Origin of the sequence: Thermomonas brevis (assembly GCF_014395425.1) — a bacterium.
Lineage (GTDB): Bacteria > Pseudomonadota > Gammaproteobacteria > Xanthomonadales > Xanthomonadaceae > Thermomonas > Thermomonas brevis.
The window spans coordinates 510,631-737,109 of sequence record NZ_CP060711.1 but is presented as its reverse complement, the minus strand read 5'-3'; the positions used below and the strand labels follow the sequence as shown (position 1 = coordinate 737,109).

At 68.3% G+C, this 226,479-nt stretch carries 205 protein-coding genes, 5 tRNA genes, 2 pseudogenes and 1 riboswitch (2 of these 213 cut by a window edge); of the genes and pseudogenes, 112 read left to right on the top strand and 100 right to left on the bottom strand.

The features are described from left to right. Positions 1-489 carry the final stretch of a phosphoglucosamine mutase gene (gene glmM, locus H9L17_RS03410; protein WP_187570960.1) on the top strand. It extends 873 nt beyond the left edge of the window, so the window shows 489 of its 1,362 coding nt (coding positions 874-1,362); its start codon lies beyond the left edge, outside the window; the stop codon is at positions 487-489. A 66-nt stretch (positions 490-555) separates the two neighbouring features. Further along, complete coding sequence (locus tag H9L17_RS03405) at positions 556-1,509, top strand: isopenicillin N synthase family dioxygenase (RefSeq protein ID WP_187570959.1); 954 nt, start codon at positions 556-558, stop codon at positions 1,507-1,509. Positions 1,510-1,561: 52 nt separating this feature from the next. On the opposite strand, the gene H9L17_RS03400 is transcribed toward H9L17_RS03405, so the two are convergent. Then, entirely contained in the window at positions 1,562-2,236 is a 675-nt protein-coding gene (locus H9L17_RS03400) for a DUF6445 family protein (protein WP_187570958.1), read from the bottom strand. A 66-nt stretch (positions 2,237-2,302) separates the two neighbouring features. Here H9L17_RS03400 and tpiA point away from each other — a divergent pair, with 66 nt between their 5' ends. From tpiA to H9L17_RS15905, 20 genes are all read left to right on the top strand, one after another. Then, a complete protein-coding gene (gene tpiA / locus H9L17_RS03395) occupies positions 2,303-3,049 on the top strand; it encodes a triose-phosphate isomerase (RefSeq protein ID WP_187570957.1) in 747 nt (248 codons plus the stop codon). Between the two features lie 22 nt (positions 3,050-3,071). Next, positions 3,072-3,443, top strand: coding sequence for a preprotein translocase subunit SecG (secG, locus tag H9L17_RS03390; protein ID WP_187570956.1), 372 nt, complete (start codon positions 3,072-3,074; stop codon positions 3,441-3,443). Between the two features lie 34 nt (positions 3,444-3,477). Beyond that, positions 3,478-3,562, top strand: a tRNA-Leu gene (locus tag H9L17_RS03385). Positions 3,563-3,778: 216 nt separating this feature from the next. Beyond that, positions 3,779-4,996, top strand: coding sequence for a tyrosine-type recombinase/integrase (locus H9L17_RS03380; protein WP_187570955.1), 1,218 nt, complete (start codon positions 3,779-3,781; stop codon positions 4,994-4,996). 79 nt (positions 4,997-5,075) lie between these two features. Next, complete coding sequence (locus H9L17_RS03375) at positions 5,076-5,282, top strand: hypothetical protein (RefSeq protein WP_187570954.1); 207 nt, start codon at positions 5,076-5,078, stop codon at positions 5,280-5,282. Further along, a complete protein-coding gene (locus H9L17_RS03370; RefSeq protein WP_187570953.1) occupies positions 5,279-5,551 on the top strand; it encodes a hypothetical protein in 273 nt (90 codons plus the stop codon). Before H9L17_RS03375 ends, H9L17_RS03370 begins: the two co-directional genes overlap by 4 nt. Position 5,552: 1 nt before the next feature. Next, the gene (locus H9L17_RS03365; protein ID WP_187570952.1) at positions 5,553-5,744 is read left to right on the top strand and encodes a hypothetical protein; all 192 of its coding nucleotides are present in this window, start codon (positions 5,553-5,555) and stop codon (positions 5,742-5,744) included. Continuing rightward, positions 5,680-6,186, top strand: a complete 507-nt coding sequence (locus tag H9L17_RS03360) for a hypothetical protein (protein WP_187570951.1) — start codon at positions 5,680-5,682, stop codon at positions 6,184-6,186. The genes H9L17_RS03365 and H9L17_RS03360 overlap by 65 nt, the downstream gene beginning before the upstream one ends. 91 nt (positions 6,187-6,277) lie before the next feature. Next, positions 6,278-6,484 (top strand): helix-turn-helix domain-containing protein, encoded by a 207-nt coding sequence (locus tag H9L17_RS03355; RefSeq protein WP_187570950.1) that lies wholly within the window; start codon positions 6,278-6,280, stop codon positions 6,482-6,484. After that, positions 6,481-6,780: a phage gp6-like head-tail connector protein gene (locus H9L17_RS03350; RefSeq protein ID WP_187570949.1), complete on the top strand. Its 300-nt coding sequence runs from the start codon at positions 6,481-6,483 to the stop codon at positions 6,778-6,780. The genes H9L17_RS03355 and H9L17_RS03350 overlap by 4 nt, the downstream gene beginning before the upstream one ends. After that, entirely contained in the window at positions 6,777-6,992 is a 216-nt protein-coding gene (locus tag H9L17_RS03345; protein ID WP_187570948.1) for a hypothetical protein, read from the top strand. The genes H9L17_RS03350 and H9L17_RS03345 overlap by 4 nt, the downstream gene beginning before the upstream one ends. 98 nt (positions 6,993-7,090) lie before the next feature. Beyond that, positions 7,091-7,501, top strand: coding sequence for a helix-turn-helix domain-containing protein (locus H9L17_RS03340; RefSeq protein ID WP_187570947.1), 411 nt, complete (start codon positions 7,091-7,093; stop codon positions 7,499-7,501). A 789-nt stretch (positions 7,502-8,290) separates the two neighbouring features. Then, positions 8,291-9,526, top strand: a complete 1,236-nt coding sequence (locus tag H9L17_RS03335) for a phage major capsid protein (RefSeq protein ID WP_187570946.1) — start codon at positions 8,291-8,293, stop codon at positions 9,524-9,526. Continuing rightward, positions 9,513-10,043: an HK97 family phage prohead protease gene (locus H9L17_RS03330; protein ID WP_187570945.1), complete on the top strand. Its 531-nt coding sequence runs from the start codon at positions 9,513-9,515 to the stop codon at positions 10,041-10,043. Before H9L17_RS03335 ends, H9L17_RS03330 begins: the two co-directional genes overlap by 14 nt. Beyond that, on the top strand, positions 10,040-11,224 hold the full coding sequence (locus H9L17_RS03325; RefSeq protein ID WP_187570944.1) for a phage portal protein: 1,185 nt from the start codon (positions 10,040-10,042) through the stop codon (positions 11,222-11,224). The genes H9L17_RS03330 and H9L17_RS03325 overlap by 4 nt, the downstream gene beginning before the upstream one ends. Next, on the top strand, positions 11,181-11,627 hold the full coding sequence (locus H9L17_RS03320; RefSeq protein WP_187570943.1) for an HNH endonuclease signature motif containing protein: 447 nt from the start codon (positions 11,181-11,183) through the stop codon (positions 11,625-11,627). Before H9L17_RS03325 ends, H9L17_RS03320 begins: the two co-directional genes overlap by 44 nt. 1 nt (position 11,628) lies before the next feature. Further along, positions 11,629-12,033: a P27 family phage terminase small subunit gene (locus H9L17_RS03315; RefSeq protein WP_187570942.1), complete on the top strand. Its 405-nt coding sequence runs from the start codon at positions 11,629-11,631 to the stop codon at positions 12,031-12,033. 31 nt (positions 12,034-12,064) lie between these two features. After that, positions 12,065-13,603, top strand: a complete 1,539-nt coding sequence (locus tag H9L17_RS03310) for a terminase large subunit (protein ID WP_187570941.1) — start codon at positions 12,065-12,067, stop codon at positions 13,601-13,603. A 10-nt stretch (positions 13,604-13,613) separates the two neighbouring features. Further along, positions 13,614-13,937 (top strand): phage head closure protein, encoded by a 324-nt coding sequence (locus tag H9L17_RS03305; RefSeq protein WP_187570940.1) that lies wholly within the window; start codon positions 13,614-13,616, stop codon positions 13,935-13,937. 517 nt (positions 13,938-14,454) lie between these two features. After that, on the top strand, positions 14,455-14,919 hold the full coding sequence (locus tag H9L17_RS15905) for a hypothetical protein (protein ID WP_223158122.1): 465 nt from the start codon (positions 14,455-14,457) through the stop codon (positions 14,917-14,919). A gap of 27 nt (positions 14,920-14,946) precedes the next feature. Here the strand turns inward: H9L17_RS15905 and pnuC are convergent, their stop codons facing one another. The 4 genes from pnuC to H9L17_RS03280 form a co-directional block, all read right to left on the bottom strand. After that, positions 14,947-15,519 (bottom strand): nicotinamide riboside transporter PnuC, encoded by a 573-nt coding sequence (gene pnuC / locus H9L17_RS03295; protein WP_187571841.1) that lies wholly within the window; start codon positions 15,517-15,519, stop codon positions 14,947-14,949. Then, on the bottom strand, positions 15,519-17,681 hold the full coding sequence (locus H9L17_RS03290) for a TonB-dependent siderophore receptor (protein WP_187570939.1): 2,163 nt from the start codon (positions 17,679-17,681) through the stop codon (positions 15,519-15,521). Before H9L17_RS03290 ends, pnuC begins: the two co-directional genes overlap by 1 nt. A gap of 57 nt (positions 17,682-17,738) precedes the next feature. Then, a riboswitch (TPP riboswitch) is annotated at positions 17,739-17,834 on the bottom strand. 45 nt (positions 17,835-17,879) lie between these two features. Further along, positions 17,880-19,013 carry a phosphotransferase enzyme family protein gene (locus H9L17_RS03285; protein WP_187570938.1) on the bottom strand — a complete coding sequence of 378 codons (1,134 nt, stop codon included), beginning with the start codon at positions 19,011-19,013 and terminating at the stop codon, positions 17,880-17,882. 49 nt (positions 19,014-19,062) lie between these two features. Further along, positions 19,063-19,138: transfer RNA gene (locus H9L17_RS03280), tRNA-Phe, on the bottom strand. 154 nt (positions 19,139-19,292) lie between these two features. Between H9L17_RS03280 and H9L17_RS03275 the strand changes: the two genes are divergently transcribed. Further along, positions 19,293-19,721 carry a DUF6491 family protein gene (locus H9L17_RS03275; protein ID WP_187570937.1) on the top strand — a complete coding sequence of 143 codons (429 nt, stop codon included), beginning with the start codon at positions 19,293-19,295 and terminating at the stop codon, positions 19,719-19,721. On the opposite strand, the gene H9L17_RS03270 is transcribed toward H9L17_RS03275, so the two are convergent. The 4 genes from H9L17_RS03270 to ftsY all read right to left on the bottom strand — a co-directional run bounded on the left by H9L17_RS03270 (position 19,703) and on the right by ftsY (position 23,597). Then, on the bottom strand, positions 19,703-19,972 hold the full coding sequence (locus tag H9L17_RS03270) for an oxidative damage protection protein (protein WP_187570936.1): 270 nt from the start codon (positions 19,970-19,972) through the stop codon (positions 19,703-19,705). The genes H9L17_RS03275 and H9L17_RS03270 overlap by 19 nt on opposite strands. Continuing rightward, positions 19,969-21,003, bottom strand: a complete 1,035-nt coding sequence (mutY, locus tag H9L17_RS03265; RefSeq protein ID WP_246455255.1) for an A/G-specific adenine glycosylase — start codon at positions 21,001-21,003, stop codon at positions 19,969-19,971. Before mutY ends, H9L17_RS03270 begins: the two co-directional genes overlap by 4 nt. Positions 21,004-21,134: 131 nt before the next feature. After that, positions 21,135-22,412, bottom strand: coding sequence for an AsmA family protein (locus tag H9L17_RS03260; protein WP_187570934.1), 1,278 nt, complete (start codon positions 22,410-22,412; stop codon positions 21,135-21,137). A 63-nt stretch (positions 22,413-22,475) separates the two neighbouring features. Continuing rightward, the gene (ftsY, locus tag H9L17_RS03255) at positions 22,476-23,597 is read right to left on the bottom strand and encodes a signal recognition particle-docking protein FtsY (protein WP_187571840.1); all 1,122 of its coding nucleotides are present in this window, start codon (positions 23,595-23,597) and stop codon (positions 22,476-22,478) included. Between the two features lie 60 nt (positions 23,598-23,657). Between ftsY and rsmD the strand changes: the two genes are divergently transcribed. The 5 genes from rsmD to H9L17_RS03230 all read left to right on the top strand — a co-directional run bounded on the left by rsmD (position 23,658) and on the right by H9L17_RS03230 (position 28,101). Continuing rightward, positions 23,658-24,281 (top strand): 16S rRNA (guanine(966)-N(2))-methyltransferase RsmD, encoded by a 624-nt coding sequence (rsmD, locus tag H9L17_RS03250; protein ID WP_187570933.1) that lies wholly within the window; start codon positions 23,658-23,660, stop codon positions 24,279-24,281. Continuing rightward, on the top strand, positions 24,278-24,778 hold the full coding sequence (gene coaD / locus H9L17_RS03245; protein WP_187570932.1) for a pantetheine-phosphate adenylyltransferase: 501 nt from the start codon (positions 24,278-24,280) through the stop codon (positions 24,776-24,778). Before rsmD ends, coaD begins: the two co-directional genes overlap by 4 nt. 59 nt (positions 24,779-24,837) lie before the next feature. Continuing rightward, positions 24,838-25,326, top strand: coding sequence for a hypothetical protein (locus H9L17_RS03240; protein ID WP_187570931.1), 489 nt, complete (start codon positions 24,838-24,840; stop codon positions 25,324-25,326). A gap of 137 nt (positions 25,327-25,463) precedes the next feature. Further along, positions 25,464-27,185: a gamma-glutamyltransferase gene (gene ggt, locus H9L17_RS03235; RefSeq protein WP_187570930.1), complete on the top strand. Its 1,722-nt coding sequence runs from the start codon at positions 25,464-25,466 to the stop codon at positions 27,183-27,185. A gap of 25 nt (positions 27,186-27,210) precedes the next feature. Beyond that, entirely contained in the window at positions 27,211-28,101 is an 891-nt protein-coding gene (locus H9L17_RS03230) for an MBL fold metallo-hydrolase (RefSeq protein WP_187570929.1), read from the top strand. A gap of 114 nt (positions 28,102-28,215) precedes the next feature. On the opposite strand, the gene upp is transcribed toward H9L17_RS03230, so the two are convergent. After that, positions 28,216-28,848 (bottom strand): uracil phosphoribosyltransferase, encoded by a 633-nt coding sequence (gene upp, locus H9L17_RS03225; protein ID WP_187570928.1) that lies wholly within the window; start codon positions 28,846-28,848, stop codon positions 28,216-28,218. Positions 28,849-28,995: 147 nt separating this feature from the next. Beyond that, positions 28,996-30,489, bottom strand: coding sequence for an aminotransferase class III-fold pyridoxal phosphate-dependent enzyme (locus H9L17_RS03220; RefSeq protein WP_187570927.1), 1,494 nt, complete (start codon positions 30,487-30,489; stop codon positions 28,996-28,998). A 140-nt stretch (positions 30,490-30,629) separates the two neighbouring features. On the opposite strand from H9L17_RS03220, the gene H9L17_RS03215 reads away from it, so the two are divergent. Beyond that, positions 30,630-31,061, top strand: coding sequence for an Lrp/AsnC family transcriptional regulator (locus H9L17_RS03215; protein ID WP_187570926.1), 432 nt, complete (start codon positions 30,630-30,632; stop codon positions 31,059-31,061). Between the two features lie 152 nt (positions 31,062-31,213). After that, the gene (gene queA / locus H9L17_RS03210; protein WP_187570925.1) at positions 31,214-32,272 is read left to right on the top strand and encodes a tRNA preQ1(34) S-adenosylmethionine ribosyltransferase-isomerase QueA; all 1,059 of its coding nucleotides are present in this window, start codon (positions 31,214-31,216) and stop codon (positions 32,270-32,272) included. Here queA and H9L17_RS16270 read toward each other — a convergent pair. Continuing rightward, positions 32,249-33,253 (bottom strand): lysozyme inhibitor LprI family protein, encoded by a 1,005-nt coding sequence (locus H9L17_RS16270; protein ID WP_187570924.1) that lies wholly within the window; start codon positions 33,251-33,253, stop codon positions 32,249-32,251. The genes queA and H9L17_RS16270 overlap by 24 nt on opposite strands. A gap of 54 nt (positions 33,254-33,307) precedes the next feature. On the opposite strand from H9L17_RS16270, the pseudogene tgt reads away from it, so the two are divergent. The 4 genes and pseudogenes from tgt to secF form a co-directional block, all read left to right on the top strand. Continuing rightward, positions 33,308-34,446 (top strand): annotated as a pseudogene (gene tgt / locus H9L17_RS03200) (tRNA guanosine(34) transglycosylase Tgt); the annotation flags it as partial. A gap of 171 nt (positions 34,447-34,617) precedes the next feature. Continuing rightward, on the top strand, positions 34,618-34,962 hold the full coding sequence (yajC, locus tag H9L17_RS03195; protein ID WP_187570922.1) for a preprotein translocase subunit YajC: 345 nt from the start codon (positions 34,618-34,620) through the stop codon (positions 34,960-34,962). Between the two features lie 55 nt (positions 34,963-35,017). Next, on the top strand, positions 35,018-36,892 hold the full coding sequence (gene secD, locus H9L17_RS03190; protein WP_187570921.1) for a protein translocase subunit SecD: 1,875 nt from the start codon (positions 35,018-35,020) through the stop codon (positions 36,890-36,892). Between the two features lie 13 nt (positions 36,893-36,905). Beyond that, positions 36,906-37,868: a protein translocase subunit SecF gene (secF, locus tag H9L17_RS03185; protein ID WP_187570920.1), complete on the top strand. Its 963-nt coding sequence runs from the start codon at positions 36,906-36,908 to the stop codon at positions 37,866-37,868. Between the two features lie 91 nt (positions 37,869-37,959). Here secF and H9L17_RS03180 read toward each other — a convergent pair whose 3' ends face one another. Beyond that, positions 37,960-38,781, bottom strand: coding sequence for an inositol monophosphatase family protein (locus tag H9L17_RS03180; RefSeq protein WP_187570919.1), 822 nt, complete (start codon positions 38,779-38,781; stop codon positions 37,960-37,962). A 96-nt stretch (positions 38,782-38,877) separates the two neighbouring features. Here H9L17_RS03180 and H9L17_RS03175 point away from each other — a divergent pair, with 96 nt between their 5' ends. The 3 genes from H9L17_RS03175 (at position 38,878) to H9L17_RS03165 (ending at position 42,798) form a co-directional block, all read left to right on the top strand. Beyond that, positions 38,878-39,672: an RNA methyltransferase gene (locus tag H9L17_RS03175; protein ID WP_187570918.1), complete on the top strand. Its 795-nt coding sequence runs from the start codon at positions 38,878-38,880 to the stop codon at positions 39,670-39,672. 94 nt (positions 39,673-39,766) lie between these two features. Continuing rightward, on the top strand, positions 39,767-40,663 hold the full coding sequence (locus H9L17_RS03170) for a phosphate/phosphite/phosphonate ABC transporter substrate-binding protein (RefSeq protein ID WP_187570917.1): 897 nt from the start codon (positions 39,767-39,769) through the stop codon (positions 40,661-40,663). Further along, complete coding sequence (locus tag H9L17_RS03165; protein WP_246455155.1) at positions 40,660-42,798, top strand: putative bifunctional diguanylate cyclase/phosphodiesterase; 2,139 nt, start codon at positions 40,660-40,662, stop codon at positions 42,796-42,798. Before H9L17_RS03170 ends, H9L17_RS03165 begins: the two co-directional genes overlap by 4 nt. 12 nt (positions 42,799-42,810) lie before the next feature. Here H9L17_RS03165 and H9L17_RS03160 read toward each other — a convergent pair whose 3' ends face one another. Next, positions 42,811-44,127: a hemolysin family protein gene (locus H9L17_RS03160; RefSeq protein WP_425507386.1), complete on the bottom strand. Its 1,317-nt coding sequence runs from the start codon at positions 44,125-44,127 to the stop codon at positions 42,811-42,813. Positions 44,128-44,391: 264 nt separating this feature from the next. Between H9L17_RS03160 and H9L17_RS03155 the strand changes: the two genes are divergently transcribed. Continuing rightward, positions 44,392-45,018 (top strand): DUF47 domain-containing protein, encoded by a 627-nt coding sequence (locus H9L17_RS03155; protein WP_187570916.1) that lies wholly within the window; start codon positions 44,392-44,394, stop codon positions 45,016-45,018. A gap of 13 nt (positions 45,019-45,031) precedes the next feature. Next, positions 45,032-46,153 (top strand): inorganic phosphate transporter, encoded by a 1,122-nt coding sequence (locus tag H9L17_RS03150; RefSeq protein ID WP_187570915.1) that lies wholly within the window; start codon positions 45,032-45,034, stop codon positions 46,151-46,153. 73 nt (positions 46,154-46,226) lie between these two features. On the opposite strand, the gene H9L17_RS03145 is transcribed toward H9L17_RS03150, so the two are convergent. After that, positions 46,227-46,637: a hypothetical protein gene (locus H9L17_RS03145; RefSeq protein WP_187570914.1), complete on the bottom strand. Its 411-nt coding sequence runs from the start codon at positions 46,635-46,637 to the stop codon at positions 46,227-46,229. A gap of 49 nt (positions 46,638-46,686) precedes the next feature. Here H9L17_RS03145 and H9L17_RS03140 point away from each other — a divergent pair, with 49 nt between their 5' ends. Both H9L17_RS03140 and H9L17_RS03135 read left to right on the top strand, forming a co-directional pair. After that, positions 46,687-47,025, top strand: coding sequence for an MGMT family protein (locus tag H9L17_RS03140; protein WP_343044054.1), 339 nt, complete (start codon positions 46,687-46,689; stop codon positions 47,023-47,025). A gap of 41 nt (positions 47,026-47,066) precedes the next feature. Beyond that, positions 47,067-47,735 carry a rhomboid family intramembrane serine protease gene (locus H9L17_RS03135; RefSeq protein ID WP_187570912.1) on the top strand — a complete coding sequence of 223 codons (669 nt, stop codon included), beginning with the start codon at positions 47,067-47,069 and terminating at the stop codon, positions 47,733-47,735. A 124-nt stretch (positions 47,736-47,859) separates the two neighbouring features. On the opposite strand, the gene H9L17_RS03130 is transcribed toward H9L17_RS03135, so the two are convergent. Then, positions 47,860-49,869 (bottom strand): M13-type metalloendopeptidase, encoded by a 2,010-nt coding sequence (locus H9L17_RS03130; RefSeq protein WP_187570911.1) that lies wholly within the window; start codon positions 49,867-49,869, stop codon positions 47,860-47,862. Positions 49,870-49,945: 76 nt separating this feature from the next. Then, complete coding sequence (locus tag H9L17_RS03125; protein ID WP_187570910.1) at positions 49,946-51,712, bottom strand: peptide MFS transporter; 1,767 nt, start codon at positions 51,710-51,712, stop codon at positions 49,946-49,948. A 206-nt stretch (positions 51,713-51,918) separates the two neighbouring features. Here H9L17_RS03125 and H9L17_RS03120 point away from each other — a divergent pair, with 206 nt between their 5' ends. The 3 genes from H9L17_RS03120 (at position 51,919) to H9L17_RS03110 (ending at position 57,347) form a co-directional block, all read left to right on the top strand. Then, positions 51,919-53,859: an OPT family oligopeptide transporter gene (locus tag H9L17_RS03120; protein ID WP_187570909.1), complete on the top strand. Its 1,941-nt coding sequence runs from the start codon at positions 51,919-51,921 to the stop codon at positions 53,857-53,859. Between the two features lie 142 nt (positions 53,860-54,001). Next, positions 54,002-56,068, top strand: coding sequence for a S9 family peptidase (locus H9L17_RS03115; protein ID WP_187570908.1), 2,067 nt, complete (start codon positions 54,002-54,004; stop codon positions 56,066-56,068). 25 nt (positions 56,069-56,093) lie between these two features. Further along, positions 56,094-57,347 (top strand): DUF819 family protein, encoded by a 1,254-nt coding sequence (locus H9L17_RS03110; protein WP_187570907.1) that lies wholly within the window; start codon positions 56,094-56,096, stop codon positions 57,345-57,347. Between the two features lies 1 nt (position 57,348). Here H9L17_RS03110 and corA read toward each other — a convergent pair whose 3' ends face one another. From corA to H9L17_RS03085, 5 genes are all read right to left on the bottom strand, one after another. Then, on the bottom strand, positions 57,349-58,344 hold the full coding sequence (gene corA / locus H9L17_RS03105) for a magnesium/cobalt transporter CorA (RefSeq protein WP_187570906.1): 996 nt from the start codon (positions 58,342-58,344) through the stop codon (positions 57,349-57,351). 31 nt (positions 58,345-58,375) lie between these two features. Next, positions 58,376-59,569, bottom strand: coding sequence for a lipoprotein N-acyltransferase Lnb domain-containing protein (locus H9L17_RS03100; protein ID WP_425507384.1), 1,194 nt, complete (start codon positions 59,567-59,569; stop codon positions 58,376-58,378). A gap of 156 nt (positions 59,570-59,725) precedes the next feature. Next, on the bottom strand, positions 59,726-60,604 hold the full coding sequence (locus H9L17_RS03095; protein ID WP_187570904.1) for a CorC family transporter: 879 nt from the start codon (positions 60,602-60,604) through the stop codon (positions 59,726-59,728). Positions 60,605-60,678: 74 nt separating this feature from the next. Then, positions 60,679-61,161, bottom strand: coding sequence for an rRNA maturation RNase YbeY (ybeY, locus tag H9L17_RS03090; protein WP_187570903.1), 483 nt, complete (start codon positions 61,159-61,161; stop codon positions 60,679-60,681). A gap of 9 nt (positions 61,162-61,170) precedes the next feature. Continuing rightward, positions 61,171-62,151: a PhoH family protein gene (locus tag H9L17_RS03085; protein ID WP_187570902.1), complete on the bottom strand. Its 981-nt coding sequence runs from the start codon at positions 62,149-62,151 to the stop codon at positions 61,171-61,173. Positions 62,152-62,224: 73 nt separating this feature from the next. Here H9L17_RS03085 and H9L17_RS03080 point away from each other — a divergent pair, with 73 nt between their 5' ends. The 6 genes from H9L17_RS03080 to H9L17_RS03055 all read left to right on the top strand — a co-directional run bounded on the left by H9L17_RS03080 (position 62,225) and on the right by H9L17_RS03055 (position 68,143). Beyond that, entirely contained in the window at positions 62,225-62,905 is a 681-nt protein-coding gene (locus H9L17_RS03080) for a TetR/AcrR family transcriptional regulator (protein WP_187570901.1), read from the top strand. Continuing rightward, on the top strand, positions 62,902-63,843 hold the full coding sequence (locus H9L17_RS03075; protein WP_187570900.1) for an HlyD family secretion protein: 942 nt from the start codon (positions 62,902-62,904) through the stop codon (positions 63,841-63,843). The genes H9L17_RS03080 and H9L17_RS03075 overlap by 4 nt, the downstream gene beginning before the upstream one ends. 233 nt (positions 63,844-64,076) lie before the next feature. Beyond that, complete coding sequence (locus H9L17_RS03070; protein WP_187571837.1) at positions 64,077-65,000, top strand: ABC transporter ATP-binding protein; 924 nt, start codon at positions 64,077-64,079, stop codon at positions 64,998-65,000. After that, a complete protein-coding gene (locus tag H9L17_RS03065) occupies positions 64,997-66,079 on the top strand; it encodes an ABC transporter permease (protein ID WP_187570899.1) in 1,083 nt (360 codons plus the stop codon). The genes H9L17_RS03070 and H9L17_RS03065 overlap by 4 nt, the downstream gene beginning before the upstream one ends. Positions 66,080-66,155: 76 nt before the next feature. Beyond that, positions 66,156-67,820, top strand: a complete 1,665-nt coding sequence (locus H9L17_RS03060) for an amidohydrolase (protein ID WP_187570898.1) — start codon at positions 66,156-66,158, stop codon at positions 67,818-67,820. Continuing rightward, positions 67,817-68,143 (top strand): hypothetical protein, encoded by a 327-nt coding sequence (locus H9L17_RS03055; protein WP_187570897.1) that lies wholly within the window; start codon positions 67,817-67,819, stop codon positions 68,141-68,143. Before H9L17_RS03060 ends, H9L17_RS03055 begins: the two co-directional genes overlap by 4 nt. A 73-nt stretch (positions 68,144-68,216) precedes the next feature. On the opposite strand, the gene miaB is transcribed toward H9L17_RS03055, so the two are convergent. Beyond that, on the bottom strand, positions 68,217-69,650 hold the full coding sequence (gene miaB / locus H9L17_RS03050) for a tRNA (N6-isopentenyl adenosine(37)-C2)-methylthiotransferase MiaB (RefSeq protein ID WP_187570896.1): 1,434 nt from the start codon (positions 69,648-69,650) through the stop codon (positions 68,217-68,219). Positions 69,651-69,796: 146 nt separating this feature from the next. On the opposite strand from miaB, the gene H9L17_RS03045 reads away from it, so the two are divergent. From H9L17_RS03045 to H9L17_RS03020, 6 genes are all read left to right on the top strand, one after another. Further along, positions 69,797-70,726 carry a lytic transglycosylase domain-containing protein gene (locus tag H9L17_RS03045; protein WP_187570895.1) on the top strand — a complete coding sequence of 310 codons (930 nt, stop codon included), beginning with the start codon at positions 69,797-69,799 and terminating at the stop codon, positions 70,724-70,726. Positions 70,727-70,831: 105 nt separating this feature from the next. Beyond that, the gene (gene petA / locus H9L17_RS03040; protein ID WP_187570894.1) at positions 70,832-71,431 is read left to right on the top strand and encodes a ubiquinol-cytochrome c reductase iron-sulfur subunit; all 600 of its coding nucleotides are present in this window, start codon (positions 70,832-70,834) and stop codon (positions 71,429-71,431) included. A 3-nt stretch (positions 71,432-71,434) separates the two neighbouring features. Continuing rightward, positions 71,435-72,718 carry a cytochrome b gene (locus H9L17_RS03035; RefSeq protein ID WP_187570893.1) on the top strand — a complete coding sequence of 428 codons (1,284 nt, stop codon included), beginning with the start codon at positions 71,435-71,437 and terminating at the stop codon, positions 72,716-72,718. Continuing rightward, positions 72,711-73,454, top strand: a complete 744-nt coding sequence (locus H9L17_RS03030; RefSeq protein WP_187570892.1) for a cytochrome c1 — start codon at positions 72,711-72,713, stop codon at positions 73,452-73,454. Before H9L17_RS03035 ends, H9L17_RS03030 begins: the two co-directional genes overlap by 8 nt. A 118-nt stretch (positions 73,455-73,572) precedes the next feature. After that, a complete protein-coding gene (locus H9L17_RS03025; RefSeq protein ID WP_187570891.1) occupies positions 73,573-74,208 on the top strand; it encodes a glutathione S-transferase N-terminal domain-containing protein in 636 nt (211 codons plus the stop codon). 12 nt (positions 74,209-74,220) lie between these two features. Beyond that, a complete protein-coding gene (locus H9L17_RS03020; protein WP_246455154.1) occupies positions 74,221-74,682 on the top strand; it encodes a ClpXP protease specificity-enhancing factor in 462 nt (153 codons plus the stop codon). 278 nt (positions 74,683-74,960) lie between these two features. Here H9L17_RS03020 and H9L17_RS03015 read toward each other — a convergent pair whose 3' ends face one another. Continuing rightward, positions 74,961-75,296, bottom strand: coding sequence for a DUF3301 domain-containing protein (locus H9L17_RS03015; RefSeq protein ID WP_187570890.1), 336 nt, complete (start codon positions 75,294-75,296; stop codon positions 74,961-74,963). A gap of 452 nt (positions 75,297-75,748) precedes the next feature. Here H9L17_RS03015 and H9L17_RS03010 point away from each other — a divergent pair, with 452 nt between their 5' ends. Both H9L17_RS03010 and H9L17_RS03005 read left to right on the top strand, forming a co-directional pair. Next, positions 75,749-77,866 carry a TonB-dependent receptor family protein gene (locus H9L17_RS03010; protein WP_187570889.1) on the top strand — a complete coding sequence of 706 codons (2,118 nt, stop codon included), beginning with the start codon at positions 75,749-75,751 and terminating at the stop codon, positions 77,864-77,866. A 180-nt stretch (positions 77,867-78,046) separates the two neighbouring features. Then, complete coding sequence (locus tag H9L17_RS03005) at positions 78,047-78,445, top strand: cupin domain-containing protein (protein ID WP_187570888.1); 399 nt, start codon at positions 78,047-78,049, stop codon at positions 78,443-78,445. Between the two features lie 43 nt (positions 78,446-78,488). On the opposite strand, the gene nadC is transcribed toward H9L17_RS03005, so the two are convergent. Together nadC and H9L17_RS02995 are read right to left on the bottom strand one after the other, a co-directional pair. Next, on the bottom strand, positions 78,489-79,358 hold the full coding sequence (nadC, locus tag H9L17_RS03000) for a carboxylating nicotinate-nucleotide diphosphorylase (protein ID WP_187570887.1): 870 nt from the start codon (positions 79,356-79,358) through the stop codon (positions 78,489-78,491). After that, positions 79,355-79,624: a Trm112 family protein gene (locus H9L17_RS02995; protein ID WP_187570886.1), complete on the bottom strand. Its 270-nt coding sequence runs from the start codon at positions 79,622-79,624 to the stop codon at positions 79,355-79,357. Before H9L17_RS02995 ends, nadC begins: the two co-directional genes overlap by 4 nt. Positions 79,625-79,683: 59 nt before the next feature. Here H9L17_RS02995 and purE point away from each other — a divergent pair, with 59 nt between their 5' ends. The 3 genes from purE (at position 79,684) to H9L17_RS02980 (ending at position 81,924) form a co-directional block, all read left to right on the top strand. After that, positions 79,684-80,190 (top strand): 5-(carboxyamino)imidazole ribonucleotide mutase, encoded by a 507-nt coding sequence (gene purE / locus H9L17_RS02990; RefSeq protein WP_187570885.1) that lies wholly within the window; start codon positions 79,684-79,686, stop codon positions 80,188-80,190. A 14-nt stretch (positions 80,191-80,204) separates the two neighbouring features. Beyond that, on the top strand, positions 80,205-81,344 hold the full coding sequence (locus H9L17_RS02985; protein WP_187571835.1) for a 5-(carboxyamino)imidazole ribonucleotide synthase: 1,140 nt from the start codon (positions 80,205-80,207) through the stop codon (positions 81,342-81,344). 70 nt (positions 81,345-81,414) lie between these two features. Continuing rightward, positions 81,415-81,924: a CcdC protein domain-containing protein gene (locus H9L17_RS02980; RefSeq protein WP_187570884.1), complete on the top strand. Its 510-nt coding sequence runs from the start codon at positions 81,415-81,417 to the stop codon at positions 81,922-81,924. Positions 81,925-81,990: 66 nt separating this feature from the next. Here H9L17_RS02980 and H9L17_RS02975 read toward each other — a convergent pair whose 3' ends face one another. After that, positions 81,991-82,569, bottom strand: a complete 579-nt coding sequence (locus tag H9L17_RS02975) for a superoxide dismutase (protein WP_187570883.1) — start codon at positions 82,567-82,569, stop codon at positions 81,991-81,993. A 131-nt stretch (positions 82,570-82,700) separates the two neighbouring features. On the opposite strand from H9L17_RS02975, the gene grxD reads away from it, so the two are divergent. The 5 genes from grxD to ppnN all read left to right on the top strand — a co-directional run bounded on the left by grxD (position 82,701) and on the right by ppnN (position 89,467). Beyond that, on the top strand, positions 82,701-83,024 hold the full coding sequence (gene grxD, locus H9L17_RS15900; RefSeq protein WP_223158078.1) for a Grx4 family monothiol glutaredoxin: 324 nt from the start codon (positions 82,701-82,703) through the stop codon (positions 83,022-83,024). Further along, positions 83,021-83,749 (top strand): SDR family NAD(P)-dependent oxidoreductase, encoded by a 729-nt coding sequence (locus H9L17_RS15895; protein ID WP_223158077.1) that lies wholly within the window; start codon positions 83,021-83,023, stop codon positions 83,747-83,749. The genes grxD and H9L17_RS15895 overlap by 4 nt, the downstream gene beginning before the upstream one ends. Positions 83,750-83,829: 80 nt before the next feature. Beyond that, positions 83,830-84,423 carry a YhgN family NAAT transporter gene (locus tag H9L17_RS02965; protein WP_187570881.1) on the top strand — a complete coding sequence of 198 codons (594 nt, stop codon included), beginning with the start codon at positions 83,830-83,832 and terminating at the stop codon, positions 84,421-84,423. Positions 84,424-84,639: 216 nt separating this feature from the next. Next, positions 84,640-87,969, top strand: coding sequence for a TonB-dependent receptor (locus tag H9L17_RS02960; RefSeq protein WP_246455152.1), 3,330 nt, complete (start codon positions 84,640-84,642; stop codon positions 87,967-87,969). A gap of 106 nt (positions 87,970-88,075) precedes the next feature. Continuing rightward, a complete protein-coding gene (gene ppnN, locus H9L17_RS02955) occupies positions 88,076-89,467 on the top strand; it encodes a nucleotide 5'-monophosphate nucleosidase PpnN (RefSeq protein ID WP_187571833.1) in 1,392 nt (463 codons plus the stop codon). A gap of 34 nt (positions 89,468-89,501) precedes the next feature. Here ppnN and H9L17_RS02950 read toward each other — a convergent pair whose 3' ends face one another. Further along, a complete protein-coding gene (locus H9L17_RS02950) occupies positions 89,502-90,386 on the bottom strand; it encodes a sensor histidine kinase (RefSeq protein WP_187570880.1) in 885 nt (294 codons plus the stop codon). Positions 90,387-90,689: 303 nt separating this feature from the next. Between H9L17_RS02950 and H9L17_RS02945 the strand changes: the two genes are divergently transcribed. Genes H9L17_RS02945 through H9L17_RS02910 form a run of 8 tightly spaced genes read left to right on the top strand, consistent with a single transcriptional unit; the run spans position 90,690 to position 97,138 of the window. Next, positions 90,690-91,211 carry a GspH/FimT family pseudopilin gene (locus tag H9L17_RS02945; RefSeq protein ID WP_187570879.1) on the top strand — a complete coding sequence of 174 codons (522 nt, stop codon included), beginning with the start codon at positions 90,690-90,692 and terminating at the stop codon, positions 91,209-91,211. Continuing rightward, on the top strand, positions 91,211-91,681 hold the full coding sequence (gene pilV, locus H9L17_RS02940) for a type IV pilus modification protein PilV (RefSeq protein ID WP_246455151.1): 471 nt from the start codon (positions 91,211-91,213) through the stop codon (positions 91,679-91,681). Before H9L17_RS02945 ends, pilV begins: the two co-directional genes overlap by 1 nt. After that, entirely contained in the window at positions 91,678-92,088 is a 411-nt protein-coding gene (locus H9L17_RS16265) for a PilW family protein (protein ID WP_187570878.1), read from the top strand. The genes pilV and H9L17_RS16265 overlap by 4 nt, the downstream gene beginning before the upstream one ends. After that, on the top strand, positions 91,977-92,534 hold the full coding sequence (locus H9L17_RS02930) for a hypothetical protein (protein WP_187572007.1): 558 nt from the start codon (positions 91,977-91,979) through the stop codon (positions 92,532-92,534). The genes H9L17_RS16265 and H9L17_RS02930 overlap by 112 nt, the downstream gene beginning before the upstream one ends. Next, positions 92,531-93,055 carry a pilus assembly PilX family protein gene (locus tag H9L17_RS02925; protein ID WP_187570877.1) on the top strand — a complete coding sequence of 175 codons (525 nt, stop codon included), beginning with the start codon at positions 92,531-92,533 and terminating at the stop codon, positions 93,053-93,055. The genes H9L17_RS02930 and H9L17_RS02925 overlap by 4 nt, the downstream gene beginning before the upstream one ends. A gap of 8 nt (positions 93,056-93,063) precedes the next feature. Beyond that, the gene (locus H9L17_RS02920) at positions 93,064-93,525 is read left to right on the top strand and encodes a hypothetical protein (protein WP_187570876.1); all 462 of its coding nucleotides are present in this window, start codon (positions 93,064-93,066) and stop codon (positions 93,523-93,525) included. Continuing rightward, entirely contained in the window at positions 93,522-96,713 is a 3,192-nt protein-coding gene (locus H9L17_RS02915) for a PilC/PilY family type IV pilus protein (protein ID WP_187570875.1), read from the top strand. Before H9L17_RS02920 ends, H9L17_RS02915 begins: the two co-directional genes overlap by 4 nt. A gap of 5 nt (positions 96,714-96,718) precedes the next feature. Then, entirely contained in the window at positions 96,719-97,138 is a 420-nt protein-coding gene (locus H9L17_RS02910; protein ID WP_281401914.1) for a type IV pilin protein, read from the top strand. Between the two features lie 74 nt (positions 97,139-97,212). On the opposite strand, the gene H9L17_RS02905 is transcribed toward H9L17_RS02910, so the two are convergent. After that, positions 97,213-98,721, bottom strand: a complete 1,509-nt coding sequence (locus H9L17_RS02905; protein WP_187570874.1) for a M20 family metallopeptidase — start codon at positions 98,719-98,721, stop codon at positions 97,213-97,215. 232 nt (positions 98,722-98,953) lie between these two features. Here H9L17_RS02905 and H9L17_RS02900 point away from each other — a divergent pair, with 232 nt between their 5' ends. Together H9L17_RS02900 and H9L17_RS02895 are read left to right on the top strand one after the other, a co-directional pair. Then, positions 98,954-99,301 (top strand): ComEA family DNA-binding protein, encoded by a 348-nt coding sequence (locus H9L17_RS02900; RefSeq protein WP_187570873.1) that lies wholly within the window; start codon positions 98,954-98,956, stop codon positions 99,299-99,301. Between the two features lie 50 nt (positions 99,302-99,351). Continuing rightward, the gene (locus H9L17_RS02895) at positions 99,352-99,957 is read left to right on the top strand and encodes a HutD/Ves family protein (protein WP_187571830.1); all 606 of its coding nucleotides are present in this window, start codon (positions 99,352-99,354) and stop codon (positions 99,955-99,957) included. A gap of 279 nt (positions 99,958-100,236) precedes the next feature. On the opposite strand, the gene H9L17_RS02890 is transcribed toward H9L17_RS02895, so the two are convergent. From H9L17_RS02890 to H9L17_RS02840, 11 genes are all read right to left on the bottom strand, one after another. After that, the gene (locus H9L17_RS02890) at positions 100,237-101,859 is read right to left on the bottom strand and encodes a sulfite reductase subunit alpha (RefSeq protein ID WP_187570872.1); all 1,623 of its coding nucleotides are present in this window, start codon (positions 101,857-101,859) and stop codon (positions 100,237-100,239) included. 5 nt (positions 101,860-101,864) lie between these two features. Then, positions 101,865-102,836 carry an FAD:protein FMN transferase gene (locus tag H9L17_RS02885; RefSeq protein ID WP_187570871.1) on the bottom strand — a complete coding sequence of 324 codons (972 nt, stop codon included), beginning with the start codon at positions 102,834-102,836 and terminating at the stop codon, positions 101,865-101,867. A gap of 209 nt (positions 102,837-103,045) precedes the next feature. Beyond that, positions 103,046-103,924, bottom strand: coding sequence for a DUF4198 domain-containing protein (locus H9L17_RS02880; protein ID WP_187570870.1), 879 nt, complete (start codon positions 103,922-103,924; stop codon positions 103,046-103,048). 148 nt (positions 103,925-104,072) lie between these two features. After that, entirely contained in the window at positions 104,073-104,588 is a 516-nt protein-coding gene (locus tag H9L17_RS02875) for a DUF2271 domain-containing protein (RefSeq protein WP_187570869.1), read from the bottom strand. Positions 104,589-104,620: 32 nt separating this feature from the next. After that, complete coding sequence (locus tag H9L17_RS02870) at positions 104,621-105,262, bottom strand: PepSY-associated TM helix domain-containing protein (protein ID WP_187570868.1); 642 nt, start codon at positions 105,260-105,262, stop codon at positions 104,621-104,623. Between the two features lie 4 nt (positions 105,263-105,266). Continuing rightward, positions 105,267-105,944, bottom strand: coding sequence for a Fe2+-dependent dioxygenase (locus tag H9L17_RS02865; protein ID WP_187570867.1), 678 nt, complete (start codon positions 105,942-105,944; stop codon positions 105,267-105,269). 53 nt (positions 105,945-105,997) lie between these two features. Beyond that, the gene (locus H9L17_RS02860) at positions 105,998-108,334 is read right to left on the bottom strand and encodes a catecholate siderophore receptor Fiu (RefSeq protein ID WP_187570866.1); all 2,337 of its coding nucleotides are present in this window, start codon (positions 108,332-108,334) and stop codon (positions 105,998-106,000) included. Positions 108,335-108,608: 274 nt separating this feature from the next. Beyond that, positions 108,609-108,938, bottom strand: coding sequence for a non-heme iron oxygenase ferredoxin subunit (locus H9L17_RS02855; protein ID WP_187570865.1), 330 nt, complete (start codon positions 108,936-108,938; stop codon positions 108,609-108,611). After that, positions 108,935-109,477 carry a GNAT family N-acetyltransferase gene (locus H9L17_RS02850; RefSeq protein WP_187570864.1) on the bottom strand — a complete coding sequence of 181 codons (543 nt, stop codon included), beginning with the start codon at positions 109,475-109,477 and terminating at the stop codon, positions 108,935-108,937. The genes H9L17_RS02855 and H9L17_RS02850 overlap by 4 nt, the downstream gene beginning before the upstream one ends. A gap of 31 nt (positions 109,478-109,508) precedes the next feature. Next, on the bottom strand, positions 109,509-109,952 hold the full coding sequence (locus H9L17_RS02845; RefSeq protein ID WP_187570863.1) for a barstar family protein: 444 nt from the start codon (positions 109,950-109,952) through the stop codon (positions 109,509-109,511). Then, positions 109,949-110,443: a guanyl-specific ribonuclease gene (locus tag H9L17_RS02840; RefSeq protein ID WP_425507381.1), complete on the bottom strand. Its 495-nt coding sequence runs from the start codon at positions 110,441-110,443 to the stop codon at positions 109,949-109,951. The genes H9L17_RS02845 and H9L17_RS02840 overlap by 4 nt, the downstream gene beginning before the upstream one ends. A gap of 63 nt (positions 110,444-110,506) precedes the next feature. Between H9L17_RS02840 and H9L17_RS02835 the strand changes: the two genes are divergently transcribed. Next, positions 110,507-111,103, top strand: a complete 597-nt coding sequence (locus tag H9L17_RS02835) for a YdeI/OmpD-associated family protein (RefSeq protein ID WP_187570862.1) — start codon at positions 110,507-110,509, stop codon at positions 111,101-111,103. 149 nt (positions 111,104-111,252) lie between these two features. Here the strand turns inward: H9L17_RS02835 and H9L17_RS02830 are convergent, their stop codons facing one another. Then, complete coding sequence (locus H9L17_RS02830) at positions 111,253-112,053, bottom strand: SGNH/GDSL hydrolase family protein (protein WP_187570861.1); 801 nt, start codon at positions 112,051-112,053, stop codon at positions 111,253-111,255. Between the two features lies 1 nt (position 112,054). Continuing rightward, entirely contained in the window at positions 112,055-113,821 is a 1,767-nt protein-coding gene (locus H9L17_RS02825) for a M14 family metallopeptidase (RefSeq protein WP_187570860.1), read from the bottom strand. Positions 113,822-114,005: 184 nt separating this feature from the next. Between H9L17_RS02825 and H9L17_RS02820 the strand changes: the two genes are divergently transcribed. The 8 genes from H9L17_RS02820 to H9L17_RS02785 all read left to right on the top strand — a co-directional run bounded on the left by H9L17_RS02820 (position 114,006) and on the right by H9L17_RS02785 (position 123,942). After that, positions 114,006-114,641 (top strand): glutathione S-transferase family protein, encoded by a 636-nt coding sequence (locus tag H9L17_RS02820; RefSeq protein ID WP_187570859.1) that lies wholly within the window; start codon positions 114,006-114,008, stop codon positions 114,639-114,641. Between the two features lie 46 nt (positions 114,642-114,687). Further along, entirely contained in the window at positions 114,688-116,316 is a 1,629-nt protein-coding gene (locus tag H9L17_RS02815) for a POT-type proton-dependent oligopeptide transporter (protein WP_187570858.1), read from the top strand. 3 nt (positions 116,317-116,319) lie between these two features. After that, the gene (locus H9L17_RS02810) at positions 116,320-116,919 is read left to right on the top strand and encodes a rhomboid family intramembrane serine protease (RefSeq protein ID WP_187570857.1); all 600 of its coding nucleotides are present in this window, start codon (positions 116,320-116,322) and stop codon (positions 116,917-116,919) included. Between the two features lie 22 nt (positions 116,920-116,941). After that, the gene (locus tag H9L17_RS02805) at positions 116,942-117,214 is read left to right on the top strand and encodes a GNAT family N-acetyltransferase (protein ID WP_187570856.1); all 273 of its coding nucleotides are present in this window, start codon (positions 116,942-116,944) and stop codon (positions 117,212-117,214) included. Positions 117,215-117,246: 32 nt separating this feature from the next. Next, positions 117,247-117,960 (top strand): pseudouridine synthase, encoded by a 714-nt coding sequence (locus tag H9L17_RS02800; RefSeq protein ID WP_187570855.1) that lies wholly within the window; start codon positions 117,247-117,249, stop codon positions 117,958-117,960. Between the two features lie 223 nt (positions 117,961-118,183). After that, positions 118,184-118,393: a cold-shock protein gene (locus tag H9L17_RS02795; RefSeq protein WP_139717747.1), complete on the top strand. Its 210-nt coding sequence runs from the start codon at positions 118,184-118,186 to the stop codon at positions 118,391-118,393. Between the two features lie 92 nt (positions 118,394-118,485). Then, positions 118,486-119,385, top strand: coding sequence for a DUF3298 and DUF4163 domain-containing protein (locus H9L17_RS02790; protein ID WP_246455150.1), 900 nt, complete (start codon positions 118,486-118,488; stop codon positions 119,383-119,385). Between the two features lie 114 nt (positions 119,386-119,499). Continuing rightward, a complete protein-coding gene (locus H9L17_RS02785) occupies positions 119,500-123,942 on the top strand; it encodes a DEAD/DEAH box helicase (RefSeq protein WP_187570854.1) in 4,443 nt (1,480 codons plus the stop codon). 200 nt (positions 123,943-124,142) lie between these two features. On the opposite strand, the gene H9L17_RS02780 is transcribed toward H9L17_RS02785, so the two are convergent. After that, positions 124,143-124,218 (bottom strand) — tRNA-Glu (locus tag H9L17_RS02780). Between the two features lie 122 nt (positions 124,219-124,340). On the opposite strand from H9L17_RS02780, the gene pcnB reads away from it, so the two are divergent. The 6 genes from pcnB to pgi all read left to right on the top strand — a co-directional run bounded on the left by pcnB (position 124,341) and on the right by pgi (position 129,920). Then, positions 124,341-125,696 (top strand): polynucleotide adenylyltransferase PcnB, encoded by a 1,356-nt coding sequence (gene pcnB, locus H9L17_RS02775; RefSeq protein WP_187570853.1) that lies wholly within the window; start codon positions 124,341-124,343, stop codon positions 125,694-125,696. 5 nt (positions 125,697-125,701) lie between these two features. Then, entirely contained in the window at positions 125,702-126,202 is a 501-nt protein-coding gene (gene folK, locus H9L17_RS02770; protein WP_187571827.1) for a 2-amino-4-hydroxy-6-hydroxymethyldihydropteridine diphosphokinase, read from the top strand. 65 nt (positions 126,203-126,267) lie between these two features. Further along, positions 126,268-127,083, top strand: a complete 816-nt coding sequence (panB, locus tag H9L17_RS02765) for a 3-methyl-2-oxobutanoate hydroxymethyltransferase (RefSeq protein ID WP_187570852.1) — start codon at positions 126,268-126,270, stop codon at positions 127,081-127,083. Continuing rightward, positions 127,080-127,934, top strand: a complete 855-nt coding sequence (gene panC / locus H9L17_RS02760; protein ID WP_187570851.1) for a pantoate--beta-alanine ligase — start codon at positions 127,080-127,082, stop codon at positions 127,932-127,934. Before panB ends, panC begins: the two co-directional genes overlap by 4 nt. 107 nt (positions 127,935-128,041) lie before the next feature. Further along, positions 128,042-128,422: an aspartate 1-decarboxylase gene (panD, locus tag H9L17_RS02755; RefSeq protein WP_187570850.1), complete on the top strand. Its 381-nt coding sequence runs from the start codon at positions 128,042-128,044 to the stop codon at positions 128,420-128,422. A 1-nt stretch (position 128,423) separates the two neighbouring features. Further along, entirely contained in the window at positions 128,424-129,920 is a 1,497-nt protein-coding gene (gene pgi, locus H9L17_RS02750; protein ID WP_187570849.1) for a glucose-6-phosphate isomerase, read from the top strand. Between the two features lie 74 nt (positions 129,921-129,994). Here the strand turns inward: pgi and H9L17_RS02745 are convergent, their stop codons facing one another. Next, positions 129,995-130,696, bottom strand: coding sequence for a response regulator (locus tag H9L17_RS02745; protein ID WP_187570848.1), 702 nt, complete (start codon positions 130,694-130,696; stop codon positions 129,995-129,997). A gap of 33 nt (positions 130,697-130,729) precedes the next feature. Between H9L17_RS02745 and H9L17_RS02740 the strand changes: the two genes are divergently transcribed. Further along, positions 130,730-132,751, top strand: a complete 2,022-nt coding sequence (locus tag H9L17_RS02740) for a translocation/assembly module TamB domain-containing protein (RefSeq protein WP_187570847.1) — start codon at positions 130,730-130,732, stop codon at positions 132,749-132,751. A gap of 35 nt (positions 132,752-132,786) precedes the next feature. Further along, positions 132,787-133,407: a YdbL family probable chaperone protein gene (locus tag H9L17_RS02735; RefSeq protein ID WP_187570846.1), complete on the top strand. Its 621-nt coding sequence runs from the start codon at positions 132,787-132,789 to the stop codon at positions 133,405-133,407. A 62-nt stretch (positions 133,408-133,469) separates the two neighbouring features. On the opposite strand, the gene H9L17_RS02730 is transcribed toward H9L17_RS02735, so the two are convergent. The 4 genes from H9L17_RS02730 to H9L17_RS02715 all read right to left on the bottom strand — a co-directional run bounded on the left by H9L17_RS02730 (position 133,470) and on the right by H9L17_RS02715 (position 137,830). Further along, positions 133,470-134,216 (bottom strand): hypothetical protein, encoded by a 747-nt coding sequence (locus H9L17_RS02730; RefSeq protein ID WP_187570845.1) that lies wholly within the window; start codon positions 134,214-134,216, stop codon positions 133,470-133,472. Between the two features lie 258 nt (positions 134,217-134,474). Then, positions 134,475-136,235, bottom strand: a complete 1,761-nt coding sequence (locus H9L17_RS02725) for an ABC transporter transmembrane domain-containing protein (RefSeq protein WP_187570844.1) — start codon at positions 136,233-136,235, stop codon at positions 134,475-134,477. Positions 136,236-136,412: 177 nt separating this feature from the next. Next, a complete protein-coding gene (locus H9L17_RS02720; protein ID WP_187570843.1) occupies positions 136,413-137,282 on the bottom strand; it encodes a hypothetical protein in 870 nt (289 codons plus the stop codon). Beyond that, complete coding sequence (locus H9L17_RS02715; protein WP_187571826.1) at positions 137,279-137,830, bottom strand: RNA polymerase sigma factor; 552 nt, start codon at positions 137,828-137,830, stop codon at positions 137,279-137,281. Before H9L17_RS02715 ends, H9L17_RS02720 begins: the two co-directional genes overlap by 4 nt. Positions 137,831-138,000: 170 nt before the next feature. Between H9L17_RS02715 and H9L17_RS02710 the strand changes: the two genes are divergently transcribed. After that, positions 138,001-140,835, top strand: a complete 2,835-nt coding sequence (locus H9L17_RS02710) for an EAL domain-containing protein (RefSeq protein ID WP_246455149.1) — start codon at positions 138,001-138,003, stop codon at positions 140,833-140,835. 145 nt (positions 140,836-140,980) lie between these two features. Here the strand turns inward: H9L17_RS02710 and xseA are convergent, their stop codons facing one another. After that, the gene (xseA, locus tag H9L17_RS02705; RefSeq protein ID WP_187570841.1) at positions 140,981-142,321 is read right to left on the bottom strand and encodes an exodeoxyribonuclease VII large subunit; all 1,341 of its coding nucleotides are present in this window, start codon (positions 142,319-142,321) and stop codon (positions 140,981-140,983) included. Between the two features lie 253 nt (positions 142,322-142,574). On the opposite strand from xseA, the gene ispG reads away from it, so the two are divergent. Next, on the top strand, positions 142,575-143,828 hold the full coding sequence (ispG, locus tag H9L17_RS02700) for a flavodoxin-dependent (E)-4-hydroxy-3-methylbut-2-enyl-diphosphate synthase (protein ID WP_187570840.1): 1,254 nt from the start codon (positions 142,575-142,577) through the stop codon (positions 143,826-143,828). A 4-nt stretch (positions 143,829-143,832) separates the two neighbouring features. On the opposite strand, the gene H9L17_RS02695 is transcribed toward ispG, so the two are convergent. Then, positions 143,833-144,741 carry a GGDEF domain-containing protein gene (locus tag H9L17_RS02695; RefSeq protein WP_187570839.1) on the bottom strand — a complete coding sequence of 303 codons (909 nt, stop codon included), beginning with the start codon at positions 144,739-144,741 and terminating at the stop codon, positions 143,833-143,835. Positions 144,742-144,831: 90 nt separating this feature from the next. Between H9L17_RS02695 and H9L17_RS02690 the strand changes: the two genes are divergently transcribed. Next, complete coding sequence (locus H9L17_RS02690) at positions 144,832-147,555, top strand: serine/threonine-protein kinase (RefSeq protein WP_187570838.1); 2,724 nt, start codon at positions 144,832-144,834, stop codon at positions 147,553-147,555. A gap of 3 nt (positions 147,556-147,558) precedes the next feature. Here H9L17_RS02690 and H9L17_RS02685 read toward each other — a convergent pair whose 3' ends face one another. The 8 genes and pseudogenes from H9L17_RS02685 to H9L17_RS02650 all read right to left on the bottom strand — a co-directional run bounded on the left by H9L17_RS02685 (position 147,559) and on the right by H9L17_RS02650 (position 153,773). Beyond that, a complete protein-coding gene (locus tag H9L17_RS02685; RefSeq protein ID WP_223158076.1) occupies positions 147,559-148,128 on the bottom strand; it encodes a hypothetical protein in 570 nt (189 codons plus the stop codon). 87 nt (positions 148,129-148,215) lie between these two features. Then, positions 148,216-149,157, bottom strand: coding sequence for a DMT family transporter (locus H9L17_RS02680; protein WP_187570837.1), 942 nt, complete (start codon positions 149,155-149,157; stop codon positions 148,216-148,218). A gap of 136 nt (positions 149,158-149,293) precedes the next feature. Then, complete coding sequence (gene murB, locus H9L17_RS02675; protein WP_187570836.1) at positions 149,294-150,349, bottom strand: UDP-N-acetylmuramate dehydrogenase; 1,056 nt, start codon at positions 150,347-150,349, stop codon at positions 149,294-149,296. A 1-nt stretch (position 150,350) separates the two neighbouring features. Continuing rightward, positions 150,351-151,400, bottom strand: a pseudogene (locus H9L17_RS02670) (quinone-dependent dihydroorotate dehydrogenase); the annotation flags it as partial. Positions 151,401-151,402: 2 nt separating this feature from the next. Beyond that, entirely contained in the window at positions 151,403-151,690 is a 288-nt protein-coding gene (locus tag H9L17_RS02665) for a DUF4190 domain-containing protein (protein WP_187570835.1), read from the bottom strand. A 9-nt stretch (positions 151,691-151,699) separates the two neighbouring features. Beyond that, the gene (gene amaB, locus H9L17_RS02660; RefSeq protein WP_187570834.1) at positions 151,700-153,232 is read right to left on the bottom strand and encodes an L-piperidine-6-carboxylate dehydrogenase; all 1,533 of its coding nucleotides are present in this window, start codon (positions 153,230-153,232) and stop codon (positions 151,700-151,702) included. 112 nt (positions 153,233-153,344) lie between these two features. Continuing rightward, positions 153,345-153,421: transfer RNA gene (locus tag H9L17_RS02655), tRNA-Arg, on the bottom strand. Positions 153,422-153,629: 208 nt separating this feature from the next. After that, the gene (locus tag H9L17_RS02650; RefSeq protein WP_187570833.1) at positions 153,630-153,773 is read right to left on the bottom strand and encodes a hypothetical protein; all 144 of its coding nucleotides are present in this window, start codon (positions 153,771-153,773) and stop codon (positions 153,630-153,632) included. A gap of 144 nt (positions 153,774-153,917) precedes the next feature. On the opposite strand from H9L17_RS02650, the gene H9L17_RS02645 reads away from it, so the two are divergent. After that, positions 153,918-155,813 carry a hypothetical protein gene (locus tag H9L17_RS02645; RefSeq protein ID WP_187570832.1) on the top strand — a complete coding sequence of 632 codons (1,896 nt, stop codon included), beginning with the start codon at positions 153,918-153,920 and terminating at the stop codon, positions 155,811-155,813. 273 nt (positions 155,814-156,086) lie between these two features. Continuing rightward, positions 156,087-160,511, top strand: coding sequence for an RHS repeat domain-containing protein (locus H9L17_RS02640; RefSeq protein WP_187570831.1), 4,425 nt, complete (start codon positions 156,087-156,089; stop codon positions 160,509-160,511). An 87-nt stretch (positions 160,512-160,598) separates the two neighbouring features. Here the strand turns inward: H9L17_RS02640 and H9L17_RS02635 are convergent, their stop codons facing one another. Then, the gene (locus tag H9L17_RS02635) at positions 160,599-160,973 is read right to left on the bottom strand and encodes a hypothetical protein (RefSeq protein WP_187570830.1); all 375 of its coding nucleotides are present in this window, start codon (positions 160,971-160,973) and stop codon (positions 160,599-160,601) included. Positions 160,974-161,149: 176 nt separating this feature from the next. Between H9L17_RS02635 and H9L17_RS02630 the strand changes: the two genes are divergently transcribed. Further along, the gene (locus tag H9L17_RS02630) at positions 161,150-162,586 is read left to right on the top strand and encodes an RHS repeat domain-containing protein (protein WP_484600459.1); all 1,437 of its coding nucleotides are present in this window, start codon (positions 161,150-161,152) and stop codon (positions 162,584-162,586) included. A 756-nt stretch (positions 162,587-163,342) separates the two neighbouring features. Here H9L17_RS02630 and H9L17_RS02625 read toward each other — a convergent pair. The 4 genes from H9L17_RS02625 to thrA form a co-directional block, all read right to left on the bottom strand. Then, positions 163,343-163,819: a nucleoside deaminase gene (locus H9L17_RS02625; RefSeq protein WP_187570828.1), complete on the bottom strand. Its 477-nt coding sequence runs from the start codon at positions 163,817-163,819 to the stop codon at positions 163,343-163,345. A gap of 73 nt (positions 163,820-163,892) precedes the next feature. Further along, the gene (gene thrC, locus H9L17_RS02620) at positions 163,893-165,182 is read right to left on the bottom strand and encodes a threonine synthase (protein WP_187570827.1); all 1,290 of its coding nucleotides are present in this window, start codon (positions 165,180-165,182) and stop codon (positions 163,893-163,895) included. Continuing rightward, positions 165,179-166,111 carry a homoserine kinase gene (locus H9L17_RS02615; RefSeq protein WP_187570826.1) on the bottom strand — a complete coding sequence of 311 codons (933 nt, stop codon included), beginning with the start codon at positions 166,109-166,111 and terminating at the stop codon, positions 165,179-165,181. The genes thrC and H9L17_RS02615 overlap by 4 nt, the downstream gene beginning before the upstream one ends. Further along, positions 166,108-168,594: a bifunctional aspartate kinase/homoserine dehydrogenase I gene (thrA, locus tag H9L17_RS02610; protein WP_187570825.1), complete on the bottom strand. Its 2,487-nt coding sequence runs from the start codon at positions 168,592-168,594 to the stop codon at positions 166,108-166,110. Before thrA ends, H9L17_RS02615 begins: the two co-directional genes overlap by 4 nt. 404 nt (positions 168,595-168,998) lie before the next feature. On the opposite strand from thrA, the gene H9L17_RS02605 reads away from it, so the two are divergent. Continuing rightward, positions 168,999-170,108: a sterol desaturase family protein gene (locus tag H9L17_RS02605; protein WP_187570824.1), complete on the top strand. Its 1,110-nt coding sequence runs from the start codon at positions 168,999-169,001 to the stop codon at positions 170,106-170,108. Between the two features lie 45 nt (positions 170,109-170,153). Here the strand turns inward: H9L17_RS02605 and H9L17_RS02600 are convergent, their stop codons facing one another. The 5 genes from H9L17_RS02600 to H9L17_RS02580 form a co-directional block, all read right to left on the bottom strand. Continuing rightward, a complete protein-coding gene (locus H9L17_RS02600; RefSeq protein ID WP_187570823.1) occupies positions 170,154-171,392 on the bottom strand; it encodes a dicarboxylate/amino acid:cation symporter in 1,239 nt (412 codons plus the stop codon). Next, positions 171,389-172,177 carry a L,D-transpeptidase family protein gene (locus H9L17_RS02595; protein ID WP_246455148.1) on the bottom strand — a complete coding sequence of 263 codons (789 nt, stop codon included), beginning with the start codon at positions 172,175-172,177 and terminating at the stop codon, positions 171,389-171,391. The genes H9L17_RS02600 and H9L17_RS02595 overlap by 4 nt, the downstream gene beginning before the upstream one ends. A gap of 170 nt (positions 172,178-172,347) precedes the next feature. Next, on the bottom strand, positions 172,348-173,193 hold the full coding sequence (locus H9L17_RS02590) for a MurR/RpiR family transcriptional regulator (protein ID WP_187570821.1): 846 nt from the start codon (positions 173,191-173,193) through the stop codon (positions 172,348-172,350). 8 nt (positions 173,194-173,201) lie between these two features. Next, the gene (locus H9L17_RS02585) at positions 173,202-174,308 is read right to left on the bottom strand and encodes a dipeptide epimerase (RefSeq protein WP_187570820.1); all 1,107 of its coding nucleotides are present in this window, start codon (positions 174,306-174,308) and stop codon (positions 173,202-173,204) included. Further along, a complete protein-coding gene (locus H9L17_RS02580) occupies positions 174,308-175,735 on the bottom strand; it encodes a C40 family peptidase (RefSeq protein WP_187570819.1) in 1,428 nt (475 codons plus the stop codon). The genes H9L17_RS02585 and H9L17_RS02580 overlap by 1 nt, the downstream gene beginning before the upstream one ends. A 225-nt stretch (positions 175,736-175,960) precedes the next feature. On the opposite strand from H9L17_RS02580, the gene H9L17_RS02575 reads away from it, so the two are divergent. From H9L17_RS02575 to H9L17_RS02555, 5 genes are all read left to right on the top strand, one after another. After that, a complete protein-coding gene (locus H9L17_RS02575) occupies positions 175,961-178,948 on the top strand; it encodes a TonB-dependent receptor (protein ID WP_246455147.1) in 2,988 nt (995 codons plus the stop codon). 86 nt (positions 178,949-179,034) lie between these two features. Further along, positions 179,035-180,297, top strand: coding sequence for a diaminopimelate decarboxylase (gene lysA, locus H9L17_RS02570; RefSeq protein ID WP_246455146.1), 1,263 nt, complete (start codon positions 179,035-179,037; stop codon positions 180,295-180,297). Further along, on the top strand, positions 180,294-181,862 hold the full coding sequence (locus H9L17_RS02565; RefSeq protein WP_187570817.1) for a serine hydrolase domain-containing protein: 1,569 nt from the start codon (positions 180,294-180,296) through the stop codon (positions 181,860-181,862). Before lysA ends, H9L17_RS02565 begins: the two co-directional genes overlap by 4 nt. Continuing rightward, positions 181,855-182,604: a M15 family metallopeptidase gene (locus tag H9L17_RS02560; protein WP_425507378.1), complete on the top strand. Its 750-nt coding sequence runs from the start codon at positions 181,855-181,857 to the stop codon at positions 182,602-182,604. Before H9L17_RS02565 ends, H9L17_RS02560 begins: the two co-directional genes overlap by 8 nt. Beyond that, positions 182,577-183,578 (top strand): serine hydrolase domain-containing protein, encoded by a 1,002-nt coding sequence (locus H9L17_RS02555; protein ID WP_246455145.1) that lies wholly within the window; start codon positions 182,577-182,579, stop codon positions 183,576-183,578. Before H9L17_RS02560 ends, H9L17_RS02555 begins: the two co-directional genes overlap by 28 nt. A 41-nt stretch (positions 183,579-183,619) precedes the next feature. Here H9L17_RS02555 and H9L17_RS02550 read toward each other — a convergent pair whose 3' ends face one another. The 9 genes from H9L17_RS02550 to H9L17_RS16120 form a co-directional block, all read right to left on the bottom strand. Beyond that, positions 183,620-184,708 (bottom strand): toxic anion resistance protein, encoded by a 1,089-nt coding sequence (locus H9L17_RS02550; protein WP_187570815.1) that lies wholly within the window; start codon positions 184,706-184,708, stop codon positions 183,620-183,622. After that, on the bottom strand, positions 184,705-185,292 hold the full coding sequence (locus tag H9L17_RS02545; protein WP_187570814.1) for a hypothetical protein: 588 nt from the start codon (positions 185,290-185,292) through the stop codon (positions 184,705-184,707). The genes H9L17_RS02550 and H9L17_RS02545 overlap by 4 nt, the downstream gene beginning before the upstream one ends. Positions 185,293-185,407: 115 nt before the next feature. Further along, the gene (locus H9L17_RS02540; protein WP_187570813.1) at positions 185,408-190,753 is read right to left on the bottom strand and encodes a DNA repair ATPase; all 5,346 of its coding nucleotides are present in this window, start codon (positions 190,751-190,753) and stop codon (positions 185,408-185,410) included. Between the two features lie 183 nt (positions 190,754-190,936). Beyond that, entirely contained in the window at positions 190,937-192,931 is a 1,995-nt protein-coding gene (locus tag H9L17_RS02535) for a flotillin family protein (RefSeq protein WP_187570812.1), read from the bottom strand. Positions 192,932-192,967: 36 nt separating this feature from the next. Then, on the bottom strand, positions 192,968-193,630 hold the full coding sequence (locus tag H9L17_RS02530; protein ID WP_187570811.1) for a hypothetical protein: 663 nt from the start codon (positions 193,628-193,630) through the stop codon (positions 192,968-192,970). Beyond that, a complete protein-coding gene (locus H9L17_RS02525; RefSeq protein ID WP_187570810.1) occupies positions 193,627-194,280 on the bottom strand; it encodes a PspA/IM30 family protein in 654 nt (217 codons plus the stop codon). Before H9L17_RS02525 ends, H9L17_RS02530 begins: the two co-directional genes overlap by 4 nt. Then, positions 194,273-194,887 (bottom strand): YjfI family protein, encoded by a 615-nt coding sequence (locus H9L17_RS02520; protein ID WP_187570809.1) that lies wholly within the window; start codon positions 194,885-194,887, stop codon positions 194,273-194,275. The genes H9L17_RS02525 and H9L17_RS02520 overlap by 8 nt, the downstream gene beginning before the upstream one ends. Positions 194,888-195,003: 116 nt before the next feature. Beyond that, positions 195,004-197,886, bottom strand: a complete 2,883-nt coding sequence (locus H9L17_RS02515; protein ID WP_187570808.1) for a VIT domain-containing protein — start codon at positions 197,884-197,886, stop codon at positions 195,004-195,006. 156 nt (positions 197,887-198,042) lie between these two features. Next, positions 198,043-200,727, bottom strand: coding sequence for a methyl-accepting chemotaxis protein (locus H9L17_RS16120; protein ID WP_187570807.1), 2,685 nt, complete (start codon positions 200,725-200,727; stop codon positions 198,043-198,045). A 315-nt stretch (positions 200,728-201,042) separates the two neighbouring features. Between H9L17_RS16120 and H9L17_RS02505 the strand changes: the two genes are divergently transcribed. After that, entirely contained in the window at positions 201,043-201,243 is a 201-nt protein-coding gene (locus tag H9L17_RS02505) for a CsbD family protein (protein ID WP_187570806.1), read from the top strand. Positions 201,244-201,716: 473 nt separating this feature from the next. On the opposite strand, the gene H9L17_RS02500 is transcribed toward H9L17_RS02505, so the two are convergent. The 16 genes from H9L17_RS02500 to rnd all read right to left on the bottom strand — a co-directional run bounded on the left by H9L17_RS02500 (position 201,717) and on the right by rnd (position 213,318). Beyond that, entirely contained in the window at positions 201,717-201,941 is a 225-nt protein-coding gene (locus H9L17_RS02500) for a DUF6289 family protein (protein WP_187570805.1), read from the bottom strand. A gap of 1,147 nt (positions 201,942-203,088) precedes the next feature. Further along, entirely contained in the window at positions 203,089-204,948 is a 1,860-nt protein-coding gene (locus H9L17_RS02495; protein WP_187570804.1) for a phage major capsid protein, read from the bottom strand. Further along, a complete protein-coding gene (locus tag H9L17_RS02490) occupies positions 204,920-205,372 on the bottom strand; it encodes a hypothetical protein (protein ID WP_187570803.1) in 453 nt (150 codons plus the stop codon). The genes H9L17_RS02495 and H9L17_RS02490 overlap by 29 nt, the downstream gene beginning before the upstream one ends. Positions 205,373-205,375: 3 nt before the next feature. Then, positions 205,376-205,675: a hypothetical protein gene (locus tag H9L17_RS02485; RefSeq protein ID WP_187570802.1), complete on the bottom strand. Its 300-nt coding sequence runs from the start codon at positions 205,673-205,675 to the stop codon at positions 205,376-205,378. 10 nt (positions 205,676-205,685) lie between these two features. Next, on the bottom strand, positions 205,686-206,243 hold the full coding sequence (locus tag H9L17_RS02480; RefSeq protein ID WP_187570801.1) for a hypothetical protein: 558 nt from the start codon (positions 206,241-206,243) through the stop codon (positions 205,686-205,688). 133 nt (positions 206,244-206,376) lie between these two features. Next, positions 206,377-206,625, bottom strand: a complete 249-nt coding sequence (locus tag H9L17_RS02475; protein WP_187570800.1) for a hypothetical protein — start codon at positions 206,623-206,625, stop codon at positions 206,377-206,379. Positions 206,626-206,799: 174 nt separating this feature from the next. Further along, a complete protein-coding gene (locus H9L17_RS02470; protein ID WP_187570799.1) occupies positions 206,800-208,356 on the bottom strand; it encodes a hypothetical protein in 1,557 nt (518 codons plus the stop codon). After that, complete coding sequence (locus H9L17_RS02465) at positions 208,343-208,651, bottom strand: hypothetical protein (RefSeq protein WP_187570798.1); 309 nt, start codon at positions 208,649-208,651, stop codon at positions 208,343-208,345. The genes H9L17_RS02470 and H9L17_RS02465 overlap by 14 nt, the downstream gene beginning before the upstream one ends. Before the next feature lie 86 nt (positions 208,652-208,737). Further along, positions 208,738-209,052: a hypothetical protein gene (locus tag H9L17_RS02460; protein WP_187570797.1), complete on the bottom strand. Its 315-nt coding sequence runs from the start codon at positions 209,050-209,052 to the stop codon at positions 208,738-208,740. Then, the gene (locus H9L17_RS02455; RefSeq protein WP_187570796.1) at positions 209,045-209,299 is read right to left on the bottom strand and encodes a hypothetical protein; all 255 of its coding nucleotides are present in this window, start codon (positions 209,297-209,299) and stop codon (positions 209,045-209,047) included. Before H9L17_RS02455 ends, H9L17_RS02460 begins: the two co-directional genes overlap by 8 nt. Beyond that, a complete protein-coding gene (locus H9L17_RS02450) occupies positions 209,296-209,547 on the bottom strand; it encodes a hypothetical protein (protein WP_187570795.1) in 252 nt (83 codons plus the stop codon). Before H9L17_RS02450 ends, H9L17_RS02455 begins: the two co-directional genes overlap by 4 nt. Before the next feature lie 295 nt (positions 209,548-209,842). Further along, entirely contained in the window at positions 209,843-210,070 is a 228-nt protein-coding gene (locus H9L17_RS02445) for a helix-turn-helix transcriptional regulator (RefSeq protein ID WP_187570794.1), read from the bottom strand. A 50-nt stretch (positions 210,071-210,120) separates the two neighbouring features. Beyond that, on the bottom strand, positions 210,121-210,615 hold the full coding sequence (locus H9L17_RS02440; RefSeq protein ID WP_187570793.1) for a hypothetical protein: 495 nt from the start codon (positions 210,613-210,615) through the stop codon (positions 210,121-210,123). 92 nt (positions 210,616-210,707) lie between these two features. Next, positions 210,708-211,916, bottom strand: coding sequence for a tyrosine-type recombinase/integrase (locus tag H9L17_RS02435; protein ID WP_187570792.1), 1,209 nt, complete (start codon positions 211,914-211,916; stop codon positions 210,708-210,710). 185 nt (positions 211,917-212,101) lie between these two features. After that, a tRNA-Ala gene (locus H9L17_RS02430) sits at positions 212,102-212,177 on the bottom strand. A gap of 61 nt (positions 212,178-212,238) precedes the next feature. Beyond that, complete coding sequence (rnd, locus tag H9L17_RS02425; protein WP_187570791.1) at positions 212,239-213,318, bottom strand: ribonuclease D; 1,080 nt, start codon at positions 213,316-213,318, stop codon at positions 212,239-212,241. Positions 213,319-213,409: 91 nt separating this feature from the next. On the opposite strand from rnd, the gene H9L17_RS02420 reads away from it, so the two are divergent. Together H9L17_RS02420 and H9L17_RS02415 are read left to right on the top strand one after the other, a co-directional pair. Beyond that, positions 213,410-215,248, top strand: a complete 1,839-nt coding sequence (locus tag H9L17_RS02420) for a formylglycine-generating enzyme family protein (protein WP_246455144.1) — start codon at positions 213,410-213,412, stop codon at positions 215,246-215,248. A 145-nt stretch (positions 215,249-215,393) separates the two neighbouring features. Further along, positions 215,394-216,284, top strand: coding sequence for a M48 family metallopeptidase (locus tag H9L17_RS02415; protein WP_187570790.1), 891 nt, complete (start codon positions 215,394-215,396; stop codon positions 216,282-216,284). Between the two features lie 25 nt (positions 216,285-216,309). On the opposite strand, the gene H9L17_RS02410 is transcribed toward H9L17_RS02415, so the two are convergent. The 5 genes from H9L17_RS02410 to gluQRS all read right to left on the bottom strand — a co-directional run bounded on the left by H9L17_RS02410 (position 216,310) and on the right by gluQRS (position 219,866). Beyond that, positions 216,310-216,810: a DUF456 domain-containing protein gene (locus tag H9L17_RS02410; RefSeq protein WP_187570789.1), complete on the bottom strand. Its 501-nt coding sequence runs from the start codon at positions 216,808-216,810 to the stop codon at positions 216,310-216,312. A 94-nt stretch (positions 216,811-216,904) separates the two neighbouring features. Continuing rightward, positions 216,905-217,378 (bottom strand): glycine zipper 2TM domain-containing protein, encoded by a 474-nt coding sequence (locus H9L17_RS02405; RefSeq protein ID WP_187570788.1) that lies wholly within the window; start codon positions 217,376-217,378, stop codon positions 216,905-216,907. Positions 217,379-217,597: 219 nt separating this feature from the next. After that, complete coding sequence (locus H9L17_RS02400; RefSeq protein ID WP_187570787.1) at positions 217,598-218,050, bottom strand: cytochrome c; 453 nt, start codon at positions 218,048-218,050, stop codon at positions 217,598-217,600. Positions 218,051-218,173: 123 nt separating this feature from the next. Next, positions 218,174-218,914 carry an acetoacetyl-CoA reductase gene (gene phbB, locus H9L17_RS02395; RefSeq protein WP_187570786.1) on the bottom strand — a complete coding sequence of 247 codons (741 nt, stop codon included), beginning with the start codon at positions 218,912-218,914 and terminating at the stop codon, positions 218,174-218,176. Between the two features lie 49 nt (positions 218,915-218,963). Further along, positions 218,964-219,866 (bottom strand): tRNA glutamyl-Q(34) synthetase GluQRS, encoded by a 903-nt coding sequence (gluQRS, locus tag H9L17_RS02390; protein WP_187570785.1) that lies wholly within the window; start codon positions 219,864-219,866, stop codon positions 218,964-218,966. A gap of 95 nt (positions 219,867-219,961) precedes the next feature. On the opposite strand from gluQRS, the gene htpX reads away from it, so the two are divergent. Then, positions 219,962-220,831, top strand: a complete 870-nt coding sequence (gene htpX / locus H9L17_RS02385; RefSeq protein WP_187570784.1) for a protease HtpX — start codon at positions 219,962-219,964, stop codon at positions 220,829-220,831. Between the two features lie 130 nt (positions 220,832-220,961). Here the strand turns inward: htpX and H9L17_RS02380 are convergent, their stop codons facing one another. Both H9L17_RS02380 and epmB read right to left on the bottom strand, forming a co-directional pair. Continuing rightward, positions 220,962-223,061: an EAL domain-containing protein gene (locus tag H9L17_RS02380; RefSeq protein ID WP_187570783.1), complete on the bottom strand. Its 2,100-nt coding sequence runs from the start codon at positions 223,059-223,061 to the stop codon at positions 220,962-220,964. Between the two features lie 44 nt (positions 223,062-223,105). Then, positions 223,106-224,146: an EF-P beta-lysylation protein EpmB gene (epmB, locus tag H9L17_RS02375; protein ID WP_187570782.1), complete on the bottom strand. Its 1,041-nt coding sequence runs from the start codon at positions 224,144-224,146 to the stop codon at positions 223,106-223,108. Positions 224,147-224,236: 90 nt separating this feature from the next. On the opposite strand from epmB, the gene efp reads away from it, so the two are divergent. The 3 genes from efp to ubiG all read left to right on the top strand — a co-directional run. Beyond that, a complete protein-coding gene (efp, locus tag H9L17_RS02370) occupies positions 224,237-224,803 on the top strand; it encodes an elongation factor P (protein ID WP_187570781.1) in 567 nt (188 codons plus the stop codon). Positions 224,804-224,957: 154 nt separating this feature from the next. Next, entirely contained in the window at positions 224,958-226,295 is a 1,338-nt protein-coding gene (locus tag H9L17_RS02365) for a TRZ/ATZ family hydrolase (protein ID WP_187570780.1), read from the top strand. After that, positions 226,292-226,479 carry the beginning of a bifunctional 2-polyprenyl-6-hydroxyphenol methylase/3-demethylubiquinol 3-O-methyltransferase UbiG gene (gene ubiG / locus H9L17_RS02360; RefSeq protein ID WP_187570779.1) on the top strand. Its footprint extends 538 nt past the window's final position, so 188 of the gene's 726 nt are visible here — the first part of the coding sequence; it begins with the start codon at positions 226,292-226,294; its stop codon lies beyond the right edge, outside the window. The genes H9L17_RS02365 and ubiG overlap by 4 nt, the downstream gene beginning before the upstream one ends.

The following is a 226,479-nucleotide window of genomic DNA, read 5'->3' as shown; positions in this document are numbered from 1 at the left end:
ATGACCAACTACGGCTTCGAGCGCGCGCTGGGCGAGCGCGGCATCGGCTTCGTCCGCGCCAAGGTCGGCGACCGCTACGTGCACCAGCAGCTGCTGGCGAACGACGGCGTGCTCGGCGGCGAAGCCAGCGGCCACATCCTCTGCCTGGACCGCGCCAGCACCGGCGACGGTATCGTCAGCGCCTTGCAGGTGCTGGAAGTGCTGCAGCGCTGCGGCATCGGCCTGGCCGAAGCGCTGAAGGACCTGCGCAAGGTGCCGCAGAAGACCGTCAACGTGCGCTTCGAGGCGGGCCGCAAGCCGGCCGAGGTCGACAGCGTGCAGGCTGCGCTGCGAGAGGCGCAACGCGCCGTCGAAGGCCGCGGCCGCGCCTTCCTGCGCCCGTCCGGCACCGAGCCGGTGGTGCGGGTGACGGTGGAGGCGGACGATGCCGCGCTGGTCGACGCCACCCTCGCTGCGCTGGCCGATGCGGTGCGCGCCGCCGCGAACTGATCCCGATCAACTTCTCTCCCCGCCGGCAGGCGCACACTGCCGCGGTTCCACCGTGAAGACACCGCCATGAGCAGCCAGATCCCCACCCTCGACATCCGCCGTTTCACCCATCCTTCCAGCCCGGAAGACCGCCAGGCGTTCATCGACGAACTCGGCGCGGCCTACCGCGAATGGGGCTTCGCCGGCATCCGCAACCACGGCATCCCGCAGGCGCAGATCGACGAGGCCTACGCCACCTTCAAGGCGTTCTTCGCGCTGCCGGAAGAGACCAAGAAGCGGTACCACGTGCCGGGCGGCGGCGGCGCGCGCGGCTACACGCCGTTCGGGGTGGAGACGGCGAAGGGCTCCAAGCACTTCGACCTGAAGGAGTTCTGGCACATCGGTCGCGAGATCCCGCGCGATTCGAAGTACGCCGCCGACATGGCGGAGAACCAGTGGCCGACCGAGATCGACGGCTTCAAGCGCGTCGGCTACGGCCTGTACGAGTCGCTGGACGCGCTGGGCTCGCAGGTGCTGTCCGCGCTGGCACTGCACATCGGCCTGCCGGAAAGCTATTTCGCCGACAAGACCGGCAGCGGCAACTCGATCCTGCGCCCGATCCACTACCCGCCGATCACCACCGACGACGTCCCCAACGTCCGCGCCGGCGCGCACGAGGACATCAACCTGATCACGCTGCTGGTCGGCGCCAGCGCGGAAGGGCTGGAAGTGCTGTCGCGCAAGGGCGAGTGGGTGCCGTTCACCGCCGACGCCGACACCATCGTGGTGAACATCGGCGACATGCTGCAGCGTCTGACCAACCACGTGTATCCGTCCACCACGCACCGCGTGGTCAATCCGCCGGGCGAGAAGGCGCGCCAGCCGCGCTACTCGACGCCGTTCTTCCTGCATCCGAACCCGGATTTCCTGATCGACGTGCTGCCGTCCTGCGTCACGCCGGACAACCCCAGCCGTTATCCGGAGCCGATCACCGCGGAAGGCTACCTGCAGGAGCGCCTGCGCGAGATCAAGCTGAAGTGAACGAAGGCCGCGCAAGCGGCCTTCTTCTTTCGCCGATCGGGAAGGGAAGGGTTCAGGCGCCCATCCAGAAGAACACCGCCGCCATCCGCTCGTCGGCGAGGACTTCGCCGCAGTAGGCGGTGGCGCTGTGGATCATCGCCGCGCTGTACACCAGCAGGCGGTTGAAGCGGTTCGGCACGCGCACGTCCTCGGCGAAGGCGTCCGGCGGTACGAAGCGCGTGCCCAGCGCCTCGACCAGTGTGTTGTGCGGCTTGTTCACCGTGTTGCCGCCCAGCTGGCCGTTCGGCATGCGCTGGCGGTAGAAGCTGGTGCCGCAGTGTTCCGGCGCGTCCGGGGTCAGGTAGAGCACGCCGGCGTAGCGGCATAGCGCGCGCGAATCGGTATGCGGGCGCGCGCCGGCCTCCTTCGCGCCGACCACCTGCACGCAGTTGTGGTTCAGCGTCTTGCCCTCGGGCGTGCCCTGCACCCACAGCCGCTTCATGCCTGTGGCCTGCCGCACGCGTTCCTCCACCACCGCCAGTTCGTCCGGCTCCAGCGCCGGGATCGCGCGTCTGCCGGGCCAGCTTTCGCCGGTGTGCGGAAAGCCCAGCGCCCAGTCCTGCTTGTCCAGGCAGCGCGCGCGCACGGCGTCGGCGTTGGGCAGCACGTCGTCGAACAGCCAGTAGTCGCGGCCCTCGGTGGGCTTGCGGTAGGGCAGCGTGCGCAGCATCGGGGCAGGGCGATTCATGGCGCGACTATACGGCGCGCCTGCGGGCAATTGCTAAACTGCGCTTTTCGCGCACTGGAGCGCCGCATGCGCCGCAAGATCGTCGCCGGGAACTGGAAACTGCACGGAAGCCGCGCTTTCGCCGCCGCGCTGGTGGCGGAAATCGCCGCGGCCCCGCCGGCCGGCGTCGAACTGGTCGTGCTGCCGCCGTTCCCGTACCTGGGCGAGCTGGCCGCGCGCTTCGCCGAGGCCGGGCTGGCGTTCGGCGCGCAGGACGTGAGCAGCCACGACAAGGGCGCGTACACCGGCGAGGTGGCGGCGTCGATGCTGGCCGACGTCGGCGCGCGCTACACCCTGGTCGGGCATTCCGAGCGCCGCCAGTACCACGCCGAAAGCAGCGAGCTGGTGGCGCGCAAGTTCCAGGCCGCGCAGGCCGCGGGGCTGACGCCGATCCTGTGCGTGGGCGAGAGCCTGGACGAGCGCGAAGCCGGCCGCACCGAGGACGTCATCGCGGAACAGCTGCGCCCGGTGCTGGAGCTGGTGGGCGTGGCCGCGTTCGCCGCGGCGGTGGTCGCCTACGAGCCGGTCTGGGCGATCGGCACCGGCCGCACCGCCAGCCCGGAGCAGGCGCAGGCGGTGCATGCCTTCATCCGTAGCCAAGTGGCCGCGCGGGATGCTAAAATCGCCGATTCGCTGCCGCTGCTGTACGGCGGCAGCGTGAAGCCCGACAATGCGGCCAGCCTGTTCGCCCAGGCCGACGTGGACGGCGGGCTGATCGGCGGCGCCTCGCTGGCGGCCGCGGATTTCCTGGCCATCGCCAACGCGGCGGCCTGAACACCCTCAGAGAGCGCGCAAGATGCTGTTGCAACTCATCCAGATCATTTACGTGCTGGTGGCGATCGCCATCATCGCCTTCGTCCTGCTCCAGCAGGGCTCCGGCGCGCAGGCGGGCTCCGGCTTCGGCGGCGGCGCCTCGGCCACCGTGTTCGGTTCGCGCGGCGCGTCCAACTTCCTCAGCAAGACCACCAAGTGGCTGGCCATCGTGTTCTTCACGGTCAGCATGGGCATGGCGATGTACGCCAGCAAGCAGGCCAACCGCCAGGGCCCGGCCAAGCCCGACCTCGGCGTGATGGCCCAGCAGGCCCCGGCTAAGCCGGCCGCGCAGGTGCCCACCGCTCCCGCGCAGCCCGCGCCGGCACCGCAGCCGGCTTCCGCACAGGGTCAGTGACGCCGGAGACGGCAAGTTCTAAAATCCACGCAATGCCCAGGTGGCGGAATTGGTAGACGCACTACCTTGAGGTGGTAGCGATTTAGGTCGTAGGGGTTCGAGTCCCCTCTTGGGCACCATGTACTGGTACAGGAAACCCCGCTGCGGCGGGGTTTTTTGTGTCTGAAGGTCACTGGAAGCCGCATTGCAGCTTGGTTTCGTGATTCCGTCGTAGTCCGTTACCGTTCGTCGGTGTCCGCTTGCAACCGGCATCAAACGTGCGTAGATGTGTGCGTATGCGCCGAGGCCGAACTCGGTGTGACCCGAACCGCACCGCCGAACCTGCCTACGCACAGATGCTGACCGAGCTGACCATCAAGGCGCTGAAGCCGCGCGACAAGCTCTACCGGGTCGCCGACCGGGAGGGTCTGTGCCTGGAGGTGACGCCCACGGGATCGAAGCTCTGGCGCTACCGGTATCGGTACGCCGGGAAGGCCCGGATGATGGCGCTGGGGAAGTGGGACGAGATCACCCTCCTGGATGCTCGGGATCGACTCAGGGATGCGCGCAGGCTGCTGGCCAATGGCATGGATCCGATGGCCAGCAAGCGGGCTGCGACCGCGGCCCAGGTCAAGGAGGGCAGGGTGGCGTTCCCTGCCTTCGCAGCCGAATGGCTGGAGTACAAGCGCAAGCGGGTGGGTATCGAGACCTACCGAAAGGCGAGGCTGGTCACCGAAGGCGATCTCATCCCCTCGCTGCGGCGCCATTCGATCGACACGCTGGCGACGAAGGACGTGACCCCGGTTCTGGACAAGATCGCGCAGCGGGCGCCCAATCTGGCCGTGAAGGCTCGCCAGTACCTCGGCGGCATGGTCGCCTACGCGATCCAGCAGGGGCTCCGCGAGGACGGCAAGCTGCTGTCCCTGCGCGGCACGCTGGTGAAGTACGACGCCGGCCACATCCCGGCTATCACGAAGCCGGCAGAACTCCGGCCGCTGCTGCTGGCGATCGACGGCTATTCCCAGCAGGTGACCCGCACGGCGCTGCTGCTGGCCTCCCTTACCGCGCTGCGGCCGTCCGTCATCGCCTCCGCGCAGTGGGCGCACATCGATCTGGAGGCCGGCGAGTGGCACATCCCGGGCCACCTAATGAAGACCCGGCACGATCACATCGTCCCGCTGCCCAGGCAGGCCGTGACGCTGCTGGAGGCGATTCGGGGCAATGACCCCGGGCAGTACGTCTTCCCGTCACCGGCGAAGCAGAAGACCCCACACCTGCATCGTGACGCACTGAGCAAGGCGCTCCGGGAGATGGGCTTTCAGGGCAAGCATGCCACCCACGGCTTTCGCGGCACGCTGCGCACGATGGCGCGCGAACGCCTGAGCGTCGACATCGACGTGCTGGAGGCCCAGCTCGCCCATGCCAAGAAGGGCGACGTTCAGAAGGCCTACGACCGCACCACATTTGACGACCAGCGACGCGAGGTCATGCAGGCCTGGGCGGACTACCTCGACAACCTGCGCAAGGATCCTGCCGGCAAGGTGGTGGCGATCAAGCGCAAAGCATCCGGCTGAGCCGGTAGCAAGCGGCGCGACGAGGGAGGGGCAATCTCCCCCGCCGCACCTTCCACAACCGTTCAACAGGAGAACGATCATGGCAACTGAAAGTGTAGCAATGCCCATCGAAGCGCAGCTCGCAATGCGAAAGATCTATGCGGCGATGGGATCGATCAAGGTGGCGCGCCACGCGCTTCGCTCCAGGGATATGAGCGAGGTCGATGAGGACGTTTGCGACTCCCTGGATGGCGTGTTCGAACTGCTGGATCAAGCCTACGGCCACCTTGCGGAGGAGCGGGCATGAATCCTTTTCTGCGAGATGAATTGGTGGCCATCCTCCGCGAGGAACTCGCTGTGGATGGCGCCTCCGCTGGCCGCAGCGGAATGTCGGATAGTGGTGCACTGGCATCGGTTGTGAACCTGGCCGCTATCCAGATCGACGCCGCGCTGCCCACGATTCGCGCCGGCGCCGAAGCGCTCGGCAATACCGACCTGAGCCGCACCATGTGGATGGTTGCCCATCTGCTGGAAGGGCTGCACGAAAAGCTGGAAGCCGCAGAGATGGAAGGCTGACATGACTGCGATCATCATTCCGTTCCCGCACGCCAAAGAGCCCATCGGCTCGCCGGAACGCGAGCTCGCCAAACTCGCAGCACTGATCCACGCGCGCGTGATTCGGGAGGGAGGGAAGTCGAACTACGATGATCGCCTACATGATTGCGAGCGTGCTGCGCGTGAAGCGTTCGCAGATTGGGGGCTGCGCTGAGATGACCGGCAAGAAGCCCACGAAGCCCCCCGCTGAGGCGGGGGCAACGCTCGAATTTGCGGTCCAGGATGATGAGTACGCCGCGGCTGTGCGTTCTCAAAAAGACGCACTGGAGAGAATCGCCTGCAAGATCGAGGCCGGCGATTCGCTCAGCCGCTTGGAAGTAGTCATGGTGGGCCAGTGTTTGCGCCGGCAGGCCGAACGGATGTCTGAGGTGCAGCCGAAGCCGCCAGGGAGGCCCAAGGACTTCGATCATGCCGGCGTGTCGCTGTTCTACTGGCGAGCTGTGCGGGCAGGTGACAAGAGCGTTACCCAGCAAGGCCTTGCCGAGAAATGGGGCGTTACTGACGAGGCAATGGGGCGCGCACTGCGCAGGAACCAAAAGGCCGCGGAACAGTTTCTGGATGCCATCGGCGAGACCCGCACTAATTCCGAAGAATAGGTTCCTGTTATCGCAACTGAGGAGCGATGAATCTGTCCTTACCGGCACGTACACGCCGGGACACCTGCAACCAAACCGCAGAGGACAGATCATGCAGAACAGCACCGCCGCGCCGCTGGCGCATACCGTGAATGATGCCTGCCGCCGGCTGGGCATTTCCCGCACCACCATCTACCAGCTCATCGCCGACGGCCAGATTCGGACGTTCAAAGTCGGCACCCGCACGCTGGTTCCCGAGGCCGATCTGCGGCGATTCATCGCCGACAAGCTGGGCGAGAACCTGGAGGCTGCCGCATGAGCATCGTGTTGCTTGCCGACTACCGCGCCATGCTGCGCGAGGCCCAGAGCGTCGAACTGGATGCGGTACTCCAGTCCCACCTGGACGCCGCCGAGCTGGAGGCATCGAAGTTCGTCGGATTCGACATCGCGGTCGAGTTCGATCCGAACCCGGTGCCGACCGACATCAAGGTCGCGATCATGTTTCTGGGGCAGACGATGAGCGACCAGATGCCGCCGGAGGAAAGCAACATCCGCCGCGCGCGCGCCGAGTCGCTGCTGAGGCCGTACCGGCGCGAGACGGGGATCGCGGCGTGAGGGCCATCACCCTGACCGAAGCGCAGTGGAATCGCCTGAAGGCAGCTGCTGGCCATGCCGGCGAATGCATGTTCGGCGTGTCGATGGCGCAGCCTGCAATCGCTGAGTTCGGGTCGCCCGCGCACGACATGCAGATCGCAGTCGGCCGGGCAGAGAACGCCATGCGTGAGCTTTCGGCGCTGCTGGCCGAGGTCGAGTCGAACGGCGAATAAGCGAAAGCCCAACCGCGGCGAACGGCTGGGCTTTCTGAGAGCGCATCGAGGGCATCGAATGCGGGGCCAGTGTAGCACTGCCCCGCCAAGGGAACGGCATGTCGAACATTAAGCGGCGGAAGCAAAAAGGACGCTCAAGCTCAGAGGCGCATGTCCGGCTGTACCGTCACGAATTGCAGTCGCCGGCCTGGCGAACACTGAGCCCGAACGGTCGCGCCCTGCTGGTGGAAATGCGGGCGCTGTATCGGCCCAGCGAGGGCAATGTCGTGTTTCTGAGCGTCCGTGAGGCGATGGCGCGGCTGGGGCTCAGCCAGAAGCCGGTACAGGCAGCGTTCGCCGACCTGCTGGAGCGCGGCTGGATTCGAGTCCACACGCCTGGCGGATTCAGTCGCAAGACTCCGCATGCGACAAGCTATCGGCTGGAAAACGAGCCGGACATCGCGCCTGGATCTACCGCGTCGAAGGCCTACATGCGTTGGCGGCCCGATGACCAAAAGGACGCGGCGTGATTTTTCGCGGTAGTCAAATCGACTACAGGCGGTAGTCAAATTGACTACAGAGGGCAAGGAAATCAAGCCGAAAATCGGGTTCGCGGTAGTCAAATCGACTACCGCAAAGCCCCTTTTCCGAGATTCGCGGTAGTCAAATCGACTACACAGATATGGTTACCAAGGGGGCGTTGTTCTTGATCTGCCTTGCCTCACATGCTCCAGCTCCACGGCGGCCGAATGCTCGGACAGAGAACCGCCGGCCTGCCGAAAGCCTTCCCGAAAGCCTTCCCGCAAGCCTTCCGGTGAGCCCCTCGCAAGGCCCTCGCAAGCCCCTTCAGCGTCGCGCCGGAATCTGCCGCGCGGCGGCATCAAAACCCACTGGGTTTCCGCTGGGTTTCTGTTTCGAACCCGCTGGGTTTTGCTGTGGCCGCATGCCTGGGCATGCCCATGTCACGGAATCGAGCGCATTCGCCGAACGCTCGCCGAACGCTCGGCGAATCTGCCCCGCGGCACCCGGCGATGCTCATAGCATCGGAACCGGTGCTGGTAGCACGCGGAATCGGTGCTAGTAGCACGCTAGCCTGCACGTCACGTGCACGTCACGTTGAACGATTCGTGCATGGCATCGCTGCTGTCACGCGTGACCGACGCGTGACCGACGCGTGCCCGCTTTCGCGCATTTCCGCCCATCGCCAACATCGGTTCGCGTCCGTGCGTGACCGCCGGTATCCGATGTTTGCAGACCCTTGCGGGCGCGCGTAATTGGTCTATCCGGGAATCCCGTCAACACACACCCGGAGTTCATCGATGAACCTGCAAGCAATCCGCGAGGCCAAGGCGTCCAAGGTCGCCGCAGCCCGTGCCCTGGTCGCCAAGGCCGAGGGCGAAAAGCGTTCCCTCACGGCGGAAGAGTCCGCCAGCTTCGACACCATCAAGGGCGAGATCACCGCGCTGGAGGCCGACGAAGCCCGCGCCACGTTCCTGGCCGATGCCGAGCGCCGCATGGGCGGCGAGCGTGTCGGCGGTGGTGAGCGTTCGATGGCCGATCTGGAGAGCCGCGTTTCCATCCTGAGCGTGATTCGCGCGCAGATGGAAGGCCGCCAGCTGACCGGCGCCGAAGCCGAATACCACGCCGAAGCCGAGCGCCGCAGTGGCCGCAAGGCGCAGGGCATCCTGGTGCCGATGCGCGCCCTGGAGACCCGCGTCAACACCACCACCAGCGCCGGCCAGATCGTGCCGACCGACCACCGCCCGGCCGACTACATCCAGCCGCTGCGCAATCGTCTGCTGGCCCGCCAGCTGGGCGTGCGCGTGCTGTCCGGCCTGAGCGGCGACCTGAGTATCCCGAAGCACGGCAGTTCCACCACCACCGGCTGGGTTGCGGAAGGCAGCAACCTCAGTGCGTCGGACATGACATTCGGCAGCGTCGGCCTGAGCCCGAAGCACGTCGGCGGCATCAGCGAGATGAGCCGCCAGCTCATCCAGCAGAGCAGCCCGGACATCGAGCAGCTGCTGCGCGATGACATGGCGTTCCAGATCGCTCAGGCGATCGATGGTGCGCTGATCGACGGCGGCGGCACGAATGAACCGGTCGGCCTGCTGAGCACCGTCGGCATCCAGACCGCGAACCTGTCCACCCTGAGCTGGGCGAACGTGCTGGAGATGCTGGAAAAGCTGGAGATCGCCAACGCGGAGGCAGCGCATTGGCTGACCTCGCCGCAGGTCAAGACCAAGCTCGCCAGCACGCTCAAGGCCACCGGCATCGCGGGCTACCTCATGGAAGCCGGCAAGATGGCCGACCTGCCGGTCCATGTGACCAACCAGGTTCCCGTGGTGACCGGTACGCCGGACACCGGCCAGCTGATCCTGGGCGATTGGTCGCAGGTGCTGCTGGGCATCTGGTCCGAGCTGGACATCCTGGTCAACCCGTTCGATTCCGTGGCCTATGCCCGCGGCGGCGTGCTGGTCCGGGCGATGGCCACGGTCGATACCGCGGTGCGCCACCCCAAGGCGTTCGTGGTGGCGAGCGATGTCGCGCTCTGACATCGAGCGCCGGCAGGCCGCTGAGCTTCGCGCCAGCGGCCGGAAGCTGGTCGGGTACGTCGCCAAGTTCGGCAGCGAGACGCGCGTCGGCAGCTTCCGGGAAAAGATCGCACGCGGGGCCTTCACGGCCTCGCTTGCGTCTGGGGCCGACATTCTCGCGCTGGCCGACCATGACCCCGCCGCAGTCCTGGGCCGCACCCGCTCCGGCACGCTCACGCTGTGGGAGGATGCCGACGGCCTGGCCTTCGAACTGACCCTGCCGGACACGCAAAAGGGCCGTGACCTGGCTGCGCTCGCCGAGCGTGGCGACCTGGGCGGCATGTCTTTCGGCTTCCGTGTTCACGACGGCGGCGACACCTGGAGCGGCGACCTGCGCGAGCTGCGCAACGTCGAGCTGCGGGAAATCAGCGTGGTGCAGAGCTGGCCGGCCTACGGCGAAACCGAAGTGAGCGTCCGCAGCCGCCAGCTTGAAAGCCAGCTGGCGCTGCTGCACTACTGGCTGGAGACCGTCCGATGAAGTGGCCCTGGAGCCGAAGCACCGAAACCCGCAGCAGCATCGCCGATCCGGTGACCGCCCAGCTGTTCGGCATCGCCACCACCGCCACCGGCGACACGATCACGCCGGAGACCGCAGAGAGCATTTCGGCATGCTTCGCCAGTGTGCAGGCCATCGCCGAAACCATCGGCACGCTGCCGCTGCACCTGTACCGCCGCAAGGGCGAGGATCGGGAAAAGGCGACGGATCACCCGCTGTATGGCGTGCTCCACCACCAGCCGAACGAGCTGCAGACTGCGCTGGAGTTCCGGGAGCAGATGACCGCCGCGGTCCTGCTGCGCGGCAATGCCTACGCGGAAATCCATTGGGACGGCGCCGGCAACGTCGAGGCGCTGACCCCGATCCACCCCGGCCGCGTCACGGTGCTCAAGCTGCCCAGCGGGCGCATCGCCTATGACGTGAACGAAGACAATGGCCGCGTGCGCCGGCTGCTGCAGGATGAGGTGCTGCACCTCAAGGACCGCAGCGAGAACGGGATCACCGGCCGCAGCCGGATCCAGATCGCGCGCGAGACCATCGGCCTGGCCAATGCCCAGCAGCAGCACGGCGGCAAGACGTTCGCCAACGGCGCGCGCCTGTCCGGCGTGCTCCAGACCCCGCACCAGATGACGGCCGAGAGCTTGCAGCGCCTGGCCACGTCCTGGCGCTCACAGTTCACGGGCACCGACAACGCCGGCAAGACCGCCATCCTGGAGAACGGGCTGACCTACCAGCAGGTGGGCATGAGCCTGGAGGATGCCCAGTGGATCGCGGCCCAGCAGTTCAGCGTCGAGCAGGTGGCCCGCATCTACCGCGTGCCGCCCACGATGATCGGCGACCTGCGACACGGCAACTTCAGCAACAGCGTGGAGATGTCGCGCGTGTTCGTGACCATGACCCTGCGCCGCTGGCTGGTCATGTGGGAGCAAGCCATTTCCCGCGCGCTGCTGCCGCCGCTGGCCCGCAAGCAACTGTTCGCCGAGCACAGCGTCGAGGGCCTGCTGCGGGGCGATGCCAAGAGCCGCGCCGATTTCTATGCCAGCGGCATCGATGCCGGATGGCTGCTGCCCAGCGAGGCCCGCCGTCTGGAAAACCTGCCCACCGTTGAGGGAATTGACCATGCCCGCCAAGCTGCCGACGCATCGCCCGCGCCGACCGTCTGACGCCACCGTCCGCGACCAGGGGAACCAGCGCCAGCGCGGCCGGTTCCTGCATACCGGATCGGCCCAGTGGCGCGCCATCCGCAAGGCGCAGCTGGAGCGCTTCCCGCTGTGCGAGGACTGCGGCGCGCCGGCGATGGAGGTGGACCACAACACCGACGACACCAGCCGGAACGTCATCGGCGAAGAGCTATCCAGCCTGTGCAAGCCGTGCCACTCCAAGCGCACCAGGGAGCGCCAGAGCGGGCGCGCGCGGCGCATGAAGGGCTGCGACGCCAACGGCATGCCGCTTGACCCGAATCACCCGTGGAACCGCGAGGAAAAATCGCTGGAGGGTTCATCGCCACGGCACGCCCGCCCCCCTTCACACGCACGGCCGCGCATTGCCGGTCTCAGGGAGCGCTGAGATGGCGACCCGAGGGCAGCGCCCGAAGCCTGCCGCGCTGCGGCTGTTGAACGGGAACGCCGGCAAGCGTCCTGTAAATACGCAGGAGCCCGACACGGGCCCGGCTGATACGTCACCGCCGGAATGGCTGAGCCAAGCCGCCACGCCTCACTGGGCGCGCCTGGCGCCGATGCTGGCAACGGCCGGCGTCTTGAAGCAATCCGACCGCGACCTGCTGGCGACCTACTGCGAGACGTTCGTGGCCTACCTGGAGGCGGTGAAGGCCGGCGGCGCTTCGATGAGCATGGTGGGGCAGCTGCGCCAGCTCATGGGCGAGCTGGGCATGACCCCGAGCGCGCGTGCGCGGATCACCACCGACAAGGCCCCGGAGGTCGAGCGTGGCAAAGCCCGATTCTTCGCCGCGTAAGCGCCGGGCAGGCGGTCGCAATGCGCACGCATTGGGCTACTGGTACGACGAGGCCGCTGCGGAGCGCGCCGTCGCATTCTTCGCCGAGTGCCTGACCCACACTACCGGCGAATGGCGCGGGCAGCCGTTCGTCCTGGCTGAGTGGCAGGCCGACCGCATCGTCCGACCGCTGTTCGGCTGGAAGCGTGCCGACGGAACGCGCCGCTACCGCACCGCCTTCATCGCGGTTCCACGGAAGGCCGGCAAGACCACGCTCGCCGCCGGCCTGGCGCTGTATGCCGCATTCGCGGATGGCGAGCCGGGCGCGCAGGTCATCAATGCTGCAGCCGACCGGGAGCAAGCGCGCCTGTGCTTCGACATCGCCCGCCAGATGGTGGAGGCCGAGCCCGAGCTGCTGAGCAGGGCCGACGTGTTCAAGAACGCGATCACGCTGCCGGAGATGGGCAGCAGCTACCGCGTGCTGTCTTCCGACGCCTACACGAAGCACGGCCTGAATTGCCACTACATCGGCGCGGATGAGCTGCACTGCTGGCCTGGGCGCGAGCTGTGGGACACGCTGGTCACCAGCACCGGCGCACGCCGGCAACCGTTGACCGTGGTCACCACGACCGCGGGCTATGACCGGCATTCGCTCTGCTATGAGCTGTGGGAGCACGCGCGCAAGGTGCGCGACGGAATCATCGATGACCCCAGCTTCCTGCCGGTGCTGTTCGCTGCAGACGAGGATGACGACTGGAAGGATCCGGCCACCTGGGCGAAGGCGCATCCGGGCTACGGGATCACCGTGCAACGCGACTACTTCGAGCAGGAATGCGCCAAGGCGCAGGCGACGCCGGCCTACGAAAACAGCTTCCGTCGGCTGCTGCTGAATCAGTGGACTGAGCAGGATTCCCGCTGGCTGGCGATGGATGCCTGGGACGGCTGCCGCGGCGAACTGCCAGAGCTACAGGGGCGCGAGTGCTGGGCCGGCCTGGACTTGGCCAGCACGACCGACCTGTCCGCGTTCGTGCTCGCTTTCCACGTCGGCGACAAGCTCATCCTGAAGCCGCATTTCTGGATTCCCGAGGACACCATCCGCGAGCGCGTGCGGCGCGACCGCGTGCCCTACGACCAATGGGTCGCGCAGGGCCTGATTACCGCCACGCCGGGCGCGGTGACCGACTACGACTACATCCGCCGCGACATCGGGGAGCTGGCCGAGCGCTACCAGCTGCGCGAGGTGGCATTCGATCGATGGAACGCCACGCAGCTGACCACGCAGCTGGCCGGCGATGGCCTTGCCCTGGTCGGCTTCGGGCAGGGCTTCGCATCGATGGCAGGGCCTTCGCGCGAGCTGGAGCGCCGCATCGTCGGCCGCGAGCTGCTGCACGACGGCAACCCGGTGCTGCGCTGGATGGTCTCCAACGTGACCGTTGAGACCGACCCCGCCGGCAACCTCAAGCCGAGCAAGGCGAAGAGCACCGAGCGCATCGACGGCGTGGTCGCCGCATGCATGGCCATCGGCCGCTGGCAGCAAGCCGAGGCCGCCCCTGTTGACCCCTACGCCAGCCGCGGGCTGGCCTTTGTCTGAGGAACCCCGAATGGCATTCACTGCGCAAGAGCTGAACACCAAGATCCAGCTCCAGAGCATGACCACCACGCGCGGCCCGGACGGCGAGATCGTGACGGCCTGGTCCACCTATGCCGAGGCGTTCGCCAAGGTCGAGCCGCTACTGGGCCGCGAGTTCATCGCCGCAGCTGAGGCGCAGAGCGAGATTGCCGCGAAGGTCACCATGCGCTGGCGTGACGGCGTGAACGCGCGCCACCGGGTGCTGGTCGATGGCGAGGCGTTCGAGATCGTGAGCGCGCAGAACATCCGCACCCGGAATCGGGAGCTGCTGCTGTACGTCAAGCGATTGGAATAGCGCGGGGATGGGCGTATCGGGCCGCGCGATGACCTCGATCCCGAACGCCGCCAGCGTGCCGAGCTGGCGTGAAGAAATCGGCGCCGCCCCGCAATGGGGCATCGCTGGTCGCGGGCGATCCCGGCCAGCATCGGCCCCCGTCATGCCGTGCGCTGGCGGGGGCTTTCTGTTCGTATCTGTCCGCCTGCATCCGCGCATCTTGCGCGTAGATGGGTGCGTAGATTTTCTGTTCTCAGAATGGAATCATTGACTGGAAAGGGCTGTAGGGATCGTTCGATTCCCCTCTTGGCACCATGTACTGGTACAGGAAACCCCGCTGCGGCGGGGTTTTTTGTGTCCGCTGCTCGCTGAAACGACCTCGAACGTGGGCTTGATGCAGCCGTGGGGCTCATTGCCCATGCCTGATCTCGGATCGGCAATGCAATCCCGGGGCGGGACGGTAGCTTGGGCCAGGGTGGAACCTGCAAGCCTTGCGTCAGGCCACGGCAAGCGTCAGAGCTAGACTCGCGACGTAGGCATGAAGGGGATGCCCGTGTCGAAGACGGCGTGGCGATCGATTTATCCGCTGCTGCTGGCGATCCTGCTGGTTCTCGCGCCTGCTTTCCCTGCGTCAGCCGGCGATGCGCAGGTGTGGGTGAACACCGGCAGCGGCGTCTACCATTGCCCCGGAGGGCGGTACTACGGCGCGACCAAGCGCGGCAAGTACATGTCCGAATCGGGCGCCGTCGCCAGCGGCTATCGCGCCGCCTACGGCAATCCATGTTCCGGGGAGGTGGCCCGGAGCGCGCAGCAACGTGTGGTCGACTCATTGGCACCGGACTGTGCGGACGGGCCGGTGAAGGTCTGGATCAACACCGGCTCGCATGTCTATCACTGTCCCGGTTCCCGCTATTACGGGGCGACGAAACGCGGGCGGTTCGCTTCGGAAAGCGAGGCCGTCGGAACGGGCAACCGTCCAGCGTATGGGCAGCGATGCGGCTGAGGTGCCGGCATCGCGGAGGGGCGGGCGTTATGCCTGCGCCGCCTCCCTTCGCGCCGCCTGCCGCCAGTCGCGCAGGCCCTTCACCGCGAGCGCCACGAAGCCCGCGTAGAGCAGGGCGGTGACGAACAGGTGCTTGTTCACGAACATGCCGATGTAGACCACATCGACCGCGATCCACATCCACCAGGCGGCGACGTGGCGGCGGTTCTGCCAGAGTTGGCCGACCAGGCTGAGCGCGGTCAGCATGGCGTCCAGCCACGGCAGCGACGCATTGGTCCAGCGATGCATCGCGTAGCCCAGCGCCAGCCCGCCGCCGATGCCGGCCAGCAGGTGGATGGCGGCCAGGCGCGGCGCCAGCGCGGCCACGCGGACGTGGCCGGTGCCGTCGAGGTGGCGCAGCCAGCGCAGCCAGCCGGTCACCAGCATCGCCACCCAGATGCATTGCAGCAGCACTTCGGAATACAGCCGCGCGCCGAAGTACACCCAGATGTAGACCGACACCGACAGCAGCCCCACCGGGAAACACCAGGGGCTGCGCCGGGTGGTCAGCCACACCGCGCTGGCGCTGAGCGTGGCGGCGGCGACTTCGTGGAAGGTGATCACAGGCCCACGCGCACCGACAGCCGCGCCAGCCGCGGCGCGCCTGGGAACAGGTAGTTGTCGCCGAGCGAGCTGCCGGTGTCGCGCCAGTAGCTGCGGTCGAACAGGTTGTCGATGCCCAGCTGCACCGTGAAGTCGTGCTCGCCCGCGCGGCCGCCGTAGCGCAGGCCGGCGTCGAACACGTCGTAGGCGGGCACGCGCACTTGGCCGTCCGGCGTGGCCGGATTGGCCGAGGCGTGGCGCCAGCCGGCCTGCAGGCCGAGCTGCGGCAGGGCAGGCAGCGCGTAGTCGAGATGCAGGCTGGCGCGCAGGCGCGGCACGTTGACCACCTGATTGCCGTCGTAGGCCGCGATGCCGGTGCCCTGCGCGCGGGCGCGGATCAGGCCCACGCTGGCGTTGACGCCCAGCGCGTCGGCGAGGCGACCGTTGGCGGACAGCTCCAGACCCTCGTGCACTTCCTCGCCGCGCTGGACGAAGGTGAAGCCGGCGCTGGACGCATCCGGCTGCGCGTACTGGTAGGGCTGGCGGATGCGGAACAGGGACGCGTCGAAATCGAGCCGGTCGTTCCAGCGGTACTTGACGCCGGTTTCGAGCTGGCGCGACAGCCGCGGATCGAGGAATTCGCCCTCGTTGCTGGTCCACGACGGCGCTTCCTTGCCCAGCGAAATCCCCTCGCTGTAGCTGGCATAGGCGGTCAGCGCGGCATCCGGCTTCCACAGCAGCGCGGCCTGCGGCAGCGTCTTGGAGATGCGGGTTTCGCGTTCCGGCACGTCGTGCTTGTCGCGCGCGCGTTCGTGCAGGCGCGCGAACTGGCCGCCCACGATCAGCTGCCAGCGTTCGCCCAGCGACAGGCGATCGACGAGGAACGCGGAACGCTGCCAGCTGTCCAGCCGCCGCACCTTCGGGCCGATCTCCTCCGGCGACGGCGCGAACGCGGGCGGCTCGCCGCCCGCGATGTTGCCGGTGCCGACGTACTCGTTGACGTTGCGGTGGCGGTCGATGCTGCGATGGAAGGCGCTGACGCCGAGGCTGACGGCGTGGCCGATGCCGCCGGTGTCGAAGCGTCCCTCCAGCGTGGCGCGCGCGTTGTCGCCGACGCGGGTGTCGCCGGGATTGCGGTAGTCGTAGATGTCGTAGCTGCCGTCGGGCGCGAAGTAGTTCGGCGGGCTGCCGCTCCAGCAGGCGTCCACGTACCAGCAGCCGTAGGCGAAGGCGACGTTGTCGTCGATCACGCTGCGGCTGCGGCCGGCGGCGAGGCGCAGCTGCCAGTCCTGGTTGAAGGCGTGGCGCAGGCGCGCGCTGGTGTTGGCGGAATGGATGGACACCGGCTGCTGCCACGGCTGGTAGCCGAGCATCAGGGTGGGATCGGGATCTTCAGGCAGCGCCGTGCCGCCCAGCAGTTGGTAGCCGGACACCGAGCGCTGCGCGCTGCTATGGTAGTTGCCGTCCAGTTCCAGCGTCGTGTCCGGGCCGATCTTCCAGTCGGCGGCCAGCGCGTAGAAATTGCGTCGCCCGTCGGCATGATGGACGTAGGACTGCATGTCCTCCCAGGCGACGTTGGCACGCAGGCCGAAGGTCGGCGTCAGCCAGCCGCCGACATCCAGCGCGGTGTAGAGCGAGCCCTGCGAGTCGGTGCCGAGGGTGAGCGCGCGCACGGCTTCCGGGCGCTTGGAGACGAAGTTGACCACGCCGCCGGGTTCCATCACCCCGGCGGTCAGCCCGGCCAGGCCCTTCAGCACTTCCACCTGCTGCTTGTCTTCCAGCGCGATGGCCTGCTCGCCGGTCATCGCCAGATTGTTGCCCCGGTAGCCGGTGCCGGCGTCCAGTGCGAAGCCGCGGATCGCGATGTTCTGGTAGTAGCCCACCGGCGCGTAGTTGTCGCCCAGCGAGGCGTCCTCGCGCGCGAGTTCGCTGAGCGTGCGGATCTGGCGGTCCTCGATCTGCTGGCGGCCGATGACGCGGATCGACGCCGGGGTGTCGCGCAGCGGCGCGTTGCCCCAGCCGTCGATGCCGTCGGCGCGCGGCTTGTCCGCATCGGGAGTCACGAGCACCGGCGCCAGCCTGGTGATCTGCGGATCGTCGTCCACGCGTTCGTCGCCCGGCGCGGCGGTGGCCAGCAGCGGCAGCAGCGCGAGCAGGAGGGGAGTGCGGGAAAGTGTCATCGTCGTCGCCTTCGGTGGGGAGGTCGAAGCGACGGCACGCCGCCGTCCGCGCGGACAGGCTGCGTCAATCAAGCTCCCTACGCCGGTGCAAACCGGATCAGGTTCCAAGGGACTCTCTCAGCCCGGCGACGCCGGGCACCCCCGCTTCAGTGGGCGCGATTAAACCACGAATCCCCGCATGGGACGTGAATCCGCGGCTCAGGCGGTGGCGTGGATCGCGTCCAGCAGCGCGCGTCCGGCAGCGGTGTCGAACCACGCCGCGTGCCCCAGCAGGAAGTCCCGCCAGCCGATGTCGGCCTGCTCTTCCGCGCCGAGCACCCCGAGGAAATAGTCCATCTCCGACAGCGCGAAATCGACGTGCACCAGCGGCAGCAATTCGGCCAGCAGCGCACGTTGCGCCGCATCCAGCGGCAGCACTTCGGCGTAGCCCGCGATCAACGCTTGCGCCGTCTCCGGAAACACCGCCCGCATGCCCTGTTCAAGCTGCAGCCAGGCGACGGCGTTGCGCTCGATCGCGGTGGCGAGGTCGTACAGGGCGAAGGTGGGCGCGCACAGCCCGAAGTCGAGGACGGAGGCCGCTGCCGCGTCGTCGCCTTCGCTGCTCCAGAACAGGTTGGAGACGTGCCAGTCGCCGTGCGTCCACAGGCGCGGCAGGCTCGCCAGCTGCGGTTGCACGCGGCGATGGCGTGCGGCCAGCGCCGACGCTTCGCCGCGCCAGTCGCGTTTCGCGAGATAGCCGGCCAGCGCGGGACGCCGCGCGCACCGCGCCTCGATGGCGTCGAAGAAATCCGGTGCGCGCAGCACGTCGTCGCGCGCGACCAGCAGCGAAGCGCTGCGCGTGGGTGCGACGAAACCGGCGGCGGTGCGATGCAGCCGCGCCAGCATGCGGCCGGCGCTGCGCGCATGGTCGAGCCGCAGCAGCGGCGTCCATGAGGGCACGTCCCGGTACAGATCGATGCCGACGGCCGGCGCATGTACCTCGTACACCCAGTCGCCGCACTGGATCGCGGTGTCGCCGTGGTCGTTCACCAGGATCTGTGGCACCGGCAGACCGCCGTCGCGCAGATGGGCGATGAAGGCGTGCTCCTCCGCCAGCGCCTGCGGCGTGCGCACGCGGACGTGCTGGCGCTTGACGAAGACTTCGCCCGCGGGCGTCCGCACTCGCGCCGCCGCGGAGAATGGGCGCGGGCTGTGCCAGAGGATGCGCGCGGGCCCGCGCAGCGGCGCGAAGCCGGCCAGCAACGCCTGCACGTCCGCGGCGTCGAGCGGCGGGTTGCGCCTTGCGATCTCGTCGCCGCTCCAGCCGTGGATGCGGTGGTTGCTGGCGGTCATGGCGGCCCCATGAAGCAAAACGCCCAGCGCGGGGCTGGGCGTTGCGAAATGGTGGCTCGGGACGGAATCGAACCGCCGACACGGGGATTTTCAATCCCCTGCTCTACCAACTGAGCTACCGAGCCAAAGGTGTTGCGAGCCGCGCATGATACGGGGTGCCGGCGGCTTGGGCAAGCCGTCCGCGCGATGAACGGACGGGCAGGCAAGCCCGTCGGCTAAGGCGGCGTTGAGCCTCGATCGCGGATGATGGCGGTCGTCCCGAACCTTTGGAGGTGCGCCATGAAAGCGGTTTTCGCCGCGGCCCTCGCCGCGCTCTGCCTGTCCGCCTGCGCCGGCAATCCGATCAGCGACACGGATCGGCTGGCCCTGTACCAGGCCCATGCCGGCGCGCCGGTGAAGCAGGTGCGCTATCTCGATCCCATCGGCTGGGATCGCGTGGACGACCAGCACGTGGTGCTGGAGATGCGGCCCAACGAAAGCTGGCTGCTCACCCTGGCCGGCCCGTGCCTCAACTGGGGCAGCGGTTCGCCGTTCCTGCAGGTGTCCACGGCGAACGGCATCACGCTGACGCCGTTCGACAAGGTGATCGTGCCGGGTTCGCAGATCAGCTGCCAGATCCGCGAGATCCGCCCGCTCGACATCAAGGCGGTGCGCGCGGGCGAGAACGCGCTGCGCGAGAAGCCGAAGGCTCAGGCTTCCGGCACGTAACCGGCAGGCGTGTCGGCGCCGCCGCCGAACAGGAACTTCAGCATCTCGCCTTCAAGGAAGGCGCGGTGCTGCGGGTTCAGCGGCGAGAGCCGGTTCTCGTTGATCAGCATGGTCTGGTGCGCAAGCCAGCGCTGCCAGGCTGGCTTGCCCACCTGCTCGAACACGCGCTTGCCGGCGTCGCCGGGCCAGGGCGGGAAGTCCAGCCCTTCGGTGTCGATGTCGTCCACCACGCAGTGCACGTTGCGCGTCATTCGGTTAGCTCCTGAAGCAGTTTCCGCACCGGCGCGGGCAGTCCGATGGCGGTCAGTTCCGCGCGGTCGACCCAGCGCAGGTCGGGATTATCGCCGATGGCGGCGCGCGGGCCGTTGACGGCGATCAGGTGCGGCTGGATGCGCAGGCGGTAGTGCGAGAAGCCGTGGTCGAGTGCGGGCAGGGCGCGCGCGGCGGCGAAATCGCCGTCGAGGTGGCGCTCGAACCATGCCTGCGCCTCGATAATGTCCTCGTGCTGCGGCAGCGACCACAGCGACGCCCATACGCCGGTCGGCGGGCGGCGCCACAGCAGCACGCGGCCATCGGCATCCTCGACGATCAGCATCAGCGCCTCGCGCTGCGGCAGCGCCTTGCCGGGCTTCGGCGCCGGCAGCTCGCCGATGCGGCCTTCGATCCGCGCCACGCAGACGTCCTGCAGCGGGCAGATCGCGCAGGCGGGATTGGCGCGGGTGCACAGGGTCGCGCCGAAGTCCATCTGCGCCTGCGTCCAGTCGGCCAGCCGCGTCTGCGGCAATAGCGTTTCGGCGATCGACCACAGCCGCTTCTCGACGACCGGCATGCCCGGCCAGCCGTCGATGCCGAACACCCGGCACAGCACGCGCTTGACGTTGCCGTCGAGGATTGGCGCGGGATCGCCCCAGGCCTGCGACAGGATCGCGCCGGCGGTGCTGCGGCCGATGCCGGGCAGGGCGACGAGCGCATCGAGGTCGCGCGGCAGGTCGCCATCGTGGTGCTCCGCGCACAGCTTCGCCGCCGCGTGCAGGTTGCGGGCGCGGGCGTAGTAGCCGAGGCCGGACCACAGCGCCAGCACGTCGTCCTGCGGGGCATGCGCCAGCGCGGACAGGTCGGGCAGTGCCTTGATGAAACGGTCGAAGTAACCGGTCACCACCGACACCTGCGTCTGCTGCAGCATGATCTCGCTCAGCCAGACGCGGTACGGCGTGCGCGGATGCTGCCAGGGCAGATCAAAGCGGCCGTGGCGGTCGAACCAGGCGAGCAGGCGTCCGGCGATGTCGCGCCTGGCGCTTTCGCCGTCGCCCTGGGCGCGGTGAAGAACCTGCTTTCGAGGCTTTTCCGGCAACGGCAAAGCGGGCTCTTCGCTGTGCTCGTGACGACGAGATGTGCGTGGCGTCTTGCGGTTGTTCATTCTTCGCCGAGTTCCACTTCCACGCCTTCCAGCGTCGCGCCGTCCAGTTCGACGCGCGGCGCGGAGAGCGTGCCGGCCAGCGGGGGCAGTGGCGAACCCTGACCACCCGCATCCAGCCACGCCAGCACCTCCGGCAGGCGGAAGCGCGCGTCGAGCGCGGTGGCGTCGCGGCGCAGCGACAGCGAGGCGGGATCGGAAAACGCCAGCGCGCCCCTGTAGTCCAGCGCGAACGGCAGCGGCGAGGTCGATGCCGACAGCGGCGGCGGCAGCGCGGGCCAGGCGTCCGGCCAGCCGGCCAGCGCGCCGTCCAGATGCAGGCGCAGGCTGCGCCCCACCGACAGGCTGCCGCGCGCACGCGCGTCCGGCACCAGGCCGTCGCCGTCCAGCACGACGGTGACCGGCACGAACCGCCAGGTCGCGCTGTTGAAGGCCATCGGTGCGTGCAGGCCGAGCCGGAACAGCGCGACGGTCGCGCCCGAGACGTAACGTGCGGCGATGCCGAGCTTGGCCGGCTTCATCAGCGCGGAATCCTTGCCCAGCCGCAGCGGACCCGACAGGAACACCTGCGCGGGCACGCGCCAGCCGGCATCGGCCACCGTCAGCGCGCCGACGCCGGCCACGCCGCTGGGCTTGCCGTCCAGCAGCCGCTGCGGATTGGCGACGGCGATGGCGAGGTCGGCTGGCATCGAGATCGGGGGATCAAGGTAGCGGCCGCGCACGCGCATCCGCAGCAGGCGCTGCGGATGCAGCGCGGGCAGGTCGATGGCGATGCCGTCGATGCGCCAGTCGTCGTTGTCGATGCGGCCGTCGCGCACGCGCAGGCCGTCGGTGAGGACGGGGATGCGGGTTTCCTTGCCCGGCGGACGCGTCGCCAGCCAGCGCTGCAGCGCGGGAACGTCCAGCACCGGCGCATCGAGTTCGATGCGCCGCACGGTGAGGTCGTTACCGCGCGTGCGCAGCGTGCGCCACGGCAGCGAGACGAACACGCGCTTCGCGCGCAGCAGGGCGGCGTTGTCGCCGGGGCGCTTTGCCGCCACGTCTTCCAGCACCAGCTGCGGCGTGCCGCGCAGGCGGTAGTCGATGCTGCCTGCGCCGATCTCCAGCCCGAGCGCATCGCCGGTCAGATGCAGCAGATAGCGGCCCGCGCGCTGCGGTTGCAGCAGCCAGCCGGCCAGCAGCACGAAGCCCAGCAGCAGCGCGGCGAGGATCGCGGCCAGCCGCAACAGCCGTCGCAGGACGGGCCGTGGCGGCGCGGGGTTCGGATCGTGCTTCATGGCGTCAGGGCTGCCGTCCATGGCACGGCATCATGCGCCAGGGGCCGTCGCGGCGATGCCGCGTCAGACCTGTCCCAGTTCACCCGGCAGCAGCGCATCGACGAAGGCTTCGGCGTCGAACACCCGCAGGTCTTCCGGACGTTCGCCGATGCCGGCGTAGCGGATCGGGATGCCGAACTCGCGGGCCAGCGCGAACAACACGCCGCCCTTGGCGGTGCCGTCCAGCTTGGTGACCACCAGCCCGGTGACCGGAATCTTCTCGTTGAACTTGCGCACCTGGTTGATCGCGTTCTGGCCGGTGGTGCCGTCGATCACCATCAGCACCTCGTGCGGCGCCTCGGTGTCGAGCTTGCGCAGCACGCGCGCGACCTTCGCCAGTTCGTCCATCAGCCCGCCCTGGGTGTGCAGGCGGCCGGCGGTGTCGGCGATCAGCACCTCGACGCCGCGCGACTTCGCGGCCTGCAAGGCGTCGAACGCCACCGAGGCGGCATCCGCATTCTGGCCCTGCGCCACCACGGCCACCCCGTTGCGTTCGCCCCAAGCCTGCAACTGGGCGACGGCGGCGGCGCGGAAGGTGTCGCCGGCTGCCAGCATCAGGCTGCGGCCCTCGTCCTTGTAGCGGCGTGCCAGCTTGCCGATGGTGGTGGTCTTGCCGACGCCGTTGACGCCGATGGTGAGCAGGACGAAGGGTTTCTTCGACGCGTCGATGTGCAGCGGCAGCGCGACCGGCTTCAGCAGCGCGATCAGGTCGGCGCGCAGCGCCTTCAGCAGCGCGTTGGCGTCGGCGAATTCGCGCGCCTTCATCCGCTTGCGCAGCGACTCGACCAGCTGGGTGCTGGCGGCCACGCCGACGTCGGCGGTGAGCAGGGCGGTTTCGATCTCGTCCAGCAGGTCGTCGTCGAGGCGCGGATTGCGCGAGAACAGGCCGCTGAAGGTGCGGGCGAAGGCGCTGCCGCGCAGGCGTTCGCGCCAGCCGCCGGTTTTCGCGGAAGCCTCCGCCGGAGCCTCGATGGCGGATGCGTCGGGTTCCGGTGTCTGCGGAGGGACATCCGGCATCCGGGCCGCTTCCGGCGCCGCTGCTTCGTCCGTGGGTACGACCGGCTCGACGGTCGGGGCAGTGGGCTGGGCCGCTTCCGGCGTGGTGTCTTGCGCGTCGGGTTTCTTGCGGCGGAACCAGCTGACCATGTGGCCGTGGGAATGTCGGAGAATGGCGCGCATGGTAGCACTCGCCCCCATTTCGTCCCGATGAACGCCGGCCGCGCGAACACGCCCGCGGGCCGTCCCGGCAGTGTCCGCATCATCGGCGGGCGCTGGCGCGGCACGCGCCTGCCGGTGCCCGACCGGCCCGGCCTGCGGCCGACCTCCGATCGCGTCCGCGAAACCCTGTTCAACTGGCTGCAGCCGGTGCTGCCGGGCGCGCGGGTGCTGGACCTGTTCGCCGGCAGCGGCGCGCTGGGCCTGGAGGCCGCGTCGCGCGGCGCGGCATCGGTGCAGCTGGTGGAAGCCGATCCACGGCTGGCGCAGGCGCTCGCGGACGCGGCGGCGCGTCTCGATGCGGAGGGCCGGGTCGCGGTGCGGCGCGGCGACGCGCTGGCCTTCCTGCGCGACGACACCGGCCCGCGCTACGACATCGCCTTCGTCGATCCGCCGTTCGCCGCCGGGCTGTGGCCGGCGGTGCTGGAGTTGCTGCCGTCGCGGCTGGCCGCCGACGCCTGGCTGTATCTGGAAAGCCCGGCCGGGCACGCGCCGGCGCTGCCTGCGGACTGGGCGCTGCATCGCGAAAACGGCACCCGCGACGTGCGCTATGCCCTGTACCGGCGGGTTACACTGCCGGCCATTGCAGGCAGCGGCGACACCTTGACGACATGAGCGTGGCGGCACGCATCGCGGTCTATCCCGGCACCTTCGACCCGATCACCAACGGCCATCTGGACCTGGTGGCGCGGGCCGCGCCGCTGTTCGAGAAACTCATCGTCGGCGTGGCCGCCAGCCCCACCAAGGGCCCGGCGCTGCCGCTGGAGTTGCGGGTCTCGCTGGCGCGCGAGGCGCTGGGCCACCATCCCAACGTGGAGGTGCGCGGCTTCGATTCGCTGCTGGCGCACTTCGTCCGCGAGATCGGGGCGGGCGTGCTGCTGCGCGGCCTGCGCGCGGTGTCCGACTTCGAATACGAGTTCCAGATGGCGAGCATGAACCGCCACCTGATCCCCGAGGTCGAGACCCTGTTCCTGACCCCGGCCGAGCAGTACGGCTTCATTTCGTCGTCGCTGGTGCGCGAGATCTCGCGCCTCGGCGGCGACGTGTCCGGCTTCGTGCCGCCCGCCGTCGCGACGGCGCTCGAAGCGCAATGGCGGGGCGGACCGAAATGAATCCGCGCGCCGCAACACCGACGTTGTCTCCATCCATCGCATTGCCCGGGGAAAAGCCCATGAACACGTTGTCCCGCCTGCTCGTCATCACCTGCCTCGCGCTGCCGTTCACCGCCTGCAAGAAGGAAGAGGCCCCCAAGGTGGAGGCCGTGGCCGCCGTCCCGCTGCCGGCCAGCGGCGAACAGAAGGACTGGGTGCCCTACCTGCAGTACAAGCTGACCCCGCACATGGGCGGCATCACCAACAGCCCGTACGTCTACTTCCTGCCCATGCCCGATTCCGAGGACTTCGCCGGCAAGTACGAGCGCCAGGTGGAGAAGCTGGAACAGGACTTGGGCCGCGGCATCACCGAGGGCAACATGCTGGTGTTCGCCTCGCCGGCGCCGGAGAAGGAAGTCGAGATGATCGAGACCGCGTTCAAGTCGGTCGGCGCGGGCACCATGAAGGGCGTCAAGGTGGTCTTCATCGGCACGCCGATCCTGGGCGAGCGCGTGAAGGCGGCGGTCGAACCGGCCGGCGTCAACTACATCTTCGAAGAAGCGAAGTGACGATCGCGGCGCGGCCGGGCTGACCGCCGCGCCTCGCGATCGGCATCGCCGCGAAGGCGGGAGCCGGCGTCCCGGTGCGGCGATGCCGGACTCCCGCTTTTCTTTTGCGGGAAGTACCTGCGGGAAGGAGTGACGCAATGAAGCAAGCCGTGGTCCTGTTGTTCGCCCTGCTGCTGCCGCTGTCCGCGGCGGCGCAGCCGTCCGCCGATCCGGCGCATCCGCCCGGCGCCGCCATCGCCTCCGCGCACGGGCTGGCGACCGACGCCGGCCTCGAGATCGTCCGCGAGGGCGGCAACGCCTTCGACGCGGCGGTGGCGGTGTCGGCGACGCTGTCGGTGGTGGAGCCGATCAGCTCGGGCCTCGGCGGCGGCGGACTGTGGCTGCTGCACGATGCGAAGAGCGGGCGCGACGTGTTCGTGGACGGACGCGAAACCGCGCCGGCCGCGGCCACGCCGGAGCGCTTCCTCGACAAGGACGGCAAGCTGGACAGCAACCGCGCGCAGAACGGCCCGTGGTCGGCCGGCATTCCCGGCCTGCCGGCGATGCTGGTGCACGTGGCGGAGAAATACGGCCGGCTGCCGCTGAAGCAGTCGCTGGCGCCGGCGATCCGCATCGCCCGCGAGGGCTTCCCGGTGTACGGGCGGATGGCGCGCGGCTACGCGGTCAAGCGCGCGGTGATGGACCGCTATCCCGGCACGCGCGCGGTGTTCTCGCCGAACGGCAAGCCGATCGCCGAGGGCGACCTGTTCCGCCAGCCCGACCTGGCGAACACGCTGCAGCGGCTGGCCGAGCAGGGCTTCGACGGCTTCTACCGCGGCGCCACCGCGAAGAAGCTGGTGGCCGGCGTCAACGCGCAGGGCGGGCAGTGGACGCTGGCCGAACTGGCCGGCTACGCGGTGAAGGAGCGCGACCCGATCCGCTTCCGCTACCACGACTGGACGATAGTGACGGCGCCGCCGGTGTCCTCGGGCGGCATCGCGCTGGCGCAGATGCTGCAGATCCTGGAGCCCTACGACCTCAAGGCGATGCCGGAGGCGGAGCGGCTGCACCTGATCGTCGAGTCGATGCGCCGCGCCTACCGCGACCGCACCTTCTACCTCGGCGATCCCGACTTCGTGCAGGTGCCGCAGAAGCTGCTGACCAGCCCGGCCTACGCCGCCGGCCTGCGCGCCTCGATCAATCCCGACAAGGCCACGCCCAGCGCGTTGCTGTCCGGCGCGCCGACGCCGCTGGAGGACGAGGAAACCACCCATTTCTCGATCATCGACGCCGACGGCAACCGCGTCGCCGCCACCCAGACCGTGAACCTGCTGTACGGCTCCGGTCTGGTCGCCCCCGGCACCGGCGTGCTGCTCAACGACGAGATGGACGATTTCGCGCTCAAGCCCGGCACGCCCAACGCGTTCGGGGTGATGGGCTTTGATGCCAACGCGCCGAAGCCGGGCAAGCGCATGCTCAGCTCGATGACGCCGACCTTCATGGAATCGCCGGACAAGGTGGCGGTGCTCGGCACGCCGGGCGGCAGCCGCATCATCACCATGGTGCTGCTGGGCATCCTCGGCTACGACGCCGGGCTGGATGCCAAGCAGGTCGCCGCGCTGCCGCGCTACCACCACCAGTGGCTGCCGGACGTGATCGACGCCGAGCCGAAGGCGATTTCCGCCGAGGCCGCGGCGGCGCTGCGCGCGATGGGCCACACGCTGGAGCTGCCGCCGGACGAGGCCGAAGGCGGGCGCGGCTCCAGCCACGTCTGGGGCAACCTGGAGACGGTGGAATGGGATCGCCGCAACGGCCGCCTGCTGGGCGGCAGCGACCCGCGCTATCCGGAAAGCAAGGCTACGGTCCTGCCGTCGCCGTAACGCGCCGCCGCCTACACTCGCCGCCATGAAACTCTGGTCGATCCTCGGCAATTCGCAAAAGCTCGACGGCGGCGCGATGTTCGGCAACGCGCCGCGCGCGCTGTGGGAGCGCTGGACCACGGTCGATACGCGCAACCGCATCGACCTGGCCTGCCGCGCGCTGCTGGCTTCGCCCTTGAACGGCAAGACCGTGCTGTTCGAAACCGGCATCGGCGCGTTCTTCCCGCCCGCGCTGCGCGAACGCTACGGCGTGGTCGAGGAGAACCACGTGCTGCTGGAGTCGCTGGCGCAGGCCGGGTTCTCGCACGAAGACATCGACGTGGTGGTGCTCTCGCACCTGCACTTCGACCACGCCGGCGGCCTGCTGGCGCCGTGGGCGGAAGGGCGCCCGCCGGAGCTGCTGTTTCCCAACGCCACCTTCGTGGTCGGCAAGACGCATTGGGAGCGCGCGCTGCACCCGCATCCGCGCGACCGCGCCAGCTTCATCCCGGAGCTGCCGGCCCTGCTGGAAGCCAGCGGCCGGCTGGAGCTGGTGGACGGCGACTTCTCGCGGGCGCTGGGCGACGCCGTGCGCTTCCACCACAGCGACGGCCACACGCCGGGGCTGCTGCTGGCGGAGATCGTCGGGCCGGAAACGGTCGACGGCGAGGCGCACGGCGGCGTGGTGTTCTGCGCCGACCTGATTCCCGGCCGGCCGTGGGTGCACGTGCCGATCACCATGGGCTACGACCGCAACGCCGAACTGCTGATCGACGAGAAGCGCGCGTTCCTGGAAGACAAGCTGGCTCGCGATGTGCGCCTGTTCTTCACCCACGATGCCGGCTGCGCGCTGGCGCAGGTGGTGCGGGACGAGAAGGGCCGGTTCGGCACCGCGCACGAACACGCCGAATTGCACGCAAGGCAACTGGCGGCGTGACGCCTTTGCCTTCTCCCTCCGGGAGAAGGTGCCCGAAGGACGGATGAGGGTACGAAGCGCAGGCGTTGCATCACGTCTGCCGAACCCGACATTGCTCCCCGGCAGCAGAACGATTCAATCCACCGGCGTGCCGAACAGCCGATCCCCCGCATCGCCCAGACCGGGCCGGATGTAGGCGTTCTCGTCCAGCCGCTCGTCGATCGCGGCCACGTACACCTCGATGTCGGGATGCGCGTCTTCCAGCACGCGCAGCCCTTCCGGCGCGGCGACCAGGAAGATGCACTTGATCCGCGTGCAGCCGGCGTCCTTCAGCAGTTCGATCGCCGCCGCGGCGCTGCCGCCGGTGGCCAGCATCGGGTCGATCAGCAGGGCGGTGCGCTCGGGCATGCGGTCGGCGAGGCGCTGGTAATAGCCTTCCGGGCGATGCGTCGCCTCGTTGCGGCGCAGCCCGATCACGCTGACCGGCGCGGCCGGCAGCAGTTCCTGGACGCCGGGCAGGAAGCCGAGGCCGGCGCGCAGGATCGGCACCAGGGTCAGGTCTTCGCCGCGCACGCGCTCCACCGTAAGCGGCCCGGCCCAGGTCTGCACGACGTGCGGCTCGGTCGGCAGGTCGCGGGTGGCTTCGAAGGCGAGCAGGGCGGCGATCTCGCCGGCGATCTGGCGGAAGTGCACCGGATCGGTGGCGATGTCGCGCAGCTTGCCGAGCTTGTGGCGGACGAGGGGATGGTCGACGGCGATGGTTTTCATGGCGGCAAGGCTAATCGATTGCGCGGGATCGGGCTCGGTCTTTCGCCTTCTGCGATGAATCCTGGGGGCAGGACCAGCGCGTCGCCACGCAACGAAAAGGGCGGCCATTGGCCGCCCTCCGGATCGCGCTGCCGATGAAGCCCGGCTTCAGGCCGCGGCGGCCTGGGCCACGCGCGGGCCTTCGAGGATGGCGCGCTTCACCATCGACACCACCAGCTTCATCTCGTCCTCGGTGACCGCGAACTGCGGGGTGAAGCGCAGCGAGTTCTCGCCGCCGTGGATCACGCCGATGCCGTGCTCGCGCATCCATTCCTCGGTGGAACCGGCGCCGTAGCCCTTGAACTCCTTGGTCAGCTCGCAGGAGAACAGCAGGCCGGTGCCCTGCACCTTGGTGATCGGCCCGCCCAGCTCGGCCTTCAGCGCTTCCAGCAGGGCGATGGCGTCGCGCCCGCGCTGCTGGATGTTGGCGCGCAGCGCCGGGGTGAGCTGGCCCAGCACGGTGCAGGCCACGTCCAGCGCGCGCGGGTTGGCGGTCATGGTGTTGCCGTACAGGCCGCGCTTGTAGATGTCGGCGGCGCGCTCGGTCACGGCGACCACCGACAGCGGATACTGGCCGGCGTTGAGCGCCTTGGAATAGGTTTCCATGTCCGGCGCCTGGATGCCTTCGAAGCCGGGATAGTCGACGATCGACAGGTAGCCCGTGGCGCGCAGGCCGGCCTGGATCGAGTCCACCAGCAGCAGGCTGCCGTGCGCCGCGGTCAGCTCGCGGGCGAGGTTGTAGAAGGCCACCGGCACGCTGCGGCCAGGATCGCCTTCGCCCATGACGGGTTCGAGGAACATCGCCTCGATGAACCAGCCGTTGGCGTCGGCGTCGGCGAACGCCTTGCGCAGCGCGTCCATGTCGTACGGCGGCACGGTGACCACCGAATCCTCGCCGCGGAAGCTGGCCAGGTGCTGGATGTAGGTCTTGCGGCTGGAATCGGAATACAGCGCCGGGCGCTCGGTGCGGCCGTGGAAGGCGCCCTTGACCACCAGCCGCTTGATCGCCTTGCCGGCGTGGCGCGCGCCGGCGTCGGTCAGGGACTTGGCGTTGGCGTCGACGATGCGCGAGGCCAGCGAGACCGACTCGGAGCCGGAGTTCAGGCACATGAAGGCGGTGTACGGACAGCCGCCGGCGGTCTGCCCGATCTCCTTGCGCATCGCCCGCGCGAAGCGCAGCTGCGACACGTTCGGGGTCATGATGTTGGCCATCGCCTGCGGCTTGGCCATCGCCTCGATCACCGCCTGCGGCGCGTGGCCCAGGCCGAGCATGCCGTAGCCGCCGGTGTCGTACAGCACCGCGCCCTTCAGGGTCACGATCCACGGGCCGCGCGCGGTCAGCGCGACGTAGGGGTTGGCGGCGTCGGCGGCGTAGAAGTTGACGAAGCCGGCCTGCACCTCGCGCGCCTGCGCGTCCTCGTCCAGGTCCAGCAGCTCCGGGAACTCGGCGCGGATGCGCTCGTACTCGGTCGCGGCGGCGGCGACGGCCTCGCCCAGCTGCGCGTCGCGCGCGGCGAAGTCGAGGACGATGGCGTCGGTGAGGCCGGTGGTGCGGGCCTTGCCGTGGGCGCGGAGCGGGGCGAGGGTGTCGATCAGGCTCATGAGGGTCTCCCTTCGGGGCCGGGCCGCAGGATGGCGACTGGCGCAAGTCTCCAATTATCGCGGGTTCGGCGTCGTTCGGTAGGGTGGATTCGCCTTGAACGACGGGCATTTTGGGCGGATCGCCAGTATCATTCGTCGATATGCGTATTTCGCCCGCCGACGAACAGCTGCTGTCCCTGCTCCGCGAGGACGCCCGCGCCGCCACCGCCGACATCGCCCGCCGGCTGGGCCTGTCGCGCACCACCGTGCAGAACCGCATCGCTCGGCTGGAGCAGCAGGGCGTGATCCGCGGCTACACGGTGCGCATCGACGACGAACTGGAGCGCAACCGCATCCGCGCGCACATCCTGATCACCCTGCGGCCCAAGCAGATGACCGCGGTGGTGAAGTCGCTGCAGGCCATGCACGAGGTGCGCGTGCTGTATTCGATCAGCGGCGGCCACGACCTGATCGCGCTGGCGGTGACCGCCACGGTGGGCGAGATGGACGTGCTGACCGACCGCATCGGCGCGGTCGACGGGGTGGAGCGCACCAATACCTCGATCATTCTTTCGACGAAGTTCGAGCGCTGACCGAGCGATTAGACTACGCACCGCATTTTCCGCTTTTGCCCGTCATTCCCGCGAAGGCGGGAATCCAGCGTCTTGGTGTTTGCCGCACAGGCATGAAAGCCACTGGATTCCCGCCTTCGCGGGAATGACGGAACAGCCACCGGCTTCATTCCTTGAAAACTTCCGATTTCCATTACGACCTGCCGCAGGAACTCATCGCGCAGGCCCCGCTGCCCGAACGCTCCGCCAGCCGCCTGCTGCACGTGCCGCCGGGCGATGCGTGCTTCGCCGATCTGCACGTGCGCGATCTGCCGTCGCTGCTGCGCGCGGGCGACCTGCTGGTGTTCAACGACACCAAGGTGATCCCGGCGCGGCTGTTCGGCGCCAAGGCCACCGGCGGCCGGGTGGAGATCCTGATCGAGCGCCTGCTGCCCGGCAACGAGGCGCGCGCGCAGCTCGGCGTGAGCAAGCCGCCGCAGCCCGGCAGCCGGATCGCGCTGGACGCGGGCGGCGAAGCGGAAGTGCTGGCGCGCTTTGATGACGGCTTTTGGCAGCTGCGCTTCCAAGTCGAGGGCCCGCTGGAAGCATGGCTCCAGCACGCCGGCCAGCTGCCGCTGCCGCCCTACATCGAGCGCCGCCCGGACGCCGCCGATGCCGAGCGCTACCAGACCGTGTTCGCGCGCGAAACCGGCGCGGTGGCCGCGCCCACCGCCGGCCTGCACTTCGACGAGCCGCTGCTGGCGGCGCTGCGCGAGCGCGGCGTGCAGACCGGACACGTCACCCTGCACGTCGGCGCCGGCACCTTCCAGCCGGTGCGGGTGGACGACGTGCATAACCACCGCATGCACAGCGAATGGATCAACGTCGGCGCGGAGCTGGTGTCGCAGGTGCGGCGCACGCGCGCGGCCGGCGGTCGGGTGATCGCCGTCGGCACCACCGTGGTGCGCGCGCTGGAGAGTGCGCTGGTCGATGGCGAGCTGCGCCCGTTCGCCGGCGACACCAGCATCTTCATCTTCCCCGGCTACCGCATCCGCAGCATCGACGCGCTGATGACCAATTTCCACCTGCCCGAATCCACGCTGCTGATGCTGGTGTCCGCGTTCGCCGGCAAGCAGCGGATGTTCGCCGCCTACGAACACGCAGTGCGCGAGCGCTACCGCTTCTTCAGCTACGGCGATGCGATGCTGCTGTGGCCCGGCGAGGGCGAATCAGGATCTGGCGATCTCCGATAGCGCCTTGGCGCGCACCCGGCTCAACCATGCGCGCCAGATATCCGCCGCAGTGTCCGGGTAGCGCGTCGCTGCGAACGCCACCCATGCGTCTCGGTAGCGCAGCCACAGGCGTTCGGTTTCGCGCACGCCTTCTGACCGGATGGTGCCGTATTCGCCGAAAGCGCCGTCGCCCTTGCCGGCGTCGAGCGCGGCCAGCGTGCGTCGATACGCGGCGTTGAGCGCCTTGTCCGCAGCCGGGAAGTCGGCCGCCTTTTCGTCGGGGCGGATACCCGTCTCGAAGCGTTCCACGTCGCGGAGCAGGGCGATGTCGAGCCGTTCGTAAGCTTCCACCGCGAACGCGCCGTGCGCGGTGCCGCTCATGTCCTCCTCATTGTAGGAGGCGCTCTCGAAATAGGCGTCCGCCGCCTTGAGCAGAGCAGCCAAGGCCGCGCGCTGCGCGGGCGTCCAGCTCGCCTGCAGTGCGTCCCGGCGTTCACTGCGGATGACGCGGGCGAAATCCGCATTCCGCCGCGCACAGACGCCGCCCATCATGCCGCTGGTGATGTCGTCGCAGATGTCGAGCGACGCCTTGTCCTTGCCGCTGGCGATGGCATCGAGATGTTCCAGCCGGCTTTCGACCTCCGCCGGTGCGCCTTCGTATTCGCAGGCGAAGCGCTTGGCGAGCGGGATGTTCCGGGCCACGCCCCGTCCGTTGGCATAGAGCATCATCAGCGCCCCGCTGCCGTCGAACGCATCGGCGTCGCCGGCAGCGCGCGCGCGGTAGGCGCAGCGGCGGGCCGCCGCGTCGTCGCGGCCCCGTCCGTGGCCGTCTTCGCCGTAGTACAGCGAGCGCGTGTCGCAGTCCGTCGGCGCGGTGCCGATGTCCTGCTGCGGAATCGCGACATCCGCCCATTTCCGGCACTCGGTCTCGTAGGGCCATTGGTCGGCGGCTGATATGGGCGCGGCCAGAAAGACCAGCAGCAGGCCGAGAGCAAGGCGCATCGCAACTCCATTGCGCGCCGGGTGGGGGGGCACGATGTCGGCGATAATAAGCGCATGTCCCGAATGTCCTTCCAGTTGCTCGGCACCGATGGCCCAGCCCGCCGCGGCCGCATCACCTTCCCGCGCGGCGTCATCGAGACGCCCGCGTTCATGCCGGTCGGCACCTACGGCTCGGTCAAGGGCGTGCTGCCGCAGCAGGTGCGCGACCTCGGCGCGCAGATCATCCTCGGCAACACCTTCCATCTGTTCCTGCGGCCCGGACTCGACGTGATCGAGGCGCACGGCGGCCTGCACGGCTTCGCCCGCTGGGACGGGCCGATCCTGACCGACTCCGGCGGCTTCCAGGTGTTCTCGCTGGCGCACCGGCGCAAGATCACCGAGGCGGGCGTGACCTTCGCCGCGCCCACCGACGGCCGCAAGGTGTTCCTCGGGCCCGAGGAATCCATGCACATCCAGAAGGTGCTGGGCAGCGACATCGTGATGATCTTCGACGAGTGCCCGCCGGTGAACGGCAAGGACGGCCAGCCGGTGCACCGGCGGGTGGTCGAGAAGTCGATGGAACTGTCGCTGCGCTGGGCGGAGCGCAGCAAGCGCGCGCACGAGGGCAACGACGCGGCACTGTTCGGCATCGTCCAGGGCGGCGTGCACCACGACCTGCGCACGCTGTCGGCGGAGGGCCTGCAGAAGATCGGCTTCGACGGCTATGCGGTCGGCGGGCTGGCGGTCGGCGAGAGCGAGGACGAGCGCAACGCCATGCTCGACCACACCTGCCCGCAGCTGCCGCAGGATCGCCCGCGCTATCTGATGGGCGTGGGCCGGCCGGAGGACTTGGTGGAGGCGGTGGCGCGCGGCATCGACATGTTCGACTGCGTGATGCCGACCCGCAACGCCCGCAACGGCCATTTCTTCACCTCCACCGGGGTGGTGCGGGTGCGCAACGCCCAGTACGAGCACGACCTGCGGCCGATCGAGGAGGGCTGCGACTGCGTGGCCTGCGCCGGCGGCTTCAGCCGCAGCTACCTGCGCCACCTCGACCGCTGCAACGAGATGCTGGGGCCGGTCCTGGGCACCCTGCACAACCTGCGCTACTACCAGCGGCTGATGGCGCAGATGCGCGATGCGATCGCCGGCGGAACTTTCGCGGCGTTCCGCGAGTCCTTCTACGCCGCGCGCCGGCTTTAGCGCCCTCCCTTTCGCGTAGCGAAGGGGAGGGTTGGGGAGGGATGCTCTTCGCGCCAAATACCGAAAAGAGCAACCCCCTCCCGGCCTCCCCCTGCTTCGCAAGGGGAGGAGACAAGCTGGGCATGGCATAATCCCCGGCTGGCCTCGGCCAGCTCCCTTGTTTCGCTGACACGGATTCCCCGATGAACCCGCTCGATTTCCTGATCCCCGCCGCCCATGCCCAGGCCACCGGCGCCCCCGCCGCAGGCGGCAGCATGATGTCCACCCTGCTGTTCCCGGTCATCCTGATCGCGATCATGTACTTCCTGATGATCCGCCCGCAGATGAAGCGGCAGAAGGAGCACAAGGCCATGCTGGACAAGCTGGCCAAGGGCGACGAGGTCATCACCAGCGGCGGCATCGCCGGCACCGTGGTCGGCCTGAGCGAAAGCTTCATCACCGTCGAAGTCGCCAGCGGCGTGCAGCTGCGCGTGCAGAAGGGCGCCATCGCCAGCGTCCTGCCCAAGGGCACGCTGAAGTCCGCCTGATCCTTTTCCTGCCGCAAGAGGCGCGCGCCCGTGGGGGCGTGCGCGGGGTGCCGCGATGCTCGAATATTCCCGCCTGAAATACCTGATGATCCTGCTGACGCTGGCGCTCAGCGTGCTGTACGCGGTGCCTAACGCGTTCCCGCAGGATCCCGCCGTGCAGATCACCGCCAACCGCGGCGCGAGGGTGGACGACGCGCTCAAGGCGCGCGTCGAGGCCGCGCTGAAGAAGGCGTCGGTGAAGGCCATCGGCACCGAGATCGACCGCGACGGCAACCTGCTGGTGCGCACCGCCAGCGACGACGACCAGACCCGCGCCGCCGACGTGGTGCGCGACGAGCTGGGCAGCAGCTACGTGGTCGCGCTGAACCAGGCGTCGACCGTGCCGGCCTGGATGCAGCGGCTGGGCGCCAAGCCGATGTTCCTCGGCCTGGACCTGCGCGGCGGCGTGTACTTCCTGATGCAGGTGGACCGGCAGGCCGCGCTGACCAAGCGCTTCGAGGCCACCGCCGAGGACATCCGCAGCCTGCTGCGCGACAACCGCATCCGCTACGTCTCGGTCGAGCCGACCGCCGGCGGCACCGTGGTCGCCAAGCTCGGCGCCGGCCAGAACGTGGCCGAGGCGCAGCGCCTGATCGTGCGCGACATGCCGACCTACCAGCTCGACGCCCAGGGCGAGACCATCAGCGTCCGCATCCCGGAGGCGGAGCTCAACAAGATCCTGACCGACGCGGTGCAGCAGAACATCGGCACCCTCAGCAACCGCATCAACGAGCTGGGCGTGGCCGAGCCGATCATCCAGCGCCAGGGCGCCGACCGCGTGGCGGTGCAGCTGCCGGGCGTGCAGGACACCGCGCAGGCCAAGCGCATCCTCGGCGCCACCGCGACGCTGGAATACCGCGGCGTGGTTGGCGAGGCGAATGATGCGGTGCTGGCGCGCGAGAGCGGCAACGTCCCGCCGGAAGCCCGCATCTACAACCGCAAGGAAATCGGCCCCGACGGCAAGCCGATGCCGGTGCTGCTCAACAAGCGCGTGATCGCCTCCGGCGAGCAGCTGCAGAGCGCGTCCTCGTTCTTCGATTCGCAGAGCGGCACCCCGGCGGTGCGCGTGCGCCTGAACGCGATCGGCGGCCAGCGCATGTTCGATTACTCCAGCGCTCACGTCGGCAAATTGATGGCGGTGGTCTACATCGAGCGCATCCCCGAGGTGAAGATCATCGACGGCCAGGAGGTGCACACCACCCGCACCAACGAGCAGGTCATCTCGGTCGCCACCATCCAGGGCACGCTGGGCAAGGAGTTCCAGACCACCGGCCTGGAAAGCATGAAGGAAGCCTCGGACCTGGCCCTGCTGCTGCGCGCCGGCGCGCTGGCGGCGCCGATGGACTTCGTCGACGAGCGCACCATCGGCCCGAGCCTCGGCAAGGAGAACATCGACCGCGGCCTGAAAGCGGTGGGCTTCTCCTTCATCTTCGCGCTGGGCTTCTTCCTGATCTACTACCGCATGTTCGGCCTGATCACCTGCCTCGCGCTGCTGATCAACCTGTTGATGGTGTTCGCGCTGATGTCGGTGATCGGCGCCACCATGAGCCTGCCGGGCCTTGCAGGCATCGCGCTGACGGTGGGCATGTCGGTGGACGCCAACGTGCTGATCAACGAGCGCATACGCGAGGAACTGCGATTGGGATTGCCGGTGCAGAAAGCGATCGCCGAGGGCTACGACCGCGCGTCCGGCACCATCCTCGACGCCAACGTCACCGCCTTCCTCGCCGGCCTCGCGATGTTCGCGTTCGGCAGCGGCCCGCTGAAGGGCTTCGGCATGACCACCATGCTCGGCATCATTACTTCCGCCTACACCGCGGTGTCGGTCTCGCGCGGCATCGCCACGCTGATCTACGGCGGCAAGCGCAAGCTGAAGTCGGTCGCGATCTAAAGGAGCACGCCAGATGAAACCGTTCAATGTGTTCCCGTACGACAGCAACATCGACTTCATGCGGATGCGCTGGGTCTCGCTGTCGGTGGCCCTGCTGCTGATGCTGGTCGCGGTCGGCGCGATGGCGACCAAGGGCTTCAACTTCGCGCTGGACTTCACCGGCGGCATCGGCGTCGAGCTGCGCTACGACAAGGCGCCGGATGTCGACACCGTGCGCGACCAGCTCGACGCGGCCGGCTTCCGCGGCGCGCAGGTGCAGAACTTCGGCAGCGGCAACGACCTGCTGGTGCGCCTGCAGGCCGACGAGCAGAAGGAAGGCGGTCCCGACCAGGCCAGCAGCATCGGCGACGCGGTGGCGAAGGCGGCCTCGCTGGACGGCAACCCGGCCACCCGCCGCAGCAGCTCGGTGATCAGCGCGCAGGTCGGCAAGGACCTGGCCCTGAACGGACTGTACGCGGTGCTGTTCGTGATCATCGGCTTCCTGGTCTACATCTCGCTGCGCTTCGAGAAGAAGTTCGCGATCGCCGCGATCATCGGCACCATGCACGACGTCGTGGTCTGCGCCGGCTGGTTCGCGGTCAGCGGGCACGAGTTCGATCTCAACGTGCTGGCCGGCATCCTGTCGGTGATGGGTTTCTCGATCAACGACACCATCGTGGTGTTCGACCGCGTCCGCGAGAACTTCCGCGGCCTGCGCGCCGACCCGGTGGAGATCCTGAACAAGTCGGTCAACCAGACCCTGTCGCGCACCGTGATCACCTCGTTCGTGGCGTTCCTGACCGTGGTGGCGCTGTACATCTACGGCGGCGATTCGCTGAAGGGCATGGCCGAGTCGCAGATGATCGGCATCATCATCGGTACGCTGTCCTCGATCTTCATCTCCGGCGCGCTGCTGACCATGGGCCCGCTGCGGGTGACCAAGCAGGACCTGATGCCGAAGGCGAAGGACCACGCGGAGCTGGCGCGCCGGCCCTGAGCATTTCCTTCTCCCCGCGATGCGGGGAGAGGGGAAAAAGAAAGGCCGCGCAGTGCGCGGCCTTTTTCTTTGCGGAACAGCGAGACCGCGATCAGTTGAACGCGGCGGCGTAGCCCGACTGCACGATGACCTTCTGCAGTTCCGCGCTGAGCTTCTGGTTGCCGGCCAGCAGCTGGCGGCCATGGATGCCGCGTGCGTCCAGCGGACCGGTCGCCGCGCCGCGGAAGTCGCAGACGCGGCCGCCGGCCTCGCGCACCAGCAGCACGCCGGCGGCGATGTCCCAGGGCTTCACCCCGGCCTCGAAATAGCCGTCGCTGCGGCCGCAGGCCACGTAGGCCAGGTCGAGCGCGGCCGAACCGGTGCGACGGATGTCCTCGATGCTGCGCAGCAGTTCGCGCACGCATTCCAGCTGCGCCGGCGCGCGTTCGCGCTCGCGCGGCGGGAAGCCGGTAGAGAGCATCGCGCCGTCCAGGTCCTTGCGTTCGGAGACGCGGATGCGGCGGTCGTTGAGCACCGCGCCGCTGCCGCGGCTGGCGGTGAACAGCTCGTTGCGCAGCGGGTCGAAGATCACGCCGTGCTGGACCTCGCCCTGTTCGACCATGGCGATCGACACGCACCAGTGCGGGAAGCCGTGCAGGTAGTTGCTGGTGCCGTCCAGTGGGTCGATCACGAACAGCGCGCCGCCCTTGCGGCCCTGCGCGCCGCCTTCCTCGCCGAGGAAGGCCGCGTCCGGGTAGGCGCGGCGCAGCTCCTTCACCACCGCCTGCTCGGCCTGCTCGTCCACTTCGCTGGCGTAGTCCAGCCGATCCTTCTCGATCACGTTGATCGCGTCGAGCCGATTCATGTTGCGCAGAAGTACGCCCCCGGCCGCGCGGGCCGCCTTGACCATGACGTTGACGACGGGTTTTTGCATGGCGAAAGCGCCTCGGTGGAGTGAGGTGAAGGGGACGACGGCGGAAAAGAGCGAATCCCGGCGCAGCGGCCGGGCTGCAAAGTTTACCATTCGCACATGAATGCACCATCGAATCCGGCCATCGCCGACCGCCTGCGCATCGTCCTGGTCGGCACCCAGCATCCCGGCAACATCGGTTCCGCGGCGCGGGCGATGAAGACGATGGGGCTGTCGAAGCTGATGCTGGTGGCGCCGGAGAAGGCGCCGGACCGCGACACCCACGCGATGGCGGCGGGCGCGGACGACCTGGTCGAGGCCGCGCCGGTGTTCGCCAGCCTGGCCGAGGCGGTGGCCGACTGCCAATGGGTGCTGGGCGCCACCGCGCGCAGCCGGCGCATCCAGCTGGAACCGCTGCATCCGCGCGACGCCGCCGCCCGTGCCGTGGTCGCGGCGGCCGGCGGGCCGGTGGCGCTGGTGTTCGGGCGCGAACGCACCGGCCTGGACAACGAGGAACTGCAGCTCTGCCACGCGGCGGTGCACATCCCGTCCGACCCGGCGTTCAGCTCGCTCAACCTCGCCGCCGCCGTGCAGGTGCTCAGCTACGAGCTGCGCTGCGCGCTGCTGGGCGACGCGGGCGCGGCAACCACTGACGTGCGCACGCCGCCGCCGGGCGAGGGCGCGGCCTCGCACGCGGAGCTGGAGGGCTTGTTCGGCCAGCTCGCCGAGACGCTCGACCAGATCGATTTCCACAAGGGCCGCGCGCCCGAGTCGGCGATGCGCAAGCTGCGCCGGCTCTATCTGCGCGCCAACCTCGACAGCGCCGAGATCCGCCTGCTGCGCGGCGTGCTGGCCGATGCGCAGCGGATGGCGCGTTTGGCGGGAGAGGCTTCCGATATCGGAAAAATCGGTTAGCCTGCCGACGTAGGAAGCCAGGGGGGCTCTGCACGCATCCATGCGCCGCTTCACGCCAGCGTTGTCGTGCCTGTTGTGCCTGTTGCTGGCATGGATGCCCTCCGTCTTCGCGCAGGAAAGCCGCACGCGGGAAGTCCCGCCCGGGGACGACGCCGACATATTGGTGCTGGGCCGCGTCAGCGACGATCCGAAGGCGCACTACGACCAGCTCAAGCCGCTGCTGGACTACGTCATCCCGCGCATGGCCTCGGTCGGCATCCGCGGCGGCCGCATCCTGATGGCCAAGGACCTGCAGCAGATGAGCAGCTACCTGCGCCGCGGCCGGGTGGACTGGATCAACGAGACCGCCGGCAACGCCGCGGTGCTGGAGCATCGCGGCGTGGCGCGCTCGTTCCTGATCACCGAGCGCGAGGGCGCCACCCGCTACCACAGCCTGTTCTTCGTCCGCCGCGACAGCCCGGTGCGGACGCTGCACGACCTGGCCGGGCGCAGCGTCGCCTTCCAGAGCCCGTATTCGACCAGCGCCTACTACCTGCCGGCGGCGAAGCTGCTGGAGGACGGTGAATCGCTGGAACTGCTGCTGTCGCCGATGGACAAGCCGGGCGCGGACCGGGTGGGCTACGTGTTCGCCCGCACCGAGCTCAACATCACCACCTGGGTGCACAAGCGGCTGGTCGACGCCGGCGTGCTCAGCAACCTGGACTGGATCAACCCGGCGCGGATGCCGCCGGCGTTCGCCCGCGACTTCCGCATCGTCGGCCGCAGCGACGACGTGCCGCGCGCGCTGATGCTGGCGCGGCGCGGCCTGGACCCGAAGGTGGAGGCGCGGCTGCGCGAGGTGCTGATGGCGGCGGCGCAGGACCCGGACGCCGGCGAGGCGCTGCGGCGGTTCATGGACACCGCGCACTTCGTGCCGATCGGCGACGACGACCGGCGCGCGCTCGACCGCCTCGCCAACGGCGTGCAGCGCGTGCGCACGGAGGTCGAGTGAAGCGCGCCGGCCTGACCCTGCAATCGCGCTTCCAGGTGGCGATCCTGCTGGTGCTCGCGATCGTCGTGCTGATGATGGTGCTGCTGTGGAACCGCCAGCAGGGCAGCCAGCGCGAGATCGTCGGCATCGTCCGCGAAAGCACCCACGCGCTGCTGGCCGAGCAGATGCGCGCCGGCGGCGAGGCGCAGGTGCGGCAGCTGGCCGATGCGTTGGCGAACCCGCTGTACTACTTCGACCTGGACGCGATCGGCATCCTCACCCGCGCTGCGCTGCGCGCGCCGGACGTGGACTACGTGCTGGTCTACGACGCCGACGGACGCATCCTGCACGACGGCTCCGGCGACATCGCCGCCTACGGCCGGCCGATGAACGACCCGTTCGCCGCCGAGATCGTCGCCGCCAAGGGGCCGCATACCCGCCAGAACGGCGAGCTGCTGGACGTGTCGTATCCGATCTCGATCGGCGAGGAACGGCTGGGCGGGGTGCGCATCGGCTATTCGATGGCGACCGTCGCCCGCTCCGAGGGGCGCGCGCTGGACGGCCTGCGCGCCGGCTTCGACGACGTCAACCGGCGCAGCCTCAACTGGCTGCTGCTGCTGTGCTGCGGCTTCGCCGCCGTGTCGCTGGTCGGCGCCGCGATCCTGCAACGCATGCTGGTCAAGCCGATCCGGATGCTGGGCGACGCCGCCCGCGAGATCGAGGCCGGCAACTTCTCCTCGCCGGTGCCGGACAGCCGCCGCGAGGACGAGCTGGGCGACCTGATCCGCACCTTCGGCCGCATGCGCGAAAGCGTGGCGCGGCACGACCGCGACATCCGCCGGGTCGCCTACAGCGACGCGCTGACCGGGCTGGCCAACCGGCTGGCGTTCCGCGAATCGCTGGAGCAGCGCCTGCGCGAGCAGCAGGGCGCGGGCTGCCAGCTGGCGCTGCTGTTCGCCGATCTCGACGACTTCAAGCGGGTCAACGACACCCTCGGCCACGAGGCCGGCGACGAGGTGCTCTTACAGGTCGCCGCGCGCATCGAGCGGGCGGTGCAGGGCGTCGAGGGCGCGGACACGCTGGTGGCGCGCTTCGGCGGCGACGAATTCGTGATCCTGGTGCAGTCCGGCGGGCCGGAGCCCGACGCGGGCGTGCGCGGCAAGGCGATCCGGCTGGCCGAGGCGCTGGTGCTGGCGCTGAGCGAGCCGATGCTGCTGCACGGGCGGCAGGTGCTGCTGGGCGCGTCGGTGGGCGTGGCGATCTTCCCGGAGGACGCCGGCAGCGCCTCGCTGCTGATGAAGAACGGCGACATCGCGATGTACCAGGCCAAGATGGCGGGCAAGAACTGCTACCGCTTCTACAGCCGGACCATGGACCTGGCGATCGAGCGGCGCGTGCGCATGGAGCACGACCTGCGCGGCGCCTGGGATCGCGGCGAGCTCAGCCTGGTCTACCAGCCGATCTACCGCACCCGCGACCGGGTGCTGGTCGGCGCCGAGGCGCTGCTGCGCTGGAACCACCCGGAAGACGGCGCGGTGGCGCCGTCGGTGTTCATCGACGTCGCCGAGCAGAGCGGCCTGATCGAGAACATCGGCCTGCTGGCGCTGCGCAACGCCTGCGCCGAGGCGGCGAGCTGGCCGGTGCCGCCGGGCGCGGGCGAGCCGCCGTTCGTGTCGGTCAACGTCTCCGCCCGCCAGCTGGGCAGCGGCGACCTGCTGCGGCAGGTCGCGGGCGCGCTGCAGCAGAGCGGGCTGGCGCCGGAGCGGCTGCACCTGGAGCTGACCGAAACCGCGGTCATCAGCGACGAGGCCAATGCGGTCGCGCTGCTGGGCCGGCTGCGCCAGCTCGGCGTGAAGGTGTGGCTGGACGATTTCGGCACCGGCTATTCCAGCCTCAGCCACCTGCGCCGGGTGCAGGCCGACGGCCTGAAGATCGACCGCAGCTTCATCACCGACCTGCTGCGCGACCCCGACGACTTGGCGCTGACCAGCGCGATCATCGCGATGGCGCATTCGATGGGCGTCACCGTGGTGGCCGAGGGCGTGGAGCGGGTGGGGCAGTTCGACCTGCTGCGCGAGCGCGACTGCGATCTGGTGCAGGGTTACTGGCTGGGCCACCCGCAGTCCGGGCAGGAGTTCACCGCGCTGCTGGGCTGAGCGCGGGACGCGTCAGCCGTCGCCTTCGATCCGTGCCGCGGGCGGGTCGCGCTGCAGCAGCAGCTTGTCGATGCGCGGGCCGTCCAGGTCCACCACTTCCACCCGCCACGGGCCGATCCGGAAATGCTCGCCCACGTGCGGGATGCGGCCGAAGCGGGCGATCGCCAGGCCGGCGGCGGTGCGGTATTCGAGTTCCTCGGCGTCGGGCAGGCGCTCGCCGGTCAGCTCGCGCAGCTCGTCCACGTGCAGGCCGCCGTCGACCAGCAGCGAGCCGTCGTCGCGCTCCACCACCAGCGCCTCCTCGCCGTCGCCGTCGCCGCCGGTCTGCAACCGGCCGATCACCGCGTCGACGATGTCGCTGACCGTGACCATGCCCTGGATGTCGCCGTATTCGTCGACCACCAGCGCCAGCGACTGCTGTTCCTCGCGCAGGATTTCCAGCAGCTTCATCGCCTGGGTGGATTCGGACACGAACAGCGCCGGGCGGATGTCGCGGAACAGCTCCGGCTGCGGCCGGCCCAGTTCGTCCAGCAGGGTCTTCACTTCCAGCACGCCGGCCACGTCGCTGTCGTCGCCGCGGTAGACCGGATAGCGCGAGAACTCGTGCTCCTGCATCGTCGCCAGGTTGTCCGCCAGCGGCGCGGAGGCGTCCAGCCAGGCGATCCGGGTGCGCGGCGTCATCAGGCTGTCGGCGGTGCGGTCGCCCAGCCGCATCACCCGGTTGAGCATGTTGCGCTCGTCGAGGTCGAACACGCCCTGCTCGTGGCCTTCGCTCACCAGCAGCTGGATTTCCTCTTCCGTGACCTGCGAGCCGCTGCTGTCGCCGGCGCGCATCAGCTTCAGCAGCGCGCTCACGGTGGCGCTGAGCATCCAGACCACCGGGCTGGCGATGCGCGACAGCCAGTGCATCGGCAGCGCCACCGCGGCGGCCAGCCGCTCCGGCGCCAGCAGCGCCAGCCGCTTGGGCAGCAGTTCGCCCAGCACGATGCTCAGGTAGGTGATCAGGCCCACCGCCAGGACCGTGCCGAGCGTGCCGGCGTATTCACCCAGCGCGGGCACGTGCGCGGCCAGCCACTGGCCGATCAGGCTGCCGAGCGCGTCGCCGCCCAGCATGCCGGTGACGATGGTGATCAGGGTCAGGCCCACCTGCACGGTGGACAGGAAGCGCTCCGGGCGTTCCGCCAGCTCCAGCGCCTTGCGCGCGCCCCGGCTGGTGGCGGCCTGCTGCTTCAGCCGCGCCTTGCGCGAGGTGACCACCGCCATCTCCGACAATGCGAAGAAGCCGTTGAGCAGGATCAGGGCGAGGACGAGGAGCAACAGTTCCAGCACGGGGTTTCACCGGAGGCTTGGGAAGGGGCGGGGACGCGCCACGGCGAGGCGGCCGCGGCAGGCGGCGCGGCGAGCGGGAAGCGGGGCGGCGGCGGTAAGGAGGCGTCCATGTGTTGCGCCGGCGGCGCGGGGGCATCATAGCAGGGGCGTCCCGGCCGTCCCGTGGCGGGGCCCGGCGGCGGCCGGCATGCCGGCTTGTCATCCAGCCGTCATAATTGCGCCTTATCGTTGCAACCATTTCTACACATCGAGACCGGGCCGCCCATGTTCTCCCTGCAAACCATCTTCGGCTCCGGCACGCAGTTCTACGCGCTGCTGGACGATGCCGCCGCCGCCGCCCTCGACAGCGCCAAGGCCCTGCACGCCATGATGAAGGAGGCCGACCGCCAGCCGGCGCTGGACGCCTTCAAGCTGGCCCGCCTGCGCGAGCGCACCGCCGCCGACAAGATCAGCCAGGCGCTGGTGGACAGCTACATCACCCCGATCGAGCGCGAGGACATCGAGGCGCTGGGCTCGGCCCTGCACAAGATTCCCAAGCAGATCGAGAAGTTCGCCGACCGCTACGCGCTGGCGACCCAGCACCTGGCCCACATCGACTTCGCCCCGCGCGCGGCGATGCTGGAGCAGGCCGCCGCGGTGGTGGTGCAGATGGTGGACGAGCTGGAACGGATGAACCTCGACCGCATGACCGCGCTCAACGAGAAGCTGCGCTCGATCGAGAACGAGGCCGACCGGCTGATGCTGGAGCTGTACCGCGAGATCTACTCCGGCAAGCTCGACAGCCTGCAGATGTTCCTGCTCAAGGAGTTCTTCGAGATCCTGGAAAAGGCCATCGACCGCTGCCGAGAGGCCGGCGTGGTGGCGTACCAGATCGTGTTGAAGAACAGTTGACGGGACCGGGGCCATGCTGACGCTTGTCCTCGTGGTGGTGACCGCCGCGCTCGTCTTCGAGTTCATCAACGGCTTCCACGACACCGCCAACTCCATCGCCGCCTCGGTCGCGACCAAGGTGCTCACCCCCGGCCAGGCGGTCTGCCTGGCGGCGGCGACCAACCTGTTCGGCGCGCTCACCGGCACCGCCGTGGCCGCCACCATCGCCACCGGCATCGTCAACACCGGCGTGGTCGAGGCGTCCTCGCAGCTAGTGCTGTGCGCGCTGCTGGGCGCGATCGTGTGGAACCTGGTGACCTGGTGGTTCGGGCTGCCGTCCTCGTCCTCGCACGCGCTGATCGGCGGGCTGTGCGGCGCGGCGATGTCGGCCTCGCACAACAACTGGGATTCGCTGATCTGGATCCAGAGCGCCGCCGACTGGACCAAGAGCAAGGGCCTGGTCTGGAAGGTCATCGTGCCGATGGTGACCTCGCCGGTGGTCGGCTTCCTGCTGGGCCTGACCCTGATGGTGCTGCTGTGGGCGCTGATCGCCGGGCTGGAACGCACCGGTGGTTTCCTGCGGCGATTGGCGCGTCCGCGCTGGATCAACGCGGCGTTCGGCAAGCTGCAGATCGCCTCGGCCGCCTACATGGGCTATGCGCACGGCCACAACGACGCGCAGAAGACCATGGGCGTGATCGCGCTGACCCTGGTGGGCGCGGAAGCCAGCGGCGCGTTGAACGACCTGCCGGCGTGGCTGTCCTTCATCCACCCCAAGGGTTCGGTGGGCGACGGCGTGGCGACGTGGATCGTGGTCACCTGCGCGCTGGTGATGGCGGCCGGCACCGCCTCGGGCGGCTGGCGGATCATCAAGACGCTGGGCCACAAGATGGTGAAGCTGCATCCGCTGGACGGCTTCGCCGTGGACACCAGCTCGGCCACGGTGCTGATGACGGCGGCGCACTTCGGCATGCCGGTCTCGACCACGCACACCGTGTCCACGGCGATCATGGGCGTGGGCTTCGCCAAGAACCCGCGCAAGCTCAAGCTGGGCACGATCGAGCGGATCGTGTGGGCGTGGATCCTCACCATCCCCGCGTCCGGCGCGGTGGCCTGGGGCTTCTACAGGCTGCTGGCGCTCGCCGGCTGGGCGTAAACGCTTCTGGCTTCCAGAACGAAAAACGCCGGCTTCGCGCCGGCGTTTCCGTATGCGGATCGCGATGCCGCGACTACAGCAGGTCGCCGCCGGCCGACATCCGCCGCTCCATCTCGTCGCCGGTGCCGCCGATCTCCAGCACCAGCCGGTCGATCTCGGCCGGGTGCAGGCAGTCGTAGGGGCGGTTCTCGCACAGCTGCAGGTAGGGCACGCCGTCCAGTTCGCCGATGGCGAGGTAGCCGACCCGGCTGGCCCAGTTGAAGGCCAGCGCGCGGCGCGCGTCCATGCCGGTGGTGGGGGCGATGGCGGTGCTGGCGCGCAGGTAGCAGCGGCCGTCGTCGTCCTGCAGCTCGGACAGGAAGATCGCCTGATGGCGCTTGCCCTGCGCCAGCGACAGTTCGACGCAGACCACGAAGGGCTCTTGAAGGATCAGCCGGTAGCCGGCGGAGACCAGATGGCTGCGGATCTGCTCGAAGTTGTCCATGGCGGGCGATGATCGGGCGGATGGATGAACGGCTATGCTAACCCGGAACATGAAAGCGAAGCCCGCCACGCCCGAGCAGCGCATCCTCGCCGCGATCCGCGCGGTGCCGCGCGGGCAGGCCGCCAGCTACGGCGCCATCGCCCGCCGCGCCGGGCTGCCGGGGCGGGCGCGGCTGGTGGCGCGCATCCTCGGCCAGAACGACGACCCGGCGCTGCCTTGGCACCGCATCCTGCGCTCCGACGGGCGCATCGCCTTCCCGGCGGATTCGCCGGAGTTCCTCGAACAGAGCCAGCGCCTGCGCGCCGAGGGCGTGGACGTGCGCAACGGCCGGGTGCGCTTGCTGGAGGATGAAGCGACGCTGGACGCGGCGGTCTGGGGGCCGCGCTGACCGGCTATGATGCGCTGCAACGAAACAGGGACGCCGCACGGATGCCGTTCAATCTGCCGAAAATCACCAAGGCGCTGCTGATCGCCAACGGCATCGGCTTCCTGCTGCAATCGCTGCTGGGCAACGACCGCCTGCTGGCGCTGATGCTGTGGCCGTGGAGCGACGGCGCCTACGATCCCGCCGGCATGGCGCCCGCGTTCATGCCGTGGCAGCTGCTCAGTTACAGCTTCCTGCACGGCGGCTTCCTGCATCTCGCGTTCAACATGCTGGCGCTGGCGATGTTCGGCGCGCCGCTGGAATACACCTGGGGCGAGCGCCGCTTCCTGACCTATTACCTGGTGTGCGTGGTCGGCGCGGGGCTGTGCCAGCTGCTGGTCGGTTCCTACGCGATGGCGCAGGGCGCCGATCCCTATCCCACCATCGGCGCGTCCGGCGGCGTGTTCGGCCTGCTGCTGGCCTACGGCATGCTGTTCCCGCACCAGCGGGTGATGCTGCTGTTCCCGCCGATCCCGATGAAGGCGCGCACGCTGGTGATCGTCTACGGCCTGTTCGAGCTGGGCGTGGGCATCACCGGCCTGCAGCCGGGCGTGGCGCACTTCGCCCACCTCGGCGGGATGCTGTTCGGCTGGCTGCTGATCCGCCATTGGCGCGGGCAGCCGCCGTTCGGTGGCCGCGGCCGCGGCGGGCCGAAGATGCGGATCGTGCGCTGAGGCGGGCGGAGGATCGAGATTCTTGGACGCGGATCAACGCGGAAAGACGCGGATGAACAGCTGATTCAGAAGTTTTATCCGCATTTTCCGCGTTGATCCGCGTCAAACATCCTTGCCCGCGCCGTCAGGGAAACACGATCACCCGATCTTCCGCCTTCGGCTGCATCGGCGTGCCGATCTTGCAGGCGAAGGCCGCGCCGAATGCCGCCTGCTGCATCGCCGGCGCGTTGGCGCGCACGGGGCCCGGCGCGCGCACGTCCTGCTGCGCGCGGATCTGCGCCTCGTCGGCGGTGACCTGCTGCGCCCAGAGCTGCGCCCAGCCGGTGTAGAACGCCTTGTCGGCCTGCGCGCCGCCGTCCGGATGCGCGGCGAGCAGGGCGGCGTGCGCCAGTTCCAGCCCGGCCAGGTCGGCGATGTCTTCGTCGCGGGTCAACTGCCCGTTGACCTTGGCGCCGGTCAGGCCCGGATAGGGCAGGGCGCCGTACAGCGTCGCCACCTTGCCGGAGAGCGTGCCCCAGGCGGCGGTTTCGCCCGCGCCCCACCAGTCGCGCACGTCGCCCTTGGCGTCGACGTGGCGGCCGCGGTCGTCGATGGCGTGGCTGAGTTCGTGCCCGACCAAGGCGCCGAACGCACCGTACTGGTTGTCCGGCGGCATCGCCTCGTCCAGCACCGGCGCCTGCAGCATCGCGGCGGTGACGATCAGGCGGTTGTGGGCGAGGTCGTAGGCCAGCGCCGGCTGCTGCGGCAGCACGTCCCAACGGCGGTCGGCGTTGCCGCGGCCGATCCGCTTCATCTCCTCGCGATGCCGCCAGGTGGAGGCGATCAGCATGTTGCCGCCGAAGCTGCCGCGGCCCATCGGCTGCACGCTGTAGTCGAGGTCTCGGCGCGGCGTGCCGATCTCGATGCGCAGGCGCTCCAGCTTCTTCTGCGCCTCGGCGCGGGCGGCGTCGCCGAACAGGCCGCCGCGGCCGAGGTTCTGCACCAGCGCGTCGCGCACCTGGCCGGCGATGAGTTCGGCCTGCTTGCGGCTGGCGTCGGAGAGGTGCTTGGCGGCGTATTCGCGGCCCAGCATCGGCCCGGCGGCGAGGTTGATCGCATCCAGCACCTGCTGCCAGCGCGGCGCCGGCTCGGCCTGGCCGAGCAGCACCTTGCCGCGGAAATCGAACGCGGCGTTGCGCCACGACTTCGCCAGGTACGGCGCCATCGCGTCGCCCACCCGCCAGCGCAGATAGGCCTGCCATTCCTCGGGCTTCAGCGAGCCGACCAGCGCGTCGAGCTGGGCGAACATCGCCGGGTTTGCCAGCGAGACGGTGTCGTCGTTGACGCCCTGCACCTTCAGGAAGGCGTCCAGCTGCAGGTTCTTGTACTGCTTGCCGAGGCCGGCGGTGGCGACCGGCGCGAAGTTGTTGCGCGGATCGCGCAGGTCGACCAGCGGACGCGCGGCGGCGGCGATGCGTTTTTCCAGATCCAGCACCAGCGCGGTCTGCGTCTCGATGTCCTTCTGCGCGACGCCGGTCAGGGCGAGGATCTTGCGGATGTAGTCGGCGTAGCGGGCGACCAGCGCCTGGGTGTCGGCATCCGTGCGGGTGTAGTAGGCCGGATCGGGCAGGCCGAGGCCGCCCTGGGTGAAGTAGCCGAGGTGGCGGTCGAGGTCGCGCAGGTCGACGTCGGCATTGAAGCCGAACGCCACCGGGATGCCGACCTGGTGCAGCGCGGCGATCGCCGGGGCGACGTCCTTGGCCTTGCGGATCGAATCGATGCGCTTGAGCAGCGGCGCGACCGGTGCGGCGCCGTCCTGCTCGACGGCGGCTTCGTCCAGCCCGCTGGCCCAGAAGTCGCCGAGCAGCTTCTGCACGTTGTTCTGCGGCGAACCCATCGCCCCGTCCAGCAGGTCGCGCTGCTGTTGCTGCGCGCGCGCGGTGAGCTGGCCCAGCGCGGAGATCGCGCCCGCCGACGGCATCGGATTGGCGGCCAGCCAGCCCTTGTTGGCTTCGGCGTAGAAATCGGTGCAGGCCGGCGACACGGTTGCCTTCTTCGGCGCCGGCTTCTTCTTCGCGGCGAGGCTCGCGGGCGAGGCGAGGCTGGCGACGAGGGCGGCGATCAGGGCGAGGGCAAGCGGGCGCGGTGTCGGCATGCGGCGGGACTCGGTGCGAGGAAGCGCCCGAGTGTAGCAGCGCATCCGGGCGCGGTTCCGCCCCGCGGATTCAGCTTCACTTCACCCCGTGCATCATCCGCCGCAGCAACGGCGCGGCGAGGAAGGCGAGCGCGGCGCAGCCGATGCCGATCCACGTCATCAGCCAGAACAAGTGTTCGTACTTGGCGGCGGCCAGGGCCATGTCCATGGTCTCGCCTTCCGGCACGTCGATGGCGGCCAGCTTGCCGAACAGCGCCGCCAGCGTTTCCGAGAACGCGGTGGCGAGGAACCAGGTGCCCATCATCAGGCTGACCACGCGCGGCACGGCGAGCTGCGTCACCGCCGACAGCCCGACCGGCGACAGGCACATCTCGCCGATCTCCAGCACCAGGTAGGCCAGTACCAGCCACCACACGCTGGCCATCGCGCCGCTGGCGCCCACCTGCTGCGCGGCCAGCGCCAGCGGGATGAACGAGAGGCCGCCGAACAGCAGGCCGACGGCGGACTTCGCCGGCTTCGACGGATCGGCGCCGCGCTTGTCCAGCCAGCCCCACAGCGCCGAGAACAGCGGCGCCAGCGCGACCAGGAAGAACGCGCCGAGATAGGTCAGCGAGCCGGCGGTCTGCGGCAGCGCCACGCAGTCGCGCACCAGCAGCACCAGGATCAGCGCGCTCACCGCGAGGAACAGCGCGCGCGGCGCGGTCGATGCCGGATCGCGGTCCGACATCCGCGCGGCCGCGAAGAACGCCAGCGGCGCCAGCAGCAGCGACAGCGTGGACCACGGCCACGGCGTGCCGTCGCGCACCACCATCGCCGGCACGATGTCCTTGGTCAGCAGGCGGTCGGTGAAGGTCACCCACGAGCCGTAGGTCTGCTCGTACAGGGTGAAGAACACCAGCGCCATGAAGATCAGCGCCATCATCGCGATCATCTGCTGGCGCTGCACCGGCGTGCAGCGGGTGCCGGTGAACCACGCGAACCACAGCAGCACCGCGCCCAGCACCACGATCATCAGCAGCAGCGCCAGCGAGACTTCGCCGCCGAGCGCGAACGCGCCGTTGGCGGCCGCCCACATCAGCCAGGCGACGGGCACCACGCCGAGCACGGCCAGCGCGTAGATCAGCCATTCGCGCGGCACGCCGGCGACGCGCTGGCGCAGCGAGGCGGGATCGGCGGGTTCGGCATGGCTGTGCAGGTACTTCTGTCCCCAAAGGAACATCGCCAGGCCCGCCAGCATGCCGATGCCGGCCGCGCCGAAGCCGTACTTCCAGCCCCAGGTTTCTCCGACGTAGCCGCAGACCAGCGAGGCGAACAGCGAGCCGAGATTGATGCCGGCGTAGAACAGCGAGAAGCCGGAATCACGGCGCGGATCGTTGTCGGCATAGAGCTTGCCGACGATGGTGGAGATGTTCGGCTTGAGGAAGCCGACGCCCATGATGATCAGCGCCAGCGACAGGTACATGACCTTCAGCGCGCCCTCGTCGCGCACCGCCGCGCCGCCCTGCAGGGTCGCCGCATGGCCTTCGAACGCCATGCCGATGTGGCCCAGCACCAGCAGCACGCCGCCGAACGTCACCGCCTTGCGCATCCCCAGCCAGCGGTCGGCCAGCAGGCCGCCGATCACCGGGATGCAATACACCAGCCCGCCGTAGGCGCCGAGCAGGTCGAGCCCGGCCTTGTCGCCGAACAGGTGGTACTTGGTGAGGTAGAGCAGCAGCAGCGCCTTCATCCCGTAGAAGGAGAAGCGCTCCCACATCTCGGTGAAGAAGCAGACGTAGACCCCCTTGGGGTGGCCGAGGAAGTCGTTGCGTGCGGCCGGATCGGCCTGAGTGGTGGTCTGCATTTGTGTCCCCCGGAGACGAAGAAGTATGGGGGATGCGGGGCCGCATCGCCCCAACCAAGCGAGTATCGGGGAGTGCGCCCGCGTTCCAGCGGGCGCGTTGGGGTGATGCGGCCCCGCATCCCTGCGCCATCGCACGGCGCCTCGCACTGGACTTGCACCCCCGCAGCGGCTACGTTTCGCCGATTGCATCCCTGACGAGGCGTCCGATGTCGAATCCAGGTAAGGCTGCGCCGCAGCTCACGTTCCGCGCGGTGGTACTGGCGGTGATCCTGGCGGTGATCCTGTCCGCCGCGAACGCCTACCTCGGCCTGTTCGCCGGGTTGACCATCGCCACTGCGATCCCCGCCGCCGTCGTCTCGATGGGCGTGCTGCGGCTGCTCGGCGGCGGCACCATCCTCGAAAACAACATCGTCCAGACCGGCGCGTCGGCGGGTTCTTCTATCGCGGCCGGCGTGATCTTCACGATTCCGGCGCTGATCATCCTGGGCTACTGGCAGGACTTCAAATACTCTTGGGTGCTGGCGATCGCCGGCCTCGGCGGCTTGCTCGGCGTGCTGTTCTCGGTGCCGCTGCGGCGCTCGATGATCGTCGAGGAGCCGCTGCCGTTCCCCGAGGGCAAGGCCGCCGCCGAAGTGCTGAAGGCGGGCGAGAATCCCGGCCCCGGCCTGAAGATCCTCGGCATTTCCGCGACCATTGGCGCGCTGGTGAAGCTGGCCGCCGAGAGCGGCCTGCGGATGATTCCGGACAACGCGGCGGGCGCCGGCTTCTTCGGCAAGTACCTGGGCTACATGGGCACCGGCCTGTCGCCGGCGCTGCTGGGCGTGGGCTACATCGTCGGCCTCAACATCGGGATCGTGGTCGTGTCCGGCAGCATCCTCGCCTACAACATCGCGATTCCGATCTACCACGCCTACGCGTCCTCGTTCGATCCGGTGTTTGCCACCAAGCTCGCCGGCCTGAGCGCCGCCGACGCCGCCGGTTTGATCCGCGCGGAGAAGGTGCGCTACCTCGGCGTCGGCACCATGCTGATCGGCGGCATCTGGACGCTGTTCTCGCTGCGCAACTCGCTGCTGTCGGGCGTCAAGAGCGGGATCGCGGCCGCGCGCAAGGGTTCGGGCGGCGCCGACCTGCCGGAGACCGAGCGCGACCTGCCGATGAAGTGGATGCTGATCGCGCTGCTGCTGTTCGTGCTGCCGCTGCTGGGCCTGTACCAGGCCATCGTGCAGAACTGGGGCGTGAGCATCCCGATGACGCTCATCATGATCGTGGCCGGCTTCCTATTCGTGTCGGTGTCGGCCTACCTCGCCGGCCTCGTGGGTTCGTCCAACAACCCGGTGTCCGGCATCACGATCGCGACCATCCTGTTCGCCTCGGTGGTGCTGATGCTGCTGCTGGGCAGCGACTCCAAGATCGGCGCGGTGGCCGCGATCATGATCGGCGCGGTGGTGTGCTGCGCGGCGGCGGTCGGCGGCGACAACCTGCAGGACCTCAAGGCCGGCTACATCGTCGGCGCGACGCCGTGGAAGCAGCAGCTGATGCTGGGCATCGGCGCGTTCTCTTGCGCGCTGATCATGGCGCCGGTGCTGAACCTGCTGGCGCAGGCCTACGGCATCGGCGATCCCACCCGCCCCGGTTCGCTGCAGGCGCCGCAGGCGACGCTGATGGCGTCGGTGGCGCAGGGGCTGTTCGGCGGCCACCTGCCTTGGGACATGATCGCCGTCGGCGCCGGCATCGGCGCGCTGGTGATCGCGTTCGACGGCTGGCTGAAGTCGCGCAATTCGAATTTCCGCGTGCCGGTGCTGGCCGCGGCCATCGGCATCTACCTGCCGCTGGAGCTGATGGTGCCGATCTTCCTCGGCGGCCTGCTGGCGCACATCGTCGAGAAGCGCCACGGCATCGTCGGCACCCACGACGAATCGCTGCGCGACCGCGTGCATCGCCCCGGCGTGCTGTTCTCCGCCGGCCTGATCACCGGCGAGGCGCTGATGGGCATCCTGATCGCGATCCCGATCGTGGTCAGCGAGCGCGCCGACGTGCTGGCGCTGCCGGAGCAGTTCCACTTCGGGCAGACGGTGGGCCTGATCGTGCTGGCCGTGGTCGGCTGGCTGATCTACCGCACCGGCGCCAAGGCCAACCCGAACGCCTGATGCTGTTCTCCCTCCCTTTCGCCGCAGGCGAAGGGGAGGGCCGGGGAGGGGTGCTTTCCCGGTTGCGCGCAAAAAGCCCCCCTTCCAACCTCCCCCTTGCGCTGCGCGCAAAGGGGAGGGGCTTGAACCAAAGGACATCGCCATGACTCTTCGCCACGCCATCCTCCCGCTCGCCCTCGCGCTGTCCCTGCCGGCCGTCGCCAATGCCGCCCAGCGCGGCTTCACCGTGCAGGACATGGCCTACATGGACCGCTATTCCTCGCCGACGCTGTCGCCGGACGGGCGCGTGCTGGTGTTCGCCAAGCGCACGGTGAACAAGGACAGCAACAAGTCCGCCACCACCTTGTGGATGCGCAACCTGGTCACTCGCGACAACGCGCCGCCGAAGCAGGTGTCGCCGGAGGGCTGGAGCGTCAACTCGCCAGCGTTTTCGGCGGACGGCAAGACCCTGTACTTCCTGAGCGCGAAGTCCGGTTCGATGCAGCTGTACGCGATGCCGGCCGCCGGCGGCGAGGCGAAGCGCCTGACCGATTTCGCCCTCGACGTGGACGGCTACAAGCTCTCGCCCGACGGCGCGCAGGTCGCGCTGGCGTTCGCGGTGTTCCCGGACTGCAAGGCCGACCTGGCCTGCACGAAGAAGAAGCTCGACGACGCCGACGCGGTGAAGTCCACCGGCAAGGTGTTCGACCGCATGTTCATCCGCCACTGGGACACGTGGAACGACGGCCGCCTGAACCGCGTGTTCGCGGCGAAGCTCGGCGGCGACGCCATGCTGGCCTCGGCGACGCTGCTCAGCGGCGACATCCACGGCGACATCCCGTCCAAGCCGTTCGGCGACCTCGGCGATTTCGCGTGGTCGCCCGACGGCAAGTCGGTGGCGATGAGCGTGCGCCAAGCCGACCGCGCCGAGCCGTGGAGCACCAACTTCGACATCTGGCTGGTCGACGCCGACGGCAGCGGCGCGCGCAACCTGACCGCCGCCAACAAGGCCTGGGACGCCGGCCCGGTGTTCTCCGCCGACGGCAATACCCTGTACTACCGCGCGATGGCGCGCCCCGGCTTCGAGGCCGACCGCTTCGCGCTGATGGCGATGGACATCGCCTCGGGTACGGCCAGGGAAATCGCGCCGCGCTGGGACGCGTCCGCCGACGGCATCGCGCTCTCGGCCGATGGCAAGTGGATCTACACGACCGCTCAGGAACTCGGCCAGCACCCGCTGTTCCGCATCTCGCTCGCCAACGGCGAGGTGGAGAACGTGGTCAAGGACGGCAGCGTCTCGTCCTTCGACCTCGCCGGCGACACGCTGGCGTACTCGCGCAATTCGCTGAAGACCGGCGACGTGGTCGCGACCACCAATGCCGACGGCAAGGCGCCGGCGCGCGCGATCACCCCCAGCGCCGGCGAGATGCTGCCGGATGTCGCTTGGGGCGCCTACGAGCAGTTCACCTTCATCGGCTGGAACGGCGAAACCGTGCACGGCTACGTGGTGAAGCCGTGGAACTACGTCGCCGGCAAGAAGTACCCGGTCGCCTTCCTGATCCACGGCGGCCCGCAGGGCAGCTTCGGCAACGGCTGGAGCTACCGCTGGAACCCGCAGACCTACGCGGGGCAGGGCTATGCGGTGGTGATGATCGACTTCCACGGCAGCACCGGTTACGGCCAGAAGTTCACCGACGCGATCAGCGGCCACTGGGGCGACCGCCCGCTGGAAGACCTGCAGAAGGGTTGGGCGGCGGCGCAGCAGAAGTACGCGTTCCTCGACGGCGGCAAGGCCTGCGCGCTGGGCGCGAGCTACGGCGGCTTCATGGTCAACTGGATCGCGGGCAACTGGAACGAGCCGTGGAAGTGCCTGGTCAGTCACGATGGCGTGTTCGAGAACAACGCGATGGGCTACGCCACCGAGGAGCTGTGGTTCAGCGAGTGGGAGAACGGCGGCACGCCGTACGACAACCCGGCCGGCTACCAGAAGTTCAACCCGGCCAACTTTGTTGCCAACTTCAAGGTGCCGATGCTGGTGATCCACGGCCAGCAGGACTTCCGCATTCCGGTGGAGCAGGGCATCGCGCTGTTCACCGCCAACCAGCGCAAGGGCGTGGAGTCGAAATTCCTGTACTTCCCGGACGAGAACCACTGGGTGCTGAAGCCGCAGAACAGCGTGCAGTGGCACGAGACGGTGAACGCCTGGCTGAAGCAGCACATCGGCCAGTGACCGCGCCGACCACGGGGATGCCGGCATGATCGACGCCGCGGCGCCGCAGGCGCTGATCGAAAACGACATCGTCGTCCTCGGCCTGCTGGCCGCCGTGCTGGGCGGGGTGTTCTGGGCCTCGTCGCGGCCGTCGGGCGCGCTGCGCCGGTTCTTCGACTTCGTTCCGCCGCTGCTGCTGTGCTACTTCATCCCCGGCATCCTCAACAGCACGGGCGTGATCGACGGCGCCCACAGCGCGCTCTACAACCCGGTGGCCAGCCGCGTGCTGCTGCCGGCGTCGCTGGTGCTGCTGACGCTGACCGTGGACATCCCCGCGATCCTGCGGCTCGGGCCGAAGCTGCTGGCGATGTATGCGGCGACTTCCGCCAGCATCATGCTCGGCGGCGTGCTGGCGTTCGTGGCGATGCGCGCGCTGTTCCCGGAGACGATGGGCGGCGACACCTGGGGCGGCATGGCCGCGCTGGCGGGCAGCTGGATCGGCGGCGGCGCCAATATGGTGGCGATGAAGGAAATCTTCCAAGTCGACGCCACCACCTTCGGGCAGTTCGCGGTGGTCGATGCGGCGGTGGCCTACGTGTGGATGGCGATCCTGCTGCTGCTGGCGCAGCGCGCGGCCAGCATCGACGCGCGCCAGAAGGCGGACACGGCGGCGCTGGACGACCTCAAGCTGCGGCTCGCGGCCTACCGCAGCCAGCACGAGCGGCCGGCCACGCTGACCGACATGGCGATGATCTTCGGGCTGGCGTTCGGCACGGTCGGCCTGGCGCACGCGGTGGCCGGCGGATTCGCGCCGTGGCTGGCCGAACAGGCGCCGTGGGCCAGGCGCGCCGGGCTGGGCGAGCCGCTGGTATGGATCATCGCGATCTGCACCGGCACCGGACTGGCGCTGAGCTTCACCCGCATGCGCCGGCTCGACGGCGTGGGCGCCTCCACCATCGGCACGCTGTTGCTTTACGTGCTGATCGCCTGCATCGGCATGCAGATGGACATCGGCGCGGTGTTCGACAAGCCGGCGCTGCTGCTGCTCGGCGTGGTCTGGCTCGGCTTCCACGTGGTCGTGCTGTGGCTGGTGGGGCGGCTGATCCGCGCGCCGCTGTTCTATTTCGCGGTGGGTTCGCAGAGCCACATCGGCGGGCCGGCGTCGGCGCCGGTGGTGGCCTCGGTGTTCCATCCCGCGCTGGCGCCGGTGGGCGCGCTTCTGGGCACGCTGGGCTATGCCACCGGCACGGTGCTGGCCTATCTGCTGGGGCTGGCGCTGAAGGCGCTGGCCGGCGCCTGAGTCAGAGCCAGTCGATCTTCCGGAGATAGCGGTACAGGCCGATGCACACCAGCGCCACCGCGCCGATCAGCACCAGGTAGCTGTAGCGCCCGTGCAGCTCCGGCATGTGCTCGAAGTTCATGCCGTACCAGCTGGTGATCAGCGTCGGCGCGGCCAGCAGGCCGGCCCAGCCGGCCAGCTTCTTGACGATCTCGCCCTGCGCCACGGTGACCAGCGACAGGTTCACGCTCATCGCCGCGGCGGCCATCTCGCGCAGGGTGTCGATGCTGTCGCCGACCCGCGCGGCGTGGTCGAGCACGTCGCGGAAGTACGGCTTCACCTCGTCCGGGATCGCGAGCACCGGCGTGCGGATCAGCTGCGAGAGGATGTCCTGCATCGGCGCGACCGCCAGCCGCATCTGGGTCAGCTCCTTGCGCAGCGTGTAGATCCGCTTGATGGTGCCGCGCTTGTAGCTTTCCGCGAACACGTCCTGTTCCAGCGCGTCGAGTTCCGCCTCGTAGTCGGACACGATCGGCTGGTAGTTGTCGACGATGAAGTCCAGCACCGCGTGCAGCGCGAGGCTGGGGCCGTGGGCGAGCGTGTCGGGTTCGCGCTCCAGCCGCTGCCGCACCGGAGCGAAGCTGAGCGAGGCGCCGTGCCGCACGGTCAGCAGGAAGCGCGGGCCGACGAAGACGTGGGTTTCGCCGAAGCGCACGTGGCCGTCGATCCGCTGCGCGGTGTGCGCGGCGATGAACAGGCTGTTGCCGTAGGACTCCAGCTTCGGGCGCTGGTGCGCGTGGTGGGCGTCCTCGACCGCGAGGTCGTGCAGGCCGAATTCGTCCTGCAGCTTGTCCAGCAGCGCCTCCTCCGGCTCGTACAGGCCGACCCAGACGAAGCTGCCGTCGTCGGCCGCCAGCGCCTCGCTGATGTCGTCCAGCAGGATGTCGCGGCGATGGCCGTCGCGGTCGTAGGTGGCGCAATTGACCACGCAGGCGGGTTGGGCGGGGACGGCGTTCATCGCCGCATCCTGCCTTCGCGCGGCAAGGGCATCAAGCGTCCGGCGAACGCGCCCACAGGCGGGCGAGGGTGGCGTGCAGCGGCAGCAGCAGCGCGATCCAGTGGCCGTTGCGCTGCGGCGACACTTGCAGCCACAGCGGCAGGCAGGCCAGCGCGGCCAGCACCGCCACCGCCACCAGCAGCGCGCGGAAGCGCGGCGAGGGCAGGCGCCCGCGCAGCAGCGCCCATGCGCCGGGCAGCAGCAGCAGGCACAGCGGATCCAGCAGCAGCAGGTTGCGGTTGGCCCACAGCGCGCGGTGCTCGGTGAACGCCCAGCCCAGCGCCAGCACCGCGCCGAGCAGGCCGCACAGCAGCCAGAAGCCGGCGGCCAGCGCGGCCAGCGTGCGCGGATGGCGTCGGCCCGCGGCAAGCACCAGCGCGGCCAGCGCGAGGCCGGCCAGCAGCCACGGCCACAGCGACTGTTCGTGTTCCTCCGGCTCCGCCGCCTGCCGCTGCGGCAGCAGTTCGACTTCGGTGGCGACCAGCGGGCGGCCGTCCGCGCGGGTCACCTTGCGCAGGTCGTCGGCCAGCCGGCGCGGCAGGAAGTCCTGCTGCCAGCGGGTCAGCGCGCGGTCGCCGGCCGGGCCCAGGCCGATGTCGAAGCCCAGCCACATCCACGGCGCGGGCGAGGCCAGCCGCAGCGATTCGCCGCGCCAGGTGTCGCCGCTGGAGCGGCTGTCCAGCAGCTTGCGCAGGCGGCCGTCCAGCGCGCGGTCGAGCGCGTCGCGTACGCGGGTGGCGCAGTTGTCGGTGTAGTAGTCGTAGCGGTAGCGGGCGTTCTCGGGCTTCGCGTTCTCGGCCAGGTCGGCGGCCAGCCGGCGGGCCTGCGCCGGGTCCAGGTCCAGCCATTGCAGCGTCGCGCCGCGCCCGACCTCGCGGTAGTAGGCGAGGTCGTCCTGCAACGGCAGGGAGACCAGCCGGTACTGCATCTCGCCCTTGACGAAGCGACCGAAGAAGCCGTCCTCGTCCATATCGAAGAAGCCGAAGTTGTAGCTGATCGGCGCCGGCTGCGCGGGATCGTCCACCACGATGGCGTCGTGGCCGAAGCGCTCCCAGAAGATCTCGCCCGGGCCCATCGTCACCACGCCGATGCGCGGCGCGGGCGTTTCCTGTGTCTGTGCAGGTTGCGCATGCGCGATGCCCATTGCGCACATCAGAAGCAGGAGGATCGGGAAAAGTCTGGTCATGCGCATGCCAAGGGCCGTCATTCCCGCGAAGGGGAATTGTGGCTCGTCATTCCCGCGAAGGCGGGAATCCAGCTCTTCGGCTCTTGCTTCAATGAAAGCAACAGCTGGATTCCCGCCTTCGCGGGAATGACGGCCCTGTTCGCGGGAATGACGGCGTCAAGGTTCCGCATGCACGCCCACGTGCAGCGCCAGCAGCCGGCGCGCGTCCGCGCTGGCGACGCGGAAGCGGAAGCGGCCCAGCGCCAGCTCCTCGCCGGCCTCCGGCAGGTGGCCGATGGCGGCCGTCACCAGCCCGCCGATGGTGTCGTACTCGTCGTCGGCGAAGTCGGCGCCGAAGCGTTCGTTGAAGTCGGCGATGGGCGTCAGCGCGTCGACCACGAACTGGCCGTCGGCCTGCGCGGCGATCAGCGCGGATTCGTCGGCCGCGTCGTCGTGCTCGTCGTCGATGTCGCCGACGATCTGCTCCAGCACGTCCTCGATGGTGATCAGCCCCGCGACGCCGCCGTACTCGTCGATGACGATCGCCATGTGGTTGCGCGACTGGCGGAACTCGCGCAGCAGCACGTTGAGGTTCTTCGACTCGGGGATCAGCACCGCCGGCCGCAGCAGCTCGTGGATGCTGGCCGGGCCGTTGTCGGCGACCACGCCGCGCAGCAGGTCCTTGGCCAGCAGGATGCCGAGGATCTCGTCCTTGTCCTCGCCGTGCACCGGGAAGCGCGAATGGCCGGATTCCACCACCTGCTTCATCAGGTCGAGGAACTTGCCGTCCGCCGGCAGGGCGACCATCTGCGCGCGCGACACCATCACGTCGCCCACGGTCATGTCGGCGATGTTCACCGCGCCTTCCATCATCCGCAGGGTGTCGGAGCCGATCAGGCCGTCGGCCTGCACGTCGCGCAGCAGCTCGACCAGATCCTCGCGGCTGGTCGGCTCGCCGGAAAGCGCGGCGCTGATGCGGTCCAGCCAGGAGCGATGGGGTTTCTCGGCGGGGCGTTCTTCGGGGTCGGCGGAGTGCCGACTGTCGTCCTCTGACATGGGGCGTGGGGGCCTCTTGGCTTGCAACGGGGGAAGTCTAGCGAATCCGCGCGAAGGCGGCAGGAAGGCAGCGTTCAGGCGTCCCGGTAGGGATCGGGCAAGCCCAGGCCGGCCAGGATTTCGCGCTCCAGCTGCTCCATCGCCTCGGCCTCGCGCGGGTCCTCGTGGTCCCAGCCCAGCAGGTGCAGGCAGCCGTGCACGGTCAGGTGCGCGTAGTGCGCGCCGGAGGGCTTCCCCTGTTCTTCCGCCTCGCGCGCGACCACCGGTGCGCACAGCACCAAGTCGCCCAGCAGCGGCAGCTTCACGCCCTTCGGCAACCCTTCCGGCAGTTCGGCCGGGAAGCTGAGCACGTTGGTGGCGTAGTCCTTGCCGCGGTAGTGGTGGTTGAGCGCGCGGCCTTCCTTCTCGTCGACGATGCGGATGGCGAGGTCGGCCTCGCGGATGCGGCCGTCCAGCGCCGCCGCCACCCATTTGCGGAAGCTCGCCGCCGCGGGCACGCCGGCGCGCGGCGCGGCGTAGCCGACGGCGACATCGAGGCGGATCGGACCCTTGGTCATGCGCGCATCCTACGCCTGTCCGTTGGCGGCATCGCGCGCCTCGTAGGCGTTGACGATCCGCGCCACCAGCGGGTGCCGCACCACGTCGCGCGCCTCGAAGAAGGTGAAGCTCACGCCTTCCACGCCGCGCAGCACCTCCACCGCGTCCTTCAGGCCGGACTTCTGGTGCTTGGGCAGATCGATCTGGGTCAGGTCGCCGGTGATGACGGCGGTGCTGCCGAAGCCCAGGCGCGTCAGGAACATCTTCATCTGTTCGATGCTGGTGTTCTGCGCTTCGTCGAGGATCACGAAGGCGTCGTTGAGCGTGCGCCCGCGCATGTAGGCCAGCGGCGCGATCTCGATGACGTTGCGCTCCAGCAGCCGCGCCACTTTCTCCACGCCCAGCATCTCGTACAGCGCGTCGTACAGCGGGCGCAGGTAGGGATCGACCTTCTGGGTGAGGTCGCCGGGCAGGAAGCCGAGCTTCTCGCCAGCTTCCACCGCCGGGCGCACCAGGATCACGCGCTGCACGCGCGACTGGTTCAGCGCATCCACCGCCATCGCCACCGCGAGGAAGGTCTTGCCGGTGCCGGCGGGGCCGACGCCGAAGTTGATGTCGTGGGTGGCGATGGCGTGCAGGTACTTGCGCTGGTTGTCGCCGCGCCCGCGCAGGGTGCCGCGCTTGACCCGCACGGCCACGTCCTGCGGCGCGTAGTCGCCGACGGCGACGGGGGCGGGCTCGTCGCCCGCGAACGCGCCCAGCCGCAGATGGATGGCGTGTTCGTCCAGCGCCTCGTCGGCGGCATCGTCATGGAGCTGGCGCAGGAAGCGTTCGGCCTGCGCCACGGCGTGTTCGTCGTCGCCGCTGACGCGGAACACGTTGCCGCGGTTGGCGATCTCCACGCCGAGGCGCAGTTCGATCAGGCGCAGGTGGGCGTCGAACGGCCCGGCCAGATTGGCGAGGCGTTCGGTGTCGGCGGGGTCGAGGGTGAAGTCGCGTTGGATCGGCATCGCGAAAGGGTAGCGCGCGGGCCCGTGAAACGGGGTGTTGCGTCTTAATTAATTGTTGAATTAAATTATGGGAATGAACACGGCCAAGCCCCCCGCAAGAAAGCCCGCCGCCGCGAAACCGCGCCGCCGCGCGCCCGGCCGGCCCGGCGCCGACGCGCCCGACCAGCGCGCCAGCGTGCTGGACGCGGCGCTGGCCTGCTACGTGCGCAAGGGCATCGCCGCGACCTCGCTGCGCGACATCGCGGCCGAGGCGGGCGTCACCCCGGCGCTGCTGCACTACTACTTCGGCGACAAGGCGCAGCTGCTGGACGCGGTGGTGCAGGAGCGCGCGATGCCGGTGTTCGCGCTGGTGCGCGACAGATTGCTGGGCGCGGGCGACGACGTGGCCGATCTCGTCGCCGCCTTCGTCCACGGCATCGCCGAGGCGGTGCGGCTGCATCCGTGGTGGCCGCAGCTTTGGGTGCGCGAGGTGTTGTGCGAAGGCGGCGCGCTGCGCGACCTGCTGACCACGCGGATCGCGCCCGACCTGGCACGGCTGGTGGCCGCGCGCTTCGCCCAGGCGCAGGCCGAAGGCCGCCTCAACGCAGACCTCGACCCGCGCCTGCTGGTGCCGACGCTGGTCGGGCTGACCCTATTTCCCGCCGCCGGCGCGCCGATCTGGCGGCAGATGTTCGACGCCGGCGACCTCGGCATGGACGACGTGCGCCGGCATGCGCTGGCGCTGCTGGATCGCGGACTGGAGCTGAAGCCATGACGAAGACCGCTTTGGCCGCGCTGGCGTTGCTGGCATTGGCCGGCTGCTCCAGGCAGGAGCCGCAGGTGCTGGGCACGCTGGAATGGGATCGCATCACGCTGCCCGCGCCGGTGGCGGAGAAGATCGTCGCCATCGACGTGAAGGAAGGCCAGCGGGTCGCGGCGGGCGCGCGGCTGCTGCAACTGGAAGCGACCCGCACGCGCTCGCAGCTGGAGGCCGCGCAGGCGCAGGCGCGGCAGAGCGGCGAGGCGCTGGCCGAACTGCGGGCCGGCCCGCGCGCCGAACAGATCGCGCAGGCCCGCGCCAGCCTGTCCGCCGCGCAGGCGCAGGCGACCGAGGCGCGCGCTTACTACGCCCGCCTGCGTCCGCTGGGCGAGCGCAAGCTGGTGGCGGTGGCCGACGTCGATCGCGCTCGCGCCGCCGCCGGCAACGCCGACGGACAGGTGCGCGCAGCGCAGGCGGCGCTGGACGAACTGCTGCACGGCACCCGCATGGAGCGCGTCGCCCAGGGCGAAGCCGCCGCCGCCGCCGCGCAGGCGCAGGCCGCGGTGCAGTCGGCGACGCTGGACAAGCTCGACGTCGCCGCGCCGCGCGCCGGTCGCGTGGACAGCCTGCCGTACAAGCTGGGCGACCAGGCGCCGGTCGGCGCGCCGCTGGCCATCCTGCTGGTCGGCGATGCGCCGCACGCGCGTGTCTACGTGCCGGAGCGCCTGCGCGCGGACGTGAAGTCGGGGCAGGCGGCGCGGGTATTCGTCGACGGCCGCGACGGCAGCCTGGCCGGCCACGTGCGGATGGTACGCAGCGAGCCGGTGTTCACCCCGTACTACGCGCTGAGCGGCGACGACGCGGCGAGGCTCAGCTATCTCGCCGAGATCGTGCTGGATGCGCCGGTGGACTTGCCCGCGGGCATCCCGGTACGGGTGGAGTTCGTCCGATGATTACGGATTGCCTGCCTTTGCTCGGCTGGCCTTGCGCGTCATGTTTTTGCTCGTCATTCCCGCGAAGGCGGGAATCCAGCGTCTTGCGCTTTTCCCTTTGCATAGGAAAAGCAGAGGCAACAGCAAAGAGGCTGGATTGGACAAACATTCGCTCGTCGGAAGCGGCCCGCCTTCGCGGGAATGACGGCATCGGTGTGTTCGGATCGTGAGGTTGAAGGATGTCTGACATCGCCATCCGCGCCCACGGCCTGAGCAAGCGCTTCGGCGCGCTGCTGGCGGTGGATCGCGTCGATCTCGCGGTGCCGCGCGCCAGCGTGTACGGCTTCCTCGGCCCCAACGGCTCCGGCAAGTCCACCACCATCCGCATGCTCTGCGGCCTGCTGACGCCGAGCGCGGGCGACATCGAAGTGCTCGGCCTGCGCATCCCCGAGCAGGCCGAGGCGCTGCGCCGGCGGATCGGCTACATGACCCAGAAGTTCTCGCTGTACGAAGACCTCAGCGTGCGCGAGAACCTGGAGTTCCTCGCCACGGTGCAGGGCCTGCCGCGCGAGGCGCGACGCAGGCGCGTCGATGCGCTGCTGCAAACCTACGACCTGGCCGACCGCGCGCGCCAGCTGGCCGGCACCATGAGCGGCGGCCAGAAGCAGCGGCTGGCGCTGGCCGGCGCGGTGGTGCACGAGCCGGAACTGCTGTTCCTGGACGAACCGACCAGCGCGGTCGACCCGGAATCGCGCCGCGATTTCTGGGAAAAACTGTTCGACCTCGCCGACGCCGGCACCACCATCCTCGTTTCCACGCACTACATGGATGAGGCCGAGCGCTGCCACCGCATCGCCATCCTCGACACCGGCCGCTTGATGGCCGACGGCACGCCGGACGAGCTCACCGCGCGGCTGGCCGGACGCACGCTGGGCGTGCAGGCGCGCGAGCCGCGCCGCGCGCAGGCCGCGCTGCATGCGGTGGACGGCGTGCTCAGCGTGGCCCAGATCGGCAACGAACTGCGCGTGCTCTGCGCCGGCAACGGCGACGCCGCCGCGCGCCTGCGCGACGCGCTGCGGGCGCGGGGCATCGAGGCGGAGGTGCGGGCCATCGAGCCGAACCTGGAGGACGTGTTCGTCGCCGCCACCCAAGGGCGCGCGGAGGCTCGGGCCGCATGAAGCCGCAGCAGATCCTCGCGGTGATGTGGAAGGAAGTGCGGCAGATGGCGCGCGACCGGATGACGGTGGCGATGATGATCGGCATCCCGACGATGCAACTGCTGCTGTTCGGCTACGCGATCAACCTCGACGTGCGCAACCTGCCGGCGGCGGTGGCCGACATGGCGGACACCGGCGGCTCGCGCGCGTTCGTGCAGGACCTGTTCGCCACCGGCGTGGTGCGGCCGGTCGCCGGCGCGCGCACGCCGCAGGAATTGCAGGCGCTGCTGCACGCCGGAAAGATCAAGGTCGGCGTGCTGGTGCCGCCGGACTTCGAGCGTCGCCGCATCGACGGGCGCGAGGCGGTGCAGGTGATCGTCGACGGCAGCGACACCTCCGTGCAGGCCGCCGCGCGCCAGCTGGTGATGATGCCGCTGGACGGCGCGGGCGCCGCGCCGGCATCGCCCATCGGCGTGCTGCCGCTGTACAACCCGGCGCGCATCTCCGCGGTCAACGTGGTGCCGGGGCTGATCGGCGTGATCCTGACGATGACCATGGTGATGTTCACCGCCATGTCCATCGTGCGCGAGCGCGAGCGCGGCAACCTCGAACTGCTGATCACCACGCCGGTGTCCAGCGGCGAGCTGATGGTCGGCAAGGTGCTGCCCTACATCGCCGCCGGGCTGGTGCAGGTGACCCTGGTGCTGCTGCTGGGCGCCTTGCTGTTCCAGGTGCCGATCCGCGGCGGCCTGCTCGACGTGTACGTCGCCTCGGCGCTGCTGGTGGTCGCCAACCTCGGCCTCGGCCTGCTGATCTCGACGCTGGCGAAGACTCAGTTCCAGGCCATGCAGATGGCGTTCTTCCTGTTCCTGCCGTCGATCCTGCTGTCCGGCTTCATGTTCCCGTTCGACGGCATGCCGGTGGCGGTGCAGTGGCTGGCCGAGGTCCTGCCGCTGACCCACTTCATGCGCCTGATCCGCGGCGTGATGCTGCGCGGCGCGCACGTCGCGGACCTGTGGCCGGACGCGCTGGCGCTGATCGTCTTCACCGTCGCGATGATGGGGCTGGCGACGCTGCGTTTCCGCAAGCGGCTGGACTGAGCGCGCGCCGGCACGGTCGCAATCGGCGCCGTGCTCTCGTACAGTCGCCGCACACACGGGCGAGGGAGACGGGGCGATGCGGAAGCTGGATTCCATGATGGCGCTGGCGCTGGGACTGCTGGCCGGCCCGGCGCTGGCGCAGACCACCGTGCTGACCGCGCACCGCATCCACACGATGGACGCCGCGCGGCCGCAGGCGCAGGCGGTGGCGTTCGACGCGTCGGGCAAGATCCTCGACGTGGGCGACGCGAAGGACCTGCTGGCGCGCCATCCCGGCGCGAAGCGGCTGGACGTCGGCAACGCCACCGTGGTGCCGGGGCTGATCGACGCGCACGGCCACGTCTCCGGGCTGGGCTGGGCGATGCTGACCGCCGATCTGGTCGATACCGCGGACAAGGCCGAGATCCTCGAACGCCTGCGCGCCAAGGAAAAGGAACTGAAGCCGGGCGAATGGCTGATCGGGCGCGGCTGGGACCAGAACGACTGGCCGGAGAAGGCGTTCCCGACCGCCGCCGACCTCGACGCCGCGTTCCCCGGCCGCCCGGTCTGGCTGTCGCGCATCGACGGCCACGCCGGCTGGGCCAACAGCGCCGCGATGCGCGCGGTGAAGCGCGACCTCAGCGGCAGCTGGCAGCCGGACGGCGGCACCATCCGCCGCGACGACAAGGGCCAGCCGACCGGCGTGTTCGTCGACAACGCGATGGCGCTGGTCGATGCCGCGCAGCCGGCCGCCAGCGATGCCACTGCCGAGAAGGCGCTGTCGCTGGGGATGCGGGCGGCGGTCGAACACGGCCTGACCGGCGTGCACGACGCCGGCATCCCGCTGGAGGAACTGCACCGCTACCAGCGCCTGGCCGACCGCGGGCAGGTGCCGCTGCGCATCTACGCGATGGCCGACGGCAACAACGCCGCGCTGGAATCGCTGTGCAGGAACGGCCTGTACCGGCATCCTTCCGGCCGCCTCCAGATGCGCGCGGTGAAGCTGTACGCCGACGGCGCCTTGGGCAGCCGCGGCGCGGCGCTGCTGGCCGACTACAGCGACGACCACGGCAACCGCGGGCTGATGGTGATGTCGCCGGAGGAACTGGCTGCCGCCGCCGACAAGGCGCACCGCTGCGGCGTGCAGGTGGCGACCCACGCCATCGGCGACCGCGGCAACCGCGTCGCGCTCGACACCTACGCCAAGGCGCTGGGCAAGGACGTGGAAAGCGACCACCGCTGGCGCATCGAACACGCGCAGGTGCTTTCGCCCGAAGACCTGCCGCGGCTGGCGCAGATGCACGTCATCGCCTCGATGCAGCCCACCCACGCGACCAGCGACATGCCGTGGGCCGAGGACCGGCTGGGCCCGCAGCGGATCGTCGGCGCCTACGCCTGGCGCCAGCTGCGCGACGCGGGCACGCATCTCGCGCTGGGTTCGGACTTCCCGGTGGAATCGGTCGATCCGCGCCTGGGCCTGTACGCGGCGGTCAGCCGCAGCGACGGCAAGGGCCTGCCGGCGGGCGGCTGGTATCCGGACGAGAAGCTGACCGCGTTCGAGGCGCTGCGCGGCTTCACCCTGGAAGCGGCCTATGCGGGCTTTGCCGAGAACGAAGTCGGCAGCCTCGCGCCCGGCAAGCGCGCCGATTTCGTGGTGCTGGCCGAAGACCCGCTGGCGGTGCCGGAGGCGGCGCTGCGCACGCTGGACGTGCGCGCGACCTACGTGGATGGCAAGGCCGTGTACGAGGCGAAGAAGAAATGAAGGACATCGAAGCCCGCGCGGAGAACGCCGTTAGGCGCGATGCGGCCACGCCACGCTCGAAAGCGTGGGGAATCCTCTTTCTGGTCTGCGGCCTGTTCAATGTCGCCGACTGGCTGTATGGCGGTATGGGGCAGAGCTTCAGGCTGCTGACGGGGCTCGGCTTCCTGTTGCTCGCGCCGGAGGCATTCAGGAATCCGGTCAGCCTGACCATGCCATTGCGGCAGGCGTTCAAGCCCAAGCCGCGCGTAAGCGGATGGTTCGATTGGGTGGCGGCCGTCGGCGTCGTGTTGCTGATCGCGGCAGTAGCGATCCGCTGGCTGTGACCTTGGCAGTTCGCTCAAGCCGGGGCCGCGTCGCGGCACAGGCTTGAGTGGGGCATTTGTTTGCCGCGACTGATCAGGCGGCGGCTTCTTCGCCCGCCATCACCACCCGCCCGCGCAGCGAATTGCTCATCGCCTCGGTGATGAGCACGTCCACGAACTGCCCGATCAGCCGCTTCGGCGCCGCGAAGTTCACCGAGCGCATGTTCTCGGTCTTGCCGGTCAGCTCGTCCGGGTTCTTGCGCGACGGTCCTTCCACCAGCACGGTCTGCACGCTGCCCACCATCGCCCGCGAGATCGTCGCCGCGTGCGCGGTGATGTGCTTTTGCAGGCGGTCCAGCCGCGCGTGCTTTTCTTCGCCGGTGGTGGTGTCCTCCAGGTCGGCGGCCGGGGTGCCGGGGCGGCGCGAATAGATGAAGGAGAAGCTCTGGTCGAAGCCCACGTCCTCGATCAGCTTCATCGTCTTCTCGAAGTCCGCGTCGGTCTCGCCGGGGAAGCCGACGATGAAGTCCGAGCTGACCGAGATGTCCGGCCGCACCGCGCGCAGCTTGCGGATCTTGTGCTTGAACTCCAGCGCGGTGTAGCCGCGCTTCATCGCTGCCAGAATGCGGTCGCTGCCAGCCTGCACCGGCAGGTGCAGGTAGTTGGCGAGCTTCGGCACGTCGCGGTAGGCCTCGATCAGCGAATCGCTGAATTCCAGCGGATGCGAGGTGGTGAAGCGGATGCGGCCGATGCCGTCGATCTCGGCGATCGCGCGGATCAGCAGGCCGAGGTCCGCCGTTTCCTCGCCATCGCCCAGCGGCCCGCGGTAGGCGTTGACGTTCTGGCCCAGCAGGTTGACCTCGCGCACGCCCTGCGCGGCCAGTTCGGCCACTTCGGTCAGCACGCTCTCAAACGGGCGGCTGATCTCCTCGCCGCGGGTGTAGGGCACCACGCAATACGAGCAATATTTCGAGCAGCCTTCCATGATCGAGACGAAGGCGGTCGGGCCCTCCGCGCGCGGCTCGGGCAGGCGGTCGAACTTCTCGATCTCGGGAAAGCTGATGTCCACCTGCGGCTTGTCCTGCTCGCGGCGGGCGCGGATCAGCTCCGGCAGGCGGTGCAGGGTCTGCGGGCCGAACACCAGGTCCACATAGGGCGCGCGGTCGAGGATCGCCGCGCCTTCCTGCGAGGCCACGCAGCCGCCGACGCCGATGATGACCGGGCGGTCGCCCTGCTTCAGGCCCTTCCAGCGGCCCAGCTGACTGAACACCTTTTCCTGCGCTTTTTCGCGGATCGAGCAGGTATTGATCAGGATCACGTCGGCTTCGTCGGCGTTCGTGGTCAGCTCCATGCCTTCCTCGGCGTGCAGCACGTCGGCCATGCGGGCCGAGTCGTACTCGTTCATCTGGCAGCCGTGGGTCTGGATAAAGAGTTTTTTTACCGATGCCGAGGCATCGGCAGGCTTTTTCGCCCCCGGACGGGACACGCGGGCGGCGGGCGGCGAGGGCAGGGGATGCAGGTCGGTCATGGCGGGTTCCGGGGCGCGGCGGGTAGTCCGGGCCGGTGATTGGGTCGGCGATTCTACCGCCAGGCGCGCCGCCGGGCTGGGCTCGGCGCGCAAAATCAAGCACTTGCACTTGCCATCGCGCGGCGATGGGGTAAGACTTCCCGCCCATGAAGGGGAGGCCGGTCCTGGGGTTGCTGTTGTTCGCGCTGTCCGCGCCCGCATTGGCGGGCGGGATCTACAAGTGCGCGAGCGGCGACGGCGTGACCAGCTACGTCAGCAAGCGCCTGCCGGGCGCGAAATGCACGTTGGTGCGCAGCTACAGCGCCAGGCCCGCACGCGCCGCGCCCAAACCGGCCGCGCCGGCGGCGATGCAGGCGACGGCGCTGGCCGCGAAGGAGGCCGACAAGCCGGCCGCCGCGCCATCGACGATTCCGGCTGCCGCCTTCGCTCCGGCCACGCCCGCGCCCGCCGCCTCCGCGCCGCGGGTGGTGCGCGGGCAGGTCTACTCCTATGTCGACAAGGAAGGCGTGCGCACCTACGCCAGCGTGCGTCCGCGCGGCCTGCCGGCGTCGTCGATCCGCACCATCCACTACAGCTACATCGAGAAGTGCTACGCCTGCGGCGTCCTGCCCGGGCTGAACTTCCGCACTCTGCGGCTGAACACCGCCGCCTACGAGAACGAGATCCGCACCGCCGCGCGCGAGCACGGCGTGGACGAAGCCATCGTGCGCGCCATCATCCATGCCGAATCGGCGTTCAACCCGAACGCGCTCTCGCGGGTCGGCGCGCAGGGGCTGATGCAGCTGATGCCGGCCACCGCCCGCCGCTTCGGCGTCGCCAACGCCTTCGACGCGAGCCAGAACATCCGCGGCGGCGTGCAGTACCTGGCCTGGCTGCTGCGGCGCTTCAACGGCAATTTGACCCTGGCCGCGGCGGGCTACAACGCCGGCGAGGGCGCGGTGGACAAGTACGGCGGCGTGCCGCCCTACAGCGAAACCCAGCGCTACGTCCAGCGCGTGGGCGTGCTGGCGGAACGCTATCGCGGCGCCTCGAATCCGGTGGCGTCGCCGCTGCGGGGCGGATTGTCGGCCCGTTAAGCGTTCCGTTACACTTCCCTGTCTTTTGCGGCCGGCCAGCGTTCGCCAGCGCGTCGCCGACCTGCCGCAACCGTGTTTTCTTGCGTATTTTTTTCGGAGTGCGGGATGGCCAACGAAGAGGTCAACACCGGTCGGCGCCGGTTCCTCACCGCGACGACCGCGGTGGTGGGAGCGGTGGGTGCCGGTTTCGCGGCGGTGCCGTTCATCAAGTCATGGAGCCCCAGTGCGCGCGCGCGTTTCGCCGGCGCGCCGGTGACCCAGGACATCAGCGAGCTGGCGGAAGGCCAGCAGATGGTCATCAACTGGCGCGGCCAGCCGATCTTCGTCGCCAAGCGCTCGAAGTCGATGCTGGACATGCTGCCGCAGATGGATGCGCTGCTGGCCGACCCCAAGTCGGACAACATCGATCAGCAGCCGGCCTACGCCAAGAACGAGTGGCGTTCGATCAAGCCCGAGGTGCTGGTGCTGGTCGGCGTCTGCACCCACCTGGGCTGCGCGCCCGAGCTGCACGCCGAGGTCAAGCCCGAGCCGTTCGATCCCGACTGGAAGGGCGGCTACTTCTGTCCCTGCCACAAGTCGCGCTACGACCTCGCCGGGCGCGTCCTCAAGGCGCAGCCCGCGCCCGCCAACCTGCCGGTGCCGCCCTACCATTTCGAGGACGACAACACCCTGGTCATCGGCGTCGACCCGAAGGGAGCCGCGTAAGCCATGGCGAACAAGATCACGCAAGCCGCCTGCGACGCCGCCAACGGCGTCATGGAGTGGGTCAACGAGCGCGCGCACGGCCTGATGCCGTTCTACCGCAAGCACATGTCGGAGTACTACGCTCCGAAGAACTTCAACATCTGGTACATCTTCGGCATCCTGGCCAGCGTGGTGCTGGTCAACCAGATCGTCACCGGCATCTTCCTGACGATGCAGTTCAAGCCGAGCGCGGCGGAAGCCTTCAGCTCGGTCGAATACATCATGCGTGACGTGGAGTGGGGCTGGCTGATCCGCTACATGCACAGCACCGGCGCGTCGCTGTTCTTCATCGTCATCTACCTGCACATGTTCCGCGGGCTGATGTACGGCAGCTACCGCAAGCCGCGCGAGCTGGTCTGGCTGCTCGGCATGGTGATCTACCTGGTGCTGATGGCCGAAGCCTTCATGGGCTACGTGCTGCCGTGGGGCCAGATGTCGTACTGGGGCGCCAAGGTGATCATCTCGCTGTTCGGCGCGATCCCGGTGATCGGCGGCGGCCTGACCGAATGGATCATGGGCGACTTCAACCCGGGCGACGCGACGCTGAACCGCTTCTTCGCCCTGCACGTCATCGCGCTGCCGCTGGTGCTGCTGCTGCTGGTGACCCTGCACATCTTCGCCCTGCACGAAGTGGGGTCCAACAACCCCGACGGCGTGGAGATCAAGAAGGGCCCGAAGGGCAACCGCTGGTCGCCCACCGCGCCGGCCGACGGCGTGCCGTTCCACCCGTACTACACGGTGAAGGACACCTTCTTCGTCGCCTGCTTCCTGATCATCGCGGCGTTCGTGATCTTCTTCGCGCCGACCTTCGGCGGGCTGTTCCTCGAGCACGACAACTTCACCGAGGCCAACCCGCTGGTGACGCCGTCGCACATCAAGCCGGTGTGGTACTTCACCCCGTACTACGCGATGCTGCGCGTGGTGCCCTCGTTCTTCGGCATCAAGCTGTGGGGCGTGCTGGTGATGTTCGGCGCGATCGTCTGCCTGTTCCTGGTGCCGTGGCTGGACAAGTCGCCGGTCAAGTCCTACCGCTACCGCGGCTGGCTGAGCTGGGCGATGCTGCTGATGTTCGTGGTCTGCTTCTGCTGGCTGGCCAAGATCGGCGGCGGCCCGGGCACCGACCCGGTCGAGGCGATCATCGGCCGCGTGCTGACCTTCCTCTATTTCGCTTTCTTCATCACCATGCCGGTCTGGTCGAAGCTCGACAAGACCAAGCCGGTGCCGGAACGGGTGACGATGCATGACTAAGAACTTCCTGACCCGCGCGGCGACGTTCGCCGCCGGCCTCCTGCTCAGCACCGTGGCCCTGGCGAACGAGGGCGGCAACCTGCAGCAGTCGGGCGTCGACCTCAACGACAAGGCTTCGCTGCAGCGCGGCGCGGCCCTGTTCATGAACTACTGCGGCGGCTGCCATTCGCTGAAGTACATGCGTTACGCGCGCATCGGCGAGGACCTGGGCCTCAGCGAAGACGACGTGATGGCCAACCTCAACTTCAGCGGCGGCAAGATCGGCGACCACGTGATCTCGGCGATGACGCCGGCGATGGGCGTGGCCGCGTTCGGCAAGGCGCCGCCGGACCTGAGCCTGATCGCCCGCGTGCGCGGCAGCGACTGGATCTACACCTACCTCAAGTCCTTCTACGTGGACGAGGGCCGCCCGGTCGGCTGGAACAACACCCTGTTCGCCAACGCCTCGATGCCGAACCCGCTGTGGGAGCTGCAGGGCGTGCAGCAGCCGGTCTACGGCAAGAAGACCGAAGCCGGCGAGCTGCCGGTGGAAGGCTTCACCGTGAGCCAGCCGGGCAGCCAGAGTCCGGAACAGTTCGACCGCACCGTGCGCGACATCACCGCCTTCCTCGAATACGTCGGCGAGCCGGCGGCGCTCAAGCGCCAGAACGTCGGCGTGTGGGCGGTCCTGTTCCTCGTCTTCTTCGCCTTCGTCGCCTGGCTGCTGAAGCAGGAATACTGGCGGGACGTTCACTGATCGGCGGCGGATGGCAAGGACGCCCGCCACGGGGAACGAAGCTTGACTGCCGCCCGCATCCTGCGGGCGGCGCGGGTGCGTCCGGCGGAGTCCGGCGGGCGCGGGAGTGATCCTGATGATGGCTGTGAGTCCGCGCATGCGTAACGCCTTGACCCTGTTTTCCGCCGTCGACGACGTGCTCTGCCACCGGGTTCGCCTGGTGCTGGCCGCGAAAGGCGTCACCTACGACCTCATCCCCGTCGATCCGCAGCATCCGCCCGAGGATCTGATCGACCTGAACCCGTACCACTCGGTGCCCACCCTGGTCGAACGCGACCTGGTGCTGTATGCGGCGAGCGTGGTCAGCGAATACCTCGACGAGCGCTATCCGCATCCGCCGCTGATGCCGGTGGAACCGCTGGCCCGCGCCCGCCTGCGCCTGGCGATGCTGCGCATCGAGCACGACTGGGTGCCGCAGGTGCAGGCCATCCAGCTCGGCAACAAGCAGCAGGCCGAGGCCGGCCGCAAGCGCCTGAAGGAACTGCTGGCGCAGTCGGTGCCGCTGTTCAAGGCCTACAAGTTCTTCCTCAACGGCGAAATGAGCCTGGCCGACTGCGCCATGGCGCCGATCATCTGGCGCCTGGACGCGCTGGGCGTGCCGCTGCCGAAGGACGGCAAGGTGATCGAGGAATACGGCAACCGCATCTTCCGCAACCCCGGCTTCGTGCGCAGCCTGACCGACCAGGAAAAGAACCTGCGCGAGCTGACGCTCTGATGGGCGAGCGCAATGGGTGAGCCCGTCCTGCCGCCGATGACCAGCCAGCGCCCGTACATCCTGCGCGCGCTGTACGAGTGGATCGCCGACAACGGCATGACCCCGCACGTGCTGGTGGATGCGCGCGTGTCCGGCGTGCGGGTGCCCGCGCACACCGTCAAGGACGGGCAGGTGGTGCTCAACATCGCCGATCGCGCGGTGGCCCGGCTGGAAATGGACAACGACGCGCTGCGCTTCTCCGCGCGATTCGGCGGCGTAAGCCAGTCGGTGGTGGTGCCGATGGCGGCGGTGATCGCGATCTATGCGCGCGAGACCGGGCAGGGCATGGCGCTGCCGGCGGACCTGCCGTCCGAAACCGCGGATGCCGGCGCCGATGCCGCGCCTTCGGCCGCGCCGGAAACTCCGGCCGATACCGACCCGCCGCCGCGCTCCGATCCGCCCAAGCGCGGCAGCCATCTGCGCATCATCAAGTGACGCAACGCGCCGCGCTTCAGCGCGGCCGGCGTTGCGTCATCCCCGCGCAGGCGGGGATCCAGCATTTCGGAATGCCCGACCTCGCATTCCAGTGCGGCTCGTGACGCATCAATTCCGTTATTGGTCCGGCCCTCAAATAGTCGCATCCGCCGCCGCTTTGTGTAGAGCCGAGCTTGCTCGGCTAAACGCCAGGCAGCGCAGCAAGCTGCGCTCTACCGGAAACCATTTGAGGGCCGGATCAATCGGCGGCGAATCCGGTGTTCCGGCTGCTTGCCGGCCTACTGCGGAAAGCTCCGCACCACCGCCTGCGCGGCGCGACTCGGGCCGCTGAAGCCCACCAGCTTGCCGCCTAGCAGCTGGACCCGGCCGATGTGGCGGTCCTGTCCGTCCTCGGAATACTCGAAGCGGAAGCTGCGCTCCAAGCCAAGCCAGCCATTGTCCATGCGGCGCAGGCGCAGGCCGGTGGCGTGCACGGACTGGTCCAGCCACTGCACGCCGGCGGCCTCGCAGGCGTCGCGGCCGATCTCGGCGGCGCGCTCGGCCGCTGCGCGGGAGGCGGTGAAAAAGAAGAAGCCGGCGGCGCCGACGATCATCAGGATGAGCAGGGTGGGCATGCCGACATCGTGCCGCAAGGCGCGGCGACGGTAAATCCGTGCCGATGCCGGCTGCCCCGCGGCATCCGTGTGGTGGCCACCGCGTCCCGGTCTGTGCGGTTCCTGGGAGGAATGGCGTGGAAGTGCGCTTGCCCGGTGCCGACGGCTCGGATCCCCCCGTTTCCGCCTCGTCGCACCCGACCCGTCTTGCCAAGAAGGCAAGCTCGCCCCGTTCCCGCTGCCGGGCAGCGCCGTGCAGTCACTGTCGAACGGAAGTTTCCGTGGACGACCAGTGCGCGGGTTGACGCATGTCATTTGCGACGGAGAAGGGGGGAGCGAACATGCTTGAAATGTAAATGATTCTTATTTGTGAAATGCCTGAGATAGCGCTGCGCCACGGCCGACGCGACCGATGGCTCGGTCCGCGCACACCGCCTTCGCGCCTTTCTCTTCCTGATTGGAGATTTTCGAACATGCTCGCCCTCCGCATCCGCCGGCACCTGCTGACCATCGGTATCGCCTCTGTCCTTGCCGGGAATCCCGTCGCTGCGCAAACAAGGCCCGGAACCGCCGAGCCGGTCGATCTGGATCGAATCACCGTGCTCGGTCGCAGCATCGCCACCCCGGTGGCGCCCAGCGTCACCGACGAGCGCCGGCGCCTCGAGCGCGTTCCCGGCGGCACCAACCTGATCGATCTGCACGATGCCGGCCGCCAAGCCACGCTGCGCGATGCCTTGGACTATCAGCCCGGCATAGTGCTGCAGGAGTTCTTCGGCGGCATCGACCAGCCCCGGCTGAACGTCCGCGGCTCCGGAATCCAGAGCAATCCGGTCAACCGCGGCCTGTTGCTGCTGCAGGATGGCGTCCCGCTCAACGAAGCCGATGGCTCTTTCGTCATCGGCCTGCTGGAGCAGCGCAACGCGGCGTTCGTCAGCGCCCGCCGCGGCGCCAATGCGCTCAGTCCCGGCGCCACCACGCTGGGCGGCGAGATCGATTTCTTCAGCCTCAACGGCGCCGACGAGCGGGGACGCCTGCGCCTGGAAAGCGGCAGCGACGGCCGCCGTGGCGGCCAGTTGGCCTGGGGTGGCGCCGGCGAGCGCGCCGACTGGTGGATCGGCGCCAGCCACGACCGCTACGACGGTTATCGCCACCACGCCGACGGCGAACGCAGCGCGGTCCATTTCAATACCGGCTGGCGCGCTGGCGAAACCTTCAGCAATCGCACCTGGCTATCGTGGACCGACCTGTTCTTCCACATTCCCAACGTGGTGCCCAAGAACCGCGTCCAAGACGACCCGCGCGGGGTGATGGGCGATGCCGCGACGCCGCAGGACACTTTGCTCAACGTCTACCGGCGCGACCCGCTTCGCGATACCCGCCAACTGCGGGTAGCCAATGCGTCCGAATGGGGCGCCGCGGATTCCAGGCATCGTTTGGGCCTGTGGTGGCAGGGCACCGATGACCTGTTCAAGAACCCGACCGTGCACAACGTCAGCGATTCCGATACCTGGGGCGCGCAGTACCAGTGGAACGGCGAGCGTGGGCGCCTGGACTACCGGCTGGGGGCATCCTGGACCGACGGTGACACCGCGCGCGATTTTTATGCCAACAATCCGGCCAATGGCAGCCGCCTGCAGCGCTTCGGCCATTACGGGCTCGAGGCGTCCAGCCTGGACCTGGTCGCCGGGTTGGGGTGGCGGGTCGGCGGCGACGTGCGGCTGCTGGCCGAGAGCAAATGGAGCCGGGTCGAGCGCAATGCCCATGACCTGTCCCGCGGCATCCGTCTGGATCAGCGTTACAGCCATGCCAGCCCCAGGCTGGGCGCGATCTGGCAACCGCGCGAGGACCTTCGCCTATTCGCCAATCTCAGCCGCAGCAATGAAGTGCCGACCTGGTGGGAAATCGTGTCCGCGGATGCGCCGCCGAACAATCCCGCGGCCGCCCAGGCAGCGCTGCTGCGGCTGCGGGTGCAGACCGCGGACACCGTCGAAATCGGCGGCGGCGGTCGGCTGGGCGGGGTGAACTGGTCGCTGGTCGCCTACCACAGCCGGGTGGACGACGAGCTGATGTCGATGGTGGACGAATCCGGCAGCCGGGTCGGCACCTACAACTATGCCGCCGGAACCACCCATCGGGGCGTGGAGGCCGGGCTGGATGGCCGCCTGCCGATGGCGATTGCGGGCGCGCTGGAATACCGGCTGGCGTGGACGTACAGCGACTTCACCTTCGACGGCGGGCAGTTCGCCGGCAACCGCATCGCCGGCGTGCCGCGCAACCTGATCAGCGCCGAACTGCTGTGGCGGCATGGCGGATGGCGCCTGGGGCCGAACCTGCGCTGGTTGCCGGGCGACACCCCGACCGACCATGCCAACACCCGCGCCATTTACCAGGATGGCTACGCTCTGCTCGGCTTCCGCCTGGAATACACCGCCAGCGATGGCCGTTGGTCGGCGTTCGTGCATGCCGACAACCTGACCGATCGCCGCTATGCCAGCAGCTACGTGATCCGGGATCAGGGAACGCTGGCGCAGCCTGGCTTCCTGCAGGGCGTCGGTCGCAACGCGACGGTCGGCCTGACCTGGCGGTTCTGATCCGGCGCGAGGAGAGCGAGGAACCCGTTCTGCACGGATCGATGGCAGGGAACGCCGAAGTTTCCCCGGCCCTTCCCGTGCCGAGCCATGCCCATAAGACGTCCGGTCGGGCTCGATGCTCCAGCGGACGCGAACCAAAGCAACAACCCCCCGATCCATCCAGCCTGACGGAGAACGCCCATGAAATTTCCTCTTCTGCTGTCTTCCCTGCTGCTGGGCATCGCGATCGCGCCGGGCGCGATCGCCGCCGATGTCCCGCCGCCGCCACGCCTCGCCGATCTGGCCGCCGCGCCTGCCGCCACCGGCTTGGCCGAGGCGCGCAAGATGGTGCAGGTGGGTCAGTACGACACCGCCAAGGTCATGCAATTGCAGCTCAAGGCCGGCACCCGGCTTCCTGCCCATGCCGCGCCGGACAGGGTGCTGGTGGTCGTGCTGGGCGGCAGCGGCGAATTCGAGATTTCCGGCGAGACCGTTCCCCTGCACGAGCGCCAGGTGCTGCACCTGCAGCCGGGCGAATCGCACGGAGTGACGGCGAAGACCGACCTCGATCTGCTGCTGGTGCGCCTCGGCGCGCATTGAGCGCCGGGGGGGAAGGGCGGCACGCGACATCCGCGTGCCGCCTTCAAGCGGGCGGCGGGCCGAGTTTCAACGAGAAGTCGATGGCGCGGACGTGCTTGGTCAGCGCGCCGATCGAGATGCAGTCCACGCCGTCCTCGGCGATCCCGCGCAGCGTGTCCATGTCCACGCCGCCCGAGACTTCCAGCGGGATGCGGCCGTGGTAAGGCGCGCCCTTGGCGATGCGCACCGCTTCGCGCCGGGTCGCCGCGTCGAAGTCGTCGATCAGCACGCGGGTACAGCCGGTGTCCAGCGCGTCGCGCAGTTGTTCCAGCGTTTCCACCTCGACGATCAGCGGCAGCTCCGGATGCAGCGCGCGCGCGCGCGCGATGGCCGCCGCCACGGAGCCGAACGCGCGGATGTGGTTCTCCTTCAGCATCACCGCATCAAACAGCGCCATCCGGTGGTTCATGCCGCCGCCCACGCGCACCGCGTATTTCTGCGCCACGCGCAGGCCGGGCAGGGTCTTGCGGGTGTCGAGGATCTTCGCGCCGGTGCCGCGCACCGCATCGACGTACTGCGCGGTGACGGTGGCGGTGCCGCTCAGGGTCTGCAGGAAATTGAGCGAGGCGCGCTCGGCGCTGACCAGCGCGCGGTTGCGGCCTTGCAGGGTGGCGATGACGGTGCCCCTGGCGATGCGGTCGCCCTCGTCGCAGCGCCAGTCGATGCGCACCTCGGGATCGAGCGCGCGATGGCAGGCGTCGAACCAGGGCCGGCCGGCCACCACGCAGTCTTCCTTGCACAGGAGATAGGCGCTGTCGGGCGCGTCGTCCAGCAGCGATGCGGTCGCGTCGCCAAGGCCGATGTCCTCGGCCAGCGCGGCGGCCACGTCGGCGGCGACCGCGTCCTCCGGCGGCGGGGCGAAGCGCACGCTCATGCCGCCGGGAAGTCGCCGACCTGCGATGTCGTCATGGCCTCTTCGGCCAGCAGCACCGGGATACCGTCGTCGATCCGGTAGACGGTCTTGCGGTCGCGGGTCAGCAGCGCCTCGCGCAGCGCGTCCGCCTGCGGCGTGCCGTCTTCGCGCTTCACGGCGCCGGCGGCGATCGCGCGGTTGAAGGCGTCGAGCCCGGCCGCGTCCAGCAGCGAGAGCGGCTGGCGGGTGGCGGGGCAGACCAGGATGTCGAGCAGCTTGCGATCCATCGGAGAGGCAACGGGAAACGGGGGCCGTTAGAATACGTCTTTAGCGACCGGGGATTGTCATGTCCGCTGCCAACAACGCCGCACCTCTGGTCGGCATCGTGATGGGTTCGCGCTCCGACTGGGAGACGATGCAGCACGCGGCTGCAAAGCTCGAAGCGCTGGGCGTGCCGCACGAAGTCCGCGTGGTCTCCGCGCACCGCACGCCCGACGTGCTGTTCTCGTATGCCGACACTGCCGCCGCGCGCGGCCTGCGCGCGATCATCGCCGGCGCCGGCGGCGCGGCGCACCTGCCGGGCATGCTGGCCTCCAAGACCGCGGTGCCGGTGCTGGGCGTGCCGGTGCAGAGCAAGGCGCTGAACGGCATGGATTCGCTGCTGTCGATCGTGCAGATGCCGGCCGGCATCCCGGTCGCCACTTTCGCCATCGGCAACGCCGGCGCGGCCAACGCGGCGCTGTTCGCGGCGGCGATGCTGGCCAATGACCACCCCGCCGTCGGCGATGCGCTGGCCGCGTTCCGCGCGAAGCAGACCGAGGACGTCGTGAACAACGACGATCCGCGCAAGTGACCGCGGCGTCCCCGATGACCACAGTGGGCATTCTTGGCGGCGGGCAATTGGCCCGCATGATGGCGCTGGCCGGCGCGCCGCTGGGCCTGCGCTTCCTGGTGCTGGACACGGTGGCCGACGCCTGCGCCGGCCAGTTCGCGCCGATGGTGGTGGGCGACTACACCGACCAGGACGCACTGCAGGAATTCGCCTCGCGCATCGACGTGGCGACCTTCGACTTCGAGAACGTGCCGGCGGAATCCGCGCAGTGGCTGACCGCGCGCGTACCGGTGTTCCCGAACCCGCGCGCGCTGGCGACGGCGCAGGACCGGCTGGCCGAGAAGACCCTGTTCCGCGAGCTGGGCATCCCGGTGCCGCCGTTCGCCGCCATCGACACGCGCGAGCAACTGCAGGCGGCGGTGGCGGAGCTGGGCACGCCCTGCATCCTCAAGACCCGCCGGCTGGGCTACGACGGCAAGGGCCAGTTCCGCATCAAGTCGCCCGGCGACGTCGATGCCGCCTGGGACGCGCTGGGCGCGCAGGCGGCGAAGGTCGGGCTGATCCTGGAAGGCTTCGTCGCCTTCCAGCGCGAGCTTTCGGTGGTCGCCGTGCGCGGCCGCGACGGCGAGTTCCGCGCCTGGCCGCTGACCGAGAACTGGCACGTCGACGGCGTGCTCTCGGCCAGTCTCGCCCCCGCGCCGGTGGAGGACGCGCTGCGCGACACCGCGCTGGCGCACGCGAGCAAGCTGGCCGAGGCGCTGGACTACGTCGGCGTGTTCGCGCTGGAGCTGTTCTGCCGCGACGGCGAGCTGCTGGCCAACGAGATGGCGCCGCGCGTGCACAACTCCGGCCACTGGACCATCGAAGGCAGCGAGACCAGCCAGTTCCAGAACCACCTGCGCGCGGTGCTCGGGATGCCGCTGGGCGACACCCGCATGGTCGGGCACGCCTGCATGCTCAACTGGATCGGCGCGATGCCGGATGCCGACGCGGTGCTGCGCGAAGCGGGCGGCCACTGGCACGACTACGGCAAGTCGCCGCGCGCGGGCCGCAAGGTCGGGCACGCGACGCTGCGCGCGAATTCACGGCAGGAACTGGCCGAGGCCCTGCGTCGCATCGGCGATGCGTTGGAGCGAGGAGCGCAGGTCGCGCCGGTGATCGAACGCCTCGTCTGACCCGCAAGGGCCGCGCGCTTCGGGATCGTGGCGATCCGTGGCAGGATGCGGGCAACCGCCGCGCCTGCGAATGCCGATGATCCTGCAACCGAACCAGATGCTGCCCTACGCGATGCCGGTCCTGGTGGGCTGGGTGCTGTACAGGCGCGTGCGCCGCAATTTCGGACCGCAGGCGTGGAAGCCGAAGCGCACCTGGTTCCGCCTGGTGCTGATCGCGCTCGTGGCGCTGATGCTGGCGGTGGCTGCCGTGTTCGTGCCGCATGCGCTGCTGCCGATGGCGGGCGGCGCGGCGGTGGGTGGCGTGCTGGGCTGGATCGGGCTGCGCCACACCCATGCCGAATGGCGCGACGGCGTGCGCACCTACATCCCGAATCCGTGGGTCGGCGGCCTGCTGACGCTGGCGTTGGTCGTGCGCATGATCTGGCGTTTCACCCACGGCGGCGGCATGCAGGGCGTCCAGCAGCAGCCCAGCGTGCTGACGATGGCGATCGCCGCCGCGCTGGTGGCCTACACGCTGTACTACAGCATCGGCCTGATCCGGCGGATGCGGGAATTGGGCGAGCATCCGCCGCAGGCCTGATGCCCGCCGCGCAAACGGAAACGGCCGGGTCGCCCCGGCCGTTTCGCGTCGCGCCGACGTATCGGCTTACTTCATCTGCGAGGCCGCGAAGTCCCAGTTCACCAGGTTCCAGAACGCCTCCACGTACTTCGGGCGGGCGTTGCGGTAGTCGATGTAGTAGGCGTGCTCCCACACGTCGCAGGTCAGCAGCGGGGTGTCCTCGCCGGTCAGCGGGGTGGCCGCGTTCGGCGTGCTGACCAGCGCCAGCGCGCCGTCCGGGCGCTGCACCAGCCACGCCCAGCCGGAGCCGAAGGTGCCAATGGCGGTCTTGGTGAACTCTTCCTTGAACTTGGCGAAGCTGCCGAACGCAGCGTTGATCGCGTCGCCTAGCTTGCCGTCCGGCTCGCCGCCGCCGCCCGGCTTCAGACAGTTCCAGTAGAAGGTATGGTTCCACACCTGCGCGGCGTTGTTGAACATGCCGCCCTGCGACTTGCGGATGATCTCCTCCAGCGGCATGTCGGCGAACTCGGTGCCGGCGATCATGTTGTTGAGGTTGGTCACGTAGGCCTGGTGATGCTTGCCGTAGTGGAAGTCGATGGTCTCGGCCGAGATGTGCGGTTCCAGTGCGGTGCGGTCGTAGGGCAGGGCTGGCAGTTCGATGGCCACGGCGGGCTCCTGAAGGATGGCGAGGGGATGCGGCCGGGGCCGCGCGAAGACATACAATGCGCGATTGTATCCCCCAAGCCCGTTGCTGCATCGTGAAACGCGCGGGCCACACCGTTTCAGGAGTTCTGCCAATGTCGTCCGTGGAAGAGCGCATCCGCGCCGAGATCGAAGGCCATCCCATCGTGCTGTTCATGAAGGGCACCGCGCAGTTCCCGATGTGCGGCTTCTCCAGCCGCGCCGTGCAGGCGCTGAAGGCGGCGGGCGCCACCGACCTGCACACCGTCAACGTGCTGGAGGAGCCCGAGATCCGCGCCAACCTGCCGCGCTTCTCCGACTGGCCGACCTTCCCGCAGCTGTTCGTCAACGGCGAGCTGATCGGCGGCTGCGACATCACCGTCGAACTGGCCGAATCCGGCGAACTGGCGCGCCTGGTCGCCGACGCGCGGAAGGCGTGAGCGTGCAGGGGGCGCTTCAGGATCGCGTCGTCCTGATCGCCGGCGCGGCCGGCGGGCTGGGTTCGGCGGCGGCGGTCGCCTGCGCCCAGGCGGGCGCGACCGTCATCCTGCTCGGGCGCAAGGTCGCGCCGCTCAACCGGGTCTACGACGCGGCGAAGGCGGTGGGCCCGGAACCGATCCTGTATCCGCTGGACCTGGAAGGCGCCGCTCCGGACGACTACGACCAGCTGGCGCAGGCCATCGACGCCGAGTTCGGCCGGCTCGACGGCCTGCTGCACTGCGCCGCCGAGTTCAAGGGCCTGACCCCGTTGCGGCACACCGATCCGGCCGACTTCGCCCGCGCCGTCCACGTCGACCTGACCGCGCGCTGGTGGCTGACCCAGGCCTGCCTGCCGCTGCTGGCGAAGACCGATGCCGGCGCGGCAGTGTTCGTGCTGGACGATCCCGCCCGCAGCAGCGCCGCATTCTGGGGCGGCTACGGGCTGGCGCAGTCGGCACAGGCGACGCTGATCCCGATGCTGCAGGCGGAACTGGGCGAGCAGGGCCCGCGCGTCAGCGGCCTGCGTCCGGGCCCGATGCGCACCGGCCTGCGCGGCAAGGCCTACCAGCTCAACGCCGATACCGAGGCCAGGCCGGCGGCCGACTACGCGGCGGCCTGCGTGGAACTGCTCTCGCCGGCGGGCGCGGCGTGGCGCGGGAAGATTCGCGAGGCGGCGTCACCCTAGGGTAAGAAGAAGGGCGGCCGAGCCTCGTTGGTCGCCTTTCAGCCATCTTTCCGAAAACCCGCGCGTGCGAGAATGCCGGCATGACCATCACCGCCGCCGCCCTGCTGCTGTTCTTCATTCTCGACCCGCTGGGCAACATCCCGGTGCTGCTCAGCCTGTTCAAGGGGCTGCCGGCCGCACGCCAGCGCAAGGTGCTGATGCGCGAACTGCTGATCGCGCTGGTGGTGCTGATGCTGTTCCTGTGGGGCGGCCAGTACGCGTTGGAACTGATGCATCTGCGGCAGGAATCGGTGTCCATCGCCGGCGGCATCGTGCTGTTCCTGATCGGCCTGCGGATGATCTTCCCGACCTCGGAAGGCGTCATGGGCGACGTGCCGGGCGGCGAACCCTTCGTCGTCCCGCTGGCCATCCCGATGATCGCCGGCCCGTCCGGCATGGCCGCGGTGATGCTGCTGGGCAGCCAGGAACCGGACCGGATGGGCGACTGGATGCTGGCGCTGACTCTGGCCTGGGGCGCCACCGCGCTCATCCTGTTCTCGGCCACCTGGCTGAAGAAGCTGCTGGGCACCCGCGTGCTGACGGCAGTCGAGCGCCTGATGGGCATGGTGATCGTGGCCCTGTCGGTGCAGATGTTCCTGGACGGCATCAAGTCCTATCTGGGCAGCGCGGGCTGACGGATCGGGCGGCCCGGCTGCGCGTCGTTTGCCCGCCATCCCCCTGTCATCTGCCGGTCATCGATCCCGGCTACCGTGTTAAACTTTGGTAATCCCGTCCGCCAGGGTATGGCGGCGGGAACCCCACGAAAACAGCCGGCAACCGTCGTGGAACGGGCATGTCGGCTTCCGCCGTCCATTGCCTGTCGTTATTTCTCCATCCTCAGAGGTCATACCATGAAGCATTCGAACCGCGCCCGGCTGTCCAAGCTGTCGCTGGGCCTGATGGTCGCGCTCGCTGCGGCGCCCGTCTTCGCGCAGAGCACGTCGTCCGGCGTCGGTGGCCAGGTCGTTTCGGCCGGCGGCCAGCCCGTCGCGGGCGCCGAAGTCACCATCACCCACGTCGAGTCGGGCACGATCAGCCGCGCCACCACCGACGCCAGCGGCCGCTACAACGCCCGCGGCCTGCGCGTGGGCGGTCCGTACACCATCGTCGTCAACAAGCCGGGCGAAGGTACGAAGACCCAGGATGGCGTGTACCTGGAACTGAACCAGGTCAGCACCGTCAATGCGACCCTGGGCGAATCCGTCACCAACATCGAAACCGTCCAGGTGGTCGGCGACGCGAGCGCCTACCTGTTCGATTCGAACAACAAGGGCGTGGGCACGTCCATCAGCGGCCGCCAGCTTGAGACGGCCGTGAGCGGCAACCGTTCGCTGGACGACATCGCGCGCCTCGATCCGCGCGTGACCGTGACGGACCAGAACGACGGCTCGATCTCCGTGGCCGGCCAGAACAACCGCTACAACACGATCAGCGTCGACGGCCTGTCGGTGAACGATCCGTTCGGCCTGAACGCCAACGGCTTGGGCTTCACCGGTTCGCCGATCTCGCCGGACACCATCGCCGCCTACGACATCAAGATCTCCGAGTTCGACGTCGTCACCGACGCCGTCGGCGCCAGCATCAACGCGGTGACCAAGTCCGGCACCAACGACTTCCACGGTTCGGTGTACTACACGCTGACCGACGCCGGCAGCATGGTCGGCCGCCTTGGCGGTTCGGCCTACAAGGGCTTCGACAAGAACGAAACCAAGGGCGCGACGTTCGGCGGCCCGATCATCAAGGACCGCCTGTTCTTCTTCGGTTCGTACGAAGAGCAGGAAATCAGCGGCCTCGCCGGCGTCGGTACCGATGCCGTCAGCAGCGGCAAGCTGACCTCGCAGCAGGTGGGCGATGTCGCCAGCGCGTTCGATGCCATCGGCATCAAGGCCGGCACCTACGGCAGCGCGGGCGACGTGTCCCTGAAGAACAAGCGTTCGCTGGCGAAGTTCGACTGGAACATCAACGACAGCCACCGCGCCAGCTTCACCTTCCAGCGCACCGAAGAGACCAAGCCCACTCCGTACAGCTCGTACGTGAAGGACATCAGCGCCATCCTGCCCAGCAACTGGTACACGGTGGCGTCCAAGACCGACAACTATTCGGTGCAGCTGTTCAGCGACTGGAGCGAGAACTTCAGCACCGAGTTCAAGGTCGGCTACCAGAAGTACAACGTCAACAACGGCGCCGCGATCGATCAGCCGGAGGTGTATGCCTGCTTCACCGCGGTCGCGACGGATTGCACCAACTTCGCCAGCAACGCGAAGGCTCCCTGGGTCATCGCGGGCGAGGACCGTTACCGCCACGAGAACTCGATCGACAGCACGCGCATCAGCGGCACGCTGTCCGGAACCTATTACGCGGGCAACCACACCATCAAGGGCGGCGTCGACTTCCTGAGCAACGAAGTCGCCAACGTGTTCGGCCAGTTGCTGCACGGTTCGTACGGGTTCTACGACAAGAACAACAACGGTACGCCGGTGGACGAGATCCTCGCCAAGAACTACGGTTTCTTCGTGAAGAACTACCTGCCGGACGGCGTCAATCTGGCCGACAGCGCCGGTACCTGGAAGTACACCCAGATCAGCCCGTTCCTGCAGGATACCTGGCAGGCCACCGACAACCTGTCGCTGACCTTCGGCGTTCGCGTGAACATTCCGAAGGCCGACCACGCGCCGCCGGTCGCCCTGGAGAGCGCCACCAGCACCGCGCCTGGAGCCACAGCGGGTGAGCCGGTCTGGGAAAGCCGTTTCGGCTATACCAGCGCCACCACGCTGGGTTCGAAGAACAAGGTGATCGAGCCGCGCGTCGCCTTCAACTACACCTTCGACAGCGAGCGCCAGATGCAGCTGCGCGGCGGCGTGGGCCTGTTCCAGACCGTTCCGCCGTACGTGTGGCTGACCAACGCCTACACGAACAACGGCGTGGTGTCGGCGAAGCAGTACAGCGTCACCAACTCGGCTGCCGGTGCTTCGACCACGGACCCCTTCAGCGCCGATCCGAACAACCAGCCGGGTCCGACCAGCGTCGCGGCGGGCGTGTGCGCGACGAACGCCACCTGCCAGATCGACGTGCTCGATCCTGACTTCAAGATGCCGGGTGCATGGAAGTTCGCTCTGGGCTTCGATACCGAGCTGCCCTGGGGGCTGACCGGCAGCATCGAGTATCAGCACATCAAGGCGAAGAACGCCATCGACTACATGCTGCCGAACATCGGCACCCCGAAGGGCAAGCTGCCGGATGGTCGCGATTCCTACTGGCAGACCTATCCCAACGCGAGCACCACCCAGATCGGCAACGGCACCAACAACGGTGCGTATGCCGAGATCAACACCCGCTCGAGCCTGCTGACCAACAGCAACAAGGGCGGTTCGGATTCGGTGACCTTCTCGTTGTCCAAGGCGCTGTCGAACGGCTTCCGCGGCAACTTCAGCATCACCCAGACGCATAGCACCGAAGTCAACCCGGGTACCGCGTCGCAGGCTTACTCGAACTACAACTACGTGACGCGCGTGAACCCGAACGACTCGCTGGAAGCGACGTCCCGCTTCGACGTTCCGCTGTCGGTAAAGGCGTCGATGAGCTGGGATCACGCGTTCTTCGGCGACTACAAGACCACCATTTCGATGTACTACAACGGCCATAGCGGCCAGCCCTACAGCTGGACGTTCGGCACCGACGTGAACGGCGACAGCATCAACAACGTCGACCTTGCGTACATCCCGCTGGTCAACGACCCGATCGTCACCTACAAGGCGGGCACCACCGCTGCGCAGATCCAGGCCTTCCAGAACCTGATCGACAGCGATCCGTACCTGAGTTCGCGCCGCGGCCAGATCGCCGGCCGCAACGATTCACACCAGCCGTGGATCAACCAGCTCGACGTCGGTTTCCAGCAGGAGCTGCCGGGCTTCTTCAAGGGCAACAAGGTTGTCGTCCGTCTAGACATCTACAACTTCCTGAACATGCTCAACAAGGACTGGGGGCAGCAGAACGGCGTGGGCTACTTCGGCACCCGTCGTCTGGCCTACGTCACCGACGTTGCCAACGGCAAGTACGTGTACGACATCGGAACGGAAGCCAAGCCGTCCTGGCAGGATTTCGGCGTGTACGACACCTACACCAACCCGGCCCGCGTGATCTCCCGCTGGCAGGCGCTGTTGACCGTTCGCTACCAGTTCTGATCGGTAGTACGTCGATGTCCGAAACGCCCGGGGCACCCCGGGCGTTTTTTTGTGCGCGATGCTGGCGCCGCTGCGATAAAGTGACCGAATGAATACGACCTCAAACATGCCGCAGGGTGCGGCCGTACAAATCCCCGTTTCCACGCTCCCCACCGTCAGTACCCACATCTATCCCCGTGGCGCGCTGGACGTGCTCTCGCGAGAGGAAGTTGCCCGCCTGCGCGACGCTTCCGCCGGTGGTCTGCATGACCTGCTGCGCCGCTGCGCGCTGGCGGTGCTGACCTCGGGCAGCGCCTCCGACGATCCGCGCGCCGCGCAGGAGCTGTATCCCGATTTCGACATCCAGGTGCGCCAGCAGGACCGCGGTGTGCGCATCGAGTTGAGCAACGCGCCGGCCATGGCCTTCGTCGACGGTCAGATCATCGCCGGCGTCGCCGAGCTGCTGTTCGCGGTGGTCCGCGACTTGGCGTTCACCGCCATCGACCTCAATGGCGACGAGGAACTGAACACCTCTTCGGGCATCACCGACGCGGTGTTCCGTTTGCTGCGCAACGCACGCGTGCTGCACCCGGCCGATCCCAATCTGGTGGTGTGCTGGGGCGGCCATTCGATCGGCCAGGAGGAATACAAGTACACCAAGCAGGTCGGCTACGAGCTGGGCCTGCGCGGGCTGGACATCTGCACCGGTTGCGGTCCGGGCGCGATGAAGGGGCCGATGAAGGGCGCGACGATCGCGCACGCCAAGCAGCGCCGCCGCCGCACCCGCTACATCGGCATCACCGAGCCGGGGATCATCGCGGCCGAGTCGCCCAACCCCATCGTCAACCACCTGGTGATCATGCCGGACATCGAGAAGCGCCTCGAAGCCTTCGTCCGCATGGCCCACGGCATCATCGTGTTCCCGGGCGGCGTCGGCACCGCCGAGGAAATCCTGTACCTGCTCGGCATCCTGCTGCGCGAAGAAAACGCTGGCCGCCGCTTCCCGCTGATCCTGACCGGTCCCACCGGCGCCGCGCCGTATTTCGAACAGATCGACCGGTTCATCCGCCTGACCCTGGGCGATGAGGCGGCCTCGCTCTACGAAATCATCGTGGCTGATCCCGCGCAGGTCGCTAAGCGCATGAGCACGGGCATCCGCAAGGTCAAGGAGCAGCGCATCGAGCAGCAGGATTCGTTCTTCTTCAACTGGGCGATGCACGTGCCGCTGGAGTTCCAGCAGCCGTTCTCGCCGACGCACGAGTTGATGGCGGGGCTGGATCTGCACCACGGGCGCAAGCCGCACGAACTGGCGGCGGATCTGCGCCGCGCGTTTTCGGGCATCGTCGCCGGCAACGTCAAGGAGGACGGCATGCGTCGCATCGAGGCATACGGGCCGTTCGAAATCCACGGCGACACCGACATCATGCAGGCGCTGGATTCGCTGCTGCGCGCGTTCGTCGAGCAGCGGCGCATGAAGATCGCCGGCGACTACAAGCCCTGCTACAGGGTGGTGAGCTGACGCGACGGAGCAGGGCGAGCCGCTCTGGCTCGCCCTATGTCGTTGGTAGCCGCACCCGCGTCACGAAGCGGCCATCCTCAATGCCCGCGTCGATCCGCCCCTGGTTGCCGGTCATCGCCAGCACCCGTTCGCGCGCCGAGGCCAGGCCAACGGCATGGCCTCGCGAATTGCCGGTCGATGTGGGCAGATCGTTGGCGACGATTACGTCGATTCCGTCGTTGGCAGCATGGACGGACACTTCCAGTCGCCCACCTTCAGGCAGCCGTTCGATGCCGTGACGAATGGCGTTTTCGGCCAGCGGCTGGATCGAAAGCGATGGCACCCGCACGTCCGGCAACGTATCCGGCACATTCCATGAAAGCTGCAGACGCGGTCCGAAGCGCAGCGCCTCGATTTCCAGATAGCGCCGGGTCAGTGCCAGTTCTTCGGCCAGAGGGATCAATTCCGGCCCGCGCAACGCACTTCGGAACAGATCGGCCAGATCTAGCAAGACGCGCTCGGCCTCGTCCGGCCGAGCGTGCACCAGCGCTGCGCTAGTATTGAGTGTGTTGAACAGGAAGTGCGGCCGGATGCGTGCTTGCAGCGCTTCAAGCTCCAGTTGCTTGGCACGTATCGCAAGCCTTCGTGCGTCCCAATAGTTCTGGAAGGCCAGCAGGCCGATCAGGCCCACCACCATGGCCATGGCCAGCATGCGCAGCACGAACACCGTTCGCGAACCCTCTGCATTGCCGGTCATGAGCAGGATGCTCCAGGCCGCGGCAGCGACCAGCAGGCTCATCGCTAGGAACAGTCCCAGGCAGGCCCAGGCCAAATGCAGCGGCGGCAGTTTGGCCAGCGGCCTACGCAGTAGGAACAGTACGCACAAAGTACCCAGCGCCACCCACTGGATGCCCAGGGAGGCCAGGCCGAAGTGCACCATACGATCGCCGTTCCGGGGTGGCGCCAGTGCCAAGATGGTGGCAAGCGCCTCCCCGCGAGTACCACGCCCATGAGGGCGGCGGGGCGCCAGAGGGTGACAAGGGGTTCTTCTGGTGTTTTTGCGCGATCAGACATGGAGGGGGCGCTGTAGGGCGGGGCGGCGTCCAGGAGCGACAAGCCTAGCTGCCACTCCCAAGGAAGTCGAAGATGCCCCGTCTCTCGGGCTTGGTCGCCGCCCGTTCCCAGCCGGCGGCCGCCTGTCGGTCAGTGCTGGCCCCTATGTCTGGGCGGCGCTAAGGTGGCCATGCAGAAAGGGGAGGACACTACTTTGCAACACCAATATGCCTGTCGATGGCCTGCCGGAGCTCGTGGTTTCACCCTCGTGGAATTGATGGTGACCGTAGCTGTGCTTGGCATTCTTGCGGTGATTGCTGTTCCCTCCATGACTGGCATGATCAATAACAGCCGGCTTCGAGGGCAGTCCGAAGAGGTTACGGCGGCGTTGCAACTGGCACGCTCTGAAGCAGTGCGGCGCAACCAGCGCATGACTGCCTGTGCCGCTGCATCCGGAACTACCTGCGCGGCATCGGCAAGCCGGTTCGTGGTGTATTGGCAGGATCCAGCCAATGTCGCCAACATCGAGTTGGTGCGTGAGATCGCGATGCCGGGCACTGTACAGGTCAGTGGCTCCGCCGGTGGCGCCCAATTCAGGTCGACGGGTTTGGCCGACAGCGTACAGCAGTTTCAGGTCACGGTGTCCGGCGAGGCCCGGTATGTCTGTGTCCAGATCAGTGGAGTGGTATCGGTGAAGAAGGTGGCTTGCTAATGAAATTCCGCATGAAATCGACATCTTCTCCGCGCAATGTTCGCGGCATGAGCCTGATCGAGGTATTGGTGGCCGTATTGGTATTGGCCGTTGGGATGCTGGGCGTGGCGGCCATGCAGGCGCTGGCGCTGCGCGGCGGGCAGGGCTCGCTGGAAAGCAGTCAGGCGGTGATGGCCGCTAATTCCATTATCGAGGCGATGCGCGCCAACCGCGCCAACGCGGCGTCCTATGTTTATAACGGCATTGCCGCCTGCGGCACGGTGCCTGGGGCGGGCTCATCGTTGGCAGGTAATGACCTCAATAACTGGGTGACGCGGCTCAAGGCCACCATTGGTACCGGCGTCGGAGACACCACCACCTGCGGCAGCATCAGCGCAGTGGGTGGTGTTTATACCGTCACGGTGCAATGGGATGACAGGCGCGCCGGTGGTGGGGCAACGCGGACGGTTGTCACGGAGGCCCGCATATGAGCCGCTCACGGCAGGTGGGCTTCGGCCTGATCGAGTTGATGGTTGCGATGATGCTGGGCTTGCTGGTGCTCGGCGCCGCGGTGGCGGTGTTCCAGTCCAATCTTCGGACCTTCAATGCCAATGACGGGCAGAACCGCGTCCAGGAGAATGCGCGCGTGGCTTATGAGTTGCTGTCCAAGGATGTGCGCTCCACCGGCAGTTCGGCCTGCTCCGCAGAGGCTTCTGTGCTGGGTACGGACAGCATGAGCAATGCATTCAAGGCCCCCTGTCCGGCAGTGCGACCCAGCTCACCACTGTGTCGGCCGATGACATTTCCTACCGCGTCAAGACGGCGTCGAAATCCTTCGTGCAACTGGTGGAAAGCGCCCCTGACGCAACCGATATCTTCAAGGTGGGCGACAAGGTGATGGTTTGCAATGCGGCCATGACCGGCTTTGCCGAAATCGCCTCCATTTCCGGGCAGACCGTCACTTTCACGGCGGAGCTGGAGTTCGATCCCTCGCTGACCGATTATGGTGATGCTGCCAGTATCTCGATTGCGCGTTACCGTAATAACCAGTGGCTGGTGAAAGCCAATGGTGGTGCTACCGGCAATTCGCTGTATGTCAACCGCAATGGTGGCGGAGATCAAGAAGTGGCCAACGGCGTCCAGAGCATGGGTCTGACGTACCACCAATTTGCCAACGGAAACCCCAATACCTACGTCGCCGCGCCAGGCAATTTCCAGTATGTCGATGCCGTACGCATGTACATGCCCCTGCGCGCGGTGATGCCCTCCAAGGCGCCGGGCGAGAGCGACGTCGTGAACCGCAATGTGGCCTCTGCCGTGAGCATCAGGAATCGCACCCTATGAGCCGCCGCTTCCAATCCCATTCGGCCATGCGCCGGCAGCAGGGCATTTCGCTTCTGGTGGTCTTGCTGTTGCTTGTCGTCATGTCGGTACTCGGCGTGGCGGTTTTGCGCAGCTCTGCCTTACAGGAGCGTATGAGCGCTAATTTACGCGATCGCAGCTTGGCTACCCAGGCGGTGGAGTCGGCGTTGGATACCGCACGGGCGAATCTGGATGCAGCCACCAAATGGCGTACCACCGTGCCCACGGCAGCAGATTGCACCAGCAATGGCGTTTGTCCGTCCTACACCGACGAAGGCAGCGCTGGCTGGGTGAATGGGCCCACTTTGCGTGGAGTCGCCACGCAATACTGGATCGAATATCTGGGTGAAAATTCGACGGCTATGGAAACCAACGGCGTAATTCCAGGCTCCGAAACAACCAATCGTGGCCCGATGTTTCGTATCACCGCGCGCAGCAACTCAATCGGGCGTGCGCTGGTGGTTCTGCAGACCGATGTCATCTACCGCAATCCGAAGCTGTGAGCCGCGTCATGAATACTCGAATCCATCGTGCTCGTAATAATTCCGTGGCAGCTCGGCCTTGGTGGGTGACGCCCGCAGCATGTCTGGCCACGCTATTGGCATTGCCCGTCAGTGCCGGGATCACGATTCCAGATGAGCCCTTGACTACCGGGAACAAGGTGGCGCCCAATATCCTGTTCATTCTGGATGATTCCGGATCGATGGAATGGCGCAACATGAACAACCAGGATATCACGCAGATTACTGGATCCGGTAGTTTCAGCGATGGGCCAGATGCAAATGGCATCACGACTGGTACGAGCAAGGACAGTGAAAGTAGCGGAAATTCTGCGATGTATGAGCAGAATTACGTCACCAATACTCTCTACTACAACCCCTCCGTGACCTATCAGCCTTGGATGGGGCTGATGGTAATCGCCTTAGCGGAGGGTCTAATTATTCATCGGCTTATAGCAGTGCTAATTATGTGAGCGGTGACGGAAATGGAAGTTCCGGAGGGAGTAGAAACCTTTCTGGCAATATCCAGACATTCTATGTCCCAAAGGATGTTACTAGCACGGATAATGCTTACCTTTCTAAGGTGGATAACTATTATCGTTATCAGATTATGACTGGTGGTAGTGGTGATATCCTGCGAGGCGTTTATGGGAAAGTTGTTGCGACTACTACGGCCGCAGCTGGATTTCCATTGACCAATCGAAGCCAAAGCAAAGGCAATTGGTTGCGTTACTCCGTTTCTGTTCCGGACGGGGTGTCGGTTTTGACGATTGCTATTTCTGGGGGAAGTGGTGACGCGGATCTTTATGTTCGCAAGGGAGGGGATCCAACGGACGCGGTCTACGATTGCCGCCCATATCTCAGTGGCAACAATGAAACATGCACAATCAATTCCCCGGGTGCGGGTTCATACTATATTGGTGTCAATGCGTACAGTGCGTTCTCCGGTTTGACGATTACAGCAACTCTTACCACTACCAACAGCTGTGATGGCGACAGTAATGGCTCTTGGGGTTGGATCAATTGCGAGTCGGCATTGCCGACCACGAGTCGCAATCTTGCTGAAGAAAAATCCAATTTCGCTACTTGGTACTCCTATCATCGTACCCGCATCAAGGCGGCTAAAGCAGGCGCTGCCGAGGCATTCAGGCCGCTTGGCAACAAAGTGCGCGTAGGGTATCGAAGCTTGCATGAGAACGGGAGTTCGAATTTCAATATTCCCGTGGGCGATGGGAATGACGGACGGTTTGTCGATAATGTGTCCCCCGCTACTACCAGTCGAACAACCTGGTACCGGCGGCTGTTTGCGGCAAGCGCCAATAGTGGCACCCCTCTTCGTAGCGTTTTGGAGCAGGCTGGCGAGTATTTCAAGGGAACTTCCAGTTCGGGACCTTATGGTCCGGAGAGCGGGGCGGATCAGTATTCTTGCCGTCAGAATTTCACCATCCTGACAACGGATGGGTATTGGAATGAAACTGGATCTTCAGCGGGAAATGCTGATAATACATCGGGAAGTTTGATAACGGGCCCTAAGGAGGCTAGTTATCAATATACTCCCGTGGCGCCGTATAAGGATGGTTTTTCGAATACATTAGCTGACGTTGCGATGTATTATTGGAAAACAGATCTCCGTACCTTGACGAACAATGTGCCTACTACTGACGCGAACCCCGCGTTCTGGCAGCACATGGTGACCTTTGGAATATCTATCGGCCTCAAGACAACCAAGGGATGGACCAGCATCGATGACGTGCCGGCCAATCCGGCGTGGCCAGAACCTGGTAGTGACAAGGCTGCAAATATCGACGATCTGTTGCATGCGGCAGTCAATGGGCGTGGTCAGTTCGTGGCCGCATCTAGCCCGTCGGCATTTACCAGTGGCTTGGCCAGGGCTTTGGCCGCCATTGCGCAGCGCACCAGCTCATTTTCCAATGTGGCTACCAATGCAGCTTCTATCAAGACCGGCGGCAAAGTGTTCAATGCTAGTTATGTTTCCGGACTCTGGACTGGGGCAGTGAAAGCGTGGACTTTGAATAGCAATAATGAACCGTCTACTCAGGCTTGGTCTGCGTCAATTCCAGCGCCATCCAGTCGGAATGTCTTTACTTTTGATGGCACATCCGGGGCAAATTTCCCTACCAGTAGCCAACAGCTGGCTTTGGTGCGCACTGGTGGCCCAGTGGATTACCCCGTCACCGGAGCAGAGAATGCGGCTTATATCAAGGGCGATACCAGTAAGGAGGAGCGCCACGGCGGCTTGCTTCGCAATCGCGCCAGTACCGTGCTTGGTGACATTGTCAATTCTTCGCCTGCCTATGTGAGCGATACCAACACTCTGTATGTTGGAGCCAACGATGGCATGCTGCATGCTTTTGATGCAGATACCGGTGTTGAGCAGTTCGCTTATATACCTGGCTTGGTCAACTTTGGCGATCTCAGCCAGCTCAGTCGTGGTGATTACACTCACAAATGGTTTGTGGATGGCCCAGTAGCCGTTACTACTCGTAAGCTGACTCCTAACAAAAATTATCTTGTAGGAGGAATGGGGCGCGGAGGCAAGGGTCTGTACGGTCTAGACGTGACCAATCCCGCTTCGTTCGGCACGGGCAATGTGACCTGGGAGCTTGGCGGCAACGACGCAGATATGGGGCTGGTGACCGGGCGGCCGATCCTGGCTCGCGTGGGGGGCGGTACCGTGGCCGCAATCGTGGGTAATGGCGTCAATAGCACCGACAACAAAGCGGTACTGTATGTCATCAATGCAGCCACCGGGGCCATCATCAGGAAATTGGATACTGGCGCCGGCGATGCCGCAAATCCCAATGGTTTGTCGGCACCCACCGGCATCTTGGGTAAAGATGGCCAGACACTGGCCTATGCCTATGCCGGCGACCGTTTGGGCAATGTGTGGAAGTTCGACATGAGTGCTGCTTCGCCTTCCAGTTGGACGGTGAGCAAGATGTTCACCGCCAAGTCCAGTGGCGGCGCCGGTGCTGTCCAGCCGATCACCGGTGGCGTGACAGTGGCCACCGATCCCAGGACCTACAAGCGCTGGGTGTTCTTCGGTACCGGCAGCTACATGACCACCACGGAAGCCGATGACAAGACGCCGAACATGCAGGGCATGTACGGCATCGTGGATACGGGCTCCACGGTGACTTACGCGAAATTGAAGAAGCGCACCATCGGCAATACAGGGGCGACCCAGGATGGTTATCCGGTGCGCACCTTCGAGGCCAAGGCGGACCTGGATTTGGCGACCTATGACGGCTGGTACCTGGATTTGCCGGGCAAGGGCGAGCGGATCGTGCAGGATGCGCAGCTGGTATCGAACATCCTGGTCACTGCCAGCATGATTCCGGAAGGCGATGCCTGCGAAGCCTCCGGCTCTGGCTATATCAATGCCCTTGATGCCTTCACGGGTACCAGCGCTGGTAAATCGTTCTTCGATCTGGACAAGGACGGGGATACCACTGATCAGAAAATCGGTGGCGTGCCCGTGGGTTCCGTGAACTTCGGGGTTGGTATGCCGACCTTGCCGATTTTCCTGGATGGGAAACTGATCGTGGGCGGCACCAATGCGGGAGAGAAGCCTGGTTCGGGCGGTATCGTCGGCAAGGAATGGGGCCGGGTTTCCTGGCGTGAAATCAGGAAGGATTGAATTCGATGCACGATTCCAAAGGATTTTCCATGCGTAATTCAGGCGCCTCAGGCTTCACCCTCATCGAACTGATGGTGGTAGTGGCGATCATCGGCATCTTGGCGTCGATCGCGTTGCCGTCGTACAACGAGCATGTGCGCAAGACCCGCCGAACCGCCGGCGCAGCCTGTGCGCTGGCGTTGGCGCAGCAGGCCGAACGGTACTACACCACCAACATGAGGTATACCGGTTTCGTGGCCAATACCACGATCTGCGAGCCGAAGGCGTTGGAGTTCTACGACGTGACGGCGCCAGCAGCCGATCTCAAAGACAAGGAGTACATCATTTCCGCTGCGCCGCAAGGAAAGCAGTCAGGTGATTCCTGCGGCACCCTGACAGTCAATCAGGCCGGCACCAAGACGCCTGCCACTGCCGGTTGCTGGTAAAACTGCTTGGTGCTTCAAACGAAAACCCGCCGGTAGGCGGGTTTTTTCGTCTCTCCTGATGCCTCTAGGTAAGCTCAGCAGCACCCACCAGGGGTATCCGCATACGAATTCCCGGCCGCCGCCGGCACGCCAGTGGTTTCCCCGCGCAGGCTGGCGGCATGGTGGTTGGCGACCACGCGTGCGACGCAGGCGGTGACCGCCTTGCCCATCGGAATATGCAGAAACTCATTGGGACCATGCGCATTGGAATGCGGCCCCAGCACGCCGGTGATCATGAACTGCGCGCCGGGAAACTTCTCGCCAAGCATGCCCATGAACGGAATGGTGCCGCCTTCGCCCATGTACATGGCCGGCTTGCCGAAGAACTCCTGGCTGGATTGGTCGATGGCCGCTTCCAGCCACGGCGCCAATGTCGGCGCATTCCAGCCGGTGCTGGCCTTTTCCAGGTTCAGGCTGACATCGGCGCCGTAGGGCGGGTCCTTGAGCAGCGTTTCCTGCAGCAGCTCGCCGCCGCGCTTGCCATCCAGTGTTGGCGGCAAGCGCAGGCTGAGCTTGAGCGAGGTGAACGGGCGCAGCACGTTGCCTGCCGAGGCCAAGGGCGGAATGCCGTCGACGCCGGTGATGGACAGCGCCGGGCGCCAAGTGCGGTTGAGCACCAGTTCGGTCAGGTCCGCGTTCATCGGCGACATGCCGGGCAGGAACGGGAACTTGTCGAACACTTCCTCGCCAAGCACCTCGGCCACCTTGGCGGCTTGCGCCTTGCGCTCGGCGGGGATGTCGACGTGCATGCCGTCGATCAGCACGCGGCCGGTGTCTTCGTCCTCGACGCGGGAAAGCAGGTCGCGGATGACGCGGAAGCTGGACGGCACGATGCCCGAGGCGTCGCCCGAATGCACGCCCTCCGACAGCACCTTCACGGTGAGGTTGCCGCCGGCCAGGCCGCGCAGCGACGTGGTGCACCACAGCTGCTCGTAGTTGCCGCAGCCGGAGTCAAGGCAGACCACCAGCGAGGGCTTGCCGATGCGCTCCGCCAGATGGTCCACGTAGGCGGGCAGATCGTAGCTGCCGGATTCCTCGCACGCCTCGATCAGCACCACGCAGCGCGCGTGCGCTGCGCCCTGCGCCTGCAGCGCCATGATCGCGGTCAGCGAGCCGAAGATCGCGTAGCCATCGTCGGCGCCGCCGCGGCCGTACAGGCGGTCACCTTCCAGCATGGGTTCCCAAGGGCCCTTGCCTTCGTCCCATCCGGTCATTTCCGGCTGCTTGTCGAGGTGGCCGTAGAGCAGCACGCAGTCGTCGTCGCGGCCGCCGTTGGCGGCGGGAATGTCGATGAAGATCAGCGGCGTGCGGCCTTCCAGGCGCACCACCTCGAGCTGCATGCCGGGAATCGCCTGCGCCTTCGCCCAGGACTCCATCAGCGCGACCGCGCGATCCATGTGGCCGTTCTTCACCCAGTCGGCGTCGAACATCGGCGACTTGTTGGGGATGCGGATGTAGTCGATCAGCTGGGGGACGATTTCCTTGTCCCATTTTGCACCGACGAACTCGCGGATCTGGTTGGCGTCGAAATTGGCGGCGTGCATGGCGTCCCTGTGGTGTCGTGGCTCTCGGTTTCCATTGTAGCGCCGGGTCGCGCGAACCCCGAGAATGCCGCGTGACTACAGGGATCAGATTTTTCCTACCCAACGGTGGGGGATAAATCCGATGGGCCCCGGAGGCGGCACCCGATAGGCTGCGTCCATCCCGGTGGGCAATCTGCATGCACCGGATCGCAATCCGCGGTTCGGCCACAGATACCCTCCAAGGAGCCATGCCATGAAATCGCTGAGCACCCTGTTTTCCTCGTTGATCCTGTTCTTCGCGCTGGCCGGTGCGGCCGTTGCCGGCGAGACCGTCAACATCAACACCGCCGACGCCGCGACCATCGACCGCGTGCTGGTCAACATCGGCCCGGCCAAGGCGCAGGCGATCGTCGATTACCGCAAGGCCAATGGCGCGTTCCGCAGCGCCGAGCAACTGGCGCTGGTCAAGGGCATCGGCCTGAAGACGGTGGAAAAGAACCGCGAACGGATCGTGTTCGGCGCCGCCGCGCGTCCGAAGTCCGCCGCCAACGCCGCCAAGCCGGCTGCCAGGCCCGCGCCGCAGCAGGTCGTGCGCCGGTGAATGCCGAACGGGCCAACGGCGAGCCGGGCTGCGGCGGCTACACTGCGGCGATGACAGGTGCATCGCCGCGGTCGTCCTTCCTGTTGCGGGCGGAAGATTACCGCCGCATGCGCTGGAAGAACGGGGCGGGGTGGACGTCGGAGATCCTCCGCGTCCCCGACGCCGACGACTGGCACTGGCGGCTTTCGATCGCCGAGGTGGAAACCGATGCGCCGTTCTCCGCCTTCCCCGGCGTCGAACGGGAGCTGGTGCTGCTGGGCGGCAACGGCATGCGCCTGCGCTTCGACGACGGGGCGACGCACGAATTACTGCCTCCGCACGATGCCCTGCGTTTCTCCGGCGAGCGTCCGCTGGTGGGCGAACTGATCGACGGCCCCAGCCGGGACTTCAACGTGATGTGGAAGCGCGGCGAAGTGGAGGCGCGGCTCTGGCGCCGGCCGCTGGTGGGCGCGATGGTGCTGTTCGTCGATCCCGGCGAGACCTGGGTGGTGCACATGCTGGCCGGTCAGGCGCATTTTTCCGGCGACTGCGGGCTTGGCGGCATCGAGCGTGGCGATACCGCCATCCTTCAGGACGAGGCTGGGCGTGCCCGTTTCGCCCTCAGCGGCGCGGGTGAAGCGTTGCTGATCCGGATCACCAAGGCGGGAGAGATTTGACCAAAGCCCGGACGGCTTTGTTCAACCCTCACCCCCTGGGGTTTTCAGTCAAGGCGGTGTCGAAGGAACCGGCTCCGCTGCGGCACAAGGATGTGCCGCACCTTTTTTTGCGCCGCCGCCCGTGATGGGACCATTCGGGCGATTGCTTGCGCGATGCCGGGGCTATCCGTATCGACTGGTCTTGCGTTGCGGTTAGGAGATCCTGTGCGCGGGTGAGCGCGTCATCCGGCTGCGCTTCGTGTACTTAAGCGTCCTGCCCGAGGCGTTTCAATGCGCGGATCAGTACACGTCGCGGCGATAGCACCCGCTCCGCAGCAATGCGGCGACGCCTGCTTCGCCCAGCAGTTCCGCCAACACGCCGTCCACGCCCGGCGCCATGCCTTGCAGGCTGCCGCAGACGTAGATCGCGGCGTCTTCGTCCAGCCAGGTGCGCAGCGCCGCGGCCTGCGAGCGCAGGGCATCCTGCACGTAGCGCTGCGCGTCGCCGTCGCGCGAGAACACCCGGTCGAGGCGGGCCAGCTTGCCTTCGCGCTGCCACGCATCGAGTTCGTCGCCGTGGAAGCGGTCGTGCGCGGCATTGCGCTCGCCGAACAGCAGCCAGTTGCGGCGCGCGCCGATGGCGATGCGCGCTTTCAGGTGCGCGCGCAGGCCCGCGAAACCGGTGCCGTTGCCGATCAGGATCAGCGGTCGCGACGGATCAGGCGCGTGGAAGTTGGGATTGGCGCGGATGCGCAGGTCGATGCTGCCGCCGATGCCGGCGTGCGAACATAGCCAGCCGCTGCCGAGGCCGGGTTGGCCGTCTTCGCGTCGCATCAGCCGCACCAGCAGTTCCAGCCGGCCGTCGGCTGGGATGGATGCGATGGAATATTCGCGATGCGGCAGCGGTTGCAACCGGCTTGCCAGCGTCTTCGCATCGAGGCCGCGCACGGCACTGGCATCCGGCAGATGCGCGCGCGCCAGCGCTTCCGCCAGCGGCGTGCGCTGGTTCTGGAACTCGACGGGCGTGCTGCCGGACAGACCACTGGCGTCGAGGAAAGCCGCGATCGACTGTGCCGAATTGCGCGGGCCGATTTCCGCGATGTCGCCCGCCTGCCACTGCGGGATTCCGCTTTCTGGCGGGAGCAATTCCAGATGGAAGGCCGGGCCACCCGCGCTGCCGGGATTGAGCAACCGGCGTTGGGCCAGCGTCCACGGCCGGTATTCCGGGCGGCTCCAGTCAGGCAGATCGGTGCGGCCGGCGAGCACGCCCAGCTGATGCTGCCAATGGCGCAGCGCGCCGGGATCGGCGTTGTCCACTTCGACCAGGTCGAACAGCGGCTGCGAACCGTTGTTACGCAGCCAAGTGTCCAGCCGATGGCCGAAGGAACAGAACTGCGCGTAGCCGCGATCGCCCAGCGCCAGCACCGCATGGTGCGTGCCGTGCAGGTCGATGGCGTCGGCCATCGCGGTGCCGGCGAATTCCAGCGCGGCGTCAGGCGGGTCGCCTTCGCCGGTGGTGCTGGCGACGAACAGGCAGCGCCGGCCTTGCAGGCTTGCGGCATCGAGTTCGGCGATGCCGCGCAGTTCGGCGGCGGCGCCGGTCTGGCGCAGCGTATCCGCAGTGCGCTCGGCGAGTTCCAGCGCCAGACCGGTCTGGGTGGCGTGGACCACCAGCCAGCCGGAGGCGTCGGTGCTGTCTGTTGTTTGAGCCTGCGTTCGTCCGCGCCAGAGCGTCCGGCCGCATAGCAGCAGCCACAGCGCCGACGCGGCGACGGCCAGCCAGCGCGGCTTTGCCATCGGCGTCGGCGTGGGCCACGGCGATGCCTGCAGATGCAGCAGCCAGGCGGCCAACGCGGCCAGTGCCAACAGCACCAGCGCGTTGCCGGCGAACGACAGGCCGTGACGAGGGCGCCAGAGCTTCATGTCGCTCATGCGGCCAGACGCGCGCGGAAGGCGTCGGTCATGCGTTCGTGCATGCCGTCGTCATCGCGCCAGAGGAAGCGCGCGGCCAGCCCGAGCCGCAGCGCCAAGGCGTGGCCGGCATCGACGCCGAGCACGCCCAGCGCTGTGGCCCAGGCGTCGGCGTGCATGGCGTCGGCCGCGACGACGCTGACCGCGGCGGGCGCATGCTCTACAGGTTCGCCGCTGCGCGGGTCGATGGTGTGAGTGTAGCGGCGACCGTCACGCATGTAGTGGTGCCAGCGGTCGCCGGAAGTGGCGACCGCCAGTTCGTCGAGTTCGAGCACGCGCGCATCCAGCCGGTGGTCGTCTTCCTCTGGACCGGCTTCGACGAGTACCCGCCACGGTTCGCCGCCGGGCTTGCAGCCGTGACCGACCAGTTCGCCGCCGACTTCCACCAGCGCGTCGGCGATGCCGGCATCGCGCAGGCATGCCGCCACCTGGTCCGCCGCATAGCCTTTCGCGATGGCGGACAGGTCGAGCTGCAGGCCGCCGGGTTGCAGGATGCGGCGATTCTCCGCGTCGAAGTCGATGCGTCGCCAGCCGGAGCACGCGCAGGCGGCGGCCAGCGCTTCGGCGTCGGGGACGGTATCGCGGGCGTGCGCGCCGAAGCCCCACAGGCCGACCAGCGCGCCGACCGTGGGATCGAACGCGCCATCGCTGGCGTCGGCGATCTCCAGCGCACAGACCAGTACGCGCGCGAACTCGGGCGGGACGGACAGCCACTGGCCGGCGTCGGCGCGGTTGTAGCGGCTGATGTCGGAATCGTTGTCCCAGGTACTCATCTGCCGCACCACCAGCGCCAGCTGCGCTTCGATGCCGGCGTGCAGCGCGCGCAGGTCGGCTTCGCGTGCGGCGGCCAGCCGCACGCTCCAGGTGGTGCCCATGGTGTCGCCGCCGAGGGTATGCAACGCGAGGGCGGCGGGAGAGGATGCAGTCATCGGATCATGGATTGAAGCCCCTCTCCCATCGGGAGAGGGGTTGGGGCGAGGGTTCGGGCGAGTACGGGGCTTCCCGCTTGTACCGAACTACTCAACCGTCCTGCAGGCACATGCGTCCGGCACATCCCTGTGCCTCGTCCTTCGGGCGGCGGATGCCGTGCAAACCGGCAATCCCGCCGATTCGTCTCCCGAAGAAAGAAGCGCGTGGATTACTGCGGCAGCACTTCCAGCGTCGCCACGTAGCTCAGGCGGCGCTGCTTGGCCTGCGGCACGCTGGTCTTGGCGTCGGTGGTGGAAGCTTCCAGCCAGTACATGCCGGCGTCCGGCCAGGTCACCTTGAAGCTGCCGTCGGCGGCGGTGGTTACCTTGATCTCGTCCTGGGCGTTACGGTAGCGGGTTCCGCCGCGGATGATCTCGATCTCCACGCCAGCGGCCGGCTGGCCGTCCACCAGCAGCTTGAAGGTGGCTTCCTCGCCGGCGAACAGGTCGTTCGGATGGGTGACCGGCGCCAGTTCCAGCCCCTTGCCGGCAGCGGCTACGCTGCTCGGCGCGCCATGGGTGACGAAGGTTTCCACGCGGCCGATGCCTTCGGTCACCTGCACGTTCAGCGCGTTCTTCGGGATCTTGGTGGCGAGGTCTTCCGGCGTGGCGTTGCGCAGGAAGCCGCCGCGTCCGCCGCCGGGACCGCCCATGCCGCCGGCCGCCGGGGCCTTGCCGTCCTTCGCCGCCTTGGCCGCGGCCAGGCTTTCCGGGGTGTCCCAGCGCGCGGACACGCCGCCGCTGAGGTTGGCGATGCGGTAGGTGCCCTCCTGTTCGAGCTGCACGTCGAACACGCTGCGGTACTTGCCGGTGGCCGGGTTCTGCGGCTTCGACACGCTGCCGTCCGGCGCGGTGACGACGATGTTGTCCAACCGCATCGCCACGTGGTCCGGGTAGTACAGCTGGTTCGACACGGCCGCATCGACCGTGACCCATGCGTCCTGGCCGGCGACCACGGTGGACGAGGGCACCAGCCATTGCTTGTGCGCGACGGCGGACAGCGGCAGCAGGCAGAGTGCGGCGGCGAGGGCGAGGGTGGTGCGCTTCATGGGGATTCCTTTGCGAAGTGTCTGCGGGCTTTTGCTTGAGCCTCCCCCTTCAAGGGGGAGGTTGGAGGGGGATGGGGTTGTGTTGCGGTATTGCCGGGAACACCAGCCCCACCCAAACCCTCCCCTTGCAGGGGAGGGCTTCAGAGCGTCAGGGCTTGGCGGACAGCGAGACCTTGCCCAGCTCGGTCTTGCCCTGCGCGCTGCCGGTGGACGGCTTGCCCTTCCATTCGAAGGGGATCTTCAGCAGTTCGCGTCCGCCGACTTCGCGCGCGGCTTCCACCACCAGGGTGTACTGGCCGGGCGGCAGCTTCGCCAGCGCGGGGTGTTTTTCGTCGAAGTTCAGCGCGTGCTTGCCGGCCGGGCGGGTGGGGCCGGTGACGCCGTCCACCGGCACCTTCAGGGTGCGGCCGCTCTTGCGCCACCACTGGCGCAGGTCCGGCAGCCACTTGGTGCCGTGGCCTTCCTTGGTGTCCTTGTCCTGGTACCAGACCGCGAGGTCGGCGGCGGCCTTGCCGTCCGCGCCCTCGACCCAGACCGCCACGTACGGGCGGTGGTATTCGGCCGCGTTGATGCGCGGGAGTTCGACGTTGAGCGACAGTTCGCCGGCTTGCGCCGACGGGGCGACGAGCAGGCTGCCGAGGACGAGGGAGACGGTGACGCGCATGGTGGATTCGCCTTGTCGGATCGAGGGGGATTTCAGTGGATGAACAGCAGCGCCAGCAGCATCGGGATCAGCAGACCCAGTGCCACCAGCGGCCAGGTGGCGCGGCGCTGGCGCGCGTGCAGCCAGAGCAGGAACAGGCCGGTGGCGGTGAACACGATGCAGGCCACCGCGAACAGGTCGATGAACCAGCTCCAGGCCGCGCCGGCGTTGCGACCCTTGTGCAGGTCGTTGAGGAAGGCCAGCGTGCCGCGGTCGGTGCGCTCGTATTCCAGCGCGCCGCCCTCCTTCTGGATGCTGAGCCAGGCGTCGTGGCCGGGACCGGGCATCGACAGGTAGATTTCGTCCTCCGACCATTCCGCCTCGCGTGCATCGGCCACGATGCCGTGCTTCTCGCGCAGCCAGGCGACGACCGGGGCGGGCAGTTCGGCATTCCCTTCGGTGCGCGCGGGCAACCTTTTCAACAACGCCGCCGGCAGGACGTCGTTGACATGCACGACGACGGGCGTGGCCTCGATCTTCGCCGCATGGTTGAGGGTGATGCCGGTGACCGCGAACAGCAGCATGCCGACCAGGCACACCGCGGCGCTGATCCAGTGCCACTGGTGCAGGGTGCGCAGCCAGTAGCCGCGGCGCTGCCGCGCGGAGAGATCGGGGAGCGGATTGGCCGCGGTCACGCCGTCAGGTCTCCGCCCAGCGCCGCAGCAGGTTGTGGTAGATGCCGGTCAGCTGGAGCACGGCGTCGGCGTCCGCGCCGCTGGCGCGCAGGCGTTCGATCGATGCGTCCATTTCGAACAGCAGGCGGCGGCTGGCGTCGTCGCGCACCATGCTCTGCACCCAGAAGAACGAGGCGATGCGCGCGCCGCGCGTCACCGGCGCCACCCGGTGCAGGCTGCTGGACGGATAGACGATGGCGTCGCCGGCCGGCAGCTTCACCTCGTGTTCGCCGTAGGTGTCGCTGACGATCAGCTCGCCGCCGTCGTATTCGTCCGGCTCGGCCAGGAACAGCGTGCAGGACACGTCGGAGCGCAGGTGCTGTTCGCCGCCTGCGCGCATCACCGCACCATCGACGTGGAAGCCGTATTCGCCGCCGCCGGCGTAACGGTTGAAGCGCGGGGTCAGCGTCTTCAGCGGCAGCGCCGCGGCGAAGTAGAGCGGGTTGCGGCCCAGCGCCGCCAGCACGATGCGCGCAAGTTCCGCGCGCACCGGCGAAGCATCCGGCAGCTGCTGGTTGCGCTTGACCTGCGCGCCCAGCGTGCCGACAGTTTCGCGTCCGTCGGTCCAGTCCGCGGCGTCCAGCCTGGCGCGCATTTGCGCAAGTTCGTCGCGGGTCAGGACGTTCGGGATGTGCAGCAGCATGGCGGCTCCGGAGGGAAGCGCGGCGGAGGCTGGCTCCGCCGCGCGGTCTTGCATCAGAAGCGGAAGTCCGCGCTCAGCAGGAAGGTGCGCGGGGTACCGGGGGTATAACGGTAGCCGCTCTTGTTGATCGACGCGACGTAGGCCTTGTCGAACAGGTTGTAGCCGTTGAGGCGCAGGGTGAGGTTGTCGTTGACGGCGTACGAGATCACGGCGTCGTACACGGTCCAGGGCTTGGTGAGCTTCGGCGTGCCGGCGGCGCCGTCGGTGCCGCGGTGCAGGCCGCCCATGTAGCGCACGCCGCCGCCCACGGTCAGGCCGAACGGGAACTTGTAGGTCGTCCAGCTGGTGAAGGAGTCGGACGGCGTGTAGGTCAGGTTCGGCGTGCCGTCGGCGGCCACCAGCGAACCCTTGTCCACTTCCGCGCTCTGGTGCAGGTAGCCCAGCGAGACGTTCCAGTTGTCGGTGATGTTGCCGACCGCGCTGGCTTCCACGCCCTTGACCTGCTTCCTGCCGGTCTGCGTCGCCGGGTTTTCCTGGGTGTTGATCTCGTTGCTCACCGTGGTCTGGAACAGCGCCAGGTTCAGGGTCAGCGATTCGTTGGCCGCCCACTTGGTGCCGACTTCGAGCGTGCGGGCGACCTGCGGATCGGCATCGACGCCGTTGGCGCTGGAGGAACCGACGGCCAGCTGGAAGTTGGCGCCACCCGGCGGCTGCTGCGCCAGCGCGGCGTTGGCGTACAGGCTGAGTGCTTCCACCGGCTTGTAGACTGCGCCGATCTTCCAGCTCAGCAGGGTGTCGGAATCCTTCAGGTCGCTGGAGGTGATGATGGAGCCGACCGCCGCGGTGCCGCAGTACACGATGCCGCGGCCGGGAGCGCCGGTGCCTGCGGTATTGCAGATGGCGTTGGCGAAGTACTTGGTCGTGTAGTGATCGGCGCGCAGGCCGGCGGTGAGCAGGAAGTGCTCACCGAACTTCATGGTGTCGAAGACGTACAGCGCGCTGGTGTCGGTCTGGCCGTGGGCATGGGTGCCGTTGTGGCTCCACGCGAAGGTGCCGGCATCGTTCCAGTCCGGGTCGTACAGGTTGGCGGCCGGACGGCTGCCGGTGCTGGTGATGCCGGGGGCCGTCTGCTCCTCGCGGGTCAGCTCGACGCCGGCGCTGAGGAAGTGGTCTACCGCGCCGGTGCCGAAGTCCGCGCGCAGGTTGAACTGGTTGGTCAGGATCTTGTTCTGGTTGTCGCGGAAGGTGGGGTTGCTGCGCGACAGCGTGTAGGTGGACAGGTCGTTCTTGTCGGTCCACTTGATGTTGCCGGCCAGCGGGTTGGCATTGGTGCCGCCGGTGCTCATGAACGCGGTCAGCAGGTAGTCCTGGTCGGTCTTGCCCCAGCGCAGGGTGTTGCTGATCTTCAGGGTGTCGCTGAAATCGTGTTCGAAGCGCAGCGTGGCCATCTGCGCGGTCACGTTCTCGTGGTCGTCGCGGGTGCCGTAGAAATTGCTCGGATCGACGGGGTGGCCGGCCAGGTTTTCCAGGCCCGGCTGCGGCGTCCAGTACGGCAGGCCGATCGTCGGGACGAAGCCGTCCGGCACGTTGTCCTGCTTCACGTACAGCAGGTCCAGCCAGAGCCGGGTGTTGCCGTCCAGGCCGAAGCCCAGCGACGGCGCGATGCCCCAGCGGCTGTTGTTGACGTGGTCGCGGCCGGGCACGTCGCTGTCCTGCCACATCGCGTTCACGCGCAGCGCGGAGGAATCGCTGAGCTTCGTGTTCCAGTCGGCGGTGGCGCGCTTCTGGCCGTCCACGCCGGCGGAGACGCTGCCGGAGACCGCTTCGCGCAGCTGCGCCTGCTTGGTCACCATGTTGATCGCGCCGGTGGGCGAGGAACGGCCGGTGTCGGTGCTGGCCGGGCCCTTCACCACTTCCACCTGTTCCATGTTGAACAGATCGCGCGAGACGCTGCCGAGGTCGCGCGCGCCGTCCACGAAGATGCTCGACGAGGTGTCGAAGCCGCGCATGTACAGGGTGTCGCCGGTGCTGGTGTTGCCGTTCTCGCCGGCGTAGAAGGTGCCGACGCCCGGGCTGTTGCGCAGCGCCTCGGTCAGGGTGGTGGCGCCCTGTTCCTGCAGCAGTTCCTTGCCGATCACCTCGATGGTCTGCGGCGTGTCCTGCAGGGTCTGGGTGAACTTCGGCGAGACCACGAAGCTGCGCAGGCCGCGCACTTCCACCTTGTCCAGCGTGGTCGCGTCCGGCTTCCTGGTCTTGTCCGCGTCGGCGTTGTCGTCGGCGGCGTGGGCCATCATCGGCAGGGCCAGCGCCAGGCTGGCGCTCAGGGCGGTGGTGGCGAGATGGGCGTGCGCGCTGCGCGCCGGGTGCTTGCGGGATTTGATGTGGGTCATTGGGATGCGGGCCAAGGTGGGTTGACCGGTCTGTAGCCGGGTCTTTCCCGAGTGGAAGGAAGGGGTGGGGCCTGGCGCGGACGGCGTCGCCGCCTGCAGGCTGGGTGCGGGAATAATAGTGAGAACGATTCCCGTTTACAACGGAAACTTCACGTCGTGCGGGCTTTCGCCCTCGCCCGGCTCGTGAAGCGGGGCTCGCGGCAGGCGAACGCCATCGTTCGAGGCGTCGATGTCGCGCCCGCAGCGCGGGCAGTTCCGGCGAAGACGGAACGCGTCAGCGGTCGTCGCGCACCAGCACCTGGCCGTCTTCCACCTTCACCGGGAACTTCGCCACCGGCTCGTAGGCGGGCGCGCACAGCGCGCGGCCGTCGCGCACGTCGAAGCGGGCGCCGTGCAGCACGCATTCCACCTGGCCGCTGGCCGGATCGAAATGGCCTGCCGAGAGTTCGAAGTCCTCGTGGCTGCACTGGTCTTCCAGCGCGTACAGGTCGCCGTCCATGTTGAACACCGCGATCGGCGTGCCGGTGACCTCGTCGAACGCCACTTTCATCTCGCCCGGCAGCAGCTCGTCGGTGGTGCAGACGAAGGTCCAGACCTCGCTCATGCCGCGGTCTCCGCGCGCAGGGGCTTCTCCAGCACTTCGAAGCGCAGGTCGTCGCGTTTCGGCTGGCCGAAGCGCGCGTCGCCGTAGGGGAAGGGCTTGAAGTCGCCGGTGCGGCGGTAGCCGCGGCGCTCGTAGAAGGCGATCAGCTCGTCGCGCACGTCGATGACGGTCATGCGCATCGCCGGCAGCCGCCATTCGTCGCCGGCGATGCGTTCGCATTCGGCCAGCAGGTGCTTGCCGATGCCGCCGCCCTGCAGGTCGGGGCGCACGGCGAACATGCCGAAATAGCCGGCGCCGCCGTCCTCGGCGACGTGCGCGCAGGCCAGCAGTTCGCCGCCGCGTTCGGCCAGCACCACGTGGCTGTGCGGGCGCTGCAGGTCGGCGAGCAGCACCTCGGGATCGATGCGGTTGCCGTCCAGCAGGTCGGCTTCGGTGGTCCAGCCGGCGCGGCTGGCGTCGCCGCGGTAGGCGGAGGTGACGAGGGCCACCAGCGCGGGAACGTCGTCCGGGGTGGCGTTGCGGAGAATGAGTGCGTTCATCCGCCCATGCTAACGCGTGGGCGGGCGTTGCTTAATTGAGGGATGCCGCGTCGGGAAACTCGTCGTCGGGCAGCGCCAGGAACGCCCAGAACGGCACGTCGCGTTCCTGCCAGTCGACCGTGGCCTCGTCGAGGATGTCCAGCAGGGTGTCGAAGCTGGCTTCCTCGGCGTCGCGCAGCTCGGCCGCGTGCGGCAGCAGCAGGGCGTAGCCGCGCGCCGGCAGCCAGGACAGGTCGCGCAGCTGGTCGCTCAGGGCGTCCCAGTTGCGGCCCTGTCCCTCGGGCGTGGACAGGGCGTCGGCCAGGCGCTCCAGCAGCGCGTCCTTGCCGGCGCAGCCGTGCAGGTCGATGCGGCGCACCAGCAAGCCGGCGTCGCGCGCGGCGTTTTCCAGCGTGGCGATGTCGTCCCCGCCGACGAAGAACACGCCGGCCTGCTGCGGGTCGTGCAGGACCAGATCGGAACCGGCGTCGCTCATGGCGTATTCCCCGGCGCCTCGAAGGCGCGGAAGCTGCGGTAGTGGTCGTCGCTGTAGTACCAGTCGCGCGGCGGGTTGCCGCCGGTGACGATGCGGCGCGCGCCGCGGTGCGACAGCCCCGGCGTGTCCACGGTGTATTCGCGGTACCAGCCGCGCGGCTGGCGCGGCAGCAGGCCTTCGCGGTTGCCGAACACGCTGCCGTCCTGCCGGTGCGGGAACGGGCCGCCGCGCTGGATCAGTTCGACGGTGGCGCGCGCTTCCGGCGGCAGGAAGGCCGGCCAAGCTGGCGTTTCGACTGGAGCCGCAGGCGTTGTGGTGGGTGCGGGCGCGGGCGAAGACGCTGGCGCGGGAATCGGCAGCGGCACCTCCGTGCCTGGGCCGACGGCGGGCGCGGGTGGGCCGGCGGATCGCTGCCAGTACTGCCAGCCCAGCGCCAGCACGATGGCCAATAGCAGCCAGGGAAACCATCGGGAACCGGATTTCCGGCGCATGGAACCGCCTCAAGCCAAAGGGTTGGCGCAGAATGGCCCGGACCTTCCGGACAGGCAAGCCACATGGCCCGCGACCCCCGCATCGACGCCTACATCGAACGCGCCGCGCCGTTCGCGCAGCCGATCCTGGCCCAGGTGCGCGAACGGGTGCACGACGCCTGCCCGGAGGTCGAGGAAACGATCAAATGGGGCATGCCGACCTTCGTGCACGCCGGCGGCATCCTGTGCGGGATGGCGGCGTTCAAGCAGCACGCCTCGTTCGGCTTCTGGAAGCACGCGCTGGTGGTGGGCGAGGGCGAGCCGCGCGACGGCATGGGCAGCTACGGCAAGATGACTTCGGTGAAGGATCTTCCGCCGAAGAAGACCCTGCTGGCGCATATCCGCAAGGCGATGAAGCTCAACGAGGACGGGGTGAAGCCGCCGGCGCGCAAGTCCGCGCCCAAGCCGCCGCCGGAAACGCCGCAGGATCTGGCCGCCGCGCTGAAGAAGAACAAGGCGGCGCAGGCGACGTTCGATGCGTTCCCGCCAAGCTGCAAGCGCGAGTACATCGAGTGGATCGTCGAAGCCAAGCGCGAGGAGACGCGCGCGAAGCGGCTGGCGCAGGCGGTGGAGTGGATGGCCGAGGGCAAGCGGCGGAACTGGAAGTACGAGAACTGTTGAGGCGGGGCAACCTCGAACGGCTTCCGTCCCATATGCGTGGCAATCCACTGTCGTCCTGAGCGCAGCGAAGGATCCACTTTCATCGCTACAAGCAGATCCTTCGCTGCGCTCAGGTTGACGGGCGTTTGTCGGGCGGGCAGTCGCAGCGCTTACCGATCAGCGCTCAACGCGTCGAGCAGGCTGCGGGTGGTATCGGCGGAGTAGGCGATGGACCGTGGCGTGTCCGCCTTGGGCGCGGGCGCATCGGCCGCGCGCAGGGTTCCGGTCAGGCCGCTCTGGACGCCATAGATCGGCCCATCGACGACAAGCGCTTGCGCGGCCGGTAGCGCGCCGAACAGTTGCCGATGCAGCAGCATCGCCTCCAGCAGCGTCAGGTCCTTGCCCGGATGCATGCCATCGGCATCGAACCAGACCAGTGCCGGCTGCGCGCCGCCCAGCCGTTGCAGCGTCTGCGAGACCTCGACGTAGGCGATGCCCGCTTCGTCCGCAGCCGCGCCTTCCCGTTCGACGATGACCTTCGAGACGGACGGCATCGACTGGTAGGTGCCCAGCAGCACGACGCTGGCGACGCCTTTCTCCTTCGCCATGCGCGCGATGGCCTTGAGCGAGGCGCTGGAATCCGCGCAGGACTCCGGGCCGAACCCGCAGAGCAGATCGCCGCCGCGCTCCTGCAGCACGAGCGCGGCGTAGCGGCGCCCGTCCAGCGCCCGCGCGATGGAACCATCTTTCAGCGGCTCGGTCAGCGACGCGCCGCCGCGCACGATCATGTCGCTTTCGATGGCGTGGCCGTTCGCGTTCGCCATCGCGGCAAACACCGCGGGCAGATTGCCGACGTAGGTCAGGCTGTTGCCGACGAACAGCACCCGCTCGTGTTTTCCGTCGGCGGGCGCTTTGGTGCCGCAGCCAGCGAGGCAAAGCAGGGCCGCGAGCAGCGATGCGAGTGCCCGCACCTCAGTACGCCGTATCGGTACGCAGCACCGGATAGCGGTTGTAGCCCGCGTCCCAGGCCGGGTGGCGGCGGTAGAAGAAGTCCAGCCGCGCGCGCGGGCTCTTGGCGAAGTCGGGGTCGTCCTTCAGCTTCTTCTCGAACTCGGCTTTCAGCGCCGGGTCGCGCGCCAGCATCAGCCGCGCCTGCTCCTCGGCCACGTAGCCCTCCATGTATTCCTTGCGCTCGAAGCTGTTGTTGAATGCGCCCCAGGCCGCCATCGAATCGGGCGCCTGCGGCTCCAGGATCGTCATCAGCAGCCGCGCCTTCGGCTGGGCGATGGGCACGAACAGCGCGCCCGCGCCGAGGCTGGCGGAGGCGGGCTTCCACGCGCCGGCTAGGGCGACGCGCTGGTGGTTTTCCGTCGGCGTCGGCGAGAACTTCACGCTGTCGGCGTCGAACGCCTGCACCGCGGCCTGCGGCAGCGCGGCGTCCAGCACGCGGTAGTCGATGCCGTGGATGCGCAGCTGCGCGCCGACCTGTTCGGCGTATTCGGACGGGACGAGATAGCCGGCCTTCGGCGCGGCCACCGTGAGGCCGGGCGCGACGGTGTCGCGCAGCGGCAGCATCCACAATTGCGGGGTGCGCTCGTCGTAATGGGTCATGGTGCCGCCGGAGATGTCGGACGGCGTGCGGGTGTAGGCATAGCCCAGGAACTCGATGAAGCGTTTGGCGTCGGTGACGGTGTAGTCCAGCGGCACCGGCTGGCCGGCCAGCGCGGCGGAGCGGGCGTCGGCGTCCAGTTCCATTTGTCGCCACTGCGCGCCGTGCTCCGCCACCAGCTCCAGCGTATCCAGCACGGCGTTGTAGGTGGCGCGCACGCGCTCGGGATAGGGCTTCCAAGAGTGGGTTTCGATCAGGATGCCGATGCGGTTGCGCAGCTGGAAGTAGCCGTGCGAGAAGCGCGGCGTGTTGACGCCTTCGACGAAGCCGGAGGCCGGGTCGTCGTCCTCGACGAAGCTGGGGTAGAAGCCGACCGGCAGCGAACCCTGCTGCTTCAGCTTCCCGATGATGCCGTCCTTCAGCCCGCGCCCGGCCTCGCGCAGCGCCTCGTCGCCGGAATTGACCGGCTCGCCGGTGATGGAGATGTCGTGGCGGAACTTGGCGCCGTCGGTGACGTGCAGGTCCAGCGTCGCCAGCGGGTCCCACTGGTTGACCAGCGCCAGCATCGCGCGCATTTCCGGGCTGTCCGCCTTCACGTAGTCGCGGTTGAGGTTGTAGCGCTGGGCGGTGACGCGGAAGCCCATTTCCTCCGGGCCGCGCTGGTTGGGGCGGTTCCAGGCGCGGAAGTTCTCGTGACCGTCCACGTTGAACACCGGCACGAACAGCAGCACGGCCTTGTCCAGCGCGCCCTTGCCGGTCTTGCCCTGCAGCATGTCGCGGATCAGGCCGAAGCCGGCGTCCTTGCCGTCGATCTCGCCGGCGTGGATGCCGCCCTGCGCCAGCACCACCGGCAGGTCGCGTTCGCGCGCGTCTTCCGGCGTCAGCGCGCCGCTGGTCGAGACCGCCATTGCCTTCATCGGCCGGCCCTGCGGGGTGATGCCGAAGTCGAAGCAGCGCACCGCCTTCGGCCAGGCCTGCTGGTAGGCGTCGCACAGCGCGATCACTTCGTCGTAGCGGCCTGTCTGCTTGTAGCCGCTGCGTTCGGCGAACGTGGACAGGTTGGGCTTGGCGGCCATCGCGACGGAAGCGGTGGCGGTCAACAGGGCGAGGGCGAGCAGGCTGCGGCGCATGGGCGGCTCCGGGTGGATTGCCGGATGGTAGCCGGTGTGGAGCCGAGGAGTGAGCGGAGAGGAGTGAGGAGCGAGAAAACCATAGAGCCGCGCTGCCTCTACTCACTCCTCACTCCTCTCCACTCACTCCTCAACCCAGCACCACCACATGCGAAGATGCCGCATCCCCCGATGGATCCCCGCCATGTCCTCCACGCTCTACTACGCCCCCGGTTCCGCCAGCTTCCTCGTGCACTGGCTGCTGCTCGAACTCGATCTGCCGCACGAACTGCGCCTGGTCGATTTCGACAGCAAGGCCCAGAAATCGGCCGACTATCTGGCGCTGAACCCGAACGGCGTGGTGCCGACGCTGGTGATCGACGGCAAGCCGCAGTACGAGGCGGCCGCATTGGCACTCCTGCTGGCGGATCGCCATCCCGAAGCGGGCTTCGCGCCGGCCATCGACGATCCGCGCCGCGCCGATTACCTGCAGTGGATGTTCAACCTCGCCAACATGGTGCAGCCGCTGTTCCGCCAATGGTGGTATCCGGGCGAGCCGGCGGGCGAGGCGAACGCGGACGCGTTGCGCGCGCACTGCGCGCCGCGGATCGAGGCGCAGTGGCGGCGCATCGACGACCACTTGGCCGCGCATGGTCCGTGGTTGCTTGGCGAGAACCTGAGCGTCGCCGATTTCTACCTGACCATGCTGATGCGCTGGTCGCGCAACATGCCGAAGCCGGCCACCGAGTGGCCGCACCTGGCCGCGCTGGCGCAGCGGCTGAAGGCGCGCCCTTCGTTCAAGGCGCTGTACGAGCGCGAGGGGCTGACCGAGTGGGCGTGAGGCCCGCATCGGTTAGGCTTCGGCAATCCCGAGCGACGAGCCACGCATGAGCCAGACGACGGCCGCCACGACCGCACGCCTGCCCCGGCAGATCCCCTACATCATCGGCAACGAAGCCTGCGAGCGCTTCAGCTTCTACGGGATGCGCAACATCCTGGTGCAGTTCCTGGTCAGCAGCGTGATCCTGGCCTACGTGCCGGAGGCGGAGCGGCAGGGCGTCGCCAAGGACGTGTTCCACAGCTTCGTGATCGGCGTGTACTTCTTCCCGCTGCTGGGCGGCTGGCTGGCCGACCGCTTCTTCGGCAAGTACAACACCGTGCTGTGGTTCTCGCTGGTCTACTGCGCCGGCCATGCGTGCCTCGCGCTGTTCGAGGATCACCGCACCGGCTTCTACACCGGCCTGTTCCTGATCGCGCTGGGCAGCGGCGGGATCAAGCCACTGGTGGTGAGCTTCTGCGGCGACCAGTTCACCGCCGCCAACAAGCACCTGGCGAAGCTCGTCTTCGACGGCTTCTACTGGACGATCAACTTCGGCAGCTTCTTCGCCTCGCTGCTGATGCCGCTGTTCCTGCGCAACTTCGGGCCGGCGGTGGCTTTCGGCATTCCCGGCGTGCTGATGTTCCTGGCCACCTTCATCTTCTGGCTGGGGCGAGGCAAATACGTGCGGGTGCCGCCGAGCCGCGGCGAGGATCCGGATTCCTTCTTCAACGTGGCGCGTACCGCGCTGTTGGCGCAGGCACCGGGGCAGGGCCGGCCAGGGTTGCTGGTGGCCGGCGCGGGCGCGCTGCTGGCAGTGGCGATGCTGGCCTGCTGGGCGCTGCATGCGGGCTTCGGCATCGACCTGCCGTTCTGGCCGGCGGATTTCCATTTCGTCATCACCGCCTGCCTGGCGCTGGGGGCGCTGATCGTGTTCGGCGGGATCGGCGTGTCGATGCAGCTGGAGCGTGCGCGCGGCCGGCATCCCGATGCGGCGGTGGAAGGCGTGCGCGCGGTGCTGCGCATCCTGATCGTGTTCGCGCTGACCACGCCGTTCTGGTCGCTGTTCGACCAGAAGGCCAGCACCTGGGTGATCCAGGGCAAGGCGATGAGCATCCCGCACGAGGCGTGGTGGTGGCCGAGCTGGCTGGTCAAGGAAGCAGGGCAGATGCAGGCGCTGAATCCGCTGTTGATCATGCTGCTGATCCCGTTCAACAACTTCGTGCTGTATCCCGCGTTGCGCCGGCTCGGCTACCAGCCCACGCCGCTGCGGCGGATGGGTTGGGGGATCGTATTCGCCGGCATCGCCTGGATCGTCGCCGGGCTGATCCAACTGGAGATCGACAGCGGCGCGCAGACCTCGCTGGCGTTGCAGACCTGGCCCTACCTGCTGCTGACCTTCGGCGAGGTGCTGGTCTCGGCGACCGCGCTGGAGTTCGCCTACAGCCAGGCCACCGCGTCGATGAAGGGCGTGATCATGGCGTTCTGGTACCTCACCAGCACCTTCGGCAGCCTGTGGGTGCTGCTGACCAACGTGGCGGTACGCAACGAGGCGGTGACCGCGCATATCGCCGGCACCGGCTGGAGCGAGAACGCGTTCCTGATGTTCTTCTTCGCGCTGTTCGCGTTCGCCGCCGCGCTTGCATTCGCGGCCTACGCCCGCACCTATCCGATGCAGGACAACTACCGGGCCGCCTGATCCATGCTCACCTACGCCATCATCGCCGTCACCGTGCTGGTGAGCTGGCGCGCCTTCAACGACCAGCGCCTGCTGGGCAGGCTGATCCTGTGGCCGCCCGCCGTGCAGCGCAACCGCCAGTACGACCGCCTGCTGACCTACGGCTTCGTCCACGCCGACTGGACCCACCTGCTGTTCAACATGATCACGCTGTGGTCGTTCGGCAGCGTGGTGGAGCGGGTGTTCTCGCAGTGGATCACGCCGCTCGGCTTCGTGCTGTTCTACCTGTCGGCGATCGTCGTCTCGATCCTGCCGACCTGGATCAAGCACCAGCGCGATCCCAACTACCGCAGTCTCGGCGCGTCCGGCGGCGTGTCGGCGGTGCTGTTCGCCGCGATCCTGTTCGATCCGTGGACGAAGCTCATCATCTTCCCGATCCCGCTGCCGATCCCGGCCTTCCTGTTCGCCATCCTCTACGTCGGCTACAGCATCTGGATGGACCGGCGCGGCGGCGGCAACGTCAACCACAGCGCCCACCTGTGGGGCGCGGCCTACGGCGTGCTGTTCACCGTGCTGCTGGAACCGGGCGTTGCCGGCCACTTCACGCGCAGCCTGCTGGGATAGCGGCGTCACAACGGAGCCAGCCATGAGCGAGATCCTCCACGAAGTCCCCGAACAGCGGTTCGTCACCCAGGCCGAAGGCCACGCCGCGCACCTCGACTACGTCGAGGACGACGGCCGCCTGACCATCACCCACACCATCGTGCCGCGCGAGATCGGCGGCCGCGGCATCGCCGGCGAACTGGTGCGCGCCGCGCTGGACTACGCGCGCGGCGCCGGCCTCAAAGTGGTGCCGCAGTGTTCCTACGCCGATGTCTGGATGCGCCGGCATCCTGAGTTCGAGGCGCTGCGCGCCTGATCCGGCCGGGGGCGCGTACAATCCCCGCCCCTATGCGCCTGAACCGACACATCGCCGACACCGGCTTCTGCTCCCGCCGCGAGGCCGACCGCCTGATCGCGGAGGGCCGGGTCACGGTCAACGGGCTGCGCGCCCGCGTCGGCGCCGAACTGGGCGAGGGTGACGAGGTGCGCGTCGACGGTAACGCGCTGGCCGCGCGCACCGCCGCCAAGGGCAAGCGCCGGCACGTCTACATCGCGCTGAACAAGCCGGTGGGCATCACCTGCACCACCGAGTCGGACGTGAAGGGCAACATCGTCGATTTCGTCGGCCACGAGCAGCGCATTTTCCCGGTCGGCCGGCTGGACAAGGATTCGGAAGGGCTGATCCTGCTGACCAGCAACGGCGACATCGTCAACCGGATCCTGCGCGCCGAGAACAAGCTGGAAAAGGAATACCTGGTGGCGGTGAACCACCCGGTCACCCCTGAGTTCCTGCGCGGAATGAGCCGCGGGGTGCCGGTGCACGGCCAGATGACCCTGCCGTGCAAGACAGGCAAGCTGGGCAGCCAGGGCTTCCGGATCGTGCTGACCCAGGGCCTGAACCGGCAGATCCGGCTGATGGCGGCGCATTTCGGCTACCGGGTGAAACAACTGCTGCGGGTGCGGATCGGCAACGTGAAGCTGGGCCGTCTGAAGCCTGGTCAGTGGCGCAACCTGACCGACGCGGAACTGCGCGGATTGCTGCCGGAACACGCCGATTGGTAACCAAAACCGGCCGTTTGAAAAAAAACTGCGCCGGGATCGACATTTGCCGTCAAAAACAGGTTAAGGTTCGCCCACTGTTTCAAGCGGGATCACGGTACATCGTGACCCGATGCGGTAGATCCTTCGTGATCCGCTCATCGTGTGCGTTACCCCTTGCTCGACAGTCGCGGCCGGCTCCGCCAGTCGCGTTTCCATGACCAACTGTTTCCAATGGAGTAACAACATGTCTGATCGTCAGACCGGCACCGTCAAGTGGTTCAACGACGCCAAGGGCTTCGGCTTCATCACCCCGGAAAGCGGCCCGGACGTTTTCGTCCACTTCCGCTCGATCCAGGGCACCGGCTTCAAGTCCCTGCAGGAAGGCCAGAAGGTCTCCTTCAAGGTCGTGCAGGGCCAGAAGGGCCTGCAGGCCGACGAAGTGCAGGCGATGTAATTCGCCTCGCGCATTCGCGCACGCAAAGCCCGGCTTCGGCCGGGCTTTGTCGTTTCCGGGACATGCGAATCCGTTCATGGGTTCGATACCGCATGCGTGCCAGACTATGCGGCAGGTTCGAATCCATTCTTTTTCCCACGTTCCGCCATGAGCGATTATTCCCCAAGGTTGCGCGCGTCGTCCCCCTCGTTCTTTCCCTGGCCCTGCTGGCCGGCTGCGGCCGTGGCGATGCGCCGCAGGCGCCCGTCGCCGCGACTCCCGGCACTGCGGCCGAAACCGCCGCGCCGGCATCGCCCGCCGCGCCGGTGGAACTGAAGGACGTGATCGAAACCACGCCCGGCTACATCGTCGGCATCAGCTATCCGCAGATGGCCGCGGATTACCCGCCGCTGGCGCAGGCGCTGCACGACTACGCCGAGGCCGCGCGCGCCGATCTGATGAAGGCGGTCGCCGGGCTGAACGGCGAAAAGCCGCGCGCACCCTACGACCTCAGCCTGCAGTTCACCCGGGTGGTGGAAACGCCGCGCGTGGTGGCGGTGGCCGCCGACGGCAGCAGCTATCTCGGCGGCGCGCACGGCATGCCGCTGGTGGAGCGTTTCGTCTGGCTGCCGCAGATGCAGCAGATGCTGGCGGCGGAGCAGCTGATCCCCGATGCCGGCAACTGGAAGCCGGTTTCCGCCTACGTGCGCGAGCAGCTGATGACCGCGTTGTCCGGGCAGCTGGACGACGAGGCGCTGGAAGGCGACGTGCGCTCGGAGCAACTGCGCTTCCGCAGCAGGATGATCGACGAGGGCACCGCGCCGGAGCCGAAGAACTTCGCCCGCTTCGAGCCGGTGATGAACGCCGACGGCAGCATTCGCGCGCTGCGCATCGTGTTTCCGCCGTACCAGGTGGCGCCCTACGTGGAAGGCACGCGCACGGTGGACGTGCCGGCGCAGGTGCTGCTGCCGCTGGTAGCGTCGGAGTACAAGGCGCTGTTCCGCGCCGGCTGAGTCTCACCGGATGAGACGCCCGCCGCGCAGCCTGCGCGGGTGAACGCGCAGATCCGCTTCGACTTCGTCCATTCCGTTCATCCCGCCCGACGGGGCGGGGCGGATAATGCCGGCATGGCCGCGCACCCCGCGCTCGACGCATTCCATCCCGCCGTCGCCGGCTGGTTCGCGCGCGCCTTCCCGGCGCCCACGGACGCGCAGCTCGCGGCCTGGCCGGCAATCGCCAGTGGCCGCGACACCCTGGTCGCCGCGCCGACCGGCTCGGGCAAGACCCTGACCGCCTTCCTCACCGCCATCGACGCGCTGGTGCGCGAGGGCCTGTCGCACGGGCTGCCGGAGCAGACGCTGGTCGTTTACGTGTCGCCGCTGAAGGCGCTGTCCAACGACATCCACATCAACCTGGACGCGCCGCTGGACGGCATCCGCGCCGAACTGGCGGCGCTGGGCCTACCGGACGTGGACATCCGCACCGCCGTGCGCACCGGCGACACGCCGCAGTCCGAGCGCGCGCTGCATCGCAAGAAACCGCCGCACATCCTCGCCACCACGCCGGAGTCGCTGTACGTGCTGCTCGGCTCCGAGTCCGGGCGGGCGATGCTGGCCGGCGTGCGCACGGTGATCGTGGACGAAATCCACGCGCTGGTGCAGAACAAGCGCGGCAGCCACCTGGCGCTGTCGATGGAGCGGCTGGACGCGCTGACCGGGCGGCGGGCGACGCGGGTCGGGCTGTCGGCCACGCAGAAGCCGATCGAGGAGGTGGCGAAGTTCCTGACCGGCGCGGGCGAGCGCGACTGCGCCATCGTCGACATCGGCCACGCGCGCGCGCGCGACCTCGCGCTGGAGCTGCCGCCGGTGCCGCTGGAAGCGGTGATGTCGAACGCGCAGTGGGAGCTGGTGTACGCGCGCATCGCCGAGCTGGTCGAGCGGCACGCGACCACGCTGGTCTTCGTCAACACGCGGCGCATGGCCGAGCGCGCCGCGCGCCACCTCGGCGAGCTGCTGGGCAAGGAGCACGTGGCCGCGCACCACGGCTCGCTGGCGAAGGAACTGCGGCTGGACGCCGAGCAGCGGCTCAAGCGCGGCGAGCTGAAGGTGCTGGTGGCGACCGCCTCGCTGGAGCTGGGCATCGACATCGGCGACGTCGACCTGGTCTGCCAGATCGGATCGCCGCGCAGCATCGCCGCGTTCCTGCAGCGGGTCGGGCGCTCCGGCCACCACGTCGGTGGCGTGCCGAAGGGGCGGCTGTTCGCGACCAGCCGCGACGAACTGATGGAAGGCGCCGCGCTGCTGGACGCCGTGCGCCGCGGCGAGCTGGACGCGCTGATCATGCCGCCGGCGCCGCGCGACGTGCTGGCGCAGCAGCTCGTGGCCGAGGTGGCCGCGCGCGAATGGGACGAGGACGCGTTGTTTGCGCTGGTGCGGCGCGCGTGGCCCTACGCGTCGCTGCCGCGCAAGGAGTTCGATGCGCTTCTGAAGATGCTGGCGGAGGGCTTCTCGACCCGCTACGGCCAGCGCGCCAGCTACCTGCACCGCGACGCCGTGCACCGCAAGCTGCGCGGCCGCAAGGGCGCGCGCCTGACCGCCACGCAGTCCGGCGGCACCATTCCCGACGTCGGCGACTACGCGGTGGTGCTGGAGCCGCAGGCGATCAACATCGGCACGGTGAACGAGGATTTCGCCGTCGAGAGCCTCGCCGGCGACGTGTTCCAGCTTGGCAACGCCAGCTACCGCATCCTCCGCGTGGAAAGCGGGCGGGTGCGGGTGGAGGACGCGCAGGGTGCGCCGCCCAGCATCCCGTTCTGGCTGGGCGAGGCGCCGGGGCGCAGCATCGAGCTGTCGGCCAGCGTGTCGCGCTTCCGAGAACTTCTGCAGGCGAAACTGGAAGGCGAGGGTGAGGCGGCCGCATTGAGTTGGCTGCGCGACAAGCTTGGGCTGGGCGACTCCGCCGCTGCGCAGATCGTGGCCTATGCGGCCGCGCAGCTCGTCGGCTTCGGCATGCTGCCGACGCAGCGGCACATCGCGCTGGAACGCTTCTTCGACGAATCCGGCGGCACCCAGCTGGTGATCCATTCGCCGTACGGGAGCCGCATCAACAAGGCTTGGGGACTGGCGCTGCGCAAGCGCTTCTGCCGCAAGTTCAACTTCGAGCTGCAGGCGGCGGCGACCGAGGACGCCATCGTGCTGTCGCTCTCGACCAGCCACAGCTTCCCGCTGATCGAGGTGATCGGCTACCTGCATTCGTCCAGTGCGCAGGACGTGCTGGTGCAGGCGCTGCTGGACGCGCCCTTGTTTCCCGCGCGCTTCCGCTGGAACGCGACCACCGCGCTGGCCCTGCCGCGCTTCACCGGCGGCAAGAAGGTGCCGCCGCAGCTGCAGCGGATGAAGTCGGAAGACCTGATGGCGACGGTGTTCCCCGACCAGGTGGCCTGCCTGGAGAACATCGTCGGCGAGCGCGAGGTGCCGGACCACCCGCTGGTCGCGCAGACCTTGCAGGACTGCCTGTTTGATGCGATGGACGTGGACGGCTGGCTGGCGCTGCTGCGCGGGCTGGAGTCGGGCGAGGTGCAGGTGACCGCGCGCGACCTCACCGGCCCGTCGCCGTTCACCGCCGAGGTGCTGACCGCGCGGCCCTACGCCTTCCTCGACGACGCGCCGCTGGAGGAGCGCCGCACGCAGGCGGTGGCCGCGCGCGGGCTGGGCCATGCCGGCCGGGTCGAGGACCTGGGGCGGCTCGACCCGAACGCGATCGACGCCGTGGCCGAGGACGCCTGGCCGCTGGCCGGAACGTCGGACGAGATGCACGACGCGTTGATGGCAGTGGGCGCGGTCACGGCGGGCGAGGCGGAGGCGTCGGGCTGGACGCATCTGTTGCGGGCGCTGGCCGGGGATCGGCGTGCGACGCATCTGATTCCATCTCCCGCCGGGAAAGGACGACCCGAAGGGCCGGATGAGGGTTCGGCAACTGGCAGAATCCTCTCCCCAACTTCTCTCCCGGAGAGAGAGGGGCTATGGGTAGCTGCCGAACGGCTGCCGCAACTGCGCGCGCTGCACCCTGCGGCGGCGATCGAACCCGAAATCGAAGTGCCGGAAAGCTACGCCATCGACTGGACGCGCGAGGACGCCCTGTGCGAACTCGTGCGCAGCCGCCTGTCGACCTCGGGCGTCACCACCGTCGCGGCGTTGGCCGAGGCGCTGATGACGGATCACGGCGACGTCGAACTCGCCCTGCTGGCGCTGGAGCAGGAGGGCTACGCCATGCGCGGCCGGTTCCGTCCCGGTGCCGTCGGTGAGGAGTGGTGCGAACGCCTGCTGCTGGCTCGTATCCACCGCAACACCGTGGCGCGTCTGCGGCGCGAGATCGAGCCGGTGGACGTGCGCGATTACGTGCGCTTCCTGTGCGACTGGCAGCGCCTGTCGCCCGCCACCCGCGTGCAGGGGCCGGAAGCGCTGGCCGGCGTGCTGGCGCAGATGGAAGGCTTCGAGGCCGCCGCCGGCGCGTGGGAAAGCGAGCTGCTGCCGGCGCGGATCAAGGACTATTCCATCGCCTGGCTGGACGACCTGTGCGGCGCCGGCCGCATCGCCTGGACGCGCCTGCGCACCGGCGGCGAGGGCGGGGCGACGCTGGTGCGCGCCGCGCCCATCGTGCTGCTGCCGCGTCGCGAGCTGGGCCTGTGGACGCGGCTGGCCGCGCGCCAGCAGCCGGGCGAGGACGCACCGCTGTCCTCGCGCGCGCGCAAGGTCGAGGACTGCCTGCGCGAACGCGGGGCGCTGTTCTTCGACGAACTGGTGGACGCCGCGCGGCTGCTGGAAACCGAGCTGGAGGACGCGCTGGCCGAACTGGTCGCGCGCGGGCGCGCCAGCTGCGACAGCTTCTCCGGCCTGCGCGCGCTGCTGCTGCCGGCGGCGAAGCGCCCGGCCAGCTACGCGCGCAACGGGCGCCGCGCGTCGCTGACCGGGATCGCGGATGCGGGCCGCTGGAGCCTGGTGCGGCGGCCGGAGGCCGATGCGGCGCCGGACCCGGCCTCGGTCGAACACGTCGCCCGCGTCCTGCTGCGCCGCTACGGCGTGATCTGCTGGCGGCTGCTGGAGCGCGAGGCCGCGTGGCTGCCGCCGTGGCGCGAACTGCTGCGCGAATACCAGCGGCTGGAGGCGCGCGGCGAAATTCGCGGCGGGCGCTTCCTGTCCGGCGTGGTCGGCCAGCAGTTCGCCCTGCCGGAAGCGGTGGCCGCGCTGCGCGCGATCCGCAGGCGGCCGCCGGACGGCGCGATGATCGCGGTGTCGGCCGCCGATCCGCTCAACCTCGTCGGCGGCCTGCTGGCCGGCGACAGGGTGCCGCGCCAGCCCGGCGCGCGGCTGCTGCTGCGCGACGGCGTGCCGGTGGCGTCGCTGGTCGGCGGCGAGTTCCGCGCCTTGCCCGGGCTGGCGGTCGAAGACGAGCATGCGGCGAAGGTGGCGCTGCTGCGCGAGCCGGGGGTGCAGGGCGGCAGGGCGCCGCTGCCGGCGGGATCGCGGCCGATGGCGGATCCGTTGGGGTTGCATGCGGGGCGAGGAAGTTGAAGCGAGCGCTGCTGTAGCTTTCATCTGGTGCCACGGGATAGACGCGGCACATCCATGTGCCGCGCCCGCAGCTTTGCTGCGGGCAGCCTGCGGCTGTCCAGATTCGCTCCCGGCGAATCTGTCGAACCCTACGGGTTCTCATCCCTCCGGTCGCATCATGAAAAAAGCCCGAGTCGCGAGACTCGGGCTTTTTTCATGATTGGCGCTCCCTACGGGATTCGAACCCGTGTTTTAGCCTTGAGAGGGCCACGTCCTAGGCCTCTAGACGAAGGGAGCATTGGAAGGTGCAGCCGGTTGGACGACCGGCCCGGCTTTGCCGGATGGGCTGCCGAGCTTGGTAGTATAAAAGGCTGCGTCTGCCGCTGGCAACGCTCCATTTCCGCCGCCAACCGCAGCGCATGACCGATACCGACCATTCCCCCGCTTCCCTCGTCCCCCAGTTGCGCGTGATCCCGCGCGACGTCCACGGCGTGTCCCGCAAGCAGATGAGCCCCAACGCGCTGCGGGTGCTGTACCGCCTGCGCGAGGGCGGCTTCGGCGCCTATCTGGTCGGCGGCGCGGTCCGCGACCTGCTGATCGGCGGCCAGCCCAAGGATTTCGACGTCGCCACCGACGCCACCCCGGAACAGGTCAAGGCGCTGTTCCGCAACTGCCGCCTGATCGGCCGCCGGTTCCGGCTGGCGCACGTGGTGTACGGCCGCGAGATCATCGAGGTCGCCACCTTCCGCGCCAACGGCGGCGACGACGACGGCGACCGCCAGACCGACGATGGCGGCCGCCTGCTGCGCGACAACATCTACGGCAGCATCGAGGACGACGCGGTGCGCCGCGACTTCACCGCCAACGCGCTGTACTACGCGATCGAGGATTTCTCGGTGCGCGACTACGTCGGCGGCTATGCCGACGTGCAGGCGCGGCTGCTGCGCCTGATCGGCGAGCCGGAAGCGCGCTACCGCGAAGACCCTGTGCGCATGCTGCGCGCCGCGCGGCTGGCGGCGAAGCTGGGCTTCGCCATCGAGGCCGGCACCGCCGAGCCCATCGCCCGGCTGGCGCCGCTGCTGGCCGACGCCGCGCCGGCGCGGCTGTTCGAGGAAACCCTCAAGCTGTTCCTGTCCGGCCACGCGGTCGCCAGCTTCGAGCACCTGGAAGCGCACGGCCTGCTGCCGGCGCTGCTGCCGGAAACCGCCAAGGCGCTGGCCTCGAACAGTTCCGGCGCGCTGCGGCGGATGCTGGTGCAGGGCCTGCGCAACACCGATGCGCGGGTCGCCAACGACGAGCCGGTGTCGCCGGCCTTCCTGTATGCCGTGCTGCTGTGGCCGGCCTACTGCCGCGCGCTGGCGCAGCTGCAGGCGCAGGGCGTGCATGCGGCGGAAGCGCAGCGCCGCGCCGCCGACCGGGTAACCATGCATCAGGTCGCGCGCACCGCGCTGCCGCGCCGCTTCTCGCTGCCGATGCAGGAGATCTGGCTGCTGCAGCCACGCTTCTCGCTGCGCCAGCGCAAGCGCGTGTTCCGCCTGCTGGCGCATCCGCGTTTCCGCGCCGCCGTCGATTTCCTCGAACTGCGGCTGGCCGCGTCCGATTCGCATGCGGAGGACGTGGCGTTCTGGCGCGAGGCGCAGCTGGAGCCTTCCGCCGTGCTGGCCGCCAACGAAGCGCGGGAAGCGGAAAGCCCCGACGCGGAGGAGGGCGACGATGCCGCCGCGCCGCGCAAGCGCCGCCGTCGCCGCCGGGCGAAACCGGGAGCTGCGCCATGACCCTGCTGACCAAGGCCTGCATCGGCCTCGGCGCCAACATCGGTCATCCGCAGGAGGCCGTGCGCGACGCCATCGAGGCGCTGCGTGAACTGCCGCACAGCCGCCTGCTGGCCGCGTCGCGTCTGTACCGCACGCCGGCCTGGGGCCGCGTCGACCAGCCGGATTACGTCAACGCCGCCGCGCTGCTGGAAACCGGCCTGGCCCCGCACGCCCTGCTCGACCACCTGCTGGAGATCGAGCGCAAGGCCGGCCGCAGCCGCGGCGGCGAAACCGCCTCGATGCGCTGGGGCCCGCGCGTGCTCGACCTCGACCTGTTGCTGTACGGCGACCGCACGCTCAACCAGCCCGGCCTGCGCGTGCCGCATCCGCACCTGCACGAGCGCGCGTTCGCGCTGGTGCCGCTGGCCGAGATCGCCGCCGATGCGCCGTTTCCCGGCCACGGCAGCGTGGGCGAGGCGCTGCGCCGCATCGACGTCGAAGGCGTGGAAGCGATCGGCGACGCCTGATCCGGAGCGACGGGCCTACGCGCGTTCTGCGCCATAATGCCGCGCTTGCCAACCCGGAACCTGCGATGAGCGTACATGCCGAACAGAAGTCCTGGAGCGTGCCGCAGCTCGCGCAGGCGCGCGACGCGGGCCGCCGGCTGACGATGCTGACCTGCTACGACGCCAGCTTCGCGCGTGTGCTGGACGACGCCGGCATCGACCTGATCCTGATCGGCGATTCGCTGGGCATGGTGGTGCAGGGGCACGATTCGACGCTGCCGGTGCGCGTGGACGACATCGCCTATCACACGGCGGCGGTGGCGCGCGGCGCGAAGCATGCGCTGAAGATCGCCGACTTCCCGTTCGGCAGCGACGCCACGCCGGAGCAGGCGCACGCGGCGGCGGTGCGCTTCATCCAGGCCGGCGCGGCGATGGTCAAGCTGGAAGGCGCGGGCCACAAGCTGGAGACGATCCGCTTCCTGGTCGAGCGCGAGATTCCGGTCTGCGCGCACCTCGGCCTGACCCCGCAATCGGTGCTGAAGATGGGTGGTTTCAAGGTGCAGGGCCGCGAACAATCCGCCGCCGAACGCCTGCGCGCCGACGCCTTGGCGGTGGCCGAGGCAGGCGCGGCGCTGCTGGTGCTGGAAGGCGTGCCGGCCCCGCTGGCGGCGGAGATCACCGCCGCCAGCCCGATTCCCACCATCGGGATCGGCGCCGGCCCCGGTTGCGACGGTCAGGTGCTGGTGCTGCACGACCTGCTCGGCATCGACACCGGCCACCGCAAGCCGAAGTTCGTCAAGGACTTCCTGGCCGAGGGCGGCTCCATCGCCGGCGCGGTGCGCGCCTATACCGAGGCGGTGCGCGCCGGCACCTTCCCGACTTCCGAGCACAGCTACGCATGATCGAGACCCTCACCGCCCTCGACGCCCTGCGCGCCCGCGTCAACGGCTGGAAGCGCGAGGGCCTGCGCGTCGGCTTCGTGCCGACCATGGGCAACCTGCACGCCGGCCACTATTCGCTGGTGACGCTGGTGCGCGAGCGCGCCGACCGCGTGGTCTCCAGCGTGTTCGTCAATCCCACTCAGTTCGGCCCGAGCGAGGACTTCACCCGCTATCCGCGCACGCCGGACGCCGACACCACTGGGCTGGAAGCCGCCGGCTGCGACGCGCTGTGGCTGCCGGAGGTGGAGGCGATGTATCCGTTCGGCGTGGAGTTGGCGGCGAAGGTGCAGGTGCCGGGCGTCAGCTCGGTGCTGGAGGGCGCGTGCCGCCCCGGCCATTTCGACGGCGTGTGCACCGTGGTGACGCGCCTGTTCAACCAGGTGCAGCCGGACGTGGCCGCGTTCGGCCGCAAGGATTTCCAGCAGCTGGCGGTGATCCGGCAGATGGTGGCCGACCTGCACGTGCCCATCGAGATCCTGGCGGGCGAGATCGTCCGCGAGGACGACGGGCTGGCGATGAGTTCGCGCAACCAGTACCTGTCGCCGGAGGAGCGCGCCGTCGCGCCGACCATCCACCGCGTGCTGCGTTCGATGCGCGATGCCGCGCAGGTCGGCGCGGCGCGCGCGCAGGTCGAAGCCGACGCCGACGCCGCCATGCGCGCGGCCGGGTTCGTGCCCGACTACGCGGTGGTCCGCCGCCCCGATTTCAGCGAACCGGCGGACGGCGAGGGCGGGGCGCGGGTGGCGCTGATCGCCGCGCGCCTGGGCCGCACCCGGTTGATCGACAACATCGAGTTTCAATTGCCCGGATAAATTGCCCGGATAAAACGGAATTCCCGGTTTGTTGCGGTGCGCAAAACGCGCCCTATACTGCGAACTTCCGGGCTGTCCCGGCCTTGCGTTCCACCGGAGTCGAAGCCATGCAACTGACCCTGCTCAAGGGCAAGATCCATCGCGCCACCGTCACTCACGCCGAGCTGCATTACGAAGGTTCGTGCGCCATCGACGGTCGCCTGCTGGACATCGCCGGCATCCGCGAATACGAGCGGATCGACATCTACGACGTCACCAGCGGCGAGCGCTATTCCACCTACGCGATCCGCGGCGAGGAAGGCAGCGGCGTGATCTCGGTGAACGGCGCCGCCGCGCACAAGTCGCGGGTGGGCGACCTGGTCATCATCTGCGCCTACGTGCAGTGCGACGCCGCCGAGGCGGAAGCGCACAAGCCGGTCTGCGTCTACGTCGACCGCGAGAACCGGTTGACCCACACCAACCACTCGATGCCGAAGCAGGCGGCCTGACGTGGGCGGGCAGCTGGAGGGTCTGGATGCGCAAGCGCAACGACTGTCCGGCACGCCGCTGCCGGCGCTGATCGCGGACGATCCCGCGCGGGCGCGCGACTTCGCCCTGCGCAGCGGCCCGCTGTACGCCAACTTCGCGCGCCAGCGCTACGACCGCGCGGCGTTGGACGCCCTGTTCGACGTCGCCGAACGCGCCGACCTCGCCGGCGCGATGCGCCGCCTGCTGGACGGCGCCATCGTCAATCCCACCGAAGGCCGCGCCGCGCTGCACAGCGCCCTGCGCGGCGACACCTCCGAAGCCACCGTCGCCCGCGACGCGCGCGCGCAGGCGCTGGACGCGCAGGCGCGGATGCGCGGGCTGATCGAAACGCTGGAAGCCGGCGACGTCACCGACATCGTCAGCGTCGGCATCGGCGGCTCCGACCTCGGCCCGCGCCTGGTCGCGGACGCGCTGGCGCTGCCGGGCGCACGCTTCAAGGTGCACTTCATCTCCAACGTCGACGGCAACGCCGCGCGCCGCGCGCTGGCCGGACTGGACCCGAAGCGCACCGCCGCCATCGTCATCTCCAAGACCTTCGGCACCCAGGAAACCCTGCTCAATGGGGGCATCGTCCGCGACTGGCTGGGCGACGACAGCCGCCTGTACGCGGTCAGCACCAACGCGCAGCGCGTGGCCGACTTCGGCATCCCGCCGGAGCGCACTCTGCCGATGTGGGATTGGGTGGGCGGGCGCTATTCGCTGTGGTCGGCGGTGGGCTTCCCGATCGCGCTGGCGATCGGCATGGACCGCTTCCTGCAACTGCTGGACGGCGCCAGCCGGATGGACGCGCACGCCGCCGAAGCGCCGCTGCGCGACAACCTCGCCGTATGGCACGCGCTGACTGCGGTGTGGAACCGCAACGCGCTGCACGCCGCCACGCAGGCGGTGCTGCCCTACGACGAACGCCTGCGTCTGCTGCCGAACTACCTCCAGCAGTTGGTGATGGAAAGCCTCGGCAAGTCGGCGACGCTGGCGGGCGGCAAAGTCGGCCTCGACACCGTGCCGGTGTGGTGGGGCGGCGCCGGCACCGACACCCAGCACAGCTTCTTCCAGGCGCTGCACCAGGGCACCCAGACGGTGCCGGCCGATTTCATCGGCGTGCGCCAGGCCGACCACGCGCACGAGCGCAACCACGCCGCGCTGCTCGCCAACCTGCTGGCGCAGACCGAGGCGCTGGCGAACGGGCAGGACAGCGACGATCCTCACCGCCGCTACCCCGGCAACCGCCCGAGCACGCTGCTGCTGCTGGACGCGCTGACGCCGGAATCGCTGGGCATGCTGATCGCGCTGTACGAGCACAGCGTCTACCTGCAATCGGTGCTGTGGGGCATCAACGCCTTCGACCAGTTCGGCGTGGAGCTGGGCAAGCAGGTCGCCAATTCGCTGCTGCCGGCGCTGTACGGCGAGAGCGAGGCCGACGATCCGGTGACGCGGGCGCTGCTGGCGGAGCTGCGGTAAGCGGAGAAAGCGATTTGCGGATGAGGCGCTGGTTGAGATTAATCCGCGTTGATCCGCGTCCAGGTTTTTGCCGCTTACGGCGGCGCAGCTGGCCTTGCTGCCAGTATCTCGTCGACGGCGCGTTCCAGCGCATACAGGGCCGTCCGATCGGTGAGCGCCGCTTGCAGCGCCTGCACCGCGATGCCGAGGCGCGCCGCGCCGACGAAGCCGCAACCGGCCGACAGCTTGTGCAGCTCCGCCCGCAGCGCGGAAATGTCGGCGTGGGTCGCGGCGTGGACGATCCGGTCGCGCTGTTGCGGAAGCTCGGCCAGGAACAGCTTGCGCAGCGCCTGCACGTGCGCGTGCTGGCCGCCCAGCGCGGCCAGGGCGGCGGCATCGTCCCACGGGCGGGCTGCGGCATCGGGCAGGTGCCGGCGCAGCGCCGCGTGGAAGGCGTGCATCCCCAGCGGTTTGCGCAGCACCTCGGCGAAGCCGGCCGCCAGCAGCCGCGCGTGCATATCGGCGTCGAGGTCGGCGGTATGCGCCAGCGCGGCGGTGCCGATGCCGCGTTCGCGCAGCGTGCGCAGCAGGTCCTCGCCGCGCCCGTCGGGCAGGTTGGCGTCGAACAGGAACAGGTCGAACGCTTGGTCGAGACAGACGCGCTCCGCGTCGGCGAGGCTGGTCGCCGTCACCGGCAGCGCCGGCAGGGCGGCCGCGGCGGCGGCAAGGAACGCGGCGCTGGTCGGGTCGTCCTCGACCAGCAGCAGGCGGGGGATGTCGGCGGGGGAATGGTTCATCGCGCTGCCTCCCGGCCTTTGTATGCTGCGTCCATGGTGCGCCCGATCCTAACCGCTTGTCTGTGCCTGGTGGCGGCGCTCGCCTCGCTGCCGGCGCAGGCGCGGACGGCGCAGCTGCGGGCCGTTAAGGTCGCCACCCCGGTGGCGACGCTGGAACGCGTGCGGGCGCGGCTGGACTGGGCGGACGGCGCGGACGCGGGCGAATTGCAGCTGTGGGCCGGCAGGGTCGAGGCGCCCGACCTCGGCTACCGCTTCCGCGATCTGCACTGGCGCTGCCCGCTGCGGCGCACGGCGAACGCGGGCTGGCACTGCGAGGGCGAGCTGCGGGCCGGCAACGCCGCGCCGCTGCGGCTGGCGGTGGCCTTCGATGCCGCGGCCACGCAGGCGTCGCTGGCGAAGGGCGCTGCGCGCATCGCGCTGGACCGCAACGCCGCCTCGCCCGACCTGACCGTGTTCGACCTGCGCGGCGTGCCGCTGGCCTGGGCGCAGGCGCTGCTGGCGCAGGCGTGGCCGCAGGGGCATCTCAAGGCCGGCACCGCGGACGGGCGCTTGCAGGTGGCGTCGACGCGCGCCGGGCTGCGGGTCGAGGGCGCGCTGCGGCTGCGCGGCGCGGGGTTCGAAAGCGCCGACGCCAGCATCGTCGGCGAAGACCTGGGCGGCGAGCTGCGGCTGGACTACCGCGGCGCGGCGGCATCGACGCAGGCGACGGTCGAGGGCGAGCTGCGCGGCGGCGAGTTCCTGGCCGGCAACAGCTACGTCGCGCTGCCGCCGACGCCGGTGGGCCTGCGCATCGAGGCGAACCGGCAGGACGGCGCTGGCTGGGCGCTGCCGCGCATCGAATGGCGCGACGGCGGCGTGCTGGTCGCCGACGCCAGCGCCCGCCTCGCGCCGGACGGCACGCTGGCTGCGCTGGACTTGCGGGCGCGCAGCGACGACATGGCGCCGCTGCGCCCGCGGTACCTGTCCGGCTGGCTGGGGCTGGTCGGGCTGGGCGAAGTGGAGCTGCGCGGCGCGATGGAGGTCGAGGCGCATCTCGACGCCACCGGCCTGACCGGCGCCAGCGCGCTGCTGCACGGCGTGGACCTGCGCGATCCGGCCGGCCGCTTCGGCTTCGACGGGCTGCGCGGCGACCTGCGCTATTCCGCCGGGGCGGAACCGATCGCCAGCGCGCTGGAATGGAAGGCCGGCCGGCTGCACGGCCTCGCGTTCGGCGCGGCGCGATTGCCGTTCGCCAGCGCCGGCGGCGAACTGCGCGTGCGCGAGGCGGTGCAGGTGCCGCTGATGGGCGGCACGCTGGGGCTGCGCGACGTGGTGATCCGCCCGCCGCAGGGCGACGGCGGCGCCGACATCCGCTTCGGCCTGCGGCTGTCCGACATCGACTTCGGCAAGGTGTCCGAAGCGCTGGGCCTGCCGCCGTTCCAGGGCCGGCTGGGCGGCGACATCCCGCTGGCGCGCTACGCCGACGACCGCATCGAATTCGACGGCGGGCTGACGCTGGGCATCTTCGACGGCCGGGTCGCGTTCTCCTCGCTGGCGCTGGAGCGCCCGTTCGGCACCGCGCCCAGCCTGAGCGCGGACATCGCGATGGACGACCTCGACCTGCTGCGGCTCACCGAGGTGCTGGGCTTCGGCAGCATCACCGGGCGGCTGGACGGCCGCATCGACGGCCTGCGGCTGGTGGACTGGACGCCGGTGGCGTTCGACGCGAGCTTCGTCACCGATCCCGTCCCCGGCGTGCGCCAGCGGATCAGCCAGCGCGCGGTGCAGAACATCAGCAGCGTCGGCGACGCCTCCTTCATCACCAGTCTGCAAGGGCGGCTGATCGGCCTGTTCAGCGACTTCGGCTACCGCCGCATCGGCATCGGCTGCCGGCTGGAGAACGAGGTCTGCGCGATGTCCGGCCTCCATTCAGCGGGCAACGCCTTTACTATCGTCGAAGGCAAGGGCATTCCGCGCCTGGGCGTGGTCGGCTACAACCGGGCGGTGAACTGGCCGACGCTGGTGGAGCGGCTGGTCGCGGTCGGCAAGGGCGACGTGGCGCCGGTGGTGGAGTGACCGCCTGACGTGAATTGCGAACGAAGGAGCAGGGAATGAAGCATTGGATGGGGATGCCGGTCGCGGCGGCGCTGCTGCTGAGCGCGTGCGTGACGATTAACGTGTACTTCCCGGCGGCCGAGGCCAAGGAAGCGGCCAAGGAGTTCGTCGAGAAGGTCATCAACGAGGCCGATAAGGTCGAGGTCAAGCAGCCGCCGGCCGGCGGTGGCGGCATGGCGATGCTGGAGCGGCGCATCGAGTCGGACCTGTCCGGCTTCGACCCGTGGGTGCTGGTCGGCATCGGCAGCGCGCGCGCGCAGTCCGCGCCCGACATCAGCATCAAGACGCCGGCCATCCAGGCGATCCAGTCGCGCATGGAGTCCCGCTTCAATGGCAGCCTGCGCGCGGGCTTCGACAGCGGCGCGCTGGGCTTCACCGACGACGGCCTGATCACCGTGCGCGATGCGTCGAAGGTGGAGCTGAAGGACCGCGTGGCGCTGAACTCGGCGGTGGCCGACGACAACCGCGACCGCAAGGCGGTCTACCGCGAGGTGGCGGTGGCGAACGGTCATCCGGAATGGGAAGAGCAGATCCGCGGCGTGTTCGCCAAGCAGTGGATCGCCAGCGCGCGCTCGGGCTGGTGGTACCAGTCGGGCGGGAGCTGGAAGCAGAAATAGCGGAAGCGAAACCTCGTCAGGCCCACGGCCGATAGGCATCCGGCACGGCGGAATCTCCGCCGTTACGGCACGCAGCGCACGTCCGGATTGGTCGCCGCCATCGCCAGGCAGCGCTGGTTCTCGCGTGCTGTCTTCAGAGCTTTCTGTCGGGTGGCGTCATTGGCCGGATCGACGCGCCGGTGGCCGGCGGCGGTACTGTCGCCGGTTGCGTGCCGCACCAAGTCGAACGCCATCGCCGCCAGTACTCGGTCCTTCTCCTTCCAGTGGTAGAACACGACGTAGCCGCCGGCTGGCAGGCGCCAAGTGTCAAATTGGTCCCAGAACCGACCGTCGGAAAAAACGCCGCGGCTCCGGCTGTCGCCTTCCTGTTCTTTGGTTTGCGTGCTCATGACCAACACGTCGAGCGTCTGCCCGCTTGCTAGCGGGAAGCCGCCCTCGGCGCGTATCGTCCATGCGCCCGCGCTGTCCTCGTAAACGCGGCAGGCAACGCCGGCGCAGCGCAGGTTCCTGACCTGCGAGCCACGCGCCACACCGTCGCCGGCGATGCCGGTGTCTCCGACCTGCATCCACTGCCATGCCTTGGTGCTGGTGCCGACAACCGCGGTGTCCCGCACCATGGACGCCTCGCGTGGCTGCACCGTCGATGCTTGTCTGGAGGGAACGGCTTCGGCCGCGCGCGATTGCACCGCTTCCGACTGCCGGGGCCGCACGGCATCCGCATTGCGTGGAACGATGTCCTGGGCCGCGGCATCGGCTCCGGCCGCGATGCCGGCGAACAGGAGGCAGTAGAGCATCAAGCTGGAAGCCATTGGAGATACCTCGGAAATGAGGAAATGAATCTGTCGTCGAACGCATGCGCCAGCAGCGTGGGCATCGTGTTTCCACGGCTCGCGGATCTGGGCGCGATCATCGGCAGTCTTGATTGCCTGCCGCCGGGATGTCCTTGATCTGGGTCATTCGCAATGTTCCGGCGCGCATGCGGAATGGAGGGGCAGACGCGGCCTCCCCGTGCCGATCTGGCAAGGTGGTTGACGGAAACAGGCAATCGTCCGCGGCGCGGGAGCGTCTCAGTCCAGGAACTGCAGCTTCGCCAGCTCCGCGTACAGCCCGCCCTGCGCCAGCAGTTCGGCGTGGGTGCCCTCGGCGACGATGCGGCCGTGGTCCATCACCACGATGCGGTCGGCCTTCAGCACGGTCGCGAGGCGGTGCGCCACCACCAGCGTGGTGCGGCCGGCCATCAGGTTTTCCAGCGCCTGCTGCACCGCGCGCTCGCTGTGCGCGTCCAGCGCCGAGGTGGCCTCGTCCAGCAGCAGCACCGGTGCGTCCTTCAGCAGCGCGCGGGCGATGGCGATGCGCTGCTGCTGGCCGCCGGACAGGCGGGTGCCGCGTTCGCCCAGTTCGCTGGCGAAGCCGTCGGGCAGGGCGTCGAGGAACTCGTCGGCGCGGGCCGACCGCGCGGCCTTGCGCACGTCCTCGTCGCTGGCGTCGAGCCGGCCGTAGCGGATGTTGTCGGCGGCGCTGGCGGCGAAGATCGCCGGCGACTGCGGCACCAGTGCCAGCGCTTCGCGCAGCGTGCCGGGGTCGAGTTCGCGGATGTCGATGCCGTCCAGCGCGATGCGCCCGTACTGCGGGTCGTGGAAGCGCAGCAGCATCGAGAACACGGTGCTCTTGCCCGCGCCGGACGGCCCCACCAGCGCGACCGTCTCGCCCGGCCGCACGTGCAGGCTGAAGCCTTCCAGCGCCGGCGCGTCCGGGCGCTGCGGGTAGTGGAAGGTGACGTCGTCGAACACGATCTCGCCGCGCACCGGCACCGGCAGCGCCTTCGGATGCGCGGGCGCGGCGATGGCCGGGGTTTCCTCCAGCAGCTCGCGGATGCGGCCCATGCCGCCGGCGGCGCGCTGCAATTCGTTCCACACCTCGGCCAGCGCGCCCACCGAGCCGCCGCCGATCAGCGCGTACATCACGAACTGGCCCAGCGCGCCGGCGCTCATGCGGCCGGCGATCACGTCGTGCGCGCCCGACCACAGCACCACGATCACCGCGCCGAAGATCAGGGTGATGGCGACCGCGGTCACCAGCGCCTGCGCGCCGATGCGCTTGCGCGCGGTGGACACGGCGGTCGCCATCGCCTGCGCGTAGCGCCCGCGCTCGAAGGGTTCGCGCGAGTGCGCCTGCACCGTGCGCACCGCGCCCAGCGCCTCGGTGGCGAGCGTATTGGCGTCGGCGATGCGGTCCTGGCTGGCGCGCGACACCTTCTGGATGCGGCGCGCGCCGATCACGATCGGCGCCACCGCCAGCGGAATGCCCAGCAGCGCCCACGCCGCCAGCTTGGGGCTGGTGACGAACAGCATCGCCATCGCGCCGATCACGGTCACGCTGCTGCGCAGGGCTACCGACATGCTGGAGGCGATCACGCTGCGCAGCAGCTCGGCGTCGGCGGTCAGGCGCGACACCAGCTCGCCGCTGCGGCTGCGGTCGTAGAAGCCGGCGTCGAGGTCGAGCAGGTGCGCGTACAGCCGGCTGCGCAGGTCGGCGACCACGCGCTCGCCGAGCAGGGTGACGAAGAAGTAGCGGGCGGCGGTGGCCAGCGCCAGCGCCACGATCACCGCCAGCACGAAGGCGAAGGTGCGGTCGATGTTGGCGCCGCTGCTGAAGCCGTGGTCGATCATTTGCCGGAACGCCACCGGCAGGCTGAGGGTGGCGGCGGACGAACCCGCGAGCGCGACCAGCCAGGCGACGAACAGGCCCAGATGGCGCTGGATGAAGGGCCACAGCGCACGCAGGGAGCCGATGGGCGCCTTGGCCGGCGCCGGGGCGGGGGAGTTCATACGGACATTTTAGCGTCGTGCCGGCGGCGCTGGAGGCGCGCTTGCCTGTCTCTCGCAAACGCGTTTGACGCGGATCAACGCGGATCGGCACGGATGAAGCCGATCACAGGATTCCGATCCGCGTTTTCCGCGCTGATCCGCGTCGAAAATGCTTTCGTAAGCACGCAAGACCGCACGCTAGGGTTCGGGCTGCTCCAGCGGGCGCAGTTCGGCCGGCAGCGTCGCGTCCGGATAGCGGCGGCGGAACTCGGTCAGGCTGGCGCGCGCCTCGTCGGTCTTGCCCTTCCGCATCAGCTCGCCGATCCGGCGCAGCCAGGCTTCGCGGACCTCCGGCGAATCGGCGGTGGCCGGCGGCACGTCCTCGACAGGCGCATCGGCCTGCAGGTCGAGCATGCGCTCCACCGGTTCGGTGCTGCGCGCCTTGGCGGCCATGGCGGGAGCCGCCAGCGCGCGCGCGGCAGGCGGTCCGGTTTCGATGGGCATGGCGCGTGGCGCAGCGGCGGTGGCGATCGGCGGCGGTGGGGCCGGCGGCGCGGGCGGTGGCGGTGCCGCCGCGGCGGCTGCGGGCATGGGCGCACTGGCGGGCGCGGGCTGAGCGTCTTCGAGGACGACGGGCGGCGCTTCCCGCACTTCGCGTGCGATCGCGGACGGCGGCGCGACTGGCGGAGCGGGCGCAGCCGCCGGTTCCGGTTTCAGCATCGGCTGCGCGGCGACGGCGGAATCCGCCTGCTGCGCGGGCGCGCCGTAGGTGGCGACCGGCGGCGCCTGCTCCGGCTGCGCGCTGGGTGCGGCTGCGCGTTGCGGCACATCGAGCTGCGTGCGCCAAGCCAGCCCCAGCGCCAAGCAGAGCGAAGCGGCCAGGCCCAGCGGCACCGTCCAGCGGCGCTTGTGCGGGACTTTCGCCGGCGTCTGTGCGGCCGCGTGGGCCGCCGCCAGGATGCGCGCGTCCAGCGCCGCGTCGGGTTCGTTGCGGCCGTGCGGGCGCGGCAGCGCGGCGGCCAGCGCGCGCTCGTCGGCGTCCAGCGGTTCGCGCGGGAAGCGGGTCACGACGGCAGCCTCGCGCGCAGCTTGTCCATCGCGTAGCGCAGACGCGACTTCACGGTTTCCCGGCCCACGCCCGTCACCTCGCCGATCTCTTCCAGCGTCAGTTCCTGTTCCAGCCGCAACAGCAGCACCTCGCGTTGTTCCTCGGGCAGTCCGTCCAGCGCCAGCTGCAGCTGGCGGCGGCGCTCGAATTCCGACAATACGCGCTCGGGCGTGTCGGCATCGGCAAGCCGGGCCAGCCGCTCGTCGGCGTCGGCGGGCGCGGCAGGGCGATGTTTCAGCGCGCGCCAATGGTCGCCGAGGCGGTGGTGGGCGATGGTGTAGAGCCAAGTGGCGAAACCGGCATCCGGCTGCCAGCCGGCGCGCGCGGCGATCACCTTCTGCCACACGTCCTGGAAAAATTCGTCGGCCAGCGCGTTGTCGCGCAGCTGGCGCAGCAGGTAGCGGTACAGCTTCAGGCGGTGACGCGCGTACAGCCGCTCGAACGCGCCGGCATCGCCGGCCACCCAGGCCAGCATCAGGGCTTCGTCGCTGCTGTCCGGCATGTCCATCGACGCCAGCGTAAGGGCTGGCGCGGCCGGCGGAAAGAGGGACGCGTGCATGCAAGGGACGGCGGACATGCCGATGCCAACGCCCGGCGGCAGCGGCCGGGGTTGCCGGCATGGCGGGCTTTTGCCGTTGCAGGCAATATGTCCCGGAGATGAACGCTCCCTTGGCCTCCATGCACCCAGCTTCCATCGAGGCGGCCCATCACCGGCGGCGCGAGGGAGTGCTTGCGGGCATCGCGGAGCGGCTGGCGCGCACGTTGCCGCCCGGCGCCTGCGTGCGGGTCGACTGGCGGCAGGCGGCGCTGGGGGAGGGCTGCGACGTCGCCGGCGGCGAACCGCGCGACGCCGATGCGCTGCAGCTGGCGTGGGACGGGCCGGAAAGCACTGCGCTGCGCATCGCGGCCAGCCATCCGCAGCCGTGGCCGGCCGGCATCGCCGACTACTGGCCGGCCAGCGCGCGCCAGCTGCTGGAACAGGCCGTGCAGCAGGAGCTGGCGGCGGCGCGGATCGACTCCCTGCAGCGTTCCGAACTGCTGCGGCAGGCGCTCTACGAGATCGCCGACCTGGCCGGCAGCAACCTGGCGCTGCCGGTGATGCTGCGGCGGGTGCATTCGATCGTCGGCGAGCTGATGTACGCCGAGAACTTCTACATCGTGGTGTACGACGACATCCGGCGCACGATGCGGTTCCTCTATTTCGTCGACCAGATCGATCCGTGGGTCAACGATCCGGACCGGGAAATCCCGGTGACCCGGGAAGACAACACCCTGACCATGCACCTGCTGCGCAGCGGCGAGACCATGCGCGGCCCGTCGCTGGAGCTGCGCACCCGGCTCGGCATCCCGCGCAGCGAAGACAGCGGGCCGGACAGCGCCGACTGGCTGGGCGTGCCGATGAGCCGCGACGGCCGCGTGGCCGGCGCGCTGGTGGTGCAGAACTACCGGCAGGCGGACGTCTACACCGAGGACGACCGCATCCTGCTGGCCTACGTGGCCCAGCACGTGCTGACCGCGCTGGAGCGCCGGGAAGCGCGCAAGCGGCTGGAAGAGCGGGTGGCGGAACGCACCACCGAGCTGCGGCGCGCCAACGACGAATTGCAGAGCGAGATCTTCGAGCGCAAGCGCATGCAGGAGATCCAGCGCGCGCTGTTCCGCATCGCCGAGCTGTCGATGACCAGCGAGAGCCTGGAGCGCTTCTACGCCGAGGTCCACGACATCGTCAGCGAGCTGCTGTACGCGCGCAATTTCTACATCGCCATGCTGTCCGAGGACGGCGGCATGCTGGAGTTCCCGTATTCGGTGGACGAGCGCGATCCGAACCGCAAGGCGCGGCGGCTGGCGGCGGGCCTGACCGAGTACGTGCTGCAGACCGGCAAGCCGCTGCTGGCCGATCGCGAACGGATCGCCGCGCTGGAGGCCGAGGGCAAGGTGCGCAGCCACGGCGCGCAGGCGAAATGCTGGCTCGGCGTGCCGCTGCTGCGGGGCGACCGGGCGATCGGCGTGATCGCCATGCAGAGCTATTCCGACGATGTCCTGTTCGGCGTCAGCGACCAGGAACTGCTGACCTTCGTTGCGCTCCACGTCGGCAGCAGCCTGGCGCGCAAGCAGGCGCAGGACCGGCTGGTGCTGGCGCACGCCAACCTGGAGCAGCGGGTCGGCGAACGCACCCGCGAACTCGCCGAGGCCAACGCCGAACTGGTCGAGCAGATCGGCGAGCGCATGCGCGCCGAGCGCAAGCTGATCCACCAGGCCATGCACGACGCGCTGACCGGGCTGCCCAACCGGCTGCAGCTGCTGGAGCGGCTGGGACGGGCGATCGCGGCGGCGGGGGACGAGCCGCAGGCCTGCTTCGCGGTGCTGTTCATGGACCTGGATCGCTTCAAGCTGGTCAACGACAGCGTGGGCCACGCGGTCGGCGACGAACTGCTGGTCGAGGCCGGCCGGCGCATCGTCGGCAGCGTGCGCGGCGACGACGTGGTGGCGAGGCTCGGCGGCGACGAATTCGCGATCCTCGCCGAAGGGCTGGACGGGCCGGAGATGGCCGAGGAACTGGGCCGGCGCGTGCTGTCCGCGCTGTCGGCGCCGGTCTGGGTGGCCGGACGCGAGCTGTTCCCCAGCGCCAGCATCGGCATCGCCCTCTGGCATCCGCGCTACCGCAGCGGCGAGGAAATGCTGCGCGACGCCGACGCCGCGATGTACCGCGCCAAGGGCGACGGCCGCGACCGCTGCGCGATGTTCGACGAGCAGATGCACCGCGAGGCCACCCGCAGCCTGGACATGGAATCGGACATGCGCCGCGCGATCCAGGCCGAGCATTTCATGCCCTACTACCAGCCGATCGTGCGCATCGACACCGGCGAGGCGGTGGGTCACGAGGCGCTGCTGCGCTGGCGGCACGAGCAGCGCGGCCTGCTGGCGCCGGGCGAGTTCCTGGACGTGGGCGAGGACAGCGGGTTGATCGAGCAGATCGACTGGCAGCTGTACGCGCGGGTGGTCGAGGACATCGCCCGCCATCACGCGCTGCCGGGTTACGTGGCGATCAACGTGTCGCCGCGGCATTTCCGCGCGCCGGACTTCGCCGCGCGCCTGCTGGCGCTGGTGGAGGCGGCGGGCGTGGCGCCGCAGCGGCTGCGGGTGGAGATCACCGAGGTCGCCCTGCTGGACGACGCGCCGCGCACGCTGGAAAGCCTGGCCCTGCTGCGCCGGCACGGGGTGCTGGCGCAGCTGGACGATTTCGGGACCGGCTTCTCCGCGCTGTCCTACCTGCATCGCTTCCCGATCGCCAGCCTGAAGATCGACCGCAGCTTCGTGGCCGGACTGGAAAGCGAGGCCGCCAACGAAAGCGTGGCGGTGATCCGTGCGATCGTGGCGCTGGCCAGCAGCCTGGGCATCGAGTTGATCGCCGAGGGCGTGGAAACCCGCCATCAGCGCGATCGGCTGATCGAGCTGGGTTGCACGCATGCGCAGGGTTTCCTGTTCAGCCCGCCGGTGCCGCTGCCGGGCGGCTGACGCTGTCGTGATGCGCATGTGCGGGTCCGCGCCTGCAAGAAATTTTTGATGCGGATCGACGCGGATGAACCCGGATCAACAAGATTTGATCCGCGTCTTTCCGCGTTGATCCGCGTCCAGGCTGTTTCAATGCTCCCCAGCGGGGCTATTCCTCGCGTCGCTCCACCCGCACCGCCAGCGCGCCATCTTGCAGGCGCGCGCGCAGCGCGTCGCCGGGCGCGGCGTCGGCGATGCCGCGCACGATCCGGCCGTCCGGGTGCTGCAGGATGCTGTAGCCGCGCGCCACCGTCGCCAGCGGGCTGATTGCGTGCAGCGACCGCGCCAATCCGCGCAGGTGCAACGCCTCGCGCTGCAAGCGCTGCGCGATCAGCGCCTGCGGGCGGCTTTGCAGCGCCAGCAGGCGCTCGCGCAGGCGTTGCAGGCGTTGGTGCGGATGCTGGGCGCGCAGGATCGCATCGGCGTGCCGCAGCGCGCCACGCTCGCGCTCCAGCCGGCGCTGGACGGCATTGTCCAGTCGCAGCTTCGCCTGCGTCGCGCGCCGGGCCAGCGCGTCCAGCCGCGCCTGCGGGCGCTGCGCGTGCAGGCGCAGGAAGGCGCGATCCAGCCGCTGCATGCGCTGGCGCAGCGCATTGGCCTGGAGCGCCAGCGCCTGCCGATGCAGGCCGGCGAGCCGCGCCGACAGCCCGACGGCGTCCGGCACCAGCAATTCCGCCGCCGCGGACGGCGTGGGGGCGCGCAGGTCGGCGGCGAAATCGGCCAGCGAGAAGTCGGTTTCGTGGCCGATCGCGGACACCACCGGCGTCATGCAGTCGGCGATCGCCCGCACCAGCGCTTCGTCGTTGAACGCCCACAGGTCTTCCAGCGAGCCGCCGCCGCGCGCCAGCAGGATCGCGTCGTAGCGGCCGCAGTCGTCGGCGCGCAGCAGCGCGGAACGGATCTGCGCCGCCGCGCCATCGCCCTGCACCGGCACCGGCAGCAGGTCCACTTCGACCAGCGGAAAGCGCCGGCGCAGCACGCTGATGACGTCGCGGATCACCGCGCCGGTCGGCGAGGTCAGCACCGCCAGCCGGCGCACGAAGGCGGGCAGGGGACGCTTGCGCGCCGGTTCGAACAGCCCTTCCGCCTGCAGGCGCGCTTTCAGCTCCTCGAACGCGCGGCGCAGTGCGCCTTCGCCGGCTTCCTCCAGCGAATCGCAGACCAGCTGGTAGTCGCCGCGCGCCTCGTAAAGCGTGAGCCGGCCGCGGGCCAGCACCTTCAGCCCCTCGCGCGGGGCGAACTTCAGCCACTGGCTCTTGGGCTTGAACAGCGCGCAGCGCACCTGCGCACGCGCGTCCTTCAGGGTGAAGTAGAGGTGGCCGGAGGCCGGGCGGGTCACGTTGCCCAGCTCGCCCTCGACCAGCACCAGCGGGAAGGCGCTTTCCAGCAGGTCGCGCGCCAGCGTGTTGAGTTGGCCGGGGGTGAGGATGCGGTCGTCGCGGGATTGCATGTCGGCAATCGTAGCGTCAATGCGTGTCGGCTTGCCCGTGGGTCCGTGTGCTTCGCCGCTTGGATTCCGCATCCAGCCAGCTGCGAGGCTCGGGTGCACGTCCGGTCCGTGGCCCGGCCCGCTACAGTTCGTGGTGAGCGTTCGCACACTTGCGTCGCATGCAGCGCGTGCCCACCCATGGCACGCTTGAAGCGCACGGGGTCCACGGGCAAGCCGAGCGTTGGCAGGGCATCGCAACGGCTAAAATGCCCGCATGAACGCACCCGCCACGCACCGCTTCGGCCCCGAACCCCGCCACGTCACCCGCCAGGTCGAAATCGGCGGCGTGAAGGTCGGCGGCGGCGCGCCCGTGGTGGTGCAGTCGATGACCAATACCGACACCGCCGACGTCGCCTCCACCACCAGACAGGTCGCGGACCTGTGGCGCGCGGGCTCCGAGCTGGTGCGGGTGACGGTGAACACTGCGGAAGCGGCGGCGGCGATTCCGCGCATCGTCGAGAAGCTCGACATGATGGGCGTGCGCGTGCCGATCATCGGCGACTTCCACTACAACGGCCACACGCTGCTGGCGAACGAGCCGGCCTGCGCGCAGGCGCTGGCGAAGTACCGCATCAACCCCGGCAACGTCGGCTTCGGCAAGAAGAAGGACACCCAGTTCGCGCAGCTGATCGAGTTCGCGATCCGCTACGGCAAGCCGGTGCGGATCGGCGCCAACTGGGGCTCGCTGGACCAGGCGCTGGCGGCGCGGCTGATGGACGAGAACGCGCAGCGCGCCGAGCCTTGGGATGCCGGCCGGGTGATGCGCGAGGCGCTGATCCTGTCCGCGCTGGAATCCGCGCAGCGCGCGGTGGAGCTGGGCCTGCCGGCCGAGCGCATCATCCTGAGCGCCAAGGTCAGCGGCGTGCAGGAGCTGGTCGCCGTCTACCGCGACCTGTCCGCGCGCAGCGATTTCGCCCTGCACCTGGGCTTGACCGAAGCCGGTATCGGCAGCAAGGGCATCGTGGCGTCGAGCGCCGCGCTGGGCGTGCTGTTGCAGGAAGGCATCGGCGACACCATCCGCATCTCGCTGACGCCGGAACCGGGCGCCTCGCGCACGCAGGAGGTGATCGTCGCGCAGGAGCTGCTGCAGACGATGGGCCTGCGCGCGTTCACGCCGATGGTCACCGCCTGCCCGGGCTGCGGCCGCACCACCTCCGAGTTCTTCCAGGAGTTGGCGAAGGTGGTGCAGGAGCACGTGCGCGGCAAGATGCCGGAATGGAAGATCAGCCATCCCGGCGCGGAGAACATGACGCTCGCGGTGATGGGCTGCGTGGTGAATGGGCCGGGCGAATCGCGCCACGCCAACATCGGCATCTCGCTGCCAGGCACCGGCGAGGCGCCGTCCGCGCCGGTGTTCGTGGACGGCGAGAAGACGGTGACGCTGCGCGGCGACAACATCGCCTACGAGTTCGTCGCCCTGATCGACGATTACGTGGAGACGCGTTACCGCGCCGCGCGGCCGGACTGAAGCTTCAGCCTTCGACGCAGACCCGGTTGCGGCCTTCGCTCTTGGCGCGGTACAGCGCAGCGTCGGCGGCGGCCATCAGGGCCGGGCGGCTGTCGCGCTCCGGCGAGAGCGTGGCGATGCCGATGCTGATGGTGATGCGCTGCGGCTCGCCGCCGGGCGCAAAGCTGGCCGCCGCGACCGCCTCGCGCAGGCGCTCGGCCAGGCGCAGCGCCGGCTCCAGCTCGCATTCCGGCAGCAGCAGCGCGAACTCCTCGCCGCCGATGCGCGCGGCCAGGTCGTCGTTGCGCGCATGGCCGCGCACCAGCGCGCCGATCTGGCGCAGCACTTCGTCGCCGCTGATGTGGCCGTAGCGGTCGTTGACCGGCTTGAACAGGTCGACGTCGATGATGCACAGCGCCAGCGGGCGGCCGTGGCGCAGCGCGCGGCCGATCTCCTTGTCCGCCATCTCGCAGAAGTGGCGGCGGTTGTGCAGCTCGGTCAGCGGGTCGTGCACCGCGAGCTGGTAGATCTCCTCGTGATAGCGCGCTTCCACGCTGTCCTGGGCGATGAACTTGAGGATGGTTTCGCCGACGGTGATGCGGTCGCCGTCGTTGAGCGGCGCGTCCGCCTCGGCGGGCAGCCGCGCTTCGTTGAGGCGGGTGGCGTTGGTCGCGCCGAGGTCGCGGATGCGGTACTGCCCGGCGGCGTCGCGCCAGATCCGGCAGTGCTGGCGGGACACGCTCTTGTGCTGGATCGAGAGGTCGGCTTCGTGCGAGCGCCCGACCAGCAGCGCGCCGTCGCGGATGTCGGTGCGCCGGCCCAGCCCTTCGCCGTGGATCACCACCACGCAGGCCGACCGCGGCGCGGGATGCAGCGGGCCCTCGCTGAGCAGCGTGCGCTGGGTGGTGTCCTGCTGCGCGGGATCGGTGGCCATGGCGGGGTCGAAGTCGCGATCCGGGGAGTGTAACCCCGGCGCGGAGACGGAATGGCGCGGCGGCTAGAATGGCCCGAGGGGGAAACAACGATGGCGCAGGACAGGCAGGAAGACCCGGACCGCACCGAATTGCTGGCGACGCGCGCGCCGTCGGCCGCGCCGTCGGTGGGCGAGACGCTGGCGCCCGGCGCGCAGCTCGGGCGCTACCGCATCGAGGAACTGCTGGGGCGCGGCGGGATGGGCGACGTCTATCGCGCCGAGCAGCTCGAACCGGTGCGGCGCACGGTGGCGCTCAAGCTGCTGCGCGCGCAGAAGCTGGACGCGCGGCGGGTGGCGTATTTCGAGGTCGAGCGGCAGCTGTTGGCGCAGATGCGGCATCCGGCCATCGCGCAGATCTTCGACGCCGGTGCCACGCCCGACGGGCACCCGTACTTCGCGATGGAGTTCATCGCCGGCAGTCCGATCACCGACTATTGCGACGCGCACGCCTTGCCGCTGCGCGAGCGCATCGCCCTGTTCGTGCGCGTCTGCGAAGGTGTGCAGCACGCGCACCAGAAGGGCGTGATCCACCGCGACCTCAAGCCCGGCAACCTGCTGGTGGACGAGGTGGACGGCCGCGCGCTGCCGAAGATCATCGATTTCGGCATCGCCACCGCCACCTCGCTGACCGAAGGCCGCGAAGCCGCCGGCACACCCGACTACATGAGCCCGGAGCAGGCCGGCGGCGACCAGGCGCTGGTCGACACCCGCAGCGACGTGTTCGCGCTGGGCGTGGTGCTCGGCGAACTGCTTACCGGCCAGCGGCCGAACGCGCGCGGCGAGACCGAGACCGACGGCGCGCATACGCTGCGGCTGCCGTCGCAGCAGCTGTCCACGCTGTCGCCGGCCGACGCGGGCAAGGTGGCGCACGCACGCAGCGAGCCGCTGCCGCGCATGCGCCGCGTGTTGCGCAACGAGCTGGACTGGGTGGTGGCGAAGGCGATGCGCTTCGAGCGCGGCGAACGCTATCCATCCGTGGCCGCGCTGGCCGAGGATCTGCAGCGCTTCCTCGACGGCCAGCCGGTGCAGGCCGCGCCGCGCACCCGCCGCTACGTCTGGCGCAAGTTCGCGCAGCGCCACCGCACCGGCATCCTGGCTGCGTCGCTGGTCGCGCTGGCGCTGGTCGGCGGGCTGGCGCTGTCGGTCTATGGCCTGCTGCAGGCGCGCGCGCAGCGCGCCATCGCCGAGCAGCGCAACGCGCAGCTGGAGAAGGTGGCGGCGTTCCAGCAGTCGATGCTGGAAGGCATCGACATCGAATCGATGGGCGCCGGCATCGCCGGCGACCTGCGCGCACAGGTCGCCCGGCAGGCGCCGGACGAAGCGCCCGCGTTCGATCTGGCTTTGGCGCATGCCAGCACGCCCGACCTCGCGCGGTCGGTGATCGACCGCAGCATCCTCGCCAACGCCGAGCGCGCCATCGTCCGCGACTTCGGCGACGATCCCGCGCTGGCCGCCGACCTGCGCGAATCGGTGGCGCGCGTGCGCGTCGCTTTAGGCTTGCCGGATGCGGCGGCGGCCGGCTTCGCGCAGGTGGCCGGCTATCGCGCCCGCGCGCTCGGCGAAGCCGCCCCGGAGACGTTGAAGGCCCGGCAGGAACAGGCGCGCGCGCTGCTCGACGCCTCCCGCGCCAAGGACGCGCTGGCCGTGGCGGACGCCGCCTTGCACAACGCGGAGCGACTGCCGGCCAACGATCCGCTGCGGATCAAGCTGCGTCTCGACCAGGCCGGCGCGATCACCGGGCTGGGCGACCGGCCACGCGCGCGCCGCATGCTGGAGACGCTGCGCGCCGATGCCATCCGCCTGCGCGGCGAACGCGACCCGGCCACGATGGAGGTCACCAACAACCTTGCCATCCTGCTGGGACGGATGGGCGAGCCCGATGCGGGCCGCAAGCTGATGGAAGCGCTGCTGCCGATGCGCGCGCAGGTGCTGGGCAAGGACGACCCCGACACGCTGGAAGCGCGGCACAACCTGGCGATCATGCGCGTCCTGACCGGCGACAAGGACGGCGCGGTGGCGATGCAGCGCGAGCAGGTGGCGATCCAGACCCGCAGGCTGGGGGCCGAGCATCCGACCACGCTGGGCGAGCGCGGCAATCTGGCGAACATGCTGACCGACAGTGGCAAGCCGGAAGAAGCGCTGCCCATCGGCAGCGCCGTGGTCGAAGCCGCCACGCGCGTGCTGGGTGCGGAGCATCCGCAGACGCTGCGCGCCAAGCTCAACCTGTCCACCGTGTACGCGCGGCTGCATCAGTTCGACAAGACGCTGGTGATGCAGCAGGACGTGGCGGAGGCGCGCACGCGGCTGCTTGGCCCGCGCCACCCGGACACGCTCTACATCCTCGTCAACCGCGCAGGCACCCTGAAGCAGGCCGGACGCCCGAAGGAGGCGCTGGCGCTGGCGACGCAGCTGCTGCCGCAGGTGCGCGAGGTGCTGGGCGAAAAGCATCCGCAGACGCAGGCGGCGCTGGACATCCGCGGGCAAAGTGCGGATGCGCTGGGCGATACGGCGTTGGCGATTGCCTCCTATCGCGAACTGCTGCCGCTGCGCGAGGAAGCGCATGGCATGGATGACAACCAGACCATCATGACTGCCTGGCGGCTGCAACGCCTGCTGCGCAAACAGGGCGATGTCTCCGCTGCCGATGCGCTGCGCGAGCGCTATGTCGCGCCGTTGCTGCGGGCCAAGCTCGATGCGCTGGATGGGGGCGAACGGACGGTGCGCGACATGATCCTAGAAGCGGAACGCAAGGGCGGGCCACTGGAGCAGCCCTGAGGCTCAGCCGCCGCCGGGCAGATACTGCGCCGGCAGCTTCAGCGTCGGGTTCTCCGCTTCCCACATCAGCGAGACGATCCACCAGCGCTTGCCGTCGTGCATCAGCTGGATGCTGTTGATGCCGCGCATCGCCTCGGCTTCACCTTCCAGCTTGCCCTCGTAGGTGCTGAACACGTGCGCGATGTGGCCGAAGCGCTCGGTGCGGCGCGCCAGCTCGCGTTCGTGGAAGCCTTTCTCGACCAGCAGCGCGCCGGACATCGCCACGTAGTCGTTGACCCGCAGCAGGCGCATGCCGGCGCTGCCATCGGGGCGCTGGCCGACCGGCATCATCCTGCTTTCTGGAATGAACAGCGAGCGCAGGCGATTCCAGTCGCGCGCCTGGCCGACCGGGCCGGAAATCACGTCGTACAGCGCGGCCACGATGGCGTCGACGCTCGCCACGTCCTTGTCCGCGGCGGCGGGCACGCTGAAGTTCACCGGCTGCGCGGGCGGCGGCGCATGCGTGGTCTGGGCGTTCTGGGCGGCCGCGGGCGCGGCCAGCGCGGCGAGCAGGAGCAGCAGGGCAGGGCGCATCGCGGTCGTCCTTCGAGAAAGATGCGCAAGAAATAACACCGGCCGGCAGCGCCCGCCCGTGCCGGAATGCACGTGCCCGGATGGGCCTCAACTGCCGGGTTCGACCGCCTCGCTCGGGGCCTTGCTGCGCTGCTCGCGCGCCAGCTTGGCCTCGCGATGGGCGATGTAGAAAGTCGAGCCGAGGATGATGCCGGCGCCCAGCAGGGTGGCGCCGTCCACCGATTCGCCGAACAGCAGCCAACCGGCCAGCGTCACCACGGGCAGCTGCATGAAGCTGATCGGTGTCAGCGCGGACACGTCGCCCAGTTTCAGCGCGCGCGTCCACAGCAGCTGCCCCACCGTGCCCATCAGCCCGGTCGCGGCCAGCCACAGCCATTCGATGCCGGCCGGCCAGCGCCACACGAACAGCGAGGGCAGCAGCGACATCGGCACCCACAGCGCATAGGTCCAGAACACGATGGTGTCGGCCTTGTCGGTCTGAGAGAGCTGCTTGATCTGGATGGCGACCAGCGCGCTCAGCACCGCCGCCGCCACCGCCACCAGCGAGCCCAGGCTGAACGCGTGCGACCACGGCCGCACGATCACCAGCACGCCGACGAAGCCCAGCGCCACCGCCGTCCAGCGGCGCGCGCGCACGCGCTCGCCGAGCATGAGGATGGCGGCGATGGTGACGAAGATCGGCGAGGAATAGGCCAGCGAGATCGCCTGCGCCAGCGGCAGGTGGGCGATCGCCCAGAACCCGCAGAACATGCTGGCGATGCCGATGGCGGTGCGGATCACGTAGCGCGGCAGTTGGTCGGTGCGCACGCTGGCGGCGAACGCGGCGGCGGGCCGCGGCTGGCGCAGCGCGGGCAGGGCCAGCATCGGCAGCAGCGACAGGAAGCCGAAGGCGTTGCGGAAGAACGCCACTTCCCAGGTCGGGATGTCCTTCGAGGCCAGCCGGATGAAGATCGCCATCAGGCCGAAGCCCAGCGTGCTGCCCAGCATCAGCAGGGCGGCGCGCGCATGGACGTTGCGTGGAGGCGTCATGCGTTTCCTTCTCCCCTCGGGAGAAGGTGCCCGAAGGGCGGATGAGGGTACGGCGAAGCCGGCATTGCCGCACGTGTCCGAGCCCTCATCTTCAATCCCTTTTTCATCGGGAGAGTGGAGTTTGCCCGAAGCGAGCTCACCACGTCGCCCCCACGATCCGCGGCTCCGGTTCGATCGCCACGCCGAAGCGTTCCTGCACCGACGCGGCGATGCGTCGCGCCAGATCGAGCAACTGCACTCCGGTCGCATGGCCGTGGTTGACCAGCACCAGCGCATGCGCCGCCGACACGCCGGCGTCGCCGTCGCGATGGCCCTTCCAGCCGCAGGCGTCGATCAGCCAGGCGGCGGAGAGCTTGCGGCTGTCCCCATCGCCGCCGCGGAACACCGGCAGCGCGGGATGTTCGGCCAGCAGCGCCTCGGCCTGCGCCGCCGGCACGATGGGATTCTTGAAGAAGCTGCCGGCGTTGCCGGTCACCGCCGGGTCGGGCAGTTTGCGGCGGCGGATGCGGATCACCGCCTCGGCCACCTGCGACGCGCGCGGCGCGCCGTCCACGCCCATCGCGCGCAGTTCGTCCTCGATGCCGGCGTAGCCCAGCCGCGGTTGGAACGCGCGCGGCAGCGCGAACTCGACGGCGGTGACGACGTAGCGGTCCGGCTCGCGCTTGAACAGCGAGTCGCGGTAGGCGAAGGCGCAGGCGTCGGTGGCGAGCCGCACGAAATCGCCGCTCGCGCGGTCGAAGGCTTCCACCGCATGCACGTGCTCGCGCACTTCCACGCCGTAGGCGCCGATGTTCTGGATCGGCGCGGCGCCGACCGTGCCGGGGATCAGCGCGAGATTCTCCAGCCCGCTCAGGCCGCGGCCCAGCGTCCACAGCACGAAGTCGTGCCAGACCACGCCGGCGTCGGCGCGGACGATGGCGAGCGCGCCGTCGTCTTCGAGCAGGTCGATCCGGCGCGTGTCCAGCGCCAGCACCGCGCCCGGCGCATCGCCCGCGAACAGCAGGTTGCTGCCGCCGCCCAGGACCAGCGCGGAGGCGTCGCGCAGCATCGCGTAGCCGAACAGCTCCGGCAGCGCGGCGGCGTCGGTGGCTTCTACCAGCATCGGCGCCATGGCGCGCACGCCGAAGGTGTTGCGTGCGTCCAGCCGCGCGTGTTCGGCGATGCGGTAGCCGGTGCCGGTGGCGGCGTTCATTCGGGGGCAGGGTGCCTCGGCTGGGGGCTTCCTTGCGCCGGCGCAGCGCGTCCACGCATTCGCCGATCAGCGCCGGGCCGCGATAGACCAGCCCGGTATAGGTCTGCACCAGCACCGCGCCCGCCGCCTGCTTGGTGGCGGCGTCGGCGCCGTGCAGGATGCCGCCCACGCCGATCAGCGGGATCGAATCCGGCAGCCGCGTGCGCAGCATGCGCAGCACGGTGGTGGACTGGCTCATCAGCGGCGCGCCGGACAGGCCGCCGGCCTCGGTGGCAAGGCGCGAGCCCTCCACGCCCTCGCGGGACAGGGTGGTGTTGGTGGCAATCACGCCGTCCACGCCCAGGTCGCCCAGCACGCGGGCGGCGGCGTCGATGTCGTTCTCGGACAGGTCGGGCGCGATCTTCACCAGCATCGGCACGCGCCGCCCGTGCTTGCCGGCGAGCTTTTCCTGCTCGTCGCGCAGTGCGCCGACCAGCTTGCGCAGCGCCTGCTCCTCCTGCAATTCGCGCAGGCCGGCGGTGTTCGGCGAGGAGATGTTGACGGTGACGTAGTCGGCCAGCGCGTGCACGCGGCGCAGGCAGAGCAGGTAGTCGGCGACGGCGTCCTCGTTCGGCGTGTCCTTGTTCTTGCCGATGTTGATGCCGACCAGACCGTTCCTGCGCTGCGCGCGCTCCACGTTGCGCACCAGCGCGTCCACGCCGCCGCTGTTGAAGCCCATCCGATTGATGACCGCCTGCTGCTGCGGCAGGCGGAACATGCGCGGCCTCGGGTTGCCGGGCTGCGGCAGCGGCGTGACCGTGCCGACCTCGACGAAGCCGAAGCCCAGCGCCAGCAGCGCGTCGATGTGCGCGCCGCTCTTGTCCAGCCCGGCGGCCAGGCCGACCGGGTTGGGGAAGGTCAGCCCGAACGCCTTGGTCGGCAGCGGCTTCGGCGGCGTCGCCAGCAGCGGCGACAGGCCGCAGCGGTACGCCGCCTCCAGCGACGCCAGCCCGAGCGTATGCGCGCGCTCGGCGTCGAAGGCGAACAGCAGCGGGCGGCTCAGCGCGTACAAGCTCAGTGCCCGAACACCGTGGCGAACCAGATCAGCCCGCCGAAAAACAGGAAGATCGCCGCCAGCGTCAGCACCGTCAGCCCGATCACCAGGTAGCCGAGCACCAGCCCGGCCACGGCCATGCCGTCGCCTTCCAGCGTGCCCTGCGAGCGGCGGATCTCGCCGCGCGCCATGTGGCCGCATACCACCGCGACCAGGCTGCCGAGGAACGGCAGCAGGGTCCAGCCGAGGATGCCGAACACCAGGCTGATGACGGCGAGCGAACTGGTCTGGCGGATGGGAGCGTTCATCGTCGTTCCTTACAGGTCGAACTTGATGCCCTGGGCCAGCGGCAGCGCGTCGGAATAGTTGATGGTATTGGTCTGGCGGCGCATGTAGGCGCGCCACGCGTCGCTGCCGGATTCGCGGCCGCCGCCGGTCTCCTTCTCGCCGCCGAACGCGCCGCCGATCTCAGCGCCGCTGGTGCCGATGTTGACGTTGGCGATGCCGCAGTCGCTGCCGGCGGCGGACAGGAAGGCTTCCGCGCGCTTGAGGTTGGTGGTGAAGATCGACGAGGACAGGCCCTGCGGCACCGCGTTCTGCATGTCGATGGCCTCGTCCAGCTCCTTGTACTTCATCACGTACAGGATCGGCGCGAAGGTCTCGTGCTGGACGATCTCGGCATCGTTGGTCAGGCCCGTCACGATCGCCGGCAGCACGAAGTTGCCCGGGCGGTCGATGGCTTCGCCGCCGGTCTCCACCTTGCCGCCGGCCTTCTTCGCCGCGGCGATGGCGTCGAGGTAGGCGTCCACGCCGTCCTTGCTGTTGAGCGGGCCCATCAGGTTCTTCGGATCGGTGGGATCGCCGATCTTGCCTTCGACCTGCTTGTAGGCGGTGACCAGCTTGCCCAGCACGTCCTCGTAGATGGATTCGTGCACGATCAGGCGGCGCGTGGTGGTGCAGCGCTGGCCGGCGGTGCCGACGGCGCCGAACACGATGGCCGGGATCGCCAGCTTCAGGTCGGCGGTTTCGTCGACGATGATCGCGTTGTTGCCGCCCAGTTCCAGCAGGCTGCGGCCCATGCGGCGCGCCACGCGCTCGCCGACCATGCGGCCGACCTTGGTGCTGCCGGTGAAGCTGACCAGCGCGACGCGCTTGTCGTCCACGAACTGCTGCGCCAAGTCGCTGCCGGCATCGTTGAACAGGAAGAAGATGTCCGGGAAGCCGCCCTTGCGCAGCGCCTCGTTGCAGACCTTCATCGACGCGATCGCCGACAGCGGGGTCTTGGGCGAGGGCTTCCAGATGCTGATGTCGCCGCAGATCGCCGCGATGAAGCTGTTCCAGGCCCACACCGCGACCGGGAAGTTGAACGCGCTGATGATCCCGACCAGGCCGATCGGATGCCACTGCTCGTACATGCGGTGGCCGGGGCGCTCGCTGTGCATGGTCAAGCCGTAGAGCTGGCGCGACAGGCCGACGGCGAAGTCGCCGATGTCGATCATCTCCTGCACCTCGCCGTCGCCTTCCGGCTTCGACTTGCCCATTTCGAGGGCGACCAGCGAACCCAGCGCGTCCTTGTGCTCGCGCAGCGCGTCGGCGCACAGGCGGATCGCCTCGCCGCGGCGCGGCGCCGGCACGGTGCGCCAGACCTTGAAGGCGGCCTGCGCGCGCTCGACGATCAGGTCGTAGTCGGCCTGCGAGGACGCGTGCACGCGGCCCAGCACCTCGCCGGTGGTCGGGTTGACCGGCTCCAGCACGCCGGCGTCGCTGGTCTTCGACCATTCGCCGTTGCCGAGGTAGGTGCCGGATTCGACGGCGGCAAGGCCGAGCGCGGTGAGGACGGGGTGGGACATGGCGGACTCCGGAAAGGAAAGCGGGGACTGGCGAAGCGGGCTGGGAACGAGTGAAAGGACGAGCGGCGGCGGGAAATCCCCACGCGCGCGTCCTCTCCACGGATGCCTGCCCTGGCGACCCCGGCCCGATTCGAACGGGCGACCTTCCCCTTAGGAGGGGGACGCTCTATCCAGCTGAGCTACGGGGCCATGACTCTCCATTATTGCAGTTGTCAGGAGAAGCAGCCAATCCGTCGGTTGGAATTGCGATCCGTCGAGCATATTCATTGTAATTGCCCGTTGCTATTGAGCAGTCTGTAAGGTGCCCCGCAGTGCATCGGCATCGTCTGCCAGCGCCTCGGCAGCGCTGGGTCGGGCCAGCATCGCCGCCAGTGCGGGCGGCGGCGGCCCAGTCGCCTTACTCGCCGTGTTCGCGCACGCGATCCAGCACTTCGGCGGCGCAGGCGGTGTGCGGGTAGACCACGTGGTCGCGGGCGTCTCGGGTGCGAACGATGGTGGTGCGGATCTGTGCATAGAGGGCAAGCAAACGTGTCAGGGGCAATTGGCCAGATCGAGCAAGCCAGATAGTTTGCTTAGCTTGGTATTCGCATTTTCGTAAGGGCGATTGCAGTTGTTATTGGTTTGTCGTAGAAGCATGTACAGGGACCGCTTCGGCGTTAGGGGTGTAAAGGTGGAGGGGAATCACATGGCAGTGGTACATGCCGCGCGAGCGCGCGGCTTCGGGGCGGCATTGCTGTTCTTTTGTGGTGTCGGCGCCATGGCAGGCGAGATCACTCAGCCACAGGAATATGCCAAATACGTGGGGCGCTCCAATACGATTGATGCCTTCGCCGATTTCGGCGACCAGGTGAATCTGCGCGATGGCAGGTTGTCGCTACGTATCACAGACATCGAGTTGCCGGGAACAGGGCCGACGATCCGGCTTACGCGTATCTTCAATCCCGATGGCTTGGGTCAGTATTTCCACGAGACATCGGGCAACGGCTTCGGTGGATGGGAATTGGAAATCCCCCGTATCCGCACCATCACCTCAAGTACCGGCGGCGTCAGCCCGTACAGCCCAGTCGACTGGCAAGTGGTCGGCGCCAATGCGACAGAGAAGAATGCCCGCTGTACCCGGTTCTCGGCACCCGGCAGGATCTCGTTCCCGACCGACGCGGCCCGTGGCTGGGAAGCATATGAGTGGTGGAATGGCTATCACCTGGTCGACGATGGCGGTAGCGACCAGCCTGTGATGACGCGTGCCAACACAACGGTGCGGCCGGACTTGTTGCTGATGACTTCTAGCAACTGGTTGCTGGGCTGCCTGCCGGCCACAAGTAATGGCGAGCCCGGTGAAGCGTTCCTCGCATTGGCACCCGATGGCACCAAATACTGGTTCAATTACCTGGTTTACACAGACGCGGATGAACTTCAGAAGCCATTGTTCGGTGAGTGGGCGGGAAGCAGCTCGTCGTTGCGCACCAACGATTCCCCCAACAAGGCATCCGGCCCCACCATTCCGACCCCGAACATTGTCGCCGACTTCGATTTCCTTAGCCGTCGTTATGCGGCCATGCTGGTGACCAGGATCGAGGATCGCTTCGGCAACTGGGTGACCTACCACTACACGGCGGGCAAGCTGGACAGCATCGATGCCAGCGATGGTCGCCACGTGAGCATTGCCTATCCCAGTGCCGGCAGCACGATCGTGACGGTGGGTGCCGGCGCCACGGCAAAGACCTGGAGCTACGCCTACACCACGAGTCTGGGGGAATCCCAGCAGCAACTGACCGTCACCCGGCCAGATGGCTCTACGTGGCAATACTCCCTGCATTGGCAGGTAGCCAGCGCCATGAGTGTTGCGCAAGTCGAGACGGTACCGACGTGCCCATACGACACCGTGCCCAACGGCGAATATGTCGATCAGACGATCATCTCGCCCTCAGGGGCCACGCTTGTGATCCGCGTTACGCGGCGGATGTTTGGACGTTCGTACGTACCAAAGGACTGCTTCAACGCGAACCCCAATATCCCCGACAGCGGCATCATGAAATACCCTAAGGACTGGTACGCCTTCGCAGTCACCAGCCGCACGCTCAGCGGTTCCGGGCTGACGACTACGACTTGGACCTACACCTACGCGCCGCCGACGTCCAGTTGGCTGCAGAACTGCCCCACGCCCACCAGTTGCGCCGGGACTGTGTGGACGGACGTGACCAGTCCGGATGGCAGTCGGCGTCGCTCCATCTTCAGCAACAGGTTTGATGAAACGGAGAACAAGTTGCTGCGGGAAGAGGACTACACATCCTCCGGACAATTGTTGCGATCCAAAGACTACACCTATGCGGCTGTGTCCATGGCCGACTGGACAAACAATCCTTACCCATGGCCGGTGAGCATCGGCAACGATCAGCAGACACGGCAGAATTCGCAGACTTCGGGCCAGTGGGCGCCTGTGCGGCGGACCGTCACCATGCAGCAAGGCAGAAGCTTCATGTGGGAAGTGCCGTTTGCGTGCGGGCAAATCGGAACAGCGCCATGTTTCGATGCCTATGCGCGACCAATCAGGGTCGTGAAGAACAGTGCCGCATCGCCATAACCAGGGAAAGGAAGAGAAATGGGGCTCAGGGGAGAGGTTCGCACGGCGGCGTGGATGGCGTGCATCCGCAACGCGACTACATTTTTCTTGTTGATCTGTGGCTTTGCTGTGGCCCATGCCCAAGACAAAGCGCCAGGGGGCGTCCAGCGGGCACCGCCACCAAAGCCTAGTGTAACCCTGACGATTTTGCCCACCAGCAGTCCAAGCTTTGTGGCGCCCGCGTCGATCACCGTGGAGGCCACGGGAGTAGGGAGCGGGCAGTATCCTGTCGTCTTGGTCGAAGTCTATAAAGATAATGTGTTGCTTGACGCGATGCCTGGCGATTATTTGCAAGCCGTGCTTAGCAACCTCTCCGCAGGCAGTTATACCTTCCGCGCCGAGGCTAGCAACGATTACGGAGGCACTGCTTCCACCTCGCAGACCCTCACAATCAGCGCGCCGGCAAACGTGCCGCCCTCGGTGGGCCTGACCAGCCCAAGCAGCGGCCAAAGCTTCACCACCGGTACTGCGGTGACGCTATCGGCCAACGCTTCGGACAGCGACGGCAGCATCGCGCGGGTGGAGTTCTACGTCGACGGCAGCAAGATCGGGCAGGATACCTCGTCGCCCTACAGCCTGAGCTGGACGAGCACGGCGGGCAGCCACAGCGTCTATGCACGTGCGGTGGACAATGCCGGCGCGGCCACCAATTCTGGCACGGCCAGCATTACCGTCACCACGCCGAACGTGCCGCCCACGGTCAGCCTGAGCAGTCCCGCCAACGGCCAAAGCTTCACCACCGGTACTGCGGTGACGCTATCGGCCAACGCTTCGGACAGCGACGGCAGCATCGCGCGGGTGGAGTTCTACGTCGACGGCAGCAAGATCGGGCAGGATACCTCGTCGCCCTACAGCCTGAGCTGGACGAGCACGGCGGGCAGCCACAGCGTCTATGCACGTGCGGTGGACAATGCCGGCGCGGCCACCAATTCTGGCACGGCCAGCATTACCGTCACCACGCCGAACGTGCCGCCCACGGTCAGCCTGAGCAGTCCCGCCAACGGCCAAAGCTTCACCACCGGTACTGCGGTGACGCTATCGGCCAACGCTTCGGACAGCGACGGCAGCATCGCGCGGGTGGAGTTCTACGTCGACGGCAGCAAGATCGGGCAGGATACCTCGTCGCCCTACAGCCTGAGCTGGACGAGCACGGCGGGCAGCCACAGCGTCTATGCACGTGCGGTGGACAACGCGGGCGCGGCCACCAACTCCAGCACAGCCAGCATCACGGTGGCCAATGCGAATGTGGCGCCTAGCATCACGTTAACCAGTCCGACTACGAGTCAGAGCTTCATTACCGGCGACACGGTGACGCTATCGGCCAACGCTTCGGATAGCGACGGCAGCATCGCGCGGGTGGAGTTCTACGTCGACGGCAGCAAGATCGGACAGGACACCTCGTCGCCCTACAGCCTGAACTGGACAAGCACGGCCGGCAGCCACAACATTTACGCACGGGCGGTGGATAATGCCGGTGCCGCCACCGACTCCGGCAGCGCGGCCATTACCGTCGCTAATCCGCCGGTTCCGCCCCCGGCCTCAGACTCGCCGACAGCGACGCCGTTGCCGCTGAGCTCGGGTAGCTTCAGCAAGACGGAGGTGATCACCTACTACGATGACACCGCGAAGTGGGTGCTGGGCCAAGTGGCGTCGGTAACCGATGTGGCTACCGGCTTGGTGCAATCCGCGACTTCGTACGATCCAGCCACTGCGTTGCCGACGGCGACCTCTGCGTTCGGCAAGCCGCAATCGTCGATGACCTACTATGCCGACGGCACATTGGCGACAGTGAAGGACGGCCGCAACAACACGACCACGTTCTCGAACTGGAAGCGCGGCATCCCGCAGACGATCCAGTACGCGGACGGGAAGTCGCAAACGGCGGTGGTCAACAATGCCGGCTGGATCGAGTCGGTGACCAACGAGGTGGCCGCCAAGACCTGCTACAGCTACGACGCGATGGGGCGCCTGTCGGGGATCACATATCCGTCGGAGACGCAGGACAACGTCTGCAACACCTCCAAATGGGCCAACACCGCCCGCAGTTTCGTCCCGGTCGCGAGCGCGGAATACGGGATCCCCGCCGGCCACTGGCGGCTGACGGAGGCCACCGGCAACGCGGTCAAGATCACCTACTACGACGGCCTGTGGCGCCCGCTGCTGGTGCGCGAGTACGACGCCGGTAACGTGTCGGGTACGGAGCGCTTCACCAGGACGACTTACGATGCCAATGGCCGGGTGGACTTCCAGTCCTATCCTTCGACATCGAGCAGTCCGAGCACAGGCGTGTGGACGTTCTACGACCCGCTGGGCCGGGTGACATCCGCGAGTCAGGACAGCGAGCTGGGGCCGCTGACCACGACCACCGAGTACCTGGATGGCTTCCGCATCCGGGTGACCAACCCGCGCGGCTTCCAGACGGTCAGCAGCTACCTGGCGTACGACCAGCCGACCACCGACTGGCCGCTGACGATCAACGCCCCGAACGGCGCGAGTACCACGATCGCGCGTGACGTATTCGGCAAGCCGTTGAGCCTGGCCCGCGGCGGCATCACCCGCAGCTACAGCTACAACGCTAACCAGGAGCTGTGCCTTAGCGTGGAGCCGGAGACAGGCGCCACCCTGTACAGCTACGACGCGGCCGGCAACCTGGCCTCGTCGGCGTCGGGCCTGCCCGCGAGCACGGCCTGCGGGGCCTCCAACACCCGAACCGTCTACCGCAGCTACGACGCCCGCAACCGTCTGAGCACGCTGACGTTCCCGGACGGCAACGGCAACCAGAGCCGGACGTACACCAATGATGGCCTGCCCAGCACGGTGACGACCAGCAACGGCGGCAACACGGTCAGCAACGGCTATAGCTACAACAAGCGCCGCTTGCTGGCTGGGGAAAGCCAGATCCCGGATACGCTGCAAACGGCATGGAGCATCGGCTACGGCTACAACAGCTTGGGCCAACTCGTCAGCGAGACCGACCCGGGCAGCGTGACGGTGAACTACACCGTCAATGCCTTCGGTCAGGCGACGGGGCTGACCGCCAGCGTGAACGGCGGCGCGGCGACGCCGCTGGCCAGCAACGCCAGCTACTACCCGAACGGGGCGCTGAAGCAGTTCACCTACGGCAACGGCATCATCCACACGATGACGCAGAACGCCCGGCAACTGCCCGGCCGCAGCACGGACGGCACGGTGCTGGACCTGGCGACGGCGTTCGATGCGAACGGCAACGTGGCCAGCGTCACCGACTATACCGGCAGTGCCCGGCAGAGCAGGACCCTGGGCTACGACGGCCTGGACCGGCTGACCGGGGCGTCCTCGCCGATGTTCGGGACGGTGGCCTACCGCTACGACACTGCGGACAACCTGACGCGGGTGTGGATCGATGGCGGCAACCTGCCGCGCGACCATACCTATTGCTACAACACGACGACGAACCGGCTGGACTTCGTGCGCAACGGGACGAACTGCGCGAGCAGCCCGGCGGCGATCACGCTGGCGTACGACGTGCAGGGCAACCTGTCGGGGAAGAACGGCACGGCCTACGCGTTCGACTACGGCAACCGCCTCAGAAGCACGGCGGGGCTGACCTACCGCTACGACGCGGACGGTCGGCGGGTGCGGCAGGACAGTGCGGGAAGCCAGCTGAAGTACAGCTATTACGCGAAGGACGGCCGGCTGGTGTGGCAGCGGGACGAGCCGGCGGGCAAGCGGATCAACAACGTGTACTTCGCGGGGAGCCTGCTGTCGGAGATCAGCCGGCCGATCGGGACGGACACGGTGACGTTCAGCTACTTCCACACGGATGCGCTGGGGAGTCCGATCGCGAAGACGAACGGTGCGGGCACGCCGATCGAGACGAGCGAGTACGAGCCGTACGGGAAGCTGGTGAACCGGGCGAACGACGACCGGGCGGGGTACACGGGGCATGTGATGGACAGCGCCAGCGGGCTGACTTACATGCAGCAGCGCTATTACGATCCAGTGTGCGGATGCTTCCTCTCCGTTGATCCGGTGACGGCGTATAGCAACCCGATTGGGGCGTTCAGTCGCTACTGGTATGCCTCGAATAACCCTTATAAGTTCAAAGACCCAGATGGGAGGCAGTCACGTCCTGGCAGTAGCAGTGAGGAGTATCACGAGGACTACGTTCCGCCACCACCACCACCAGAACCTAAAACGCTGGAACCCGTCGTTGTAACAGCTTCGCCCGTTACCTCAACAGTTAAGACATTGGCCGACTCACTTGGCAATTTCTTTGGGCTCAAAGAACAGTGGCTTGTTTCAAATGGTATGTGGCGTGGCGCAAATGGGAAAATGAACAGCCTAAGTTGGCAGGGAAATAGGTGGACTGGTGCGCGTAGTGCCGTTTTACGGGATGCAAAACAGTTCGCGCGTGCTGGACAGGCGCTGTTCGCGGTAAGTGCAACCATATCAATAGTCGATGGCACTCAGGCCGCGATGAATGGCGATGGCTATGGAGTCACAAAAGCAGGAGTGGATCTTGGCTGGGGTGTTGCTGGCGCGATGGGTGGGCCAGTCGGAATGTTTGGGGCAGGCGTGTATGGCTTGGCTTCTTTCGGAGTGCAAATCCCAGCAGTGAGTCAATACACAGTAGAGCCAATGACAAATGGGATGTGCAGTCTCTCGGGAAATTGCTGATTGGAAATTTATGGGCAAGTTGAGTGTTCTTTACTGTTGCTTTTATAAGCTTAGCGAACGCCTGTATGGTCGTTCATATTCGAATCATTATTCGGCATCTATCATGATGTCTTTATTTTTGATGATTGTTGGTGGGGGCGCTTTATCATTAGTGGCTTTAGTTTTTGATGTGCGCAGCTTTGCCTTTCCTGGAGTGAAAATTTTTTCTGTTGGCGTTGCGGTATTGGTGTTTCTTGTGGTTAATAAAAGTTTTGCTTCTGGCGGCTCCCATGATCGCCTACTCAATAGATTTGATTCAAAAAAAGGCATTGCAAGTAGAAGGCCTGAATTAATTGCCGTATCGGTTATTCTTGGCTCAATAGCATTTCTTGTGACAACTTGGATTCTTTTGTTCGCCTCAGCTAAGCCCGCGTAAAATGGGTTGAGATCAGTCGAGAGGCCGATATCCTGCACTTTGGTCAAGGGGGAATTTGGATCAGAGTCGATTTTTCTGGCTACGAATGATCCATGAGGGTCGTTCGTTGCCGGAAACTAACGGAATCAGGCTCACTTTCTGATAGAGAATCTTGTAGTTCAATCAGGTTTACTGCTCTTTGTGTCGTTGGCGTTGAGGCCATCGACCGTTCTTTTCCCAAGATATTTCTGCGGGTGTCGCCTACACGAGCAATGCCCGGCAAAGCCGGACCCTGGGCTACGACGGTCTGGACCGGCTGACCGGGGCGTCCTCGCCGATGTTCGGGACGGTGGCGTACCGCTACGACACTGCGGACAACCTGACGCGGGTGTGGATCGATGGCGGCAACCTGCCGCGCGACCACACCTATTGCTACAACACGACGACGAACCGGCTGGACTTCGTGCGCAACGGGACGAACTGCGCGAGCAGCCCGGCGGCGATCACGCTGGCGTACGACGTGCAGGGCAACCTGTCGGGGAAGAACGGCACGGCCTACGCGTTCGACTACGGCAACCGCCTCAGAAGCACGGCGGGGCTGACCTACCGCTACGACGCGGACGGTCGGCGGGTGCGGCAGGACAGTGCGGGAAGCCAGCTGAAGTACAGCTATTACGCGAAGGACGGCCGGCTGGTGTGGCAGCGGGACGAGCCGGCGGGCAAGCGGATCAACAACGTGTACTTCGCGGGGAGCCTGCTGTCGGAGATCAGCCGGCCGATCGGGACGGACACGGTGACATTCAGCTACTTCCATACGGACGCGCTGGGGAGTCCGATCGCGAAGACGAACAGTGCGGGCACGCCGATCGAGCGGAGCGAGTACGAGCCGTACGGGAAGCTGGTGAACCGGGCGAACGACGACCGGGCGGGGTACACGGGGCATGTGATGGACAGCGCGAGCGGGCTGACTTACATGCAGCAGCGCTATTACGATCCGCAGTGCGGGTGCTTCCTCTCGGTGGATCCGGTCACTGCTTACAGCACCGGTGACATGCGGTTCTTCGGGCGGTATGTCTATGCCAATAACAATCCCTACAAGTTCACCGATCCTGATGGGCGGCAATCGGCGGCAGATCGATTTGGTGACCAGTTCAAGCGGGATGCCGAAGCTGGGAACTTGAGGGTTTATGCGCCCTTCGAGAAACCAGCAATCTTGGTCACGGCGGCGATGCTAGGTGGGCCACTAGCAGAGCCCTTGTATGCGAGAGCGATGGTCTGGGCTGGATCGAACTACGGCAAGCTGATGCTAGGTGGCGAGATGGCTGCTGGCGCGGCGGGTGTGAGCGGAGTGTCTGGCTCTAACGGTTTGATGGGGCAGGCTGCCAATGTGCTTAAGCCCGAGGGGCAACTACTTGGCCGAGCGGGGACGAGTAATGCCATACGCCTAATTGAAGGGGGTATGGCAGAGGCAAAGGCGACCTTTAGCCAGGCCACGCGCGGCGGGGAAGTCGTGAAGAACTCCACTTACCCGGGAACCCTTGTAAGGGTCGGTGAAAATGCGTTGGTAGGCTTCCGTGAATCATCTACGCGAGGTAGTCAACCGCCCACAATCGATCTGATGGGTAGCGCTTGGAAGGGGTTCGGCGCGAGGGAATTTAAGTTCTTGCAGGAGAGTCAATGATGATGGTTCAGTCAGAGAAGGACGAGGGACTAACAAGTGAAGGGCTTGCGAGCTTTGTCATTGATGCATTACTGCGGGCTGGGTTTGTGAGGGCAGTTGATGTGGAAGATGCATTGGCAGTCGCTGCAGAAGAGATCCATGTGCGGAATTTGTCAGGGGAATTGGTCTTCCCTAGATAATTTGCGGTAACGGGGACAATTAGCCCACGCGCATAACGCAAGGCCCGCGATGCGGGCCTTATTGTTTGCGGTGTTGTGGCGTTCGGCTACTGATGCGCAGCGAGCACGGCATCCAGATAGCCCGGTCCGTTGCTCGGCGGCGGGCAGCGCCTGGATACGTTCAAGCTGCTACGCGATCTGAAAACCCGGGTCAGAGTCGACTTTCCTGATCCTCAATAAGCACAAGGCCCGCAACTCGTGTTGCGGGCCTTGTTGCTTGCGGGCACCCGACACAGCTATGCGGCTCCCGATACGGTACCCTAACCCGAATCCGAACCAGCACCCAGACCCGCTCGGACAATTACCTGAGCAGTCGGCATACGCCGGTATGGAAGCGGGTGACGACCCAGCAGGGGCGCGCCTTCACCTGGCAGGTGGCGACAGGATGCAGCGGACCCCGTACTGTTTCGATGTCCATGCGCGCCCGACCAACATCCTGAAGGGCAGTGCGGCGTCTCCTTGAGCTGCGACATGCGGGCATGACGGCTTTATCCGGCTTGCTAGCTTGGCGACGGTCAATCGAAGCCGTTTCCATTCGTCATGGTTGCGTTGGCGAATCGCTCTGCAATCCTTTCCAGGCCGCATACAGATCCGGTTCTATACCGCTGGGCTCGTGGCGGATGTCCATCACCTGTTCCATGAAAGGCTTCGCCAAGTCGGCGTAAATGGCGGCGGTGGACAAGCCGTACGGTTCGGCATCGTCGTTGGACCAGGCATAACGGACTTGGGCGATGCCGGCCATCCGCATCGCGGCCATGCACATCGGGCAGGGCTGGCCGCTGGCGTACACGGCGCAGCCGGCCAGGTTCGGCGTGCCGAGGGCACGGCTGGCCGCGCGCAGGGCGTTGAGTTCGGCGTGCGAGGTCGGGTCGCGGGTGGCGAGGATCTCGTTGACGCCGCGGGCGATCACGGCGCCGTCCTTCACCACCACCGCGCCGAACGGCCGGCCGCCGTTGCGCAGGTTGTCGCGGGCGAGGTCGATCGCTTCGTGGAGGAAGCGCTGGTTGGCGTTCATGGCGTCGTCTCCGGTGCGTCCGTGACCGGGATGTTCGCATGCGGAGACGATGAAGCCGGCGTGCGGAGTGGGGTCAATCGCGCAGCCGCTCCCGCAGCGCATCGGCATCGTCCGCCAGCGGTTCGGCGGTGCTGGGCCGGGCCAGCATCGCCGCCAGCGCGGGCGGTGGCGGGACGGGGTCGCCCAGCAGCGGCTCCACCACTTCCGGGAACTTGGCCGGGTGGGCGGTGGCGACGGCGGCCCAGTCGCCTTGCTCGCCGCGCGCGCGCAGGCGGTCCAGCACTTCGGCGGCGCAGGCGGTGTGCGGGCAGACCACGTGGCCGCGCGCTTCGCGGGTGCGGACGATGGCGGCGCGGATCTGCTCGTCGCTTACCGCTTCGGCGCGCAGCGTCGCGCGCAGTTCGCCGGCGTCCGGGTACAGGAAGCACAGGCGCTCGAAGTTGCTGGGCGCGCCCACGTCCATCGCGTTCGCCAGCGTGGCGATGCTGGGCTGCGGCGCGTAGTCGCCGCCGGCGAAGAAGTCCGGCAGCACGGTGTTGGCGTTGCTCGCCAGCACCAGTTCGCCGATTGGCAGGCCCATCCGCTTCGCCAGCAGGCAGGCCAGCGCGTTGCCGAGATTGCCGGTGGGCACGACGAAGTTCAGTGGTCGTCCCGTTGCGCGCCAGTGCGTCAGCGCGGCATAGGCGTAGTAGGCGGCCTGCGGCAGCAGCCGGCCCAGGCTGATGCTGTTGGCGGAACCCAGCGGGACTTCGGCGCGATAGCCGGCGTCGGCCAGCAGGGTCTTGGCGAGGCGCTGGCAGTCGTCGAAGCTGCCGGCGACGCGGAACGCGCGGATGTTGTCGCCGAAGCAGCCGAGCTGGTGCGCTTGTCGCGGCGAGACGCGGCCATCGGGATAGAGGATGGCGACGCGGAAACCCGGCAGGCCGTGGAAGGCGGCGGCCACCGCCGCGCCGGTGTCGCCAGAGGTGGCGACCACGATTGTCAGCGGCTTGTCGCCGCGCGGCAGCGCAGCCAAGCAGCCGGCGAGGAAGGCCGCGCCGTAGTCCTTGAACGCGGCGGTGGGGCCGTGGAACAGCTCCAGCAGGAAGTCGTCCGGCTTGCCGAAACCCGCGAGCGGCGGGTCGATGGCGAGCGCGTCGCGGCAGATGCCGGGCAGGGCGGATTCCAGCGCGCCGCCGGCGAAGAACGGCGCGAGGAAACGGGTGGCGACCTCGGTCAGCGTGTCCGCGCCGTCGAACTGTGCGGGCGTGAACGATGGCCAAGTCTCGGGCATGTACAACCCGCCGTCCGGCGCGAGGCCGGCGGCAATCGCATCGGCAATCGAAACGGCGGGTGCCTGCCCGCGCGTGCTGATCGCGTTCATGCCAGCACCTCGGCGGCGGTGCCGTTGATGGGCGTGAGATGCAGGTCGCTGGCGAAGCCGGCGTTGGCAAACGCCGCTGCCATCGACGCACCCGCGCGCCGTGCGGTGGCTTCGTCCTCGCACCAGGCGAAGACGCTGGGGCCGGCGCCGGAAATGCTGGCGCCCATCGCGCCGCTGTCCAATGCCGCCTGTTTCACTTCGGCGAAGCCGGCGATCAGCGGCGCGCGGCGCGGCTCCACCAGCACGTCGGACAGGCCGGCGCGCACCAGCGAGGCATCGCCACGCTCGCAGCCCAACAGCACCTGCGCGAGATTGGCGCTTTGCGCGACGAACTCCTTCAGTGCATACGCGCCGGCCAATGCCTCGCGGGCGCGGCGGGTTTCCAGCACCGCGTGCGGATGCACCACGGCTGCGTGCCATCCGGCGGGCACGTCGATCTTCGTCAAGCGGTCGGCCGTTGCCAGCACCAGTCCGCCCAGCAGCATCGGGCCGACGTTGTCGCCGTGTCGGCCACCGCTGGCGACGGCTTCGCCGGCCAAGGCGTGCGGATACAGCGCATGCGGAGACAGCGGCGCATCGAGCAGCGCATTTGCCGCCACCAGCGCGGCCACGCAGGACGCCGCCGAGCCGCCCAATCCGGAACCGAGCGGGATGCCCTTGTCCAGTTCCAGCTCGAAGCCGAACGACAGCGCCAGCGCTTCGCGCAGCGCGATCAGCGCGCCGCCGGCGGTATTGCGTTCTGCTTCCAGCGGCAGGTCGGTGACGGTGCCGCGGATCGCGTTGATCCGCACCGTCGGTTCGTCGATGCGGCGCACGGTGGCGATGTCGCCGATACCGGCGATGCTGTGGCCGAGCACGTCGAAACCGACGCCGACGTTGCCCACCGATCCCGGCGCGAAGGCGCGCGCTTCGCGTCGCGCGGCGCTCACAGCTTCGCCCCCAGCGCGGCGGCCAGCCGCAGCAGATCGGAGAACACGCCGGCGGCGGTCACTTCCGGGCCCGCGCCGGGGCCTTGCACGACCAGCGGGTTGTCGCAATAGCGGCGGGTGGTGAACGACACGCAGTTGTCCGTCAGTCGCAAATGGGCGAAGGCATGGTCGGCGGGAAGTTCGCGCAGCGCAACGGACGCTTTGCCATCGCGTTCCAACCGCGCGACATATCGAAGCGCGCAGCCCTTGGCACGTGCGGCTTCCAGTCGTGCCAGCATCGGCGCATCCAGCAATTCCAGCCCGGCCATGAAGGTGTCGCGGTCGGCGCCGCGCAGGGTTTCGGGGACGAGGCTTTCCACAGCGACGTTGCCCAGCGACAGCGGCATGCCGGATTCGCGGGCGAGGATCACCAGCTTGCGCGCCACGTCGGTGCCGGAGAGATCGTCGCGCGGGTCGGGTTCGGTATAGCCCAGTGCGTGCGCCTCACGCACCAATTCGGAAAAGGGTTTTTCGCCGTCGAACTTGTTGAACAGCCAGGCCAGCGTGCCGGAGAAGATGCCTTCGATGGCGAGCAGTTCGTCGCCGGTGTCCAGCAGATCGCGCAGGGTGGAAATCACCGGCAGGCCCGCGCCCACCGTGGCCTCGTAGCGGAAGCGCGCGCCGCTTTTCGCCCGCGCCGCGCGGATGGCCTCGAAGCGTTCCAGCGGCCCCGCGCCGGCCTGCTTGTTCGGCGTGATGACGTGGATGCCGGCGGCCAGCCACTCCGAGTAGCGCTGCGCCACGCTGTCGCTGGCGCTGCAATCGATGACGACGGCGTGGGGAAGATGCGTGTCCAGCAGGTGCGTGGCCAGCGTGTCGAGGCTGGCCTCGGACGGCGTGCCCTGCATGCGCGCGCGCCAGTCGGCGTCGCCGCCGTGTTCGCACAGCCACAGCTGGTTGCGGGTCGCCAGCGCGCGCAGGCGCAGGTCGATGTTGTGCTGAGAGCGCAGGCGCGGCAGCGCGGCCTGCAACTGGTCGAGCAGGGCGCTGCCGACCTTGCCGGGGCCGATCACCGCCAACGCGATCGTCTGCGGCGACAGCCAGAACGCGGCGTGCACGGCGCGCAGCGCACGCGCGGCATCGGCGGAATCGATCGCCACCGAAATGTTGCGCTCCGACGCGCCCTGTGCGATCGCGCGGATGTTGACGCGGGCGCGGGCCAGCGCGTCGAACATCCGTGCGGCCACGCCCGGCGTGCCGGCCATGCCGTCGCCTACCGCGGCCAGCACGCTGATGCCGGCCTGCATGGTCACGCCCTGCACCTGCGCGCCGGCCAGCTCGCGGGCGAAGGCGTCGCGCAGCGCGTCGCGCGCGGCGGCGGCTTCGCGTTCGTGGACGACACAGCAGATCGAGTGTTCGGACGAGCCCTGCGAGATCATCACCACCGAGATGTGCGCGGCGTGCAACGCGGCGAACACGCGCTCGGCGGTGCCGGGGACGCCGATCAGGCCCGCGCCTTCCAGGCACACCAGCGCGAGGTGGCCGCCCAGCGTCAGCCCCTTCACCGGGCCGGCGGCGGCGCGGTCGCCGTCGGCATCGATGCGGGTGCCGGGGAACTCGGGACGGAAGGTGTTGCGCATCAGGATCGGCAGGCCGCGCGCGATCGCGGGCGTCATCGTCTGCGGATGGATCACCTTGGCGCCGAAATAGGCTAGCTCGCAGGCTTCGCGGTAGCTCATCGCGGCCAGCGGCACCGCTTCCGGCACCAGCCGCGGGTCGGCGGAGAGTACGCCATCGACGTCGCTCCAGATATGCAGTTCGTCGGCCTCGAACAGGCTGGCGAAGATCGCGGCGGAGTAGTCGCTGCCGTTGCGGCCCAGCGTGGTCGGCAGGCCGCGCTCGTCGCGGGCGACGAAGCCGGTGACGTTGGCGCGCGACTGCGGATGGCGCGCGCGCCAGTCGGCGAGGTTGCGCGCGCTTTGCTCCCAGTCGACCACCGCGCCGAGATCGGTATGGCGCACGACCAGCACTTCGCGCGCGTCGAGCAGGGCGTAGTCGCCGCCGCGTTCGACCAGGTGCGCATGCAGCAGCGAGGTCGAAAGCACCTCGCCCATGCCGTGGATGCGTTCCAGCGCGGTGCGCCCCGGCTGGCGCAACAGCGACGTGGCTTGCAGCAGGTCGGCCAGTTCGCCGCAGAGCGCATCGATCTTCGCCAGCAGCGCGTCGGGCTGCTCCAGCAGTGCGCGCGCCGTTTCCCGATGGCGCTGGCACAGGGTTTCCAGCGCGTCCTTCCATTCGCCGCCGGCGGTCGCGGCATCGCCCAGCGCGACCAGCGCATTGGTGGTGCCGTGCATCGCGGAGGACACCGCGATCTGGTTCGACGCATCGTCGGCCAGCAGCAGGCCGGCGACGTGGCGGATGCGTCCGGCGTCGGCCAGCGAGCTGCCGCCGAACTTGTGCGCGCGGCGAAGAAGCTTGGGTGGTGCGGACTGCGACGAATCCATGGAGCCTCCGGTGGAAGCCCCGCGTCGCGTGGAGTCGGGATTCGCGCCCCGCCTCTTCGCTGCGGGGGCCGTTGTCTGGGATGGGTTATCCAGGCATGACCGACCGCACCGGCGGGGTACCGGTGGTAATGGTCGTGGTGGTGGTCATGCGGCGGGACATGGGCCGACTCTGCTGCACTGCGGCGAAACTTGTCAAGCGGTGGTTGCGGGTGGAACGAAGCGCTGTCGGCCTGTATGGCATGCCTGTAGCGATGGGAGGTTAGCCGTTACCAAAGCCCGCGGGCGGACCGGGGCTTGCGATCTGGCCGGGCTGATCCGCATCGCCACTCGCATGGGGCCGCGAGCTTGTCGCCGTTCGCCGCGCGCGGGCAGAATCCCGGCGTCTCGACAGGGGAAGTCCACGCATGGCCCGTTCGCGCCGTTCCTTCCTTGCCTACGCTTCCGCCTTGCTGGGGCTGTTGAGCCTGATGGCAGTGGCCTGCTTCCACTTTCCGGAATTGCTGACCAGCCGCGAGTTCCGCGCCGTCTACAACGAACAGTTCGCGCGCCATCTGCTGCTGGTGGGGCTGGCGGCGGCGTTCGTCATGGGCACGGTCGCGATCCTGCGCGGCCGCAACAAGCGCGTCGCCATGCTCGGCGTCGGCGGCGCGACGCTGGCGGTGCTGTTCGGCGGCACCAACGTGCAGTTCGACGCCATCGGGAAAACGCCGTATTCGCTGGGACTGGACTGGTTCGTGCTGTCGCTGTTCTTCTCGGCGCTGGTGTTCGTGCCGCTGGAGCGCTATCTCGGCAAGCGCGAGCTGTCGCCGCTGCGGCCGGGCTGGCGCACCGACGTGGCCTATTTCTTCATGAGCCACGTGCTGGTGCAGTTCATCCTGATCCTGGTCACCGCCTCCACCTCCAGCATCGCCGGGCTGGCCGCGTTTCCGTCGCTGAAGACGGCGATCCAGTCACTGCCGGTGTGGGCGCAGTTCCTGATCGCGGTGTTCGTGGCCGACATGGCGCAGGCGCTGTTGCACCGCGTGTATCACAACATTCCGTGGCTGTGGCGCTTCCATGCCGTGCATCATTCCAGCCGGCACATGGACTGGCTGGCCGGTTCGCGCATCCACTTCATCGAGATCGTGATGACCCGCAGTGCGGTGCTGCTGCCGCTGCTGGTGCTGGGCTTCTCGGCCTCGGCGGTGAACGCCTACGTGATCCTGGTCGGTCTGCAGGCGGTGGTGGCGCACGCCAACCTCGGTATCCGCTTCGGCTGGCTGGAATACCTGCTGGTGCTGCCGCGCTACCACCACTGGCATCACGCGCGGCAGCAGGAGTACGTCGACGTCAATTACGCGATCCACCTGCCGCTGGTGGACATGCTGATGGGCACGTTCAAGCTGCCGCGCAACCAGGACCAGTGGCCGCGGGAATACGGGGTGATGAAGCTGGAGACCGTGCCCAACGGCATCGTCCGGCAGCATCTGATGCCCTTCCAGGGCGGGCGCAAGTTCGACGATTACGTGGACTGACGCGGCAGACGCGGACGATCTTTCCTGCGGCTGCGGAACCGGAGATCAGCTCGCGTCCGGGCTTCCTTCGCTGCGCGCCGCCACCACCGCCGTCGCGGTCATGTCGCCGGTGACGTTGCCGACCGTAGCGAGCACGTCGGGGATCGCGTCCACCGCCATCAGCACCGGCAGCGGGGCGATCGGCAAACCCATCGCCGAGGTGACCGGCAGGTTGGTGGCGAGGAAGATGGCCTGCCCGGGCAGACCCACCGAGCCCATGCTGACCAGCACCGACAGCGCCACGCCGGTGGCCAGCTGCGCGGCGGTCAGGTCCACGCCCAGCGCCCAAGCGACGAAGCAGGCGGTGGCGATGTACTGGATCGGCGAGGTGATGCGGAACAGCGAGACCGCCATCGGCAACACCAGCCCGGACACGCGGGCGGGGATGTCGAGCCGGTTCTGCGCGCTGTCCAGCATCGCCGGCAGCGTCGCCAGCGAGGACTGCGTGCTGGCCGCTACCGCCTGCACCGGTACCAGCCCGGCCATGAAGTGGCGGAACCGGCGCTTGCCGACGGTCACCGCCACGGCGACCAGCAGCACCACCGCCAGCACGTACAGCGCGCACTCCAGCAGGATGTAGATGCCCAGCGCCTGCAGCATGCCCAGGCCGGCGCGCGCGGTCAGCGCCAGCACCAGCGCGAAGATGCCGACCGGCGCGGCCCACAGCACCCAGTGCACGATCACGATCATCGCGTCGCTGACCGCCTTGAGCAGGCCGACCACCTGCGCGCGCGGCTCCGGCGCGAGGCGGGTCAGGGCGAAGCCGAAGAACAGCGCGAAGGTCACCAGCGGCAGCATCGCCGACGCGGCGGCGGCGGCGAACGGATTGCTGGGCACGATGGCGATCAATGCGTCGGCCCAGCCGCCGGACGGCGTGGCGATGTCCTGCGCGTGGCCGCGCAGCGCGGCGGCGACGGCGGGATCGGGCTGCAGCATCGACAGCGCCAGTGGCGCCAGCACAGCGGTCATCGCGGCGGCGGCGGCGAGCAGGATCACGAAGCTGACGATTGCCTGCTGCGCGACGCGTCCGGAATGCGCGGCGTCGCTGGCCTGGTTGATGCCGACCACCACCAGCGCGAATACCAATGGCACCACGGTCATCTGCAGCGCGTTGAGCCAGAGCTTGCCGAACGGCTCGACGATGGCGGCGATGCGCAGGCCGAGGTCGGGCGCCTGCCACGCCAGCAGGATGCCGAGGACGATGCCGGCGACGAGGCCGGTGAGGACGCGCGCAGTCTGGCTCACGGGCTGCTCTCCGAGCCGGCGATCTCCGGCAGCTTCCAGTCGTGTTTCAGCGCGGCGTATTGGGCGTTCGGCAGCAGCACGAACACCGGCTTGCGGCGCGCGTCCAGCCACGCCAGCAGCGCGTCCATGCTGTCCGGCGCCATCGCGGTGCAGCCGGCCGTGGTTTCGCCGGGGGCTTTCCACAGGTGGGCGAAGATGCAGCTGCCGCCCTGGCGCGCCGCGCCGTCGGCGTTGTGCTCGATCACGAAGCCCTCGCGGTAGCGCTGGTCGCCGTCGGCATGAAGGTCGCGGCGCATCGGCTCGCTGGACCGGTCGAGGTAGGGCGCCTTCACCGTGCTGCGGTCGATGATCTTGTTGTAGTAGTTCGATGCCGGGACGTCGATGCACCAGTCGTTGGCGGTCATCGCCTGGTAGCGCAGGCCGGTCTTCGCGCGGTCCGCGTAACCGAACGCAGTGCCGATGGCGAACACGCCGGCCGGCGCCTTGCCGTCGCCCTCGCGCTTGACCGGGCCGTCGCCGCGCTGCGGGTTGAGGCCGAGGCCCCAGCCGCTGCCGTTGCGGCCCAGCGTCACCGGCATCGCGTCGCCGACCTGCTTCCAGCCGTCGCCCTCGCGCTCGAAGCGGCGCAGTTCGCCGCCGGTGGCGTTCCAGTCGGCGGAGGTGACCAGCACCAGCTGCTGCGCCTTCGCCCAATGCTCGGCGTCGGCAGAAGGCAGGGCGGTGCGATGGGCGCAGGCGGCGAGCGGCAGCGCGAGCAGCAGGGCGGCGATCCGGCGGAGAGGCATGGGGCGGGTTCCGGGAACAAGGTGGCAAGGATGCATCAAGTCGCGGTGACTTACTCCTCCCCTTTGCGCGTAGCGCAAGGGGGAGGTTGGGAGGGGGTGTTTTTGCAGTCAGCCGCGAAAAAGCACCCCTCCCCAACCCTCCCCTTCGCTGCGGCGAAAGGGAGGGGGCTTTACGGCTCCAGCAGCGGCTGGATGCGCTCCAGCGTCTGTTGCAGGCGCGCGCGGCGGCCGCCGTCGGCGTCGAACAGGCGGATGAACAGGCGATCCAGCAGATGCTGCAGCGCCGAGTGGTAGAGCAGGGGTTCGATGTGCGTGCGCTCGTCGTGCGCGGACACCAGCAGCGCCAGGTCGGCCAGCGCGCGCAGCGCATTCGCGCTGTGGCGGGTGATGGTCACCACCGTGCCGCGCTGGCTGCGCATGTGCCGCGCCAGCTGGCACAGCGCCGGCTGCAGGCCGTGTTCGGAGAACGCCAGCAGTACGTCGTCCGGCTTGGCCGCGGACAGGCTGGCGGTCATGTGCGCGGCGTCGAAGTTGTGCACGGTGAGGATGCCGAGCTGGGCCAGCCGCAGCGCCAGCGCGCGCGCGTGCAGGTCGTCCTCGCCCAGGCCGATGATGAACACCGTGCCGGCGCGGCCGATCGCCTCCGCCACCGCGGTCAGCGTGCCTGGCGGGTTGATCAGGCGGGTGGCTTCCTCGGCCTCCGACTTGCGCAGCCACAGGCCGTAGCCCTGCGCGGTGGCGGCGGGCACGTCCTCCGGCGACGGCAGCGTGCCGCCGTTGCTGTCGGCGCGGATCACCGCCTCGTTGATCGCCAGCTTCAGGTCGGGGTAGCCCTTGAAGCCCAGCTTCTGGCAGAACTTGACCACGCTGGACTGGCTGATGCCCAGCGCGTTGGCGAGCTGCTGCGAGGAGTAGTCGCGCAGCAGCTGCGCGTTCTCGACGATGAAGTCGGCGATGCGGCGCTCGATCGCCGACATCCGGTCGCGTTCGGAGCGCAGCTTGACCAGCGCCGTCATCGCGCGCCTCAGGCGGCCAGATCGTTCGCGGGCGCGAGGCCCTCGATGCTGCGGATGCCAAGCCCGGGTGCGTCGGTCACGCTGATCTCCGATTCGTTGAAGTTCACGCCGCTGGCGACCGGGTCGAAGCGACACAGCGACGGCCCGTCCAGGTCCACCTTGCTGATCACGTCCGACTTCGCCACCGCCAGGTGCACGGCGGCGGCGACACCAATACTGGATTCCAGCATGCAGCCGATCATGCAGTCGATCCCGTACAGGCTGCAAATGTCGGCGATCTTCACTGCATTGGAGATGCCGCCGGTCTTCATCAGCTTGATGTTGACGATGTCGGCGGCGCGCATGCGGATCAGCTCCACCACCTCGCGCGGGCCGAACACGCTCTCGTCGGCCATTACCGGCGTGTGCACGCGCTCGGTGACGTAGCGCAGGCCGGCGAGGTCGTGCGCCTTCACCGGCTGCTCGACCAGTTCGAGCTTGACGCCCGCGTCTTCCAGCGTTTGCAGCGCGTACACCGCCTGCTTCGCCGTCCAGCCCTGGTTGGCGTCCAGGCGCAGCAGCGCGCGGCCTTCGACCGCCGCATGGATCGCCTTGGTGCGCTCGATGTCGAGGCCGATGTCCTTGCCCACCTTGATCTTCAGCGATTCGAAGCCGCGCTCCACCGCCGCCAGCGAATCGGCCACCATCTTGTCGATGTAGTCCACGCTGATGGTGATGTCGGTGGTGATGGCCGGGTCGCCTCCGCCCAGCAGCTTGTACAGCGGCGCGCCGTAGAGCTGGCCCCACAGGTCGTAGAGGGCGATCTCCACCGCCGCCTTGGCGCTGGTGTTCTTCTCCATCGCGCCCTGCACCAAGTGGGTGAGGTGGTTGAGGTTGGCGATCTCCTGGCCCATCAGCCGCGGCGCGATGTACTGGCGCACCGCCTCGACGATGGAGCCGTGGGTGTCGCCGGTGATGACCGCGGTGGCGGGTGCGCTGCCGTAGCCGACGCGGCCGCTGTCGGTGTGCACCATCACCACCACGTCCTCGACCTGCTCCACGCTGCGCAGCGCGGTCTTGAACGGCGTCTTCAGCGGCACGCGCAGCATGCCGAAGCGGATGTCGGTGATCTTCATTATTGGGCCACCCGCACGATGTTGGTGATGCGGTCCACGTAGTCGTGGTCCTTGCCGAAGCGCAGCGGCAGCAGCGGCGTGACCGAGACGCCGTTGAGGTGCATCGAACGCATCGCGCCGTCCTTGTCGAGATAGCTGCCGCCGTTGGTGTCGTGGATCACGTAGGGCATGCCGTCGATGTCGCCGATGTACATCATCACGTGGCCGGGGATGTAGATCAGGTCGCCGACCTGCATCGCCTTGACCGCCGCCATGCGCTTGTCGCGCGTGTCGCCCGGCTCGAAGCCGGTGCGCGCGAACACCGGGCTGACCGCCTGGTCGCCGGTGTTGCGCGGCATCTGCACGCCCATGCTGCGGTAGACGTCGGAGACGAAGCCGCTGCAGTCGCGGCCGTTGTACGAATGGCCCCAGCCGTAGCGTTCGCCGAGGAACTTGAACGCCTGGCGCAGGATGTTGGCGCGGGTCAGCGGCAAATAGTCCGCCGCGCTGTCGGCGTTCTTCTGCAACAGCGCGAGCGCGAAGGCGAGCGAGCCGTCGGCGTTGCGTACCGGCAGGTCGAGGATCCACGCGCTGTAGGGATGCTGGCCGTTGACCGGCTTGTCCAGCGCGGCGTCCGCCAGCGGCACGCGCGTGCCCATGTCCAGCTGCAGTTCGGACAGGCGCGGCTCTTCGCGCGTGAACACGGTGCGCGGCTTGGCGCCGGTGATCACGCGGTACGGCGTGCGTTGCGCATAAGCCAGCACGGTGTCGCGGCGACCTTCGGCGATGGCCTTCGCCTCCACCCATGCGGCGTAGCGCGCGCTGACCACGAACAGCCAACGGCCGTCGGCGCTGGCGTGCGCGATGGCGACCGCATCGCCCGGGAACAGCGCGCTTTCCTGGAAGCGGTCGATGTCGCCATCGTCGTCGCTGCTGAAGACGCGCAGCGACGACGGCATCGCGCGCAGCGCCGCGCGCTCCACCGCCATGCCGAAGCGGGTGGCTTGGCTTTCGGGAATCGCGGCCAGCGCGCGGTTGGCGACGATGGCGTCGAGCGTCGCCTTCGGCACCGGCTTGCCGGCTTCGTCCCACAGCGGTTTTGCGGGCTCTGATGCGAGGTCTTCGATCCAGCCGGCGACCTGCGTGCGCGTCAGCGTCGCCGGCAGCGCGGCGAGGTCGTGCATCGACGCGTCTTCGCGCAGCAGGCGTGCGTTGCGGGCGTCGATGGCGTCGCGCGTCATCAGCGGCGCGTCCGGCGTCGATGCGCGGGCGATCCAGAAATCCGCCGACAGCTGGGCGTCCTCGACGCCGATGACGCCGCTTGCCGGGACCGCCAACGTGGCCGACGGCGGGGTGCGCGCCATGCCGGGCAGGGCGGCCAGGGCCAGCGCCAAGACCAGCACGCGCGCGGCCGGAAATGCGGGACGCAGGAATCGCGAGGGTGTCATTCCGTCTCCTTCGGAAGGTCGCCCGCCGGCGGGCCGGCAGCGGCGTCTATTGTGCACTGCGGAATATGTGATTCGAGATTGTTATACGCCAAGAATAAATTATTGACCACACCTTTCCCGCGTGTTACACAGCCAGCACAGCCAGTGCCGATGTCGGACGAAGGGGCGGGATTCCCGCGCGGCGGCACCACAACCACAACATCGATCAGCGACCGGGGAGAGGTTATGAGCAGCACCCGCAACATGCGCAAGTCCGTACTCAGTATCGCCATGGGCGTCTGCCTGTCTTCGCTGGCGGTGTCGCCCGCGTTCGCGCAGAGCGCGACGGGCGGCGTGGCGGGGCGTGCCAGTGCCGGCGACCAAGTCGTGCTGGTGAACAACGCGACCGGTGCCAGCCGCACGGTGACGGTGGCCGGCGATGGCACCTACCGCCTGAGCCAGCTGCCGGTCGGCGACTACAGCCTGCAGCTCAAGCGCGGAGGCCAGGACGTTGGCCAACCGCTGGCGGTGAACGTGTCGCTGGGCGGCACCACCACGGTCAACCTCGGCAACGAAGGCAACCTGACCAACCTCGATGCGGTGCAGGTGGTGGGCTCGCGAGTGGTGAATCGCGTCGACGTGTATTCGACGGAGACGGCGACGAATGTCACCCGCGAGGAAATCTCGCGGATGCCGGTGGACCAGAGCTTGTCGTCGGTGGCCCTGCTTGCGCCGGGCGTGGTCAATTCCGGCGCCACGTTCGGCGGCCTGTCGTTCGGCGGTTCGTCGGTGGCGGAGAACGTCGTCTACATCAATGGCCTGAACGTGACCGATCCGTTCTTCCGCCGCGGCAACTCCACGGTGCCGTTTGCGTTCTACCAGGAGTTCCAGGTCAAGACCGGCGGCTACTCGGTGGAGTTCGGGCGCAGTACCGGCGGCGTGATCAATGCCGTCACCCGTTCCGGCGGCAACGAGTTCCATGGAGGGCTCGAATTGACGTTCGAGCCGGCGGCCTGGCAGGAGCGGGGCAAGGATCGCTACCACAAGAACGGGAGCCTGCATGAGGTCTACAGCCGGGACAATTCCAGCTGGTACAAATCCAACATCTGGGCCAGCGGGCCAATCCTGAAGGACAAGCTGTTCTTCTTCGCGATGTACGAACAGCGCGATTCCAGATCCAACAGTTACGGCACGTCGAGCGCCACCAAGGGGCGCGCCGACAACGGGTTCTGGGGCACGAAACTCGATTGGCAGATCGCTGACGATCACTTGCTGGAGTTCCTGGCCTTTTCCGACGAGGCGGAATCTTCCACGAAGCAATACCAGTACAACTGGGATGCCGATGTGCTGGGGAACCAGAACGGCGAGGGCTTGAACGGTTCGGGCGGCGAGAGCTGGTCGCTGACCTATACCGGCCACTTCGGCGACAACTTCACCGCCAAGGCGCTGTACGGCATCAACAAGCTCAGCGCCACCGGCGGTTCAGAACTGGACGGGGCATGCAGCATCGTCACCCGGTCCGGGGAATACGACGATAAATACGGTGAGCCGAGCTTGCCTGTCGGTTGCCATCCGACCAATGCGCGTCCGTACAGCCGCTACGACAAGCGCGAAGCGGCCCGCCTGGACTTCGAATGGACGCTGGGCGATCACCTGCTGCGCTTCGGCTTCGATCATGAAAAGGTGACCAGCGACAACTCCCTGTTCAATCCGGGCGATGGCTGGGCGTACTCAGCCACGGTGATGAAGCCCGGTGATGAACTGAGCAACGGCGCGCTTGTTCCGGCTGGCGTCACCGACGTCGTCGATGCGCGCCATTACGCCACCGGCGCCCTGACCGAAGGACTTACCCAGGCGTTTTATCTGGAGGATGTCTGGAACGTCACCGATCGGTTCCTGTTGACCGCGGGCCTGCGTTTGGATCAGTTCGACAACAAGATCTTCGGCAAGACCTTCATCAAGATCGACAACATGCTGGCGCCGCGCTTCGGCTTCAGCTACGACATGAAGGGCGACGGCAGCACCAAGCTGTTCGGTAACCTGGGCCGCTATTACCTGCCCGTGACCAACAAGGTGACCGACTATTTCGGTGGCGGCACCATCGACGAACACAAGTTCTACGTGTTGAATGGGTGGAGCGAGCAGAAGAATCCCGAAACGGGCGAGTCTTACCTCGCCCCGATCCTGGGCGCGCAGATCGGCTCGGTGGACGATTCGCAGAACGTACTGCCGAAGGAAGACTTCCGCGAAGCGGTGGCGAAGAACATCAAGGCTCCATTCCAGGATGAAGCCATTCTGGGATTCCAGAAAGCTTTGAACCGGGAATGGTCTTGGGGCGTGAACGCGACCTACCGCCGCATGGGCCGCACCGTCGACGATGTGAACATCAACTCCTACGGCTGTATCTCCGGCGATTGGCCGTACGTGAATCCGGGCGAAAAGGTAACGCTGTGGTGCGAAGACACCGATAGCTACATCACCATCGATACCTCGAAGGACGGCTACAAGGCCAGCACTACGGGTGTAGTGATGGGATATTCCAAGCCCAGGCGTACCTACAAGGCGGTGGAGTTCCAGATCGACCGCGCGTGGGATGGCAAGTGGTCGTTCAACGCCAGCTATCTGTGGTCGAAGAGCGAGGGCAATTTCGAAGGACCGGTGAACTCGGATACCGGATATGCGGATACCGGCCTCACCCAGAACTTCGACCATCCGGCCAACAACCAAGACTACGGCCCGCTGTTCAACGACCACAGGCACCAGATCAAGCTGCGCGGCGCCTACAAGCTCAACGACATGTGGTCGTTCGGCGGTACTGTCACGGCGGTGTCGGGCGGTCCGATCACCGGCTTCGGCACCTATTGGCCGAACGATGGCCGCAGTGCGGGTAGCCCGTCCAACGAATACGGCGGTGGCGGTTCGTTCTGGCTGTGCGAACAGAACTGCTCGTCCAGCAATCCCGCCGACTGGGTCATGAAGTATTCCCCGCGCGGCGCGTTCGGCAGGCTGCCGTGGACTTACGACGTCGGTGCGAACGTCACTTGGACGCTGCCGGTGCCGGACGTGGATCTGAAGGTCCGCTTCTCGGTCTACAACCTGCTCAACAACCAGGAAGTAGTCAACGTCCATTCCCGTTACGAAGCCGCCCGTGGCGTCAAGCGCCCATTCTTCGGAGAAGGCACGCGTTGGCAGTCTCCTCGCTACATGCAACTGGTCATGACCTACAACTTCTGATCTCTCCATCGGAAGACGATGCGGATTTGCGGTTCCCCTGGAGGCGGCCCGTTGCCGGGCCGCCGTTTTTTTGAGATCGGATGCAGGTGTCGGGTTTGATCGGCAATACCGGAACATTCGCGGGCGTCGACCTGGCCGCGCTCGTCGCGCGCGAGGGCACGCCGCTGTATGCGTACTCCGCGCCGGCGATCCGCGAACGCGTCCGCGCACTGCGCGCGGCGCTGGCGGGCATGGACGCGGGCATCCGCTACGCGGTCAAGGCCAACGGCAATGGCGCGATCCTGCGCCTGCTGGCGGAGGAAGGCGCGGGCGCGGACATCGTGTCCGGCGGGGAAATGCAGCGCGCGCTGCGCGCCGGTATCGCCGCCGCCGACATCGTGTTCTCCGGGGTCGGCAAGACCGATGCCGAGATCGACGCGGCGCTGGCGGCCGGCATCGGGCGCTTCAACGTCGAGTCGCGCGCGGAGCTTGACGCGATCCAGCGCATCGCCGCCGCGCGCGGCTGCACGGCGGTCGCCTCGGTGCGGATCAATCCCGACGTGGACGCGCTGACCCACGCCAAGATTTCCACCGGCAAGGCGGAGAACAAGTTCGGCGTGTCGATCGCGGAGGCGCGCGGCTGGTTCGACGCGAAGGCGCAATGGCCGAACGTGCGGCTGGACGGGCTGCACATGCACATCGGTTCGCAGCTGCTCAGCCTCGATCCGGTGCGCGAGGCGCTGGCGCGGATGGCCGCGTTCTGGAAGGAACTCGCGGCGGCCGGCCACGACATCGCAAGCATCGACGTGGGCGGCGGACTGGGCGTGCGCTATCGCGACGGCGAGCAGGCGCCAGACGCCTTCGACTACGCCGCCCTGATCCGCGAAGCGCTGCACGGCTTCGCGGGCCGCATCCTGGTCGAACCCGGCCGCTGGCTGGTGGCCGAGGCCGGCGTCCTGCTGTCTCGCGTGCTGCTGGTGAAGCGGGGCGAGGCGCGCCGCTTCCTGGTGCTGGATGCGGCGATGAACGACCTGCTGCGGCCCAGTCTGTACGAGGCTTGGCACGACATCGTGCGGATCGGCGACAACACCGGATGCGAGCGATTGGCCTACGACGTGGTTGGCCCGGTCTGCGAGACTGGCGACACCTTCGCGCAGAACCGCGAACTGCCGCGCTGCGAGGCCGGCGACCTGGTGGCGATCCTTGGCGCGGGCGCGTATGGCGCATCGATGGCCTCGACCTACAACTCGCGCCCGCTGGCGGCGGAAGTGCTGCTCGACGACGGCCGCTACGCGCTGATCCGCAGGCGCCAGGACTTCGATGCGATGATCGCGGACGAACGACCCGCCGACGAATGGAGGAGCGCATGAAGCACGCGATCGCATTGGTGCTGGCGTTGTTGACGGCGAATACGGTTCGCGCCGCGCAGCCGGCGGGGCCGACGCCGCAGGCCGTGGATGCGACCGTGCGCGAGGCCATCGCGCGCTACCGCCTGCCGGGCATCGCGGTCGGCGTGATCGAGGACGGCAAAGTGACGTTCGCGCGCGGCTACGGCGAAACCGTGCACGGCAGCGGCGATCCGGTGACCGACAGGACCCTGTTCAAGATCGCCTCCAACAGCAAGGCGATGACCGCCTCGCTGCTGGCGCGGCTGGTGCAGCAGGGCAAGTTGCAGTGGGACGATCCGGTGGTGAAGCACCTGCATGCGTTCGCGATGCACGATCCGTGGGTCACCGCGCACATGACGGTCAGCGACCTGCTGGTGCACAACAGCGGCCTGCCCGAAGGCGGCGGCGACCTGATGCTGTGGCCGGAGCCCAACCTGTTCACCCGCGACGACATCGTGCGCGGGCTGCGCCACATCAAGCCCGCCTACGGTTTCCGCGCCGGCTACGCCTACGACAACCTGCTGTACGTGGTGGCCGGGCAGGTGGCCGCCGCGGCGGGCGGCGCTTCGTACGAGGAACTGGTGCGGCGCGAGGTGTTCGAGCCGCTGGGCCTGTCCGGCTGCCGCGTCGGCGAGTTCGCGCTGAAGGACGCCGGCAGCGTGGCGCAGCCGCACGGGCGCGACGGCGACCGCATCGTGACCACGCGCGGCGACGCCGCCATCGTGCCGGCCATCGCGTCCGCGCCGGCCGGCGGCATCCGCTGCACGCTGGACGACATGCTCGCCTGGGCGCGCAACTGGCTGGCGCCGAGCGACGCGCAGAAGGCGTGGCTGGGCGATGCGCAGCGCGCCGAGCTGTGGAAGGCGCGCACGCCGATGCCGATTTCCCGGCTCAAGCGGCAGTGGGACGGCACGCACTACTACGCCTATGCCTACGGCTTCCGCCTCGCCGACGTGGACGGCCAGTGGACGGTGTCGCACACCGGCACGCTGGGCGGCATGTATTCGATGATGATGCTGTTGCCGGACCGTCGCTCCGGCTTCGTCTTCATGATCAACGGCGACGGCGGCAGCGCGCGCACGGTGCTGGGCGAGGCGCTGCTCAAGCTGTTCACCTCGCCGGATACGTCGAAGGGCGTGGCCAGCTACGCCGATGACCTGGAGCGGCCGGCAACGCCTGCATCGTCCGCGACGCCGGCGCCGGCGTTGCCCGACATCGCCAAGCGCACGCCGGTGCGGCCGGCGGAACTGCGCGACTGGCTGGGCGTCTGGCGCGATCCGTGGTTCGGTGAGGTGCGGCTCTGCGCGGTCGGCGATGCGGTGGAATGGCGCTCCGCCAAGTCGCCGAAGATGCACGGCCGGATCGGCCGCCTCGAAGGCCGCTACCTGCTGGTCTGGGACGACGAGGCGGTGGACGAAAACGCGTGGCTGACGTTCGCCGGGCAGGGCGCCGCGCGCGCGCTGCGGATGGCGAAGTTCGATCCCGACGGCGACTTCAGTTCCGACTACGAAGACCTGGCTTTTTCGCGGGAGCGCGACTGTGACTAGAACGCTGGTGATCGCCGCGCTGCTGGCCTGCCTGGGCATCGCACGCGCGGGCGATGCGCCGGTGCTGTCGCCCGCACGCAGCATGGCCGAGGCGGGCATGGTGGACATGCGCACGCTGGTGCCGGACCTGTCGCAGGAAATCCAATACGCCGGCAGCGACAACTTCGTCGGCGCGCGCGTCGACGGCTACGAGGCGCCGCGCTGCTGGCTCAAGCGCGAGGCCGCCGAAGCGCTGGCCCGCGTCGAAGCCAACCTGCGTCGGCGCCACCAGCGCCTGCGCGTGTTCGACTGCTACCGCCCGGCGCGCGCGGTGGCCCATTTCATGCGCTGGGCGCAGGATGCCGCCGACTTGAAGACCAAAGCCGGGCACTACCCTGACTTCGACAAGCCGCAGCTGCTGGGCGGCTACATCGCGCCGGTCTCCGGCCACAGCCGCGGCGCCACGCTCGATCTCACCCTGCTGCAATGCGACGACCGCGACGCCGACTGCGCGCCGTTGGACATGGGCACGGCGTTCGATTTCTTCGGCACGAAGGCGAACACCGAGTCGCCGGACGCCACCGAGGCGCAGCGCGGCAACCGCCATCTCCTGCGCGACGCGATGGCCGCGCAGGGCTTCGCCAATTACCCGATGGAATGGTGGCACTACACCTTCCAGCCGGAACCGACCCCCGGCCTGCTCTACGACGTGCCGGTGACCGCCCCGAGGAACCGATGCCGCAAGCCGAACTCGACCGCCTGATGCAGCGCTACGACGGCGACGTGCCCGGCGCCTCGCTGCTGGTGCTGCGCGACGGCGAGGCGGTGATGCGGCGCGGCTACGGCCGCTCCGACCTGGAGCGCAGCGTCGAGACCGGCCCGGCCACCGCCTACCGGCTGGCCTCGGTCAGCAAGCAGTTCACCGCCGCCGCCGTGCTGCTGCTGGCGCAGGGCGGCAAGCTCGCGATCGACGACCCGGTGCGCAAGTGGCTGCCGTCGCTGCCGCGCGAGGACGAGGCCATCACCCTGCGTCACCTGCTCACCCATACCTCGGGCCTGATCGACTACGAAGACCTGATGGCCGAGCCGTACGACGGGCAGATCCGCGACGCCGGCGTGCTGGCCCTTCTGGAGCAGGAGCATCGCCTGTACTTCGCGCCGGGCAGCGCCTACCGCTACAGCAACGGCGCCTACGCGCTGCTGTCGCTGATCGTCGAGCGCGCCTCCGGCATGGCTTATCCGGAGTTCCTGCGCGAACGCATCTTCCGCCCGCTGAACATGCACGACACCCTGGCCTACGTCGAAGGCGGCCCCGCCGTGCCGCACCGCGCCTGGGGCTACAGCGAGATCGACGGGCGCTGGCAGCGCACCGACCAGAGTTCCACCAGCGCGGTGCTGGGCGACGGCGGCATCTATTCCACCATCGACGACCTCGCGCGCTGGGACGCCGCCCTGTACGACGACCGCCTGCTGTCGGACGCCTCGCGCGCGCTGGCCTTCGGCCCGCAGGTCGAGGTGACCGGCGAAGGCTACGAGGCGCACTACGGCTTCGGTTGGCGCATCACCGGCGAAACGCTGTGGCATTCCGGCGAGACCATCGGCTTCCGCAACGTCATCGTGCGCTGGCCGAAGCGGCATCTGACCGTGGTGCTGCTGAGCAACCGCAACGACCCGGAGCCGTACAGGACCGCGCTGGAGATCGGGGCGCTGTTCCAGCGCGGGGGTTCCCCGCCATAGCTGCGTGCAAGTGGGGCAAGTTCCACTTGCACGCGGGTTTCTCAGGTCGGCGTGGCCAGCCGTTTTTCGAGGTCGGCGCGCATCGCCGCGATCTCGCTGCCGATCTGCTTGCGCTTTTCCTTGCCTTCGCGATGAATCTCGCGCACTTCCTCGACCGTGCGGATCAGGGTGTCGTTGACCGTGCGCAGGGTGTCGAGGTCGAGGATCGAGCGCTGGTTGGCCTTGGCCGCGCCCACCGCTGTGCCGTGCACCAGTTCGGCGTTTCTGCGCATCAGTTCGTTGCTGGCGTCGTCGATGGCGTTGCTCAGTTCCACCGCGTTGCGCTGGTCTTCCAGCGACAGCTGGATGGCGAACTGGTTGCGCCACATCGGCAGGGTGATGTCGCGCACCGCGGCGAACTTCTCGATCAGCTGGATCGCGTTGGCCTGGATCAGCCGGATCATCGGCAGGGTCTGGTCGGCGGCGTGCTGCAGCACCTGCAGGTCGGAAACGCGCTTGTCGATCAGGCGCAGGGCGGTGTCCAGTTCGGCGCGGCGGGTGCGCGAAGCCGGGTCTTCCTGCCCGGCCAGCGCGGCCAGTTCCTGTTCCAGTTCGGTCATGCGCACACGGCCCGCGGCCACGTGGATGCCGATGTCGCGGCGTTCGTCCAGCACCAGCGCGTGCATCTGGTCGTATTCGCGCACGCGCTGCTGCTGGGTGGCCTGCGCCTTGCCCACGTCGCCCATCAATTGGTCGATCTGCTTGTTGGTGGAGCTGTAGCGCTGCACCAGTTCGCCCTTGGTGGCCTTCAGCTTGTCGATCAGCGGGCCGATCACCGGCAGCTTGGAACGCGCGCCGAAGGCATCCAGGTTCAGGCTGCGGGCGATGCGCACCACTTCGCCCAGCTTGTCGCCGCTGGCGTCCAGGTCGGTGTTGCGCACCTTGTCCAGCAGCTGCGTGCTGAACGCGGCGGTCTTGCCGGTGGCGCTCCTGGCATAGCCCTGCAGGTTGCCGGGACTGATGTCCTGCAGCGCCTTGGCCGCTTCCAGCACCGGGCCGATGTCGGTGCTCTCCAGCCCGAGTTCCTTCAGCGACTGTTCGTTCAGGGCGGCCGGCAACAACTGCGGCGTCTGCTCGGTGGAATCGGTCATGGCGTGCTCCTGTCGGGGGCCGGCGCGCTTGCCGGCGGCGTGGTCGGGGGATTGTCGTGGAGAAGGCCGCGCAGTGCATCCAGCGCGGCGCTGGTCGAGGCCAGCGCATCCTGCCGCGCCCGGTCTTCGCGCAGCATGCGGTTTTGTTCGAGCAGAAGCCGTACCCGCGGCAGCAGGGCTTCGATGCGTTCGACCAGCCGGCCGAGATTGCCGAGGGCCAGTTCGAGGTGGCTGGCGGTGATGCGGTAGGCCCCGGCGGTGGTCAGCAGGTGTTGCAGGCGTTGGCTGGCGGCGGTGCCGGCGTCGCCTTCGCCCTGCAAGGGCACCAGCGCTTCGGCTTCCGCCGCCAGCGCGGTGACGGCGTGCAGCAGGTCGCGGTGCAGCGGTTGCAATGCGTCGCGATGGGCCTTCACTTCGTCCAGCCGCCGGCGGGTGGCGAGCGCATGCACGCCGAGCGCGTCCAGCAGTTGGCGGGCTTCGGCCTGCAGGCCGATATCGCGGCCCAGCAGGCGGCCGAACCAGCCCACGCTGCGGCGCAGGCGTTTCGGGTCGGCGGCCAGCATCGCCTTCTGCAGCGCCTGCACGCTGTCCAGCAGGGCGGGCAGGGGGAGCCGGCCAGCGCTTCGATGGCGCGGCGGTGCAGCGCCGGCTGCAGCGCGGCGTCGCCGGCATGGGCAATGGCGCTGGCGTCGATCCCGGTCATGCGGCGGGTTCTGCGCCTCCCTGCGGCGGTGCGGGTTTCCCGGCGGCTTCGAGGTCGTCGCGGAAGCGCAGGCTGGCCAGTTCGCGGTCGAAGGCGATTTCGCGCGCGGTGCGCGCGCGCGGCGTGCGTGCGTCGCCCTGCTTGCGCGGCGGTGTCGGCGCGGGCGCTGGCGCGGCAGGCGCATTGCCAAGACGGTCGAACAGGTCGATCAGGCTCTGGTTGAGGATGTCCTGGCGTGCGAGATTGGCACGCAGGATTTCCAGCATCGGTGCCTGCCGCTCCTTGATCCCGTCGAAGGCGGCGGACAGCAGCGTGCCGGATGGCGCGGCATCCGCCTGCGCGGTTTCCGCCGGGCGCAGCGACCGCAGCGCGTCCAGCAGCGCGTCCCAAGGGGCGTCGGCATCGCGTCCGCTGGCGGCTTCGCCGCGCAGCGCGTCCAGATGGGTGGCGATGTCGGCCAGCTGCGCCACCATCCGGCCGCCCACGTCCGCATCGTCGCCGCCCATCGCCTTGTTGCGCAGGAAATCGGCCTTGATCCGCTTCCAGCGCTCATGCTCGGTCTCGCCCATGACGCCGCGCAGTTCGGCCAGCTTGAGCAGGTTTTCCTCCGCGCCGGAGGTGAGCAGCTGCGACTCGCCGAGGTAGTGGTCGGAGATCAGCTGTTGCAGCTCCGCCGGGTTCATCACCGGGGAAATTTTTTCCGCCAGCTTGTTCATGTTGCGGTAGCTGCCCTGCAGCTTGAACGGCGGTTCGGTGCGGTACTTGTCGGCCTGCGCGGCGCTGGCGATGTACTGCTGGTTGACGCGGTAGACCACTTCGCGCACCGCCATCAGGCGTTGCAGCACTGCGACGATTTCGTTGATCTCCGCGCCGCTGTAGCCGTGCTTCAGCGCGTTGGTGCTGACCTCCTTGCCGGCGGCCTTGTCGGCCAGCAGGTAGAGGTCGGCCATCTCGCGCGTCGCCAGCGGGGCCAGCACCGGGTTGGAGGTCAGGCTGTTCTCGATGTAGCTGAGCTTGAAGGCGTCTTCCATCCCGCCCAGCACGTCGCCGAGGTTGTAGATGTCGGCGCGGTTGGCCAGCATGTCGGGAATCTTGAAGACTTCGCCGGATTCCGTGTACGGGTTGCCGGCCATCACCACGCAGAACTTCCTGCCGCGCATGTCGTAGGTCTTGGTGCGGCCTTTCCACACGCCTTCGATGCGGCGGGTGCCATCGCACAGCGAGATGAACTTCTGCAGGAACTCCGGGTGGGTGTGCTGGATGTCATCGACGTACAGCATCACGTTGCTGCCCATTTCCAGCGCGAGGTTGAGTTTCTCCAGTTCCTGCCGCGAGGTCGCATCCGGTGCCTGCGCCGGGTCGATGGAGCGCACCTCGTGGCCCAGCGCCGGGCCATTGATCTTCATGAAGACCAGCCCGAGGCGGTGCGCCACGTATTCCATCAGCGTGGTCTTGCCGTAGCCGGGCGGCGAAATCAGCATCAGCAGGCCCATCAGGTCGCTGCGCTTGGCTTCGCCCACGGTGCCCATCTGCTTGGCGAGGTTGTCGCCGATCACGCCCAGATAGATGTCGTTGATCAGGCGGTTGCGGACGAAGCTGGTCAGCGGGCGCGGCTTGAACTCCTCCAGCCGCATCGCCGCGCGCGCCTGTTGCACCGCCTGCGCGCGCTGGGTCTGGAAACGTTGATAGGCGGGAATGAACTCGCGCAGGTGGCGGTGGAAGCGGGCGAAGGCATCGTCGATCGTCAGCGTCAGGTTGCCGCCTTGGAGGCGTGGATGTTCGCCCAGCAGGCCGATGACGGTGGCGGCCAGCGGTGTGCGCCGAATCTGCGCGTGCAGGCGCGCGCCGTGCAGGTACAGCGAGGCGGCTTCGTTTGCGTAGCGCGCGTGTTCGGCCAGCTCCGGGCGGCCGGCGAGCGTCGCCATCGCCTGCGCCACCAGCCGCCATTCCGCGCCGGGCTGCTGTCGCAGGTGTTCCTGCGCGGCGCGGAAGGCCTTGCCGGCGTCGTCGCGGGCCAGCGCGTCGCGCAGGGCATGGGCCAGTGTGTCGGCACCGGCGCTGGCCTGCGGCTTCATCTCCGCGTCCGGCATGCAGTCCAGCAGGTAGGCGGCGGCATCGCGCGGGGCAGTCTGCGGTTCGGGGAAGGCGTCGCCGCTGGCTTGCGCGAAGGCCGCCAGCGCATCGGCCAACTGGGCCTGCACGGTGGCGATGGCCTCGCCGATGGGATGCAGGGCATCGATGGCGCGGGCGGCGCGGATCCGGGTGGCCCATGCCTCCGCGTGTTCCGGCACGGCCCAGAATGCCAGCGCCAGTGCGCGCGCGTCCGGCGCATGCACCAGCGGGCCGGCGTCGCGCTGCAGGGCGAGCAGGCTGCGCAGGAGCAGCGCGGCATCGAAGTCGTGGATGCCTTTTTCGTAGCCGTCGCGGTAGCGCGGCGCGGCGAAGTCGCGCACCGCTTTCGCCAGCGCGTCCGGGTCGAGCGCGAGCTGTTGCAAGGCGGGCAGGGTGAGGCCGTCGCGGTGCTGCATCGCCGCGTCCAGCATCAGTCCGGCGAGATATTCGCCGCGATACAGCTCGGGCGATTCCGATTCCAGCGTCACCTGCCAGAACGGCTTGAGCGCGTCCAGCGCGGGATCGTCCACGCGCTCCATGTAGTCGGTGCCGGTCAGGTGCAGGGCGAGGTGGTCGCCGCGCGGCAGCAGGGTCAGATCCAGCGGCTGGGTGTTGACGCTGAAGCGGTGGCGCGGCCCCAGCTTGATGACGTTGCCGCCGTCCTCGAACAGCTCGCTGCGGTCGCGCAGGGCGCGCACGGCCTGGTCGCGCGCGGCCTTGATGCGCGCTTCGATGTCGTCGGCCTTGACCGCATCCTTCAGCCCGCGCAGCCGTTCGACCAGTTCGCGCAGCTTCTGGATCAGCGCGTCGCCGGCGAAGAAGGCGTTGAGTTCGTCGGCGGAATCGAAGCGCTGGGTGCGCCGGCCCAGCCCTTCGAGGATGCGGTTGGCGGCGTCCAGCAGCGCCTGCGCCTTGCGCTGGCGGTCGTCCAGCAGCGCCTGCTTGTGCGCCTCGAAGGCTTCCAGCAGTTCCTCGCGCTTGGCGAGGATGTCGCCGAGGAACTGCTCGTGTTCGCCGAACTGGCTCTCCAGCTCTTCCAGCTGCACCATCAGGCGGGCCAGCTGTTCGTCGGCTTTTTCCGGCGTGTCGGCGATGCCCAGCGCGCTGGTGACGGATTGCCCGAACAGCGCGAACTGCGCGCCGAACTGCGCCACCGCTTCGGCGGAACCGAGCGTCTTGCGGCGCTGGTCGGCGCGCGCCTTGGTCTGGTTCAAGCGCGCGTACAGGCCGGACAGCGCGTCCACCACCGCAGTGCGGCGGGTGGCGTCGTCCACCTTCAGCGAGGCCATCAGCGCGGACAGCATGTCGAGGTCGTGCGACTGCGCCTGCATGTCCTTCAGCGCGAGCGCGAGCTGGCTTGCGGTGGCGGCTTTTTGCGCCTGCTCGTCCAGCGCGGCGAGGCGCTGCTCGAACGGGGCCAGCGCCTTCGGACTGGCGAGGAACTCGCCGGTGGCCACGCCGACGCGCTCGTGCGCCTGCGCCAGCGCGGCCGACATGGCGTCGATGGCGGCGGTGTCGATGTAGCGGTAGTCGCGGATGGTCAGCAGCTGTCCGCGCTGCGCGGCGATGGCGTTGAGCGCATCGACGAAGTCCTGCGCCTGGCTCCACGCCTCGGGCTGCAGGCGGCCCAGCAGGCCGCGGTGTTCGAGCTGCGCCTTCGCCATCGCCGCTTCGGACTGGCGGCGGATGTCCAGCACCTTCTGGAATTCGTCCAGCACCGATTCGCCGGTCTCGGCGATCCCGTGGAGCAGGGCGGTCAGCCCGCCGGTATGCGCATCGTCGATCCACGGGTGCACGTCGAACAGCCGGCGCGTGGCCTGCGCCAGCAGCTGGTAGCGCGAGGCGGAGACTTCCTCGCGGCCGATGTCGCGGGCCAGGTCGAACAGGTCTGACACCGTGCGCACCAGCTCGGCGTTGCCGATCCGGCCCATGAAGCTGGTGCTCGGCGGGCGCGCCGCCGCGTATTCGTCGAAGGCGAACGGCGTGTTCCATACCTGCATCTGGTGGACGCGGGTGGGGTCGTCGTTCTCGGCGTGGAACAGCACCATGCGCCCGTCCTTCAGCCGCGCGTAGCCGTGCGCGAGGATCGGCGGCTGCAGGCGGCGCTGCACCATGTTGTAGACCAGCAGCGCGGACTGGCCGGTGTCGCGTTCGTAGAACACGTACAGCACGTCCTCGCCGTTGGGCGAGCGGATGGTGCGCTTGTACTGCATGCCGGCGACGGTGGCGTCGAACGCCTTGTGCTCGCCGTTCTGCAGGTAGTAGCCGCCGGGGAAGATGATGCCGTGGTCTTCCGGCAGCTGGATGCAGGCCTGCACGATGGCGTCCAGCCGCGTCGCCTTGCGGGTCTGGGTGTTGAACACCAGTCCGCGCCACGTCGTTTCGCGGTAGGGCAGCACCTTGAGCAGGATCAGCGAGCCGACTTTCGCGTATTCGATGCGCGCATCGTCCAGCGACTGGGTGCGGTCTTCCACCGGCTCGCTGTACACGCCGCTGCCGGTTTCGGTGTTGTTCTCGACCTTGAGGGTGAGGTCGCCGCCGGTGGTTTCGACGAACAGGGTGTCGAGGATGTTGAGGTGCGGGAAGCGTCCGCTGACCTCCATGTCCTTGGTGGCGCGCGTCCATTCGAAGTCGAACGGCGGCGGCAGCACGATGTCGCGCTCGCCGCGCGTGTCGATGTAGCCGACCTCGCCGCTGCTGGCGATGTTCCAGCGGAACACGCGCACGTCGGTGGACTTCTGCCCGACCTGGAAGGCCGCCAGCAGCTTGCTGTCCTTGACCAGCAACTGCAGCAGGCGGGCGTCCTTGTAATAGCTGTACAGCTCGTTGAAGTCGCGCTGGAAGTCGGCGTCGCCGAGGAAGCTGCCGGCCATGTCCACCGGGGTGACGTCGTAGCCTTCCGCGGTGTCCACCAGCTTGTACAGGCTGAACACGTCCGCCACCACGGTGGTGGACTTCAGCCCGAGGAACACGTTGTAGCCGAACAGCAGCAGGTCGCCGACCTGCACGATGTCGCGGCCCACCGCGTTGTGCTCGCTGCGGATGCGCAGGCGGCCGGCGATCTCCATCTTCGAGTCGCCGAACTCCTGCAGGCGCTGGCCGTTCAGGCTTTCGGCGATGCCTTGCAGGCGCTGGCCCTGGTCGAGCAGGCGCTTGCGCAGGACTTCGTAGGCACCGCCTTCGGCGACGGCCTGGTCGATGCGGGTGTCCTGCGGGCTGGTATCGGTCATCGGATTGATCGTTCTGGCGGTTTCCTTCTCCCCGCTTGCGGGGAGAAGGTGCCCGAAGGGCGGAGGAGGGGCGAGGGTGGGGCGTGCAGGAGAGGGTGAGAAGAGTGCGCGCACTTCGCGCGCTGCCCCTCACCCGCCTGCGGCACCCTCTCCCCAACTGCGACGGGGAGAGGGAAGGGCGGGTCACGCCGGATCGGTCTCCTTTGCCGGCGCGGGCAGTCCGGCCAGCTTGCCGACCACCTGCTGCAGCAGCGGGCTGTGCGAGGCGATGCCTTCCAGCGCCTTGCCGATGGAGACGCCCTTGGTCAACGCGTCGAACACGCCGCCGTCGCCGCCGATCAGTTCGATGTTCGCGCCCTTCAGCGCTTCCGCCAGCACGTCGGCGTTCTCGCGCGAGATCTCCTTGCCGGCTTCGATCGCGGCCAGCGCATGGCGCAGCTGGGTTTCCAGCGACATGCGGTATTCCTCGTGCGCGCGCGCCTCGGCGCTCATCTTGCCCATGGCGTCGAACTTCGAGGTCAGGCCTTCCGCTTCGGCGGACATCTTCGCGCCGATGGACTCGGCTTCCGCCTTGCCCATCGCCATCGTCGATTCGGCCTCGGCCTTGCCCATCGCCATGGTGGAATCTGCCTTGGCCTGGCCCATCTTGGCCTGGCCGCTGGCCTCGGCTTCCAGCCGCTCCGCCAGCGCACGCGCGTTGGCGCTGCCCTGCTTGTAGGTGGCTTCCGCCTTGGCTTCCAGCACGCGGGCTTCGGCCAGGCCGGTCTTTTCGATGGCGCTGGCGGTCGCTTCCTTCACGTGCGCATCGGCCAGGCCCGGCGCGGCCTTCTCGGCGCGGATGCCTTCGGCCAGCGACTTCTTCGCCTCGGCCTGCTTGCCGGCGGCCACCAGCTCGGCCTCGGCCATCATCGCGATTTCGCTGGAGCGGTGGCGGGCGGCCTGCTCGGCGGCTTCGGCGGACTTCACGTCCTTGACCAACTGCTCCTGCGCAGCGGCCTCGGCGGCGAGGATCGCGACCTGCTTGGCGCGGTCGGCCTCGGACACCTCGCGGGTTTCCTTGATCTTCTCCTCGGCCACGGCCACGGTCTGTTCGATGGTGGTGCGTTCGCGCACCACGTTGGCGACGTCCATGCGGCCCTGCTCGACCACCTTGTCGCGCTCGACCTGCTGCAGCTGCACCTCGCGGTCGGTGGTGACCTTCTCCAACTGGCCGGCGCGCTCCACGCGCTCGGCCTCGATGGTCACCGCGCGGCGGCGGTTCTGCTCGGCCACCTGCACTTCACGCATCTGGTTCTGCTCGCGGATCTTGATCTGCTCCTCGGCCTCGATGCGCGCCTGCTCCGCCATCAGCCGCTGCTGCTCGATGACCTTGCGTGCCTCGGCCTCCTCGCGCGCCTGCACCGAAGTGACCTCGCGCTTCTGCTTGGCCTCGGCCTCGGCCTGCTGGCGCTCCATTTCCAGCATGTGCTCGCGGGTCTCGGTGTTCTTGCGGGTGATCGCCAGCCGCTCGTCCTGCTCCAGCTCGTTGGTCTTGATGTTCTGGCGCGCGGTCAGCTCGGTGATCTTGCGGATGCCCTCGGCGTCCATGATGTTGTTGGGATCGAGATCGGACTTGCGGGTCTGTTCCAGGTAGTCGATCGCCACGTCTTCCAGCACGTAGCCGTTGAGATCCTTGCCGATCACTTCGACGATGGCGTCGCGGAACTGCTGGCGCTGCTCGAACAGGTCGTTGAACTCGAAGCGCTTGCCCACGGTCTTGAGCGCCTCGGAGAACTTGGAATTGAACAGCTGCTCCACCGAGTTCTGGTCGGAGGCGCGCGCCGCGCCAACCGCCTTGGCCACGCGCAGCACGTCGGCCGGCGTTTCGTTGACGCGCAGGTAGAAGGCCACGGAGATGTCGGCGCGGATGTTGTCGCGGCAGATCAGCCCTTCCTTGCCGCGCCTGTCCACCTGCAGCGTGATCAGGCTGATCTGCATTTCCTCGGCCTTGTACAGCACCGGCACGATCAGCGCACCGGTGAAATGCACCTTGGGCTGCGCGCTCATGTCGTTGACGATCAGCGCGGTGCCCTGATCGACCTTGCGGTAGAACGCCTTGAACAGGCCGAAGATGCCGAGCGCGAACGCCAGCAGCACGCCGAACCCGATGAGGAAGGGAAGGATGAGGGACAGGGACATGGCGACTCCTTGTGCGCGTGTCGGTGGATCGGGGGATCAGCGGTGGTGGAACTCGGATTCGGAAATCACGGCGTAGGTATTGGCGGCTTCGTCGTGGGACAGCAGCACCACCCGTTCGCCGCGCTCGAAGCGGATGCCGTCGGCGGCGCGGACTTGCAGGATCAGGCCGGCACCGCCGTCGTCGAAGGCGGCGCGGCCGTCGCGCGCATCGACGTGCGGCGAAATCACCGTGCCGGCGCTGCCGAGGATCGAGCGCGGCAGCGGCGGGCGCAGGCGGTGGATCAGGCGGCTGACCGGGCGCAGCAGCAGCGAGGTGGCGAGCGCGCCGGGGATCAGCGCGCCGGCCAGTGTGGCGATGCCGGCGAGCAGGCGCAGGCCGTCCGGCAGGTGGCGCAGCACCAGCAGATGGACGAAATAGGTGCACAGCCAGCCGAAGAAGGCCAGCACCGTCAGCACCAGCATGACCGGCACGCCGCTCAGCCCCAGCCGCGCCAGCATGCCGGCGGGGGCCGCGCTGTCGCCGGCGTCGGTGTGGTGGACGTGCGCATGCGCGTGGACGTCGCCCAGCAGCAGGCCATCGACGGCGTCGGTGTCCACTAGCCCGGTGGCGGCCAGCAGCCAGTACGCGACGCAGAACGCCAGCACGATGCTGTAAAGCAGGGTGGGGAAGGTCAGCGTGGTTTGCAGGAAGTCGTTCATTTCTGCTTCCGGGCGGCGGGGCGGGGGGCGTGCGGATCGAGGGCGCGCAGCAGGGCGTCCACGGCGTCGTCGTCCGGCGCGGCAGCTGTGGCGGGATGCGTGGATGCGCCGGTGCGGGTGCCGCCGGCGCGCTTGCGCGCGGCCTGGGCGGGCTCCGGCTGCGGCGGTTCGTTCCCGCGTTTTGCCACCGCTTCCTGCGCGCGCTGGATGCTGACGGACGCCCGCAGGGTGCCGAGCTGGTGCTTCAGCCGGCGCAGCCGGTGTTCGAGCTGTTCCGCCAGATGCGCCAGCCGCTCTTCGGCCTGTGCGTCCTCGGCGGCCTGCGCTTCCAGTTCGGCCAAACGGTGGCGGATGTCCAGCAGCAGCGCCGCCTGTTCGCGCGCGGCGGTCTTGCGGCGTCGCGCCAGCAGCGCGGCGATCTCTGCCTCGCGTTCGCGGGCCTGTTCACGCGCGCGGCGTACGGCGTCCTCGGAACCGATCCGCTTCGCCTTCAGCGCCGCCGCGTCGGCTCGGGCCTCGCGCAGGGCATCGTCGGTGGCGCGGATGTCCTGATCCAGCGCGCGCTCCGCGCGGTCGCCCAGCAGGGCGTCGCCGAGTTCGCCCACGCCGCTCTGGAGACGCCGGAACAGGTGCACTAGGCTGTCAGGCATCGCCCGTCTCCTTCAGGAAACCGGCATAGGCTTCGGCGGCGGTGAGCACGTTGTCGGCCAGTGTTTCGATCTCGAACATCAGGCTGGACAGACTGGAATGCGCATCCAGCGCGCCGAACATGGTGTAGCCGGGTTCGCCGGCCACGTCCTGCAGCGAAATGCCGGACAACGGCAGCAGCTTGCGGGTGCGCAGCACGTGGGCGTTGAACGCGTCGGCGTCGGCCACCAGCGAGGCGGGCCACAGATAGGCCTCCACCACGATCAGCTCGCCGCCGACGGCGAGGAACACGGACAGGTCGCCGTATTCGCGCATCACCAGGTGCAGGCTGGGCTCGGCGCCTTCGATCAGCTCCAGTTGCAGCAGCCCCAGCCCAACCGCGCTGGACTGCAGCAGCGCGTGGCGGATGCCTTCCAGCGTCCACGCATGCATAGCCTGCGGCGCTGCGCCGGTGTCGGGTTCGCGCAGCCGCTGCTCGATCTGCTGCAGTTCCCGCGCGTATTCGGGACGGATCCAGACGTCCTTCTTGACCAGGCCCTGTTCGCGCATGCGCGCCCGGAAGTTGCGCACGTGCAGGGTGGAGGGGCGGGGCGTGGCCGGGGATTTCATGTAATCGACATTACGGATTACATGAAATGGTTGTCAAGAGGTATTTGAGCGCCGGTGGTGGGTCTTGAACGGATCGGCGCATTCGCAACATCGACCCCACTTCCGCATGGCCATACTCATGGCGAAACATTGTCCCCGCTGACCTGCAAGCGTCCGCCCGGCTGCACCACGAAGCGGCCCACCGCCACGTCGCCGGATTGCTCCAGCAGCCGCAGGCTGATCGACGCCTCGCGCATCGCCGGCGTGCCGAAACCGGTCTGCAGCGCGATGTTGACCGTCGCGCCGCGGGAGAGCTTGGCCAAGCGGCTGCCGAAGTAGCGCACGGCCACCCGGTATTCGCCGGGCTTGGGATCGCGCAGCACGAATTCCTCCGGGCCGTAGCCGGCGGTGAAGTCGCGCGAGATGGCGCCGCCCTGGTAGCTCTCGCGATGACCGTAATAGACCTCCTCGCCGTTCGGGTCGGTCACGTGCAGGTCGATGTCGGTGTCGTCGAGATCCCAGCGCAGCGTCACCCGCAGGCCCACCGACAGCGCTTGAGCGAGCGGATCGCCGGCGTCGGCCGCGGCGCCCGCCGGGCAGCGCGTGCGCAGGTCGTTGCGCTCGGCCAGCGCGATCACCCCGATGTCGGCGAAGCGCGGCGACCAGGGCGTTTCCACGACGTGCTGCAGCAGGTCCAGCGCTTCCTTGCAGGTGCCCGGCGCTTGCAGCGCGAGCGCGAGGTCGCGGAAGGACTGCGGTTCGTCCGGCGCCAGCTCGCGGATCTTCCGCAGCAGCGCCACCGCCTGCGCCTGCATGCCGGCTTCCTGCAGCCGATAGGCGACAAGGCGCAGGCTGGCGGGGTCGTTCGGCATCAGCTCCAGCAGGTTGCTGAGCACGCGCCAGCCCAGCGCCGCGTCGTCCAGCTCGAACAGGCGCTGGGCCACGTCGAAGTGGAAGGCGGGGCTCTGCCCGTATCGCGTGCGCAAGTCGAGGTAGCGGTCGTAAAGGACGTCCGCCGCCTGCGCGGTGCGCAGCTCGGCGACGTAAGGCGAATCCATGGTCACCGCCTGCAGCTGCATGCCGATGGTGGCCGGCGCCGCATCGTCGCCGGCCGGGGGCGCCGCGGGAGCGGGCGGTGGCGGTGCGGAAGCGGCGGCGGCCATGTCCGCGATCATCGGCGCCGGCGCGCCGGCCGGCATGGCGCGCATTTCCTGTTCCTGCAGCCGGCGCGAACGCAGGCGTTCGGCCTCCTCGCGCTTGCGCTGCTCCGCCCAGCGCGGGCGCGGATCGTCCTTGGGGAAGGCCTTGTTCCACCAGTCCAGCCGCGCCTGCCAGCCGCGCCGGATGGCGTCGCGGTTCTCCGCCCAGGCTGCGGCCCGGCGGGTTTCGGCCTCGCCGCGCTGGCGCAGGATGCGGTCGCGCAGTGCGGCGTCGGCCTGCGGCGGGAGGATGCCGAAGCGGACGTAGTCGTCGTCGCTTTCCAGCACCAGCAGGCTGGTTTCGCGGTTGGCGACGCCGAAGCGTTCGCCCAGCGCCGCCAGTGCGGCGCGGTTGCGTCCGGGCTGGGCTTCGAGGTCTTCGGCCTGCCAGGTGGCGCACCAGAACGCGGCCAGCGGCGAGCGGCGCTCCGTTGTCGCGCTGTGGTTGCGCACGCGCGCGCCGCCGGGAGCCGCATGCGCGATCCGCAGGCCGGGCGCGGCGACGGGATGCGTGGCGACGTGGCAGGCGCGCAGCGCGCCGCCGTTCACGGCGTGCTGCTCGACGTGCCAGTCGCTGTCCAGCGGGCCCGGCCGGGCTTGCAGGAGGGGCATCGTGCGCAGCGCCTGCAGCGCGCGCTCGGGCGACAGCATCGCCAGGTCCAGCACCTGTCCGCCGGAGCGGGTGAGCAGGCGCGCCATCGCCGGATCGGCGACGTGTCGTGCGATCACGAAGACCGGGACACGGGCCGCCGGTTCGACCGCGCCCGGCAAGGTCGCCAGGCCGTCGCTGAAGACCAGGATTTGTTCGGCCCGCGGATCGGCGCGCCAGTCCACCAGCGCGGTGGCGCCGTCCGGCTGCTCCTTCGCCAGCTCGGTGATGAAGCGGTCCAGCTCGGCCGGCGTGGTGATGCGGACCTGCCGGCGTTGCACGGTTTCGCGCAGCACGCTGAGGGTGACGTCGACCGGGCGGCCGCGCAGGTGGCGCGAGAGCAGCTGCAGCTCGGCGTCGCGATCCACGCCCAGCATGCTGTAGGAGGCGTCCCAGACCAACTCGATGCGCGTCGGCGGGGCGACCGTCGCGAGGGAGAACGCGGGGTTCCGCGCTGGCACCTCCAGCCAGTGCATCTGCAGGCCGTCGTCGAAGTCGGCGCGGAAGGCCGCATCGTCGAGAGGGGCCGCCAGGCAGACCTCGGCCGCGTCCGCGCCGACGGCCCGCCACGCCGCGGCGTAGCCGCCGGCCGCCTTGCGCCATGCCGGTGCGGCGTTGCCTGACGGCACCGGGCGGGTGGTGGCGATGGCGCGGGCCTGCACTTTGCTACCCGCCGGCAGGCCGGCGTCCAGGCGATGGCGCCAGCCGCAGGTTTCGCGCGCCGCCAGGCTCGCCACGTCGACGCGCAGCCGGCGCTCGCCGTGGGCCGGCACCGGAAACACGCGGATGCCGTAGCGGTTGCCGGCATCCTTCTCCGCCAGCGCGGGGTCCACCCGCTGGCGCACGGTGTCCTCGAAGGCCGCGCGCGCCTTGACCCGCTCGACCGGCACGGCGTCGCGCAGCACGCCTTCCACGTCCAGGGCATAGCCGTGCAGGCGTTCGTTGCTAGCCAGCGGCAGTTGCACGGTCGTCTCCAGCGGGCGGTCGTGCGGATTGCGCACCACCAGTTCGATGCGGCGCAGCGCGAACGGGCCGTCCAGCGTCCATTCCAGCTGCGTGGCGGCGAGCTGGACGTCGCCGTCGGCGCGGATCTGCGGGGTTGCGGCGTGGGCCGTGCCCGCCAGCAGAGCGAAGGCGAGGGCGAAGCGGCCGAGCGTCATGGCGGAGGTCATTCCGGTGTGATCCTTCGAGGTGGGCCGGCGAACGGGACAGGCATGCCGAGGGTGCCGGATAGCGCGAACGCGCCGGCACGGCGATCGGGGTTGATGGGTTTTGTCGAGTCGCGCCGCCATCCGCCGGGCAGCGGACGGACGGCGCCGGAGGCGCGCTCAGCGCATCCGGAACACCGACACCACTTCCGCCAGGTCGTCCGCCTGCTCCTGCAGCGAATGCGCGGCGGCGGAGGCTTGCTCCACCATCGCCGCGTTCTGCTGGGTCACGCCGTCCATGTGGGTGATGGTCTGGTTGACCTGCTCGATGCCGCTGCTCTGTTCCTGCGAGGCGGCCGAGATCTCCGCCATCAGGTCGCTGACCCGGCGCACGGCGTCGACGATCTCCTGCATCGTGCCGCCGGCCTGCGCGACCAGCGCCGCGCCCTGATCCACGCGTTCCACCGACCCTCCGATCAGGCCCTTGATCTCCTTCGCCGCCTCCGCCGAGCGCTGCGCCAGCGCGCGCACTTCGCCCGCCACCACCGCGAAGCCGCGGCCCTGTTCGCCGGCGCGCGCTGCTTCCACCGCCGCGTTCAAGGCGAGGATGTTGGTCTGGAAGGCGATGCCGTCGATCACGCCGATGATGTTCTCGATCTGCTTCGATGCGGCGGTGATGCCGTTCATCTGCTCGACCACCTGCTCGACCACCGCGCCGCCGCGCGAGGCCACGTCGGCCGCGCCGGTGGCGAGCTGGCGCGCCTGGTAGGAGGACTCGGCGTTGTTCTTCACCGTGGAGGTCAGCTCCTCCATCGACGCCGCGGTTTCCTCCAGGCTGGCCGCCTGCTGTTCGGAGCGCGCCGAGAGGTCGCTGTTGCCGGCGGCGATCTCGCGCGCGGCGGTGCGGATCGCGTCCACCGCCGCCTGCACGCGGCGCATGGTGTCGGTCAGCCGTTCGACGGTGGCGTTGGTGTCGTCGCGCATCTGCCCGAACACGCCGCGGTAGTCCGCGGTGATGCGCTGGGTCAGGTCGCCCTGCGCCAGCGCGCCGAGTACGCGCTGCACGTCGGACATGGTGCCGGCGTTGGCGTCCAGCATGCCGTCCACGCCTTCGGCGAGGCGGCGGAAGAAGCCGCTCTTGCCGGCGATCTCGATGCGCTTGGACAGGTCGCCCGCAGCGGCCGCCTCGATGACCTCGCCGACCTCGGCTTCCACCGCCACTTCCTGGCTGCGGTCGCGCCATTCCACCACCACGCCCAGCCGCTCGCCCTCCGGCGACACCACCGGCGCCGCGGTCTGCGCGAACACCGCGCTGCCGAGCGCCAGTTCGGACTGGCCGATGGCGTCGATCTTCGCCGGATCGGCGCTGCCTTCCGGTTGCAGCTGCGCCAGCGGTTGGCCTTCGAGCGTGTCGAGATCGGCGCGCGGCAGGTGCCGCGCGAGCGCGTGCCTGTACTGCGCCAGCAGCCGGCGCATCGCCGGGTTGGCGTAGGCCACCAAGCCGTCGGCGCCGGCGATCAGCATCGCGGTGCCGGCGTTGTCCAGGGCGATGCGCACGCGCAGGTTCTCGGCGGCGATCTTGCGCTCGGCGTCCAGCCGCGCCTTCAGGTCGGCCTGCATCTTGCGCAGCGCGCGCGAGACCTGGCCGACCTCGTCGTCGCCGCCGGCCGCGATCGGATAGTCCAGCTGCCCGGCCGCCACCGCGTCGACGCCGCGCACGATGCCCTGCAGCGGCGCGCCGACCAGCCGGCGCAGCAGCAGCACGACCACCGCGACCAGCAGCAGCACGCTGACGATGCCGACCAGGATCACCCGGTTGCGGATCTCGACCACGCCCGCCATCACCGCATCGACCGGCGCGGACACCATCAGCGCGAACGCGTCCGGCGCGCGGCCGGCGGTGACGGGCACGTAGACGCGGAACACCTCGCCGCTCACGGTGGGATCGAACACGCGCTGGCGGACGATCTCGCCCTTGGCGAGCTTCGCCAGCACCGGCGCGAGGTCGCTGGAGAACGGCTTGCCGAGGGTCTGCGCTTCCGGCGCGGCCAGCACCATGCCGGTGGGCGAGAGCAGGCGCACCACGCCGCGCTGGTAGGGGCGGATCTTCGCGAGGTTGGCCTGGATCGCGGACAGCGCGATGTCGGCGCCGGCCACGCCGCGGAACTGGCCGTCCACCTTCAGCGGCACCATCAGGCTGGTCATCAGCACCTTGGCGTCGCCGACGTCGTCCAGGTAGGGTTCGAACATCAGCTCGTCGCCGCGCTCGCGCACCGCCGTGTAGTAGCCGGGCGCGTCCTTGCCGACCACGGTGATGCTGTTCTCGGCGCCGGTGTTGATCTGCAGCGAGGTGGCGCCCGACGGGCCGCGGGTCCAGTAGATGGAGATGCGGCCGGCGTCGTTGCTGGTGCGCTCGTCCGGTGTTTCCTTGGCGAAGAGGTCTTCCAGCGTGGCGGCGTCGGGCTCGCCCTCGGGCCAGCTGCGGGCGAACTTGGCGTCCTGGCCGTCGAAACCGTCGGGCTCGAACTCCAGCCAGTAGCCCAGCGCGGCCGGGTCGTTGCCGGCGTAGCGGTGCACCAGCTCGGAGGCCTCGCCGCGGCCAGCGTTGCCGCGCGCCATCATGGTCAGCGTCGCGTCGGCCAGGCCGCGCACGCGGGACAGGGTCTCGGTGGCGTCGCCGCGCACCTTGGCGGCTTCGGCCTGCGCCAGCTGCTCCAGCTCCTTCATCGCGGACGCTTCCTGCACCTGCGCCGCCTTGTCCTGGATCATCCAGGCCGCGCCGGCGAAGCAGAGGGCGGAGACAAGGCCGAGGACCAGCGCGGTGCGCGCCACGACCGATTTCGTTGCCGCCCCGATCATCCGCATGGTGTTCCCCCTCGACCCGAACCGGACATCCGCGCCACGCAGGGCCGCGCCCCCGTGATGCGGTCATATCCGACTATATCGCCGTCGGCGCCGGAACCTTGAGCGTATACGGCCCCGACGGGCCCCCTCGGAAGCGGAACCGGAGCCGGCTGGGCGGCCTGTCCGCGCGATGAATGCCGGGCGGCCGTCACTTCCGCCTAACGCATCATCGACACGACCTCAACGCGGCAACCTGCAATCTGGGCGCGTGGCGATGAGCGATGCCGTTACGGCGCAGGATCGTCGCTACATTCCTCCCCCAATGGAGCAACCCGCATGAACAAAGACATCATCGCCGGCAACTGGAAGCAGCTGAAGGGCAAGGCACAGGCGAAGTGGGGCGACCTCACCGACGACGTGTTCGATGTCGCCGAGGGCGACAGCAAGTACCTCGCCGGCAAGCTGCAGGAGCAGTACGGCTGGCAGCGGGAGCGCGCCGAGAAGGAAGTCGACGAGTTCGGCCGGACGCTGAACTGACGTTTCCACCACGTGGATGCACGACGGGCCGGCCTTGCGCCGGCCCGTTTGCGTTTGGGCCATGGGGTTGCATCAGGTAATAAAAAAGACCGGTCTAAGGTCTTGGGTGATTGCTGCAGACGGAAATCGTGGGGCATGGGGTGGTGCTGCGACATCGACATGATCCGCTGTCGGCAGTACGAAAGGCCGTGTTGTGCAGTACGAAGGTCAAAACCGAGGCCAGGGAGTGGGCGCGGTTTTTAGATGCAAGGTAAAGAATGTTTGCTCACTTGAGGCCGCAAGCAGATTGATGCTCTTGGATTTCGAGAGGCCTGGCTGATTTCAGGTTGGCGTGAGATCGAGAAACGGAATGCGCGACATGAATTTCTCGTGCTCAGGCCCAACGGATCGCTTCGCGGATTTGTCGAAGCATTTGGCGATAGGAAAAGAGCACGCCAAGCGGCGTGCTCCGAAATTGCATTTCTTGTGGCTTCTCAGGGGCCGCCTCCGGAGCAGCTCCAAGTGTCCTTGCTGAAAGAGCTTGTGACTTCGCCCCACTGGAATCGCACGCCATTGCAGTAGAGCGCTTTTTCGCCAACGACGTTGCCGTATTGATCGTAGTAGGTGATTTCGTAGCCATTGGCCGGTGCCGCGTAGGCGACCGCTGCAATCGCAAGGAGAACGCATACGGCTGCAATGTGCCGGACGTACTTTCTCATTTCCCCTCCACAAGTTATGTCACGGATAGTGACGGTCGTGTTCTATAAGAAAATATGAAGGGTGTCAAACGGTGGTCGGATTCTGGCTGACCCTTTACTAGGCGTCGGATTAAACGAAAAGCTATTTATCGGCGGGGTGGCGTCTAGGTGCCTCATTTCCTGCATAACATGTTCTCTCATTATTCTCTTCGGGACGCAGCCCAGTTCAGATGCGCCCGGTGCGACCAAGTTTTGCTCGAAGAATGTCCGCGCGGGATGGCGATGATGTAGCGCATGACTTGGCGCAGCTCTGCCTCACTATGCGGGATTCGATGGCATCGCATTTCTATGCTATGAGTGATGGCCAGGAAGCCGTTGGCGGTCAGAGTCGGCTAGTCCTCCTTCCCGGAGACAGAGAAGCGGTACTTCATGCGCCGGTAGCCAGCAGGCGTGATCCTCAGCATCCAGATCGCCGTAGTCAGGCGCTGGATTTTCTCGGTTCTGCACAGGGCTAGAGCTGAGTGGGGGCACAAGGATTGGCTTGGCTTAGATGTGCCCCTACAAGCACTGCCTGCAATGCACCAACACCCACTTGGCCGCACAAAGAAAAGGCCGGAACCCATTGATGTAGCTGGGTATCCGGCCTGTTTCGCACTGCTGTGCACTTGTCTTGGTGGGTCGGCAGGCTTCGCCTTGCGGATGGCGGTATCGGTGAGAGGCATCGGGCGGCTCCTTGACGGTAACAGGCTAAGGGAGTGCCCTGCTACCGCCAAACCTACCGCCTCTTACCGCCGGATTTGGCTGGTCTGGGCTGGACTGCGCTGGATACGAAAAAGGCCGGAAAGCCCTTAAAATCAGGTCTTTCCAGCCTTGGTCGCACCGTCTAGGACGGAAATTTGGTGGGCCAGGGACATCCGAAACAATCCTTGTAAGCCTTGATCTAACTAGGACTGGTTCCGTTCATTGCCACGTGTTACCCGCATAGTTACCCGCATCTCTCACCGATACCCAAGAAAGCGCCCCGCAGAGCGGGGCGCTAAGGGGAACCAGGCGATGCCGCGCCTCTTCCACCATCCGGGGTTGTTGCGGACACTCGCCGGCTTGTCCGCCGCGGCTTGAACTCCGCGGGCCCGCCGCTACCTCCGACGAGGCAGCAGCGTGAGGGGCGTCAGGTGGTCAGGGTGACCTTCACGATGCCCCGGAAGTCCACGAATCCGGCCGCGAACGCATGGCGCGCCTTCCAGCTGAAACTGTCGACGCGCGGCTCCTCGATTTCCTCGATGTGTGGCGAGTCGTCGACCACGGCGATCTCACCGGTGCCGATTGTGTTCTGGTCGGCCACCAAGTAGAACGTGTCCGTATTCACCAACCGGGGTTCCGCGACCACGGTCAGCGCGCCGATCCATGCAGGCGTGGACGCATCGGCATCCGCTTGGCCGCGGTGTATGGTCGAACTCGCCACCAGGATTTCGGCCTCGGTTTCCCGTTCGGGCGGGACAATGAGCGTGCGAGGCGCCAGGTTCAGCAGACCGCCGCCGACGTTGACTTGCCGGCGCAGCTTCGCGCGTGCCGCACCGAGTGCCGCGGCGGTCATGGGCTTGCCGGTGCCGGTGGCTACACTCACCGCATTGTTGCGGCCGCCATCGAACAGGGCGATGCCATCGGCCAGGTCCGGGCCGGAGAGGGAATTGGAGATGAGCGCCGTGTAGATGGAATCGGCTTCCACACGCATTGCGGCTTGGCCAAGGCTGCGGCCGATGTTCACGAATCCGCCCAGGTTGTCAGCCAGCAGGCTTTCCCAACTCAGCGACACGATGCGGCCGAACTTCGCCGGAACCAGCGTGGACTTGTCCTCTTGCAACGGCCCATTCTGGTACTCGCCGAGTTCGCCCACACCCAGTAGATCGGGAGCGCTGCCCAGGATGACGCGGCTCTGCACGCGGAAATCGGCGGCCTCAGTAATGGCGCACCAGACGCGATGTGTGGCCTGCTCGTTCTCCATGCCGTTACGCATCGCCTTGCCCAGCGTGTCGCCAAGCAGCGCCGGGAAGTCGGACGTGGACATGGCGCGGCGCAGGATGCCTTGCGCCGTTTCACCCGTGAGCGACCGCCCGGTGCGCTGGACGCAGGCGGCGGCCATGTCGATCACGCTCATGCTGCGGAAGTCGCGTGCCGCCGCGTGGGGTTCGGCAATGCGGACACCCGAACGCAACAGCAGCGCATCGCTCGATGCGGCAATGAAGTCGCGACTCTCGCCACCGCCGCCGTTGGCTGCCGGACTGGAAACCTGCTGGCTGAACTTGTTGAGCAGGCCACCCGCCGTGCGGTCGATGTTAGCGAGGTGTTCCAGAACCTTCGCGCGGAAGTCATCGACATCGGTGCCGGATTCGACGGCTTCGGCTTCCAGCGCGTCGCCGCCATCCACGCCGCGGAGATGCCGAACGGCAATGCCACGAATCTTGGCCACGCGCGTGCGTTCGGCGCGCACGGCTTGTTCGGCGTTGCCCGTAACAGAGGAAACGGATGCGTTATTGCTCATGTCGATGCTCCTGAAGAAGCCCGCGCCGGGATCGGCCGGGATGGAAACGAGGCTCACTTCGAAGGGCTGCCAGCGCGTCGCATAGACGGTGCCGCCTTCGATTCGGTGCTCCAGCACCATGTAGCCGATTGAAAGGTTGCGGACGATGCCAGCTTTCACGTCCGGCCACAGTTCAGTGGCTCGCGCGCTTTGCCCGAACACCACATCACCGCGTAGCACCGCGCCTTCAACGCGCAGGTTCTCCACGATGCCGATATTCAGCCGGCCATGCTGGTGCTGTTCGATCAAGGGAAGCGGTGCGCGCGTCATGTCGATCGCGGCATCGGCATGCACCAGCACTTCGCTGTAGTCGTCGCGATCCACCGCGTATTCTGTGGAAATCACGGCAGGCACGCGCCGCGTGCTGTCGTCTGCAGATCCTACGTCAAGCACCAAGTCGCGCGTGTGGCTGCTTACCCGATCATAGGTGGCGATGCTGGACTGGCTCATGCGTCAAATACTCCGCATGAAGGTTGGAAATCGGAATACTCGGCGCTGCCAATTCGCATGCATCCATGTCGACGCTCCCCAGGATCGTGCGCAGCTGGCGTTCTGCCGGAATCGGGGCGATCAAGCGCGCGGATTGCACTTCGATGCGCAGCGGATCGCCAGAATTCGCATCGAAGCTGCGAGTGCGCAGCGTGCGTTCCAGCGCATCCGATTCTTTCAGGATGCCAAGTGCCCGCTGGCGTACGGTGCCGCCAATGATCGTGCCGGCGCGGCAGAGGTGGTTATTGCGACGCGTACGCAGCTCAACAGAGCCGGCGATGCGGGAAAGTTCCTCGATTGCCCACGTGCCCAGGTCCAGCGGCAACGCCCGCTGCGCGACCACATGCGCGCGCAGGCGTGCCAGTTGGGCCGCGAAGCCTTCCATCGGTCAGTGCGTCGCCTCTCCGGGCACGCTGGTGCAGGACAGCACCCAGCGCGCCAGGTCATCGCAGTCCGCAATGCGGATGCCTCGGCTTCCCAGCGAGGATACGAATTCGCCGAAGGTCATGGGCCCCCACACGGCCCATACTTCGCCAGCCAGAAAGCAGACGCCGCCGCAATTGCGAGCGGGGTCGAAATGCACCAGCACGCTGCCACGTTCCGAAAGGCCGCGGATGGTGTAGGTCGGATCAGTCAATCGCGCGGCGTTCAATGCGGGCGGTTCGGGCACGTACATCTTGCGGTCCATTGGCTTTCCTTCAGGTGGTGGGTTGCGGGGCTGGGGATGGCGCGGGGTTGGCGTCGTCGTCGGTTTCATCGGTATCGGCATTCCCCATCGCGTCGACGGCATCGGACACGATGGCAGCGGTTTCGCTAATCCATGCGTTGCGCGCGTCGGCGATGACTTGCAGCACAGTGGTTTTCGCTGCGTCCGGCAGGTCCGGTGCGACCTTGCGCAACGCACCCTCCAACTGGTCGAAGCGATCCACGACGGCACTGGAGGCCATGCCCAGCACGTCGGCCAGCAGGCCGATGGGCGCGTATTCCTTGCGCGCCACGGCGTTCTTGATTGCCTGCCCCTCGCGTTGCTCCCGTGCCAGTGCGGCGCGCTCCTGCACCAGGTCGAGGCCGGACTCGCGGCCAAGCCGCCCGGCGGCCACCTCGCGCAGGCGGTCGCAATAGGCGCGCAGCCATTCGGCGACAGATGCGCCTTCGCGCAGGATGCCGCGCGTGCAGAGATCCGACACCGTGGGCTGGGTCACGCCTACAAGCTCACCGAAGCGGGTCTGAGTCACAGTGGATGCAAGGTCAAGCATGGAATACCCCCTTTAGGAAAGTCGCTGAACAGCCCGCAATCGCGGCCAGAATTACCCGCAACAGGCTCTCTTTCGGGAGAACCTGCAAAGCCAATCGGGCCGATGGCCGCGTGCATTTGATTCCCGTGAAACATCACGATGCCTTGACCGCCTCGCCGGCATGGCCGGTTGCGTCCACGTCCAACTGGTGGCCGTCTTCAAGCTGCAGGGTCATGTCGGGAATGCAGGTGCACGCCTCGCCTTGGGTTCGTCTGCAGTGGTCGGCGTGGACCATGATCATGCGCGCGACGCTGCCGGGCGAGATGCGGGGCAAGCCCAGGAGCCGGGCCACGTAGTCCGGCAGCGCTTGGGCATTGGCCGGAATTTGCGTCGCGTTCGTCATTTGCGTGTTACCCATTGAAACTGAAAGGAAAAATAAGGAATCCAGTAGCGTTACGGCCCGTCATTCGCTTTGTCACCAACATGCGCTTTCGTCATTTCGTCACTTTGTGTCATTCGCACAAACCGCATGAATCAAGGGCTTTTCTTGCTGAAATGACGCAATGACGCAATGACGCTACAAATGGAAAAGATGGATTGTTCTTTCCGCCGATGACCGTTCGTGTTCGCGTTCAATGCCCGCCGTTCGCATCGCTGGCCCAAGCCGAGTGAGCGCGGCGGACAGTGCCCGTGCTGTACGTGGCCACTGCTTGGATCGTTGGTCGACACCGGGCAGCGCACCGATCTCATGCAGCAGGTCAGTGGCCGTGCCGCGCCATTCGTTGCGCCCCTGCATGAACTGCAGCAGCGCCCGTCCGACTGGCGAACTGTCCAGCCCTAGCCGCAGCCCGGCGTTCTGGTTCGCCTGGTAGGCGTCCAGGAATTCGCCGGTGGAGTAGCCCAGCGCATCCATGCCAGCCGCAGCCCAGCGGGCGAAGTCGGCCATACGCGGCATCGGGTCCAGCGCGACCCGTTCGTGCGTGCTCAGGCTCAGTGCGAGCGCGTTGAGGATGGCGCCGAAGATGCCCGGCGCATCGGTATCAAACTCGCGGAACAGCTGCGCTTCTGGCATGACGCGCTTGACCGGTTCCAGTTCGATATGGATGCCGCGCTGGGCAAGGTCCGGGCGCGTTGCCAATTCTTCGATACCGTTCATGACGACGGGTCGCTGCACTTCCACCAGGGTTTCGTCCAGGTTGGAGAACAGCGTGCGCTCCGAGATGGCGCCGCCGGTGGAAATACGGCAAAGCGTGTCGCTGAGTTCCGGCGGAAGCCAACTCAGGTTGTCCAGGCACAACAGCCAGGTGTTGATCGCCGCCACCAGCACGTCGCGCGGTTCCTTCGGTGGTTGGCGCAGTGGTGCGGCGGATGGATCGATAAGCCGTTTCAGCAGGCGCGAGAACGTGCTTTTGCCGGTGCCTTGTTCGCCGCTCACCATGAGCAGCGGATACGGCCCCTCCGGCTTGAAGGCGCCCAGAATGAAAGCAGCCACCAGCACGCGGTCGGCTGGTGCCACGTTGGCGTACTTCCAGAGCCGCGCAAACGCGGTGGCCGAATGTTCGGCTTCATCCGGCAATGGCAATGGCAGCATGCGATGCGCCCGACGGAACATGACGCCACCGCCTGTGGTGACTTCCCACCCCGCAAAATCTAGATGGATCTCGGACCAACCCGGGTCGCCGCGATCGATGACCAACGCACCATCCTCGCGCGCCGTGCGCAGCCATACGGTGCGTGCATCGCCCGCAAACCGCGCTTGCGCGGCCAGCGTATCGATGGCGTCCGTCATGGCGCTGCGACTGCAGCCCTTGTTCGCCGCGGCGTAGTACTCCGCAGCCAGGTGTTCGCGATAGCCCTTGGACTCCACCGCGTGCACTTCCAGATGGCCGTCGCGCAACACTTGCGCATAGGCATCGCCGCCCGGGTCCCGGAACAGGCGATGTCGGCGCCCGATCTCCAGCAGCACATCCGCCTGCGGGCGCTTGCGGCCGTCGGCGTCGTACAGGCTCACGCTGCCGGGCGCGCGGTCCTCGCCGCGGCCCGAAGCCCGCGGCGATCCATGGATGACCGTGATGCTGCGTTTGGCGGCGCGCTTGCGGGCGCTTTCCTTGCCGGGCGTGTCAGCGGGCGTCATAGGGCTTTCCCTTGCGCCAGAGATCGCGCTGACGTTCGCAGTACACGGCCCGCTTCAGTTCGTCGGTCAGCGCGGTCAACTTGCCGGCGTAGACGGCAAGCGCGTTGGCCGCCTTGTCCGCACGCTGCGGAAATCGCGAACCCGCGGCATCCACGTGTTCCAGCATGACCGCCGCGCCGGCCAACGCCGAGCGCAGGGATTTGCGTACGGCGGCGGCGGGCCGCACGGGTTTGCGGGGAGGCAGCCACAGGCGTTCCAGCGCCACATCCGGCCCTTCCGGCGGGTCGGGCGGCATGGGCGCAGGCCCGCGCGCTTGCACGGAACGCGGCTGCGCGTCCAGCAGCACGCGCAAGTAATGCGGGCGCCTGGCGCGGTGCCGGATCATTGTGCGGCGCCTTCCGGCTTGTCGCGCAGACGATTTGCCAAGGCGAATATGTCGTCCTGCATCGATCCTGCAATCACATTCAGCGCGTGATGCAGTCCACCCACGATGTTGCCATTGATCGGATGCGTGCCTTGGCAGCCGGCCTCGTTGTCCGACATGAGCAGCAGCCGGGAAATCGCATCGCACGCATAAGCGCCTTGGGCCAGCCGCTCCAAGCAAGTTGCGTCGCCGATACGGATTTCATGCCCACGCGTGCCCAGCTTTTCCCAGTCAACATGGGTCAGCGATGTGCTGAAGTCGAGCTCATCCATGAGTCTGCGCCTCCTGCGTCAAGGCAGTGGCGAAGCCGGTCAGGACTTCCAGTGCTACCAGCGTCGCGGCGGTCTGCGCGGGGGCCGTGTCGGCGCGCTCATGCTCGATGACGGCGTTGCGTGCCACCGCGTTGGCCGCTCTGCATAGCTCCAAGGCCAAGTCCTTGCACGGCTCCATTTCGGAGTCCGGGAACTGCACGATCATCCCGGCGCGGCCGATACCGATGTAGTGGGTCAGGCGCTTCATGCGGCCACCTCGCGCAGCTTGGTTAGCTCAGCTTTCAGCTGGTCCAGGTCAGCATCGATGTTTGCCCAGCCGTGATCGGCAACGTACTGGCCGATGCCGGCCAAGGCGTACCGGTCGGCATCGTCGTCGCAGCGTTCGATTGCCTTGAACAGGGCGATGATCCAGCGTGCGTTTTCCAGCAGTACGGTCTTGACGTCATCGGCATGGCCATTGGCCAGGATGAGTGCGGATTCTTCTTTCGCGTTCATGGTGCGGTCTCCGTGTGTTGGATGACCGCCGCCCCTGCATTGCGCAAAGGGTGGCGGGCGACACGGGGTTGGCGAACCGGACTCAGGGACCGGCAGGCCTTGCGGCCTCCCCGCGCCGCCCGCCGCAAAACTGCGAACGTGCGTGCGCGCCCGACAATGCGGGCATGAAAAAAGCGCCAGCATCGTGGATGGGCGCTTGCGCGCCTGAGTACTCGGGTCGCCAAACCCGGCTGCATGTAGGCAGCACGGCGATTTGTACGCCCGCATGCAGGCTGTGTCAACACTGCGCCCATGGTCACGCTGCCGCTTCGCCGGCAGATGTAATCAGTCGGTTGAGGTGCTCCAGGACTTGGCTTTCGATCCAAGCGACACGGTTGCGGCCGATGCGTACCGGCGCGACGAATTTGCCAGCGCGGATCTCGGCATAGATGCCGCTCGTGCTCTTGGGATAGAGGCGCTTGAGTTCGGGCAGGCCCAGCAATCGATCGCCCGGCATCAGCAGGGGCGGGGAGGTGGATTCCATTTGCGTGCACTCCGAGCTAGTTGCTTGTTGCGTCGGGTGCAGCTTTGTCGTTACCGCTTGGCTTGTCTTGCCGGATTTCGTGATTTTTTCCGGCTTGCTTTCACGGCTTTGCCAATACCTGGCTGGCGACGCTCCAAAGCTTGCAATTCGCCGTAGTAGATCTCGCTCGTCGCCGTCTTTCCGATACCGCGACGCTGACCCACTGTATGGAAAACATCGTCGGTGAAATCTACTTTCTCCAGCAGCTTATTGACCTCGACGAAGATGGCGCCACCGTGGCGCGCGGCATTTCTAGCAGGCCCGAGCCGCCAGCCCTTCGGCCTTTCAATGCCGAGCGCCTCATCCAAGGTGCGGACCTCCGCGCCATGCCAGTTTCGATAGCCTGTAATCACGTGCTCAATCGCCCACCTTGGCGGCCTGCTATCGAAGTAGCACGCGAACGCGAGCGCGTGTAGCGCACAGCTCTTGTCGCCTTGCTCAAAGCAGATCCGGAAGCGCTCGAATTCCGCGTCGAGGTCAATTCCAGTATTCGGATCGGTTGCCACCGCGCGCACCTCCGCGCCCTTCAAAAGAGCGCCGCGGCGGCGGGGGAAGGTGCCCCGTGTTCGGCTGGCCGGCCTAGCCGCGGCGTGTTGGGTCAGGCGCTGCGCTTGATTGGCACCACGTTGGCGCCTGCGCGCAGCACGTCCAGGTAATCGGCCCACGCCTGCATCATGCGCTTGCGCTCGTCCAGGTACTGCGCTTGATTGTAGATCCCGCGCACGCCCGGCATCTTGTGCGTGAGCGCGGCCTCGATTGCGTCGGGGTTCCAGCGCCCCATTTCGTTGAGCAGGGTGCTGGCCATGTGCCGGAAGCCGTGGATGGTGCTTTCGTCCTTTTCCACGCCAGCGCGGCGCGCGGCCACCAGGATGGCGTTGCCGCTCATGTGGTGGCGTGGTTCGCGCGCGCCGGGGAACACGTACTCCTTGCGCCCGGTCACCGCTTGCAGGTCGCGCAGAATGGCGACCGCCTGCGCGGACAGCGCGGCGATGTGCGTGCGCTGCGTCTTGGTGACGAAATAGCGCCACTGGCCGGCGTCCAGATCCAGTTCCTCCCAGCGCATGCGGACGATCTCGCCGGGCCGGGCGAATAGCAGCGGCGCCAAGCGCAGGGCACTGCGGGTCACGATGCGGCTGGTGCTGGTGTCGATCTTGCGCAACAGGTCGGCAGCGGCGGCCGGCGTGGTGGCCGCAGCGAAGGGCATGGGCCGCCATGGGGTCAGCGCGCCCTTCAGCGCGCCGGAAGGATCGTTTTCTGCGCGGCCGGTGCGGATGGCGTAGCGGAATACCGCGCCGCATGTCTGCAGCGCCCGGTGCGCGGTTTCGATGGCGCCGCGTTCCTCGATGCGTTCCAGGTGCTTCAGCAGGTCGGCGGCGGTAATCCCGCCAATTGGACGGGCGCCCAACCACGGGAAGATGTCGGCCTCCAGCCGGCGGATGACCTTGGAGCTGTAGCTGTCCGTCCAGCTTTTCTTCTGCTTGGCGTACCACTCGCGGGAGACGGCCTCGAAGGTGTTGGCCGCGGCCTTGTGGCTTGCATCCTTGTCTGTCTGGCGTTTGGCGCTGGGGTCCGTCCCGGAGGCCACCAACCGGCGGGCCTCATCTCGTCGGTCTCTTGCGTCCTGTAGGCCGACGGCGGGGTAGGTGCCCAGGCTGAGCATCTTCTCCTTGCCGCCGAAGCGGTATCGGAACCGCCACCAGCGCCCACCCGCCGGCTGCAACAGCAGAAATAGGCCGTTTCCGTCCACCAGCTTGACCGGCTTGGCGCCGGGTTTGGCCTTGCGGATGGTGGTGTCCGTGAGCGCCATGCGGGTAACTCCTGCGGGTCGGCCCGCTGGAAGTCAAAGTTACCCGTAAAGTTACCCGCACGGAAGCTTTGCTTTGGCTGGAACCGCTTGGAACCGCTTGGAAGCCGAAAGGCCAGAAAAGCCGCGCTAGTACTAGGTTTCAGACAAGAAAAAAGCCGGCTTTTGGCCGGCTTTTTTCTGGATCTTGGTGGAGCCAGGGAGGATCGAACTCCCGACCTCGTCATTGCGAACGACGCGCTCTCCCAGCTGAGCTATGGCCCCAAGAGGGAAGCGCGATTATACGGATGCCTCCGCGCGCTGCCAACTGGTCCGTTGCATCGGCTCAAAGCAGCGGCGACAGGCGCGGTTCCAGCAGGGTGCGGCGCCAGCCGGCCAGCGGGCCGGTCCAGCCGCCGCCGTCCTGCAGGGCTTCCAGCAGCTTGCGCGAGGCCAGTACGCCTTCCGGCAGCTGCTGTTCGGCGGCGACGGCGGCGACCGCGTCCTGCAGGGCGCGCAGCTGCTTCTTGTCGCGGTCGTCGCCGCGCGCCAGCGGGGCGTCGGCTTCGTCGGGCAGGGGCGTGGTCAGCGCCTGCCAGAGCGCGTCGCGCAGGCCGCGCGGGGCTTTCGGGGCGGCGTCCAGAAGCCTCTGGAAGGCGGTGCGGTCGGCGGGGTTGGCGCGGGCCAGCGTGGCCGCCAGTTCGTTGTCGAGGATCCAGCTGCGCGGGCGGTCGCTGCTGCGCGCCTGCGTTTCGCGCCAGCGCAGCAGTCGCAGCAGGCGGCGCTGGCCGGCGGCGTCGAGGAACTGGGCGCTGCGCATCGACAGGTGCGGCCAGCGGTCGCCCTCGTCGCTGGCGGCGTTGGCGAGCTGGCGGGCGCTGTCTTCGGCCAGCCACGCTTCGCGGCCGGCGGCGGCCAGCCGCGATTGCAGTTCGCGGTGCAGGGCGTGCAGGTGGCGCACGTCGTCGGCGGCGTAGTCGAGCTGGGCGGGCGAGAGCGGGCGGCGCAGCCAGTCGGAGCGGGTTTCGCCCTTCGCCAGTTCGACGCCGGTGACGGCCTGCACCAGCTTCTGGTAGCCGAGGCCCGCGCCCAGTCCGCACAGCGCGGCGGCAGCCTGGGTGTCGAACAGCGGCGCCGGCAGCGTCTTGCAGGCGTGCCAGAAAGCCACCAGGTCCTCGCTGGGGCTGTGCATCAGCTTGAGCACGGAGGCGTCGGCCAGCAGCGGGGCCAGCGCCTCGCACATGCCGGGCTTCAGCGGGTCGACCAGCAGGATGTCATCGTCGGTTTCGCCCAGGGCGATCTGCACCAGCGCCAGCTGCGGCCAGTAGGTGCGCTCACGGATGAATTCGGTGTCCAGGCCGATGGCGGCGGGAGGGTTGACGAGGCGCGCGCGCAGCGCGTCGGGGGTATCGATCCAGTGCGTCATCCGCACATTATGCGGTTGCCGGGCACCGGCCCATGTCCTAAGTTGCCCTCACGTCATCGACCGGCAGTCGCCGGCATTCAGGGAGCAGGGTTTGCGCGCAGGCGGTTTCCTCATCGTGGCGCTGGTGCTGCTGGCGGGCTGCAAGCCGCAGCCGGCGGCGCCCGCGCTGGAGCGGGTGCCGGTGCCGAAGCAGGAACGGCTGCCCGCGCAGGAAGGGCGGGTGAGCATCAGTGGCGACGACGCGCTGGCCGGGGTGCTGAGCTGGACGCTGCCCGAGGTGCATGTCGACAGTCCGTCGAAGGCCCGCGCCGCCGCGCGCCGGGCGCTGGCGAAGGGCGACCTGTTCGAGACCGCGGACTCGGCCATCCCGCTGCTGCTGGCCTTGCAGAAGGCGCAGCCGGGCAACGAACAGGACGCGCACCTGCTGGAGAAGGCGCAGGCCGCGCTGCTGTCGCAGGCGTGGACGGCGCTGGCGGAGGACGAGGACCTGGCCTCGCTGCGCTACGCCCAGCGCCACGGCACGGTGCTGCGCACGCTGTGGCCGGCGCAGCCGGAGGTGCGGGAATACCTGGATGCGGTGGACCGGGTGGGGCAGGCGTTCGAACTGGGCATGGCCGGCGAGCGGGCCATGCGCGCCGGCAACCTGGACGCGCCGGGCGGCGCGCTGGAACTGTTTCGCAAGGCGCAGGCGCTGTGGCCGGCGCAGGCGCGCGCGCAGCGCGGCATCGCCGCGGTCGAATCGGCGCTGATCGTCGGCGCGCAGGCGAAGGCGGCGGCCGGCGATTTCAACGGCGCCTATCTGGAGCTGGCACGCGCGGAGCGGGTCCGCCACGACACGCAGACCATTCCCGCGGCGCGCGAACGCATCGAGGTGCTGCGCGCCGACCGCATCCGCCGGCTGGGCGACGAAGGGCTGATGGCGCTGGGCGATCCGGGCGGATTGCAGGTCGCGCGCGAGCGGCTGGCCGAAATGCTGAGCATCGCGCTGCCCGGCGACGCCGCCAGCGTGGCGCTGCGCCAGCGCATCGACCTGGTCGGCCATTACGGCCTGTTCCGCCCCGGCCAGGTGTTCACCGACGAGATGCCCGACGCCAGCCGCGGCCCGGAGCTGAGCGTGCTGCCGCGTGGCGGCTTCCTGATGGGCGCGGCGGCGGACGAGCCGGACGCCAGCGCGGACGAACAGCCGCGGCACCGGGTGGATTTCGAGCGCGGCTTCGCGATGACCCGGCGCGAGATCACGATCGGCCAGTTCCGCCGCTTCGTCGAGGCCACCGGCTACGTGCCGCGCGCCACCCAGCGCGGGCATTCGATGGCCTACGACGCGCGCAGCGGCAACTTCCTGCGCGGCAGCGGCATCGACTGGCGCTCCGGCTACGACGGCCGGCCGGCCGCCGACGGCATGCCGGTGATCCACGTCACCGCGCGCGACGCCGAGGCCTACGCGGCCTGGCTGTCGGAACAGACCGGCGTGCACTACCGGCTGCCCAGCGAGGCGGAGTTCGAATACGCCCTGCGCGCGGGCGTGCAGGGCCGCTATCCCTGGGGCAACGGCGCGCCGCCGGCGGAGTCGGAAAACCTGGCCGGCGGCCGCGACGTGTCGCCGCAGGGGCGACGCTGGAGCAATGCCTTCCCCGGCTACGGCGACGGCCGCTGGGGGCCGGCGCCGGCCGGCAGCTTCGCGCCCAACGCGTTCGGCCTGTACGACATGGCCGGCAACGTCAGCGAATGGGTGGCGGACTGCTGGCACAAGGGCTACCGGCGCGCGCCGGCGAACGGCGCGGCCTGGGTGAATCCGGGCTGCCGCACCCGCATGTACCGCGGCGGCTCCTGGGCCAGCGCGCCGGCGCAGGCGCGTTCGGCTTGGCGGATGTCGGGCGGCGTCGACGTCACCAACGCGCGGGTGGGGTTCCGGCTGGTGCGGCAGCTCTAGGGCGCTTTCCGACGATGCCGCGAAGCCGTGGCGCAGGGCGTCAGGTTCCGGCGATCCGATCTGGCCGGCGTGCACGCGGAACCCCATGGCACGCTCTAGTATTGCCCCTGGAAACGGGCGATCCGCTCAGGACGAGGAAGACACGATGAACCAGAATCCGTTGGGAAACCGCAGGGGCGGCCTGCGCATCTGGGTGCTGCTCGCGTTCGCCGCCTATGCGGCCTACTACTGGTTCTCCAACCGCAGCATCGACCCGCTGACCGGGCAGGCGGTGGTGATCGACAGGAGCATCTCGCCGGAGCAGGAAAAGGCGCTCGGCCTGCAGGCCTACCAGGAAGTGCTGCAGCAGGAGCGCCCCCTTCCTGCCGATGCGCAGGCATCGCAGCAGGTGGCGGCCATCGCGCAGCGGCTGATCGCCAAGATCCCGCCGGTGTCCGACGCGCTGGCCGCCGAACACGGCCTGCAGGCCAGCCACATCGAGAAGTCCTTCGACTGGAAGGTGACGGTGCTGCAGTCCGAGCAAGTCAACGCGTTCTGCCTGCCCGGCGGCAAGATGGCGGTCTATACCGGCCTGCTGCCGGTGGCGCAGAACGCCGATGCGATGGCGGTGGTGATGGGCCACGAGATCGCCCACGCCCTGTTGCGCCACGGCGCGCAGCGCATGACCCGCGGCAAGCTGGAACAGCTCGGGCAGATGGCCGGTGCGGCCAGCGGCATGGATTCGGGCACGCTGCAGACGGTGATGCAGGCCTACGGCTATGGCAGCGCGCTGCCGTACGCGCGCAGCCAGGAGACCCAGGCCGATGAACTGGGCCTGATGCTGGCCGCCGCCGCCTGCTTCGATCCGCGGCAGGCGGTGCCGCTGTGGGAGCGCATGGACAAGAACTCGGGCGGCGGCGCGCCGCCGGAATTCGCCTCCACCCACCCCAGCGCCGGCACCCGCATCCAGCAGCTGGAGGCGCTGATGCCGAAGGCGCTCGACTATCGCGCGAAGTTCTGCGAAAGCGCCGCCACCGCGGGCGCGGGCATGCGCTGATCCGGTTTTCGGAAGGCATGGCGGCCTACAGCCACCACGCCAGCGCGAACAGCCCCAGCATCGCGAACGCCAGCGCCAGCTTGAGCGCGGTGCCGAGCAGGATGCCGAGCCAGGTGCCGGCGCCGACCTTGGCGGCGTGGCCCAGCGTGTCCGCCTGCAGGTTGCGCCGATGCAGCAGTTCGCCGGCCACCGCGCCGGCGAACGGGCCGAGCAGCAGGCCGGGCAGGCCGAGGAAGATCCCGAACAGCGTGCCGATGGCGGCGCCGAGCATCGCCATCCGGCTGGCGCCGACGCGCTTGGCGCCGTGCGCGGTGGCCCAGAAATCCACCGCCACGGATATCAGGGTCAGCACCGCCAGCACGGCCAGCGTCGGCGCGCCGACGTGCCGGAAGTCGCCGGCCCACGCCGCCAGCAGCATGCCGGCGAACATCAGCGGCAGGCCGGGCAGCGCCGGCAGCACGGTGCCGGCCAGGCCCACCAGCACCAGCAGGGCGGCGATCAGGTAGTACAGCGCGGTCGGGTCCATGTCGCCTCGCATGCGGGGTGTCGAACCATTCTGCCAGCCGGACGCGCGAACGGCCCGCCGGGGGCGGGCCGTTCGTGGTGCAGCCGCGATGCGCTTATTGCAGGTAGGCCTGCCCGTTTTCGATGCGGACCCGCGAACCCTCGTGGAAGCCGGAGACGTTCATCTGCGTCACCGTGGTGGTGCGGCCGTCGTCCATGCGCACGTGCACGGTGTAACCGTCGCTGCGGTTCTTCTGGATCGCGTTGCCAGCAGCGGCGCCGGCGGCCGCGCCGGCCACCGCGGACAGGTTCTGGTTGCCCTTGCTGCCGCCGGTGTGCGAGGAAATCTCGTGGCCGGCCACCGCGCCGATGATGCCGCCGATGACCGCGCCCTTGGTGCCGGACGCGCCGCCCACGGTGATGCTGGTGACGGTGCCGCAGTTGCTGCAGGTGTTGCCGTAGCGGTTGCCGTAACCGCCGCCGTAGTCGTTGCCGTAGCTGGACGGCGCGGTGCTGGCGCAGCCGGTGCCGGCGCCCAGCGCCAGGGCGAGCGCGGCGGTGCCGAAGAGGGTGGGGATGCGAACGGCCATGTTCTTTCTCCTTCGATGGGGATGATCGCGGCGGGGCCGTGACACCCCGATCCTGTGCTCCGCTGCATGAACAGCGGCCGACATTCGCCCGATCCGGCGGCCGGCGCTCAGAGGGAGTTCACCGAGGTGGATGCGGCGTGAAGCCGGGGCCGCGTTCGCCGCCGGCCGGAAAAGCGAAGGCCGCCCGGAGGCGGCCTTCGTTCGGTGCCGGTCGGAGGTTCAGCCGCGGAAATCGCGGTGGCAGGCCTTGCAGGAATCGCCGAGCGATTTCATCGTCGCCGCCAGACTCTCGCAGCTCAGCGGCGGCGCCGCGATCGCCTTGTCGGCGGCGGCCCGCATCGCCGCGGCGGCGGTGCGGAAGCGCTCGTCGTCGCGCAGGTCGGGGAAGGCCGGTTCCAGATCATTGCCCATCGTCCGCAGCGCCTGCAGATGCGGCAGCACGTCGGTGGCGTTGCAGCGGTTCTGCTCCATCGCCGCCTTGAGCTGGCCCATGTGCCAGCCCTGCACTTCCATCAGCGCGCCGGGGAAATGGTCCTTGCGGGCTTCCAGCGCGCGCAGCAGCATCACCGTGGCGACCGCGCCGACCACCAGGCCGAGGATCAGCAGGAACAGGTAGCGCCCGGCGTTGGACGAACGTGCGGAAGCGGGCTTGGCGGGATCGGGATTGGACATGGCGTCTCCATGGCGATGGGCTGGGAGGGAAAGCGCGTCGATGGTGGCATACCCGCCGCGTTCCCGTAACCACTCGGCGCATCGGCCTCCGGTCCGGCAGGCCATACGCGTGGTGGCCGCCCCTTACCAGCCCATGTGGTGCCCGCCATTGATGTCGAGGTTGGAGCCGGTGATCCAGCCGGCCTGCTCGTCGGCCAGGAAGCCCACGCCGTAGGCGATCTCCTCCGGCGTGCCGAGGCGGCCGGTGGGGATGTCGGCGACGATCTTGGCGCGCACTTCCTCCGGCACCGCCATCACCATGTCGGTGGCGATGTAGCCGGGCGAGATGGTGTTGACGGTGACGCCGTTGCGGGCGTTCTCGCGCGCCAGCGAAATGGTGAAGCCGTGCATGCCGGCCTTCGCCGCCGCGTAGTTGGCCTGCCCGTACTGCCCCTTTAGGCCGTTGATCGAGCTGATCTGGATGACCCGGCCCCACTTGCGCTCGCGCATGCCCTCGATCACCGGGCGGGTGACGTTGAAGCAGGAGTTGAGGTTGGTGTTGATCACGTCGCCCCATTGGTCGGCCTTCATCTTGTGGAAGGTGCCGTCGCGGGTGATGCCGGCGTTGTTGACCAGGATGTCGATCGGGCCGAGCGTCGCCTCGACCTCGCGCACCATCGCCTCGGCCTCCTGCGGCGAGGTCACGTCGCCCTTGACGATGGCGACGTCGTAACCGTCCGCCTTCATCTTTTCCTGCCAGGCGCGCGCCTTCTCCTCGTTGCGGTAGTTGGTGGCGACCTTGTGGCCCATGCCGGCCAGGCGCTTGACGATGGCGGTGCCGATGCCGCCGGTGCCGCCGGTGACCAGTGCAACCCTGGAAGTCATGTACTGCTCCTTGAGAAATGCGCGGTGGGGAAGACGCTTCGCTTCGATTCTAGGCACGGCTGTTTGCATTTGCGTTGTGCGCTGCGGCGGAGACCGGCGGCGCCCGCGTCGGCACGCGTTCCAGGTGAAAGGCGGCGACGGCTTCGCGCAGGAACTCCGCTGTCGTCCGCGTCCGTTCGTCCGCCAGCGGCGCCTGCCCGAGGCAGGCCCACAGCAGGCGCAAGGTGGCTAGCGGATCGTCGAGGGACACCGGCAGCGCCGCCTCCGATTTCGACAGCTTCCGGCCGTCCGCGCCCAGCAGCAGCGGCAGGTGCGCGTAGCGCGGCGTCGGCAGGCCCAGCGCGCGCTGCAGCAGGCGCTGGCGCGGGGTGGAGTCCAGCAGGTCGGCGCCGCGCACCACGTCGGTGATGCCCTGCTCGGCGTCGTCCACCACCACCGCGAGCTGGTAGGCCCATAGGCCGTCGCTGCGGCGCAGGACGAAATCGCCGACCTCCGTGTCCACGCGCTGGACGATGCGGCCGTGCACGGCGTCGTCGAAGGCGATCTCGCAGCCGTCCGGCACGCGCAGGCGGATGGCGGGATCGGGCCGCGGCTGCGCGGCCACGCAGCGGCGGTGGATGCCGCCGACCGCCGCCAGCTCGCTGCGGCTGCAATGGCATTCGAAGGCGAGGCCGTCGGCCAGCAGGCGCTCCAGCGCGGCCAAGTAGAGGTGGCCGCGCTCACTCTGGTAGTCGACGCCGCCGTCCGGATGCAGGCCGAACGCGGCCAGCGTCGCCAACTGCGCCTGCGCCGCGCCGGCGACCTCGCGCGGCGGATCCACGTCCTCAATCCGCACCAGCCACTGCCCGCCGGCCTGCCGCGCCAGCAGCCAGCTGCCCAGCGCGGCCAGCAGCGAACCGGCGTGCAGCGGGCCGGTGGGCGACGGGGCGAAGCGGCCGCGATAGGCGGGCATGGCGTTCAGGGATCCGGATTGAATTGGCGTCACTGCGGCCACACTACCGGAACAGGCCGCGCATCCGGCGCGGCGACGCAACGGCGGAATTGTCCATGTTCAAGCGCGTGTCCTTGTTCCTTGCGACCAACCTGGCGGTGCTGGCGCTGGTCAGCATCGTGATGTCCATCCTCGGGGTGAACCCGCAGCAGTTCAACGGGCTGCTGGTGATGGCGGCGCTGTTCGGCTTCGGCGGCTCGATCGTCTCGCTGCTGATGTCGAAGTGGATCGCCAAGCGCACCACCGGCGCCCGCGTCATCGAGCAGCCGCGCAACGAGGCCGAGCAGTGGCTGCTGGCGACCGTGCGCCGGCAGGCCGAGGCGGCCGGCATCGGCATGCCCGAGGTCGCCATCTACGACGCGCCGGAAATCAACGCCTTCGCCACTGGCGCCAACCGCAACAACGCGCTGGTGGCGGTGTCCACCGGCCTGCTGCGGGCGATGAACCGCGACGAGGCCGAGGCCGTGCTGGGCCACGAGGTCAGCCACGTCGCCAACGGCGACATGGTGACGATGGCGCTGCTGCAGGGCGTGCTCAACACCTTCGTGATCGTGCTGGCGCGCGTGGTCGGCCGCGTGGTGGACGGGGCGATCGGCGGCAACCGCGACAGCGGCGGGCCGGGCTTCGGCTACTACATCATCGTGTTCGTGCTGGAGATGGTGTTCGGGCTGTTCGCCTCGATGATCGCGATGTGGTTCTCGCGCCACCGCGAGTTCCGCGCCGACGCCGGCGGCGCGGCGCTGGCCGGCCGCCAGAAGATGGTGGCGGCGCTGGAACGGCTGGCGCAGATGCACGGCGCCAGCACCCTGCCCAAGCAGGTGGCGGCGTTCGGCATCAGCGGCGGGGTGGGGCACGGCCTGCAGCGGCTGCTGATGAGCCATCCGCCGCTGGAGGAGCGCATCGCCGCGCTGCGGCAGGGCGGCTGAGGCGCAGGCAGGACGGCCTGCAAGAAGGGCATTGGGCGCGGATCGACGCGGATGGAGCCGATTCCAACGTCTTGATCCGCGTCTTCCGCGTCGATCCGCGTCGAAAAAGCTTCGCGCGTATGGCGATGCGTCAGGTGTCGAAGTCGTAGTTCATGTCCGGGCCGGCCACCGCCAGGAAGTTGCCTTCCGCGTAGTCGAGTCCCTGCATGAACAGGATGCTCATGCTGGCCGCGTCCTGCACGAACTCGGCGATGGTCAGGATGCCGAGGTCGCGCGCCTTCTGCGACAGCTCGCGCACGCGGTTCTGGTTGGCCGCGTTCTTCGCCAGGTCTTCCATGAAGCTGCGGTCGATCTTGACGTAGCCGGGCGTGAAATGGGACAGCAGCTGGAACGAATCCAGCCCCGCGCCGAACTGCTCCAGCACCAGCTTGCAGCCATGCTTGCCGATGGCGGCGGCGAAGTCCTGCGCCGCACGCAGGTTGATGAATACCTTGGATTCCGGCACCTGCACCAGCAGCGAGCCGCCGTCCACGCCGTGCGCGGCCAGCTGTTCGCCGATGAAGGCGGGCAGGCTGCCGTCCAGCAGCGAAGCCTGGGTGACCTTGACCAGCAGCGTCACCGGCTTGCCGGCGCGCTTGCGCTCGCCCAGCTTTTCGATGGCGTGGCCGATCACCCAGCGGTCGATCCGGCCCAGCAGGCCATGTTCCTCGGCGATGTGCAGGAAGCTCATCGGGGTCACAGTCTCGCCGGTGCCGGTGTCCAGCCGCAGGTAGGTCTCGTACATCGCCCGCGGTTCGCCCAGCAGGTGGATGATCGGCTGGTAGTGGAGCAGGAAGCGGTCGTTGTCCAGCGCATCGTGCAGGCGCTCCACCCAGGCCTGGATGCGTTCCTCCTCGGCGCGGTCGGTGGCGCTGGGGTCGAACACCTCGGCGTGGTTGCCGCCCACGCCCAGCGAGGACTGCACGCACTGGCTGGCCTTCGCCAGCACCTGGGTGACGCTGGCGATCTTCTCGCCGATCTGCACACCACCAATACTGGCGGTGATCGTGCTGGAGCTGCCGCCGACCTCGAACACCCGCGCGGCGAACGCGGCGAGGATGCGCTCGGCCAGGCGGGCGGTCTGGGTGTGGTCGCCGCGCGCCAGCACCGCGAAGCTGTGTTCGCTGAAGCGCGCGGCGTGCGCGCTGCCGTCGGCGAGCTGGTCGCCGACCACCTGGCGGATGCATTCGGCGATGGCGGCCAGCAGGTCGTCGGCGCAGTCCAGCCCGATCTCGTGGAGGATGCGCTGGTAGTTGTCCGGCTCCAGCAGCAGCAGGCCGTACTGGGCCTGACGCTGGGCGGCCTCGGCCACCGCGTCCTCCAGCACGCGCAGGAAGGTGGGGCGGTTGAGCAGGCCGGTGCTCTGGTCGCGCTGGCGCAGTTCCTCGACCTCGCGCGCCAGCTCCGGGTCCACCTCGGCGGCCTGGTGGCGGAAGATCACCTGCTGGCAGTGCTCGCCCTGGTACTGCGCGGCGGTGAACTCCATCACCGCCGGGAACTCGTTGCCGTCGATGTCGTGCGCGGTCAGCTCGTAGCGCGGCGGCGCTTCCTCGCCCTTGGACAGGCTCTTGAGCAGCGCCTTGAACGCGGTGACGTCGCCCGGCGCGACCAGGTCCAGCAGCGACATGCCCTCGATATCCTCGAACGACTCGAAGCCGAACATCTCCAGGTAGGCCTGGTTGGCGCGGATGTGCATGCCCTCGTGGATGTAGGCGATGGGCTCGCGCGAGGAGTCGATCAGCATGTCGCAGCGGCGCTGGGTCTCGCGCATCTGCGCTTCCAGCCGGCGCTGCGAGCGGCGCGACTCCAGCGCCTGCCATTCGGCGTGCACGGTCTTGAGGAACTGCTGCGGGCGGTCGCGCAGCGCCACCGCCTGCGCGCCCAGCGCCTGCACGTTCTCGAGGATGTCGTCGGTGACGCCGTCCAGCGTGGCCAGCAGCGACACGTCGCGGCCGCAGCCCATCACCGCCTTCGCCACCTGCTCGAACGGCAGCAGCGCCGAGGCGTAGTCGGCCACCACCATGTCCACCGGCTGCCGGGCCAGCATGTCCACCAGTTCGTCCAGCGATTCCGGGCGCAGCGGGCGCACCGCGGTGCCGGCGTTGCGCAGCCGGCTGACCAGGGCTTCGGCTTCGTTGACGAGGTCGGCGACCAGCATCAGTCGCAGTGCGATGTCTTTGCCTGTGGCCATGCGTGGAAACGGTCTTGCAGCGGTGTTGCGGACAGGCTACACCATCATCCCGTCGCGGCTGTAGACGCCTGCGCCAGCGGCGTCTTGCCGGGCTGGCCGGCGATTTCGCGCACCAGCTTCGGCACCAGGTAGCCCGGCAGGCGCGCCGCCAGCGCGGCGTGCAGGGCCAGCGCTTCGGCGTCGTCCACCTCGAAATGCGCCGCGCCGGCGACGCGGTCGAGCTGGTGCAGGTAGTAGGGCAGCACACCGGCTTCGTGACCGCGTTCGCACAAATTGGCCAGCGCCTCGACCGAGTCGTTGACGCCGCGCAGCAGCACCGCCTGGTTGAGTAGGGTGACCCCCGCCGCGCGCAGCGCCGCCATCGCCGCATCGACGGACGCATCGAACTCGTTGGCGTGGTTAGCGTGGACGACCAGCGCGACCGGCCACGGCAGGCCGCGCAGCCAGTCCAGCAGGCCGGCGTCGACGCGCTCGGGCAGCACGATCGGCAGGCGGGTGTGGATGCGCAGGCGGCGGACGTGCGGGATGGCGCGGAGGGCGTCGGTCAGCTCGGCCAGCTTGTGCTCGGCCAGCGACAGCGGGTCGCCGCCGGACAGGATCACCTCGTGGATCGAGGCGTCGCCCGCGATCAGCGCCACCGCTTCGCGCCAGCCGGCAGCGGCGGCAATGTCGTCGGCATAGGGATAGTGGCGGCGGAAGCAGTAGCGGCAGTTCACCGCGCAGCTGCCGGTGGCGATCAGCAGGGCGCGGCCGTTGTACTTGTGGATGACGCCGCCGCCGCGCCGGGCCGCCGCGTCGCCCACCGCATCCAGGCCGAAGCCGGGGACGAGGCGCTCTTCGTCCAGCACCGGCAGCACCTGCCGCAGCAGCGGATCGGCAGGGTCGCCGTAGTGCATGCGGGCGACGAAGCCGCGCGGCACCCGCAGCGGGAACTGCGCCGCGGCGGCGTCGGACAGGCCGTCGGCCAGCGATTCCAGCCCGAGCAGGGCCAGCAGCTCGCGCGGGTCGCGCACGGCATCGCGCCACAGCGCCTGCCAGCGGCGCGGCTCGGAGTGCTGCAAGGGGGTGGGGGCTGCGGGTATCATGTCGGGCTGCAAACACACCGTTCCGGCCGCGCCGGAACCCTCGGAAACCCACAGTTTAGCCGCCCTGCCGGGTGGCCCCAAGGAGTATCCATGGCCACCCTCGGCATGAACGACGTCAAATCCGGCCAGAAAATCCTGGTCAACAACGAGCCTGCGGTCATCTTCGAAACCGATTACGTGAAGCCGGGCAAGGGCCAGGCCTTCACCCGCGTGCGCTACCGCCAGATCCGCACCGGCCGCGTGCAGGAAATCACCATGAAGTCCACCGACTCGGTGGAAGCCGCCGACGTGGTCGATACCGACATGCAGTACCTGTACAACGATGGCGAGTACTGGCACTTCATGAACCAGGAAACCTTCGAGCAGGTGCAGGCCGACAAGGCCGGCGTCGGCGATGCTGCCAAGTGGATCAAGGGCGAGGAAGACTGCGTGGTCACCCTGTTCAACGGCAACCCGATCCAGGTGACGCCGCCGAACTTCGTCGAACTGAAGATCGTCGAGACCGATCCGGGCGTGAAGGGCGACACCGCCGGTACCGGCGGCAAGCCGGCCACGCTGGAAACGGGCGCGGTGGTGCGCGTGCCGCTGTTCGTCGGCCAGGATGAAGTCATCAAGGTCGATACCCGCAGCGGCGAGTACGTTTCGCGCGTGAAGTGATCCTGTTCCCTCCCTTGCGCCGCAGGCGCAGGGGAGGGCTAGGGTGGGGTGCTGTTGATCTTGCCCTGGATCGGGCGCGGCAAGGGCACCGAAAAGCACCCCTCCCCAACCCTCCCCTGCGCCTGCGGCACAAGGGAGGGAGAAGAGCAAAGCCATGACGGAAAGTACTTCGCAGTCCTGCGATCTGATCATCGAAGCCGGCTGGGTGGTGCCGGTCGTCCCGCACGGCGTGGTCCTCGAGGATCACGCCGTCGCCGTTTCCGGGGATCGCATCGTCGCGGTGCTGCCCATCAGTGAGGCGCGCGCGCGCTTCGCCGCGAAGGAAACCGTCTCGCGCCCCGACGCCGCGCTGATCCCCGGCCTCGTCAACGCCCACACCCACAACCCGATGACGCTGCTGCGCGGCGTCGCCGACGACCTGCCGCTGATGACCTGGCTGCGCGAGCACATCTGGCCGGTGGAAGCGGCGGTGATCGGGCCGGAGTTCGTGGCCGACGGCATGACGCTGTCGATCGCCGAGATGCTGCGCGGGGGCACCACCTGCGCCAACGAGAACTACTTCTTCCCCGACGTGCAGGCCGCCGTCTACAGGAAGCACGGCTTCCGCGCGCGGGTCGGCGCGGTGATCATCGATTTCCCCAGCGCGTGGGCGAAGACCGACGACGAATACTTCGACCGCGCCTGCGAACTGCACGATGCCTGGCGCGGCGATCCGCTGGTCGGCACCGCGTTCGCCCCGCACGCGCCGTACACGGTCAACGACGCCAACTTCGAGCGCGTGCGGATGCTGTCCGACCAGCTCGACGTGCCGGTGCATCTGCACACCCACGAGACCGCGCAGGAAGTGGCGGATTCGATCAAGCTGCACGGCCAGCGCCCGCTGGCGCGGCTGGATCGCCTCGGGCTGGTCAACGACCGCCTGATCGCGGTGCACATGACCCAGCTCCTTGATGCCGAAATCCACCTCTGCGCCGAGCGCGGCGTCAGCGTGGTGCACTGCCCGGAATCCAACCTCAAGCTGGCCTCGGGCTTCTGCCCGGCATGCGCGCTGCTGAAGGCCGGGGTGAACCTCGCCATCGGCACCGACGGCTGCGCCAGCAACAACGACCTCGACATGTTCGGCGAGACGCGTACCGCCGCACTGCTGGGCAAGGCGGTCGCCAACGACGCGGCCGGCTTCTCCGCGTTTGAGGCGCTGCGCGCGGCCACGCTGGGCGGCGCGAAGGCGCTGGGCTTCGACGACCGCATCGGCAGCATTGAAATCGGCAAGCAGGCCGACCTGGTCTGCGTCGATCTGTCGGCGCTCGAAACCCAGCCGTTGCACCACGTCGCCTCGCAGCTCGTCTACGCGGCCGGCCGCCAGCAGGTCAGCGACGTGTGGATCGCCGGCGTGCGCAAGCTGCGCGAACGCGCGCTGGTGGACATGGACATCGACGCCATTGTCGCCAATGCGCGGCAGTGGCGCGAACGGATCGCGAAGGTGCGGGCATGAACGCGGAAGCAGGCAACTATTCCCAGGCCGAACTCGACAAGTTCGACGACCTCGCCCAGCGCTGGTGGGATCCGGACGGCCCGCAGAAGGCGCTGCACGCGCTGAATCCCGCGCGGCTGGGCTACGTGGCCGAGCGCACGACGCTGCGCGACGCCAGGGTGCTGGACGTGGGCTGCGGCGGCGG

Coding starts and splice junctions, on each gene's coding strand:
- H9L17_RS03360 (WP_187570951.1), top strand. CDS start 5,680: ATGATCGCCTACATGATTGCGAGCGTGCTGCGCGTGAAGCGTTCGCAG.
- yajC (WP_187570922.1), top strand. CDS start 34,618: ATGAACCCGCTCGATTTCCTGATCCCCGCCGCCCATGCCCAGGCCACC.
- H9L17_RS03335 (WP_187570946.1), top strand. CDS start 8,291: ATGAACCTGCAAGCAATCCGCGAGGCCAAGGCGTCCAAGGTCGCCGCA.
- H9L17_RS02800 (WP_187570855.1), top strand. CDS start 117,247: ATGCGCCTGAACCGACACATCGCCGACACCGGCTTCTGCTCCCGCCGC.
- H9L17_RS03010 (WP_187570889.1), top strand. CDS start 75,749: ATGCTCGCCCTCCGCATCCGCCGGCACCTGCTGACCATCGGTATCGCC.
- H9L17_RS02450 (WP_187570795.1), bottom strand. CDS start 209,547: ATGAACGCGAAAGAAGAATCCGCACTCATCCTGGCCAATGGCCATGCC.
- H9L17_RS02540 (WP_187570813.1), bottom strand. CDS start 190,753: ATGACCGATACCAGCCCGCAGGACACCCGCATCGACCAGGCCGTCGCC.
- H9L17_RS03330 (WP_187570945.1), top strand. CDS start 9,513: ATGTCGCGCTCTGACATCGAGCGCCGGCAGGCCGCTGAGCTTCGCGCC.
- H9L17_RS02485 (WP_187570802.1), bottom strand. CDS start 205,675: ATGGACCGCAAGATGTACGTGCCCGAACCGCCCGCATTGAACGCCGCG.
- H9L17_RS03305 (WP_187570940.1), top strand. CDS start 13,614: ATGGCATTCACTGCGCAAGAGCTGAACACCAAGATCCAGCTCCAGAGC.
- H9L17_RS02695 (WP_187570839.1), bottom strand. CDS start 144,741: ATGGCCACCGATCCCGCGCAGCAGGACACCACCCAGCGCACGCTGCTC.
- H9L17_RS02445 (WP_187570794.1), bottom strand. CDS start 210,070: ATGGAATCCACCTCCCCGCCCCTGCTGATGCCGGGCGATCGATTGCTG.
- H9L17_RS02740 (WP_187570847.1), top strand. CDS start 130,730: ATGGTGCGCCCGATCCTAACCGCTTGTCTGTGCCTGGTGGCGGCGCTC.
- H9L17_RS02725 (WP_187570844.1), bottom strand. CDS start 136,235: ATGAACTCCCCCGCCCCGGCGCCGGCCAAGGCGCCCATCGGCTCCCTG.
- rsmD (WP_187570933.1), top strand. CDS start 23,658: ATGAACGCCGGCCGCGCGAACACGCCCGCGGGCCGTCCCGGCAGTGTC.
- amaB (WP_187570834.1), bottom strand. CDS start 153,232: ATGTCCCACCCCGTCCTCACCGCGCTCGGCCTTGCCGCCGTCGAATCC.
- H9L17_RS03095 (WP_187570904.1), bottom strand. CDS start 60,604: ATGTCAGAGGACGACAGTCGGCACTCCGCCGACCCCGAAGAACGCCCC.
- H9L17_RS02605 (WP_187570824.1), top strand. CDS start 168,999: ATGGCCCGTTCGCGCCGTTCCTTCCTTGCCTACGCTTCCGCCTTGCTG.
- H9L17_RS02980 (WP_187570884.1), top strand. CDS start 81,415: ATGCCGATGATCCTGCAACCGAACCAGATGCTGCCCTACGCGATGCCG.
- xseA (WP_187570841.1), bottom strand. CDS start 142,321: ATGCAATCCCGCGACGACCGCATCCTCACCCCCGGCCAACTCAACACG.
- H9L17_RS02895 (WP_187571830.1), top strand. CDS start 99,352: ATGACAGGTGCATCGCCGCGGTCGTCCTTCCTGTTGCGGGCGGAAGAT.
- H9L17_RS02745 (WP_187570848.1), bottom strand. CDS start 130,696: ATGAACCATTCCCCCGCCGACATCCCCCGCCTGCTGCTGGTCGAGGAC.
- H9L17_RS03155 (WP_187570916.1), top strand. CDS start 44,392: ATGTTCTCCCTGCAAACCATCTTCGGCTCCGGCACGCAGTTCTACGCG.
- H9L17_RS02555 (WP_246455145.1), top strand. CDS start 182,577: ATGCCGCAAGCCGAACTCGACCGCCTGATGCAGCGCTACGACGGCGAC.
- H9L17_RS02785 (WP_187570854.1), top strand. CDS start 119,500: ATGGCCGCGCACCCCGCGCTCGACGCATTCCATCCCGCCGTCGCCGGC.
- rnd (WP_187570791.1), bottom strand. CDS start 213,318: ATGACGCACTGGATCGATACCCCCGACGCGCTGCGCGCGCGCCTCGTC.
- H9L17_RS02435 (WP_187570792.1), bottom strand. CDS start 211,916: ATGGCGCTCACGGACACCACCATCCGCAAGGCCAAACCCGGCGCCAAG.
- H9L17_RS02825 (WP_187570860.1), bottom strand. CDS start 113,821: ATGCGCCGCAGCCTGCTCGCCCTCGCCCTGTTGACCGCCACCGCTTCC.
- thrA (WP_187570825.1), bottom strand. CDS start 168,594: ATGGATTCGTCGCAGTCCGCACCACCCAAGCTTCTTCGCCGCGCGCAC.
- pcnB (WP_187570853.1), top strand. CDS start 124,341: ATGACCGATACCGACCATTCCCCCGCTTCCCTCGTCCCCCAGTTGCGC.
- H9L17_RS03370 (WP_187570953.1), top strand. CDS start 5,279: ATGAATCCTTTTCTGCGAGATGAATTGGTGGCCATCCTCCGCGAGGAA.
- H9L17_RS03405 (WP_187570959.1), top strand. CDS start 556: ATGAGCAGCCAGATCCCCACCCTCGACATCCGCCGTTTCACCCATCCT.
- H9L17_RS02520 (WP_187570809.1), bottom strand. CDS start 194,887: ATGAAATCCCCGGCCACGCCCCGCCCCTCCACCCTGCACGTGCGCAAC.
- H9L17_RS03085 (WP_187570902.1), bottom strand. CDS start 62,151: ATGCCGATCCAACGCGACTTCACCCTCGACCCCGCCGACACCGAACGC.
- H9L17_RS02475 (WP_187570800.1), bottom strand. CDS start 206,625: ATGACGAACGCGACGCAAATTCCGGCCAATGCCCAAGCGCTGCCGGAC.
- H9L17_RS02805 (WP_187570856.1), top strand. CDS start 116,942: ATGAGCGAGATCCTCCACGAAGTCCCCGAACAGCGGTTCGTCACCCAG.
- H9L17_RS02500 (WP_187570805.1), bottom strand. CDS start 201,941: ATGAGAAAGTACGTCCGGCACATTGCAGCCGTATGCGTTCTCCTTGCG.
- H9L17_RS03005 (WP_187570888.1), top strand. CDS start 78,047: ATGAAATTTCCTCTTCTGCTGTCTTCCCTGCTGCTGGGCATCGCGATC.
- H9L17_RS03275 (WP_187570937.1), top strand. CDS start 19,293: ATGAAAGCGGTTTTCGCCGCGGCCCTCGCCGCGCTCTGCCTGTCCGCC.
- H9L17_RS03320 (WP_187570943.1), top strand. CDS start 11,181: ATGCCCGCCAAGCTGCCGACGCATCGCCCGCGCCGACCGTCTGACGCC.
- H9L17_RS02580 (WP_187570819.1), bottom strand. CDS start 175,735: ATGACACCCTCGCGATTCCTGCGTCCCGCATTTCCGGCCGCGCGCGTG.
- ggt (WP_187570930.1), top strand. CDS start 25,464: ATGAAGCAAGCCGTGGTCCTGTTGTTCGCCCTGCTGCTGCCGCTGTCC.
- H9L17_RS03170 (WP_187570917.1), top strand. CDS start 39,767: ATGCCCTCCGTCTTCGCGCAGGAAAGCCGCACGCGGGAAGTCCCGCCC.
- H9L17_RS02845 (WP_187570863.1), bottom strand. CDS start 109,952: ATGAGCGACGCCGGTTCCGATCTGGTCCTGCACGACCCGCAGCAGGCC.
- H9L17_RS02715 (WP_187571826.1), bottom strand. CDS start 137,830: ATGGACATGCCGGACAGCAGCGACGAAGCCCTGATGCTGGCCTGGGTG.
- H9L17_RS03350 (WP_187570949.1), top strand. CDS start 6,481: ATGAGCATCGTGTTGCTTGCCGACTACCGCGCCATGCTGCGCGAGGCC.
- H9L17_RS03035 (WP_187570893.1), top strand. CDS start 71,435: ATGGCGAACAAGATCACGCAAGCCGCCTGCGACGCCGCCAACGGCGTC.
- panD (WP_187570850.1), top strand. CDS start 128,042: ATGCAACTGACCCTGCTCAAGGGCAAGATCCATCGCGCCACCGTCACT.
- H9L17_RS02535 (WP_187570812.1), bottom strand. CDS start 192,931: ATGTCCCTGTCCCTCATCCTTCCCTTCCTCATCGGGTTCGGCGTGCTG.
- H9L17_RS03075 (WP_187570900.1), top strand. CDS start 62,902: ATGACGAAGACCGCTTTGGCCGCGCTGGCGTTGCTGGCATTGGCCGGC.
- H9L17_RS16120 (WP_187570807.1), bottom strand. CDS start 200,727: ATGCGGATGATCGGGGCGGCAACGAAATCGGTCGTGGCGCGCACCGCG.
- H9L17_RS02865 (WP_187570867.1), bottom strand. CDS start 105,944: ATGCTGCTGCACATCCCGAACGTCCTGACCCGCGACGAACTTGCGCAA.
- H9L17_RS02875 (WP_187570869.1), bottom strand. CDS start 104,588: ATGCGCGTCACCGTCTCCCTCGTCCTCGGCAGCCTGCTCGTCGCCCCG.
- H9L17_RS02410 (WP_187570789.1), bottom strand. CDS start 216,810: ATGGACCCGACCGCGCTGTACTACCTGATCGCCGCCCTGCTGGTGCTG.
- H9L17_RS03135 (WP_187570912.1), top strand. CDS start 47,067: ATGCCGTTCAATCTGCCGAAAATCACCAAGGCGCTGCTGATCGCCAAC.
- epmB (WP_187570782.1), bottom strand. CDS start 224,146: ATGATACCCGCAGCCCCCACCCCCTTGCAGCACTCCGAGCCGCGCCGC.
- H9L17_RS03365 (WP_187570952.1), top strand. CDS start 5,553: ATGACTGCGATCATCATTCCGTTCCCGCACGCCAAAGAGCCCATCGGC.
- H9L17_RS02900 (WP_187570873.1), top strand. CDS start 98,954: ATGAAATCGCTGAGCACCCTGTTTTCCTCGTTGATCCTGTTCTTCGCG.
- H9L17_RS02910 (WP_281401914.1), top strand. CDS start 96,719: ATGCACGATTCCAAAGGATTTTCCATGCGTAATTCAGGCGCCTCAGGC.
- H9L17_RS02595 (WP_246455148.1), bottom strand. CDS start 172,177: ATGCCTCTCCGCCGGATCGCCGCCCTGCTGCTCGCGCTGCCGCTCGCC.
- H9L17_RS02490 (WP_187570803.1), bottom strand. CDS start 205,372: ATGGAAGGCTTCGCGGCCCAACTGGCACGCCTGCGCGCGCATGTGGTC.
- H9L17_RS02495 (WP_187570804.1), bottom strand. CDS start 204,948: ATGAGCCAGTCCAGCATCGCCACCTATGATCGGGTAAGCAGCCACACG.
- ispG (WP_187570840.1), top strand. CDS start 142,575: ATGAACGCACCCGCCACGCACCGCTTCGGCCCCGAACCCCGCCACGTC.
- H9L17_RS02950 (WP_187570880.1), bottom strand. CDS start 90,386: ATGGTGCACTTCGGCCTGGCCTCCCTGGGCATCCAGTGGGTGGCGCTG.
- H9L17_RS03120 (WP_187570909.1), top strand. CDS start 51,919: ATGTCGAATCCAGGTAAGGCTGCGCCGCAGCTCACGTTCCGCGCGGTG.
- H9L17_RS02680 (WP_187570837.1), bottom strand. CDS start 149,157: ATGACGCCTCCACGCAACGTCCATGCGCGCGCCGCCCTGCTGATGCTG.
- H9L17_RS02405 (WP_187570788.1), bottom strand. CDS start 217,378: ATGGCCGTTCGCATCCCCACCCTCTTCGGCACCGCCGCGCTCGCCCTG.
- H9L17_RS02380 (WP_187570783.1), bottom strand. CDS start 223,061: ATGGCCACAGGCAAAGACATCGCACTGCGACTGATGCTGGTCGCCGAC.
- htpX (WP_187570784.1), top strand. CDS start 219,962: ATGTTCAAGCGCGTGTCCTTGTTCCTTGCGACCAACCTGGCGGTGCTG.
- upp (WP_187570928.1), bottom strand. CDS start 28,848: ATGAAAACCATCGCCGTCGACCATCCCCTCGTCCGCCACAAGCTCGGC.
- H9L17_RS03380 (WP_187570955.1), top strand. CDS start 3,779: ATGCTGACCGAGCTGACCATCAAGGCGCTGAAGCCGCGCGACAAGCTC.
- H9L17_RS03180 (WP_187570919.1), bottom strand. CDS start 38,781: ATGCAAAAACCCGTCGTCAACGTCATGGTCAAGGCGGCCCGCGCGGCC.
- H9L17_RS02690 (WP_187570838.1), top strand. CDS start 144,832: ATGGCGCAGGACAGGCAGGAAGACCCGGACCGCACCGAATTGCTGGCG.
- H9L17_RS03030 (WP_187570892.1), top strand. CDS start 72,711: ATGACTAAGAACTTCCTGACCCGCGCGGCGACGTTCGCCGCCGGCCTC.
- H9L17_RS02710 (WP_246455149.1), top strand. CDS start 138,001: ATGCACCCAGCTTCCATCGAGGCGGCCCATCACCGGCGGCGCGAGGGA.
- efp (WP_187570781.1), top strand. CDS start 224,237: ATGGCCACCCTCGGCATGAACGACGTCAAATCCGGCCAGAAAATCCTG.
- H9L17_RS02810 (WP_187570857.1), top strand. CDS start 116,320: ATGCTCACCTACGCCATCATCGCCGTCACCGTGCTGGTGAGCTGGCGC.
- ppnN (WP_187571833.1), top strand. CDS start 88,076: ATGCCGCAGGGTGCGGCCGTACAAATCCCCGTTTCCACGCTCCCCACC.
- H9L17_RS03065 (WP_187570899.1), top strand. CDS start 64,997: ATGAAGCCGCAGCAGATCCTCGCGGTGATGTGGAAGGAAGTGCGGCAG.
- H9L17_RS02585 (WP_187570820.1), bottom strand. CDS start 174,308: ATGAAGATCACCGACATCCGCTTCGGCATGCTGCGCGTGCCGCTGAAG.
- secG (WP_187570956.1), top strand. CDS start 3,072: ATGCTGTTGCAACTCATCCAGATCATTTACGTGCTGGTGGCGATCGCC.
- H9L17_RS03140 (WP_343044054.1), top strand. CDS start 46,687: ATGAAAGCGAAGCCCGCCACGCCCGAGCAGCGCATCCTCGCCGCGATC.
- H9L17_RS02835 (WP_187570862.1), top strand. CDS start 110,507: ATGGCCCGCGACCCCCGCATCGACGCCTACATCGAACGCGCCGCGCCG.
- H9L17_RS02505 (WP_187570806.1), top strand. CDS start 201,043: ATGAACAAAGACATCATCGCCGGCAACTGGAAGCAGCTGAAGGGCAAG.
- H9L17_RS02965 (WP_187570881.1), top strand. CDS start 83,830: ATGACCATCACCGCCGCCGCCCTGCTGCTGTTCTTCATTCTCGACCCG.
- grxD (WP_223158078.1), top strand. CDS start 82,701: ATGTCGTCCGTGGAAGAGCGCATCCGCGCCGAGATCGAAGGCCATCCC.
- H9L17_RS03340 (WP_187570947.1), top strand. CDS start 7,091: ATGTCGAACATTAAGCGGCGGAAGCAAAAAGGACGCTCAAGCTCAGAG.
- H9L17_RS03175 (WP_187570918.1), top strand. CDS start 38,878: ATGAATGCACCATCGAATCCGGCCATCGCCGACCGCCTGCGCATCGTC.
- H9L17_RS03055 (WP_187570897.1), top strand. CDS start 67,817: ATGAAGGACATCGAAGCCCGCGCGGAGAACGCCGTTAGGCGCGATGCG.
- H9L17_RS03100 (WP_425507384.1), bottom strand. CDS start 59,569: ATGACCAGACTTTTCCCGATCCTCCTGCTTCTGATGTGCGCAATGGGC.
- H9L17_RS03230 (WP_187570929.1), top strand. CDS start 27,211: ATGAAACTCTGGTCGATCCTCGGCAATTCGCAAAAGCTCGACGGCGGC.
- phbB (WP_187570786.1), bottom strand. CDS start 218,914: ATGACTTCCAGGGTTGCACTGGTCACCGGCGGCACCGGCGGCATCGGC.
- H9L17_RS02465 (WP_187570798.1), bottom strand. CDS start 208,651: ATGCCGCCCGACCCGCCGGAAGGGCCGGATGTGGCGCTGGAACGCCTG.
- H9L17_RS02550 (WP_187570815.1), bottom strand. CDS start 184,708: ATGACCGATTCCACCGAGCAGACGCCGCAGTTGTTGCCGGCCGCCCTG.
- ybeY (WP_187570903.1), bottom strand. CDS start 61,161: ATGACCAAGGGTCCGATCCGCCTCGATGTCGCCGTCGGCTACGCCGCG.
- H9L17_RS16265 (WP_187570878.1), top strand. CDS start 91,678: ATGAGCCGCTCACGGCAGGTGGGCTTCGGCCTGATCGAGTTGATGGTT.
- H9L17_RS03285 (WP_187570938.1), bottom strand. CDS start 19,013: ATGACCGCCAGCAACCACCGCATCCACGGCTGGAGCGGCGACGAGATC.
- H9L17_RS03020 (WP_246455154.1), top strand. CDS start 74,221: ATGGGTGAGCCCGTCCTGCCGCCGATGACCAGCCAGCGCCCGTACATC.
- H9L17_RS03400 (WP_187570958.1), bottom strand. CDS start 2,236: ATGAATCGCCCTGCCCCGATGCTGCGCACGCTGCCCTACCGCAAGCCC.
- H9L17_RS02565 (WP_187570817.1), top strand. CDS start 180,294: ATGAAGCACGCGATCGCATTGGTGCTGGCGTTGTTGACGGCGAATACG.
- H9L17_RS02945 (WP_187570879.1), top strand. CDS start 90,690: ATGCAGAAAGGGGAGGACACTACTTTGCAACACCAATATGCCTGTCGA.
- H9L17_RS02995 (WP_187570886.1), bottom strand. CDS start 79,624: ATGGATCGCAAGCTGCTCGACATCCTGGTCTGCCCCGCCACCCGCCAG.
- H9L17_RS02850 (WP_187570864.1), bottom strand. CDS start 109,477: ATGAACGCACTCATTCTCCGCAACGCCACCCCGGACGACGTTCCCGCG.
- secD (WP_187570921.1), top strand. CDS start 35,018: ATGCTCGAATATTCCCGCCTGAAATACCTGATGATCCTGCTGACGCTG.
- H9L17_RS02460 (WP_187570797.1), bottom strand. CDS start 209,052: ATGGATGAGCTCGACTTCAGCACATCGCTGACCCATGTTGACTGGGAA.
- H9L17_RS03220 (WP_187570927.1), bottom strand. CDS start 30,489: ATGAGCCTGATCGACACCCTCGCCCCGCTCCGCGCCCACGGCAAGGCC.
- secF (WP_187570920.1), top strand. CDS start 36,906: ATGAAACCGTTCAATGTGTTCCCGTACGACAGCAACATCGACTTCATG.
- H9L17_RS02575 (WP_246455147.1), top strand. CDS start 175,961: ATGAGCAGCACCCGCAACATGCGCAAGTCCGTACTCAGTATCGCCATG.
- H9L17_RS02985 (WP_187571835.1), top strand. CDS start 80,205: ATGACCACAGTGGGCATTCTTGGCGGCGGGCAATTGGCCCGCATGATG.
- H9L17_RS02735 (WP_187570846.1), top strand. CDS start 132,787: ATGAAGCATTGGATGGGGATGCCGGTCGCGGCGGCGCTGCTGCTGAGC.
- H9L17_RS03060 (WP_187570898.1), top strand. CDS start 66,156: ATGCGGAAGCTGGATTCCATGATGGCGCTGGCGCTGGGACTGCTGGCC.
- miaB (WP_187570896.1), bottom strand. CDS start 69,650: ATGACCGACCTGCATCCCCTGCCCTCGCCGCCCGCCGCCCGCGTGTCC.
- H9L17_RS03375 (WP_187570954.1), top strand. CDS start 5,076: ATGGCAACTGAAAGTGTAGCAATGCCCATCGAAGCGCAGCTCGCAATG.
- H9L17_RS02415 (WP_187570790.1), top strand. CDS start 215,394: ATGAACCAGAATCCGTTGGGAAACCGCAGGGGCGGCCTGCGCATCTGG.
- H9L17_RS03240 (WP_187570931.1), top strand. CDS start 24,838: ATGAACACGTTGTCCCGCCTGCTCGTCATCACCTGCCTCGCGCTGCCG.
- corA (WP_187570906.1), bottom strand. CDS start 58,344: ATGAACGCCGTCCCCGCCCAACCCGCCTGCGTGGTCAATTGCGCCACC.
- H9L17_RS02815 (WP_187570858.1), top strand. CDS start 114,688: ATGAGCCAGACGACGGCCGCCACGACCGCACGCCTGCCCCGGCAGATC.
- H9L17_RS02885 (WP_187570871.1), bottom strand. CDS start 102,836: ATGACTGCATCCTCTCCCGCCGCCCTCGCGTTGCATACCCTCGGCGGC.
- nadC (WP_187570887.1), bottom strand. CDS start 79,358: ATGAGCGTGCGCTTCGCCCCGCCGCCGGAGGACGCGGTCGCCGCCGAC.
- H9L17_RS02365 (WP_187570780.1), top strand. CDS start 224,958: ATGACGGAAAGTACTTCGCAGTCCTGCGATCTGATCATCGAAGCCGGC.
- pilV (WP_246455151.1), top strand. CDS start 91,211: ATGAAATTCCGCATGAAATCGACATCTTCTCCGCGCAATGTTCGCGGC.
- H9L17_RS02855 (WP_187570865.1), bottom strand. CDS start 108,938: ATGAGCGAGGTCTGGACCTTCGTCTGCACCACCGACGAGCTGCTGCCG.
- H9L17_RS03270 (WP_187570936.1), bottom strand. CDS start 19,972: ATGACGCGCAACGTGCACTGCGTGGTGGACGACATCGACACCGAAGGG.
- H9L17_RS03015 (WP_187570890.1), bottom strand. CDS start 75,296: ATGCCCACCCTGCTCATCCTGATGATCGTCGGCGCCGCCGGCTTCTTC.
- H9L17_RS02795 (WP_139717747.1), top strand. CDS start 118,184: ATGTCTGATCGTCAGACCGGCACCGTCAAGTGGTTCAACGACGCCAAG.
- H9L17_RS03110 (WP_187570907.1), top strand. CDS start 56,094: ATGATCGACGCCGCGGCGCCGCAGGCGCTGATCGAAAACGACATCGTC.
- H9L17_RS03125 (WP_187570910.1), bottom strand. CDS start 51,712: ATGCAGACCACCACTCAGGCCGATCCGGCCGCACGCAACGACTTCCTC.
- H9L17_RS02880 (WP_187570870.1), bottom strand. CDS start 103,924: ATGAAGCGCACCACCCTCGCCCTCGCCGCCGCACTCTGCCTGCTGCCG.
- tpiA (WP_187570957.1), top strand. CDS start 2,303: ATGCGCCGCAAGATCGTCGCCGGGAACTGGAAACTGCACGGAAGCCGC.
- H9L17_RS02790 (WP_246455150.1), top strand. CDS start 118,486: ATGCGTGCCAGACTATGCGGCAGGTTCGAATCCATTCTTTTTCCCACG.
- H9L17_RS03145 (WP_187570914.1), bottom strand. CDS start 46,637: ATGGACAACTTCGAGCAGATCCGCAGCCATCTGGTCTCCGCCGGCTAC.
- H9L17_RS02665 (WP_187570835.1), bottom strand. CDS start 151,690: ATGAACGCTCCCATCCGCCAGACCAGTTCGCTCGCCGTCATCAGCCTG.
- H9L17_RS16270 (WP_187570924.1), bottom strand. CDS start 33,253: ATGCGCCTTGCTCTCGGCCTGCTGCTGGTCTTTCTGGCCGCGCCCATA.
- H9L17_RS02525 (WP_187570810.1), bottom strand. CDS start 194,280: ATGCCTGACAGCCTAGTGCACCTGTTCCGGCGTCTCCAGAGCGGCGTG.
- H9L17_RS02480 (WP_187570801.1), bottom strand. CDS start 206,243: ATGCTTGACCTTGCATCCACTGTGACTCAGACCCGCTTCGGTGAGCTT.
- petA (WP_187570894.1), top strand. CDS start 70,832: ATGGCCAACGAAGAGGTCAACACCGGTCGGCGCCGGTTCCTCACCGCG.
- H9L17_RS15905 (WP_223158122.1), top strand. CDS start 14,455: ATGAAGGGGATGCCCGTGTCGAAGACGGCGTGGCGATCGATTTATCCG.
- purE (WP_187570885.1), top strand. CDS start 79,684: ATGTCCGCTGCCAACAACGCCGCACCTCTGGTCGGCATCGTGATGGGT.
- H9L17_RS03315 (WP_187570942.1), top strand. CDS start 11,629: ATGGCGACCCGAGGGCAGCGCCCGAAGCCTGCCGCGCTGCGGCTGTTG.
- H9L17_RS02730 (WP_187570845.1), bottom strand. CDS start 134,216: ATGGCTTCCAGCTTGATGCTCTACTGCCTCCTGTTCGCCGGCATCGCG.
- H9L17_RS03025 (WP_187570891.1), top strand. CDS start 73,573: ATGGCTGTGAGTCCGCGCATGCGTAACGCCTTGACCCTGTTTTCCGCC.
- coaD (WP_187570932.1), top strand. CDS start 24,278: ATGAGCGTGGCGGCACGCATCGCGGTCTATCCCGGCACCTTCGACCCG.
- H9L17_RS02925 (WP_187570877.1), top strand. CDS start 92,531: ATGAGCCGCCGCTTCCAATCCCATTCGGCCATGCGCCGGCAGCAGGGC.
- panB (WP_187570852.1), top strand. CDS start 126,268: ATGAGCGTACATGCCGAACAGAAGTCCTGGAGCGTGCCGCAGCTCGCG.
- gluQRS (WP_187570785.1), bottom strand. CDS start 219,866: ATGCCCGCCTATCGCGGCCGCTTCGCCCCGTCGCCCACCGGCCCGCTG.
- H9L17_RS02625 (WP_187570828.1), bottom strand. CDS start 163,819: ATGAACGCCAACCAGCGCTTCCTCCACGAAGCGATCGACCTCGCCCGC.
- H9L17_RS02590 (WP_187570821.1), bottom strand. CDS start 173,193: ATGACGGCGCTGGTCAAGCTGCGCTCCGAACGCGACCGGATGTCGGCG.
- H9L17_RS03130 (WP_187570911.1), bottom strand. CDS start 49,869: ATGCCGACACCGCGCCCGCTTGCCCTCGCCCTGATCGCCGCCCTCGTC.
- H9L17_RS02920 (WP_187570876.1), top strand. CDS start 93,064: ATGAATACTCGAATCCATCGTGCTCGTAATAATTCCGTGGCAGCTCGG.
- H9L17_RS03080 (WP_187570901.1), top strand. CDS start 62,225: ATGAACACGGCCAAGCCCCCCGCAAGAAAGCCCGCCGCCGCGAAACCG.
- thrC (WP_187570827.1), bottom strand. CDS start 165,182: ATGAACGCGATCAGCACGCGCGGGCAGGCACCCGCCGTTTCGATTGCC.
- panC (WP_187570851.1), top strand. CDS start 127,080: ATGATCGAGACCCTCACCGCCCTCGACGCCCTGCGCGCCCGCGTCAAC.
- H9L17_RS02905 (WP_187570874.1), bottom strand. CDS start 98,721: ATGCACGCCGCCAATTTCGACGCCAACCAGATCCGCGAGTTCGTCGGT.
- H9L17_RS02960 (WP_246455152.1), top strand. CDS start 84,640: ATGAAGCATTCGAACCGCGCCCGGCTGTCCAAGCTGTCGCTGGGCCTG.
- H9L17_RS03355 (WP_187570950.1), top strand. CDS start 6,278: ATGCAGAACAGCACCGCCGCGCCGCTGGCGCATACCGTGAATGATGCC.
- H9L17_RS02515 (WP_187570808.1), bottom strand. CDS start 197,886: ATGACCTCCGCCATGACGCTCGGCCGCTTCGCCCTCGCCTTCGCTCTG.
- H9L17_RS03260 (WP_187570934.1), bottom strand. CDS start 22,412: ATGAAGCACGATCCGAACCCCGCGCCGCCACGGCCCGTCCTGCGACGG.
- H9L17_RS02890 (WP_187570872.1), bottom strand. CDS start 101,859: ATGAAGCTCTGGCGCCCTCGTCACGGCCTGTCGTTCGCCGGCAACGCG.
- H9L17_RS02470 (WP_187570799.1), bottom strand. CDS start 208,356: ATGACGCCCGCTGACACGCCCGGCAAGGAAAGCGCCCGCAAGCGCGCC.
- H9L17_RS03215 (WP_187570926.1), top strand. CDS start 30,630: ATGCGTATTTCGCCCGCCGACGAACAGCTGCTGTCCCTGCTCCGCGAG.
- H9L17_RS03115 (WP_187570908.1), top strand. CDS start 54,002: ATGACTCTTCGCCACGCCATCCTCCCGCTCGCCCTCGCGCTGTCCCTG.
- H9L17_RS03325 (WP_187570944.1), top strand. CDS start 10,040: ATGAAGTGGCCCTGGAGCCGAAGCACCGAAACCCGCAGCAGCATCGCC.
- H9L17_RS02455 (WP_187570796.1), bottom strand. CDS start 209,299: ATGAAGCGCCTGACCCACTACATCGGTATCGGCCGCGCCGGGATGATC.
- H9L17_RS03045 (WP_187570895.1), top strand. CDS start 69,797: ATGAAGGGGAGGCCGGTCCTGGGGTTGCTGTTGTTCGCGCTGTCCGCG.
- H9L17_RS02860 (WP_187570866.1), bottom strand. CDS start 108,334: ATGACCCACATCAAATCCCGCAAGCACCCGGCGCGCAGCGCGCACGCC.
- H9L17_RS02820 (WP_187570859.1), top strand. CDS start 114,006: ATGTCCTCCACGCTCTACTACGCCCCCGGTTCCGCCAGCTTCCTCGTG.
- H9L17_RS02645 (WP_187570832.1), top strand. CDS start 153,918: ATGGCAGTGGTACATGCCGCGCGAGCGCGCGGCTTCGGGGCGGCATTG.
- murB (WP_187570836.1), bottom strand. CDS start 150,349: ATGAACGCCGCCACCGGCACCGGCTACCGCATCGCCGAACACGCGCGG.
- H9L17_RS02840 (WP_425507381.1), bottom strand. CDS start 110,443: ATGCGCCGGAAATCCGGTTCCCGATGGTTTCCCTGGCTGCTATTGGCC.
- H9L17_RS02530 (WP_187570811.1), bottom strand. CDS start 193,630: ATGAACGACTTCCTGCAAACCACGCTGACCTTCCCCACCCTGCTTTAC.
- H9L17_RS03290 (WP_187570939.1), bottom strand. CDS start 17,681: ATGACACTTTCCCGCACTCCCCTCCTGCTCGCGCTGCTGCCGCTGCTG.
- H9L17_RS03150 (WP_187570915.1), top strand. CDS start 45,032: ATGCTGACGCTTGTCCTCGTGGTGGTGACCGCCGCGCTCGTCTTCGAG.
- H9L17_RS02400 (WP_187570787.1), bottom strand. CDS start 218,050: ATGTCCAATCCCGATCCCGCCAAGCCCGCTTCCGCACGTTCGTCCAAC.
- ftsY (WP_187571840.1), bottom strand. CDS start 23,597: ATGGTCAGCTGGTTCCGCCGCAAGAAACCCGACGCGCAAGACACCACG.
- H9L17_RS02685 (WP_223158076.1), bottom strand. CDS start 148,128: ATGCGCCCTGCCCTGCTGCTCCTGCTCGCCGCGCTGGCCGCGCCCGCG.